The 163,645-nt window shown below is 76.1% G+C and carries 170 protein-coding genes, 4 tRNA genes and 1 pseudogene (1 of these 175 only partly in view); 48 read left to right on the top strand and 127 right to left on the bottom strand.

The window, feature by feature from the left end:
- Positions 1 to 41 precede the first annotated feature (41 nt).
- From glpK to ACUN9U_RS03385, 3 genes are all read right to left on the bottom strand, one after another.
- Positions 42 to 1,559, bottom strand: coding sequence for a glycerol kinase GlpK (gene glpK, locus ACUN9U_RS03395; protein WP_445483484.1), 1,518 nt, complete (start codon positions 1,557 to 1,559; stop codon positions 42 to 44).
- 52 nt (positions 1,560 to 1,611) lie between these two features.
- Positions 1,612 to 2,337 (bottom strand): MIP/aquaporin family protein, encoded by a 726-nt coding sequence (locus ACUN9U_RS03390; protein WP_445483483.1) that lies wholly within the window; start codon positions 2,335 to 2,337, stop codon positions 1,612 to 1,614.
- A 123-nt stretch (positions 2,338 to 2,460) separates the two neighbouring features.
- A complete protein-coding gene (locus tag ACUN9U_RS03385; protein ID WP_445483482.1) occupies positions 2,461 to 4,290 on the bottom strand; it encodes a glycerol-3-phosphate dehydrogenase/oxidase in 1,830 nt (609 codons plus the stop codon).
- Between the two features lie 153 nt (positions 4,291 to 4,443).
- On the opposite strand from ACUN9U_RS03385, the gene ACUN9U_RS03380 reads away from it, so the two are divergent.
- Together ACUN9U_RS03380 and ACUN9U_RS03375 are read left to right on the top strand one after the other, a co-directional pair.
- Positions 4,444 to 5,409: a sugar-binding transcriptional regulator gene (locus tag ACUN9U_RS03380; protein WP_445483481.1), complete on the top strand. Its 966-nt coding sequence runs from the start codon at positions 4,444 to 4,446 to the stop codon at positions 5,407 to 5,409.
- A 98-nt stretch (positions 5,410 to 5,507) separates the two neighbouring features.
- Positions 5,508 to 7,223 (top strand): glycerol-3-phosphate dehydrogenase/oxidase, encoded by a 1,716-nt coding sequence (locus tag ACUN9U_RS03375; RefSeq protein ID WP_445483480.1) that lies wholly within the window; start codon positions 5,508 to 5,510, stop codon positions 7,221 to 7,223.
- Between the two features lie 72 nt (positions 7,224 to 7,295).
- Here the strand turns inward: ACUN9U_RS03375 and ACUN9U_RS03370 are convergent, their stop codons facing one another.
- From ACUN9U_RS03370 to ACUN9U_RS03355, 4 genes are all read right to left on the bottom strand, one after another.
- A complete protein-coding gene (locus ACUN9U_RS03370) occupies positions 7,296 to 8,444 on the bottom strand; it encodes a GuaB3 family IMP dehydrogenase-related protein (RefSeq protein ID WP_445483479.1) in 1,149 nt (382 codons plus the stop codon).
- Positions 8,445 to 8,512: 68 nt separating this feature from the next.
- A complete protein-coding gene (gene guaB / locus ACUN9U_RS03365; protein WP_445483478.1) occupies positions 8,513 to 10,033 on the bottom strand; it encodes an IMP dehydrogenase in 1,521 nt (506 codons plus the stop codon).
- Between the two features lie 95 nt (positions 10,034 to 10,128).
- Complete coding sequence (locus ACUN9U_RS03360) at positions 10,129 to 10,722, bottom strand: response regulator transcription factor (RefSeq protein WP_445483514.1); 594 nt, start codon at positions 10,720 to 10,722, stop codon at positions 10,129 to 10,131.
- A gap of 102 nt (positions 10,723 to 10,824) precedes the next feature.
- Positions 10,825 to 11,868, bottom strand: coding sequence for a MerR family transcriptional regulator (locus tag ACUN9U_RS03355; protein WP_445483477.1), 1,044 nt, complete (start codon positions 11,866 to 11,868; stop codon positions 10,825 to 10,827).
- Positions 11,869 to 12,199: 331 nt separating this feature from the next.
- Between ACUN9U_RS03355 and ACUN9U_RS03350 the strand changes: the two genes are divergently transcribed.
- On the top strand, positions 12,200 to 12,532 hold the full coding sequence (locus tag ACUN9U_RS03350; protein WP_445483476.1) for a WhiB family transcriptional regulator: 333 nt from the start codon (positions 12,200 to 12,202) through the stop codon (positions 12,530 to 12,532).
- A 156-nt stretch (positions 12,533 to 12,688) separates the two neighbouring features.
- Here the strand turns inward: ACUN9U_RS03350 and groL are convergent, their stop codons facing one another.
- Both groL and groES read right to left on the bottom strand, forming a co-directional pair.
- Positions 12,689 to 14,299, bottom strand: coding sequence for a chaperonin GroEL (groL, locus tag ACUN9U_RS03345; RefSeq protein WP_445483475.1), 1,611 nt, complete (start codon positions 14,297 to 14,299; stop codon positions 12,689 to 12,691).
- A gap of 119 nt (positions 14,300 to 14,418) precedes the next feature.
- The gene (groES, locus tag ACUN9U_RS03340; protein ID WP_139709973.1) at positions 14,419 to 14,712 is read right to left on the bottom strand and encodes a co-chaperone GroES; all 294 of its coding nucleotides are present in this window, start codon (positions 14,710 to 14,712) and stop codon (positions 14,419 to 14,421) included.
- 214 nt (positions 14,713 to 14,926) lie between these two features.
- On the opposite strand from groES, the gene ACUN9U_RS03335 reads away from it, so the two are divergent.
- The 5 genes from ACUN9U_RS03335 (at position 14,927) to ACUN9U_RS03315 (ending at position 19,945) form a co-directional block, all read left to right on the top strand.
- Positions 14,927 to 16,216: a THUMP-like domain-containing protein gene (locus ACUN9U_RS03335; RefSeq protein WP_445483474.1), complete on the top strand. Its 1,290-nt coding sequence runs from the start codon at positions 14,927 to 14,929 to the stop codon at positions 16,214 to 16,216.
- 13 nt (positions 16,217 to 16,229) lie between these two features.
- Entirely contained in the window at positions 16,230 to 17,192 is a 963-nt protein-coding gene (locus ACUN9U_RS03330; protein ID WP_445483473.1) for a nucleoside hydrolase, read from the top strand.
- On the top strand, positions 17,189 to 18,175 hold the full coding sequence (gene add, locus ACUN9U_RS03325; protein WP_445483472.1) for an adenosine deaminase: 987 nt from the start codon (positions 17,189 to 17,191) through the stop codon (positions 18,173 to 18,175). The genes ACUN9U_RS03330 and add overlap by 4 nt, the downstream gene beginning before the upstream one ends.
- 135 nt (positions 18,176 to 18,310) lie before the next feature.
- Positions 18,311 to 18,523 (top strand): hypothetical protein, encoded by a 213-nt coding sequence (locus tag ACUN9U_RS03320; protein WP_445483471.1) that lies wholly within the window; start codon positions 18,311 to 18,313, stop codon positions 18,521 to 18,523.
- 276 nt (positions 18,524 to 18,799) lie between these two features.
- Entirely contained in the window at positions 18,800 to 19,945 is a 1,146-nt protein-coding gene (locus tag ACUN9U_RS03315; RefSeq protein WP_445483513.1) for a sodium:calcium antiporter, read from the top strand.
- 72 nt (positions 19,946 to 20,017) lie between these two features.
- Here the strand turns inward: ACUN9U_RS03315 and ACUN9U_RS03310 are convergent, their stop codons facing one another.
- The 4 genes from ACUN9U_RS03310 to tsaB are packed head-to-tail and all read right to left on the bottom strand — an operon-like array spanning position 20,018 to position 23,459.
- Positions 20,018 to 21,085 carry a lipoate--protein ligase family protein gene (locus ACUN9U_RS03310; RefSeq protein ID WP_445483470.1) on the bottom strand — a complete coding sequence of 356 codons (1,068 nt, stop codon included), beginning with the start codon at positions 21,083 to 21,085 and terminating at the stop codon, positions 20,018 to 20,020.
- Between the two features lie 50 nt (positions 21,086 to 21,135).
- Positions 21,136 to 22,221, bottom strand: a complete 1,086-nt coding sequence (gene tsaD, locus ACUN9U_RS03305) for a tRNA (adenosine(37)-N6)-threonylcarbamoyltransferase complex transferase subunit TsaD (RefSeq protein ID WP_445483469.1) — start codon at positions 22,219 to 22,221, stop codon at positions 21,136 to 21,138.
- A gap of 9 nt (positions 22,222 to 22,230) precedes the next feature.
- Positions 22,231 to 22,698, bottom strand: coding sequence for a ribosomal protein S18-alanine N-acetyltransferase (gene rimI, locus ACUN9U_RS03300; RefSeq protein WP_445483468.1), 468 nt, complete (start codon positions 22,696 to 22,698; stop codon positions 22,231 to 22,233).
- Between the two features lie 29 nt (positions 22,699 to 22,727).
- Positions 22,728 to 23,459: a tRNA (adenosine(37)-N6)-threonylcarbamoyltransferase complex dimerization subunit type 1 TsaB gene (tsaB, locus tag ACUN9U_RS03295; protein WP_445483467.1), complete on the bottom strand. Its 732-nt coding sequence runs from the start codon at positions 23,457 to 23,459 to the stop codon at positions 22,728 to 22,730.
- 101 nt (positions 23,460 to 23,560) lie between these two features.
- On the opposite strand from tsaB, the gene ACUN9U_RS03290 reads away from it, so the two are divergent.
- On the top strand, positions 23,561 to 24,043 hold the full coding sequence (locus tag ACUN9U_RS03290; protein WP_445483466.1) for a MarR family winged helix-turn-helix transcriptional regulator: 483 nt from the start codon (positions 23,561 to 23,563) through the stop codon (positions 24,041 to 24,043).
- Complete coding sequence (locus ACUN9U_RS03285) at positions 24,043 to 25,797, top strand: MDR family MFS transporter (protein WP_445483465.1); 1,755 nt, start codon at positions 24,043 to 24,045, stop codon at positions 25,795 to 25,797. The genes ACUN9U_RS03290 and ACUN9U_RS03285 overlap by 1 nt, the downstream gene beginning before the upstream one ends.
- A 93-nt stretch (positions 25,798 to 25,890) precedes the next feature.
- On the opposite strand, the gene tsaE is transcribed toward ACUN9U_RS03285, so the two are convergent.
- From tsaE to glmS, 5 genes are read right to left on the bottom strand one after another with little or no spacing between them, the layout of a single operon-like run.
- Positions 25,891 to 26,328 (bottom strand): tRNA (adenosine(37)-N6)-threonylcarbamoyltransferase complex ATPase subunit type 1 TsaE, encoded by a 438-nt coding sequence (tsaE, locus tag ACUN9U_RS03280; RefSeq protein ID WP_445483512.1) that lies wholly within the window; start codon positions 26,326 to 26,328, stop codon positions 25,891 to 25,893.
- 59 nt (positions 26,329 to 26,387) lie between these two features.
- Positions 26,388 to 27,635 (bottom strand): alanine racemase, encoded by a 1,248-nt coding sequence (gene alr, locus ACUN9U_RS03275; RefSeq protein ID WP_445483464.1) that lies wholly within the window; start codon positions 27,633 to 27,635, stop codon positions 26,388 to 26,390.
- A complete protein-coding gene (locus ACUN9U_RS03270) occupies positions 27,632 to 29,254 on the bottom strand; it encodes a bifunctional ADP-dependent NAD(P)H-hydrate dehydratase/NAD(P)H-hydrate epimerase (protein WP_445483463.1) in 1,623 nt (540 codons plus the stop codon). Before ACUN9U_RS03270 ends, alr begins: the two co-directional genes overlap by 4 nt.
- The gene (locus ACUN9U_RS03265; RefSeq protein ID WP_445483462.1) at positions 29,251 to 29,634 is read right to left on the bottom strand and encodes a holo-ACP synthase; all 384 of its coding nucleotides are present in this window, start codon (positions 29,632 to 29,634) and stop codon (positions 29,251 to 29,253) included. Before ACUN9U_RS03265 ends, ACUN9U_RS03270 begins: the two co-directional genes overlap by 4 nt.
- A 45-nt stretch (positions 29,635 to 29,679) precedes the next feature.
- Positions 29,680 to 31,599 carry a glutamine--fructose-6-phosphate transaminase (isomerizing) gene (gene glmS, locus ACUN9U_RS03260; protein WP_445483461.1) on the bottom strand — a complete coding sequence of 640 codons (1,920 nt, stop codon included), beginning with the start codon at positions 31,597 to 31,599 and terminating at the stop codon, positions 29,680 to 29,682.
- Positions 31,600 to 31,696: 97 nt separating this feature from the next.
- On the opposite strand from glmS, the gene coaA reads away from it, so the two are divergent.
- The 3 genes from coaA to ACUN9U_RS03245 are packed head-to-tail and all read left to right on the top strand — an operon-like array spanning position 31,697 to position 33,533.
- On the top strand, positions 31,697 to 32,674 hold the full coding sequence (coaA, locus tag ACUN9U_RS03255; RefSeq protein WP_445483511.1) for a type I pantothenate kinase: 978 nt from the start codon (positions 31,697 to 31,699) through the stop codon (positions 32,672 to 32,674).
- On the top strand, positions 32,671 to 33,111 hold the full coding sequence (locus tag ACUN9U_RS03250; RefSeq protein WP_445483460.1) for a fluoride efflux transporter FluC: 441 nt from the start codon (positions 32,671 to 32,673) through the stop codon (positions 33,109 to 33,111). Before coaA ends, ACUN9U_RS03250 begins: the two co-directional genes overlap by 4 nt.
- Entirely contained in the window at positions 33,108 to 33,533 is a 426-nt protein-coding gene (locus ACUN9U_RS03245) for a fluoride efflux transporter FluC (RefSeq protein ID WP_445483459.1), read from the top strand. The genes ACUN9U_RS03250 and ACUN9U_RS03245 overlap by 4 nt, the downstream gene beginning before the upstream one ends.
- An 18-nt stretch (positions 33,534 to 33,551) precedes the next feature.
- Here ACUN9U_RS03245 and glmM read toward each other — a convergent pair whose 3' ends face one another.
- The 48 genes from glmM to ACUN9U_RS03005 form a co-directional block, all read right to left on the bottom strand.
- Positions 33,552 to 34,898 carry a phosphoglucosamine mutase gene (gene glmM / locus ACUN9U_RS03240; RefSeq protein ID WP_445483458.1) on the bottom strand — a complete coding sequence of 449 codons (1,347 nt, stop codon included), beginning with the start codon at positions 34,896 to 34,898 and terminating at the stop codon, positions 33,552 to 33,554.
- A 54-nt stretch (positions 34,899 to 34,952) separates the two neighbouring features.
- Positions 34,953 to 35,456: a 30S ribosomal protein S9 gene (rpsI, locus tag ACUN9U_RS03235; RefSeq protein WP_445483457.1), complete on the bottom strand. Its 504-nt coding sequence runs from the start codon at positions 35,454 to 35,456 to the stop codon at positions 34,953 to 34,955.
- Positions 35,457 to 35,475: 19 nt separating this feature from the next.
- Positions 35,476 to 35,919 carry a 50S ribosomal protein L13 gene (gene rplM / locus ACUN9U_RS03230; RefSeq protein WP_445483456.1) on the bottom strand — a complete coding sequence of 148 codons (444 nt, stop codon included), beginning with the start codon at positions 35,917 to 35,919 and terminating at the stop codon, positions 35,476 to 35,478.
- 247 nt (positions 35,920 to 36,166) lie between these two features.
- Positions 36,167 to 36,685, bottom strand: coding sequence for a DUF5709 domain-containing protein (locus ACUN9U_RS03225; RefSeq protein ID WP_445483455.1), 519 nt, complete (start codon positions 36,683 to 36,685; stop codon positions 36,167 to 36,169).
- A gap of 25 nt (positions 36,686 to 36,710) precedes the next feature.
- The gene (truA, locus tag ACUN9U_RS03220; protein ID WP_445483510.1) at positions 36,711 to 37,622 is read right to left on the bottom strand and encodes a tRNA pseudouridine(38-40) synthase TruA; all 912 of its coding nucleotides are present in this window, start codon (positions 37,620 to 37,622) and stop codon (positions 36,711 to 36,713) included.
- A 169-nt stretch (positions 37,623 to 37,791) separates the two neighbouring features.
- Positions 37,792 to 38,436, bottom strand: coding sequence for a 50S ribosomal protein L17 (gene rplQ / locus ACUN9U_RS03215; protein ID WP_445483454.1), 645 nt, complete (start codon positions 38,434 to 38,436; stop codon positions 37,792 to 37,794).
- A 95-nt stretch (positions 38,437 to 38,531) separates the two neighbouring features.
- Positions 38,532 to 39,548, bottom strand: coding sequence for a DNA-directed RNA polymerase subunit alpha (locus ACUN9U_RS03210; RefSeq protein WP_139710023.1), 1,017 nt, complete (start codon positions 39,546 to 39,548; stop codon positions 38,532 to 38,534).
- A 151-nt stretch (positions 39,549 to 39,699) separates the two neighbouring features.
- Positions 39,700 to 40,113, bottom strand: a complete 414-nt coding sequence (rpsK, locus tag ACUN9U_RS03205; protein ID WP_139710024.1) for a 30S ribosomal protein S11 — start codon at positions 40,111 to 40,113, stop codon at positions 39,700 to 39,702.
- A gap of 115 nt (positions 40,114 to 40,228) precedes the next feature.
- Positions 40,229 to 40,609 carry a 30S ribosomal protein S13 gene (gene rpsM, locus ACUN9U_RS03200; RefSeq protein WP_109773066.1) on the bottom strand — a complete coding sequence of 127 codons (381 nt, stop codon included), beginning with the start codon at positions 40,607 to 40,609 and terminating at the stop codon, positions 40,229 to 40,231.
- Positions 40,610 to 40,773: 164 nt separating this feature from the next.
- Entirely contained in the window at positions 40,774 to 40,887 is a 114-nt protein-coding gene (gene rpmJ, locus ACUN9U_RS03195; RefSeq protein WP_109773067.1) for a 50S ribosomal protein L36, read from the bottom strand.
- 62 nt (positions 40,888 to 40,949) lie between these two features.
- Entirely contained in the window at positions 40,950 to 41,171 is a 222-nt protein-coding gene (infA, locus tag ACUN9U_RS03190; RefSeq protein WP_109773068.1) for a translation initiation factor IF-1, read from the bottom strand.
- A 194-nt stretch (positions 41,172 to 41,365) separates the two neighbouring features.
- Positions 41,366 to 42,220: a type I methionyl aminopeptidase gene (gene map, locus ACUN9U_RS03185; protein WP_445483453.1), complete on the bottom strand. Its 855-nt coding sequence runs from the start codon at positions 42,218 to 42,220 to the stop codon at positions 41,366 to 41,368.
- A 13-nt stretch (positions 42,221 to 42,233) separates the two neighbouring features.
- Positions 42,234 to 42,830 (bottom strand): adenylate kinase, encoded by a 597-nt coding sequence (locus ACUN9U_RS03180; protein ID WP_445483509.1) that lies wholly within the window; start codon positions 42,828 to 42,830, stop codon positions 42,234 to 42,236.
- Positions 42,831 to 42,895: 65 nt separating this feature from the next.
- Positions 42,896 to 44,200 (bottom strand): preprotein translocase subunit SecY, encoded by a 1,305-nt coding sequence (gene secY, locus ACUN9U_RS03175; protein ID WP_445483452.1) that lies wholly within the window; start codon positions 44,198 to 44,200, stop codon positions 42,896 to 42,898.
- A gap of 381 nt (positions 44,201 to 44,581) precedes the next feature.
- Entirely contained in the window at positions 44,582 to 45,034 is a 453-nt protein-coding gene (gene rplO, locus ACUN9U_RS03170; protein ID WP_445483451.1) for a 50S ribosomal protein L15, read from the bottom strand.
- A complete protein-coding gene (rpmD, locus tag ACUN9U_RS03165) occupies positions 45,031 to 45,219 on the bottom strand; it encodes a 50S ribosomal protein L30 (RefSeq protein WP_445483450.1) in 189 nt (62 codons plus the stop codon). Before rpmD ends, rplO begins: the two co-directional genes overlap by 4 nt.
- Positions 45,219 to 45,872, bottom strand: coding sequence for a 30S ribosomal protein S5 (gene rpsE, locus ACUN9U_RS03160; protein WP_139710035.1), 654 nt, complete (start codon positions 45,870 to 45,872; stop codon positions 45,219 to 45,221). The genes rpmD and rpsE overlap by 1 nt, the downstream gene beginning before the upstream one ends.
- A 37-nt stretch (positions 45,873 to 45,909) precedes the next feature.
- On the bottom strand, positions 45,910 to 46,305 hold the full coding sequence (gene rplR / locus ACUN9U_RS03155; RefSeq protein WP_445483449.1) for a 50S ribosomal protein L18: 396 nt from the start codon (positions 46,303 to 46,305) through the stop codon (positions 45,910 to 45,912).
- A 2-nt stretch (positions 46,306 to 46,307) separates the two neighbouring features.
- Positions 46,308 to 46,856, bottom strand: coding sequence for a 50S ribosomal protein L6 (gene rplF / locus ACUN9U_RS03150; protein ID WP_445483448.1), 549 nt, complete (start codon positions 46,854 to 46,856; stop codon positions 46,308 to 46,310).
- A gap of 11 nt (positions 46,857 to 46,867) precedes the next feature.
- Positions 46,868 to 47,266, bottom strand: a complete 399-nt coding sequence (gene rpsH, locus ACUN9U_RS03145) for a 30S ribosomal protein S8 (protein ID WP_147924417.1) — start codon at positions 47,264 to 47,266, stop codon at positions 46,868 to 46,870.
- A 97-nt stretch (positions 47,267 to 47,363) separates the two neighbouring features.
- Entirely contained in the window at positions 47,364 to 47,549 is a 186-nt protein-coding gene (locus tag ACUN9U_RS03140) for a type Z 30S ribosomal protein S14 (RefSeq protein WP_445483447.1), read from the bottom strand.
- Between the two features lie 22 nt (positions 47,550 to 47,571).
- A complete protein-coding gene (rplE, locus tag ACUN9U_RS03135; RefSeq protein ID WP_445483446.1) occupies positions 47,572 to 48,144 on the bottom strand; it encodes a 50S ribosomal protein L5 in 573 nt (190 codons plus the stop codon).
- Positions 48,141 to 48,518, bottom strand: coding sequence for a 50S ribosomal protein L24 (gene rplX, locus ACUN9U_RS03130; RefSeq protein ID WP_445483445.1), 378 nt, complete (start codon positions 48,516 to 48,518; stop codon positions 48,141 to 48,143). The genes rplE and rplX overlap by 4 nt, the downstream gene beginning before the upstream one ends.
- Positions 48,519 to 48,521: 3 nt before the next feature.
- A complete protein-coding gene (gene rplN, locus ACUN9U_RS03125; protein ID WP_139710047.1) occupies positions 48,522 to 48,890 on the bottom strand; it encodes a 50S ribosomal protein L14 in 369 nt (122 codons plus the stop codon).
- Positions 48,891 to 48,984: 94 nt separating this feature from the next.
- On the bottom strand, positions 48,985 to 49,272 hold the full coding sequence (rpsQ, locus tag ACUN9U_RS03120; protein ID WP_445483444.1) for a 30S ribosomal protein S17: 288 nt from the start codon (positions 49,270 to 49,272) through the stop codon (positions 48,985 to 48,987).
- Positions 49,269 to 49,502 (bottom strand): 50S ribosomal protein L29, encoded by a 234-nt coding sequence (gene rpmC, locus ACUN9U_RS03115; protein ID WP_445483443.1) that lies wholly within the window; start codon positions 49,500 to 49,502, stop codon positions 49,269 to 49,271. The genes rpsQ and rpmC overlap by 4 nt, the downstream gene beginning before the upstream one ends.
- A complete protein-coding gene (rplP, locus tag ACUN9U_RS03110; protein WP_445483442.1) occupies positions 49,502 to 49,921 on the bottom strand; it encodes a 50S ribosomal protein L16 in 420 nt (139 codons plus the stop codon). The genes rpmC and rplP overlap by 1 nt, the downstream gene beginning before the upstream one ends.
- A gap of 3 nt (positions 49,922 to 49,924) precedes the next feature.
- Entirely contained in the window at positions 49,925 to 50,749 is an 825-nt protein-coding gene (gene rpsC, locus ACUN9U_RS03105) for a 30S ribosomal protein S3 (protein WP_445483441.1), read from the bottom strand.
- Positions 50,749 to 51,159 carry a 50S ribosomal protein L22 gene (rplV, locus tag ACUN9U_RS03100; protein ID WP_445483440.1) on the bottom strand — a complete coding sequence of 137 codons (411 nt, stop codon included), beginning with the start codon at positions 51,157 to 51,159 and terminating at the stop codon, positions 50,749 to 50,751. Before rplV ends, rpsC begins: the two co-directional genes overlap by 1 nt.
- A 58-nt stretch (positions 51,160 to 51,217) precedes the next feature.
- Positions 51,218 to 51,499, bottom strand: a complete 282-nt coding sequence (rpsS, locus tag ACUN9U_RS03095) for a 30S ribosomal protein S19 (protein ID WP_445483439.1) — start codon at positions 51,497 to 51,499, stop codon at positions 51,218 to 51,220.
- Between the two features lie 15 nt (positions 51,500 to 51,514).
- Complete coding sequence (gene rplB / locus ACUN9U_RS03090; RefSeq protein ID WP_139710060.1) at positions 51,515 to 52,351, bottom strand: 50S ribosomal protein L2; 837 nt, start codon at positions 52,349 to 52,351, stop codon at positions 51,515 to 51,517.
- 1 nt (position 52,352) lies between these two features.
- A complete protein-coding gene (rplW, locus tag ACUN9U_RS03085; RefSeq protein ID WP_445483438.1) occupies positions 52,353 to 52,694 on the bottom strand; it encodes a 50S ribosomal protein L23 in 342 nt (113 codons plus the stop codon).
- Positions 52,691 to 53,380: a 50S ribosomal protein L4 gene (gene rplD / locus ACUN9U_RS03080; protein ID WP_445483437.1), complete on the bottom strand. Its 690-nt coding sequence runs from the start codon at positions 53,378 to 53,380 to the stop codon at positions 52,691 to 52,693. The genes rplW and rplD overlap by 4 nt, the downstream gene beginning before the upstream one ends.
- 5 nt (positions 53,381 to 53,385) lie before the next feature.
- The gene (rplC, locus tag ACUN9U_RS03075; protein ID WP_445483436.1) at positions 53,386 to 54,057 is read right to left on the bottom strand and encodes a 50S ribosomal protein L3; all 672 of its coding nucleotides are present in this window, start codon (positions 54,055 to 54,057) and stop codon (positions 53,386 to 53,388) included.
- 40 nt (positions 54,058 to 54,097) lie between these two features.
- A complete protein-coding gene (gene rpsJ, locus ACUN9U_RS03070; protein WP_109773091.1) occupies positions 54,098 to 54,406 on the bottom strand; it encodes a 30S ribosomal protein S10 in 309 nt (102 codons plus the stop codon).
- 412 nt (positions 54,407 to 54,818) lie between these two features.
- Positions 54,819 to 56,012 (bottom strand): elongation factor Tu, encoded by a 1,194-nt coding sequence (gene tuf / locus ACUN9U_RS03065; RefSeq protein WP_445483435.1) that lies wholly within the window; start codon positions 56,010 to 56,012, stop codon positions 54,819 to 54,821.
- A 65-nt stretch (positions 56,013 to 56,077) separates the two neighbouring features.
- Positions 56,078 to 58,180: an elongation factor G gene (gene fusA, locus ACUN9U_RS03060; RefSeq protein ID WP_445483434.1), complete on the bottom strand. Its 2,103-nt coding sequence runs from the start codon at positions 58,178 to 58,180 to the stop codon at positions 56,078 to 56,080.
- 88 nt (positions 58,181 to 58,268) lie between these two features.
- Positions 58,269 to 58,739: a 30S ribosomal protein S7 gene (gene rpsG, locus ACUN9U_RS03055; RefSeq protein WP_109773094.1), complete on the bottom strand. Its 471-nt coding sequence runs from the start codon at positions 58,737 to 58,739 to the stop codon at positions 58,269 to 58,271.
- A complete protein-coding gene (gene rpsL / locus ACUN9U_RS03050) occupies positions 58,739 to 59,110 on the bottom strand; it encodes a 30S ribosomal protein S12 (RefSeq protein WP_109773095.1) in 372 nt (123 codons plus the stop codon). The genes rpsG and rpsL overlap by 1 nt, the downstream gene beginning before the upstream one ends.
- Before the next feature lie 345 nt (positions 59,111 to 59,455).
- Positions 59,456 to 63,337 carry a DNA-directed RNA polymerase subunit beta' gene (locus ACUN9U_RS03045; RefSeq protein ID WP_445483433.1) on the bottom strand — a complete coding sequence of 1,294 codons (3,882 nt, stop codon included), beginning with the start codon at positions 63,335 to 63,337 and terminating at the stop codon, positions 59,456 to 59,458.
- 111 nt (positions 63,338 to 63,448) lie between these two features.
- Positions 63,449 to 66,931 carry a DNA-directed RNA polymerase subunit beta gene (rpoB, locus tag ACUN9U_RS03040; protein ID WP_445483508.1) on the bottom strand — a complete coding sequence of 1,161 codons (3,483 nt, stop codon included), beginning with the start codon at positions 66,929 to 66,931 and terminating at the stop codon, positions 63,449 to 63,451.
- Between the two features lie 409 nt (positions 66,932 to 67,340).
- A complete protein-coding gene (gene rplL / locus ACUN9U_RS03035) occupies positions 67,341 to 67,730 on the bottom strand; it encodes a 50S ribosomal protein L7/L12 (RefSeq protein WP_445483432.1) in 390 nt (129 codons plus the stop codon).
- 65 nt (positions 67,731 to 67,795) lie between these two features.
- Positions 67,796 to 68,374, bottom strand: a complete 579-nt coding sequence (gene rplJ / locus ACUN9U_RS03030; RefSeq protein WP_445483431.1) for a 50S ribosomal protein L10 — start codon at positions 68,372 to 68,374, stop codon at positions 67,796 to 67,798.
- Positions 68,375 to 68,736: 362 nt separating this feature from the next.
- Positions 68,737 to 69,459 carry a 50S ribosomal protein L1 gene (gene rplA / locus ACUN9U_RS03025; protein ID WP_445483430.1) on the bottom strand — a complete coding sequence of 241 codons (723 nt, stop codon included), beginning with the start codon at positions 69,457 to 69,459 and terminating at the stop codon, positions 68,737 to 68,739.
- A 109-nt stretch (positions 69,460 to 69,568) separates the two neighbouring features.
- A complete protein-coding gene (gene rplK / locus ACUN9U_RS03020) occupies positions 69,569 to 70,000 on the bottom strand; it encodes a 50S ribosomal protein L11 (protein WP_445483429.1) in 432 nt (143 codons plus the stop codon).
- Positions 70,001 to 70,076: 76 nt separating this feature from the next.
- Positions 70,077 to 70,895, bottom strand: a complete 819-nt coding sequence (nusG, locus tag ACUN9U_RS03015) for a transcription termination/antitermination protein NusG (protein ID WP_445483428.1) — start codon at positions 70,893 to 70,895, stop codon at positions 70,077 to 70,079.
- 62 nt (positions 70,896 to 70,957) lie between these two features.
- On the bottom strand, positions 70,958 to 71,212 hold the full coding sequence (secE, locus tag ACUN9U_RS03010; RefSeq protein WP_445483427.1) for a preprotein translocase subunit SecE: 255 nt from the start codon (positions 71,210 to 71,212) through the stop codon (positions 70,958 to 70,960).
- Between the two features lie 90 nt (positions 71,213 to 71,302).
- Positions 71,303 to 71,375 (bottom strand) — tRNA-Trp (locus ACUN9U_RS03005).
- Positions 71,376 to 71,515: 140 nt separating this feature from the next.
- On the opposite strand from ACUN9U_RS03005, the gene ACUN9U_RS03000 reads away from it, so the two are divergent.
- On the top strand, positions 71,516 to 72,772 hold the full coding sequence (locus ACUN9U_RS03000) for a pyridoxal phosphate-dependent aminotransferase (RefSeq protein WP_445483426.1): 1,257 nt from the start codon (positions 71,516 to 71,518) through the stop codon (positions 72,770 to 72,772).
- Positions 72,773 to 72,796: 24 nt separating this feature from the next.
- Here ACUN9U_RS03000 and ACUN9U_RS02995 read toward each other — a convergent pair whose 3' ends face one another.
- From ACUN9U_RS02995 to ACUN9U_RS02985, 3 genes are read right to left on the bottom strand one after another with little or no spacing between them, the layout of a single operon-like run.
- Positions 72,797 to 74,032 carry an MFS transporter gene (locus ACUN9U_RS02995; RefSeq protein WP_445483425.1) on the bottom strand — a complete coding sequence of 412 codons (1,236 nt, stop codon included), beginning with the start codon at positions 74,030 to 74,032 and terminating at the stop codon, positions 72,797 to 72,799.
- A 14-nt stretch (positions 74,033 to 74,046) separates the two neighbouring features.
- Positions 74,047 to 75,132 carry a UDP-N-acetylmuramate dehydrogenase gene (locus tag ACUN9U_RS02990; RefSeq protein ID WP_445483424.1) on the bottom strand — a complete coding sequence of 362 codons (1,086 nt, stop codon included), beginning with the start codon at positions 75,130 to 75,132 and terminating at the stop codon, positions 74,047 to 74,049.
- A 9-nt stretch (positions 75,133 to 75,141) separates the two neighbouring features.
- Positions 75,142 to 76,482 (bottom strand): MFS transporter, encoded by a 1,341-nt coding sequence (locus ACUN9U_RS02985; RefSeq protein ID WP_445483423.1) that lies wholly within the window; start codon positions 76,480 to 76,482, stop codon positions 75,142 to 75,144.
- Between the two features lie 78 nt (positions 76,483 to 76,560).
- Here ACUN9U_RS02985 and ACUN9U_RS02980 point away from each other — a divergent pair, with 78 nt between their 5' ends.
- On the top strand, positions 76,561 to 77,709 hold the full coding sequence (locus tag ACUN9U_RS02980; protein ID WP_445483422.1) for a substrate-binding domain-containing protein: 1,149 nt from the start codon (positions 76,561 to 76,563) through the stop codon (positions 77,707 to 77,709).
- Positions 77,710 to 77,742: 33 nt separating this feature from the next.
- Here ACUN9U_RS02980 and ACUN9U_RS02975 read toward each other — a convergent pair whose 3' ends face one another.
- The 6 genes from ACUN9U_RS02975 to ACUN9U_RS02950 all read right to left on the bottom strand — a co-directional run bounded on the left by ACUN9U_RS02975 (position 77,743) and on the right by ACUN9U_RS02950 (position 79,298).
- Complete coding sequence (locus ACUN9U_RS02975; protein ID WP_445483421.1) at positions 77,743 to 78,192, bottom strand: MaoC/PaaZ C-terminal domain-containing protein; 450 nt, start codon at positions 78,190 to 78,192, stop codon at positions 77,743 to 77,745.
- A 7-nt stretch (positions 78,193 to 78,199) separates the two neighbouring features.
- The gene (locus ACUN9U_RS02970; protein WP_445483420.1) at positions 78,200 to 78,643 is read right to left on the bottom strand and encodes an FAS1-like dehydratase domain-containing protein; all 444 of its coding nucleotides are present in this window, start codon (positions 78,641 to 78,643) and stop codon (positions 78,200 to 78,202) included.
- Between the two features lie 26 nt (positions 78,644 to 78,669).
- Positions 78,670 to 78,840, bottom strand: a complete 171-nt coding sequence (rpmG, locus tag ACUN9U_RS02965) for a 50S ribosomal protein L33 (protein WP_109773109.1) — start codon at positions 78,838 to 78,840, stop codon at positions 78,670 to 78,672.
- A gap of 129 nt (positions 78,841 to 78,969) precedes the next feature.
- Positions 78,970 to 79,043, bottom strand: a tRNA-Met gene (locus ACUN9U_RS02960).
- A 37-nt stretch (positions 79,044 to 79,080) separates the two neighbouring features.
- A tRNA-Thr gene (locus ACUN9U_RS02955) sits at positions 79,081 to 79,156 on the bottom strand.
- A 60-nt stretch (positions 79,157 to 79,216) separates the two neighbouring features.
- Positions 79,217 to 79,298, bottom strand: a tRNA-Tyr gene (locus ACUN9U_RS02950).
- Positions 79,299 to 79,404: 106 nt separating this feature from the next.
- On the opposite strand from ACUN9U_RS02950, the gene ACUN9U_RS02945 reads away from it, so the two are divergent.
- On the top strand, positions 79,405 to 79,899 hold the full coding sequence (locus tag ACUN9U_RS02945) for a YajQ family cyclic di-GMP-binding protein (RefSeq protein ID WP_445483419.1): 495 nt from the start codon (positions 79,405 to 79,407) through the stop codon (positions 79,897 to 79,899).
- Between the two features lie 44 nt (positions 79,900 to 79,943).
- On the opposite strand, the gene ACUN9U_RS02940 is transcribed toward ACUN9U_RS02945, so the two are convergent.
- A complete protein-coding gene (locus tag ACUN9U_RS02940; RefSeq protein ID WP_445483418.1) occupies positions 79,944 to 80,738 on the bottom strand; it encodes a hypothetical protein in 795 nt (264 codons plus the stop codon).
- Positions 80,735 to 81,664, bottom strand: coding sequence for an ATP-binding cassette domain-containing protein (locus ACUN9U_RS02935; RefSeq protein WP_445483417.1), 930 nt, complete (start codon positions 81,662 to 81,664; stop codon positions 80,735 to 80,737). Before ACUN9U_RS02935 ends, ACUN9U_RS02940 begins: the two co-directional genes overlap by 4 nt.
- A 31-nt stretch (positions 81,665 to 81,695) precedes the next feature.
- On the opposite strand from ACUN9U_RS02935, the gene ACUN9U_RS02930 reads away from it, so the two are divergent.
- Positions 81,696 to 82,562: an alpha/beta hydrolase family protein gene (locus ACUN9U_RS02930; protein WP_445483416.1), complete on the top strand. Its 867-nt coding sequence runs from the start codon at positions 81,696 to 81,698 to the stop codon at positions 82,560 to 82,562.
- Here the strand turns inward: ACUN9U_RS02930 and htpX are convergent.
- Positions 82,547 to 83,416 carry a zinc metalloprotease HtpX gene (gene htpX, locus ACUN9U_RS02925; protein ID WP_445483415.1) on the bottom strand — a complete coding sequence of 290 codons (870 nt, stop codon included), beginning with the start codon at positions 83,414 to 83,416 and terminating at the stop codon, positions 82,547 to 82,549. The genes ACUN9U_RS02930 and htpX overlap by 16 nt on opposite strands.
- 146 nt (positions 83,417 to 83,562) lie before the next feature.
- Between htpX and ACUN9U_RS02920 the strand changes: the two genes are divergently transcribed.
- From ACUN9U_RS02920 to ACUN9U_RS02900, 5 genes are all read left to right on the top strand, one after another.
- The gene (locus ACUN9U_RS02920; protein WP_445483414.1) at positions 83,563 to 85,515 is read left to right on the top strand and encodes a 2-oxoacid:acceptor oxidoreductase subunit alpha; all 1,953 of its coding nucleotides are present in this window, start codon (positions 83,563 to 83,565) and stop codon (positions 85,513 to 85,515) included.
- Entirely contained in the window at positions 85,512 to 86,636 is a 1,125-nt protein-coding gene (locus ACUN9U_RS02915) for a 2-oxoacid:ferredoxin oxidoreductase subunit beta (RefSeq protein ID WP_445483413.1), read from the top strand. The genes ACUN9U_RS02920 and ACUN9U_RS02915 overlap by 4 nt, the downstream gene beginning before the upstream one ends.
- A complete protein-coding gene (gene rarD, locus ACUN9U_RS02910) occupies positions 86,633 to 87,595 on the top strand; it encodes an EamA family transporter RarD (RefSeq protein ID WP_445483412.1) in 963 nt (320 codons plus the stop codon). Before ACUN9U_RS02915 ends, rarD begins: the two co-directional genes overlap by 4 nt.
- Before the next feature lie 130 nt (positions 87,596 to 87,725).
- Entirely contained in the window at positions 87,726 to 89,756 is a 2,031-nt protein-coding gene (locus tag ACUN9U_RS02905; RefSeq protein WP_445483411.1) for a PhoX family protein, read from the top strand.
- A 139-nt stretch (positions 89,757 to 89,895) separates the two neighbouring features.
- Entirely contained in the window at positions 89,896 to 90,516 is a 621-nt protein-coding gene (locus ACUN9U_RS02900) for a copper resistance CopC family protein (protein WP_445483410.1), read from the top strand.
- Positions 90,517 to 90,520: 4 nt separating this feature from the next.
- On the opposite strand, the gene ACUN9U_RS02895 is transcribed toward ACUN9U_RS02900, so the two are convergent.
- The 7 genes from ACUN9U_RS02895 to ACUN9U_RS02865 all read right to left on the bottom strand — a co-directional run bounded on the left by ACUN9U_RS02895 (position 90,521) and on the right by ACUN9U_RS02865 (position 97,440).
- Positions 90,521 to 92,305 carry an alpha-glucosidase gene (locus tag ACUN9U_RS02895; protein ID WP_445483409.1) on the bottom strand — a complete coding sequence of 595 codons (1,785 nt, stop codon included), beginning with the start codon at positions 92,303 to 92,305 and terminating at the stop codon, positions 90,521 to 90,523.
- 238 nt (positions 92,306 to 92,543) lie between these two features.
- Positions 92,544 to 92,939, bottom strand: a complete 396-nt coding sequence (locus tag ACUN9U_RS02890) for a DUF4267 domain-containing protein (protein WP_445483408.1) — start codon at positions 92,937 to 92,939, stop codon at positions 92,544 to 92,546.
- Complete coding sequence (locus ACUN9U_RS02885; RefSeq protein WP_445483407.1) at positions 92,936 to 93,535, bottom strand: hypothetical protein; 600 nt, start codon at positions 93,533 to 93,535, stop codon at positions 92,936 to 92,938. Before ACUN9U_RS02885 ends, ACUN9U_RS02890 begins: the two co-directional genes overlap by 4 nt.
- Positions 93,536 to 93,540: 5 nt before the next feature.
- A complete protein-coding gene (locus ACUN9U_RS02880; RefSeq protein ID WP_445483406.1) occupies positions 93,541 to 94,212 on the bottom strand; it encodes a class I SAM-dependent methyltransferase in 672 nt (223 codons plus the stop codon).
- Positions 94,213 to 94,325: 113 nt separating this feature from the next.
- Positions 94,326 to 95,390: a polyprenyl synthetase family protein gene (locus ACUN9U_RS02875; RefSeq protein ID WP_445483405.1), complete on the bottom strand. Its 1,065-nt coding sequence runs from the start codon at positions 95,388 to 95,390 to the stop codon at positions 94,326 to 94,328.
- A gap of 14 nt (positions 95,391 to 95,404) precedes the next feature.
- Positions 95,405 to 96,751: a geranylgeranyl reductase family protein gene (locus ACUN9U_RS02870; RefSeq protein WP_445483404.1), complete on the bottom strand. Its 1,347-nt coding sequence runs from the start codon at positions 96,749 to 96,751 to the stop codon at positions 95,405 to 95,407.
- Positions 96,748 to 97,440, bottom strand: a complete 693-nt coding sequence (locus ACUN9U_RS02865; protein ID WP_445483403.1) for a demethylmenaquinone methyltransferase — start codon at positions 97,438 to 97,440, stop codon at positions 96,748 to 96,750. The genes ACUN9U_RS02870 and ACUN9U_RS02865 overlap by 4 nt, the downstream gene beginning before the upstream one ends.
- Positions 97,441 to 97,561: 121 nt before the next feature.
- Here ACUN9U_RS02865 and ACUN9U_RS02860 point away from each other — a divergent pair, with 121 nt between their 5' ends.
- Both ACUN9U_RS02860 and ACUN9U_RS02855 read left to right on the top strand, forming a co-directional pair.
- Entirely contained in the window at positions 97,562 to 98,869 is a 1,308-nt protein-coding gene (locus ACUN9U_RS02860; RefSeq protein WP_445483402.1) for an aldehyde dehydrogenase family protein, read from the top strand.
- 108 nt (positions 98,870 to 98,977) lie between these two features.
- On the top strand, positions 98,978 to 100,351 hold the full coding sequence (locus tag ACUN9U_RS02855; RefSeq protein WP_445483401.1) for an isochorismate synthase: 1,374 nt from the start codon (positions 98,978 to 98,980) through the stop codon (positions 100,349 to 100,351).
- Positions 100,352 to 100,354: 3 nt separating this feature from the next.
- Here the strand turns inward: ACUN9U_RS02855 and menD are convergent, their stop codons facing one another.
- Together menD and ACUN9U_RS02845 are read right to left on the bottom strand one after the other, a co-directional pair.
- The gene (menD, locus tag ACUN9U_RS02850; protein WP_445483400.1) at positions 100,355 to 102,169 is read right to left on the bottom strand and encodes a 2-succinyl-5-enolpyruvyl-6-hydroxy-3-cyclohexene-1-carboxylic-acid synthase; all 1,815 of its coding nucleotides are present in this window, start codon (positions 102,167 to 102,169) and stop codon (positions 100,355 to 100,357) included.
- Positions 102,170 to 102,195: 26 nt separating this feature from the next.
- Entirely contained in the window at positions 102,196 to 103,287 is a 1,092-nt protein-coding gene (locus ACUN9U_RS02845; RefSeq protein ID WP_445483399.1) for an o-succinylbenzoate synthase, read from the bottom strand.
- 80 nt (positions 103,288 to 103,367) lie between these two features.
- Here ACUN9U_RS02845 and ACUN9U_RS02840 point away from each other — a divergent pair, with 80 nt between their 5' ends.
- On the top strand, positions 103,368 to 104,087 hold the full coding sequence (locus tag ACUN9U_RS02840; RefSeq protein ID WP_445483398.1) for a DUF6518 family protein: 720 nt from the start codon (positions 103,368 to 103,370) through the stop codon (positions 104,085 to 104,087).
- A gap of 21 nt (positions 104,088 to 104,108) precedes the next feature.
- Here the strand turns inward: ACUN9U_RS02840 and ACUN9U_RS02835 are convergent, their stop codons facing one another.
- Positions 104,109 to 104,975: an SDR family NAD(P)-dependent oxidoreductase gene (locus tag ACUN9U_RS02835; protein ID WP_445483397.1), complete on the bottom strand. Its 867-nt coding sequence runs from the start codon at positions 104,973 to 104,975 to the stop codon at positions 104,109 to 104,111.
- A 60-nt stretch (positions 104,976 to 105,035) separates the two neighbouring features.
- Here ACUN9U_RS02835 and ACUN9U_RS02830 point away from each other — a divergent pair, with 60 nt between their 5' ends.
- Both ACUN9U_RS02830 and ACUN9U_RS02825 read left to right on the top strand, forming a co-directional pair.
- Positions 105,036 to 106,118, top strand: coding sequence for an AbrB family transcriptional regulator (locus ACUN9U_RS02830; RefSeq protein ID WP_445483396.1), 1,083 nt, complete (start codon positions 105,036 to 105,038; stop codon positions 106,116 to 106,118).
- 28 nt (positions 106,119 to 106,146) lie between these two features.
- Positions 106,147 to 109,902, top strand: coding sequence for a SpoIIE family protein phosphatase (locus ACUN9U_RS02825; RefSeq protein WP_445483395.1), 3,756 nt, complete (start codon positions 106,147 to 106,149; stop codon positions 109,900 to 109,902).
- 11 nt (positions 109,903 to 109,913) lie between these two features.
- Here the strand turns inward: ACUN9U_RS02825 and ACUN9U_RS02820 are convergent, their stop codons facing one another.
- Entirely contained in the window at positions 109,914 to 110,300 is a 387-nt protein-coding gene (locus ACUN9U_RS02820; RefSeq protein WP_445483394.1) for a tautomerase family protein, read from the bottom strand.
- On the opposite strand from ACUN9U_RS02820, the gene ACUN9U_RS02815 reads away from it, so the two are divergent.
- From ACUN9U_RS02815 to ACUN9U_RS02785, 7 genes are all read left to right on the top strand, one after another.
- Entirely contained in the window at positions 110,287 to 110,769 is a 483-nt protein-coding gene (locus ACUN9U_RS02815; RefSeq protein ID WP_445483393.1) for a DUF6264 family protein, read from the top strand. The two genes, ACUN9U_RS02820 and ACUN9U_RS02815, sit on opposite strands and share 14 nt — an antisense overlap.
- A 28-nt stretch (positions 110,770 to 110,797) precedes the next feature.
- Entirely contained in the window at positions 110,798 to 111,760 is a 963-nt protein-coding gene (locus ACUN9U_RS02810) for a 1,4-dihydroxy-2-naphthoyl-CoA synthase (protein ID WP_445483392.1), read from the top strand.
- A gap of 42 nt (positions 111,761 to 111,802) precedes the next feature.
- Positions 111,803 to 112,882 (top strand): acyl-CoA dehydrogenase family protein, encoded by a 1,080-nt coding sequence (locus ACUN9U_RS02805; protein ID WP_445483391.1) that lies wholly within the window; start codon positions 111,803 to 111,805, stop codon positions 112,880 to 112,882.
- 260 nt (positions 112,883 to 113,142) lie between these two features.
- Positions 113,143 to 113,877, top strand: coding sequence for a hemolysin III family protein (locus ACUN9U_RS02800; protein WP_445483390.1), 735 nt, complete (start codon positions 113,143 to 113,145; stop codon positions 113,875 to 113,877).
- A 94-nt stretch (positions 113,878 to 113,971) separates the two neighbouring features.
- Positions 113,972 to 114,664, top strand: a complete 693-nt coding sequence (gene trhA, locus ACUN9U_RS02795; protein ID WP_445483389.1) for a PAQR family membrane homeostasis protein TrhA — start codon at positions 113,972 to 113,974, stop codon at positions 114,662 to 114,664.
- A 77-nt stretch (positions 114,665 to 114,741) separates the two neighbouring features.
- The gene (locus tag ACUN9U_RS02790; RefSeq protein WP_445483388.1) at positions 114,742 to 117,003 is read left to right on the top strand and encodes a carbon starvation CstA family protein; all 2,262 of its coding nucleotides are present in this window, start codon (positions 114,742 to 114,744) and stop codon (positions 117,001 to 117,003) included.
- The gene (locus ACUN9U_RS02785) at positions 117,000 to 117,200 is read left to right on the top strand and encodes a YbdD/YjiX family protein (RefSeq protein ID WP_445483387.1); all 201 of its coding nucleotides are present in this window, start codon (positions 117,000 to 117,002) and stop codon (positions 117,198 to 117,200) included. The genes ACUN9U_RS02790 and ACUN9U_RS02785 overlap by 4 nt, the downstream gene beginning before the upstream one ends.
- An 89-nt stretch (positions 117,201 to 117,289) precedes the next feature.
- Here ACUN9U_RS02785 and ACUN9U_RS02780 read toward each other — a convergent pair whose 3' ends face one another.
- Entirely contained in the window at positions 117,290 to 118,675 is a 1,386-nt protein-coding gene (locus ACUN9U_RS02780; RefSeq protein WP_445483386.1) for an MFS transporter, read from the bottom strand.
- Positions 118,676 to 118,710: 35 nt separating this feature from the next.
- On the opposite strand from ACUN9U_RS02780, the gene ACUN9U_RS02775 reads away from it, so the two are divergent.
- The gene (locus tag ACUN9U_RS02775; RefSeq protein ID WP_445483385.1) at positions 118,711 to 119,487 is read left to right on the top strand and encodes an NAD-dependent epimerase/dehydratase family protein; all 777 of its coding nucleotides are present in this window, start codon (positions 118,711 to 118,713) and stop codon (positions 119,485 to 119,487) included.
- 24 nt (positions 119,488 to 119,511) lie between these two features.
- Here the strand turns inward: ACUN9U_RS02775 and ACUN9U_RS02770 are convergent, their stop codons facing one another.
- Genes ACUN9U_RS02770 through ACUN9U_RS02755 form a run of 4 tightly spaced genes read right to left on the bottom strand, consistent with a single transcriptional unit; the run spans position 119,512 to position 122,715 of the window.
- Complete coding sequence (locus ACUN9U_RS02770; RefSeq protein WP_445483384.1) at positions 119,512 to 120,705, bottom strand: sulfate/molybdate ABC transporter ATP-binding protein; 1,194 nt, start codon at positions 120,703 to 120,705, stop codon at positions 119,512 to 119,514.
- Entirely contained in the window at positions 120,702 to 121,502 is an 801-nt protein-coding gene (locus ACUN9U_RS02765) for an ABC transporter permease (RefSeq protein ID WP_445483507.1), read from the bottom strand. The genes ACUN9U_RS02770 and ACUN9U_RS02765 overlap by 4 nt, the downstream gene beginning before the upstream one ends.
- Positions 121,499 to 122,305 (bottom strand): molybdate ABC transporter substrate-binding protein, encoded by an 807-nt coding sequence (gene modA, locus ACUN9U_RS02760; RefSeq protein WP_445483383.1) that lies wholly within the window; start codon positions 122,303 to 122,305, stop codon positions 121,499 to 121,501. Before modA ends, ACUN9U_RS02765 begins: the two co-directional genes overlap by 4 nt.
- Positions 122,302 to 122,715 carry a TOBE domain-containing protein gene (locus ACUN9U_RS02755; protein WP_445483382.1) on the bottom strand — a complete coding sequence of 138 codons (414 nt, stop codon included), beginning with the start codon at positions 122,713 to 122,715 and terminating at the stop codon, positions 122,302 to 122,304. The genes modA and ACUN9U_RS02755 overlap by 4 nt, the downstream gene beginning before the upstream one ends.
- 171 nt (positions 122,716 to 122,886) lie before the next feature.
- Between ACUN9U_RS02755 and ACUN9U_RS02750 the strand changes: the two genes are divergently transcribed.
- The gene (locus tag ACUN9U_RS02750; RefSeq protein ID WP_445483381.1) at positions 122,887 to 123,342 is read left to right on the top strand and encodes a MarR family winged helix-turn-helix transcriptional regulator; all 456 of its coding nucleotides are present in this window, start codon (positions 122,887 to 122,889) and stop codon (positions 123,340 to 123,342) included.
- On the top strand, positions 123,339 to 125,138 hold the full coding sequence (locus ACUN9U_RS02745; RefSeq protein ID WP_445483380.1) for an MFS transporter: 1,800 nt from the start codon (positions 123,339 to 123,341) through the stop codon (positions 125,136 to 125,138). The genes ACUN9U_RS02750 and ACUN9U_RS02745 overlap by 4 nt, the downstream gene beginning before the upstream one ends.
- Before the next feature lie 92 nt (positions 125,139 to 125,230).
- On the opposite strand, the gene ACUN9U_RS02740 is transcribed toward ACUN9U_RS02745, so the two are convergent.
- The 3 genes from ACUN9U_RS02740 to ACUN9U_RS02730 are packed head-to-tail and all read right to left on the bottom strand — an operon-like array spanning position 125,231 to position 126,660.
- Positions 125,231 to 125,413, bottom strand: a complete 183-nt coding sequence (locus tag ACUN9U_RS02740) for a hypothetical protein (protein ID WP_445483379.1) — start codon at positions 125,411 to 125,413, stop codon at positions 125,231 to 125,233.
- Entirely contained in the window at positions 125,410 to 125,721 is a 312-nt protein-coding gene (locus ACUN9U_RS02735; RefSeq protein WP_445483378.1) for a hypothetical protein, read from the bottom strand. Before ACUN9U_RS02735 ends, ACUN9U_RS02740 begins: the two co-directional genes overlap by 4 nt.
- 3 nt (positions 125,722 to 125,724) lie before the next feature.
- The gene (locus ACUN9U_RS02730; protein WP_445483377.1) at positions 125,725 to 126,660 is read right to left on the bottom strand and encodes a class II glutamine amidotransferase; all 936 of its coding nucleotides are present in this window, start codon (positions 126,658 to 126,660) and stop codon (positions 125,725 to 125,727) included.
- A 168-nt stretch (positions 126,661 to 126,828) separates the two neighbouring features.
- Between ACUN9U_RS02730 and ACUN9U_RS02725 the strand changes: the two genes are divergently transcribed.
- Positions 126,829 to 127,245, top strand: a complete 417-nt coding sequence (locus tag ACUN9U_RS02725; protein WP_445483376.1) for a VOC family protein — start codon at positions 126,829 to 126,831, stop codon at positions 127,243 to 127,245.
- A gap of 101 nt (positions 127,246 to 127,346) precedes the next feature.
- Here ACUN9U_RS02725 and ACUN9U_RS02720 read toward each other — a convergent pair whose 3' ends face one another.
- The 5 genes from ACUN9U_RS02720 to ACUN9U_RS02700 form a co-directional block, all read right to left on the bottom strand.
- Positions 127,347 to 129,116, bottom strand: a complete 1,770-nt coding sequence (locus ACUN9U_RS02720) for a glycoside hydrolase family 13 protein (protein WP_445483375.1) — start codon at positions 129,114 to 129,116, stop codon at positions 127,347 to 127,349.
- 91 nt (positions 129,117 to 129,207) lie between these two features.
- On the bottom strand, positions 129,208 to 130,239 hold the full coding sequence (locus ACUN9U_RS02715) for a LacI family DNA-binding transcriptional regulator (protein ID WP_445483374.1): 1,032 nt from the start codon (positions 130,237 to 130,239) through the stop codon (positions 129,208 to 129,210).
- Between the two features lie 48 nt (positions 130,240 to 130,287).
- Complete coding sequence (locus tag ACUN9U_RS02710; protein ID WP_445483373.1) at positions 130,288 to 130,800, bottom strand: DnaJ family domain-containing protein; 513 nt, start codon at positions 130,798 to 130,800, stop codon at positions 130,288 to 130,290.
- Between the two features lie 23 nt (positions 130,801 to 130,823).
- Entirely contained in the window at positions 130,824 to 131,105 is a 282-nt protein-coding gene (locus ACUN9U_RS02705; protein WP_445483372.1) for a DUF6343 family protein, read from the bottom strand.
- 79 nt (positions 131,106 to 131,184) lie between these two features.
- The gene (locus tag ACUN9U_RS02700) at positions 131,185 to 131,670 is read right to left on the bottom strand and encodes a hypothetical protein (protein WP_445483371.1); all 486 of its coding nucleotides are present in this window, start codon (positions 131,668 to 131,670) and stop codon (positions 131,185 to 131,187) included.
- Between the two features lie 100 nt (positions 131,671 to 131,770).
- On the opposite strand from ACUN9U_RS02700, the gene ACUN9U_RS02695 reads away from it, so the two are divergent.
- The gene (locus ACUN9U_RS02695; protein ID WP_445483370.1) at positions 131,771 to 132,733 is read left to right on the top strand and encodes an exopolyphosphatase; all 963 of its coding nucleotides are present in this window, start codon (positions 131,771 to 131,773) and stop codon (positions 132,731 to 132,733) included.
- Here the strand turns inward: ACUN9U_RS02695 and ACUN9U_RS02690 are convergent.
- A complete protein-coding gene (locus ACUN9U_RS02690) occupies positions 132,710 to 133,678 on the bottom strand; it encodes an EamA family transporter (protein WP_445483369.1) in 969 nt (322 codons plus the stop codon). The genes ACUN9U_RS02695 and ACUN9U_RS02690 overlap by 24 nt on opposite strands.
- A 50-nt stretch (positions 133,679 to 133,728) precedes the next feature.
- On the opposite strand from ACUN9U_RS02690, the gene menE reads away from it, so the two are divergent.
- The 3 genes from menE (at position 133,729) to ACUN9U_RS02675 (ending at position 136,768) form a co-directional block, all read left to right on the top strand.
- Positions 133,729 to 134,958: an o-succinylbenzoate--CoA ligase gene (gene menE / locus ACUN9U_RS02685; RefSeq protein ID WP_445483368.1), complete on the top strand. Its 1,230-nt coding sequence runs from the start codon at positions 133,729 to 133,731 to the stop codon at positions 134,956 to 134,958.
- Between the two features lie 96 nt (positions 134,959 to 135,054).
- Positions 135,055 to 135,816, top strand: coding sequence for a class I SAM-dependent methyltransferase (locus ACUN9U_RS02680; RefSeq protein WP_445483367.1), 762 nt, complete (start codon positions 135,055 to 135,057; stop codon positions 135,814 to 135,816).
- Positions 135,817 to 135,877: 61 nt separating this feature from the next.
- On the top strand, positions 135,878 to 136,768 hold the full coding sequence (locus tag ACUN9U_RS02675) for a 1,4-dihydroxy-2-naphthoate polyprenyltransferase (RefSeq protein WP_445483366.1): 891 nt from the start codon (positions 135,878 to 135,880) through the stop codon (positions 136,766 to 136,768).
- A gap of 59 nt (positions 136,769 to 136,827) precedes the next feature.
- On the opposite strand, the gene ACUN9U_RS02670 is transcribed toward ACUN9U_RS02675, so the two are convergent.
- Positions 136,828 to 137,142 (bottom strand): DUF4229 domain-containing protein, encoded by a 315-nt coding sequence (locus tag ACUN9U_RS02670; protein WP_445483365.1) that lies wholly within the window; start codon positions 137,140 to 137,142, stop codon positions 136,828 to 136,830.
- Between the two features lie 45 nt (positions 137,143 to 137,187).
- Here ACUN9U_RS02670 and ACUN9U_RS02665 point away from each other — a divergent pair, with 45 nt between their 5' ends.
- Positions 137,188 to 137,469 (top strand): PLD nuclease N-terminal domain-containing protein, encoded by a 282-nt coding sequence (locus tag ACUN9U_RS02665; RefSeq protein WP_445483506.1) that lies wholly within the window; start codon positions 137,188 to 137,190, stop codon positions 137,467 to 137,469.
- Between the two features lie 89 nt (positions 137,470 to 137,558).
- Here ACUN9U_RS02665 and ccsB read toward each other — a convergent pair whose 3' ends face one another.
- The 7 genes from ccsB to hemL all read right to left on the bottom strand — a co-directional run bounded on the left by ccsB (position 137,559) and on the right by hemL (position 144,886).
- Positions 137,559 to 138,536: a c-type cytochrome biogenesis protein CcsB gene (gene ccsB / locus ACUN9U_RS02660; RefSeq protein WP_445483505.1), complete on the bottom strand. Its 978-nt coding sequence runs from the start codon at positions 138,534 to 138,536 to the stop codon at positions 137,559 to 137,561.
- 50 nt (positions 138,537 to 138,586) lie between these two features.
- A complete protein-coding gene (gene resB, locus ACUN9U_RS02655; protein ID WP_445483364.1) occupies positions 138,587 to 140,275 on the bottom strand; it encodes a cytochrome c biogenesis protein ResB in 1,689 nt (562 codons plus the stop codon).
- Positions 140,276 to 140,306: 31 nt separating this feature from the next.
- On the bottom strand, positions 140,307 to 141,059 hold the full coding sequence (locus tag ACUN9U_RS02650; protein WP_445483363.1) for a cytochrome c biogenesis CcdA family protein: 753 nt from the start codon (positions 141,057 to 141,059) through the stop codon (positions 140,307 to 140,309).
- Complete coding sequence (locus ACUN9U_RS02645; RefSeq protein ID WP_445483362.1) at positions 141,056 to 141,685, bottom strand: TlpA family protein disulfide reductase; 630 nt, start codon at positions 141,683 to 141,685, stop codon at positions 141,056 to 141,058. The genes ACUN9U_RS02650 and ACUN9U_RS02645 overlap by 4 nt, the downstream gene beginning before the upstream one ends.
- Positions 141,682 to 142,329 (bottom strand): histidine phosphatase family protein, encoded by a 648-nt coding sequence (locus ACUN9U_RS02640; protein WP_445483361.1) that lies wholly within the window; start codon positions 142,327 to 142,329, stop codon positions 141,682 to 141,684. The genes ACUN9U_RS02645 and ACUN9U_RS02640 overlap by 4 nt, the downstream gene beginning before the upstream one ends.
- Positions 142,330 to 142,415: 86 nt before the next feature.
- Positions 142,416 to 143,330 (bottom strand): transglutaminase family protein, encoded by a 915-nt coding sequence (locus tag ACUN9U_RS02635; RefSeq protein ID WP_445483504.1) that lies wholly within the window; start codon positions 143,328 to 143,330, stop codon positions 142,416 to 142,418.
- A 176-nt stretch (positions 143,331 to 143,506) separates the two neighbouring features.
- Positions 143,507 to 144,886 carry a glutamate-1-semialdehyde 2,1-aminomutase gene (gene hemL / locus ACUN9U_RS02630; RefSeq protein WP_445483360.1) on the bottom strand — a complete coding sequence of 460 codons (1,380 nt, stop codon included), beginning with the start codon at positions 144,884 to 144,886 and terminating at the stop codon, positions 143,507 to 143,509.
- 53 nt (positions 144,887 to 144,939) lie between these two features.
- Between hemL and ACUN9U_RS02625 the strand changes: the two genes are divergently transcribed.
- Together ACUN9U_RS02625 and ACUN9U_RS02620 are read left to right on the top strand one after the other, a co-directional pair.
- On the top strand, positions 144,940 to 145,683 hold the full coding sequence (locus ACUN9U_RS02625; protein WP_445483359.1) for a hypothetical protein: 744 nt from the start codon (positions 144,940 to 144,942) through the stop codon (positions 145,681 to 145,683).
- Positions 145,684 to 145,906: 223 nt separating this feature from the next.
- Complete coding sequence (locus tag ACUN9U_RS02620) at positions 145,907 to 147,034, top strand: VIT1/CCC1 transporter family protein (RefSeq protein WP_445483358.1); 1,128 nt, start codon at positions 145,907 to 145,909, stop codon at positions 147,032 to 147,034.
- Positions 147,035 to 147,047: 13 nt separating this feature from the next.
- Here the strand turns inward: ACUN9U_RS02620 and ACUN9U_RS02615 are convergent, their stop codons facing one another.
- Entirely contained in the window at positions 147,048 to 147,668 is a 621-nt protein-coding gene (locus tag ACUN9U_RS02615; protein WP_445483357.1) for a MarR family winged helix-turn-helix transcriptional regulator, read from the bottom strand.
- Positions 147,669 to 147,688: 20 nt separating this feature from the next.
- Between ACUN9U_RS02615 and ACUN9U_RS02610 the strand changes: the two genes are divergently transcribed.
- Entirely contained in the window at positions 147,689 to 148,240 is a 552-nt protein-coding gene (locus tag ACUN9U_RS02610) for a YceI family protein (protein ID WP_445483356.1), read from the top strand.
- Positions 148,241 to 148,408: 168 nt separating this feature from the next.
- Here ACUN9U_RS02610 and ACUN9U_RS02605 read toward each other — a convergent pair whose 3' ends face one another.
- On the bottom strand, positions 148,409 to 148,864 hold the full coding sequence (locus tag ACUN9U_RS02605; protein ID WP_445483503.1) for a nitroreductase family deazaflavin-dependent oxidoreductase: 456 nt from the start codon (positions 148,862 to 148,864) through the stop codon (positions 148,409 to 148,411).
- A gap of 130 nt (positions 148,865 to 148,994) precedes the next feature.
- Here ACUN9U_RS02605 and ACUN9U_RS02600 point away from each other — a divergent pair, with 130 nt between their 5' ends.
- Complete coding sequence (locus ACUN9U_RS02600; RefSeq protein ID WP_445483355.1) at positions 148,995 to 149,693, top strand: TetR/AcrR family transcriptional regulator; 699 nt, start codon at positions 148,995 to 148,997, stop codon at positions 149,691 to 149,693.
- Positions 149,694 to 149,806: 113 nt separating this feature from the next.
- Positions 149,807 to 150,619, top strand: coding sequence for a M15 family metallopeptidase (locus ACUN9U_RS02595; protein WP_445483354.1), 813 nt, complete (start codon positions 149,807 to 149,809; stop codon positions 150,617 to 150,619).
- A gap of 50 nt (positions 150,620 to 150,669) precedes the next feature.
- On the opposite strand, the gene ACUN9U_RS02590 is transcribed toward ACUN9U_RS02595, so the two are convergent.
- The 14 genes and pseudogenes from ACUN9U_RS02590 to ACUN9U_RS02525 all read right to left on the bottom strand — a co-directional run.
- Positions 150,670 to 151,137 (bottom strand): Hsp20/alpha crystallin family protein, encoded by a 468-nt coding sequence (locus tag ACUN9U_RS02590; RefSeq protein ID WP_445483502.1) that lies wholly within the window; start codon positions 151,135 to 151,137, stop codon positions 150,670 to 150,672.
- Positions 151,138 to 151,276: 139 nt separating this feature from the next.
- Entirely contained in the window at positions 151,277 to 152,257 is a 981-nt protein-coding gene (gene hemB / locus ACUN9U_RS02585) for a porphobilinogen synthase (protein ID WP_445483353.1), read from the bottom strand.
- A 10-nt stretch (positions 152,258 to 152,267) separates the two neighbouring features.
- The gene (locus tag ACUN9U_RS02580; protein ID WP_445483352.1) at positions 152,268 to 154,046 is read right to left on the bottom strand and encodes a bifunctional uroporphyrinogen-III C-methyltransferase/uroporphyrinogen-III synthase; all 1,779 of its coding nucleotides are present in this window, start codon (positions 154,044 to 154,046) and stop codon (positions 152,268 to 152,270) included.
- 197 nt (positions 154,047 to 154,243) lie between these two features.
- A pseudogene (gene hemC, locus ACUN9U_RS02575) lies at positions 154,244 to 155,152 on the bottom strand (hydroxymethylbilane synthase); the annotation flags it as partial.
- Positions 155,149 to 156,606: a glutamyl-tRNA reductase gene (locus tag ACUN9U_RS02570; protein WP_445483351.1), complete on the bottom strand. Its 1,458-nt coding sequence runs from the start codon at positions 156,604 to 156,606 to the stop codon at positions 155,149 to 155,151. The gene ACUN9U_RS02570 and the pseudogene hemC, both read right to left, overlap by 4 nt.
- Positions 156,603 to 157,364, bottom strand: coding sequence for a redox-sensing transcriptional repressor Rex (locus ACUN9U_RS02565; RefSeq protein WP_445483350.1), 762 nt, complete (start codon positions 157,362 to 157,364; stop codon positions 156,603 to 156,605). Before ACUN9U_RS02565 ends, ACUN9U_RS02570 begins: the two co-directional genes overlap by 4 nt.
- Positions 157,365 to 157,553: 189 nt before the next feature.
- Complete coding sequence (locus ACUN9U_RS02560; RefSeq protein ID WP_445483349.1) at positions 157,554 to 157,805, bottom strand: glutaredoxin family protein; 252 nt, start codon at positions 157,803 to 157,805, stop codon at positions 157,554 to 157,556.
- A 110-nt stretch (positions 157,806 to 157,915) separates the two neighbouring features.
- On the bottom strand, positions 157,916 to 158,014 hold the full coding sequence (locus ACUN9U_RS02555) for a 30S ribosomal protein bS22 (RefSeq protein ID WP_003792170.1): 99 nt from the start codon (positions 158,012 to 158,014) through the stop codon (positions 157,916 to 157,918).
- A gap of 104 nt (positions 158,015 to 158,118) precedes the next feature.
- The gene (locus ACUN9U_RS02550) at positions 158,119 to 158,325 is read right to left on the bottom strand and encodes a helix-turn-helix domain-containing protein (protein WP_109774631.1); all 207 of its coding nucleotides are present in this window, start codon (positions 158,323 to 158,325) and stop codon (positions 158,119 to 158,121) included.
- A gap of 151 nt (positions 158,326 to 158,476) precedes the next feature.
- The gene (locus ACUN9U_RS02545) at positions 158,477 to 159,658 is read right to left on the bottom strand and encodes an acetoin utilization protein AcuC (RefSeq protein ID WP_445483348.1); all 1,182 of its coding nucleotides are present in this window, start codon (positions 159,656 to 159,658) and stop codon (positions 158,477 to 158,479) included.
- 31 nt (positions 159,659 to 159,689) lie between these two features.
- Positions 159,690 to 160,481 (bottom strand): sugar phosphate isomerase/epimerase family protein, encoded by a 792-nt coding sequence (locus ACUN9U_RS02540; RefSeq protein WP_445483347.1) that lies wholly within the window; start codon positions 160,479 to 160,481, stop codon positions 159,690 to 159,692.
- 62 nt (positions 160,482 to 160,543) lie between these two features.
- On the bottom strand, positions 160,544 to 162,073 hold the full coding sequence (gene araA / locus ACUN9U_RS02535; RefSeq protein WP_445483346.1) for an L-arabinose isomerase: 1,530 nt from the start codon (positions 162,071 to 162,073) through the stop codon (positions 160,544 to 160,546).
- Positions 162,074 to 162,124: 51 nt separating this feature from the next.
- Complete coding sequence (locus tag ACUN9U_RS02530) at positions 162,125 to 162,832, bottom strand: L-ribulose-5-phosphate 4-epimerase (protein WP_445483345.1); 708 nt, start codon at positions 162,830 to 162,832, stop codon at positions 162,125 to 162,127.
- 87 nt (positions 162,833 to 162,919) lie between these two features.
- A protein-coding gene (locus tag ACUN9U_RS02525) for a LacI family DNA-binding transcriptional regulator (protein WP_445483344.1) crosses the window boundary here: on the bottom strand, positions 162,920 to 163,645 show its 3' portion. It continues 339 nt past the right edge of the window; only the last 726 of its 1,065 coding nucleotides appear in the window; its start codon lies beyond the right edge, outside the window; its stop codon occupies positions 162,920 to 162,922.

The following is a 163,645-nucleotide window of genomic DNA, read 5'->3' as shown; positions in this document are numbered from 1 at the left end:
AGAGGGTGGCGGACGCCCATGATCACGAGGGGTGGGGCGGATCAGTCGTCGTCGTCGTCCACCCAGTCCAGGGTGCGCTGCACGGCCTTGCCCCACTTGCGGTAGTACCTGTCGGCCTGGGCGCGGTCCATGGCCGGCTCCCAGCGCTTGTCCTCGGCCCACTGGGAGGTCAGCTCGTCCTCGTCGGCCCAGAAGCCGACAGCGAGGCCCGCGGCGTAGGCGGCGCCCAGCGCCGTGGTCTCGGCGATCTGCGGGCGGACCACCGGGACGCCGAGCACGTCGGCCTGGAACTGCATGAGCAGCTCGTTGGCGATCATGCCGCCGTCCACGCGCAGCTCGGTCAGGTCGACCCCGGAGTCGGCGTTCATCGCCTCCAGCACCTCGCGGGTCTGGTAGGCCGTCGCCTCCAGCACCGCGCGGGCCAGGTGGCCGCGGTTGACGTACCGGGTGAGCCCGACGATGGCGCCGCGCGCGTCGGAGCGCCAGTGCGGCGCGAACAGCCCCGAGAACGCGGGCACGAAGTAGGCCCCGCCGTTGTCGTCCACCGACCGCGCGACGGCCTCGATCTCCGGCGCACCGCCGATCATGCGCAGGTTGTCGCGCACCCACTGCACCAGCGAGCCGGTGACCGCGATCGAGCCCTCCAGGGCGTAGACGGGCTTGCGGTCGCCGATCTGGTAGCACAGCGTCGTCAGCAGGCCGTTCTTGCTGGGCACGGCCTCCTCGCCGGTGTTGAGCAGCATGAAGTTGCCCGTGCCGTAGGTGTTCTTGGCCATGCCCTTGGTGAAGCAGACCTGCCCGAAGGTGGCGGCCTGCTGGTCACCCAGGGACCCCGCGATCGGCACGCCCGCCAGCAGCCCCTGGGCCCGGGCCTTGCCGTAGACCTCGGAGTTGGACACGATCCGGGGCAGCATCGAGGTCGGGATGGTCATCTCGGCGGCGATGTCCTCGTCCCAGCTCAGCGACCGGTAGTCCATGATCATGGTGCGCGAGGCGTTGGAGACGTCGGTGATGTGCAGGCCGCCGTCGGTCCCGCCGGTCATGTTCCAGATCAGCCAGGTCTCGATGGTGCCCATGAGCAGGTCGCCGGCCTCGGCCCGCTGCCGGGCGCCGTCGACGTTGTCCAGGATCCACTTGACCTTCGGCCCGGCGAAGTAGGTGGCCAGGGGCAGGCCGACCCTGTCCTTGTAGCGCTCCGCACCACCACCGAGGTCGCCGAGCTCGCGCACGATCCTGTCGGTGCGGGTGTCCTGCCAGACGATGGCGTTGTAGACCGGCTTGCCGGTGGTGCGGTCCCAGACCACCGCGGTCTCGCGCTGGTTGGTGATGCCGACGGCCTCGATGTCGCCGGAGCTGACGTTGCCCTTGCCCAGGGCCTGGCCGACGACTTCGCGGGTGTTGCTCCAGATCTCCTCGGCGTCGTGCTCCACCCAGCCGGCCCGGGGGAAGATCTGCTCGTGCTCCTTCTGGCCGACGGCCACGACCTTCCCGTCGTGGTCGAAGAGCATGCAGCGGGTGCTCGTGGTGCCCTGGTCGATGGCGGCGATGACTCGTGCCACGTCGTTACCTCCTGGTGCGTCGTTGCAGGGTGGGTGTCAGCAGGGGTGGGGGTCAGAAGACCTGGGCGACCAGGCCCGCCAGGACGCCGCCGATGACCGGCCCGACGACCGGGACCCACGAGTAGCCCCAGTCGTTGGAGCCCTTGTGCCGGATCGGCAGGACGGCGTGGGCCAGGCGCGGGCCGAGGTCGCGGGCCGGGTTGATCGCGTAGCCGGTCGGGCCGCCGAGGGAGGCGCCGATGGCCACCACGAGGATCGCGACGTTGAGCGGGCCGACCTGCGATGGCGTGTTGCCGAACTGCAGGATGACGTAGACGAGGGTGAAGGTGGCGATCACCTCGGTGACCACGTTCCAGCCGTACGAGCGGATCTCCGGGCCGGTGGAGAACGTGCCCAGCACCAGGCCGGGGTCCTCCTCGGCGTCGTAGTGCTTGCGGTAGACCAGCCACGCCAGCACGGCGCCGATGAAGGCGCCCAGGAACTCGGCCACCAGGTAGACCACCGTGCTGAGGAAGGTCACCGGCACGTCGGGGGCGTACTCCTCGGCCCCCGAGGAGAGCAGGCCGAGCGTGACGGCCGGGTTGAGGTGGGCCCCGGAGCGCCAGGCGACCCAGACGCCGACGAAGACCGCGAAGCCCCAGCCGAAGCTGATGAGCAGCCAGTCCGCTCCTCTGCCCTTGGTGCGGGCGAGCAGCACGTTGGCCACCACGCCCACGCCGAAGAGGATGAGCATGGCGGTGCCGAAGACCTCGGAGAAGAACACGTTGGTGAGTGACACAGTCGGACCTCTCTGTCCCGGTCGGCCCCGCGCCGCACGCGCGGCGCGGGGGTCTCCCTGCTGTTCTGATCAGGCCTCCCCGTCCGGGGAGGACGGCGGGTGCTCGCAGGAACCTTCCTGCGATCAGGCGCTCGCGTCCACTCCGAGCGGGCGGATCTCGGGGGCGCGCAGGCGCGCGCGCTCCGCTGAGGCGTCGTCGGGCTCGACCTCGGCGGCCCGCTCGGCGGCGACGCGCGCGAGGTAGGTGGCCACCTCGCGCTCGACCTGCTCCCCGCTCCAGCCCAGCGGCCCGGCCATGAGCTCGGCCGCGGCCCGGGCAGCGGTGGTGCCGCGGTCGGCCCGCTCGTAGGACAGGCGGGTGCGGCGGGTGAGCACGTCCTCCAGGTGCAGGGCGCCCTCGTGGGTGGCGGCGTAGACCACCTCGGCGCGCAGGTGGTCCTCCGCGCCCTCGAGCGGCTCCCCCAGGGCGGGGTCGGCGTCCACGAGGGCGAGCACCTCGTCGACCAGGGTCCCGTAGCGGTGCAGCAGGTGCTCCACGCGCTCCTCGCCCCACCCCCGCGCCGCGGCCAGGCGGTGGCGCTGGTTCCAGCGCACGGCGTACCCGTCCGCGCCGGCCAGCGGCAGGTGCTCGGTGGCGGAGGCGGGCGCGGCGCCGGCGGGGTCGCCCGGGGCGCGGTCGGCGAGCGCCACGTCGACGACGTCGCGGGCCATCACGCGGTAGGTCGTGTACTTGCCGCCGGCGATGACGGTCAGCCCGGGGCGCACCGTGGCCGTGGTGTGCTCGCGGGAGACCTTCGTGGTGGCCGACCCGTCGGAGGAGACCGGCTGGATGAGCGGGCGCAGGCCGGTGTAGACGCCGAGGACGTCGTCGCGGGTCAGCGGGCGGCGCAGCACGGCGTTGGCGTGCTCGAGCAGGTAGTCGACGTCGGCAGCGCTGGCCACCGGGTGGTCCTTGGCCAGGTCCCACGGGGTGTCGGTGGTGCCGATCACCCAGTGGGTGCGCCACGGGATGATGAACAGCACGCTCTTCTCGGTCTTGAGGATGAAGCCGTCCTCACCGGCCACGGCGTCGCGGGGGACGACGACGTGCACGCCCTTGGAGGCCCGCACCTGCAGGCCCCGCGCGCGGAACAGCCCCTGGGTCTCCTCGGTCCACACCCCGGTGGCGCCGATGACGTGGCGGGCGCGCACCCGCAGCTCGCGGCCGGTCTCCAGGTCGACGGCGGTGACGCCCGCCACGCGGCCGGCCTCCTCGAGGTAGCCGGTCACCCGGACCCGGCTGGCCGCGGCCGCGCCGTGCCCGACGGCGGTGCGCACGACCACCTCCACGAAGCGGGCGTCGTCGACCTTGGCGTCCCAGTAGCGGATCGCGCCGACGGCGACGTCGGGGCGCAGCGAGGGGGCCACCCGGGACAGGGCGCGGTGGGACAGGTGCCGGTGCAGCGGCACCCCGCGCCCGCCGACCCGGCCCAGGACGCCCGCCAGCGCGTCGTACAGCGCGATGCCGGCGCCGACGTAGGCGCGCTCCCAGGCCCGGTGCTGCAGCGGGTACAGGAACGGCACGGGCTGGACCAGGTGCGGCGCGAGGCGCCCGACCAGCAGGCCGCGCTCGTGCAGCGCCTCGCGCACCAGGGCGAAGTCGAGCATCTCCAGGTAGCGCAGGCCCCCGTGGACCAGCTTGCTGGCGCGGCTGGAGGTGCCCGAGGCCCAGTCGCGCTGCTCGAGCAGCCCCACGGACAGGCCGCGGCTGGCGGCGTCCAGCGCCGCCCCGGCGCCGGTCACGCCGCCGCCGATGACGAGGACGTCGAGGGTCTCGGCGGCGAGGCGCTCCAGGGCGCGCTCGCGGGCGGCCGGCGAGAGCGCGGTGCTGCCGGTGGTGCTCGTCGTGCTGCCCGTCGTGCTGCTCGTCGTGCTGCCCGGCGCGCTCGTGGGCCGCGTCGTGGTGGACGTCATGGGTCCCTCCCGTCAGGCGCCGCCCGCGTCGCGCGGCCCGGTCTGCTCCCCCCCGACCCTGGCGCGGCAGGCCCCGGGCGGGCAATGTGGTGCACGGACGTGCACGCGCGACCGCTCCGCGGCGGGGACGCCGAGCCGGGACGGAGGACGCCGGTGAGCGACGACGAGCGCCTGGAGCGGGTGGCGCGGAAGTATTACCTGGGCAGGCAGACCATGGAGGCCGTCGCCGCCGAGGAGGGGGTGTCGCGCTCCACGGTCTCGCGCCTGCTCGAGGCCGCCCGCGCCGCCGGCATCGTCTCCATCCAGGTGGTCCCCGTGCACGGACGTGCAGCGGCGATGGAGAAGGAGCTCGCCCAGCGCCACGGCGTCGCGGCGCGGGTGGTACCCCTGCCCGAGGGCGTCGGACCCGTCGAGAGGCTGCACCACGTGGCGCGGATGACCGGGCGCGTGCTCGACCAGGCGGTCAGCGCCGGGATGGTCGTCGGGGTCGCGTGGGGCACCACCACCGGCGCGGTCAGCGAGCACCTGCTCGCCCGCCCGGTGCGCGACGTCCAGGTGGTGCAGCTCAACGGCGCCATGAACACCCACAGCAGCGGCGTCGGCTACGGCAGCGACGTGCTGGGCAGGTTCGCCGACGCCTGGGACGCGCAGGTGCACCTGTTCCCCGTGCCCGCCTTCTTCGACCACGTCGAGACGCGGCGGGCGATGTGGCGCGAGCGCAGCGTGCAGCGCGTGCTGCGCCTGCAGCACGCCGCCGACGTGGCGCTCTTCGGCGTCGGGGCGTTCGGCGGCGCCGTGCCCAGCCGGGTGTGGGCAGAGGGGTACCTCACCGGTCCGGACCGCGCGGCGCTGGCGGCCACCGCCGTCGGGGACGTGTGCACGGTCTTCCTGCGCGCCGACGGCTCGTGGGAGGGGCTGCCGCTCAACGCGCGCTCCTCGGGGCCGGTCCCGCCGGTGCTGCGCCGCGTCCCGCGGCGCATCTGCGCCGTCGCGGACGAGGCCAAGGTGCCGGGGCTGCTCGCGGCGCTGGCCGCGGGCCTGGTCACCGACCTCGTGCTGGACGAGCGCTCCGCCCGGGAGCTGCTGGCCTCGCGGGCCCCGGGCCGCAGGGCCGGCTGACGGGCAGGCCGCCGCGAGCCGATCTACCCTGGCGCGCAGCGGGACGGTGCCCGGCGGACGCCGTCCCCGTGGACCGAGGGCGCGAAGGAGCGATCGTCATGGCGGCACCGACGCAGGACAGCACGCTGGGACCGGACTACCGCGAGCGCGCGTGGAGGGCCTTCGGGGAGGCGCCCTTCGACGTCCTCGTCATCGGCGGCGGCGTCACCGGCGCCGGGGTCGCGCTCGACGCCGCCACCCGCGGCCTGCGCACCGCGGTGGTCGAGCAGCGGGACTGGGCCTCCGGCACGTCCTCGCGCTCCTCCAAGCTCTTCCACGGCGGGCTGCGCTACCTGGAGCAGCTGAACTTCTCCCTGGTGCGCGAGGCGCTCAAGGAGCGCGAGCTCATGCTCACGCGCATCTGCCCGCACCTGGTCAAGCCGGTCTCCTTCCTCTACCCGCTCAACCACCGGATCTGGGAGCGGCCGTACATGGCGGCCGGCCTGACCATGTACGACACCATGGGCGGGGCCCGCTCGGTGCCGGGGTTCAAGAGCCTGACGCGCCGCGGCGCGCTGCGGCTGGCGCCGGGGCTGAAGCCGGACGCCTTCGTCGGGGCGATGCGCTACTACGACGCCCAGGCCGACGACGCGCGCCACACCCTCGCCGTGGTGCGCACCGCTGCCCACTACGGCGCGGTGGTGCGCAACAGCACCGAGGTGGTCTCCCTGCTGCACGAGGGGGACAGGATCGTCGGGGCCACGGTGCGCGACGTGGAGACCGGGGACACCACCGACGTGCACGCCACCGTGGTCATCAACTGCACCGGCGTGTGGACCGACGACATGCAGCACCTCGCCGGCGGGCGCGGGCGCTTCCGGGTGCGCGCCTCCAAGGGCGTGCACATCGTCGTCCCGCGCGACAGGTTCGCCTCCGAGACCGGGCTCATCCTGCGCACCGAGAAGTCGGTCCTCTTCTTCATCCCCTGGGGCACCCGGTGGATCATCGGGACGACCGACACCGACTGGTCGCTGGACAGGGCGCACCCCGCCGCCACCCGCGCCGACATCGACTACATCCTGGAGCACGCCAACACCGTGCTGCGCACCCCGCTGACGCACGACGACGTCCGGGGCGTCTACGCGGGGCTGCGACCGCTGCTGGCCGGGGAGTCCGAGGGCACCAGCTCGCTGTCGCGCGAGCACGCCGTCGCCCGCCCCCAGCCGGGCCTGGTCTCCATCGCGGGCGGGAAGTACACGACGTACCGCGTCATGGCCGCCGACGCCGTCGACGCCGCCAAGGCCGACCTCGGCTCGCACGTGCCCGACTCGGTCACCGAGCACGTGCCGCTGGTCGGCGCCGACGGCTACCGCGCGCTGGTCAACCAGGTCCCCGCATTGGCGCACCGCTACGGGGTGCCCGAGCACCGGGTGCTGCACCTGCTGAACCGCTACGGCTCCGAGGCCCTGGAGCTGCTCGACCTGGGGCGCGAGCGGCCCGACCTGCTCGAGCCCCTGGAGGGCGCTGAGGACTACCTGCGCGTGGAGGTCGTGCACGGCGCCACCCACGAGGGGGCGCTGCACCTGGACGACCTGCTGGCGCGCCGCACCCGGATGTCCATCGAGTACGGGCACCGCGGCGTGGGCTCCGCGCAGGCCGTGGCCGAGCTGGTGGCACCGGTGCTGGGGTGGGACGCCGACCGCATCGCCGAGGAGGTGCGCAGCTACAGCGAGCGCGTGGCGGCCGAGCGCGCCAGCCAGGAGCTGCCCGACGACGAGGCCGCCGACGCCGCCCGCCGCGAGGCGCCCGACTCCCGGCCCCTCCTCAACGCCTAGCCCCCTCGGTGGTCATGGGCGATCGGCCACTCCCGGTGGCCGGTCGCCCACGACCGCGGTGGCGGTGGAGGGTCAGGTCGGCTGGTAGGGGCTGACGACGACCTCCACGCGCTGGAACTCCTTGAGGTCGGAGTAGCCGGTCGTCGCCATCGCCCGGCGCAGCGCCCCGAGCAGGTTGGTGGTGCCGTCGGGGGTGGTGCCCGGGCCGAGGAGGATCTCCTCGAGCGAGCCGACGGTGCCCACGCGCACCCGGCGCCCGCGGGGCAGGTCGCCGTGGTGGGCCTCGGGACCCCAGTGCCAGCCCCCTCCGGGCGCCTCGGCCGCGCGGGCCAGCGCCGCGCCGAGCATGACGGCGTCGGCGCCGCAGGCCACGGCCTTGACGACGTCGCCGGAGCGGCCCATGCCGCCGTCGGCGATGACGTGCACGTAGCGGCCGCCGGACTCGTCGAGGTAGTCGCGGCGCGCTGCCGCGACGTCGGCGATGGCGGTGGCCATCGGGGCGTGGATGCCGAGCGCCCCGCGGGTGGTGTGCGCCGCTCCCCCGCCGAAGCCGACCAGCACGCCCGCCGCGCCGGTGCGCATGAGGTGCAGCGCAGCGGTGTAGGTCGAGGCGCCGCCGACCACCACGGGCACCTCGAGCTCGTAGATGAACTGCTTGAGGTTCAGCGGGGCGCCGCCGTCGTCGCCGGCGACGTGCTCGGCGGAGACGGTGGTGCCGCGGATGACGAAGAGGTCCACGCCGGCGTCCACCACGGTCTTCCACAGCTGCGCGGTGCGCTGGGGGGAGAGCGCCCCGGCCACCACGACGCCGGCGTCGCGGACCTGCTTGAGGCGCAGCGCCACGAGGTCGGGGTCGATGGGGGCGCTGTAGATCTGCTGCATGCGGCGGGTCACTGCCTGCGCACTGCCGGCGCCCTCGCCCTCCAGCCCGGCGATCTCGGTGAGCAGCGGGCGCGGGTCCTCGTAGCGGGTCCACAGGCCCTCGAGGTCGAGCACGCCCAGGCCGCCGAGGCGGCCGATGGCGATGGCGGTCTCGGGGCTGACCACCGAGTCCATCGGAGCCGACAGCACCGGCAGGGCGAAGTGGTAGGCGTCGATCTGCCAGGAGACGCTGACCAGCTCCGGGTCGCGGGTGCGGCGGCTGGGGACGACGGCGACGTCGTCCAGGGAGAAGGCGCGGCGGCCGCGCTTGCCGCGCCCGATCTCGATCTCGTAGGCCATGGGGGCTCCTGGTCGGCGGGTGCTGGTCGGCGGGTGCTGGTCGGCGGGTGCTGGCGGTGCGGCGCCGCTCAGCGGCCGCTGTAGTTGGGCGCCTCGAGCACCATCTGGACGTCGTGCGGGTGGCTCTCCTTGAGCCCCGCGGAGGTGATCTGCACGAAGCGGCCGCGCTCCTTGAGCTCGGGCACCGTGGCCGCCCCGGTGTAGAACATCGACTGCCGCAGGCCCCCCACCAGCTGGTGGGCCACCGCGGCGAGGGGGCCGCGGTAGGGCACCTGCCCCTCGATGCCCTCGGGCACGAACTGGTCGGCGGCGGCGACGTCGTTCTGGAAGTAGCGGTCCTTGGAGAAGCCCCGGCCGCCCGCGCGGGTCTGCTGGGCCCCCAGGGAGCCCATGCCGCGGTAGGACTTGTACTGCTTGCCGTTGATGAAGACGAGCTCGCCCGGGCTCTCGTCGCAGCCTGCCAGCAGCGAGCCGAGCATCACGGTGTCCGCGCCGGCCACGAGGGCCTTGGCGATGTCACCGGAGTACTGCAGGCCGCCGTCGCCGATGACCGGCACCCCCGCGGGGCGGCACGCGGCCGCGGCCTCGGCGATGGCGGTCACCTGCGGGACCCCGACGCCGGCGACGACGCGGGTGGTGCAGATCGAGCCCGGCCCGACGCCCACCTTGACGCCGTCGACGCCCGCCTCCACCAGCGCCGCGGCAGCGGCGCGGGTGGCGACGTTGCCGCCGACGACGTCGACGTGCGCGGCGGCCGGCTCGGCCTTGAGCGCGGCGACCATCTCGAGCACGGCGCGCGAGTGGCCGTGGGCCATGTCGACGACGAGCACGTCGACGCCCGCCTCGACCAGCAGCATGGCGCGCTTCCAGGCGCCCTCGAAGACGCCCATGGCGGCGGCCACGCGCAGGCGGCCGGCCTCGTCCTTGGTGGCCAGCGGGTACTGCTCGCGCTTGGTGAAGTCCTTGACGGTGATCAGCCCGCGCAGCCGGCCGCCGCCGTCGACCAGCGGCAGCTTCTCGACCTTGTGCTTGGCCAGCAGCGCCATCGCGTCCTCGGGCGAGGTCCCCACCGGCGCGGTGACCAGCGGCATCCGCGTCATGACCTCGCCGGCGGTGCGCGAGCGGTCGGTCTCGAAGCGCAGGTCGCGGTTGGTGACGATGCCGACGAGGTGGCCGCCCTCGTCGACCACGGGCACCCCGGAGATGCGGTAGCGGGCGCACAGCGCGTCGACCTCGTCGAGGGTGGCCTCGGGGGGGCAGACCACAGGGTCGGTGACCATGCCCGACTCCGAGCGCTTGACCAGGTCGACCTGGTTGGCCTGCTCCTCGGGGGACAGGTTGCGGTGCAGCACGCCCAGGCCGCCCTGGCGCGCCATGGCGATGGCCATGCGCGACTCGGTGACGGTGTCCATGGCCGAGCTCAGCAGGGGGACGGCCACCTCCACGCGCTTGGACACCCGCGAGGCCGTGTCCGCGGCGCTGGGGACGACGTCGCTCTGCCCGGGCAGCAGCAGCACGTCGTCGAAGGTGAGGCCGAGGCCGTCGAGGGGGAGGGCGGAGGCACCGAGGAGGCTGTCGTCGGACGGCACCCCTCGATCGTAGGGGCCGCCGCGCGGGCCGCAGGACGCGAGCGGGCCCCGCACCCCGGGGGTGCGGGGCCCGCGGCGCGGGGCTCAGCGGGGCGTCAGTGGACCATGCCCAGCCGGAAGCCCTTGGCGACCGCCTGGGCGCGGTCCGCGGCGTCCAGCTTGCGGAACAGGCGGCGCGCGTGGGTCTTCACCGTGTCCTCGGACAGGAACAGCTGCTTGCCGATCTCGGCGTTGCTGCGGCCCTCGCCCATGCCGGTGAGCACCTGCAGCTCGCGCTCGGTCAGGGCCGGCGCGGCGCCGGCCTCGGTGCGGCGGGCGCCGCGGCCGCGCGCACCGGCCTCCCCCATGGCGCCGATGACGGCGGCGACCAGCTCCGAGCGGGTCGCGTCCTTGACGACGTAGCCGCGGGCGCCGGCGGAGACGGCGCGGGCCACGCCCTCGACGTCCTCGGCGACGGTGAGCATGAGCACCCCGGCGCCGGGGTGGCGGGCCAGGAGGCGGCGGGCGGCCTCGACGCCGCCGATGCCGGGCATGCGGACGTCCATGAGCACCAGCGCCGGGCGCTCGACGGGCCAGCGGGCGAGGACCTCCTCACCGGAGCTGGCGCCGATGACGCGCCCCACGCCGGCCACCCCCGCGACGGCGCGTCGCAGGTTCTCCCGCACCAGCGGGGAGTCGTCGCAGACCATGACCGTCGCCGTCGCAGACACTCTCGCCACCTCCGTGTGCGCCGACCCGTGCGGTCGGCTGTCCTGGAGGTGTCATCGGCACGGGAGGCGCCGACCTGAGCGCTAGGCCTCGGTCGCCTCCAGCAGCACCTCGAGGGCCCCGGCCAGCGCGGGCGCCCGCAGGGCCGCGCGGCCCTCCGGCAGGTCGGTCCCGTCCCAGCCGGGCCCGGAGAGCACCAGCCGGGCGGGGTGGCGCAGGCGCGGCAGCGGCGCCAGCTGGGCTCCCGCGTCGGCCACGGGGCGCTGGGCGTGCACGAGCACCGCGGCAGGGCCGGTGCGGCGGACCGCGGCGGCCACCGCCTCGCGCGGCAGGCCGGGGGCCAGCACCCACGGGCGCACCCCGCGGGCGGCGACGGCGGCCGCGAGGACGTGCAGGGGCAGCGCGTCGGCCTCCCCCTCCGCCGGTGCGAGCAGGACGACGGCGGTGGTGCGCTCCGGGGGGCGGCGCAGGGCGCGCAGCGCCTCCAGCGTGGCGGCGGTGAGCAGGACCTCGGAGTCGACGCCGGGGCCGGTGGCCTCCCAGCGGCGGCCGAGCGCCTGGCGGGCGGGCTCGACCACCTCCTCCCAGGCCCGCAGCGGTCCCTTGGAGGAGCAGGCGGCCAGGACGGCCGCCGCGGCGCCGGGGGCGTCCCCGGCGAGCACGGCGCGCTGCAGCGCCCCCTGGCCGGCGGGAGAGGGGCGGCGGGTGAGCGGGGTGCGGTCGGCGGGCAGCACGGCGCTCCACACGCCCAGGTCACCGGCCAGGGCGACCACGGCCGGCACGTCCCCGGTGGTGACCCGCTCGTCGGGCTCGTCCGGGTCGGGGCCGCCGGCGCCGTCGGCCCCGCCCGCGGCCAGCGCCAGCGCGGCGTCGCTGGGGTCCGTGGCCAGCGCGGAGGCGGCGGCGGTGACCGGGGGCACCCCCTCCAGCGTCAGCCGGCGCATGACCACCAGGCGGGCGAGGTCCTCGGGGGTGTAGCGGCGGTGGGAGCCCGACTCGTGCTCGCTCGGGCCCAGCCCGTAGCGGCGGGCCCACGTCCTCAGGGTGGCGGGGGCGACCCCCAGGCGCCGCGCCGCGGCCGCGACGCCGAGCGACACGCCCGAGGGGGCGGCGTCGGGGGTGGGCACCCCGCCAGTGTGGTCGGGCGGCCCTGGCGTCGCCACCGCGCCGGCGCCCCTCCAGGGCACCCTCCGGTCCTCTGCGCGCTGGCCCGCGGGGCCGGCCGGCCGCCGTTCACACGAACGGCCCAGCCCCAGGTCCTTGAACAACCCCTGAAGCGGTTGTAGTGTCGTCCCCGTTGAGCCCGGAGCGGCCGCGAGGACGCTCTGAGCAGGGGGTACCCCGCGGGGAGCCGTTCCACACCCGCTGCGCGCGGCCACCACCCGCGCGCTGCACCCGACGTCTGCGAACCACCCGCACCACCCCGACCACGCACCACCGAGCCTCCCGGAGGACCCCATGGCTGAGATCTCCCGCCTCCCCGGCCCCGTCGCCGACATCTGGGAGTGGCAGCTGCAGGGCTCGTGCCGCGAGCACGACACCAACCTGTTCTTCCACCCCGAGGGCGAGCGCGGCCCAGCGCGCCGCAACCGCGACGCCGCCGCCGTGGCCATCTGCTCCGCGTGCCCCGTGGTGGAGGACTGCCGCCAGCACGCCCTGACCGTGCGCGAGCCCTACGGCGTGTGGGGCGGCCTCACCGAGGACGACCGCGAGCGCATCTACGCCGCCCAGCGCTCCCGCCGCACCCCCAACCCGGTGGTCGCCGAGACCCGGATCGCCCAGGTCGGCTGACGCCACCGGCGGCGGACGCCGACGGACGAGGGCCCCGGACCAGCAGGTCCGGGGCCCTCGTCGTCCCCGGCGGACCCGCTGGACGCCGCAGCGCCCCGACGTGACGCAGCCCCCCGGACCGCGAGGTCCGGGGGGCTGCGCCGTGGGGCGGGTCGCTCAGTGGCTGTGCCCGTGGCCGGCGGCCGCGGGGGCCTCCTCCTCGGGCTTGTCCACCACGAGGGTGTCGGTGGTGAGGACCATCGACGCGATCGAGGCGGCGTTGCGCAGCGCGGAGCGCGTGACCTTGACCGGGTCGATGACGCCCGCGGCCACGAGGTCGACGTACTCGCCGGTGGCGGCGTTGAGGCCGTGCCCGGCGTCGAGGCCGCGCACCTTCTCCACGGCCACGTAGCCCTCCAGGCCCGCGTTCTCGGCGATCCAGCGCAGCGGCTCGGCGGCCGAGCGGCGCACGATCTGCGCGCCGGTGGCCTCGTCGCCGGTGAGCTCCAGGGCGTCGATCGCGGAGACGGCCTGGATGAGGGCGGAGCCGCCGCCGGCGACGATGCCCTCCTCGATGGCCGCGCGGGTCGCCGAGACGGCGTCCTCGATGCGGTGCTTCTTCTCCTTGAGCTCCACCTCGGTGGCAGCGCCGACCTTGATGACGCAGACGCCGCCGGCCAGCTTGGCCAGGCGCTCCTGCAGCTTCTCGCGGTCCCAGTCGGAGTCGGTGTTCTCGATCTCCGCCTTGACCTGGCGCACGCGGTCGGCCACGGCGTCGGCGTCGCCGCCGCCGTCGATGATCGTCGTGTCGTCCTTGGTGATGACGACGCGGCGGGCCGAGCCGAGGACCTCCAGGCCGACCTGGTCGAGCTTGAGGCCGACCTCGGGGCTGACGACCTGGGCGCCGGTGAGGATGGCGATGTCCTGCAGGATCGCCTTGCGGCGGTCGCCGAAGGCCGGGGCCTTGACGGCGGCGGCGGTGAAGGTGCCGCGGATCTTGTTCACGACGAGCGTGGACAGGGCCTCGCCGTCGACGTCCTCGGCGATGATGAACAGCGGCTTGGAGGTCTGCAGGACCTTCTCCAGCAGCGGCAGGAGCTCCTGGACGGAGCTGATCTTGCCCTGCGAGAGCAGCACGTGCGCGTCCTCGAGGACGGCCTCCATGCGCTCGGAGTCGGTGACGAAGTAGGGCGAGATGTAGCCCTTGTCGAACTGCATGCCCTCGGTGAAGTCGAGCTCGAGGGTCATCGAGCTGGACTCCTCGACGGTGATGACGCCGTCCTTGCCGACCTTGTCGAAGGCCTCGGCGAGCAGGTCGCCGACGCCCGAATCCTGCGCGGAGATGGTGGCGACCTGGGCGATCTCGCCCTTGTCGTCGATCTCGCGGGCGGTGGCGAGCAGCTGCTCGGAGACCGCGTCGACGGCCTTGTCGATGCCGCGCTTGAGCCCGGCGGGGCTGGCGCCGGCGGCCACGTTGCGCAGGCCCTCCTTGACCATGGCCTGCGCCAGGACGGTCGCGGTGGTGGTGCCGTCGCCCGCGACGTCGTTGGTCTTGGTGGCGACCTCCTTGGCGAGCTGGGCGCCGAGGTTCTCGTAGGGGTCGTCCAGCTCCACCTCGCGGGCGATGGTCACGCCGTCGTTGGTGATGGTGGGGGCGCCCCACTTCTTGTCGATGACCACGTTGCGGCCCTTGGGGCCGAGGGTCACCTTCACGGCGTTCGCGAGGGCGTCGACCCCGCGCTCGAGCGCGCGGCGGGCGTTCTCGTCGAACTGCAGCTGCTTGGCCATGTCCTTCTTCCTGGTGGCTGGTTCAGGGACGGCGAACGCCCCGGGGCCCCCGCCCGACGGCGGTGGGGCCGCCGGGGCGAGCCGTGATCAGAGGTCGATCAGAGGTTGCGGTGCCGCGCTCAGGCGACGACGGCGAGCACGTCGCGCGCGGAGAGCACGAGCAGCTCCTGGCCGCCGTACTTCACCTCGGTGCCCCCGTACTTGGAGTAGATGACCTTGTCGCCGACCTTGACGTCGAGCGGCACGCGGTTGCCGTTGTCGTCGATGCGGCCCGGGCCCACGCTGAGGACCTCGCCCTCCTGGGGCTTCTCCTTCGCGGTGTCCGGGATGACGAGGCCGGATGCGGTGGTCTGCTCGGCGTCGAGGGGCTTGACGACGATGCGGTCCTCGAGCGGCTTGATGGAGACCGACACGGGCGGACCTCCCCTTCGCTGGTGGTGCGGAACGGACGGGTGCGCGCGCCGGTGGGCCGGGGCGTCGTCGCGGGTGCCGCTCCAGCCTCGGGCGCTGGCACTCTCACGGGGAGAGTGCCAAGAAGGACACTAGTGAGGGCGTCAGCACTCGGTCAACCCGAGTGCCAGCCGCCTCCCCCGCCCGGCGCTGCCCGGGTGCTGGGAGGATCCTCGCGTGCACGAGGGACCCGCCGGCGAGCCCGCCCCCTCGCCCTCGGCCGCGAGCGTCGCGCCCCTGCTGCGCCCCGAGGGGTGGGCGCTGCTGGAGGCCCTGCCGCCCTACGGCGGCCCCGACGCCGCGATGGCGCTCGGGGAGCGCCTGCGCGCCGAGGGCGCTGACCCCGCCGTCGTCGCCGCCGCCCTGACGCAGTCGCGCCTGCGCGCCCGCGCCGAGGCGAAGTTCGGCCCCTTCGCCGCCGGCATGCTCCTCACCGCCGAGGGCCTCGAGCAGGCCACCCGCCTGCAGGTCGCCGCCCACCACGCGCAGCGGTTCCGCGACGCCGGGTGCACCCGCGTGGCCGACCTCGGCTGCGGGATCGGCGGGGACGCCATGGCCCTGGCCTCCCTGGGGCTGGGCGTGCTCGCCGTCGAGCGGGACGAGGCCACCGCTGCCGTCGCCACCGTCAACCTGCGCCACTGGCCGGAGGCGCAGGTGCACCGCGCCGACGTGCTCGACGTCGTCGCCGAGCTGGGCCGCGACGCCGGCGTGGACGGCGCGTGGCTCGACCCCGCCCGCCGCACCGCGGCCGGGCGCCGGGTGCTCGACCCCCACCGCGCCTCGCCCCCGTGGAGCACCGTGCTCGACGTCGCCCGGCGCGTGCCGGCCACGGGCGCCAAGCTGGCGCCGGGCGTGCCGCGCGACCTCGCCGCGGGCTCCGGCCTGCCCGCCGAGGTGCAGTGGGTCTCCGTCGACGGCGACGTCGTCGAGGCCGTCTGCTGGTTCGGGCCGCTGGCCCGCCCGGGCCGCGCCGCCAGCGCCCTGGTGCTCCGCTCCCCCGGGCGCGGCGGCGCCGCGACGCTCCTGGACGACGCCGACCTGCCCGTGCCCCCGGCCCTCGCCTCCCCCGACGGCGTCGGTGCCTACCTCTACGACCCCGACGGCGCGGTCGTGCGCTCCGGGCTGGTGGGGCAGGTCGCCGCGCTCGTCGGCGGGTCGCTGCTGGACCCGACCATCGCCTACGTCACCTCCGACCGGCTGGTGAGCACGCCGCTGGCGCGCGCCCTGGCGGTGGAGGAGGTGTGGCCCTTCGGGCTGAAGGCGCTGCGCACCCGGCTGCGCGACCGCGGCGTGGGCGCCGTGGAGGTGCTCAAGCGCGGCAGCGCCGTCGACGTGGAGCAGCTGCGCCGCTCCCTGCGCCTGGCGGGTCCGCACCGGGCCACCCTCGTGCTCACCCGCGTGGCGGGCCGCCAGCACGTCCTGCTGTGCCGCCCGGCCGCGCCCGCCCCGGCCCTCACCGCGGGCTGACAGGCTGGGGCGCGTGAGCACGGAACACACCACCGGGCGGCGGCGCGTGGCCCTGGACACCGACCTCGGCAGCGACGTCGACGACGCCCTGGCCCTGGCCCTGCTGCTCGGCTCCCCGGAGGTGGAGCTGCTGGGCGTCACCACCGTCTACGGGGACACCGGCCTGCGCGCCCGCGCCACCTCCCGCCTGCTCGAGCTGGCCGGGGCGCCCGGGCCGGGCGCGCCGGGGGGCCTGCCCGTGCGCGCCGGCGCCGGCGCACCGCTGTCCGGCGCCGAGGTCTGGTGGGCCGGGCACGAGGGGACGCTGCTGGGCGACCTGGCGACGGCGCCCACGACGCCCCCCGCGCCCGGGGCGGGCGCCGCCGAGGACGCCGCCGACTGGCTGGCGGCCACCGCGGCCGCGGACCGCGGCGGCGTGGACCTGCTGGCCATCGGCCCGCTCACCCAGGTGGCCACCGCGCTGCGGCGCCACCCGGGGCTGGCCGCCGACCTGCGCTCGCTGGTGGTCATGGGCGGCCGCTGGGACGGCGCCCGCGAGCAGGACGGGCGGCTCGAGGCCGAGCACAACCTGCGCAGCGACGCCGTCGCCGCCGCCGAGGTGCTCGCGTGCGGCGCCCCGACCCTCGTCGTCGGCCTGGAGGTCACCCAGCAGGTGCGCCTGGAGACCGGCGACGTGGAGCGGATCGCCGCCGCCGGCCCCCTGGGCGCCGCCCTGGCGGCCCAGGTGCGGCAGTGGTGGGAGCTGTGGGACGAGCCGTGGGGCGTCCCCCACGACCCGGTGACCGCGCTGCTGCTCGTCGAGCCCGGTGTGCTGGAGCTCGGTCCGCCCGGGCGGGTGGAGGTCGACGCCCGCGGCGCGGCGGTGCACGTCCCGGACCCGGCGGGCACCGTGCGGGTGGCCGTCGGGGTCGACGCCGCCGCGGCGGCGCAGGCCGTGGTCCGCCGCGTCCTCGCGGCCTGCCGGCGCGCGGCGTGAGCACCCGCGACCTGCGCCTGCTGCCCAAGGCCTCCCTGCACGTGCACCTGGAGGGCTGCATGCGCCCCTCCACGCTGGCGGAGCTGGCGGCCGGCTACGGGGTCCCGGTGCCGGCGACGCGCGGCTACGGCTCCTTCGCCGCCTTCGCCGGCCTCTACGACGCCGCGGCGCGCTGCGTGAGGTCCGAGGCCGACCTGCGCCGCGTGGTGCGCGAGGTGGTCGAGGACGCCGCCGCCGACGGCGCGGTGTGGGTGGAGCCGCAGCTGTGGCCGCACTACGACAGCCCGCTGCTGGGTGACTCGGGGCTCGTCCTGGACGTCGCGCTGGACGAGGGGCGCGCGACCGCGGCGCGCCTGGGCGTGGGCTTCGGGCTCATGGTGACGGCGATCCGCGTGCTGCCCCCCGAGCACGCCGAGGCGCTCGCGGAGCTGGCCGTCACCCGCGCCGAGGGCGGCGTGGTGTCCTTCGGGCTGGCCCACGACGAGGTGCTCGGCCCGCCGGCGCCCTTCGCCCGCGCCTTCGCGGTGGCGCGGGCCGGCGGCCTGGTCGCCGCGCCGCACGCCGGGGAGCTGCTGGGGCCCGACAGCGTGCGCTCGGCCCTGGACGACCTCGGCGCCCGTCGCGTCGCCCACGGCGTGCGGGCGCTGGAGGACCCCGCGCTGGTGGAGCGCCTCGCGGCCGAGCGGGTCTGCCTGGACGTGTGCCCCACCTCCAACGCGCTGCTCGGCGTGGTCCCCTCGCTGCCCGAGCACCCGCTGGCCCGGCTGCTGGAGGCCGGGGTGGCCTGCTCGGTCGGCCCCGACGACTCCCTGCTCTTCGGACCCGGGCTGCTGGAGGAGTACCAGACCTGCCGCACCGCGCTGGGGCTCGACGACGCGCAGCTGGCGGCGGTGGCGCGCAGCGGGATCGAGGCGGCGGCGCACGCGCCCTCGGCACTGGTGAGCGGTGCGCTGGAGCGCGTGGAGGCGTGGCTGACGAGCTGAGGCCCCACCCCCGGCGGCTCCAGGGGACGCCGAGGCGACCCCTCTGCGACCGCGCGCGGCCGGTGGTAGTTTCGGACCACCGAAACCCCGGGCGGCGCTGGTGCCGCCCGCGCTGCCGAGGAAGGGGGCCCGCCGGTGCCCACCGCCGTCGCCGCGCTCCTGCTCGCGCTCGCCGCCCCGGTGCTGCTGCTCGCCCTGGCCGTCGCGGTGTCCGCGGCGCTGCCCGGGCTGCGCCCCCGGCTGCGGGTGCGCCCGCCGCGGGTCCTGCGCGAGCCCGCCGACCTGTCCGGCGCCCGCGCCGAGGTCGAGCGCGCAGCGCCGGAGTGGGCTGCGGCGCTGCGCTCCTGACCCCGCCCCGGCGCGGCCCCGCAGAGCCGCGGGTTTCGGGCGACCGAAGCCCCCGGGCGCGTTCGCCCAGGTCAGTGACCTGTTTTTCGGGTGGCCGAAGTGCTTGGCGCCCCCGCCGGCGGCCGGTAGCGTCGTGTCGGGCCCGCCGCGCGGGCCACCACGACTCGACCTGACCGACGGCGGTGAGCTGGTCGCGGGCCCTGCGGGGTCCCCGGCTCGCCGCCCGCCCGCTGCGCCCGAGAGGGCGCGGCGCGCCTGCTGCGGAGGCACCGCGTGCTGCTCACCCTCGTCCTGCTGCTCGGCTGCGCCGTGCTGATCTACCTGGCGTGCGAGTGGTTCGTCAACGCCGTGGAGTGGCTGGGCGTGCGGATGGCCGTCGGCTCGGCCGCCGTGGGCACCGTGCTGGCCGCCGCGGGCACCGCGCTGCCCGAGAGCGTCGTCACGCTCGTCGCCGTGCTCTTCGGCTCCGAGGAGTCCGGTGCCGAGGTGGGGGTCGGCGCAGCGCTGGGCGGCCCGCTGGTGGTCGGCAGCCTGGCGTACGCCGTGGTCGGCGTCGTGCTGCTGGTGGACCGGCGGGCGGCGCGCCGGGCCGACGCCCCCGCGCTGGCCGCCCAGCCGGTCGCGGCGGGAGCGCCCGCGCGCGCCGCCACGGCACGGGCGGGGCGGGCGGCACGGGCGGGGCGGGCGGCACGCGCTGTGCGGGCGGCGCAGGCGGGCGGCGGTCCGACCGGCGCCGAGAGCGCCCAGCTCGCCGGCCTGGACGCGCGCGCTCTGGCCCGCGACCAGGCCTGGTTCCTCGTCGCCTTCGCGCTGGCCGCGGGACTCGGACTGGTCGCCTTCGCCGTCAAGCCGTGGCTCGGGTGGCTCTTCTTCGGCGCCTACGCCGTCTACTGCTGGCGCCAGGTGCGCGCCGGCGGCGACGCCCACAGCGCCGAGGACCTCGAGCCGCTCCGGGCGCAGCCGCGCCGCGAGCGCCCGACCACCACCGCCGTCGTCGCGCAGGTCCTCGTGTCGCTGGCCGTGGTCTTCACCGCCTCGCAGGTCTTCGTCGGCCAGCTGGAGTCGCTGGCACCGCAGGTCGGCCTGCCGGCCTCGCTCGTGGCGCTGCTGCTGGCGCCCGTCGCCACCGAGCTCCCCGAGGTGCTGAACGCGCTGATCTGGGTGCGCAAGGGCAAGGTCTCCCTCGCGCTGGGCAACCTCGCGGGCTCGATGGTCATCCAGGCGACGGTCCCCACGGGCCTGGGCCTGGTCTTCACCAGCTGGCACGTGCAGGGGCCGCTGCTGCTGGCGGCGCTCGCGACGCTCGGCTGCGTCGGCTACCTGCTGGTGCTCTTCGCCACCCGGCGGGTCACCGCGGTGCGCCTGGCCGCGGCGGCCGCGGCCTACGCCGCCTTCGCCGTCGCCCTGGCCGTCACCGCCTGAGCCGAGCCCGCGGGCGCTGCGCCCGCCGGCGGTCCGCCCACCGAGCGCCCGCCGGGGACCGCAGCGGGCGCGTCAGGGCACGCGGGCGGTCCAGGCCGGGTCGCGGTACTTGCGCTGGGCCAGCTCGCGCGCCGCGGCCAGCTCGGCGTCGGTGACGTCGCCGTCGGCCAGCCCGTAGCGGGCGCGGAAGGAGGCGGCCATCGCGGCGATGACGTCCTCGCGGGCCATGCCCGTCTGGGAGCGCAGCGGGTCGACGCGCTTGGCGGCGCTGGTGGTGCCCTTGTCGGAGAGCTTCTCGCGCCCGATGCGCAGCACCTGCAGCATCTTGGCCGCGTCGATGTCGTACGACATGGTCACGTGGTGCAGCACGGCCCCCGGCCGCCGCTTCTGCGCCGCTCCGGCGATCTTGCCTGCCGCCGAGACGATGTCGTTGATCGGCCGGTACTCGGCGCGCACGCCGAGGTCGGCGAGCGCCTCGAGCACCCACGCGTCCAGGAAGGCGTAGGACTCCACGAAGCCGAGGCCCGCCACCAGCGAGGACGGCACCGTGAGCGACCACGTGATGGTGTTGCCGGGCTCGGCGAACATCGCCCCGCCGCCGGAGATCCGGCGGACGACGTCCACGCCGAGCGCCTCCGCGGCGGCAGCGTCGACCTCGTTGCGCAGCGACTGGAAGCTCCCGATGATCACCGTCGGGCGGTCCCACTCCCACACCCGCAGCGTCGGGCCCCGCCGCCCGCGGGCGACCTCGTCCAGCAGGACCTCGTCGAGGGCCATGAGCAGCTCGGGGCTCTCCGGGCCGCGGTGCACGAGCGACCAGGAGTGGTCGCCGAAGCCCGTCGCCCGGGCCAGGGCGCGCCGGACGACGACGGCGACGGCCTCGGGGGTGATCCCCACGAGGGCGGCGCCGGGCGGGAGCGCCGCCCGCACGCGCGCGGCCAGGTCCGCGGCCTCGGTGTCCGCGGGCAGGCCCTCCAGCGCGGCGTCGATCGCCTCCAGGGCGTCGTCCGGCTCGAGGAAGAAGTCGCCCGAGACGCGCACGTCGCGCAGCACCCCGCCGGCGCCCGCCTCATCGGGACCGGTCACCTCCAGGTCGACCACGACGAGCTTGCCGCCGGGGACCTTGTACTCGCCGTGCACAGCGCGCTCCTGCTCCGGGGTGGGGCGACGGGGTCGGACGACGACGCCGGTCAGACGACGACGGTGGAGACCGGCAGGCCGGGGTCGGTCGCCAGGTCGAGCGGGGAGGGACCCAGCCCGTCGGCCAGCGCGAGGGCGCCCAGCGCCGCGACCATCGCGCCGTTGTCGGTGCACAGGCGCAGCGGCGGCACGCGCAGCTCGAGACCGGCGGCCTCGCAGCGCTCTGCGAGCAGGCCGCGCACCCGCGCGTTGGCCGCGACGCCGCCTCCGAGCAGCACCGTCCCCACGCCGCGGTCGAGGGCCGCGGTGACCGTCTTGCGGGCCAGGACGTCGGCCACGGCCTCGGAGAAGGAGGCGGCGACGTCGGCGACGAAGGCGCCGTCGACCTCCCCGCCGGCGCGCCGGTGCGCCTCGACCTGCCGCGCCACCGCCGTCTTCAGGCCCGAGAAGGAGAAGTCGTACGGGTGGCGGCGCAGGTCGTGCGCGGCGGTCAGCCCCCGGGGGAAGGCGTAGGCGGCCGGGTCGCCGCCCTCGGCGGCCCGCTGCACGTGCGGGCCGCCGGGGTAGGGCAGGCCGAGCAGGCGGGCGACCTTGTCGAAGGCCTCACCGGCGGCGTCGTCGAGGGTCTGGCCGAGCAGCTCCACGCGCAGGGCGCCCACCCCCTGGCCGGCGGGGCTGCTGACGTCGAGGAGCTCGGTGTGCCCACCGGAGACGAGCAGCGCCACGCTGCGCTCGGGCAGCGCGCCGGAGACGAGGACGTCGACGGCCACGTGGGCGACCAGGTGGTTGACGCCCAGCAGCGGCACGTCGAGCCCCAGGGCGAGGGCCTTGGCCGCCGCGACCCCCACCAGCAGCGCACCGGCCAGCCCGGGCCCGGCGGTGACGGCCACCGCGTCGACGTCCGCGAGGGTGGCGCCGGCCTCCTCGCACGCGCGGCGCAGCGTGGGCAGCAGCGCCTCCAGGTGCGCGCGGCTGGCGATCTCGGGGACCACGCCGCCGAACCTCACGTGCTCCTCGACGCTGCTGGCCACCGCGTGGCCGAGCAGCGCCGACCCGCGCACGAGGGCCACGCCCGTCTCGTCGCACGAGCTCTCGATGCCGAGCACCAGGGGCGCGGGGGCGGGGGCCGAGGTCACCCGGCCACCCTACGAGCGGCCCGGGGAGCCCGACAGGCGCAGGCGCAGCACGAGGGCGTCGACGTCCTCGGGCTGGTAGTACCGGCGGCGCACGCCGATGCGCTCGAAGCCGCGGGCGGCGTAGAGGGCCCTGGCCGGCTCGTTGTCGGCGCGGACCTCCAGCAGCACGGCGCTGGCGCCGCCGGCGCGGGCCGCGGTGACGAGCGCGTCCAGCAGCAGCCCGCCGACGCCTCGCCGCTGCGCGGCCGGGGCCACGGCCAGGGTCTGGACGTCGGCGTCGGGGCCGGCCAGGGCGAGCCCGGCGTACCCCAGCAGGGTCCCTCGGTCGTCCTCGGCCAGCAGGTAGGTGCGCCCGGGGGCCGCCAGCTCCGACCAGAACAGCTCACCGCTCCAGGCGCTCGCGCCGAAGAGCTCGGCCTCCACGGGCAGCAGCGCCTCGACGTCCCACCAGCGCAGCGGGCGCAGGACGGCGCTCACCGGGCGCTCACCGGGCGCTCACCGGACGCTCACCGGCCGGCGAGGGCCGCGGGCACCTGGGCGTCGGGGCGGCGCAGGTACAGCGGCCGGGGGGGCAGCAGCTCCCCGCCGCCCGCCAGGCGGCGGGCGGCGAGCGCGCCGAGGACGCCGGGGTCGACGTCCAGCGGCACCGCGACGGCGTCCTGGCCCTCCCCCGAGGCGCCGGCCAGCACGTCGGGCCCGGGCAGGGCCTCGCGGTACTGCGCCGCGCCGCGCCCCACCGCGGGCAGGCCCTGCGTCGGGACCTCGCCGGGGGCGCTGACGGCGGGCCCCGCCGTGCGGTGCCACCCCGACAGGGCGTCGGAGGCGTCCTCGACGGCCACCCGGGCCCAGTGCACCTCGCGGCGGCGGGCGTCGGCGGCGACGACGAAGCCGCCGGCGAGCGGGCCGCGGGCGCTGGCCGGTGCGGCGGCGAGCGCGGTGGCGGCCAGGGCGTCCAGGCTGCTGACGCCGTGCACCGGGACGCCGAGCGCCTCCCCCAGGGCCAGGGCCGTCACCACGCCCACGCGCAGGCCGGTGAAGGGCGCGGGGCCGACGCCCACGGCGAGGGCGCCGAGGTCGCGGCGGTCGGCGCCGGCGGCGGCCAGCACGGCGCGGACCGCGGGGGCCAGCAGCTCGCCGTGGCGGCGGGCGTCGAGGTGCTGCTCGTGGGCCAGCAGGCGCTCCCCGTCGAGGAGGGCGACGCCGACGGCGGAGGAGGTGTCGAGGGCGAGCAGCAGCACGGCCAGCAGCGTAGGCCGCCCGGGTGGGCCCGCGACCCGCCCGCCGACACACCCCGGAAGTTGCTTGCACGCTGCACACAACAGTCCTACAGTCCTTGCTTGTGACACCCATCGACCCGTCGAGCGCGCCGGCCCGCACGCCGCCCGCCGAGCTCCTCGTCGAGGAGTTCGCGGCGCTCATGAGGGTGGTCCACCTCCACAAGGCGCAGTCGGCCACGCGCTCGGCGCACTCCCTGCTCTTCCCGGTGGCCCACCACGGGCCGCTGCGCACCACCGCCCTGGCCGAGCTCGTCCACACCGACCCCTCCACCACCAGCCGGCAGGTGGCCGAGCTGGTCTCGGAGGGCCTGGTGGAGCGCCAGGACGACCCCGCCGACCGGCGCGCCTGCCTCATCGCCACCACCGCCGCCGGCCGCGCCGCGGTCTCGGCCATGCGCGCCCAGCGCGCCCGGCTCTTCGCCGAGGCCCTCTCGGACTGGACGCCCGAGCAGATCGGCACCTTCACGACGGACCTCCGCCGCTTCCGCGAGGCGCTCGCCGCCGCCGCGCTGCCCACCCCCGCCCCGACCCCGCAGGAGCAGTGATGTCCTCCACCGCAGCGGCACCCCCCGCCACCGGCGCCCCCGGCGCCCCCGGCGCCTTCACCCACCGGCAGATCGTCACGATCCTCTCCGGCCTCATGCTCGGCCTCTTCCTGGCCGCCCTCGACCAGACCGTCGTGTCCACCGCCATCCGCACCATCGCCGACGACCTGCAGGGCTACTCCCTGCAGGCGTGGGCCACCACGGCGTTCCTCATCACCTCGACGATCGCGACGCCGCTGTACGGCAAGCTCTCCGACATCTACGGGCGCAAGCCCTTCTACCTCTTCGCGATCGGCATCTTCGTCGTGGGCTCGGCCCTGTGCGCCTTCGCCTGGTCGATGTACTCCCTGGCCGCCTTCCGCGCCGTGCAGGGCATCGGCGCCGGCGGCCTCATGAGCCTGGCCTTCGCCATCCTCGGCGACATCGTCCCGCCGCGGGAGCGCTCGCGGTACCAGGGCTTCTTCATGGCCGTCTTCGGCTCCTCCAGCGTGCTCGGCCCCGTCGTCGGCGGCCTGCTCGCCGGCCAGGACCAGCTGCTGGGCATGAGCGGGTGGCGCTGGATCTTCCTGGTCAACGCCCCCCTCGGCGTTGCCGCCTTCCTCGTCGTCGCCCGCGTCCTGCAGATCCCGCACACCCGGCGCGAGCACCGCATCGACTGGTGGGGCGCGGCCACCCTCGTCGTCGCCCTCGTGCCGCTGCTCATCGTCGCCGAGCAGGGCCGCGAGTGGGGCTGGACCTCCACCGACGCCGTCACCTGCTACGTCATCGCCGCCATCGGCATCGCCGGCTTCGTCCTGGCCGAGCGGGCGATGCGCGACGAGGCGCTGCTGCCGCCGCGGATGTTCGGGGAGCGGACCTTCTCGGTCGGCATCGTCTCCAGCTTCATCGTCGGCATGGGGATGTTCGGCGGGATGCTCCTGCTGCCCCAGTACCTGCAGGTGGTCAAGGGCTCCTCGCCCACCGTCGCCGGCCTGCAGACCCTCCCCCTGGTGCTCGGGATCATGACGGCCGCGGGCGTCTCCGGCCGCATCACCAGCCGCACGGGCCGCTACAAGGTCTTCCCCGTGGTCGGCACCGCCCTGCTCGCCGTCGCCCTGGGCCTGTTCTCCCTCATCGGCGCCGACACCCCGCTGCTGGCCACCATGGCGATCATGCTGCTGTTCGGCATGGGCCTGGGCCTGAACATGCAGTCGGTGATCCTGGCCGTGCAGAACGCCGTCAGCCCGCGCGACATGGGCGTGGCCACCTCCTCGGTGACCTTCTTCCGGCAGATGGGCGGCACCCTGGGCGCCGCGGTCTTCCTGTCGGTGCTCTTCAGCATCGTCGTGGGCCGCATCGCCACCGCCTTCACCGAGGCGCAGGGCACCGCGGAGTTCCAGCGCGCGCTGGCCGCGAACCCCGACCAGGCCCAGGTGCTGCAGCAGGTCAGCTCCGGGGGCGGGTCGCTCGACGACACCTCCTTCCTCAACGGCCTCGACGACGCGCTGGCGCACCCCTTCCGGGTCGGCTTCTCCTCCGCGATGGACTCGATCTTCCTCATCGCGGCCGGCGTCATGGTGGTCGGCTTCCTGGTCACCTGCTTCCTGCCGGAGAAGCCCCTGCGCACCACCGCCGGGGTGCAGGCGCGCAGCGAGGAGCCCGGTGAGCTGCCGGCCGAGGGACCGGCCGCCGCGGTGGCCGCCGCCGCACCGACCTCCACCGCCCCGGTGGTGGAGGAGGACGACGACGACCGGCGGGTCCGCGCCGGCCGCTGAGGCCCACCGCACCGCCCGTCGGCGGTGACCACGCAGGAGACCCGCCCCCCGGCCCCCGGGGTGCGGGTCTCCTGCTGCCACGACGGGTGCCGCTCAGGCGCCGGGCAGCGCCACGCCCTCCCAGCGGCCGCCGACCGCGCGCAGCACCGCGCGGCGCAGCTCCCCCTCGGCCTCGGTGGCGGGCCGCTCCAGGTGCACCTCGAGGCGGTCGGCGGCCAGCTGCTCGACCAGGCCCGCACCCCACTCCACCACCGTGACCGCCTCCTCGAGCGAGGCGTCCAGGTCCAGGTCGTCCACCTCCGCGGCCGAGCCGAGCCGGTAGGCGTCCACGTGCACCAGGGCCGGCCCGCCGACCAGGGAGGGGTGGACCCGGGAGATGACGAAGGTGGGGGACGTCACCGGGCCCCGCACGCCGAGCCCGTCGCCCAGGCCCTGCGCGAGCGTCGTCTTGCCGGCGCCGAGGTCGCCGGTGAGGACGACGAGGTCGCCGGGGCGCAGCACCGCGGCGAGCTCGCGCCCCAGCGCGTGCATGTCCTGCGCGGTCGGCACCCGCAGCACCCGGTCGCCGTCCGTGGTCGTGCTCACAGCCCCTACCCCTCCTGCCCGGTGGCCGGGTGCCCGCCCACCGGCGCACCCGCGGTGCCGGTGTACCGGCGCGGCAGCCGCGCGGAGACCCTCGCCACCACCTCGTAGCCGATGGTCCCGCACGCGGCGGCCCAGTCCTCGGCGGTGGGGCCGCCCCCGGCGCCGTCGCCGAAGAGCTCCACGACGTCGCCCGCGGCGGCGCGCCCGGCGCCCGGCAGGCCGCCGAGGTCCACGACGAACTGGTCCATGCAGACGCGACCGGCGACGGTGGTCCTCCCGCCCGCCACCGCGACCGGGCCGACGCCGCTGGCGGCGCGCGGCACGCCGTCGGCGTAGCCCAGCGGCACCAGGCCCAGCCGGGTCGGCCGGTCGGTGGTGTGGGTGTGCCCGTAGGAGACGCCCTGGCCGGCCGGCACGTCCTTGACCAGCGCCAGCCGCGTGCGCACCGCCATCGCCGGGCGCAGGCCCAGCTGGGCGGGGGTGCCGACGCCGCCGCCCGGGGACAGCCCGTACAGGGCGATCCCCGGGCGCACGAGGTCGTAGCGGGCCCGCGGGTCGGTCAGCAGCGCCGCGGAGTTGGCCAGGTGGCGCACCGGGAAGGTCGCGCCCAGCTCGCGCGCGGCGGCCAGGGCGGCCTCGAAGGCCTCCCGCTGCTGGCCCGCGCTGGGGTGGTCCGGCTCGTCGGCGCGCGCGAGGTGCGACCAGGCGCCCACGAGCTCGGCGAGCCCCTGCTCGTGGGCGGCGAGGGCGGCGCGGACGGCGTCCGGCCAGTCCGCCGGCGTCGCACCGCCGCGGCCCATCCCGGTCTCGGCCTCCAGGTGCAGCCGCACGGGCCTGCCCGCTGCGCGGGCCGCCTCCGCGAGGATCCCCACGGCCTGCGCCGAGGACGCCGACAGGTCCACCCCGGCCGCCACCGCCGCCCGCACGTCCTGCCCGGGCGCCCACAGCCAGCACAGCACCGGGGCGGTGACGCCGGCCGCGCGCAGCGCCAGCGCCTCCGCCAGCTGCGCCACCCCCAGCCAGGTGGCCCCGCCCGCGAGCGCGGCGCGCGCGGCGGGCACCAGGCCGTGGCCGTAGGCGTCCGCCTTGACGACGGCCATCACGGCGGCGGGGGCGGCGCGCTGGACGAGGAGCGCGGCGTTCGCGGCGATGGCGTCCAGGTCGACCACCGCCTCGCCGGTCCAGCGCCCGTGCCCCGGGCCCGCGGCCCCGCCGGCACCTGCGGGGTCGGCGGGGGTGGGGGCCGCGCTCACGCGGGCCACTCCCGCCGCACCAGCAGGTGGGTGACCACCGCGGGCACCGCCCGCGCCACCGCCTCGGCGTGCAGGGGGCCGCCGCCGCTGGCCAGGGCCGCGGCGCGTCCGTGGACGGCGGTGGCCAGGGCCCCGGCGTCCAGGGGCGCCAGGCCCGAGGCCAGCAGCGTCCCGGCGACACCGGCGAGGACGTCCCCGGCGCCGGCGGTGCCCAGCCAGCCGGGCCCGTCGGTCTGCGAGCGCACCCTGCCGTCCGGGGCCACCAGCACGGTGGTGGAGCCCTTGAGCAGCACGACGGCGCCGGTGGCGCGCGCGGCCCGCCGGGCGTGCTCGAGCGGTCCCTCCTCGACGTCGGCCCGCTCCACCGGCGCGCCGCCCCGGTCGCCCAGGTCGCCCAGGTCGGTCAGCAGGCGGGCGAGCTCCCCGGCGTGGGGGGTCAGCAGCACCGCGGTGCGCCGGGCGTCGAGGGGGCCGTGGGCGCGCACGTGCGCCGCCAGGGCCGGCAGCGCGCCCGCGTCGAGCAGGCACGGCAGGCCCCGCCCCTGCTCGGGGGCCGCGGCCGCGAGGGCGCCGGCCACCGCGGGCGCCTGCGCGTCGTCGTCGGGGTCGACCCCGGAGCCGACGGCCCACGCCTGCACGCGGCCGGCCCCGGGCACGACCTCGGGCAGCCGCTGGCGCACGAGCTCGGTGGGGCGCGGTGGGCCGACGTAGCGGACCATCCCGGCCCCGGCCAGCACCGCCGCCGTCGTGCACAGCAGGGCGGCGCCGGTGTAGGTGTCACCGCCGGCGACGACGCCGAGCACGCCGCGGGAGTACTTGTCGTCGTCGGGACCGGGCACGGGCCACAGCAGGGCGGCCTGCTCGGGGCCGAGCTCCTCCACCGCCGCCGGTCCCAGCACGGCCGGGTCCAGGCCGAGGTCGACGACGACGACGCGCCCGGCGGCCCGCGCCACCGGGGGCAGGAGCAGCGCGGGCTTGGCGGTGCCGAAGGTGACCGTCACGTCGGCGTGCACGCAGGAGGGGCGTCCCTGCGCGTCGCGGGGCAGCGCGCCGCCGTCGGCGTCCACCCCGCTGGGCACGTCGACCGCCACGACGAGGGCGCCGGCGGGCACGGCGGCGACCAGCGCGGCGGCAGCGCCGTGCAGGCCGGGGCGCCCGCCGGTGCCCAGGAGCCCGTCGAGCACGACGTCGGCCCCGGACAGCGCCGAGCGGGCGGCCTCGCCGAGCGGCCCGCCGGCGCCGCCAGCGCCGTCCGCGCCGTCCGCGTCCTCGGGGGCGGCGGGCAGCACCCGGCCTCCCGCCGAGCGCAGCGCCGCCAGCCCTCCCGCGTGCGCGCGGGGGCCCGCGAGCAGGGCCACCACCTGCGCTCCGGCGCCGGCCAGGCGCGCCCCCGCGTGCAGCGCGTCACCGCCGTTGCTGCCGGGGCCCACCAGCAGCACCACCCGCGCGCCGTACGCGCGGCCGCGGCGGTGGCGGACCTCCCCCGCCACGACGGCGGCCAGACCCGCCGCGGCGCGCAGCATGAGCGGGCCGTCCTGCCCCGCGGGGCGGTCGGCCAGCCCGGGGTCGGCGGCGGCCTCGGCGCGCCGGACGGCCTCGACGGGGTGCGCAGCGGTCACGGGGCCCCACCCTCCCCCACGGCGTCCTCGCGCGCCTCGGCGAGGACCACCGCGGAGGCGACCCCGGCGTCGTGGGTGAGGGAGACGTGCCAGGAGGTGACCCCGAGGGCCGCGGCCGCGGCCGCCACCGAGCCCCGCACCCGCAGCACCGGCCGCCCGGAGGGCGAGCGCTCCACCTCGGCGTCCTGCCAGGCGAGCCCGCCGGGGGCGCCCAGGGCCTTGGCCACCGCCTCCTTGGCGGCGAAGCGCGCGGCCAGGGACTCCAGGGGCAGCTCCCGCTCGGCTGGGGTGAAGAGCCGCTCGCGCAGCGCCGGGGTGCGGGCCAGGGTGCGCCCGAACCTCTCCACGCCCACGACGTCGACCCCCACGCCGACGATCACCGCCCGCCCGCCCGCCGCCGGCCCGGGGCGCTCACGCGAGCCCCCTCACTCGACGGTGACGGACTTGGCCAGGTTGCGCGGCTGGTCGACGTCCAGGCCCTTGGCGCTGGCCACCTCCATCGCGAACACCTGCAGCGGCACCACGGTCACCAGCGGCGCCATGAGCGTGGGCACGCGCGGGACGCGCACCACGAGGTCGGCCGAGCCGAGCACCGCGTCGTCGCCGTCCTCGGCGATGACGATGGTGCGCGCCCCGCGGGCCCGCACCTCCTGGGCGTTGGAGACGACCTTGGCGTGCAGGGAGTCGCGGCTGTCCGGCGAGGGGACGATGACGAACACCGGCTGCCCCTCCTCCACCAGCGCGATCGGACCGTGCTTGAGCTCGCCGGCGGCGAAGCCCTCCGCGTGCAGGTAGGCCAGCTCCTTGAGCTTCAGCGCGCCCTCCAGGGCCACCGGGAACCCGACGTGGCGGCCCAGGAAGAGGACCGACTTGGAGCCGGCGAGCTCGTGGGCGAGCTTCCGGACCTCGTCGGCGCGGTCGAGCACCGTCTGCACCGCGTCCGGCATCCCGTGCAGCTGGCCCAGGACGGTGCGCACCTCGTCGGCGAACATGTTGCCGCGCAGCTGCGCCAGGTACAGGCCCAGCAGGTAGCAGGCGGTGATCTGCGCGAGGAAGGCCTTGGTCGAGGCGACCGCCACCTCCGGGCCGGCGTGGGTGTACAGCGCCGCGTCGGACTCGCGGGGGATGGTGGCCCCCTGGGTGTTGCAGATGGCGAGCACCTTGGCGCCCTGCTCGCGCGCGTGACGGACGGCCATGACGACGTCCATGGTCTCCCCGGACTGCGAGATGGCGACGACGAGCGTCCGCTCGGTGAGCACCGGGTCCCGGTAGCGGAACTCGTGGGCCAGCTCGACCTCCACCGGGATGCGGCACCAGTGCTCGACCGCGTACTTGGCGACGTGGCCGGCGTAGGCGGCGGTGCCGCACGCGATGACGACGATCTTGTCGGTGCGGCGCAGGACGGCGGTGTCCATGCGCAGCTCGTCGAGCACGAGGGCGCCGCTGGCGTCGGTGCGGCCGAGGAGGGTGTCGGCCACGGCCTTGGGCTGCTCGTGGATCTCCTTGTCCATGTACCACCGGTAGCCGCCCTTCTCGGCGGCGGCGGCGTCCCAGTCGACCGTGAAGGCGCGCGGGGTGACCGGTGCGCCGTCGAAGCCGGTGACCTCCACCGACGTCGCGGTGATCGTCACCACCTGGTCCTGGCCGAGCTCGAGCGCCGAGCGGGTGCGGCCGATGAAGGCCGCGACGTCGGAGCCGAGGTAGTTGGCCCCCTCGCCCAGGCCGACCACCAGGGGGGAGTTGCGGCGCGCGCCCACCACCGCGCCGGGCGCGTCGGCGTGCACGGCGAGCAGCGTGAAGGCGCCCTCGAGGTCGCGGCACACCTCCCGCATCGCCGTGGTGAGGTCCGCTCCGGCTGCCACGGCCCGGCCCAGGAGGTGGGCGACCACCTCGGTGTCGGTCTGGGAGGTGAACGGCACGCCCTGCTCGACCAGCTCGGCCTTGAGCGCGGCGTAGTTCTCGATGATGCCGTTGTGGATCACCGCGAGGCGGCCGTCGGCGCTGGTGTGCGGGTGCGCGTTGGCGTCGGTGGGACCGCCGTGGGTGGCCCAGCGGGTGTGGCCGATGGCGGCCGACGCGTCGGGCACCGGCTCGGCCTCGAGCGCCTCCACGAGGCGGGCGAGGCGGCCGGCGCGCTTGGTCACCCGCAGCTCGTGGGTGGCCGGCGAGCCGCCGCCGGCGTCCGCGCCGCCGGTCTCGGCGACGACGGCGACGCCCGCGCTGTCGTAGCCGCGGTACTCCAGCCGCCGCAGGCCCTCCAGCACCACCGCGAGCGCCTCACCACCGGAGGGGTCGCTGGGCCTGGGGGTGGGACGGGGACCTGCGTAGCCCACGATGCCGCACATGCCGGGAAGGCTACGGGGCCCGCGGGCGGCATGATGGCGGCCCGTGGAACCCGTCCCGCGCCGCGCCGGCCCGACGCCCGGCCCGACGACCGGTCCCCTGCCGGCGCAGGCGGGCGCAGGGCGCCCGGGCGCCTCGCCCTTCGTGGACCTCGACAGGGCCGCCTGGAGCCGCCTGCGCGCCTCCACCCCGATGAGGCTCACCGCCGCCGACCTCGAGCGGGTGCGGGGCCTGGGCGAGCGGATCGACCTGCGCGAGGTCGAGGAGGTCTACCTCCCGCTGTCCCGGCTGCTCAACCTCTACGCGGCCGGCACCGCGCGCATGCACCAGGTCACCTCCACCTTCCTCGGGGAGGGCTCGGGGGTGGCGGCCGGGCCGCGCACGCCCTTCGTCATCGGGGTGGCCGGGTCGGTGGCGGTGGGCAAGTCCACGGCGTCCCGGCTGCTGCGCGAGCTGCTCTCCCACTGGCCCGACACCCCCCGGGTCGAGCTGGTCACCACCGACGGCTTCCTGCTGCCCAACGCCGAGCTGGAGCGGCGGGGGCTGCTGGGCCGCAAGGGCTTCCCGGAGTCCTACGACCGGCGCGCCCTGCTGCGCTTCGTCACGGCGGTGAAGTCCGGGGCGCCGGAGGTGCGGGCACCGCTGTACTCCCACCTGGTCTACGACATCGTCCCGGGCGCGGAGGTGGTGGTCCGCTCCCCCGACGTGCTCATCGTGGAGGGCCTGAACGTGCTGCAGCCGGCCCGCCCGCGCAGCGACGGGCGCACGGGCCTGGCGGTGAGCGACTTCTTCGACGTGTCCCTCTACGTCGACGCGCGCACCGAGGACGTCGCCACCTGGTACGAGGAGCGCTTCCTGCGGCTGCGGCAGACGGCCTTCTCCCGGCCGGAGTCCTACTTCCGCCGCTACGCGGACCTGTCCGACGAGCAGGCCCGCGCCCGGGCGCGGGAGATCTGGGCGAGCACCAACGAGCCCAACCTCGTCCAGAACGTGCTGCCCACCCGCGGACGGGCCACGCTGGTGCTGCGCAAGGCCGCCGACCACTCGGTGAGCCGGGTGCGGCTGCGCAAGCTGTGAGGCGCCTCCCGGGCGCGCCGCCCTGGCGGCTGCTGGCGCTCGTGGCGCTCGGCGGCGCCGTGGGCGCCCCCGCGCGCTGGGCGCTGGCGCTGTGGCTGCCGGGCGCGGCGTCGGGGTGGCCGACGGCGACCTTCGTCACCAACCTGCTCGGGGCCCTCGTGCTGGGTGCGCTGCTCGAGGCGCTGGCCCGCCGCGGACCCGACGCGGGCCGCCGGCGGGCCGTGCGGCTGGCCGTCGGCACGGGAGTGCTGGGGTCCTTCACCACCTACTCCACCTTCGCCCTGGAGGTGGACTCCTACCTGCGCTCCGGGCAGGTGGCCCTGGGCGCCGCCTACGCGCTGGCGACCGTCACCGGTGGGCTGGCCTGCGCGGCGCTGGGCGTGCTGGCCGGCGCTGCCGGGGGCGCCCGGCGCCGGTGGGGCGGTGGGGGCCGGTGAGCGGCGCGGTCCTGGCGCTCGTGGTGCTCGGCGGCGCGGTGGGCGCGCCGTGCAGGTCCTGGCTCGACGGTGTCGTGGCGGCCGGTGCGGCCCGCCGCCGGAGCAGGACGCGCGGCCCGGCCGCCCAGCCCGCGCTGCCGCCGGGCACGCTCGTGGTGAACCTGCTCGGCGCGCTGGTGCTGGGCGTGCTGGTCGGGCTCGCGCCCGACCACAGCTCGACGTCGCGCGGGGCGCTGTGGCTGGTGGCGGGGGCGACGGGGTTCTGCGGCTCCTTCACCACCTTCAGCAGCGCGGTGGTGGAGGCCGTCCGCCTGGCGCAGGTCCGCCGGTGGGGCGCGGCGGCGGCCACCGCCGCCGTCCACCTCGCGGGAAGCCTCGCGGCGCTCGCCGCCGGGCTGGCGGTCGGCCTGGCGCTGCGCTGAGGCGGCCCGGCCGGCGGCTCACAGGGCCAGGCGGTCCCCCACCACGGCGGCGAGCCGGTCGGCGACGGCCCGGGCGTGGGCCTGCTCGCCGGCCTCGACCATGACCCGCACCAGCGGCTCGGTGCCGGAGGGGCGCAGCAGCACCCGGCCCGTCCCGCCGAGCTCGGCCGTCGCCTCGGCGACGGCCGCGGCGACGTGCTCGTCGGTGCTGGCGCGCGACTTGTCCACGCCCGGCACGTTGACGAGCACCTGCGGCAGGCGCCGCACCACGGAGGCGACCTCGGCCAGGGGCCGGCCGACCTCGGCCACGCGCGCCAGCAGGTGCAGGGCGGTGAGCACCCCGTCACCGGTGGTCTGGTGCTCGAGCATCACCACGTGCCCGGACTGCTCGCCGCCCAGGGCGTACCCGCCCTCGCGCATGGCCTCCAGCACGTAGCGGTCCCCCACGGCCGTCTGCACGACCTCGACCCCCGCGGCGCGCATGGCCAGCAGCAGCCCGAGGTTGCTCATCACGGTGGCGACGAGCACCGACCCGGGCAGCTGGCCGCGCTCGGCGAGGGCCAGCGCCAGGACGCCCATGATCTGGTCGCCGTCGACGGTGGCGCCCGAGGCGTCCACGGCCAGGCAGCGGTCGGCGTCGCCGTCGAAGGCGATGCCGGCGTCGGCGCCGTGCTCGACCACCGCGCGCTGCAGCGGGCCGAGGTGGGTGGAGCCGACACCGTCGTTGGTGTTGAGCCCGTCGGGCTCGGCCCCGATGACGACGACATCGGCGCCGGCGCGCCGCAGGGCCTGCGGACCGACGCTCCAGGCCGCGCCGTGGGCGCAGTCCACGACCACGCGCAGGCCGTCCAGGCGGTGGGGCAGCGTGGCCAGCAGGTGGTCCACGTAGCGCCCGCCGGCACCGGCGTCGGCGGTGACCCGCCCGACGCCGGCGCCCGTGGGGCGCGCCCACGGCTCGCGCAGGCGCCCCTCGATGGCGTCCTCCACCTCGTCGGGCAGCTTGTGGCCGCCCCGGGCGAAGAACTTGATGCCGTTGTCCGGCACCGGGTTGTGCGACGCGGACAGCACCACGCCGAGGTCCGCACCGGTGGCGGCCACGACGTGGGCGATGCCCGGCGTGGGCAGGACGCCGACGTCGGAGACGTCGACGCCCGCGCTGGCGAGCCCCGCCACCACCGCGGCGGACAGGAACTCCCCCGACGCGCGGGGGTCGCGCCCGACCACGGCGCGCGGCCGGTGCCCGGAGAACGCTCCTGCGTCGGCGAGCACGTGCGCCGCCGCGACCGAGAGGTCGAGCGCGAGCTCCGCGGTGACGTCGACGTTCGCGAGACCGCGCACGCCGTCCGTGCCGAAGTAACGACCCATGTCAGCTCCTGACCGTGCGCTGGCTGCGGGGAAGGGGCAGCCCGGCGGGCCGGGTCAGCGCTTGCTGTACTGGGGCGCCTTGCGGGCCTTCTTCAGACCCGCCTTCTTGCGCTCCTTGATCCGCGCGTCGCGGCTCAGGAAGCCGGCCTTCTTCAGCGCGGGGCGGTTCGCCTCGACGTCGATGCCGTTGAGGGAGCGCGCGATGCCCAGGCGCAGCGCGCCGGCCTGGCCGGAGACGCCGCCGCCGTCGATGCGGGCGATGACGTCGAAGCGGCCCTCGACCTCGGTGACGCGGAAGGGCTCGTTCACCATCTGCTGGTGGACCTTGTTCGGGAAGTACGACTCCAGGTCGCGCCCGTTGATGGACCACTGGCCGGAGCCGGGGACGATGCGCACCCGCGCCACGGCCTCCTTGCGGCGGCCGGTCGCCGCGCCCGGCGCGGTGATGCTCGAGCCGCCGCCGGCGACGCCGGGGCTGGTGGTCGAGTAGCTGCTCAGCTCGTCCTCGTCGTAGCCGTCCTCGAGGGGGGCGTCGACGGGCGCGGTGTCGGTGCTCAACGGAGGTCCTCCTGCGCGCTCACTGCGCGACCTGGGTCAGGGTGTACGGCGTGGGCTTCTGGGCGGTGTGCGGGTGCTCGGGGCCCGCGTAGACCTTGAGCTTGCCGAGCACCTCGCGGCCCAGGGAGTTCTTGGGGATCATGCCGCGCACGGCGCGCTCGATGGCGCGCTCGGGGTCGCGGGCGAGCAGGTCGGTGTAGCGCTCGGACTTCAGGCCGCCCGGGTAGCCGGAGTGGCGGTAGACGCGCTTCTGCTCCGACTTGCTGCCGGTGAGCACGACCTTGTCGGCGTTGATGATGATGACGTAGTCACCGGTGTCGACGTGGGGGGCGAACACGGGCTTGTGCTTGCCGCGCAGCAGGCGCGCGGTCTGGCTCGCCAGACGGCCGAGGACGACGTCCGAGGCGTCGATGACGTGCCAGGCGCGGTCGACCTCGCCGGGCTTGGGGGTGTACGTGCGCACGCTCGGACCTTCGCTCTGCTGGACAGTGGTTCGTGGGGGTGTGGCCGGTACTGCTCAGGGTGCTGCTCGACGCGGGACGCCGGAGGTGTGTCCACCGTTCACGGCGACGTCGAACGCACGACGGCCAGCAGACTACTCGGCCCCCCTGGGCCGGGTCAAAACGCGGGTGGGGCCCCGGACGCGTCGCGCCCGGGGCCGTCGGGGACCGCCGCCGCCGGCCCGCGCCGGCCGGTGCTCGTGACCCGGGTCAGCCGTCCTCGGGGTCGGGGACGACGTGCACGGCGGCCTCCTCCGCGGAGGCCGCGCCGCCGTCGATGCCGGCGTCGGAGGCCACGGCGCTCTTCTCGCGGTCCTCGCCAGTGCCCTGGTCGGGCTCGACGAGCCTGCCGGCGCGGGCGTCTCCCACCTCGTCGTCCAGCAGCTCGCCCTCGACATCGCCCGCGGCGGGCTGGTCGGCCGGCAGGTCGCCGTCGTCGGCGAGGCCGCCAGAGGCGTCGCGGTCACCGCGGCCGCGCGGCTGGCCCTCCTCGTCGGAGCCGTCCAGCACCAGCGACGCCGACGGGTCGGGCTCCTCCTCGGCGAGGCGCTCGTCGAGGGTCTCCCCGGCCAGCTCCTCGTCGGCGGTCATCCCGAAGCGGCCCACGCGCACCTCGCGCTCGCGCGGGGAGTGCCCCTCGTCCAGCAGCTCGCTCTGGTAGGCGTCGTCCTCGGTGTCGGCCATCGAGGTGATCGGGTCCTGGTCGGGCTGGGCCCCGGGAGTGCTCATGGCCCCGAGGCTGCCACGGGCGGCCTCAGCCGTCCTGCCGAGGGCCCCCGGCCGCAGGCCGCTCCCCGCAGCCGTCGCGGCGCGCCCGCGCCTGGACCACCCGGGCGGCCAGCCCGTCGGGGTCGGGGTAGTCGACCCGTTCGAGCACCAGGCCCGAGGCCGGGGCCACGCCGACCGCCGGGTCGCGCACGGCCGCGGCCAGCACCTGCGCCGGCCAGCCCACCGGCCGGCGCCCGCTGCCCACCGCCAGGGCAGCGCCGACGAGCGCGCGCACCATCGAGTGGCAGAAGGCGTCGGCCACGACGTCGGCCACCACCAGGCCCGCCTCCCCCGCGGGAGCGCCCTCCTCCACGCGCCGCCACCGGTAGCGCAGCAGGGTGCGCACGGTGGTGGCGCCCTCCCGGGGGCGGCAGAAGGCCGCGAAGTCGTGCAGGCCCTCCAGCGCGGCCGCGGCGGCGTCCATGGCCCCGACGTCCAGCCGGTGGCGAGCACCCCCGGCGCGGCGCGCGTCGACGACGTCGCGCCGGCGCAGCGGGGGCACGCCGCCCGCCGCGTCGGACAGGCGGTAGGCGTAGTGGCGCCGCAAGGCGGCGAAGCGGGCGTCGAACCCGTCAGGAGCCGGCGAGGCGGCCCGGACCACGACGTCGGCGGGCAGCACGCCCGCCAGGCGCACCACGAGCGCCTCGCCCGGGGCGCGAGCGGAGCGGCCCGGAAGCTGCTCCCACGCGGTGCGCGGCACGTCCAGGTGCACCACCTGGCCGCGCGCGTGGACCCCGGCGTCGGTGCGCCCGGCCACCACCACCACCGGCGGCGCGGACAGGCGCAGCACCCGGCCCAGGGCCTCCTCCAGCGCCCCCTGCACGGTGCGCAGACCCGGCTGGCGGGCCCAGCCGGCGAAGTCCGTCCCGTCGTAGGCCAGGTCCAGGCGCACCCGCACCTGCGGCGCCCCGGCCTGCTCCGCCGCCCCGGCCGTCCCAGCCGCCTCCGCCTCGCCCCGCCCGCCGGACGGCCCCTGCACCACGCCGCGACCCTGCCACGCCGCCGCGCGGGGGACGACGAAGGCCCCCGCACCTCGCGGTGCGGGGGCCCTCGTCGGACGCGGGACGTCAGGCCTTCGGCGCCTCGGCGGAGCCGGCGGCGTCGTCGACCTGCGACTCGGCGGGGGTGACCGCCGTGGTCTCGCCGGCCTCGGCGGAGGGAGCCGCCTCGGTGGTCGGCTCGGTGGTCGGCTCGGTGGTCGCGTCGGTGGTCGGCTCGGCCTGCTCCTGGGGAGCCTGCTCGGCGGGCGCCTCGGTGGCCGCCGGGGCCGCGGAGGCGCCGGCGGGCCGGTCGCCGCGGGCGGAGCGGGCGGTGGCCGCCTCGGCCTCGCGCACGGTGGCGGCGCGGGCGGTCAGCGGCTCCATCACCAGCTCGATGACGGCCATGGGGGCCTTGTCGCCCTTGCGCAGGCCGATCTTGGTGATGCGCGTGTACCCGCCCGGGCGCTCGGCCATGGCGGGGCCGATCTCGGTGAAGAGGGCGTGCACGACGCCCTTGTCCTTCACGGTCGACAGGACCCGGCGGCGGGCCGCGAGGTCACCGCGCTTGGCGAACGTCACGAGGCGCTCGGCCAGGGGGCGCAGGCGCTTGGCCTTGGCCTCCGTGGTCGTGATGCTGCGGTGCTCGAACAGCTGCGTGGCCAGGCCGGCGAGCAGCAGGCGCTCGTGCGCCGGGCCGCTGCCGAGCCGCGGACCCTTGGTGGGGGTGGGCATCTCGTCTCCAGTGATCGTCAGTCGTGCGTCGGTGCTGCTGCGCGCCTCCGGGCGCCGGCCGGTCCGACCGGCGCCCGGGGGCGCTCAGGGCTGGGTCAGTACTGCTCGGTCTCGGCGAACGCGGAGTCGTCGTCCGCGCCGTAGCTGTCGACCGCGAGCCCGGGGTCGAACCCGGGCGGGCTGTCCTTGAGCTGCAGGCCCATGCCCTGCAGCTTCACCTTGACCTCGTCGATGGACTTCGCGCCGAAGTTGCGGATGTCCATGAGGTCGGCCTCGCTGCGCGCGGTGAGCTCACCCACGGTGTGGATGCCCTCGCGCTTGAGGCAGTTGTAGGAGCGGACCGTGAGCTCGAGCTCCTCGATCGGCAGGGCCAGGTCGGCGGCCAGCGCGGCGTCGGACGGCGAGGGGCCGATGTCGATGCCCTCGGCCTCGACGTTGAGCTCGCGCGCCAGGCCGAACAACTCCATGAGGGTCTTGCCGGCGCTGGCCATGGCGTCGCGGGGCCGCGTGGAGGGCTTGGTCTCGACGTCGACGACCAGGCGGTCGAAGTCGGTGCGCTGCTCCACGCGGGTCGCCTCGACCTTGTAGGTCACCTTGAGGACCGGGGAGTAGATCGAGTCGACCGGGATGCGGCCGATCTCGGCGTCGGCGTCCTTGTTCTGGGCCGCCGAGACGTAGCCGCGGCCGCGCTCGACGGTCAGCTCGACCTCGAGGCGGGCCGTCTCGTCCAGGGTGGCGAGCTCCAGCTCGGGGTTGTGCACCTCGACGCCGGCCGGCGGGGCGATGTCGGCAGCGGTCACGACGCCGGGGCCCTGCTTGCGCAGGTACATCACCACGGGCTCGTCGTGCTCGCTGGAGACGACCAGGCCCTTGATGCCCAGGATCAGCTCGGTGACGTCCTCCTTGACACCGGGCACGGTGCTGAACTCGTGGAGCACGCCGTCGATGCGGATGCTCGTCACGGCCGCGCCCGGGATGGACGAGAGCAGCGTGCGGCGCAGGGAGTTGCCCAGGGTGTAGCCGAAGCCGGGCTCGAGCGGCTCGATGACGAACCGGGAGCGGTGGTCGGCGATCGGCTCCTCGAGGAGCGTGGGGCGCTGTGCGATGAGCACGGGTGGTGCCTTCCTGCCGCGGGTCCGCCATATGACCCGAGCGGCGCGTGTGCGCCCCGGGCGGCGTCGGTCTGCCGCCCGGGGGTGGGGCTGGTGGTGCGGGTGGAGCTGCCTGCGCGGCGCGGGCCGTGGCCCGCGCCGCGCGAGGGGGTCAGACGCGGCGGCGCTTGGGGGGGCGCGTGCCGTTGTGCGGGACCGGCGTCACGTCGGAGATCTGCCCGACCTCCAGGCCGGTGGCCTGCAGCGAGCGGATCGCGGTCTCGCGGCCGGAGCCGGGGCCCTTGACGAAGACGTCGACCTTGCGCATGCCGTGCTCCTGGGCGCGGCGGGCGGCGGCCTCGGCGGCCATCTGCGCGGCGAACGGGGTCGACTTGCGCGAGCCCTTGAAGCCGACCTGGCCGGCGGAGGCCCACGAGATCACGGCGCCCGAGGGGTCCGTGATCGAGACGATGGTGTTGTTGAAGGTGCTCTTGATGTGCGCCTGGCCGACGGCGACGTTCTTCCGCTCCTTGCGGCGCGGGCGGCGGGCGGCGCCGGCGGCGGCGCGGCGGGTGGTGGGGGGCATGGCTGTTCTCCTGGGTCCGAGGTCTCGTGTGCGGCTGGCCCGGTCGGGCCGGAGGGCGGCTGGGCGCGCGCCGGGCGGTCCCGGGGGTCCGGGGCGGGCGCGGCTCAGCCGCGCGTCACTTGCGCCCGGCCTTCTTCTTGCCGGCGACCGTGCGCTTGGGGCCCTTGCGGGTGCGCGCGTTGGTCTTGGTGCGCTGGCCGCGCACGGGCAGGCCGCGGCGGTGCCGCAGGCCCTCGTAGGTGCCGATCTCCACCTTGCGGCGGATGTCGGCGGCGACCTCGCGCCGCAGGTCGCCCTCGACCCGGAAGTTCGCCTCGATGTACTCGCGCAGCGCGACCTGCTCGGGCTCCCCGAGGTCGCGCACGCGGACGTCGCCGCTGATGCCGGTGGCTGCGAGCACCTCGTGCGCGCGGGTCCGGCCGATGCCGAAGATGTAGGTGAGCGCCACCTCGAGCCGCTTCTCGCGGGGGAGGTCGACGCCGACGATGCGTGCCACTGCTGTCCTGTCCGTCGTCCGGAGGTCTGGGGCGGCCCGTCCCCGCCGGGCGGCGGGTCCCCGGCCTCCGGGCCGGGGGTGTCGGCCTCGCGGGCCGTGGGCTGCTCTTCGTGCTGCGGGTCGTGCTGGTGGAGCTGGTGCTGCGTCGTGCGGTGGTGCTCTGCTCAGCCCTGGCGCTGCTTGTGGCGCAGGTTCTCGCAGATGACCATGACGCGACCGTGCCGGCGGATCACCTTGCACTTGTCGCAGATCTGCTTGACGCTCGGCTTGACCTTCATGATCGTCCTGTCGTGCGGTGGCGGCTGCGGGGGTGGGGCTGCGAACCGGTGGTGTCAGCGGCTCACTTGTAGCGGTAGACGATGCGACCGCGGGAGAGGTCGTAGGGGCTGAGCTCCACGACCACCCGGTCCTCGGGGAGGATGCGGATGTAGTGCTGCCTCATCTTCCCGGAGATGTGCGCGAGCACCTTGTGGCCGTTCGAGAGCTCCACGCGGAACATGGCGTTCGGCAGCGCCTCCACCACCGCGCCCTCGATCTCGATGACGCCGTCCTTCTTGGGCATGTCCTCCGCTCACCGGCCGGTGGCGCGCGGCGCCCCCGGCCCTTGCAACTGGTCGTCGGCCGGCCGTTGGGGGCCGGACGGGCTCCTGGAGCGCACGCGACGAGGGCGGGCGCACGGGAGCGACCCTCCATGCTAAGCCACGCCGGTGCGCTCGGTGAAATCGCTCCCCGCCCGCTCGTGGGACCCCGAGGGCCTCAGCCCAGCGGAGCCACCTGCACGCCGCGCTCGGCCAGCTCGGCGGCACCGCCGTCGGCGGCGGTGAGCACCCAGACCCCCCGCTCCCCGAGGGCCACCGTGTGCTCCCAGTGCGCGGCGCGGCTGCCGTCGGCGGTCACCACCGTCCAGCCGTCCTCCAGGACGTCGGTCTCGGCGCTGCCGCGCGAGAGCATCGGCTCCACCGCCACGCACAGGCCGGGGCGCAGCTTCGGGCCGCGCGAGCGGCTGCGGTGGTTGAGCACCTCCGGGGCCTGGTGCATGGCGGTGCCGATGCCGTGGCCCACGTAGCCCTCCACGACGGCCAGCGGGGGCGCACCCGCGGCGGCAGCCCTCTGCGCGCAGCCCTCCACGGCGTCGCCGACCACGCCGAGCCGGTCCCCGGCGGCCAGGCCCCGGCCCAGCGCCGCGATCCCCTCCCACATGGCGCGGCGGGTGGTCTCGACCAGCGCCGCGTCAGCGGCGTCGTGGGCGCCGGCGTCGCCGACCAGCACCGAGAACGCCGCGTCCCCGTGCCAGCCCTCGACCACGGCGCCGCAGTCCACGCTGAGGACGTCACCGGGCTCCAGGACGCGCTCCCCCGGGATGCCGTGCACCACCTCGGCCCCCACCGAGGTGCACAGCGTGCGGGGGTAGCCGTGGTAGCCCAGGAAGGAGGGCACCGCGCCGGCGGCGCGGATGACCTCGGCGGCCACCTCGTCCAGCTCGGCGGTCCTCACCCCGGGGCGCACCGCGGCGCGCACCGCGGCGAGCGCGTCGGCCACGACCAGGCCCGCGCGCCGCATGAGCAGGACCTGCTCGGGGCGCTTGTACTCGATCCGCTCGCGCCCCAGCACGGCAGCGCCCGCCTCAGGCGCCGGCGGCCGCGGCGGCGGCCGCGTCGCCGCCCGCGGCGCGCAGCGCGGCGGCCACCCGCTGGGCGACGGCCTCCACGGGGCCGACGCCGTCCACGGTGACGAGCAGGCCCCGCGCCGCGTAGGCGGCGGCGAGCGGGGCGGTCTGCTCGGCGTAGACCTCCAGGCGCCGGCGCACGACCTCCTCGGTGTCGTCGCTGCGCCCCTGCTCGCTGGCGCGCCGCAGGAGCCGCCCGACGACGACGTCGACGTCAGCGGTGATCTCGAGCACCGCGTCCAGGCTCGTCCCCTGGGCCCCCAGCACCTCGTCCAGCGTGCGCACCTGCGCGGTGGTGCGGGGGTAGCCGTCCAGGAGGAAGCCCGCCGCCGCGTCGGGCTGGGCGAGCCGGTCGGCCACCATGCGGTTGGTGACGTCGTCGGGCACGTACTCCCCGGCGTCCATGTACCGCTGCGCCTCGCGGCCCAGCTCGGTGCCCTCGGCCCGGTTGGCGCGGAAGATGTCGCCGGTGGAGATGGCCGGCACGCCGAGGCGCTCGGCGAGCAGGGCCGCCTGCGTGCCCTTGCCGGCCCCCGGCGGTCCCAGGAGGACCACGCGGGAGGGGGTCGAGGCGGGCACGCCCTCGACGGCGGTGGGGGTGCTGGCGGCAGGGCTGTCGGTCATCGGAGGAACCCCTCGTAGTGGCGCTGCTGGAGCTGGGACTCGATCTGCTTCACCGTCTCCAGCCCGACGCCGACGACGATGAGGATGGACGTACCACCGAAGGGGAAGTTCTGGTTGGCCCCGACCGCCACCAGGGCGACGAGGGGCACCAGCGCCACGAGCCCCAGGTACAGGGCCCCCGGCAGGGTGATGCGCGTCAGGACGTGGTCGAGGTACTCGGCCGTGGGCCGGCCCGCGCGGACGCCGGGGATGAAGCCGCCGACCCGCTTGATGTTGTCGGCCACCTCGTCCGGGTTGAACGTGATCGCGACGTAGAAGTACGTGAAGAACACGATGAGCAGGAAGTACGCGACGATGTACGCCGGGTGGTCGCCCCGCGTGAAGGTGTTGCGGATGAACGTCACCCACGCGGACGTGGGGTCGCCGAACTGGGCCGCCAGGCCCGGCAGGTACAGCAGCGACGAGGCGAAGATGACCGGGATGACGCCGGCCATGTTGACCTTCATGGGGATGTAGGTGCTCGTGCCGCCGTACATGCGCCGCCCCACCATGCGCTTGGCGTACTGGACGGGGATGCGGCGCTGGGACTGCTCCACGAAGACGACCGCGGCCACGATGAGCAGGCCGACGACGATGACCAGCGCCGTGGTGCCCCAGCCGCGCTCGCGGCCGATGGCGGCGATGGAGGTGGGGAACTGCGCGGAGACGGAGGTGAAGATGAGCAGCGACATGCCGTTGCCCACGCCCCGCTCGGTGACCATCTCGCCCATCCACATGACCAGGCCGGTGCCGGCGGTCATGGTGAGCACCATCAGCAGCAGCACCGGCACGGAGTCGTCCGGGATGACCTGGGCGCAGGCGCCGGAGCTGGAGCCGAAGAGGTTGCCCGAGCGGGCGACCGCCACGTAGGTGGTCGACTGCAGCACCGCCAGCGCGATGGTGAGGTAGCGCGTGTACTGCGTCAGCTTGGCGGTGCCGGACTGGCCCTCCTTGTGCAGCTCCTCGAAGCGGGGGATCACGACGCGCAGCAGCTGGACGATGATGCTGGCGGTGATGTACGGCATGATCCCGAGCGCGAAGACGCTCAGCTGCAGCAGCGCGCCGCCGCTGAAGAGGTTGACCAGTCCCAGCAGGTCGCTCTGGGTGTCGATGCCCGCCAGGCACTGCTGGACGTTGCGGTAGCTGACGCCGGGCGCCGGCACGAAGGACCCGAGGCGGAACACCGCCATGATCGCCAACGTGAAGACGATCTTGCGTCGCAGGTCGGGCGTCCTGAACGCCCGCACGAACGCACCTAGCACGTGGTCCTCCTGGTCAGTCTCCGCCGCCACCTCGTCCGAGGTCCGGCTGCGAGCGCGGCGCCGCTCCCCGGCCTGCGCCCCGGGCGGGCTCTGCGGGTCTGCGGCGCGCGCTCCGCGGTGGCGGCTCCGGCTCGGGGTCTCCCCCGCCGCCCGGCGCCGACCCGGCGAGGTTACCCGCCGCGCTGGGGGCCCGTGGCCCGTCGGCGGGTCTGGGGCGCGCCGCGGCCGGGGCGTCCGCGGGGTGCGGGGGCGGGCGCGTGCGGCCGGGCCGGCCGTGCGCACCCGGCCCCGGGTGCGCCGAGGGCCCGGAGCGCGCTGCTGCGCGGTCCGGGCCCTCGGCGGGTGCCGGCGCCCCGTGCCGGGGCCCCGGGCTGCCGCTCGTCAGAGGCGGGTGGTGGTCCCGCCGGCGGCCGCGATCTTGGCCTCCGCCGACGCCGAGAAGGCGTGGGCGGTCACCTGGACCGGGACGCTGATGTCGCCGGTGCCGAGCACCTTGACGCGCTGGCCGGCGCGCACCGCGCCGACGGCCACGAGCTCGTCCACACCGACCTCGCCGCCCTGCGGGAACAGCTCGGAGATGCGGTCGAGGTTGACGACCTGCGAGACGACCTTCGCGGGGTTGGTGAACCCGCGCAGCTTCGGCAGGCGCATGTGCAGCGGCATCTGGCCGCCCTCGAAGCGCGCGGACACCTGGTAGCGGGCCTTGGTGCCCTTGGTGCCGCGGCCAGCGGTCTTGCCCTTGCTGGCCTCACCACGACCCACGCGGGTCTTCGCGGTCTTCGCCCCGGGGGCGGGCCGCAGGTGGTGGACCTTCAGCGCGGACTCCTCGCTCATCGAGCGTCGACCTCCTCCACGGTCACGAGGTGGCGCACCGCGCGCAGCATGCCCAGCACCTCGGGACGGTCCTCGCGCACGACCGACTGGCCGATGCGCTTGAGCCCGAGGGTGCGCAGCGTGTCGCGGTGGTTCTGCTTGCCACCGATCTCCGACTTGACCTGGGTCACCTTGAGCTGGGCCATCAGACGGCCGCCGCCCTGGCCCGCAGGAGGGCCGCCGGGGCGACCTCCTCGACCGACAGGCCGCGGCGCGCCGCGACCGACTCGGGCTGCTCGAGGCCCTTCAGCGCGGTCACCGTGGCGTGCACGATGTTGATCGCGTTGGAGGAGCCCAGGGACTTGCTCAGCACGTCGTGGATGCCGGCGCACTCGAGCACGGCGCGCACCGGGCCGCCGGCGATGACGCCGGTTCCGGGGCTCGCCGGGCGCAGGAGGACGACGCCCGCGGCGTCCTCGCCCTGCACCGGGTGGGGGATGGTGCCCTGGATGCGGGGGACGCGGAAGAAGTTCTTCTTCGCCTCCTCCACGCCCTTGGCGATGGCCGCGGGCACCTCCTTGGCCTTGCCGTAGCCGACGCCGAGGGTGCCGTCGCCGTCGCCCACCACGACCAGCGCGGTGAAGCTGAAGCGGCGGCCGCCCTTGACGACCTTGGCGACGCGGTTGATGGTCACGACGCGCTCCAGGAACTGGCTGCGCTCGGCGTCACCGCCGCGGCCGCCGCGGTCGTTGCCGCCGCGCCCGCCCCGGTCGTTGCCGCCGCGCTGGCCGCGGTCGTTCCCCGGGCCGCCGGTCCCGCTGGGGGGGCCGCCGGCGCCCCTGCGCTGTGGTCCGGGCATCAGGCGTTCCTTCCGTTGTCCAGGTTCGTACGGGTGCTCACAGGGCCAGACCGCCCTCGCGCGCACCCTCGGCCACCGCGGCCACGCGGCCGTGGTAGCGGTTGCCGCCGCGGTCGAAGACCACGGCCTCCACGCCGGCGGCCTTGGCGCGCTCGGCGACGAGCTCGCCGACGCGACGGGCCTTGGCGGTCTTGTCGCCGTCGTGCCCGCGCAGGTCGGCCTCCATGGTGGAGGCCGAGGCGAGGGTGCGGCCGACGGTGTCGTCGACCACCTGCACGGCGACGTGGCGCGCCGAGCGGGTGACCACCAGGCGCGGGCGGACCGCGGTGCCGGTGACCTTCTTGCGCACGCGCAGGTGGCGGCGGGAGCGGGCGGCGGCGCCGGTCTTGGCAGCGCCCTTGCGGAGGAGCTTGGTCCTGCTGGCGAGAGCCATGACTACTTACCTGCCTTCCCGACCTTGCGCCGGACGACCTCGCCGGCGTAGCGCACGCCCTTGCCCTTGTACGGGTCGGGCTTGCGCAGCTTGCGGATGTTCGCAGCGACCTCGCCCACGCGCTGCTTGTCGATGCCCGAGACCGCGAAGCGGTTGGGGGCGGACACCGTGAGGGTGATGCCCTCGGGCGCCTTGACGAGCACGGGGTGGCTGAAGCCGAGGGCGAACTCGAGGTCGGACCCGCGCGCCTGGACGCGGTAGCCGGTGCCCACGATCTCCATCTGCCTCTCGAAGCCCTGGGTCACGCCGTGGACCATGTTGGCCAGCAGCGTGCGGGTCAGGCCGTGCAGCGACTTGGACAGCCGCTCGTCGTCGGGGCGGGTGACGGCCAGGGTGCCGTCCTCACCGCGGTCGACGGACAGCGGCGCGGGCACGGTGTGCGTGAGGGTCCCCTTGGGGCCCTTGACGGTGACGGTGCGGCCCTCGGCGCCGTCGATGCTGACGTCCACCCCGGCCGGGACGGCCACGGGGAGCCTTCCGATGCGCGACATGCTCTACCCCCTCACCAGACGTAGGCGAGGACTTCCCCGCCCACGCCCTGCTTGCTCGCCTGGCGGTCCGTCAGGAGGCCGGAGGAGGTCGACAGGATCGCCACCCCCAGGCCACCGAGCACGCGCGGCAGGTTGGTCGACTTGGCGTACACGCGCAGACCGGGCTTGCTCACGCGGCGCAGGCCGGCGATGGAGCGCTCCCGGTTGGGGCCGTACTTGAGGTCCAGCACGAGGCGCTTGCCCACCTCGGCGTCCTCGACGCGCCAGGAGGAGATGTAGCCCTCGGACTTGAGGATCTCCGCCACGCGGGACTTCAGCTTGCTGTACGGCATGGCGACGTCGTCGTGGTACGCCGAGTTGGCGTTCCGCAGGCGCGTCAGCATGTCCGCGATCGGGTCGGTCATGGTCATCGGGCTCGTCCGCCCTTCCTCGCCGTGGTCCCCCGGACGGACGTCCGTGCGGGGCCTGCGGCGCAGTGGTTCAACGGGTGTGTGGGGAGCGTGGTGCTTACCAGGAGCTCTTGGTGATGCCCGGCAGCTCGCCGCGGTGGGCCATGTCGCGCAGGCACACGCGGCACAGGCCGAACTTGCGGTACACCGAGTGCGGGCGCCCGCACCTCTGGCAGCGGGTGTAGGCGCGCACCGCGAACTTCGGCTTGCGCGACGCCTTGACGATCAGAGCGGTCTTGGCCATGGGTGTCTGCCTCAGTCCTCGGTCAGTTCTCGCGGAACGGGAAGCCGAGCAGGCGCAGCAGCGCCCGGCCCTCGTCGTCGCTCGTCGCGGTGGTGACGACCGTGATGTCCATGCCGCGGACGCGGTCGATCTTGTCCTGGTCGATCTCGTGGAACATCGACTGCTCGTCCAGGCCGAAGGTGTAGTTGCCCCGGCCGTCGAACTGCTTGGGCGACAGGCCGCGGAAGTCCCTGATCCGGGGCAGCGCGAGGCTGACCAGGCGGTCGAGGAACTCCCACATGCGGTCGCCGCGCAGCGTGGCGTGGGCGCCGATGGGCATGCCCTCGCGCAGCTTGAACTGCGCGATGGACTTGCGCGCCTTGGTCACCGCCGGGCGCTGGCCCGTGATGAGCATGAGGTCGCGCACGGCGCCGTCGATGAGCTTGGAGTCGCGAGCGGCCTCGCCGACGCCCATGTTCACGACGACCTTGACCAGGCGCGGGACCTGCATCACGTTGTCGTGCTGGAACTGCTCGCGCAGCGCCGGGGCGATCTCCTCGGCGTAGCGGGTCTTCAGGCGCGGCGGCGCCTTCGTCGTGGCGGTCTCGGTGCTCATGCGATGTCCTCGCCCGAGCGGCGGGCGACGCGCACGCGCACGGTGCGCTGCACGCCGTCGCGCTCGACGGTCTCGGTGCGGATGCCCACGCGGGTGGGCTTCTTGGTCTTGGGGTCCACGAGGGCGACGTTGCTGATGTGCAGCGGCGCCTCGTGCGTCTCGATGCCACCGGTGCGCGAGCCGCGGGCGGTCTGGCCGGCCTTGACGTGCTTGGTCACCCGGTTGATGCCCTCGACCAGGACGCGTCCGCGCTCGGGGTAGACCTCGAGCACGCGCCCGGTCTTGCCGCGGTCGCCGCCGCGGGCCTGCTTCTTGCCGGTGATGACCTGGACCAGGTCACCCTTCTTGATGCGGGTCTTGTTGCGGTCGGCCATGGCTCAGAGCACCTCCGGGGCGAGCGAGATGATCCGCATGAACTTCTTGTCGCGCAGCTCGCGGCCCACCGGGCCGAAGATGCGGGTGCCGCGCGGGTCGCCGTCGTTGCGCAGGATGACCGCGGCGTTCTCGTCGAAGCGGATGTAGGAGCCGTCCGGACGGCGGTTCTCCTTGGTGGTGCGGACGACGACCGCCTTGACGACGTCGCCCTTCTTGACGGCACCCCCGGGGATGGCGTCCTTGACGGTGGCGACGATGACGTCGCCGATGCCGGCGTAGCGGCGTCCGCTGCCGCCGAGCACGCGGATGCAGAGGATCTCCTTGGCACCCGTGTTGTCGGCGACGCGCAGCCGCGACTCCTGCTGGATCACTGCTTCTCTCCTGTCGTCACGCCGGTCCTCGCCCGCCGCCGGCCAGCCGGCGGGGGTCGAGCCTCGCGGAACTAGATGGGACCGTGGGGTGGGCTTACTTGGCCCGCTCGAGGACCTCGACCACGCGCCACCGCTTGGTGGCCGACAGCGGACGGGTCTCGGCGATGCTGACGAGGTCGCCGATGCCGGCGGTCTCGTTCTCGTCGTGCGCCTTCACCTTCACGGTGCGGCGGATGACCTTGGCGTAGAGGGGGTGCTTGACGCGGTCCTCGACGGCGACGACCACGGTCTTGGTCATCTTGTCGCTGACCACGTAGCCGCGGCGGGTCTTGCGGTACCCGCGCGCCTGCGCCTCGGTGTTCTCGTTCACTGCCTCGCTCACTGGGCGTCGACCTCCCCGATGCCGAGCTCGCGCTCGCGCATCGTCGTGTAGATCCGGGCGATGTCCCGGCGGACGGCGCGCAGCCGCCCGTGGTTCTCGAGCTGCCCGGTGGCCGACTGGAAGCGGAGGTTGAAGAGCTCCTCCTTGGCCTTGCGCAGCTCCTCGACGAGGCGCTCGTCCTCGAAGCCGCGCAGCGCGGCGGGCTCCAGGCCCTTGGACCCGACGGCCATCAGGACAGCCCTCCCTCGCGGGTGACGAAGCGGCACTTCATCGGCAGCTTGTGGATCGCGCGCCGCATCGCCTCGCGGGCGATGTCCTCCGGCACGCCGGACAGCTCGAACATCACGCGTCCGGGCTTGACGTTGCTGATCCACCACTCCGGCGAGCCCTTGCCCGAGCCCATGCGGGTCTCGGCGGGCTTCTTGGTCAGCGGGCGGTCCGGGTAGATGTTGATCCAGACCTTCCCGCCGCGCTTGATGTGGCGGGTCATGGCGATGCGGGCGGACTCGATCTGGCGGTTGGTCACGTAGCCGTGCTCGAGCGCCTGGATGCCGAAGTCACCGAAGGTGACCGCGGTGCCGCCGGTGGCCTGGCCACGGCGGGTGGGGTGGTGCTGCTTGCGGTGCGCGAGGCGCCGGGGGATCAGCACGGGTCAGCCCTCCGATCCGGGTGCGGACGCCCCGGCCTCGGCCGGAGCGGTGGTGGCGGCGGCGGGGCCCTGGCCCTCGCCGCGCTGGGGACGGTCGCCGCGCTGGGGGCGGTCACCGCGCTGGGGGCGGTCACCGCGCGGCGGGCGCGCCCCGCGCGGGGCGGCGGCGGCCTGGGCAGCGAGCTCGCGCTGGGTGTGGTCGCCCTTGTAGACCCAGACCTTCACGCCGATGCGGCCGAAGGTGGTCTTGGCCTCGTAGAAGCCGTAGTCGATGTAAGCGCGCAGGGTGTGCAGCGGCACGCGCCCCTCGCGGTAGAACTCCGAGCGGCTCATCTCCGCGCCGCCGAGGCGGCCGGAGCACTGCACCCGGATGCCCTTGGCGCCGGCGCGCTGCGCGGACTGCATGCCCTTGCGCATCGCGCGGCGGAACGACACGCGGCTGGCGAGCTGCTCGGCGATGCCCTGGGCGACCAGCTGCGCCTCGGCCTCGGGGTTCTTCACCTCGAGGATGTTCAGCTGGACCTGCTTGCCGGTGAGCTTCTCGAGCTCCCCGCGCAGGCGGTCGGCCTCGGCGCCGCGGCGGCCGATGACGATGCCCGGGCGGGCGGTGTGGATGTCGACGCGCACGCGGTCGCGGGTGCGCTCGATCTCGACGCGGGCGATGCCGGCCCGGTCCATGCCCTTCGACATGAGCCGGCGGACCTCCACGTCCTCCTTCACGTAGTCGCGGTAGCGCTGCCCGGGACGGGTGCTGTCGGCGAACCAGCGCGACCGGTGGTCGGTGGTGATGCCGAGGCGGAACCCGTTCGGGTTGACCTTCTGCCCCATCAGCGGGCCCTCCTCGTCTGCGTCTGCTGGTCACCGCGGGACGCCCCGGCGCCGGCCTTCTCGGCCTCGGGGGCGACCACCACGGTGATGTGGCTGGTGCGCTTGGTGATCCGGCCCGCGCGGCCCTGGGCCCGCGGCCGGAAGCGCTTCAGCGTGACGCCCTCGTCCACGTACGCGGCGCTGATGACCAGGCTGCGCTCGTCGAAGGCCTCGCTGGCGCGGTCGGCCTTGACGCGGGCGTTCGCGATCGCGCTCTGCACGACCTTGAGCACCGGCTCGCTCGCCGACTGCGGGGCGAAGCTGAGCACCGCCAGCGCCTCGCTCGCACGGCGTCCGCGGATCAGGTCCACGACGCGCCGCGCCTTCTGCGGCGTCACGCGGACGTACCGCGCCTGCGCCTTGGCTTCCATGTCTCGTCCTGCCTCGTGTCTCGGCTGGGTCGGGGAGTTCGTCACCTGCTGACGGGCGTCAGCGGCGACGGCCCCGGCGGTCGTCCTTCTCGTGCCCGCGGAAGGTGCGGGTGGGGGCGAACTCGCCGAGCTTGTGCCCGACCATCGCCTCGGTGACGAACACCGGCACGTGCTTGCGGCCGTCGTGCACGGCGATCGTGTGCCCCAGCATGTCCGGGATGATCATCGAACGGCGCGACCACGTGCGGATGACGTTCTTCGTGCCCTTCTCGTTCTGCACGTCCACCTTCTTGGCGAGGTGGTCGTCGACGAAGGGACCCTTCTTCAGGCTGCGCGGCATGGCTCAGCTACTCCCTCAGCGCTTCTTGCCGGCGGTGCGCCGACGGACGATCTGGCGGTCGCTGGCCTTGCCGGGACGGCGGGTGCGGCCCTCGGCCTGGCCCCACGGGCTCACCGGGTGGCGTCCACCGGAGGTCTTGCCCTCTCCACCACCGTGCGGGTGGTCGATCGGGTTCATGGCGACACCGCGGACGGTCGGGCGCTTGCCCTTCCACCGCATGCGGCCGGCCTTGCCCCAGTTGATGTTGGACTGCTCGGCGTTGCCGACCTCGCCCACCGTCGCGCGGCACTCGACCGAGACGGTGCGGACCTCGCCGGAGGGCATGCGCAGCTGCGCGGTGCCGCCCTCGCGGGCCACCAGGCGGATCGAGGCGCCGGCGGAGCGGGCCATCTTGGCGCCGCCGCCGGGGCGCAGCTCCACGGCGTGCACCACGGTGCCGACGGGGATGTTGCGCAGCGGCAGGTTGTTGCCCGGCTTGATGTCGGCCTCGGGGCCGTTCTCGATCCGGTCGCCCTGCTTCAGGCGGGTCGGCGCCAGGATGTAGCGCTTGGTGCCGTCCACGTAGTGCAGCAGCGCCAGGCGCGCGGTGCGGTTGGGGTCGTACTCGATGTGCGCGACCGTGGCCGGCACGCCGTCCTTGTCGTGGCGGCGGAAGTCGATGACGCGGTAGGCGCGCTTGTGGCCGCCGCCCTGGTGGCGCGTCGTGATGCGACCGCTGGAGTTGCGGCCGCCCTTCTTCGGCAGCGGGCGGACGAGCGACTTCTCGGGCTCGCTGCGCGTGACCTCGACGAAGTCGGCGACCGACGAGCCGCGGCGGCCGGGCGTGGTGGGCTTGTACTGGCGGATGCCCATGTCAGGCCCCTCCCCCGAAGATGTCGATGGTGCCCTCGCGCAGGGTGACGACGGCGCGCTTGGTGTCCTTGCGCTTGCCGACCCCGGTGCGCGTGCGGCGCTTCTTGCCCTCGCGGTTGAGGGTGTTGACCGACTCGACCTTGACGCCGAAGACCTTCTCGACGGCGACCTTGATCTCGGTCTTGTTGGCGCGCGGGTCGACCAGGAACGTGTACTTGCCCTGGTCGAGCAGCGCGTAGCTCTTCTCGGACACGACCGGGGCGACGATGACGTCGCGCGGGTCCTTGCCGACGCCGGCGAACACGCTGGTCGTGCTCGTGGCGGGGGTGGGCGTCTCGCTCATCGAGCGGCCTCCTCGCTGCGGGTGGCGCCGGCCAGGAAGGCCTCCAGCGCGCCGGAGGTGAACACGACGTCGTCGGAGCACAGGACGTCGTAGGTGTTGAGCTGGTCGGCGAACAGCAGGTGCACGCCGGCGGCGTTCTGCAGGCTCTTCCAGCTGAGCTCGTCACCGCGCTGCAGCACCACGAGGCGCTGCGGGCGCTGGGACAGGCCAGCGAGCAGCCCGACCGCGCTGCGGGTGCTGGGCGCCTCGCCCGCCACGACGGCGGACAGGACGTGCACGCGCTCGTGGCGGGCCCGGTCGGACAGGGCGCCGCGCAGGGCGGCGGCCTTCATCTTCTTGGGGGTGCGCTGGCTGTAGTCGCGCGGCTGCGGGCCGTGGACGGTGCCACCGCCGGCGAACTGGGGGGCGCGGGTCGAGCCCTGGCGGGCGCGGCCGGTGCCCTTCTGCTTGTAGGGCTTCTTGCCACCGCCGCGGACCTCGCCGCGGGTCTTGGTGGCGTGGGTGCCCTGGCGGGCGGCCGCGAGCTGGGCCACCACGACCTGGTGGATCAGCGGCACGTTGGTCTGGACGTCGAAGACGTCGCCGGGCAGCGTCGCCGAGCCCGCGGCGGAGCCGTCGGGGCCGATGACGTCGACCGTGCGGTCCACGGGGGTGGCGTCCAGGATCTGGTCGGTGCTGGTGGACATCGGGATCAGCCCTCCTGAGCGGCCTTGGCCGCGGTCTTGAGGACGACGACGGCCCCGCGCGGGCCCGGGACGGCGCCCTTGACGAGCACGTAGCCGCGCTCGGCGTCGACGGCGTGGACGAGCAGGTTCTGCGTGGTCTGGCGCTCGCCGCCCATGCGGCCGGCCATGCGCAGGCCCTTGAAGACGCGGCCGGGGGTGGCGCAGCCGCCGATGGAGCCCGGCTTGCGGTGGTTGCGGTGCGCGCCGTGGCTGGCCGAGACGCCGGCGAAGCCGTGGCGCTTCATGACGCCCGCGAAGCCCTTGCCGCGGGTGGTCCCGCCGACGTCGATCTTCTGGCCGGCGCTGAACAGCTCGACCGTCAGCTCCTGGCCGGCGGAGTACTGCCCGGCGTCGGGCGTGCGCAGCTCGGCCACGTGGCGCCGGGGCGTGGTGCCGGCCTTCTCGAAGTGGCCGGCCAGCGGCTTGTTGACCTTGCGCGGGTCGATCGCGCCGAAGGCGATCTGGACCGCGTCGTAGCCGTCGGTCTCGGGGGTGCGCACCTGCGTCACCACGCACGGGCCCGCCTGGATGACGGTCACCGGCACGAGGCGCCCGGCCTCGTCCCAGACCTGGGTCATCCCGAGCTTGGTGCCCAGCAGGCCCGCGACGCGGCGGCGCGCGTCGGTGGTCGTGCTCATCGTCGTTCTCCTCGCAGCTCTGCCTGTGCCGTGACCAGGCTCAGAGCTTGATCTCGATGTTGACGTCGGCGGGCAGGTCGAGGCGCATCAGCGAGTCGACCGCCTTGGGCGTCGGGTCGATGATGTCGATCAGCCGCTTGTGCGTGCGCATCTCGAACTGCTCGCGGCTGTCCTTGTACTTGTGCGGCGAGCGGATGACGACGTACACGTTCTTCTCGGTCGGCAGCGGCACCGGGCCGACCACCGTCGCGCCGGCGTTGCTGACCGTGTCGACGATCTTGCGCGCGGAGCTGTCGATGACCTCGTGGTCGTACGACTTCAGCCGGATGCGGATCTTCTGTCCCGCCATGGCCCGTCCCTCTCTCGTCCCGCTGTGCCACGGGGCGGGCACCGGCCCCCGAGGTCGGGCGTGTCGCCCTTCCCCGAGCGCGCTGGCGCGCTGCCACCTGTGGAGGTCTGCTGTCGAGCCCGGTCCCCCGGGCGCCGGCGATCCGTGACGCGGACCCGTGGGGGCCCGCAGCGGGGCGCCCCCCGCCACGAGCGAGGGGCGCGCACGCCGAACGACCCGCCCATCTTGCCAGACGTCCCCCTCACCGGTCCAATCCGGTCACCGGGGGCCGGCGGGGCGCCTGCACGGCCGGTCGCCGCCGCGGGCCGCCGTCTGGGCACCGTCCCCCGCCGCGCAGCCCAGCGGGCAGCACGAAGGGCCCGGGAGCAGCGCTCCCGGGCCCTTCGCGGCGTCGCCCCCTAGGGGGCTGCGATCACTTGATGATCTTGACGACCTGGCCGGCGCCCACGGTGCGGCCGCCCTCGCGGATGGCGAAGCGCAGGCCCTCCTCCATGGCGATCGGCTGGATCAGGGCGACGGTCATCTCGGTGTTGTCACCCGGCATGACCATCTCGGTGCCCTCGGGCAGCGTGATGACGCCGGTGACGTCGGTCGTCCGGAAGTAGAACTGCGGACGGTAGTTCGAGTAGAACGGGTTGTGACGGCCGCCCTCGTCCTTGGACAGGATGTAGACGCGCGCCTCGAAGTCGGTGTGGGGCGTGATCGACTTCGGCTTGCAGACGACCTGGCCGCGCTCGACGTCCTCGCGCTTGAGGCCGCGGAGCAGCAGGCCGACGTTCTCGCCGGCCTGGCCCTCGTCGAGCAGCTTGCGGAACATCTCGATGCCGGTCACGGTCGTGGACTGCGACGCGGTCTTGATGCCGACGATCTCGACGGTCTCGTTGACCTTGAGGACGCCGCGCTCGATGCGGCCGGTCACGACGGTGCCGCGGCCGGTGATGGTGAAGACGTCCTCGATCGGCATGAGGAACGGCTTGTCGACCTCGCGCTCGGGCTGCGGGATGGAGGAGTCCACCGCGTCCATGAGCTCCATGAGCTTCTCGCCCCACTCGGCGTCGCCCTCCAGCGCCTTCAGCGCGGAGACGCGGACGACGGGCAGGTCGTCACCCGGGAACTCGTAGGAGGACAGCAGCTCACGGACCTCCATCTCGACGAGCTCGAGGATCTCCTCGTCGTCGACCATGTCGGCCTTGTTCAGCGCCACCACGATGTAGGGGACGCCGACCTGGCGGGCCAGGAGCACGTGCTCCTTGGTCTGCGGCATCGGGCCGTCGGTGGCGGCGACCACGAGGATCGCGCCGTCCATCTGGGCCGCACCGGTGATCATGTTCTTGATGTAGTCGGCGTGCCCGGGGCAGTCGACGTGCGCGTAGTGGCGCGACTCGGTCTGGTACTCGACGTGCGCGATCGAGATCGTGATGCCGCGCTGCTTCTCCTCCGGCGCCTTGTCGATCTGGTCGAACGGCGTGAAGGGGTTCAGGTCCGGGTACTTGTCGTGCAGGACCTTGGAGATCGCCGCGGTGAGCGTCGTCTTGCCGTGGTCGATGTGCCCGATCGTCCCGATGTTGACGTGGGGCTTGGTCCGCTCGAACTTGGCCTTGGCCACTGGGTGTTCCTCCTCGAGATCTGTCTGTCGATGATGCTAACGAACGACCTGCCGCGGGCGGCAGGTCACTCGCCGCGGGCCTTCTTGATGATCTCCTCGGCCACGTTGCGCGGGACCTCGGCGTAGCTGTCGAACGTCATGGTGTAGACGGCGCGGCCCTGCGTCTTGGACCGCAGGTCGCCGACGTAGCCGAACATCTCCGACAGCGGGACCTGCGCGCGCACGATCTTGGCGCCGCTGATGTCCTCCATGGCCTGGATCTGGCCACGGCGCGAGTTCAGGTCGCCGATGACGTCGCCCATGTAGTCCTCGGGCGTGCGCACCTCGACGGCCATGACCGGCTCCAGCAGGACCGGGTCGGCCTTCCTGACGCCCTCCTTGAGGACCATCGAGCCGGCCACCTTGAACGCCATCTCCGAGGAGTCGACCTCGTGGTAGGCGCCGTCGAGCAGCGTGGCCTTGATGCCGACCAGCGGGTAGCCGGCCACCACGCCGAGCTGCATCGCGTCCTGGATGCCGGCGTCGACGCTGGGGATGTACTCGCGCGGCACGCGACCACCGGTCACGGCGTTGGCGAACTCGTACATCTGGCCCTCGGAGGTGTCCAGGGGCTCGAACTTGACCTGGACCTTCGCGTACTGGCCCGAGCCGCCGGTCTGCTTCTTGTGGACGTAGTCGATCTTCTCGACCGTCCGGCGGATGGTCTCGCGGTACGCCACCTGCGGCTTGCCGACGCTCGCCTCGACCTTGAACTCGCGGCGCATGCGGTCGACCAGGATGTCGAGGTGGAGCTCGCCCATCCCCTTGATGATGGTCTGGCCGGTCTCCTCGTCGAGCTGGACCTGGAAGGTCGGGTCCTCCTCGGCGAGCTTCTGGATCGCGGTGCCCAGCTTCTCCTGGTCGGCCTTCGTCTTGGGCTCGATGGCCACGGAGATGACCGGCTCCGGGAAGGTCATCGACTCCAGGACGATCGGCGCCGACGGGTCGCACAGCGTCTCGCCGGTCGTCGTGTCCTTGAGGCCGATGACGGCGTAGATGTGGCCGGCCGCCGCCTCGTCGACGGGGTTCTCCTTGTTGGAGTGCATCTGGAAGATCTTCCCGATGCGCTCCTTGCGGCCCTTGGTCGAGTTCACGACCTGGGCGCCCGAGGAGATCCGGCCCGAGTAGACGCGGATGTACGTGAGCTTCCCGAAGAACGGGTGAGCCGCGATCTTGAAGGCGAGGGCCGAGAACGGCTCCTCGTACTTCGCGGCGCGGGTGAGCACCTTCTCCTCGTCGTTGGGCGCGTGGCCCTCGACGCTGGGGACGTCCAGCGGGGTCGGCAGGTAGTCGACCACGGCGTCGAGCATGGGCTGCACGCCCTTGTTCTTGAACGCCGAGCCGCACAGCACCGGGTAGACCTGCGAGGAGATCGTCATCTTGCGGATGGCGCCCTTGATCTCCTCGGGCGTCAGCTCCTCGCCGCCGAGGTACTTCTCGAGCAGCTCCTCGTCGGACTCCGCGACGGTCTCGATGAGCTGGTGGCGGTACTCCGCCGCCTTCTCGGCCAGGTCGGCCGGGATCTCCTCGATCTCGTACGCCTCGCCCTTGCCGGTCTCGCCGCGCCACACCAGCGCGCGGTTGTACACCAGGTCGACGCAGCCGACGAAGGTGCTCTCCGAGCCGATGGGGAGCTGGATCACCAGCGGCGTGGCGCCGAGGCGGTCCTTGATGGTCTGGACGGTGAAGTAGAAGTCAGCACCCAGCTTGTCCATCTTGTTGACGAAGCAGATGCGGGGGACGTCGTACTTGTCCGCCTGCCGCCACACCGTCTCGGACTGCGGCTCGACGCCCTCCTTGCCGTCGAAGACGGCGACGGCGCCGTCCAGGACGCGCAGGTTGCGCTCCACCTCGACCGTGAAGTCGACGTGGCCGGGGGTGTCGATGATGTTGAGCTGGGTGCCCTCCCAGAAGCAGGTGGTGGCGGCGGAGGTGATGGTGATCCCCCGCTCCTGCTCCTGCTCCATCCAGTCCATCGTGGCGGCGCCGTCGTGGACCTCGCCGATCTTGTAGTTGATCCCCGTGTAGAAGAGGATCCGCTCGGTCGTCGTGGTCTTGCCGGCGTCGATGTGCGCCATGATGCCGAAGTTGCGGACCTTGTTGAGGTCCATCAGCACGTCGAGTGCCACGCTGTGGTCCTGCCTGTCCGGCCCGCCAGGGGCCCTAGGGAGTGGTGGGGTGCGTCCGCGCCGCCCGGTGGGCGGCGCGGACGGAAGATCACCAGCGGTAGTGCGCGAACGCCTTGTTCGACTCGGCCATCTTGTGGGTGTCCTCGCGGCGCTTGACCGCGGCCCCCAGGCCGTTGCTGGCGTCGATGATCTCGTTCATGAGGCGCTCGGTCATGGTCTTCTCGCGGCGCGAGCGCGCGTAGCTGGTCAGCCAGCGCAGCGCGAGCGTGGTCGAGCGACCGGCGCGGACCTCGATCGGCACCTGGTAGGTGGCGCCGCCGACGCGGCGGGACTTGACCTCCAGGGCCGGGCGGACGTTGTCCATGGCCTTCTTGAGCGCGACGACCGGGTCCTGCCCGGTCTTCTCGCGGGTGCCCTCGAGGGCGCCGTAGACGATCCGCTCGGCGACGGACTTCTTGCCGTCGACGAGGATCTTGTTGACCAGCTGGGTGACCAGCGGGGACCCGTAGACCGGGTCGACGACGAGCGGCCGCTTCGGGGCCGGTCCCTTGCGAGGCATCAGTTCCCCTTCTTGGCGCCGTAGCGGCTGCGGGCCTGCTTGCGGTTCTTGACGGCCTGGGTGTCCAGGGCGCCGCGCACGATCTTGTAGCGCACGCCCGGGAGGTCCTTCACGCGGCCGCCGCGGACCAGGACGATGGAGTGCTCCTGGAGGTTGTGGCCCTCGCCCGGGATGTAGGCGGTGACCTCGACCTGGCTGGACAGGCGCACGCGGGCGACCTTGCGCAGCGCGGAGTTCGGCTTCTTCGGGGTGGTGGTGTACACGCGGGTGCACACGCCGCGGCGCTGCGGGCTCCCCTTGAGCGCAGGCGTCTTGGTCTTCGTCGCCTTGTCCTGGCGGCCCTTGCGGACCAACTGCTGGATGGTGGGCACTGGGTCTCCGTGGGTCGTGACGTGCGTCTGTCGGTGTCGGGCTGCCGGCGGCCGGTCTGACCGGTCCGCCTCTCGTACTGCCTGGCCCCCGTGGTCGGGCACGTCCGACTGCCTGGCGGGCTTCCCCGCCGGACCCTGCCTGGACGACGAGCCCCTCGCGAGAGCGGGACGGTCCTGGCGCACGGAGGCCCGGGCGCACCCGGGCTTGCGTCGAGGGTACGCGGTGTGCGTTACACCAGTCAAAACGCCCCCGGCGGCAGGGGTGTTCCCCCGCCGCCGGGGGCGTCCGGCGACCAGCGGGCGGCCGGGGCTCCTGCCTGGGGCCCCGGCCGCCCGCGCGGTGCGTCAGCGGCCGTAGCCGCCGATGTCGTACTCCTCCAGGGGCACGGCCTGGCCGGAGCCGGCGCCGAAGTAGCCCTCGTAGTCGGAGTCGTCGTAGCTCGGGATCGCGTACATCGCGGCCTTCGCCTCCTCCGTGGGCTCGACCTTGACGTCGCGGTAGCGCGCCAGGCCGGTGCCCGCCGGGATCAGCTTGCCCAGGATGACGTTCTCCTTCAGGCCCAGCAGCGGGTCGCTGCGCCCGTTGAGGGCCGCCTCGGTGAGCACCCGCGTCGTCTCCTGGAACGAGGCCGCGGACAGCCACGACTCCGTCGCCAGGGACGCCTTGGTGATGCCCATGAGCTCCGGGCGGCCGGCCGCCGGCGTGCCGCCCTCGGCGACCACGCGGCGGTTCTCGGACTCGAAGCGCGAGCGCTCCGCCAGCTCACCGGGCAGCAGCTCGGCGTCGCCGGAGTCGATGATCGTCACGCGGCGCAGCATCTGCCGCACGATGACCTCGATGTGCTTGTCGTGGATGCCCACGCCCTGGCTGCGGTACACGGCCTGCACCTCGTCGACCAGGTGCTTCTGCACCGCGCGGGGACCGAGGATGCGCAGCACCTGCTTGGGGTCGACCGACCCCTGCACGAGCTGCTGGCCCACCTCGACGCGCTGGCCGTCGGCCACGAGCAGGCGCGCGCGCTTGCTCACCAGGTGCGAGACCTCCTCCGAGCCGTCGTCCGGGGTGACGGTGAGGCGCCGGGTGCGGTCGGCGTCCTCGATGCTCACCCGGCCGGCGGCCTCGACGATCGGCGCCTGGCCCTTGGGCGTGCGGGCCTCGAAGAGCTCCTGCACGCGCGGCAGGCCGTGCGTGATGTCACCGCCCTCAGAGGCCACACCACCCACGTGGAAGGTGCGCATCGTCAGCTGCGTGCCGGGCTCGCCGATGGACTGCGCGGCGATGATCCCGACGGCCTCGCCGATGTCCACGAGCTTGCCGGTGGCCAGCGAGCGGCCGTAGCACAGCGCGCAGGTGCCCACCTTGGACTCGCAGGTGAGGACCGAGCGGATCTTCACCTCCTCGACACCGCGGGCGACCAGGGCGTCGATGAGCACGTCGCCGACGTCGGCGCCGGCCTCGGCCAGCACCTCGCCGTCGACGGTGACCGCAGCGGCCAGGGTGCGGGCGTAGACGCTGGTCTCCACCGTGTCGAGCAGGCGCAGCACGCCGTCCTGCCCGCGGGTGCCGATGGGCAGCGTCAGGCCGCGGGAGGTGCCGCAGTCGTCCTCGCGGACGATGACGTCCTGGGAGACGTCCACCAGGCGACGGGTGAGGTAGCCCGAGTCGGCGGTGCGCAGCGCGGTGTCGGCCAGGCCCTTGCGGGCGCCGTGCGTGGAGATGAAGAACTCCAGCACCGACAGGCCCTCGCGGAAGGAGGACTTCACCGGCCGCGGGATGATCTCGCCCCGCGGGTTCGCCACGAGGCCCTTCATCCCGCCGATCTGGCGCATCTGCATCCAGTTGCCTCGCGCGCCCGAGGTGACCATCCGGAAGATGGTGTTCTTCGGGTCGATCGAGGACTCCAGGTCCTCCGCGACGCGGTTGGTGCCGACGGTCCAGATCTCGATGAGCTCCTGGCGGCGCTCGTCGTTGGTGATGAGGCCGGCCTCGTACTGCTGCTGGACCTTCTCGGCCCGCGCCTCGTGCTCCTCGAGGATCGCCTGCTTGTTGTCGGGCGAGACGAGGTCGGAGATGGCGATGGTCGTCCCCGAGCGCGTGGCCCAGTGGAAGCCGGCCGCCTTGAGGGCGTCCAGCGTCGCGGCGACCTGCACCTTGGGGTAGCGCTCGGCGAGGTCGTTGACGATCGCCGAGAGCTGCTTCTTGTCCACGACCGCGTCCACGAAGCGGTAGTCGACGGGCAGCGCCTCGTTGAACAGCGTGCGGCCCAGGGTGGTCTCCAGCACGAGCGGGTCGCCCTGGGTCCAGCCCTCCGGCACCGCGGCGCCGGCCGGCGGGACCACGCCCTGCAGCCGGATCCGCACTCGCGCGCCCAGGTCGAGCGCCCCGGCGTCGAAGGCCATGATCGCCTCGGCGACCGAGCCGAAGGTGCGGCCCTCGCCGGCCCCGCCCTCGACCACCGAGGTGAGGTGGAACAGGCCGATGACCATGTCCTGGGTGGGCATCGTCACCGGGCGGCCGTCCGCCGGCTTGAGGATGTTGTTGCTGGAGAGCATCAGCACGCGGGCCTCGGCCTGCGCCTCGGCGCTCAGCGGCAGGTGCACCGCCATCTGGTCGCCGTCGAAGTCGGCGTTGAAGGCGCCGCACACCAGCGGGTGCAGGTGGATCGCCTTGCCCTCGACCAGCTGGGGCTCGAAGGCCTGGATGCCCAGGCGGTGCAGCGTGGGCGCGCGGTTGAGCAGCACCGGGTGCTCGGTGATGACCTCCTCGAGCACGTCCCACACCACCGGGCGGGCGCGCTCGACCATGCGCTTGGCCGACTTGATGTTCTGCGCGTGGTTGAGGTCGACCAGCCGCTTCATGACGAAGGGCTTGAAGAGCTCCAGCGCCATCGGCTTCGGCAGGCCGCACTGGTGCAGCTTGAGCTGCGGGCCGACGACGATGACCGAGCGGCCCGAGTAGTCCACGCGCTTGCCGAGCAGGTTCTGGCGGAACCGGCCCTGCTTGCCCTTGAGCATGTCGGACAGCGACTTCAGCGGGCGGTTGCCCGGCCCGGTGACCGGGCGGCCGCGGCGGCCGTTGTCGAACAGCGCGTCGACGGCCTCCTGCAGCATCCGCTTCTCGTTGTTGACGATGATCTCGGGCGCGCCGAGGTCGAGCAGCCGCTTGAGGCGGTTGTTGCGGTTGATGACGCGGCGGTACAGGTCGTTGAGGTCGGAGGTCGCGAAGCGGCCGCCGTCCAGCTGGACCATCGGGCGCAGGTCCGGCGGGATCACCGGGACCGCGTCGAGCACCATGCCGAGCGGGGAGTTGGTCGTGGTCAGGAAGGCGGAGACCACCTTGAGGCGCTTGAGCGCGCGGGTCTTGCGCTGGCCCTTGCCGGTGGCGATGGTCTCGCGCAGCGACTCGGCCTCCGCCTCGAGGTCGAAGGAGGCCAGGCGCTTCTGGATCGCCGCGGCGCCCATCCCGCCCTCGAAGTACAGCCCGTACCGGTCGCGCAGCTCGCGGTAGAGCACCTCGTCGCCCTCGAGGTCGGCGACCTTGAGCTTCGAGAAGCGGTCCCACACCTGGGTGAGGCGGTCGACCTCGGCGTCCGCGCGGCGGCGGATGGCGTTCATCTCGCGCTCGGCGGACTCGCGCAGGCGGCGGCGCACGTCGCCCTTGGCGCCCTCGGCCTCGAGCTCGGCCAGGTCGGCCTCGAGCTTCTGGGCGCGGGCCTCGACGTCGCTGTCACGACGGTCGGCGACCTGCTTCTTCTCCACGTCCATCTGGGCCTGCAGCGAGGGCAGGTCGCGCGAGCGCGACTCCTCGTCGACCCAGGTGATCATGTAGGCGGCGAAGTAGATGACCTTCTCGAGGTCCTTCGGGGCCAGGTCGAGCAGGTAGCCCAGACGGCTCGGGACGCCCTTGAAGTACCAGATGTGCGTGACGGGCGCGGCGAGCTCGATGTGGCCCATCCGCTCGCGGCGCACCTTGGCGCGGGTGACCTCGACGCCGCAGCGCTCGCAGATGATGCCCTTGAAGCGGACGCGCTTGTACTTGCCGCAGTAGCACTCCCAGTCCCGGGTGGGACCGAAGATCTTCTCGCAGAAGAGCCCGTCCTTCTCAGGCTTGAGGGTGCGGTAGTTGATGGTCTCCGGCTTCTTGACCTCGCCGTGGCTCCAGGTGCGGATCGAGTCGGCGGTGGCCAGGCCGATGCGGATCTCGTCGAAGAAGTTGACGTCGAGCACGGATGTCCTCTCGGTGGTGCTCAGGGGCGCTCCCCGCGGGGAGCAGAGCTGGGGTGCTGGGAGAGGGGGGCGCCGGCGCGGCCCCCCAGCGGGGGCCGCGCCGGCGGGAGGTCAGACCTCCTCGACGCTGGACGGCTCGCGGCGGCTCAGGTCGATCCCGAGCTCCTCCGCGGCGCGGAAGACGTCGTCGTCGGTCTCCCGCATCTCGATGCTCGTGCCGTCGCTGGAGAGGATCTCCACGTTCAGGCAGAGCGACTGCATCTCCTTGATGAGCACCTTGAAGGACTCGGGGATGCCCGGCTCGGGGATGTTCTCGCCCTTGACGACGGCCTCGTAGACCTTCACGCGGCCCAGGACGTCGTCGGACTTGATGGTGAGCAGCTCCTGCAGGGCGTAGGCGGCGCCGTACGCCTCCAGCGCCCACACCTCCATCTCGCCGAACCGCTGGCCGCCGAACTGGGCCTTACCACCCAGGGGCTGCTGCGTGATCATGGAGTAGGGGCCGGTCGAGCGGGCGTGGATCTTGTCGTCGACCAGGTGGTGGAGCTTGAGGATGTACATGTAGCCGACCGAGACCGGGTACGGGAACGGCTCGCCGGAGCGGCCGTCGAAGAGCCGGGCCTTGCCGGAGGAGTCGACCATGCGGTCGCCGTCGCGGTTGGGCAGCGTCGACCCGAGCAGGCCGGTGATCTCCGCCTCGGAGACGCCGTCGAAGACGGGCGACGCCACGGGGGTGTTCGCGGCCACCTCGCGGGCGATCTCGGGGATGCGCGAGGCCCACTCGGGCTCGCCCTCCACCTTCCAGCCCTGCTTGGCGATCCAGCCCAGGTGGAGCTCGAGCACCTGGCCGACGTTCATGCGGCCGGGCACGCCCAGCGGGTTGAGCACGATGTCGACCGGGGTGCCGTCCTCGAGGAACGGCATGTCCTCGACGGGCAGGATCTTGGAGATGACGCCCTTGTTGCCGTGGCGGCCGGCGAGCTTGTCACCGTCGGTGATCTTGCGCTTCTGCGCCACGTAGACGCGGACCAGCTGGTTCACGCCCGGGGGCAGCTCGTCGCCGTCCTCGCGGTCGAAGACCTTGACGCCGATGACGGTGCCGGACTCGCCGTGGGGCACCTTCAGGGAGGTGTCGCGGACCTCGCGAGCCTTCTCCCCGAAGATCGCGCGCAGCAGGCGCTCCTCCGGGGTCAGCTCGGTCTCGCCCTTGGGCGTGACCTTGCCGACGAGGATGTCGCCGGGGACGACCTCGGCGCCGATGCGGATGATGCCGCGCTCGTCGAGGTCGGCGAGGACGTCCTCCGCGACGTTGGGGATGTCGCGGGTGATCTCCTCCGGACCCAGCTTGGTGTCGCGGGCGTCGACCTCGTGCTCCTCGATGTGGATCGAGCTCAGGACGTCGTCCTGGACGATCCGCTGGGACAGGATGATCGCGTCCTCGTAGTTGTGGCCCTCCCACGGCATGAAGGCCACCAGGAGGTTGCGCCCGAGCGCCAGCTCGCCCTGGTCGGTGGAGGGGCCGTCGGCCAGGACGGTGCCCGCCTCGACGTGGGTGCCCTCGACCGCCAGCACGCGCTGGTTGTAGGACGTGCCCTGGTTGGAGCGGCGGAACTTGGCCAGGCGGTAGGTCGAGGAGGTCCCGTCGTCGTTGGCGACGGTCACCATGTCGGCGCTGACCGAGGTCACGGCACCGGGCTTCTCGGCCACGATGACGTCGCCGGCGTCGACCGCCGCGTGCAGCTCCATCCCGGTGCCCACCAGCGGCGCCTCGGCGCGCACCAGCGGCACGGCCTGGCGCTGCATGTTCGAGCCCATGAGCGCGCGGTTGGCGTCGTCGTGCTCCAGGAAGGGGATCATCGCGGTCGCGACGGACACCATCTGGCGCGGGGAGACGTCCATGTAGTCGACCTCGGCGGCCGGCACGAACTCCGCCTCGCCGCCCTTGGCGCGCACCAGCACGCGGGCCTCGGTGAACTCGCCGCGCTCGCCCAGCGGCGCGTTGGCCTGGGCGATGACGTGCTCGTCCTCCTCGTCGGCGGTCAGGTAGTGCACCTCGTCGGTGACGACGCCCTCGACGACGCGGCGGTAGGGGGTCTCCACGAAGCCGAACGGGTTGATGCGCCCGTAGCTCGACAGGGAGCCGATGAGGCCGATGTTCGGGCCCTCGGGGGTCTCGATCGGGCACATGCGGCCGTAGTGCGAGGGGTGCACGTCGCGCACGTCCATGCCGGCGCGGTCGCGGCTCAGACCGCCCGGGCCCAGGGCGCTCAGGCGGCGCTTGTGGGTCAGGCCCGCCAGCGGGTTGGTCTGGTCCATGAACTGGCTCAGCTGGCTGGTCCCGAAGAACTCCTTGATGGAGGCCACGACGGGACGGATGTTGATGAGCGTCTGCGGCGTGATCGCCTCGACGTCCTGCGTCGTCATGCGCTCGCGCACCACGCGCTCCATCCGGCTCAGGCCCGTGCGGACCTGGTTCTGGATGAGCTCGCCGACGGCGCGCAGGCGGCGGTTGCCGAAGTGGTCGATGTCGTCGACCTCGACACGCACGTCCGCGTCGACGCCGTTGCGCCGGCCCTTCATCGTGCTCTGGCCGGCGTGCAGCGTGACCAGGAAGCGGATGGTCGCGACGACGTCCTCGACGCGCAGCGTGCCCGCGCTGAGCGGCTTCTCCAGCCCCAGCTTCCGGTTGAGCTTGTACCGGCCGACCTTGGCGAGGTCGTAGCGCTTGGGGTTGAAGTACAGGTTGTCGAGGAGGGTCTGGGCGGCCTCCTTCGTCGGCGGCTCGCCCGGGCGCAGCTTGCGGTAGATGTCGAGCAGCGCGTCGTCCTGGCCGGTGGTGTTGTCCTTCTCCAGCGTCGCGCGCATCGACTCGAACTGGCCGAACTCCTCGAGGATCTGCGCGTCGGTCCAGCCGAGCGCCTTGAGGAGGACGGTGACGGACTGCTTGCGCTTGCGGTCGACGCGGACGCCGACCATGTCGCGCTTGTCGACCTCGAACTCCAGCCACGCGCCGCGGCTGGGGATGACCTTGGCGGAGAAGACGTCCTTGTCGGAGGTCTTGTCGATGGTGCGCTCGAAGTAGACGCCCGGGGAGCGGACGAGCTGGGAGACGACGACGCGCTCGGTGCCGTTGATGACGAAGGTGCCGCGCGGGGTCATGAGCGGGAAGTCGCCCATGAACACCGTCTGGCTCTTGATCTCACCGGTGGTGGCGTTCATGAACTCGGCGGTCACGAACAGCGGCGCGGCGTAGGTCATGTCCCGCTCCTTGCACTCCTCCAGGGAGTACTTGGGCGGCTCGAAGCGGTGGTCGCGGAAGCTCAGCGACATGGACCCCGAGAAGTCCTCGATCGGGGAGATCTCCTCGAAGATGTCCTCGAGGCCGGAGGTGTCGGGGACCTCGCCCTCCTGGGAGGCGGCGGCGACGCGGTCGCGCCAGCGCTCGTTGCCGAGGAGCCAGTCGAAGCTCTCGGTCTGCAGGGCGAGGAGGTCGGGGACGTCGAGGGGCTCGCGGATCTTCGCGAACGACACACGGCGGGCTGTCGAGGTGGAACCGTTGGAGCTGGGGCGGAGCGAGGTGCGCGAGGCGACCAAGAGGAGTCCTTCCACGGGCCTGCGGACGGTGCGGGCGCATGCCAGCAAGCCCCTAACCGGCCTCCACCGGCGTCAGGGCATGCAGGAGTGTGCGCAAGGGGCTAGCGTACGCCGCCGCACCGCACAAGTCCAGCCGCCGTCCCCGGCGGGCGCAGAGCTGCCCCGCCCCGGCCCCGACCTCGTCGTCGGGCTGCTCGGTGCCTGCTGCACCGGTCCGGCGACGACGAGGATGCCCCCGCGGCCCCCGCGCGTCAAGCAGGCTCGCCCGGGCCGGGTGCGGCGGGCCCTCGGCCCGGCCCCGGACGCGGCAGCGGCGCCGGCCCCCGGGGGGCCGGCGCCGCTGCGCAGGTGGTGCTGGTGGAGCGGGTGCTCCGCGGTCCGGGCCGCCCGCTGGCGGCCCGGACCCGTCTCACTTGACGGAGACGGTGGCGCCGGCGCCCTCGAGCTGCGCCTTGGCCTTCTCGGCGGCGTCCTTGGCGACCTTCTCCAGGACGGGCTTGGGGGCGCCGTCCACGAGGTCCTTGGCCTCCTTCAGGCCGAGGGAGGTCAGGGCGCGCACCTCCTTGATGACCTGGATCTTCTTGTCGCCGGCGGCCTCGAGGACGACGTCGAACTCGGACTGCTCCTCGACCTCCTCGGCGGCGGCGCCGCCAGCGGCACCACCGGCGGCGGCGACCGCGACGGGGGCGGCGGCGGTGACCTCGAAGACCTCCTCGAACTTCTTCACGAAGTCCGAGAGCTCGATGAGAGTCATCTCCTTGAAGGCGTCCAGCAGCTCGTCAGCGGACAGCTTGGCCATGGTGGCTCTCCTCTATCTCAGGTGTGGCGTGTCTGGGGGTGGTGCAGGGCGGAGGGCGGGAGCCCTCAGGCCTCGTCGGCCGCGGGAGCGGCCTCGTCGGCGGCCGGCGCGGCGGCCTCGGCCGGGGAGCCGGCCTCGACCTTGGCGCGCAGGGCGTCGACGGTGCGGGCGGCCTTCGACAGCGGCGCGGCGAAGGTGTACGCGGCGCGGTTGAGGGAGCCCTTGAGCGCGCCGGCCATCTTGGCCAGCAGGACCTCGCGGGGCTCGAGGTCGGCCAGGGCCGCCACGTCCGCCGCGGTGAGCGGCTTGCCCTCGAGGAACCCGGACTTGATGACCAGCTGCGGGTTGGTCCTGGCGAACGCGCGCAGGCCCTTGGCGGCCTCCACGGGGTCACCCGTGATGAACGCGATGGCCGTCGGTCCGGCCAGCTGGCCCTCGAACGCGTCGACGCCGGCGTTCTTGGCGGCGATGGCCGTCAGGGTGTTCTTGACGACGTTGTAGCTGCCGTTGTCGCCGATCGCGCGGCGCAGCTCCTTGAGCTGCGCGACGGTCAGGCCGCGGTACTCGGTGAGCACGCCGGCGTTCGCCTCGCGGAAGAGCTCGGTGAGCTCTGCGACGGCTGCTTCCTTCTCAGCGGTGGGCACGATCCTCCTTCCGGGGGTGCGTGTCAGTCGTGCGGGCCGCTCCCCCGGTCACCCGGTGGTGCTGCCCGGCCGCCGGACGGTCCTGCCCCGCAGACGACTCGAGCCCCGGCGCCAGGCGCACGGGGCTCGCAGGAGGCCTGTCGCGCTGGGCGCTCTCGCGCCGGCGGACTGCCGCTGGGTCTCGCTCACCTGCGCTGGACGCCCGCTCGTGCGGACCTTCGGCTGCTCCCTGGCGGGCAGGGCGCAGCGACCGGCGGTCTTCGGTGCGTCCAGCCTACACCGGCCGCGAGGCGCCCCCGACCACGCGGACGGCCCCCGCCCCGGCGGGTGCCGGGGCGGGGGCCGTCGTGGTGCGCGGCGCGTCAGGCCGGGGTGGCGGCGCCGTCCTCGAGGAGGTTGCGGGTGCGCGCCGGGTCGACCGGGATGCCGGGGCCCATCGTCGTGGCGATGGTCGCCTTGCTGATGTACCGGCCCTTGGAGGCGGCCGGCTTCAGGCGCAGCACCTCGTCGAGGGCGGCGGCGTAGTTCTCCACCAGGGCGGCCTCGGAGAAGGAGGTCTTGCCGATGATGAAGTGCAGGTTGGAGTGCTTGTCGACGCGGAACTCGATCTTCCCGCCCTTGATGTCGGTGACGGCCTTGGCCACGTCCATCGTCACGGTGCCCGTCTTGGGGTTGGGCATGAGGCCGCGCGGGCCGAGCACGCGGCCCAGGCGGCCGACCTTGCCCATGAGGTCCGGAGTGGCCACGGCGGCGTCGAAGTCGAGGAAGCCCCCGGCCACGCGCTCGATGAGCTCGTCCCCGCCCACGACGTCGGCGCCGGCGGCCTCGGCCGCGGCGGCGCGCGGGCCGACGGCGAAGACCAGCACGCGGGCGGTCTTGCCGGTGCCGTGGGGCAGGTTGACGGTGCCGCGCACCATCTGGTCGGCCTTGCGGGGGTCGACGCCCAGGCGGAAGGCGACCTCGACGGTCGCGTCGTACTTGGTGACCGAGGTGTCCTTGGCCAGCCTCACCGCGTCCAGCGGGGAGTGCAGGACGTCGCGGTCGACCTTCTCGGCAGCGGCGCGGTAGGCCTTGCTGTGCTTCACGGTGCTCTCTTCCTGTGTGGTCAGGCGGACCGGGTCGCTCCCGGTCCTCCCACGACTGCTGGGGGGTGCTGCCGCGGCCGGGCCGGCCGGGTGCAGCGGTGGTGCGGGCTCAGCCCTGGACGGTGATGCCCATGGAGCGCGCGGTGCCGGCGATGATCTTGATCGCGGCGTCCACGTCGTTGGCGTTGAGGTCCTGCATCTTCTGCTCGGCGATCGCGCGCACCTGGTCGGTCGTCAGGGACGCGACCTTGGTGGTGTGCGGCGTCGAGGAGCCCTTGGCCACGCCGGCGGCCTTCTTGATGAGCTCGGCGGCCGGCGGGGTCTTCAGGACGAAGGTGAACGAGCGGTCCTCGTACACCGTGATCTCGACGGGCACGACGTTGCCGCGCTGGGACTCCGTCGCGGCGTTGTAGGCCTTGCAGAACTCCATGATGTTGACGCCGTGCTGGCCCAGCGCGGGGCCGATCGGCGGGGCCGGGGTGGCGGCGCCGGCGTTGATCTGGAGCTTGATGAGTCCGGAGACCCGCTTCTTGGGGGGCATGGCTCTTCTCTACCTCGTGTCGTGGGACGTCGTGGTGCCTGGGGACCCCGGGGCGCGGCGACCCGGCGGCGACCGGTCAGATCTTGGCGACCTGGCCGAAGGACAGCTCGACCGGCGTCTCCCGGCCGAAGATCGAGACCAGCACCTGCAGCGTGCGCCGGTCGGTGTTGATCTCGGAGATGGTGGCGGGCATCGTCTCGAAGGGGCCCTCCATGACGGTGACCGACTCGCCCACCTCGAAGTCGACCTCGGTGACCGGGGCCGCCTTCGCCGCCGCCTTGGCGCCCTCCTTGGGCTGCAGCGCCGGCGCCAGCATCGAGAACACCTCCTCGGTGCTCAGCGGCACCGGCTGGTGGGTGTTGCCCACGAAGCCCGTGACGCCCGGGGTGTGGCGGACGGCGCCCCAGGACTCGTTGGTGAGGTCCATGCGCACCAGCACGTAGCCCGGGATGCGCACGCGGCGCACGAGCTTGGGCTGGCCGTTCTTGATCTCGCGGACCTCCTCCATCGGGACCTCGACCTGGAAGATGTAGTCCTCCATGTTGAGGCTGCCGATGCGGTTCTCGAGGTTGCTCTTCACGCGGTTCTCGTAGCCGGCGTAGGAGTGGATGACGAACCAGTCGCCGGGGGCGCGGCGCAGCTGCGCCTTGAACTCCTCGACCGGGTCGGCCTCGTCCTCGTCCGCCTCGGGGGCCACGGAGGCGTCGCCCCCGGCGGGGGCCGCGGGCTCCTCGGCGGCGTCCTGCTCGTGCGCCGGGGCCTGCGCCGCGCCGTCGACCTCGGGGGTCCCGGCCTCGGCGGTCTCGCCCTGCTGGCCCGGGGCCGCGAGGGCCGCGAGGTCCTCGTCGGCGTCGGGGGCGGAGGTCTCGGGGGCGTCGTAGGACTGCTGGGACACGGTGGGGGGGCCTGCTTCCTGTCTGCGGGTGCTGCCGGTGCCGGGCGCGGTGGTCGAGCGGCTCAGCTGCCGCCGAGCACCCAGAGCACGAGGCGCCCGAAGCCCAGGTCCAGCAGCGACACGTACGTCATGACGACCACGACGAACACCAGCACCACGGAGGTGTAGGTCACGAGCTCGTCGCGGGTGGGGTACACCACCTTCTTGAGCTCACCGACCACCTCGCGCAGGAACACGAGCAGGCGGGCGAGGGGCCCGCCGCGGCGGCTGGCCGCCGCGGACGCCCCGGGGGTGCCGCTCGGCTGGGTCTCCGTCACGTCGGTCGCACCTCCTCGGCCGGCGTGCGCCGGCGCTCCGCTGTGGTCGTGCTGCTGCCCGGGCTGGTGCCCGTCAGGTCGTCCTCGTCGCAGGGCAGGCGGGACTCGAACCCGCAACCGCCGGTTTTGGAGACCGGTGCGCTGCCAGTTGCGCCACTGCCCTTCGGTGGCCGGCCCCGCCGCGCTGGACCCGGGCCTGTCGGAGCGCCCGGACGCAGGCAGCACACGACCACCGACCCGCAAGCATACCTTTCGCCGAGGGTGGGCGTGACCGCCCGGCCCGGCTGCGAGAGGATCGGCCCCGTGAGCGCCGCCCCCGCCGCCCAGCCCGCACCGCCGACCGGCGGGTCCACCGGCCAGCAGCGCCGGGTCTCCGCCCGGCTCGCCGCCATCGCCGAGTCGGCCACCCTCGCCGTCGACGCGAAGGCCAAGGCGCTCAAGGCCCAGGGCAGGCCCGTCATCGGCTTCGGCGCCGGCGAGCCCGACTTCCCCACCCCGGCCGACGTCGTCGAGGTGGCCGCCGCCGCCTGCCGCGACCCGCGGAACCACCGCTACACCCCGGCCGGCGGCCTGCCGGAGATGAAGGCGGCCGTGGTGGCCAAGACCGCGCGCGACTCCGGCTACGAGGTCGCCCCCGAGCAGGTGCTGGTCACCAACGGCGGCAAGCAGGCCGTGTACACGGCCTTCGCCGCCCTGTGCGACCCCGGCGACGAGGTCCTCCTCCCGGCCCCCTACTGGACCACCTACCCCGAGGCCGTGCGCCTGGCGGGCGGCGTGCCGGTGGAGGTCTTCGCCGGCGAGGAGCAGGACTACCTCGTCACCGTCGAGCAGCTCGAGGCGGCGCGCACGCCGCGCACGAAGGTGCTGCTCTTCTGCTCGCCCTCCAACCCGACGGGCTCGGTCTACGACGAGGCGCAGGTGCGGGCGATCGGCGAGTGGGCGCTCGAGCACGGCCTCTGGGTGGTCACCGACGAGATCTACGAGCACCTCCTCTACGACGGCGCCGCGGCCCCGTCGATGCCCGTGGTGGTGCCGGACCTCGCTGACCGCACCCTCGTCCTCAACGGGGTCGCCAAGACCTACGCGATGACCGGCTGGCGGGTGGGGTGGCTCATCGGCCCGCGCGACGTCGTCAAGGCCGGCACCAACCTCCAGAGCCACCTGACGAGCAACGTCGCCGACGTCTCCCAGCGGGCCGCGGTCGCGGCGCTGACGGGGTCGCTGGACGCCGTGGCGCACATGCGCGAGGCCTTCGACAGGCGCCGGCGCACCATGGTCGAGATGCTCTCGGCGATCGACGGCGTCGACTGCCCGACCCCCCGGGGCGCCTTCTACGCCTACCCCTCGGTGAAGGCCCTGCTGGGCCGCAGCATCCGGGGCCGGGTGCCCACGACGAGCGCCGAGCTGGCGACGCTGCTGCTGGAGGAGGCCGAGGTGGCCGTCGTGCCCGGCGAGGCGTTCGGCCCGAGCGGCTACCTGCGCCTGTCCTACGCCCTCGGCGACGAGGACCTCGTGGAGGGCGTCAGCCGCATCCAGCGGGTGCTCGGCGAGGCCCGCTGACCCCGGCGCTCCGGCGGGGGCCCCTCAGGGGGCCCGCGCCGGCCGGCGCAGGCCCACGGCCACCGCGGCTGCGCTGAGGGCGACCAGCCCGGCGACGACGAGCAGGAGCACGGCCGCCGGCGCCAGCCCGGCGGCCAGCGAGAGCGCCTCCGGCAGCAGGAAGCCCAGGTAGGTCGCGCTGCAGTACCAGGCGGTCATCGCCCCCAGGTCGCGCTCCGTGGCGACCGCCTGCACCTCGACCAGCCCCGCCACGAGGACGACGCCGTAGGCGACGCCCAGCACCGCGGAGGCCACCAGCGCCAGCGGCACCGACGGGGACACGGCCACGAGCGCGCACAGCAGGGTCCCGACCAGCGCTGCGGCGAGCCCGACGAGCAGCTGGCGCCCGCCCGTGAGGGCGTCCAGGCGGGGCACCCAGGGCTGCACGAGCGCCCCGGCGCCGAGCCCCACGACGCACAGCAGGGCCGCGCTGGCGACCGCCAGCTCTCCCACCACCGGGGCGAGGAGCGCCGGGGTGACGGCGTAGGCCAGGGCAGCGGCCCCGAACACCCACGGCGCGGCCGGCAGCACCACTCCCCGGAAGCGCCGCCGCGCGGGCGGCGGCACGCGCAGGTCGGCCAGCAGATCCGCGGCCGACGGCCAGCGCCGCCCCCCGGGCGCCGGCGCGGGTCGCGTCTCCGGCGCCGTCAGGAGCGGGACCAGGGACACCAGCGCCAACAGCGACTGCACCGCGTACGGGAGCACCGTCGGCGCCGGCCCCCACTGCGCCAGCGCGCCGGAGACCCCGGCGCCCAGCCCGAAGCCCGCGGTGAGCACGAGCGCGGCGCGCCGGGCGCGCCGCGCCGGGTCCGCCCCGCGCTCGAAGGGCGGCGCCGAGAGCTCCTTGATCCAGGAGGTGCCCACCACCACCGCGGCGGCCACGCCCAGGCCCGCCAGGAAGCGCCCCGCGCACATGAGCACCACGCCGCCGGAGCCGGCGGCCAGCACCGCGCTGGCCGCCATCCCCAGGACGACGGCGACCACGGTCGGCCGCCGGCGCCCCACCAGGTCGGACAGGGGCCCGGCGAGCAGGAAGCCGGGCACCAGGCCCACCACGTAGAAGGCGAAGAAGAGGTCGACGACGACGGCCGAGTAGCCCTCCACCTGGCGGTAGAGCAGCAGGAGCGGGGTGAAGTGGTTGCCGCCCCAGGCGCAGGCCAGCAGCGCCGGCGCGACGCGACGCCACGGGCGCCCGGCCGGCGCCGCGGGGTCTGCGCCCACCGCCGCGGGGCGCCTCAGAGGGCGCAGCCGACGAGCTCGGGCTCGGGCGCCAGCTCCACGCCGAACCTCTCCCGGACCCCGTCGCGGACGGTACGGGCCAGGGCGAGCACGTCGGCGGCGGTGGCGCCGCCGCGGTTGGTGACGGCGAGGGTGTGCTTGGTCGACAGCGTCGCGCGCGACCGCGACGGCACGGCGCCGTCCAGCCCGTACCCGCGCCCGAAGCCGGCGCGCTCGACCAGCCAGGCGGCGGAGGTCTTCACCAGGCCGGAGGCGTCGGGGTGGCGCGGGGCGTCCTCGGGCAGCGCCGCCGCCTGCTCGGGGGTCAGCAGGGGGTTGGTGAAGAAGGACCCGGTGGACCACGTGTCGTGGTCGGCCTCGTCGAGCACCATCCCCTTGCGCCGGCGCAGCGCCAGCACCGCCTCGCGCACCTGGGCCAGCGGGCGCCGCTCCCCCGGCGCCGCGCCCATCTGCTCGGCCAGCTCGGTGTAGCGCACCGGCGCCGCGAGGTCGTTGACGGGCAGCTGCAGGACGACGTCGAGGATGACGTAGCGGCCCGGCTCGTCCTTGAACAGCGAGTCGCGGTAGCGCAGGCGCAGGTTCGAGGCGGGGATGGTGCGCAGCCGCCCGTCCCGGCGGTCCCACGTCTGCACGCTGGCCAGGACGTCGGAGAGCTGCTGGCCGTAGGCGCCGACGTTCTGCACCGGGGTCGCACCGACCGTGCCGGGGATGCCCGACAGGCACTCCACCCCCGACCACCCGTTCGCCACGGCCCGGGCGACCAGGGCGTCCCAGTCCTCCCCGGCGTCGACGTGGAGGAAGGCCCCGCCGCACCAGTCACCCGACTCGAGCTCGACGCCCTTCGTGCGGACGACGACGACGGTCCCGTCGAAGCCGTCGTCGCCGACCACGAGGTTCGAGCCGCCGCCGACCACGAGCACGGGCTCCCCCGCGGCGTCCGCGGCGCTGACGGCCTCGACGACCTGCTGGCGGGTGGTGGCCACCACGGTGCGCGCGGCGCGGCCGCCGACGCGCAGGGTGGTCAGGTCGGCGAGGCGGTCCAGCCCCCGCGGGGAGCCCTGCACGTCAGCGGCGGTCGTCACCGCTGCAGGCTAGGCGGTGCGCGCCGCGGCGTCGCGGCGCTCGCCGGGCGACCCGGCCGCGGGCTGCGCCACCCGGCTGACCAGCAGCGAGGGCACGGCGACCAGCGCCACCACGAGCAGCGCGTCGAGGACCCCGACGTGCTCGCCCAGGAAGCCCAGCAGCGGTGGGCCCGCCAGGAAGGCGGTGTAGCCGATGGTGGTGACCACGCTCACGCGGACGGCGGCCCGCTGCGGGTCGTCGGCGGCGGCGCTGATGCCCACCGGGAAGCCCAGCGCGGCGCCCGCCCCCCACAGCACGGCGCCCACGAGCGCGAGCGGCAGCCACTCGCCGAAGACCACCAGCAGGGCGCCGAGCGCGCCCAGCCCGGTGGTGGCGCGCAGCACGGGCACCCTGCCCCAGCGGTCCAGGGCCCGCTGGCCGCCCAGGCGGGCGGCGGTCATCGCCGAGAGGAACACCGCGAAGCCGAGCGCCCCCACGGCCGCGGAGGCGCCGTAGCCGTCGACCAGGGCGATGGCCATCCAGTCGTTGGCCGTGCCCTCGGTGAAGGCCGCCGAGAGCACGAGGACGCCGATGAGCAGCGTGCGCGGCTCGCGCCAGGCGCCCAGGGCGCTGAGGCGGACCGGGGTCGCGGAGTCCGCCGGGCCGGTGGTGGTCCCGGCCGCCGCCGCAGCCTCCTCGGGGGCCTGGACGGGCGCGGGCGCCGCCACCTCCCGCTGCCCGGCGGGCGCCGGGCCGTGCTCGGGCAGGAACCTGGCGCTGGCCCACCACAGGAGCACCAGGGAGACGGCGGCGACGGCGGCGGCGTGCACCCACACCGGCACCCCGCCCCAGGCCATCGCGGCACCGATGCCGGCCGAGACCACGGTGCCGCCGCTGAAGCCGGCGTGGAAGGCCGGCATGATCGCCCGGCCGAGGTGCTGCTCGACCAGCGCGCCCTCGAGGTTCATGCCCACGTCCCAGGCGCCGATGCCGACGCCCATGAGCACCATGCCGACCACCGTGAGCGGCACCGAGTGCAGCGCGGAGGCCGAGAAGGACGCCCAGGCCAGGCCGCCCAGCCCGACGACCGTGGCCAGCCGCACCAGCAGCGTGGTGCCGATCCGGGCCGCCAGGGGGCCGGCGGTGGGCAGCGCGGCGACCGAGCCGACGGCGATGCACAGCAGGAGCAGGCCGAGCTGGGCCTGGGAGAGCCCGAGGTCGTCCCGGGTGGTGGGCAGCCGGGAGGCCCAGGTCGCGAAGGCGGTGCCGTTGAGGGCGAAGACGACGAAGACCGCGGTGCGCGCCGCGCGCACCTGCGGGGAGGGGGCGGGCCGCACGCCGGTGGCGTCGGGGGTGGGGGAGGTGGGCACTCGAGCTCCAGCGCTGCGGGCGGCGGCGCGCGGCGCCAACCCCCGGATCGAATCGATTCGATGGCTAGACTGGCACCCGTGCAGCGGACGGGTCAAGACGCCGCGGGCGAGCCGCGACGGGCCCCGGAGGCCCGGCAGGCCCGGCCCACCCTCAAGGCGGTCGCGGCGCGCGCCGGCGTGTCCACCTCGACCGCCTCGCTGGCCTTCGCCGGTGACCCGCGCGTCGTCGCGGCCACCCGCGAGAGGGTGCTGGCCGCCGCCGCCGAGCTCGGCTACGCCGGCCCCGACCCGCTGGCCCGCTCGCTGCGCCGCGGGCGCTCGCGGGTGGTCGGGGTGGTCGTCGGGGACCGGCTCGGGTACGCCTTCGCCGACCCCCTCGCCGTCGTGCAGCTCGACGCCCTCGCCGACGAGGTCGGTGCGCTCGGCGCCGGCCTGCTCCTCATCGGCGGCGTCGAGGACGACCCCGCCCGCCTGGCGGTGGTCGAGCAGACCCCGATGGACGCCGTCGTCTTCGCCACCTGCGGCGGTGACGACGACCCGGCCCTGGACCTCCTGCTGCGCCGGCGCGTGCCCGTGGTGGGCGTCGAGGGCCCCTACCGCGAGGGCGTGCACCTGGTGGACCTGGACAACCGCGGGGCGGCCCGCCGGGTGGGCCACCACCTGGCGGGGCTGGGCCACACCGACGTCGCCGTGGTCGCGCTGCCGTGGGGCCCGCACCGCCGGCGCGGCCCGCTGGAGGGGCGCCGCCGGGCGGTCCGCGGCTACAACGACGCCTGGGAGCGGCTCGCGGGCACCGAGGACGTGCTCGCCCCGCCCGGCGGTGCGCCGCTGCCGGCGTGGGAGGCCCCGACCAACTCCCGCGAGGAGGGCGCCGCCGCCGCCCGGGGGCTGCTGTGCGGCGCCGACGGGGACCTGCTGCCTCCTGGCCGGCGCCCGACCGCGGTGGTGGCCCAGTCCGACCTGCTGGCCGTCGGCGTGGTCACCGCCGCGCGCGGGCTCGGCCTGGCGGTGCCCGGTGACCTGTCCGTGACCGGCTACGACGGGGTGGAGACGCCGTGGCTGGGGACCGACCGGCTGACCACCGTCCGCCAGCCCGCCGCGGCGCGGGGCCGCGAGGCCGGCCGGATGGTGGCCGAGCTGCTGGCCGGCGGGTCGCCGGAGCGCGTGGAGCTGCCCGTGGAGCTGGTGGTGGGCACCACCACCGGCCCGCCGCGCGCGGCGGGCTGAGCCGCCCCGGGCCGGCGGTCGGGCGCGGGCGGCTCAGGCGGGCAGGCGCACGAGGGCGCGGGCCCGGCCGAGCACCCGGGTGCCGCCGCAGGTGGCGGTGAGGTCGACCCGGGCGGTGCCGGCCTGCTCGTCGACGGCGCCGACGACGGCGCTCACCTCGAGGTCCGCACCGGTCTCGGCGTCGACGGGGACCTGCCCGGTGAAGCGGGTGCCGTAGTCGACGACGGCGCCGGGGTCGCCGCACCAGTCCACGACCACGCGGACGGCGGCGCCCATGGTGAGCATCCCGTGGGCGATGACGCCGGGCAGCCCGACCGAGCGGGCCACCTCGTCGGAGGCGTGGATCGGGTTGTGGTCTCCGCTGGCGGCGGCGTAGCGCTCGAGGTCGGCGCGGGTCAGGTGCACCGTCGTGGACCCGACGGGGTCGCCGACGGAGAGCTGCGAGAGCCGGGGACGGGCCCCGGCCGGGCCGGACGCGCTCACCGCCGCCTCACTCCCCGCGGACCACGAGCATCGACGTGGACGTGCACACCGGCTCTCCGTCGACCGTGGTGATGTCGTTGCGGGTGGTCACGAGGTCGTTGCCGGCCATGCGCCGCACCGACTCCACGGTGAGCGCGGCCACGAGGAGGTCGCCGGCGACCGCGGGCCGGTGGTGGGTGAAGCGCTGCTCGCCGTGGACCACGCGGGAGAAGTCGACGCCCGAGGCCGGGTCGTCGACGAAGCGCGCGTCGCTGGACTGGGCGAGCGCCACGAGGAAGGTCGGCGGGGCGACGACGTCGGCGTGCCCCAGGGCCCGGGCCGCGTCGACGTCGACGTGGGCGGGGTGGGTGGCCCCCGTGGCCTCCGCGAACGCAGCGATGGCCGCCCGGGTCACCTCGTAGGTGTCACCGGGCGGCCACGTGCGGCCGACCTGGTCGGCGGGCGTCGGCACTGCGGGCGCGGCGCTGCTGCGCAGCGTCAGCGGGTCTCGCGGTGGGTGGTGTGGCGGCCGTCGCGCGGGCAGAACTTCTTCATCTCCAGGCGGTCCGGGTCGTTGCGCCGGTTCTTCTTGGTGATGTAGTTCCGCTCCTTGCACTCGGTGCACGCGAGCGTGATCTTCGGCCGGACGTCGGTCGACTTGCTGGCCACGGCAGGCCGTCCTCTCACATCTGCGTCAGCCGTCCGCATCGGGTGCGGCGGCACGGGTTCGGCGCAGCAGTCTACGCGGCGCCAGGACCGGTCACGACCGGCCGGCGCCCGGGGACGACGTGCAGCGCGTAGCGGGAGAGGGACTCGAACCCTCGACCTCACGATTATGAGTCGTGCGCTCTCGCCGACTGAGCTACCCCGCCAGGTGGCCGGTCCGCCGCTGTCGCTGCTGACCGGCCGTGGAGCCCCGATAGGGAATCGAACCCTAGACCTTCTCCTTACCATGGAGACGCTCTGCCGACTGAGCTATCGGGGCCGGCGACCGCGAGCCTACACGGCCCCCGGCGGGGGACCGTGCAGACCCGCGGGTCTCGCGTGGCAGGTGCAGGATTCGAACCTGCGAAGGCATTGCCGGCTGATTTACAGTCAGCTCCCATTGGCCGCTCGGGCAACCTGCCGCGGCTGCCTACGATAGCAAGCCCTCCGCCGGGCGCGGCGCAGTCCCTCCGCGGGGCGCGCCCCCGCGCGCGAGGACGCCCGTCCACCAGCACGCAGGAGGCACCCGTGGCCAGCGAGTCGTCGTTCGACGTCGTCAGCAAGCTCGACCGCCAGGAGGTCGACAACGCCCTCAACCAGGCCTCCAAGGAGCTCGCGCAGCGGTACGACTTCAAGGGCACCGGCGCCAGCGTCGCCTGGAGCGGCACCGAGGCCATCACCATGAGCGCCGACAGCGAGGAGCGCGTCAGGGCGGTGCTCGACGTGCTGCAGACCAAGCTGGTCAAGCGCGGCGTGTCGCTGAAGGCCCTCGACGCCGGCGAGCCCCGCCTGTCCGGCAAGGAGTACCGCCTGGACGCCTCCCTCAAGGAGGGGCTGAGCCAGGAGGACGCCAAGAAGATCGGCAAGATCGTCCGGGACCAGGGCCCCAAGGGCGTCAAGACGCAGGTGACCGGCGACGAGCTGCGCGTCTCCGCCAAGAGCCGCGACGACCTGCAGGAGGTCATCGCGCTGCTCAAGGCCGCCGACCTGGACGTCGCGCTCCAGTTCGTCAACTACCGCTGAGGCGGGCGCCGCCGCGCCGGGGGGGGCTCGCGCCCTCAACGCTCTCAGGCGTCGCTGCGGGCCGACCGCAGGGCGACCAGGAGCACCAGCGCGCCCACGACCGCGGCCAGCGCCGCGCCGGCCGCCGCCGTGCCCACCGCCCACGCCGGTCCTGCGGCGACGGGCGGCAGCGCCACCAGGCGCGAGGCGGCCGCTGCGGGCAGGAGCCGCTCGACCCCACCGCCCCAGCCCGAGCGCGGCAGGACCAGCCCCAGCAGGGGCTCCAGCAGCAGCGGCCAGGCCACCACGCCGGCGACGGCCGCCGCGGCGCTGCGGGTGAGCGACGCCAGGGCGAGGCCCGCCAGGCCCTGGAGCACCACGAGCGCCGCGTGCCCGAGCAGCGGCACGGCGAGCACCACCGGCCGCGGCGCCGCGGCGAGCAGCTGCTGGTCGGGCCAGCCGAGCACCAGCGCCGCGGCGGCCAGCAGCGAGGTCGCGGCCAGCAGGCCCGACCACGCGGCCACCACCACCACGCGGGCGGCGAGCAGGGCGCCGCGCCGCGGGACCAGCACGAGCGCAGCCCGGTGCTCGCCGTGCCGGGCGTCACCGGCGCTCACCAGCGCCCCCGCCAGCGCGGCGACCGCCCCCGCCACCGACAGGCCCGCTGTGCTGCCGCCCGTGAGGGCCTCGAGCAGCCCGTCGCGCCCGAGGTCGGTCCTGGCCCCCAGCACGCACACGGCGGCGGCACCCGTGGCGCCGGCCACCGCGGCCAGGACGAGCAGCACCGCGCTGGAGCGCACCGAGAGCAGGCGGGCGACCTCCAGGCGCACCGCAGCCGCCAGGGCCCGCTGCGGGCTCACGCGGGCACCCCCGGGGCCCCGGCCGGGCGCGGCTGCGGCAGCAGCGCCGTCTCGGGCAGCTCCACGCGCGCCAGCGCGGCGTCGAGGTCGACCTCCCGGCGCGAGAGCTCGTGCACGGCCACGCCCTCGGCGCGCGCCACCTCGCCCACGGCCGCCGCGTCCAGGCCGCCGACCAGGAGGGCGCCGTCGGGCAGCGGGTCCACCGAGCCGCCCCAGCGCAGCACGGCGCCGGCGAGCGCGCCGGGGTCGGAGGCGCGCACCAGCACCGGGGCGCCCGCGCCGGCGAGGAGGTCCGCGACGGCACCGCTGGCGCACGCCCGGCCGCGGCGGAGCACCACGAGCGCGTCCGCGGCCGGCACGGCGTCAGCGGCGCGGCGGGCGGCCAGGAGGGCGCTGCCCCCCGCGGCGGCGTGCTCGCGCAGCAGGTGCTGCAGCCAGTCGCGGCCCGGCTCGTCCAGGTCGGCGAAGGGGTCGTCCAGGAGCAGGGCGCGCGGGCGCCCCAGCAGCGCGCCCGCGACCGCCAGGCGCTGCGCCGCCCCCCGGGGGAACCTGCCCGGGCGCAGGCGCTCGGCGCCGACCAGGCCCACGGCCTCCAGCACCTCCGCGATCCGCCGGCGCGGCACGCCGGCCCCGGCGGCCAGCACCCGCAGGTGCGCCAGCGCCGTGCGACCGGGGTGCAGCGCGCGCGGGTCCAGCACCACGCCCACCGACTGCGGCGGGCGGGCCAGCGCTGCGAAGGGGACGCCGTCGAAGAGCACCAGCCCGCTGCCGCGGTCCAGGCCCGCGGCGAGCCTGAGCACCGTCGACTTGCCGCTGCCGGAGGGTCCCAGGAGGCCGGTGACCGCGCCGTCGGGCACCGTGAAGGAGAGGTCGTCGACGGCGAGGCGGCTGCCGTGGCGCTTGCTCAGCGCGAGGGCCTCGATCACCGCTCGAGGGTGGCACAGGAGGGGGTCCCGCGTGGCCGGTTCACCAGCACAGGAGCACCTCGGCGCGTCGCCGCGCCGGCGGCCCGGACGCGCGTCCGCGGCGGCGCCGGGGGCGGGCCTGCCGGAGCCCGCAGAGGTGGTCCGCCTCGGGGAGCACCCCTCGCAGGTGTGCGACCTGCACCTGCCGGCCGGCGGCGCGGCCACCCGGGTCGCCGCCCTGGTGCACGGCGGCTTCTGGAGGGCGGGGTACGACAGGTCGCTGGAGGACGCCGTCGCCGCGGACCTCCTGGCGCGCGGGTGGGCGGTGTGGAACGTCGACTACCGCGCGGTCGGGGACGGGGGCGGCTGGCCGGGCACCCTGGACGACGTCGCGGCCGGGCTGGACGCCCTGCCGGGGGTGCTCGCCCGGCACGGGCTCGGTGGAGCGCCCGTCGCGCTGGTGGGCCACTCCGCCGGCGGGCACCTCGTGGCGTGGGCGGGCACCCGGCGCGGCCCCGGGGACGCCGGGGCCCTGCGCCCCGCCGCGGTGGTGGCGCAGGCGGGCGTGGTGGACCTGCTGCTCTCCGAGCGGCTGCGGCTCGGCGACGGCGCCGCCACGGCGCTGCTGGGCGGCCCGTCCGCGGCCCTGCCCGAGCGGTGGGCCGCGGCCGACCCCGCGCGGCGCGTGCCCCTGGGCCGCCCGCTGCTGGCGGTCGTCGGGGACGCCGACGACGTGGTGCCCCCCGCGCTGTCGGCGTCCCTGGTCGAGGCCGCGCGCGCCGCCGGGGACGACGCCCAGCTGGTCGTCGTCCCCGGGGAGGGCCACATGGAGCACCTCGACCCCGCGAGCGCGGTCTGGCGCGAGGCGCTCAGCTGGCTGGAGCGGGTCCTGCCCGCCGCGGCTCAGCGGGCGCGGTAGCCGTAGGCCATCTCCTCGAGGCGGGCGATGCGCTCGGCCATCGGGGGGTGGGTGCTGAACAGCCGGGAGACGTCCTGCGCGCGGAACGGGTTGGCGATGAAGAGGTGGGCGCTGTTCTGCACCTGGCGCTCGGGCGCCAGGGGCCGGGCCTGCGTGCCCCTCTCGAGCTTGCGCAGCGCCGAGGCCAGCGCCAGCGGGTCGCCGGTGAGCTGGGCGCCGTCGGAGTCGGCGTCGTACTCACGGGTGCGGCTGATGGCCATCTGCACCACGCCGGCCGCCAGCGGGCCGAGGAAGAGGATGAGCATCGCGGCGAGCGGGTTGGAGCGCTCGTCGCGCGAGCCGCCGAAGAACATCGCCATGTACGCCAGGTAGGTGATGACCGAGGCCATGGCCGCGGCGATGGAGCTGGTGAGGATGTCGCGGTTGTAGACGTGCATGAGCTCGTGGCCCAGCACGCCGCGCAGCTCGCGCTCGTCGAGGATGTCGAGGATGCCCTGGGTGGCGCAGACCTTGGCGTTCTTGGGGTTGCGGCCGGTGGCGAAGGCGTTGGGGGCCGAGGTCGGGGAGACGTAGAGCTGCGGCATCGGCTGGCCGGCGCGCTCGGAGAGCTCGCGCACGATGCGGTGCATCGCGGGCTGCTCCGCCTCGGTGACCGGGCGGGCGCGCATGGCGCGCACGGCGACCGAGCCGGACGTCCAGTAGGCGATGCCGTTGACGACGAGCGCGATGACGAGCCCGGTGGTCAGGGCCTGGGCGTCCCCGCCGAACAGCAGGAAGCTGGCCAGCAGGACGACGCCGCCGAGCAGGCCGAACAGCACCGCCGTCTTGAGCCCGTTGAAGTGCCCGTGGGCCATGGGGTCCTCTCCCGAACCTCGTTCTTGACTCTTCCTTGACCTGCAACGCGCCGGACGCCCGGCGCGTTCCCCCGCGGGCGCTCCCGTGGGACGCCTCACAGGAGGTTCCCAGCACCGGTCGCACCGGCCGCGCGGACGTAGCATCGATGCACGTGAGCACCGGTACCGACGCGCAGCGCGCAGCGACCCCGTCGACCCCGTCGGCCAAGCCGGTGGAGGTGCTCGACCGCGTCGTCATCCGCTTCGCCGGGGACTCCGGCGACGGCATGCAGCTCACCGGCGACAGGTTCACGGCGGAGACGGCCTCCCTCGGCAACGACCTGGCCACGCTGCCCAACTTCCCCGCCGAGATCCGGGCCCCCGCCGGGACGCTGCCGGGCGTGTCCAGCTTCCAGCTGCACTTCGCCGACCACGACGTCACCACCCCCGGGGACGCGCCCGACGTGCTCGTGGCGATGAACCCGGCGGCGCTGCGCGCCAACGTCCACGACGTCAAGCCCGGCGGCACGCTCATCATCGACACCGACGACTTCACCGCCCGCAACCTCGCCAAGGTCGGCTACGCCACCTCGCCGCTGGACGACGGCAGCCTGGAGGGCTACCGCGTGCACGCGCTGCCGATGCAGTCGATGACGGTGGAGGCCCTCAAGGACCTGGGCCTGAGCCGCAAGGACGCCGAGCGCAGCAAGAACATGTTCGCCCTCGGGCTGCTGAGCTGGCTCTACGAGCGGCCCACGGAGCAGACCGAGCGCTTCCTGACCAGCAAGTTCGCCAAGCGCGCCGCCGTGCTCGAGGCCAACCTGCGCGCCTTCCGCGCCGGGTGGGCCTTCGGGGAGACCACCGAGGCGTTCCCGGTGCGGTTCACGGTGCCGCCGGCGCCGGCCGAGAAGGGCCTGTACCGCAACATCACCGGCAACACCGCGCTGGCGTACGGCCTGGTGGCCGCGGCGCACCGCGCGGGCCTGCCGCTGGCGCTCGGCTCCTACCCGATCACCCCGGCCTCCGACATCCTCCACGTGCTGTCCGGCCTCAAGCGGCTCGGCGTGACCACGCTGCAGGCCGAGGACGAGATCGCCGCCGTCGGCATGGCCCTCGGCGCCTCCTTCGGCGGGTCCCTCGGCGTCACCACGACGAGCGGCCCGGGCCTGGCGCTCAAGAGCGAGACGATCGGCCTGGCGGTGGCCCTGGAGCTGCCCCTCGTCATCGTCGACGTCCAGCGCGGCGGGCCCTCCACGGGGCTGCCCACGAAGACCGAGCAGTCCGACCTCCTGCAGGCCATGTACGGGCGCAACGGCGAGTCGCCCGTGCCCGTGGTGGCCCCCTCGACCCCGGCGGACTGCTTCGACGCCGCGGTCGACGCCGTGCGGATCGCGGTGCGCTACCGCACGCCGGTGCTGCTGCTCTCCGACGGCTACCTGGCCAACGGCTCCGAGCCGTGGAGGGTGCCCGCGGCGCACGACGTGCACGCGGTGGACCCCGACTTCGCCACCGACCCCAACTCCACGGCCGCCGACGGCGTGACCCCGCAGTTCAGGCCGTTCCTGCGCGACCCCGACACCCTCGCCCGCCCGTGGGCCGTGCCCGGGACCGCTGGGCTCGAGCACCGCGTCGGGGGCCTGGAGAAGGCCGACGTCACCGGGGAGATCTCCTACGACCCCGCCAACCACGACCGGATGGTCCGGCTGCGCCGGGCGAAGGTGAAGGGCATCGAGGTGCCCGACGTCGTCGTCGACCACGGGGGCCAGGAGCACCGCGACTCCGACCTGCTCGTGCTCGGGTGGGGCTCCACCCGCGGGCCCATCACCGCCGCCGTCCGCGAGGCCCGCCGCCGCGGCGTGCGCGTCGCCCAGGCGCACCTGCGCCACCTCAACCCCCTGCCCGCCAACCTCGGCGAGGTGCTGCTGGCCCACGAGCACGTGCTGGTGCCCGAGATGAACCTCGGGCAGCTGGCGCTGCTGCTGCGCGGCCGCTACCTCGTCGACGTGATCAGCTGCAACCAGGTGCGTGGGCTGCCGTTCCAGTCCACCGAGATCGTGGAGGCCATCGAGGACGTCGTGGCCGGCCGCGTGCGCGAGACCCCCCGGAGGGACGCTCGATGACCACCCCCCTGTCCATCCCCCTCGGCCTGCCGACCCTGCGCTCGGGCACCGACGGCGTCCCTTCGCTCCCGGAGGGCGTGCGCCTGGGCAAGAAGGACTTCACCTCCAGCTCCGAGGTCCGCTGGTGCCCGGGCTGCGGCGACTACGCCGTGCTCGCCGCGGTGCAGGGCTTCCTGCCCGAGCTCGGGCTGCGCAAGGAGAACGTCGTCTTCGTCTCGGGCATCGGGTGCTCCTCCCGGTTCCCGTACTACCTCGACACCTACGGGATGCACTCCATCCACGGGCGCGCCCCCGCCATCGCCACCGGCCTGGTGGCCACGCGCCCGGACCTGTCGGTGTTCGTGGTCACCGGCGACGGCGACGCGCTGAGCATCGGCGGCAACCACCTCATCCACGCGATGCGCCGCAACGTCAACATGACGATCCTGCTGTTCAACAACCGGATCTACGGCCTGACCAAGGGGCAGTACTCCCCCACCTCCGAGGTCGGCAAGGTCACCAAGTCGACCCCGTCGGGGTCGCTGGACGCGCCGTTCAACCCGGTGTCGCTGGCCCTGGGCGCCGAGGCGAGCTTCGTGGCGCGCACCCTCGACTCCGACCGCAAGCACCTCACCGCGGTGCTGCGCGCCGCCGCCGAGCACCGCGGCACGTCGCTGGTGGAGATCTACCAGAACTGCCCCATCTTCAACGACGGCGCCTTCGACGTCCTCAAGGGCTCGAACGCCGAGACCGCTTCACGGCTCGTCCACTTGGAGCACGGCCAGGAGGTCGTCTTCGGCGCCGAGGGCGCCCAGAAGGCCGTCGTGCGCTCGGCGTCGGGCTTCGGCGTGGAGGTGGTCGGCCTGGACGAGGCCCGCGCGAGCGGGCGCGAGGTGGTCGTCCACGACACCGAGACCGCCGACCCGTCCCTGGCGTTCGCGCTGTCCCGCCTGGACGAGCCCACCATGGCGCACGTGCCGGTCGGCGTGTTCAGGGCCCACCACCGGCCCACCTACGACGACGAGGTGCGCGCCCAGCTCGACGCCGCCCGCGAGGCCAGCGGCGGCTCGGCGGGCTGGCGCGCCTCCGACGCCGACCTGGAGGCGCTGCTGCGCGGCAGCGACACCTGGTCGGTGGAGTGAGCCAGCAGCAGGCCCCCGCAGTCCCGCAGCAGCTGCCGCAGGCCCCCTCCCAGGGGCGCGGCACGCTGCTGGGCCTGTCCGCCTACCTGCTGTGGGGCCTGTTCCCGCTGTACTTCCCGCTGCTGGCCCCGGCCGGCTCGGTGGAGGTGCTCGTCCACAGGGTCCTGTGGACGGCCGTGCTGTGCGCGCTGCTGCTGTCGGTGCTGCGGCGCTGGCGCCCGCTGCTGGCGCTGGCGCGCTCGGGCCGGACGGTGGCGCTGCTGGCGCTCGCCGCGGTGGTCATCGCGGTCAACTGGGGCGTCTACATCTACGCCACGCAGACCGCCCACGTGGTCGAGGCGTCGCTGGGCTACTTCATCAACCCCATCGTCACCGTGGCGCTCGCGGTGCTGCTGCTGCGCGAGCGGCTGCGGCCGCTGCAGTGGGCGGCCGTCGCCGTCGGCGTGCTCGCCGTCGTCGTCATCACCGTCGACTACGGGCGCCCGCCCTGGATCTCCCTGGTGCTGGCGCTCAGCTTCGGCACCTACTCGCTGGTGAAGAAGCGGGTCGGGTCGGCGGGCGCCGACGGCGCGCGGGGGCTGTCGGCACTGACCAGCCTCTCGGCCGAGACGCTGCTGCTGGCCCCGGTGGCGCTGGTGGCGCTCGCCGTCCTGGAGGCCCGAGGCAGCGGCACCTTCACGGTGGACGCGCCCTGGCACGCCCTGCTGCTCGCCTCCACCGGCCTGGTGACGGCGGTGCCGCTGCTGCTGTTCGCGGCGGGAGCGGCGCGCGTGCCGCTCACCACCACGGGGCTGCTGCAGTACGTCACGCCCGTGATGCAGCTGGTGCTGGGCGTCGCGGTGTTCCACGAGGCGATGCCCGCCTCGCGGTGGGCGGGCTTCGCCCTGGTGTGGGTGGCCCTGGTGCTGCTCACGGCCGACCTGCTCGGTGCCGGCCGACGGAGGACGCGCACGGGTTAGGCAACGTCACTGTGAGTAAATGCGGAGGAACGGGACAGTTCACCCGCAGGCCACGTCAGGGCCACCGGCGGTCCGTGCCCGGAGGACAGCGTCTCCGGCGCCAGCACCCCTGGACGAGGAGACACCTGTCATGACCCTGACCCCTTCCCGCCGGCAGCTGCTGCCGATGGCCGGTCACACCCGCGGCACCCGGTCCGCGGCCACCTGCCACTTCAAGTGCGGCGACGCCTGCCTCAAGGACGAGGGCAGCACCTCGACGTCGCCGGCCTTCGCGGCCGTCGTCGAGGCCTCCCTGTCGCGCAGGAACCTCCTGCTCGGCCTCGGCGCGGTGGTCGCCGCCGCCGGCAGCGGCGCCGTGACCGCCCGCCCCGCGGCCGCCGCCGGCGCCCCCGGCGCCCCGGCCGCCGCTGCGGCCGGTGCCGGCACCGTCGGCCCGAAGGGCCTGGCGTTCACCCCCATCGCCTCGGTGGCCAGCACCGTCGACGAGCTGACCGTGCCCGCCGGCTACACCTGGAAGCCGATCATCAGCTGGGGCGACCCGGTGGTGCAGGGCGCCCCCGCCTTCGACCTCGACCGCCAGAGCGCCGCGGCGCAGGAGCAGCAGTTCGGCTACAACTGCGACTACCTCGCGGTCCTGCCGCAGGGGAAGAACAAGGCCCTGCTGGTGGCCAACCACGAGTACACCAACGAGAACCTCATGGTCCCCGGCTTCACCAGCGAGGACGCGCTCACCGACGAGCAGCTGCGGACCTCGATCGCCGCCCACGGCCTGTCGGTGGTGGCCCTGCGCCAGGGGAAGGACGGCTTCTGGGAGGTCGAGCCCTCCAAGCACGGCCGCCGCTTCACCGCGCTGTCCACCGAGTTCGAGCTGCGCGGCCCGGTCGCCGGCAGTGACCTGCTGAAGACCGCGAAGGACCCCTCGGGCCGCCGGGTCGTCGGCACCCTCAACAACTGCGCCGGCGGCACCACCCCGTGGGGCACCGTGCTGTCGGGCGAGGAGAACTTCGACCAGTACTTCCGCGGCGACGCGAACGGCGACCCCCGCAACCGCGACACCTACGGCCTGGTCGACAAGACGGGCAAGGTCGGCACCGGCCGCTACTGGTACAGGGTCGACGACCGCTTCGACGTCGTGAAGACCCCCAACGAGATCAACAGGTTCGGCTGGATCGTCGAGGTCGACCCGCGCGACCCGCGCTCCACCCCGGTCAAGCACACCGCGATGGGCCGTTTCAAGCACGAGGGCGCCACGACCATCGTCGCGAAGAAGGGCAACGTCGTCGCGTACATGGGCGACGACACCGCCGACCAGCACCTGTACAAGTTCGTCAGCCGCGACCGCGTCCCGGGCAGGAGCGGCGGGCGCAGCGAGCTCCTCGACGCCGGCGACCTCTACGTGGCGAAGTTCTCGGCCGACGGTCCCGTCACCACCGACCGCGACGGCACCGGCGAGTGGATCCCGCTCACCAAGGACGGGGAGTCCGCTGTGCCCGGCATGAGCCTGGAGGAGGTGCTCGTCTTCACGCGCGCCGCCGCGGCCGCGGTCGGCGCGACGCCGATGGACCGCCCCGAGGACGTCGAGCCCGACCCGCGCACCGGCTACGTCTACGTCGCCTGCACCAACAACTCCAACCGCGCGGCCGCCGGGCCCGCCAACCCCCGCCCGAAGAACAAGTACGGCCACGTCATCGAGCTGCGCGAGGCCGGCGACGACGCGACCGGCACCCGCTTCGAGTGGTCGCTGCTGCTCGTCTGCGGCGACCCGGCCGACCCGACCACGTACTTCTCCGGCTTCCCGGCGGACAGGGTCTCGCCGATCTCCTGCCCCGACAACGTCGCGTTCGACGCCCGGGAGCCGGGCCTGTGGGTCTCGACCGACGGCGCGCCGAGCTCGATCACGCGCAACGACGCCCTGCACTTCGTGCCGCTGACCGGCCCGGAGCGCGGCCGCGTCTCGCAGTTCCTCGCGGTGCCCACCGGCGCGGAGACCTGCGGCCCGTGGATCGACGCCGCGGACGGCTCGGTGTTCGTCAACGTGCAGCACCCCGGGGAGGTCGACGGCGCCGTCGTGGACAGGCCGGCGTCGAAGTTCCCGTACAGCGCCAGCTCGCAGCGCACCCCGCGTCCGAGCACCGTCCAGGTGCGCCGCACCGGGAAGTAGCCCCCCCTCCTGCCGTGATCATGGGCGATCGGCCACCCCGGGTGGTCGATCTGGGGGCACCTCCCGCTTGCGGGGGACCATGATCACGGCAGGAGGCACCTAGCCTGGGGAGGACACCCGCCGCACCGTCTGGAGCACCGTGCCCCTCCCCTTCCCCGCCCGGGGCCTCGCCGCGCTCGGCGCGGCGGCAGCCCTCGCGGCCGTCGCCCTGGCCGCCGCCCCCGCGGCGCTCGCTCACGACGCGCTGGTCTCCAGCGTGCCCGGTGACGGGACCACCGTGACGAACGCGCCGGAGGCCGTCTCGCTCGGCTTCAGCTCCGCGCCGCTGGAGCTCGGCGCGCAGGTGGTGGTCACGGGTCCCGACGGCGCCGTGCTGACCCAGGGGCCGCCGGAGGTCGTCGGGACCGACGTCGTGCAGGGGCTCGCGCCCGACCGGCCCGCCGGCACCTACACCGTCGACTGGCGCGTCACCTCCAGCGACGGCCACCCCATCGAGGGCACGGTCGCCTTCACCGCCGAGGGCGCGGTGGGCGCGAGCCCGGCCGCCAGCACCGCCAGCGCGTCGCCGCCGTCGTCGTCGGCCCCCGCACCCGGTGCGAGCGAGGCGACCACCAGCCCGAGCACCGCACCGGCCTCCGCGCAGGGCGACGACGGGTCCGGCGTCTCCGGGTCGACGTGGGCGTGGACGGTCGCCGCCGGCGCGGCGGGTGCTGCGATGGGCGTGCTGCTGGTGCGCGCCCGGCGCCGCTCCGGCTCCTGACCGCTCAGGCGGTGGCGGGGCGGCGCAGGACGCGGGCCTCCCACGGGCGCAGCGGTGCCAGGCCGGAGCGCACCTCGTCGTGCCAGTTGCCGAGCACCAGCTCCGCGCCGTCCCACGCGGCGGCGTCGTCGCCCAGGTCGGCGGCCACGGCGGCGGCCACGGCGGCGAGCGGCTGCTCCTCGCCGCTGACCGCGACCAGCACGAGCAGCTCGGTGGCGGCCGTGGCGCGCCGGTAGGCGTACACGTGCGGGTGGGTGGCCGCGAGCATGGTGAAGTCACCGGCGGCCACGCACGGTTCGTCCCTGCGCAGGGCGATGAGGGCCTTGTGGTGCGAGAGCACCGACGCCGGGTCGTCGCGCTGCGCCTCCACGTTGAGCCACGAGGCGTTGGGGTTGACCCGGTACCAGGGCTCCCCCGTGGTGAAGCCGCCGTTCGGTCCGCCGTCCCACTGCATGCCCGAGCGGGCGTTGTCGCGGGTGAGCCGGGCCATCGAGGCCACCAGCGCCTGCGGGTCGGCGCCGGCGGCCACCGCCTGGCGGTAGTGGTTGACGGCCTCGATGTCGGAGTAGTCCTCCGGGGCGGCGAACGGCAGGTTGGTCATGCCGATCTCCTCGCCCTGGTAGACGTACGGCGTCCCCCGGTGCAGGTGCAGCAGGGTGGCCAGCGCCGTGGCGCTCTCGCGCCACCACCGCCCGTCGTCGCCCCAGCGCGAGACGATGCGCGGCTGGTCGTGGTTGTCCCAGTACAGGCTGTTCCAGCCGCGCTCGGCCATGCCCGCCTGCCACCGGCCGAAGCTGGCCTTGAGGTCGAGCAGGGAGAACGGCTGCGGGTCCCACTTGCCGCCGGGGCCGTGGTCGAGGTTCACGTGCTCGAACTGGAAGACCATGTCGAGGACGCCGGTGCCGGCGTCGGTGAGCTCCACGGCCGCCTCGACGGTGATGCCGGGCATCTCCCCCACGGTGAGGAACTGCCCCTCGCGGCCCGCGAAGACCTCGCGGCGCAGCTCGGCGAGGTACTCGTGCAGGCGGGGGCCGGTCATGAAGAACGGGCCGCCGTCGCCCCACAGGCCGCCGTCGGGCCACGGCGCTCCGTCGGGCAGGGAGCCGTCGGCGTCGTAGCGCTTGGAGATGAAGTTGATGACGTCCATGCGGAAGCCGTCGACCCCGCGGTCGAGCCACCACCGCATCATGTCGGCCACCGCGGCCCTGACCTCCGGGTTCTCCCAGTTGAGGTCGGGCTGCTTGCGGCTGAACAGGTGCAGGTAGTACTCACCGGTGCGCTCGTCGAGCTGCCACGTGGAGCCGGAGAACGCCGAGCGCCAGTTGGTCGGCTCCGCTCCGGGGTCGCCGGCGGAGAAGCCCTCGCGCGGGGGGCGCCAGACGTACCAGTCGCGCTTCGGGGAGTCCTTCGACGCGGTGGACTCCACGAACCACGGGTGCTCGTCGCTGGTGTGGTTGACCACGAGGTCCATGACCACCTTGATGCCGCGCTCGTGCGCGGCGGCGATGAGCGCGTCCATGTCGGCGAGGGTCCCGAAGGAGGGGTCGACCGCCCGGTAGTCGCTGATGTCGTAGCCGTTGTCGTCCTGCGGGGAGGCGTACACCGGGCTCAGCCACACCACGCCGACGCCGAGGTCGGCGAGGTGGTCGAGCCTGGAGGTGATCCCCGGCAGGTCACCGACGCCGTCGCCGTCGGAGTCGGCGAAGCTGCGCGGGTAGACCTGGTAGACGACGGTCGAGGCGAACCACGGGGTCTGCGGCTCGGACGACGGCGACGGCGGCGTGCTCACGCGACCAGCCTGGCAGGCGGCCCACGGGGGCGGCCAGCGGGCGGCCGGGAGCTGCTCGCGCGGTGGGGCAGCGCGGTGAGGAGCGCGGTCAGGCAGCGCTGCCCGGGTGCTTCCCGAGATGGCCCTCATCCGCTGCCGTCAGCACCGGTGCGATGAGGGCCATCTCGGGAAGCACCGGGCGGCAACCGGCCGTCGAGCCGCGCGTGCGCGACGGGAGCGAGGGGCGCGACGAGTGCGGTCAGGGCCTGCGGTGCCACTGGGCGACACCGACGCCCGTCAGCGCGAGCACCAGCAGCGACAGCGCAGCGCTGCGCCCCGCCACGTCTCCCGTGCGCCGTGCGGTCAGCACGGCCGCGGCGTCGAGCCCGGTCAGCAGCAGGGTGACCTCGCTGGTGCGCCGCGCCTGGGGCGGCGGGCTGACCAGCAGCGCGGCCCCCATGGCGATGTTGCGGGCGGCCACCAGGCGCACCAGCAGGGGCAGCGCGGCGTCCGAGCGGGTCGCGTCGGGGCGCACCCCGAGCAGCCGGGTGACCGCGCGCGGTGCGAAGAGCGCCACGGTGCCCAGCCACACCGACAGCGCCCCGATGGTGCGGCGCTGGCGCCACCAGACCCGCGCGTCGTGCTGCTCGCTCATGGCGCCATCCTCTCCCGTGCGGCGCGCGCCGTCCCCCCGCCGGCCGCGACGACGACGACGAGGGCGAGGTAGGGCAGGGTGAGCGCGCTGGCCACGACGTCGCTGAGGGCCGCGACGGTGAAGGCGCCCACCGGGGGGTCGCCCAGGGGCCCCACCACCGAGCGCCAGCCGAGGGCCGCCACGGACGCCGGCAGCGTCACCAGCGCCGAGACCGCTCCCCCGGTGACCACGCCCGCCACCACCGCACGCGGAGCACGCCGCACGGCGGTGACCGACAGGCGCACCCCCCGGCGCAGCGCACCCGCCGCGCGCCACGGGCTCCCGGCGGGCAGCGCGGCCAGCGCTCCCACCACCCACACCTGCGCGACCAGGCCGGTGAGGAACCCGACGACGTCGACGGCGAGGGCCGCGGCCGTGCTCGGGCTGTCCCAGACGGCCACCTGCCGCAGCACGTCGGGCACGGTGTTCACGGCGGTGGCGAGCAGCGCCGCGGCGTACGCCGGCCCCGCGCGCCGCCCCAGCACCGCCAGGGCGGTGCGCAGCACGGACGCGGCGCGCGTCGTCGTCCCGGGGTGGTCCCCGGGCGCCTCGGGCACGGGCCTCAGCCGGCGGAGCGGACCGCGACGGCCTGCAGCACCCGCTCACCGGCCCACGTGCGCGTGCGCTCCGGCGCGGTCTGGAAGCCGGCGGCCCGGACGCCCTCGAGCAGCTCGCCGGCGCTGAAGCGGCCCTCGGGGTGGCGCGAGACCGCCCGCAGCCAGGGGGCGTCGACGATGCGCGAGGTCATCTCGCTCAGCGCCAGCTGGCCCCCGGGGCGCACGACCCGCGCGGCCTCGGCGAGCAGGGCGCGCCAGTCCGCGGCGTGGTGCAGGGCGTGGAAGGAGACCAGGAGGTCGGCGCTGGCGTCCGGGAGGGGCAGCGCGGCGGCGTCGGCCACGAGCACCATGAGGTGGACGCCGGGGCGCGCCGCGAGGTCCCGGGTGCGCCGGCGGGCGGTGTCGGCGGAGGCGGCGTGCAGGTCGACGGCGGTGACGCGGCGCGCCCCGAACCGCTCCACGGCGACGCGGGTGCCCAGGCCGCGCCGGCCCGTGCCCACCTCCACGCACACCTCGCCGTGGGCGCCCAGCCGCGCCAGCGCCGGGCCCTCCAGGTGGAGCCCGACGCGGTGCCGCAGCCGGGAGTCGACCCACAGGCGGTTGGCGTCGACGTACGTCGGTGGAGCGGGGCTGGCGGCGAGGTCGGGGCGGCCGGTGCGGTGGGGAGGTGCTGCCACGGACCGCTCCTACCCGGTGGCGCGCGGGTCAGACGCCCGTCGGCCGGTCAGCGCCGGGTCAGCGCCGGGTCAGCGCCGGGTCAGCGCCGGGTCAGCGCCGGGTCAGTGGTCGGTCAGCGGTCGCGCTCGGTGGTGCTGCGCGCGAAGGAGGCCAGCGCGTCGCGCACGGGCCCCTCGGGCAGCGCCTCGAGGGCCTCGACGGCCGAGGCCGACCAGTCGCGGGCGGTCTCCTGGGCGGCGGCCGCGTAGGGGGAGGCTGCCAGCGCGTCGACGGCGCGCGCCAGCGCCTGGTCGGTGGACAGGTCGGCGTCGAGCAGCTCCACCAGGGCGGCGGCCTCGGCGCTGCCCGCGGCGGAGGCGCGCCGGGCGAGCAGCACCGGCAGCGTGGGCACGCCCTCGCGCAGGTCGGTGCCGGCGGCCTTGCCGGTGGCCGCCACCGCGTCCTGCGGGGAGCGGGACAGGTCGAGCACGTCGTCGGCCAGCTGGAAGGCCACCCCGACCCGCTCGCCGTACAGGCGCATCACCTCGACCACCTCGGGGGCGGCGCCGGACAGCCGGGCCCCGAAGCGGCCCGCGAGGGCGATCAGGGAGCCCGTCTTGTCCGAGAGCACCTGCAGGTGGTGCGCCACCGGGTCCTCGTCGGGGCGCGGGCCGACCGTCTCGTGCATCTGGCCCAGGCAGAGCCGCTCGAAGGTCTCGGCCTGCTGGCGCACCGCGTCGGGGCCGAGGTCGGCGACCAGCCGCGACGCGCGGGCGAAGAGCAGGTCACCGGTGAGGATGGCGACGTCGTTGCCCCACTTGGCCTGCGCGGCAGGTGCACCGCGGCGCAGCGGGGCGTCGTCCATGACGTCGTCGTGGTAGAGGCTCGCCAGGTGCACCAGCTCGACCACCACGGCGGCGGAGAGCACCTCGGGGGCGTCGGGGTCCCCGAGGTGCGCGGCGAGCAGCGTGAGCATCGGGCGCACGCGCTTGCCGCCGGCCTCGACCAGGTGGCGGGAGGTGGCGTCCGCGAGCCGGTCGGTGTGGCGCACGGCCTCGCGCAGGCGGCCCTCGACGACGTCCAGGCCGGCGAGGACGTGCGCGGTGAGCGCGTCGTCGACGTCGGGGACGGCGGCAGCGCCGCGCGCCCGGGCGAGCACTGGCACCGGGGGCGCAGGAAAGACCGCTCCCCTGACCACGGTCACAGCCTAGGTCACCTCCCCGCCGGGGCCAGGCGCGAGAGCGCGGTCACCACGCGGTCGGCGGCATCGCCGCCGGTCGGCTCGGCCAGGTTGGCGAGCAGCTTGACCACCAGGTGCATCACCGAGCGGCGAGGCAGGCCCAGGCGCACCGCGGCCGCGAGCACCGGCGGGTGGGCGATGAGGCGGGCGAAGGCGCGCCCGAGGGTGAAGTAGCCGCCCAGCTCGGTGCGCAGCGCGGCCGGGTAGGCCTGCAGCGCGCGCTCGCGCCCGCGCGCCCCGAGCACCCGGTCGGCGTCCAGGGCGTCGGCGACCACCTCGGCGGCGAGGCGGCCCGAGTGCAGCGCGTACTCGATGCCCTCCCCGTTGAAGGGGTTGACCATGCCGCCGGCGTCACCCAGCAGCAGCACCCCGTCCTTGGCGTGGGGGGTGCGGTTGAAGCCCATCGGCAGCGCGGCGCTGCGCACGGGCCCCTCGCGGTGGTCCTCGTCGAGGGTCCAGTCCGCCGGCGTGGTGGCGAGCCACTGCTTCAGCACGGCCTTGAGGTCCACCGGCTGGGAGGCGTCGATGACGCCGAGGCCCACGTTGGCGCGCCCGTCACCGAGCCCGAAGATCCAGCCGTAGCCGGGCAGCAGCGGGGAGCGGCGCGGCTCCCCGGACCACAGCTCCAGCCAGCTCTCCATCCACGGCTCGTGGCTGCGGGGGGTGCGGAAGTACGCGCGCGCCGCGACGCCCAGGGGCCTGTCGGGGCGTCGCTCCAGGCCCAGGGCCACCGCGGTCCGGCTGGAGACGCCGTCCGCGGCGAGCACCACGCGGGCGCGGTGCAGCACCTCCGGGCCGGCGGCGCGGCCGCGCTCGTCGACGGGCCTCGCGCGGACCCCGGTGACCAGGCCGGTGCGCTCGTCGAGCACGGGGGCGGTGGCGGCGGTGCGCTCCAGCAGGCGGGCGCCGCGGCGCTGGGCGTGGCGGGCGAGCACCTCGTCGAAGTCGCCGCGGGTGCGCACCAGGCCGTGGTCGGGGAAGGAGGCCAGCTGCGGCCACGGGATGTCGTAGCTGCGCCCGCCGCCGACCAGCCGCAGGCCCCGGGTGCGCGCCCACCCCTCCTGCTCGGCCTCGGTGATGCCGAGGTGGGCCAGCTCGCGCACCGCGCGGGGAGTCAGCCCGTCGCCGCAGACCTTGTCGCGCGGGAAGGCGGCCTTCTCCAGGACGACGACGTCGAGGCCGGCCGCGGCGAGGTGCGCCGCCGCGGACGCCCCGGCCGGGCCGGCACCGACCACGACGACGTCGGCGCTGGTGCCTGCGCCGGCGTCCTCCGCCGTCGTGCCGGCGGCACCCGCCGCCGTCGTGCCGGCGGCGGTCACGGACGGGTGGCGCGGTGCAGCGCGACGATGCCGCCGGTGAGGTCCTTCCAGGCCACGCCCGCCCACCCGGCCTCCTGCACCCATCCGGCCAGGCCCGCCTGGTCGGGCCAGGCGCGGATCGACTCGGCGAGGTAGACGTAGGCCTCGGGGTTGCTCGCGGTGCGCCGGGCCAGCGGCGGCAGCGCCCGCATGAGGTACTCGGTGTAGACGGTGCGGAAGGGTGCCCACGTCGGGTGGGAGAACTCGCAGACGACCAGCCGGCCGCCGGGGCGCGTCACCCGCAGCATCTCCGCGAGCGCCGCCCGGGGCTCCACGACGTTGCGCAGCCCGAAGCTGATCGTCACCGCGTCGAAGGCGCCGTCGGCGAACGGCAGGCGGGTGGCGTCGCCGGCCACGAAGGGCAGGTCGGGACGGCGGCTCGCCCCCACGGCGAGCATGCCGCGGGAGAAGTCGCAGGCGACCGGGCGCGCGCCGAGCGCGGCGAAGGGCTCGGTGGAGGTGCCCGTGCCGGCGGCCAGGTCCAGCACCTTCTCCCCCGGGCGCAGGTCGAGCGCTCGCACCACGGCCCGGCGCCAGGACCTGTCCTGGCGCAGGCTCAGCACGGAGTTGGTCAGGTCGTAGCGGCTGGCCACGCCGTCGAACATGGCGGCCACCTCGTGCGGGGCCTTGGCGAGGTCGGCGCGGGTCACGCGCCCATCGTCCCGCACCCCCGCCGACCCCTCTCGCCGTGATCGGCCGCCCGAGCGGTGACCTCCGCCACCTCGCCCGCGATCATGGGCGGTCCTCCCGTGGGCCGTAGGCTCTGCCGCCGTGAGCAGCAGCACCGCCAGCACCAGCGACACCGGCAGCGCCGTCCAGGCGGTGCGGGAGGCGGCAGCGCGCGCCGCCGCCGCGGCGGCCTCCCTGCGCACCGCGCCGGACGACCAGGTCAGCCGGGCCCTGTCCGCCGCCGCCGACCGGGTCGCGCGCGCGGCGGGCGCGGTGCTGGAGGCCAACGCCGCCGACGTCGCCGCCGCGGAGGCCGGCGGGACGAGCCCCGGCCTGCTCGACAGGCTCCGCCTGGACCCCGCGCGCCTGGAGTCCGCCGCGCAGCAGCTGCGCGAGATCGCCTCGCTGCCCGCCCAGCCGCGCACGTCCTTCGTGCGCGACCTGCCCGGCGGCGAGGGCGCGGTGTGGGAGCGGCGCGTGCCCGTCGGCGTCATCGGCGCCACCTACGAGGCCCGCCCGGCGGTCACGCTCGACGTGGCCGGCCAGGTGCTGCGGGCCCGCAGCGCCGCGGTGCTGCGCACCGGCTCCGCGGCGCTGCGCACCTCCGCCGTCCTCGTCGACGAGGTCCTGGCACCGGCCCTGGCCGAGGCCGGCCTGCCCGGGGGCGCGGTGGAGCTGGTCCGCCTGCCGGGCCACGACGCCGCCGAGGCCCTCGTGGCCCAGCCCGACCTGGTGCCGCTGGTCATCGTGCGCGGCTCCGGGGAGACCACCCGCCACCTGTCGCGCCTCGGCGCGGCGGCCGGGACCCGCGTGCTCGCCCACGCCGACGGCGGCGGCGTCATGTACGCCGACGCGGCCGCCGACCTCGACGTCTTCCGCGCGCTCCTGCGCGCGGGCGTGGACCGGCTCGGGGTGTGCAACCGCCTCAACCTGCTGCTCGTGCACGCCGCCCGGTGGGAGGAGCTGAGCCAGGTGGCCGTCGAGGTGCTCGGCGAGGCGGGAGTGGAGGCGCTGCTGCCCCCGCACGAGCACGCGCTGGGCCACGAGTGGGCGCTGGACAGCGGGCGCGAGGCGCACGTCACGGTGGCGCCCGTGGCGGGGCCCCTGGAGGCGGTGGCGCTGGCCGCGCAGGAGACCAGCGGGATCGCCGCCACCGTGGTCACCGAGGACGCCGCGACCGCCGCTGGGTTCCTCGGCGCCTGGGGCGGCACGGGCGGCTTCTGGAACACCACCACCCGGCTGCTGGACGGCTACAAGCTGCTGGGCGTGCCGGAGACCGGCATCAGCGTCGACGCGGTGCCCGGCCCGCGCGGGCCGGTGACCGGGGCGGACCTGGTGCTGCGGCAGTTCGTCGTGCTGCCCGCGGGAGCGGCCGGCGCCGACGCGGTCCAGGCGGCCCTGCGCGGCTGACCGGCCCCGCGCGCCGCCCACCGCCGGCTGCTCCGGTGTGGTGGACGTCATCGCCCGCGCGGGCGGCTGCGGGCTGCGGGGCCGCGGCGGACGCCTAGCCTGGATCTGATGACCACCACCGTCGGCCGCCCCGGCCGCCCGCCCCAGCCCCGCTCGCTCGAGCCGGGGGTCCCGGGCGCCGGGCTGTCCTCCGGCGGCCGGCTGCGCTGGCGCACCACCAGGGTCGCCGACCCGGGGCCGCTGCTGGAGGTCCTGGCCCGCCGCTCGCCGTCCACCAGCCCCCTGGCGTGGGTGCGCCGCGGGGAGGGCCTGGTGGGGTGGGGCCAGGCCGCCCGGGTCGCCGCCGGCGGCGAGCACCGCTTCGCGACCGCGGCGCACGCCTGGCGCGACCTGGTGCTGGGTGCGCCCGTGGTCGACGACGTCCGGCTGCCGGGCACCGGCCCGGTCGCGTTCACGTCGCTGTCCTTCGACGCCGCCTCCGCCGGCGGCGGCGTGCTGGTGGTGCCCGAGGTGGTCGTGGGCCGCCGCGGCGACGTCGTGTGGGTGACCACGGCGGAGCCGGTGGACGCCCCCGTCACGGGCCCGGGCGCCGACGTCGGCGGGGGCTCCGCGGCAGCGGTCGAGCCCGTCCGCGGACCGGGCGCCGTGCGCTACGCCGACGGCGCGCTGTGCGGGCCGCGCTGGGCCACCGCCGTGGCCCGCGCCGTCGCGCGCATCCAGGCCGGGGAGCTGGAGAAGGTCGTGCTGGCGCGCGACCTGCTGGCCGAGGCCGAGCGCGAGGTGGACGCCCGCTGGCTGCTGGCCCGCCTGGCGCAGGCCTACCCCTCGTGCTGGTCCTTCTCCGTCGACGGCCTGGTCGGCGCCACGCCGGAGCTGCTGGTGCGCCGCGAGCGCGGCCTGGTGCACTCCCGGGTCCTGGCCGGCACGATCCGGCGCACCGGCGACGAGCAGCGCGACGCGGCGCTGGCGGGTTCGCTGAGCCGGTCCGGCAAGGACCTGGAGGAGCACGAGTACGCGGTGCGCTCGGTGGTCTCGGCGCTGGCCCCGCACTGCCGCACGACCACGGCGCCCGACGCGCCGTTCGTGCTGCACCTGCCCAACGTCATGCACCTGGCCTCCGACGTCACCGGGGTGCTCGACGACGCCCGCGACGGCGGTGCGCCCGGCGTGCTGGAGCTGGCCGCCGCCCTGCACCCCACGGCCGCGGTGTGCGGGACCCCGACGCCCGAGGCGGCAGCGGTGATCGCCGAGCTGGAGGGCATGGACCGCGACAGGTACGCCGGCCCCGTCGGCTGGGTCGACGCCGACGGCGACGGCGAGGTCGGGCTGGCGCTGCGCTGCGCGCGCATCGACCCCGACGACGCCCGCCGGGTGCGGCTGTTCGCCGGCTGCGGGGTGGTGGCGGGCTCGGACCCGATGGCCGAGCTGGCCGAGTCCGACGCCAAGCTGGTGCCCGTGCGCGACGCGCTCGGCGGCGCCTGACCCTCAGCCGCCGGCGGCGAGCCCGCTGACGGCGCTGCGGACCCGCCCGCGCACCCGCGCGTGCAGCGCCCGCAGGCCCGCGCGGTCGGCGGGCACCACGAGCACCTCCCGCCCGCTCACGGGGGCGGCCAAGGCGCGGCGCAGGTCCGCGAGGTCGGCCACCCGGCGCGCCGGGACGCCGAGGGCGGCGGCCAGCGCCACGAGGTCGCGCCCGTGCGGGGTGCCGAAGAGCCGCTCGAAGACGCGGGCGCGGTCGGGGTGGGTCGGGTCGCCCTGCTCCAGCCCGGAGAAGATGCCCCCGCCGTCGTCGTCGAGGACGACGACGCGCAGGTCGGGCTGGGGCTCGCCGGGCGGGACCAGCAGCCCGTTCGCGTCGTGGAGGGCGGCGAGGTCTCCGACCAGCGCGGTGGTGGGCGCCCCCGCGGCCAGCGCGGCGCCGGCGGCGGTGGACAGCGTGCCGTCGATGCCGGAGAGGCCCCGACCGGCCAGCACGAGGGGCGCGGCCGCCGGGTCGGCCCAGGGGGCGGCGGCGAGGTCGAGGTCGCGGACGGCGTTGGAGGCCGCGGCGACCAGGACGTGGCCGGCGCCGGTGGCCGCGGCGACCTCCCGGGCCAGCAGCGGGCCGGTGAGGCGACCCGCGCGGGCCTCGTCGTCCAGGACGGCGTCGGTCGCCGCCTGCGCGGCGGCGCCGGCGCGCTGCCAGCGGCGCAGCCAGGCGCCGTCGGTGGCCGGGCCGCCGGCGGGGCCGCCCGCGGCGTCGTGCCCGCCAGGGCCGACCAGCACGCGGCGGTGCTGGCGGGCGGGCCCGGGGCCGGGGTCGTCGGGGTGGGTGACCAGCTGGACGAGCTCGAGGTCGGCGCGGGCGAGCAGCGCGCTGACCGGCCGGCTGAGGGTGGGCCGCCCGACGGCGACGACGCGCTCGACGGCACCGCCGAGGCCCGGGTCGTCCAGCAGCAGCCGGTAGGCGGCCACGGCGGTGGGCCCGCTGCGCGCCCCGGAGCTCGGCTCGGCGAGCAGCGGCCAGCCGCAGCGCCCGGCCAGCTCGCGCGCGAGCGACCCCAGCGCCGCGGGCCCGTCACCGGCCACGACCACCGTGCGCGCGGGTCCCCCGGCCAGCTCCTCGACCGCGTCCTGGGCGGCGGTACCCGGCGGGCGCGGACCTGCTGCACCGCTCCCGCCTCGCCCGCCGTCCCCGGCGGGCGCGGACGGGGAGGGCGCTGCCCAGGGGACGTCGGGGACCAGCGGGTCGGCGAGGGCGAGGTCGCCGTGGACAGGCCCGGGCCGCCCACCGCGCCACCCGCGCGCCGCGGCCACCAGGTCGGCCGCGGCGGCCGCCCAGGTCGCCCGGGCCCGCGCCAGCGGCTCGTGGGCCACCGGCACCGGGAGGTCGAGCGCCAGGCGCGCGGCGGCGCCGAACAGCCCGGCCTGCAGGGCCGTGGTCTGGTTGGCCCAGGTGCCGCGCAGCGCGTGCGGGCGGTCGGCGGACAGGACCACCAGCGGCACGCCCGACTCCGCCGCCTCCAGGACGGCGGGGTGCAGGTTGGCCACCGCCGTCCCCGAGGTCGTCACCACCACCGCCGGCACGCCGGTGGCGCGGCCCATCCCCAGCGCGGTGAAGGCCGCGGCCCGCTCGTCGTGGCGGACGTGGAGGCGAAGCAGGCCGGCGGCGTCCGCGTCGTGCAGCGCGTAGGCCAGCGGCGCCGAGCGCGAGCCGGGGCAGAGCACCACCTCGCGCACCCCCGCCTGCGCCAGGGCGACGACGACGACGCGCGCCAGCTGCGTCGACGGCTGGGTCGACGGGGGTGTCGCGGGCGTCACCGGCACATCATCACCAGCGGCGGTGCTCACAGCAGCGCGTGGCAGCGCCTCAGGCGCTGCAGCCACCACGCGCGGCGCTCGGGCGGCGCCGCGTGGCGCTCCAGCAGCGCGGGGTCGGGCTCCACGGCGCCCACCGGCAGGCTCCCGCCCGCCGGCTCGCGGCCGGCGGCCACGTCGGCGGCGAACAGCGAGGCGGTGCCCAGCCCGCTGGCCAGCTGCTCCTCCCCCGGTGCCAGCGGCAGGGCCGCGGCCGCCGCCAGCCCGGCGGACAGGCCGACCGCGGTGTCCAGGGCGCTGGAGAGCACCACCGGCACCGCCCGGCCGTGCCGCGCCAGGCCCTCGGCGCGCAGCTGGTCGGCCAGGGCCAGCACGGACCGCACCCCGCCCAGGGGCGCCACCTTGAGGACGGCGACGTCGGCAGCCCCCGCCCGCACCACCGCCAGCGGGTCGCTGGCGCGCCGGATGCTCTCGTCGGCGGCGACCCTGACGCCCACGCCGTCGTGCGCGAGCCGCTGGCGCAGCGCGACGAGGTCGTCGACGCCCGCGCAGGGCTGCTCGGCGTACTCCAGCGGGCCCTGCCCGGGTCCGTCGACGAGCGCGGCGAGCGCGGTGGCGGCCTCCTGCACGCCCCAGCCGCCGTTGGCGTCGACGCGGACGCGCCCGCCGCCCGGGTCGCGCTCGGCCAGCACCCGCCGGACCGCGGCGACCCGGGCGAGGTCGTCGGCGAGGGACTGCCCGCGCTCGGCCACCTTGACCTTGGCGGTGGTGCAGCCGGGGAAGCGGGCCAGCACCTCCGGCACCCTCGCGGCGGGCACGGCGGGCACGGTGGCGTTGACCGTGACGCGCTCGCGCAGCGGCGCCGGCCACCCCTGCCACGCCGCCTCGAGCCCGGCGGCGAGCCACGCGGCGGCGGTGGCGTCGTCGTACTCGGTGAACGGGGCGAACTCCCCCCAGCCCGCGGGTCCCCTCACCAGCAGCGCCTCGCGCACGTCGATGCCGCGGAAGCGCACCCGCAGCGGCAGCGCCACGACCACCGCTGCCGCCAGCAGGTCCTCCAGCGGTGGCACGCCGCCAGCACGGCCGGTCCCCGGAACCACCGGGCCACGCTCCCAGATCATCCCGCCGGCGGACACCGCGGCCCCGCCCGGGACCCCCGGGGCTGACGACGGCGTCCGCGGCGGGCGGGCAGCCTCGCCGCATGAGCGCCGCAGCCCCCGCCGCCCCCGTCCGGCGCCCCGCCCCGGCGGGCCGGCCGCCGCGCCGGGGCGGCCCCGCGGACGCCGCACCGGCCGTGGCGGCCGTCACCGCCGCGACGGCCGCGGCCGTGCTGCTGGGCGCGGCCACCGAGGCGGCGCAGGGCGCGCTGCCGGCGGCGTGGGGGCCGCTGGCGCACTCGGTGACCGCGTGGGTGCTGCTGCCGGCGGCCCTGACCACGGCGGTGCTGGCGGCGCTGCCCCGGCGCGGGACGCAGGGCGGCCCCTCTCCGCGGGCGTCCCTGGTGGCGGCGGTGGCCACCACGCAGGGCCTGGTGGCCGGCTACCACGGGTGGGCGGCTCTGGCGGGCGGCTCGCCGCACGCGTGGTCGACCGTGGTCCTGCACGTCGCGGCGGGCCTGGTCAGCGCGGTGGTCGTCGCCGCGCTCGTGCACGTGCGGGCCGCCGAACGGGGCCCCCTGCGCGGGGCCGCCACCGGCCTGCTGGCCGCGGTGCCCCTGGCGGACGGCGCTCGGGCGGAGCTGCTCTTCCCCTGGCAGCCGGCGGCCGGCTGGGCGTGCGCCGCGCTCGCCGTCGTCCTGCTCGTGGTGCTGCCGCGCCGCGGGGAGCGGGTCGCGAGCTGGACGACGGCGGCGGCGGTGGTGGCCGCCGGGGCGCTGGCCGTGGCCGCGCTGGGCGCCGCGTGGGGCCTGGCGAGCGCCTGACCGCGCTCGCAGCGGTGGGTCTCAGGCGGGGACGCCGACCATCGCCGCCGACCTCTCCCACAGCCCCCGGGCCAGGGCGACGTCGTCGGCCTGCCGGTTCGGGCGCCCGGGTGCGAACCTGTCCAGGTAGGCGCCGTCCACGGTCTCGGGGTCGGGGCGCGTCGCGAGCGCCAGCAGCGGCGCGGCGCCCTCCTCGGCGGTGATGGTGAGGACCCGGCTCAGGGGCGGGCGGTACAGCGCCCTGATGACGGGCGTGTCCGCGCCGAAGGCGGTGCCGACCACGCCGGGGTGGAAGCACGTCGCGGTGGCGGTGCCGCCCAGGCGCCGGGACAGCTCGCGGGTGAACAGGACGTTCTCGAGCTTCGTGGTCCCGTAGACCTTGAAGCTGCGGTAGCGGCCGGCGGTGCTGTCCAGGTCCTCCAGGTCCACCCGGCCGAAGCTGTTGGCGCGGCTGGAGGTGGTGATGACGCGCGCACCCGGCGTCGCCTCGACGCGCTCGCGCAGCAGCGCCGTGAGCAGGAACGTGGCGAGGTGGTTGACCTGGAAGGTCTTCTCGTGGCCGTCCTCCGTGGTCACCCGCCGGGGGAACGTCCCGCCGGCGTTGTTGGCCAGGACGTCGATGCGCTCGCAGCGCTCGAGGACCTCCGCGGCGGCGCGGCGCACGTCGTCGAGGCGGGCGAAGTCGGCCAGGACCGGCTCCACGCCCAGCTCGGCGGCCAGCGCCCCGGTGCGCTGCGGGTCGCGCCCCAGGGGCACGACGGTGGCGCCGGCGGCGGCGAAGCGGCGGGCCGCGGCGGCTCCGATGCCGGAGCTGGCACCGGAGACGACGACGGTGCGGCCCTCGAGGCGGGGCAGCGCGGTGGGGGCCGTGCGGGGCGCGGGAGTCACCCCGCCAGGATCACGGCTGGCAGCCGGCCGGGCCATCCGGCGCCCGCCTAGCCTGGCCGGGTGGCGTGGCTCGTGGTCGCTGCGGCGACCGCCGCGCTGGCGGCGGGCGGCGCGCTCCTGGGCGTGCCCTCGGCGACGCTCTTCGCGGGGCTGCTGGTCGGCCTGGTGGTCGCCCTCGGCGGCTGGCCGCGCGCCCGCTGGCGGCGCGGGGCGCGTCTGGAGGTGGCCGCGCCCGCCTCCCGGGGCGCGCAGGCGGTGCTGGGGGTGCTGTCCGGGGCGCTGCTGCAGCCCGCGGCGCTGGCCGAGCTGGGGGCCTCGTGGGCCCCGGTGCTGGCCGCCGTCCTGGCGACGCTGCTCATCAGCGTGCTCGCCGGCCTGCTGCTGGCGCTGCACCGCGACGTCGACGCCGCCACCGGCTCCTTCGCCATGGTGGCCGGCGGCGCGTCGGGCCTGACCGCGATCGCCGGGGAGCTGGGCGCCGACCAGCGGGTCGTCGCGGTGGTGCAGTACCTGCGCGTGCTCGCGGTCCTGCTCGTGATGCCGGTGGTGGCGCTGCTGCTCGGAGGCGGTCCGGGTGCCGGCGGCGGCTCGGGCGGGGGCCTCACCGCGAGCGCGGCGCCGCTGTGGGCGGACGCGCTGTTCACCGTCGTCGTCGCCGTGGCGGGGACCTGGCTGGCGCGCCGGGCGCGGGTGCCGGCCGGTGCGCTGCTGGGGCCGGTGGTGCTCGCCGCGGCGGCCTCGGCGACGGGGCTGGCGCAGGGCGCCGGCGTGCCCGGGCCGGTGCTGCAGGTGGCGTTCGCGCTGATCGGCCTGCAGGTGGGGCTGTCGTTCACGCCGGCAGCCCTGCGGGCGGTGGCGCGGGTGCTGCCGGCGGCGCTGGCGCTCACCGCGGGCGTCATCGGCGCGACGGCGGCGGTCGGGGTGCCGCTGCTGCGCCGGGCCGGCGCGTCCGCGCTGGACGCCTACCTGGCCACCACCCCGGGCGGGCTGTACGCGGTGGTGGCCACCTCGGCGGACAGCGGCGGCGACACGACGCTGGTGCTGGCCGTGCAGGTGCTGCGGCTGCTCGTGATGCTCCTGCTCGCGCCCCTCGTCGGCGCGGCGCTGGGCCGGTCGGGACGGCGGCGCGCGGATGGCGGGTGACGCCGGCGCGCGAGTGGGAGGCTGCAGCGTGCCCGAGCACCACGACCTCTTCACGGGCGCGTCGCAGACCGCGCGGCTCATGGCCGCCACCGACTGGGCCGCCACCCCCGTGGGGCCCGTCGCCGGCTGGCCGCAGTCGCTGCGCGCGGCCGTCAGGACGGTCCTGTCCTCGCGCTACCCGATGCTGCTGCTGTGGGGCGAGCAGTACACCCAGCTGTACAACGACGCCTACTCCGAGCTCATCGGGGACGGCCACCCGGCGGCCATGGGCGGCGACGTGCGCGTGACGCTGGCCGACGGCTGGCCGGTGCTCGCCCCGATCGTCGACGGCGCCATGGAGACGGGAGTGGCCAGCTGGGTGCCGGCGCTGCAGCTGCTGCTGACCCGGTCCGGCTACCGCGAGGAGGCCTACTTCAGCGTCTCCCACGCCCCGGCGCGCGACGACGACGGCGTGGTCCGCGGCGTGCTCACCGTCTGCAGCGAGGTCACCGAGCAGGTGGTCGGAGAGCGCCGGCTGCGCCTGCTGCGCGAGCTGGCGGTCCCGGCCGACCCCACCGCCACGCCGGAGCGGACCGCCGAGGCCGTCGCCGAGGTGCTCGCCCGCTACCCGCTCGACGTGCCCCTCGCGGCGCTGTACCTGGCCGACCGCGCCGGTGGGCTCACGCGCCTGGCCGGCGCCGACCCGCTGCCCGAGCGGGTGGACGAGGCGGGGGCCGACCCCTGGCAGATGGGGCGCGCGGCTGCCGGCGTCCCCGGCCACCTGCACGACCCGGCGGGGCTGGCCGGCCTGGGAGGCGTCCGCGGCGGTCCCTTCTCCGACCCGGTCACCGACGTGCTGGCCCTGCCGCTCGCCCCCGACGAGGCGGGGCGCCCGCTGGGGGTGGCCCTGGTGGCCGCCAGCCCCGCGCGCGCCCTCGACGAGGGCCACCGCTCCTTCTTCGAGCTGCTCGCGCAGCAGGTCGGCGGCGCCCTGCGCACGGCGCTGGCCTACCAGCGGGAGCGGGCCCGGGCGGAGGCCCTCGCCGAGCTCGACAGGGTCAAGACGCACTTCTTCACCGGCGTCAGCCACGAGTTCCGCACCCCCCTGACGCTGCTGCTCGGGCCGCTCGGCGACGCGCTGGAGGACACCCGCGCCCCGCTGCCGGCCGCCCAGCGCGAGCGCGTGGAGGTGGCGCGCCGCGGGGCGACCCGGCTGCTGAAGCTGGTCGACTCCCTGCTCGCGTTCACCGCGCTGGAGGCCGGGGCCCCGCGGGGCCCGGCCGCGGCCGTCGACCTGGCCGGGCTGACGGCGGACCTGGCCAGCGGCTTCCGCTCGGCCGTGGAGCGCGCCGGGCTGGCCTTCACGGTCAGGTGCGACCCGCTGCCGCGCCCGGTGGCCGTGGACCCCGAGGACTGGGAGAAGGTGGTCACCAACCTCGTCTCCAACGCGCTGAAGTTCACCTTCGTCGGGGGCATCACCGTCACCCTGCGCGCCGCACCGGAGGGGGCCCAGCTCGTCGTCGCCGACACCGGCATCGGGATCGCCGCCAGCGACCTGCCGCGGCTGTTCGAGCGCTTCCACCGCGTCCACGGAGCGCGCTCGCGCAGCCACGAGGGCTCCGGCATCGGGCTCGCCCTGGTGCGGGAGCTGGTGCGGCTGCACGGCGGCGAGGTGCAGGTCACCAGCACCCCGGGCACCGGCACCACCTTCACCGCCGCCCTGCCCTGGGCGAGCGCGGCGGCGGGCGCGCCCGCCGCGCCCACCGGCGCGGCGGGCCCCGCCCAGCACCGCGCGCTGGCCGCCGCCGTCGAGGAGGCCGTCGGCTGGCTGCCCGCCGAGCACGACGCCGAGGACGACGACGACGACGGCGGCGCCGACGGCGGGGCTGCGGGCGAGGCAGGAGCCGGCGAGGACGCCGACCGGGTCCGCGTGCTCGTGGTCGACGACAACGCCGACATGCGGGGCTACCTCGTGCGCCTGCTCAGCGCGCAGGGGTGGCGCGTGCACGCGAAGGCCGACGGGGCCGCCGGTCTGGACGCCGCGCTGGCGGGCCGGCACGACGTGGTGCTGACCGACGTGATGATGCCCGGCCTGGACGGCTTCGACCTGGTGCGGACGCTGCGGCACGACCCGAGGACCGCCGCGCTGCCCGTCGTCGTCCTGTCCGCCAGGGCCGGCCAGGACGCCGCTGTCGAGGGCCTGGAGCTGGGCGCGGACGACTACCTCACCAAGCCCTTCGCCGCGGCCGACCTGGTCGCCCGGCTGCGCACCACCGTGCAGCTGGCCCGCCTGCGCAGCCGGCACACCGCCGACCTGGCGGCCCTGGCCGAGGCGACGGGCGAGCTCAGCTCGGACCGGGCCCTGGAGGACAGCCTGCGCGCCACCACCGCCCAGGCCCGGGCGCTGCTGGGCGGGCGGGCGGCGGTCCTGGCCGTCGACGCCGTGGACGGGCGCCCCCCGGTGCACGTCGTGGACCCGCCGGTGCCCGCGGAGGGGGCGGGGGGCGACGCCGTCACCGTCCCGGTCCGCGGGCGCGGCGGCAGGGCCCTGGGGGTGCTGACCGTCCACCCCGCCCCCGGCCGCCGCGGCACCCCGCAGCAGCAGGCGCTGCTGGCTCCCCTCGCGCAGGTCGTGGCGGCCCTGGTCGAGGGGTCGCTGCGCCTGGGGAGGGCCCACGAGGTGGCGCTCACCCTCCAGCGCAGCATGCTGCCCGACCACCTGCCCCCCGTCCCCGGCCTCGACCTCGCCGTCCGCTACCTGCCCGCCAGCAGCGAGGTGCGGGTGGGAGGGGACTGGTACGACGTCGTGGAGCTGCCCGGCGGCGGTGTCCTGCTCAGCGCGGGGGACGTGGCGGGCCACGGCCTGCAGGCGGCGGCCGTCATGGGCCAGCTGCGCGTGGCGGCGCGGTCCCACGCCCTGGCCGGCGCGGGGCCGGCGCAGGTGGTGGGGCACCTGGACGCCCTGGTCAGCGCCCTGCCGGACGACGTCATCGCGACGGTGCTGCTCGTGCGCCTCGACCCCGCCGGCGGGCAGCTGCGGTGGTGCTCCGCGGGCCACCCGCCCGCCGTGCTCACCGACGGGTCGCGGGCGGACTGGCTGGAGGGTCCCGTGCAGCCGCCGCTCGGGACGGGCTGGCCGCGCCCCCTGCAGGAGGCGACCGCGCACCTGCCCGAGGGCGGCCACCTGCTGCTGTACACCGACGGGCTGGTGGAGGACCGCCGGGACCAGCTCGACGCCGGTCCGCAGGAGCTGCTGGAGCGGGTGCGCGCTGCGCTGCGCGGGGACGGGGAGGCCGCGGGCGCCGAGGGCCTCGTGCGGGCGGCCCTGGGCGGGGGCGGCGCCGGCGAGCGCCTCGACGACGTCGCCGTGCTCGCCGCACGGCGCCGGACGCGCCCCCTGGCCGCAGCGGCCCGGGTGGACGTCGACACCCGGCTGGTGCACCCGGCCGACTTCGCCGAGGCGAGCCGGGTGCGCAGCGAGCTGCGCCGGCTGCTGCGGGGCGCCCGGGTGCCGGAGGCCGTCGAGGCCGACCTGCTGCTGGCGGCCTCGGAGGCCTTCAACAACGCCGTGGAGCACGCCGTGGACCCCAGCCGCCCGGAGGTGGAGGTGTCCCTGCGCACCAGCGCCAGCGAGGTGGTGCTGCAGGTGCGCGACCACGGCCGGTGGCGCCCGCGGCGCTCGAGCATGGACCGCGGGCACGGCTCGGCCCTCATGAGCGCCGCCGGGGAGGTCCACATCGACCCCGGTCCCGACGGCACGACCGTGACCGTCCGGCGGGCCCTGCCAGGCTCCGACGGGAGCTGACGGCGGACCGCTCAGACCTCGACGCGGTAGGGCAGGTCCAGCTCGTCACCCGGCAGGCCGCGGACCGCCCAGTCGTGCCTCGGCGTCTCGAGGAGCACGACCTCCAGGTCGGCGGGCCCGACGCCGAGGGCGGCGACGTCGCGGTACAGGCGCGCGTAGAAGGCCTTCTTCGCCGCCACCGAGCGCCCCTCGAACAGGAGCACCTCCACGACGAGGTAGCGCTCGGTGCGGCCCTCGGGGGTGGGGAAGTCCTCGGCGGCCATGGGGAAGAAGCGGTGGAACCGCTTGGCGGGCGGCAGCTGCAGGACGTCGACGGCGGCGGCGTGCAGGAGGTCGGAGAGCTCCTGGCGCACCTGCCGCAGGAAGGTGTCGCGACCGTAGACCTTGAGCTGCGCCACGCCCCCGAGACTGCCACGGCCCGCGGGGCACCGGCGTGGGACCGTGCCCGCCGACCGCCGCCGGACCTACCCTCCGGCCATGACCAGCAGCGCGCCTCCGGTGGACGGGGACCTCGGCCAGGCTCGCCGCCCCCGCTCCACCGCCGACCTCGTGGTCACCGTGGTGCTCCTGCTCGCCGGTGCGGTGCTGGCGGTGCTGGCGAGCAGCGCCGGCCTGCTGCTGGTCATGGCCGCCGACGGCTGCGGCATCCAGGGCGAGTGCTCAGAGCTCGGCCTGACGGCGGGCGTCGGCGCGGCCGCCCTCGGCCCGTGGGCGGGGCTGCTGGCCCTGGGCGCGTGGGCCGTGGTGCGGCTGGTGCGCCGGCGCCGCGCCTGGTGGACGGCGCTCGCGGCGGTGCTCGCCGTGCCCGTGCTGTGGGCCGCCGGGGCGGGGCTGGTCTGGCTGTCCGTGGGCGGGGCCAGCGCCTGAGCGCCGACGGCCTGCCTAGGGTGACCGGGTGAGCGCGCTGCCCGGGGTCTCGGACACCTTCGACGCCGCGGCGTGGGAGGTCGTGCCCGGCTTCGAGGGGCTCACGGACACGACGTACCACCGGTGCGTGCTCCCCGGGCCGGCCGGCGGCACCGTGAGGGTCGCCTTCGACAGGCCGCACGTGCGCAACGCCTTCCGCCCGCACACCGTCGACGAGCTGTTCCGCGCCCTCGACCACGCCCGCCGCTCCCCCGACGTCGGCTGCGTGCTGCTCACCGGCAACGGCCCGAGCCCCAAGGACGGCGGCCACGCGTTCTGCTCGGGGGGCGACCAGCGCATCCGCGGCCGCTCGGGCTACCAGTACGCGTCGGACCAGGAGGGCGGCGCCCCCGACGAGACGGCGGCCGGCGTCGACGCCCGGCGGGCGGCGGCCGAGGGCGGGCGGCTGCACGTGCTGGAGGTGCAGCGCCTCATCCGGACGATGCCGAAGGTCGTCGTCGCCGTGGTGCCCGGGTGGGCCGCCGGCGGGGGGCACAGCCTGCACGTGGTCTGCGACCTCACCGTGGCCAGCCGCGAGCACGCCCGGTTCAAGCAGACCGACGCCGACGTCGGCAGCTTCGACGCCGGCTACGGCTCGGCCTACCTGGCCCGGATGATCGGCCAGAAGCGCGCCCGGGAGGTCTTCTTCCTCGGGCGGACCTACTCGGCGCAGGAGATGGCCGACATGGGCGCCGTCAACGTCGTGGCCGACCACGCCCACCTCGAGCGCGAGGCGCTGCGCGTCGCAGCCGAGGTCTGCGGCAAGAGCCCCACGGCGCAGCGGATGCTGAAGTTCGCCTTCAACCTCGTGGACGACGGGTTGATGGGCCAGCAGGTCTTCGCCGGGGAGGCGACGCGGCTCGCGTACATGACCGACGAGGCCGTCGAGGGCCGTGACGCCTTCCTGGAGCGCCGCGAGCCGGACTGGTCGCCGTTCCCCTACTACTTCTGACCCTCACCACCACTGACCCCCCGGACCCCCGAGGAGCCCTGAGTGGCAGCCCAGACCGGCACCGCCCCCCTGGCCGCGACGGCGCGCGCCCTCGCCGAGGAGCTGCTGGCACCGCAGGCGGACGCCGTGGAGTCCGCCGGCGCGGTGCCGCGCTCGCACCTCGACGCGCTGGCCGCGGCGGGCCTGCGCGCCGCGGAGGGCGACGACGTGCTCGCCGTCGTGGAGGAGCTGGCCGCGGGAGACCTGGCCACCGCCTTCGTGTGGATCCAGCAGGTGGGCGTGGCGCGCTGGCTGGGCGCCGGGGCCGCGGCGGGCGACGAGCGGTGGGCCGCGCAGCTGGACGACCTGCGCGCCGGTCGCGCCCACGCCGGCATCGCCCTGCAGGCGGCCCTGCGGCCGGGCCCGGCGGCCGTGGTCGCGCGCCCGGTGGCGCCGGCAGACGGCGGGGGCTGGGTGCTCGACGGCACCGTGCCGTGGGTGACGGGCTGGGGCCTGCTCGACGCGCTGCTGCTCACCGCGCGGGACGGCGAGGAGGTGCTCTTCCTGCTGCTCGACCTGGCCGCGGTCCGCGACGGCGGGCAGGTGCCCGGGCTGCGCGGGCAGGAGCTGCCGCTGGCCGCGGTGCGCGCCAGCCGGACCGTCGAGCTGCACCTGGAGGGCTTCCGGGTGGGGGCCGACAGGCTCGTGGCCCGGGCGGACCACGGCGCGCTGCTCGCGGGCGACGCGGCCGGCCTGCGCCCCAACGGCTCGCTGGCGCTCGGCCTGGTGCAGCGCTGCGCGCGCGCCCTGGACGCCGACGAGCGGCACGCCGGGCGCGGCGCCGCGCTGGCGCAGGAGCTGGCGGGCGTGCGGGCGCGCCTGGACGCGGCCGGCCCCGAGGAGCTGCCGGGGGCCCGCGCCGCCGCCGTCGACCTCGCCTGGCGCGCCGCGGCCGCGCTCGCCCTGGCCACGGGCAGCAGCGCCGTCGTCGCGGGGTCGCTGGCCGAGCGGACCGTGCGCGAGGCGCTGTTCCTGCTGGTGTTCGGCTCGCGCCCCGCCATCCGCGGGGCCCTCCTGGACGGCCTGCTGCCCCCGGGGGCAGGGGCGCTCGACCACGGCCACGGCGCGGGCGCCCAGGGCTGAGGGTGCGGGCGCCCAGGGCTGAGGGCGCCGGGGGTGCGGATGTCGGAAGGATGCGCCCCTTCGCGGTGACCGGGCGACCACGCGCACGGGGCCGATCCGCCGAGGCTCCACACCGGCGCACGACCTGAGCCGACGTCCGCCGCCGCTGCTGGGGTGCGCGGCACGTCGCCGGCCAGGGCGCCGACCTCTCGCGCACCCGTCACCGACCGTCCACCCGGGCGTCGCCGCGGAGCACTCCGAGACCGCTACACAGGCGGTCTGTGAGCGCGAGCACCCCCGCCCTCCCGGCCGACACCCTCGCGGCGCTGCCCCGCCAGCGCCTGCGGCGGGGCGGTGCGCCGGCGGACGGCGGGGCCGTCGGCACCGGCACGGAGAAGCCGGTGCTGCGCGGGTGGCTCCACGCCGCGTTCGTGCCGGTGGTGCTGCTCAGCGCGCTCCTGCTGCTCCCGCGCGCCGGCACCTCTGCGCAGTTGGCGGCCGTGGCGGCCCACCTGGCCGTCAGCGCGGCGCTGTTCAGCACCAGCGCGCTCTACCACCGGCTGCGGTGGTCGGCGCGGGCGCTGCCGCGCGTGCAGCGCCTCGACCACGGCAACATCCCGCTGGCGGTGGCCGCCGGCGCCACGCCCCTGCTCGTCCTCGGCGTCCCCGGGCCCGGCGGGGAGCGGCTGCTGGTGGGGCTGTGGGTGGCGGCGGGGCTGCTGGCCGCAGCGCGCTGGCTGTGGCCCGGCTGCCCGCGCGCCCTGCACACGGCGGGGACGGTGGCGCTGGGGTGGTCGGTGCTGCCGGCGCTGCCGGCGGTCGCGGCCGCCGGCCGGCCGGGCGCGGTCGTCCTCGTCGTCGTCGTCGGCCTGCTGCTCACCGCGGGCGGCGCGGTGTACGCGACCCGGTGGCCGGAGCCCTCTGCGCGCTGGTTCGGCCACCACGAGGTCTTCCACGCGCTGACGGTGCTCGCCTGGCCCGTCCACGCGGCGGCGGTGTGGCTGCTGTGCGGGTGAGCCCCGCCGGGTGCGCGCGCTGTCGGCTGCCAGGGAGCCGTGGTAGACCGGCGGTGCGCGACGTCGTCCCCGGAGCGCGGAAGGTGGTGGGACCGTGAGCGCGTCCCAGCCGGTCCCGGCGCGGGTCGTGGTGCCGTCCCCCGCGGCCCTCGCCCCGGTGCTCAAGCCCCTCATGCGCGGCTGGCTGCACGCCGGCGCCGTCCCCCTGGTGCTCGCCGCGGGCATCGTGCTGGTCTGCCTGGCCAACGGCGCGGCGGCCACCACGGCCGTGGCCGTCTACGCCGGTGCCAGCACGCTGCTGTTCGCCACCAGCGCGGTCTACCACCGCTTCCGCTGGTCCGACCGCGCGCGGCTGTGGCTCATGCGGGCCGACCACGGCAACATCCCGCTGGTCATCGCGGGCTCCATGACGCCCGTGGCCCTGCTCGGGCTCACCGGCGGGTGGCGCGTCGGGGTGCTGGCCACGGTGTGGACGGCGGCGCTGGCGGCCGTGGCGTTCCGCTGGCTGTGGCCGCGCTGCCCGCGCGCCCTGCACACGAGCATCTCCCTGGTGCTCGGGTGGGCGCTGCTGCCCGCCCTGCCGGTGCTGCTCGAGCACGGAGGGGTGGCGGTGTTCGTGCTCGTGCTCGCCGGCGGGGCGCTGTACACGGTCGGCGGGGTGGTCTACGGGCTCAAGCGGCCCGACCCGTGGCCGCGCACCTTCGGCTTCCACGAGGTCTTCCACGCCCTGACGCTGCTGGCGTGGCCGGCGCACTACGTGGCGATCAGCCTGCTCGCCTACCGCTGACGCTCCCCGCCGGGCGGCCCCCGCCGCAGCGACGTAGCCTCCTCAGCGCTCTCACAGGCGAGACCGAGGAGGCGGCCATGGCCACCACGACGACGACGTCCGGACCCGGCGACGTCGAGCTGCCGCAGACGGCACCACCGCGCTCGAGGGCGGGGCAGGTGGCGCTCTGGACGGGCGTGTCCCTGGTCGGCGCGGCCTGCTGGACGGTGCTGGCGGTCTCGCGCGGGGAGTCCGTCAGCGCCCTGTGGGTGCTGTTCGCGGCGCTGTGCTCCTACGCCATCGCCTACCGCTTCTACGCCCGCTTCATCACCTACCGCGTGCTGCGCGCCGACGACCGGCGGGCCACGCCCGCCGAGCGGCTGGAGAACGGCACCGACTACGAGGTCACCGACCGCCGGGTGCTGTTCGGGCACCACTTCGCCGCCATCGCCGGGGCCGGCCCGCTGGTGGGTCCGGTGCTCGCGGCGCAGATGGGCTACCTGCCGGGCACCATCTGGATCGTCGTCGGCGTGATCTTCGCGGGGGCGGTGCAGGACCTCGTCGTCCTGTTCTTCTCCATGCGCCGCAACGGCAGGAGCCTGGGCCAGATGGTGCGCGAGGAGATCGGCGTGGTCGGCGGGGTCGCGGCGCTCGTCGCGGTGTTCGCCATCATGATCATCATCCTGGCGGTGCTGGCGCTCATCGTCGTGAACGCCCTGGCCGAGTCCCCCTGGGGGGTCTTCTCCATCGCGCTGACCATCCCCATCGCCCTGTTCATGGGCGTCTACCTGCGCTACCTGCGGCCCGGGCGCGTGCTGGAGACCACGGCGATCGGCGTGGTGCTGCTCCTGGCGGCGATCATCGGCGGCGGCTACGTGGAGCAGCTCGGCCTGGCGGAGTCGCTGACGCTGAGCAAGGAGACCCTGGTCATCGCCCTGGTGGTCTACGGCTTCGTCGCCTCGGTGCTGCCGGTGTGGCTGCTGCTGACCCCGCGCGACTACCTGTCGACGTTCATGAAGGTCGGCGTCATCGTCCTGCTGGCCGCCGCGCTGCTGCTGGCGCGCCCGGTGCTGGCCAACGACGCGGTCACCAGCTTCGCCCGGGAGGGGAACGGGCCGGTCTTCGCGGGGTCGCTGTTCCCCTTCGTCTTCATCACCATCGCGTGCGGGGCGCTGTCGGGGTTCCACGCCCTCATCTCCTCGGGCACGACGCCCAAGATGGTCGCCAAGGAGCGCCAGGTCCGCTTCATCGGCTACGGCGGCATGCTCATGGAGAGCTTCGTGGCCATCAGCGCGCTCATCGCCGCCTCGGTGATCGACCAGGGCCTGTACTACGCGATGAACGCCCCCGCCGGGGCGACCGGCGGGGAGCCCGGCGCCGCGGCGCAGTACGTGACGGGCCTGGGCTTCCCCACCGCCCCGGACGCGCTGGCGGCGGCCGCCGCCGCCATCCAGGAGCCGAGCATCATCTCGCGCACCGGCGGCGCCCCGACGCTGGCGATGGGCATCTCCCAGATCTTCCACGAGGCCTTCGGCGGGAACCTGCAGGCCTTCTGGTACCACTTCGCGATCATGTTCGAGGCGCTGTTCATCCTCACCGCCGTCGACGCCGGCACCCGCGTGGGCCGCTTCATGCTGCAGGACACCGTCGGCAACGTCTGGCCCCGGTTCGGCGACCTGACCTGGCGCACGGGCACCTACCTGGCCAGCGCTGTCGTGGTGGGCGCCTGGGGCTACTTCCTCTACACCGGCGTCACCGACCCGCTGGGCGGCATCAACCAGCTCTTCCCGCTCTTCGGCATCGCCAACCAGCTGCTCGCGGCGATCGCCCTGACCCTGTGCACCACGCTGCTCATCAAGCACGGCAGGGCCAGGTACGCCTGGGTCACCGGGGTGCCGCTGGCGTGGGACCTGGTGGTCACGATGACGGCCAGCTGGCAGAAGGTCTTCTCCTCCAACCCCGCCATCGGCTACTTCGCGCAGGCCTCGCGCTACCGCGACGCCCAGCAGGCCGGGGAGGTGCTCGCCCCGGCGCAGGACGCCGCGCAGATGCAGCAGGTGGTCACCAACTCCACCACCAACGGCGTGCTGCAGGCGCTGTTCGCCCTGCTGGTGGTGGTGGTCGCCGCGAACGCCGCCGTCGTGGTCGTCCGGGCGCTGCGTGCGGGCTCGCTGCCCACCACCGAGGCGCCCTTCGAGCCCTCCCGGCTCGTGGAGCCGGCCGGCCTGGTCGCGACGCCGGCGGAGAGGGAGGCGGCGCGCCGGCACGCCGCGGCGGGTGCCCCGGCCGCGGCCGCCGCCGGGGGCACCTGGCACCCCGGCCGCGACGACGACGGGCACCGCGGCGGGGGCCACCGGTGAGGTCGCGGGTCGCCGGCGCGGCCGCGCGGGCGGTGGGCGGGGTGCGCTGGTACCTGCGGGAGATCGGCGGCACCGCGCGCTGGGAGGCCTACCTGGAGCGCTGCCGCGAGCACGGGCACGAGCCCGTGAGCCGGCGCGCCTTCGAGCGGGCGCGCACGGACGCCAAGGCCGCCTCCCCCGGCGCGCGCTGCTGCTGACCCGTCCCCCTGGCACCGCAACGGGGCGCCCGGCTGCGCTTCCCAGCCCGCCCGGACCGCAACCAGGCGCCCGGCTGCGCTCGGCAGGGTCAGGCCGGCGAGGACGACGACGGCGCGGCGGCCGGCGTCCGCGGGGCGCGGCGCAGCGAGACCGACAGCACCGCCGCGACACCGCACAGCGCCGCCCCGCCCACCCACGCGGCGGTGTACGTGCCGGTCTGCTCGCGCAGCACCCCGGCCGCGCCCGCGGCCACCGCGGCGCCCAGCTGGTGGGAGGCGAACACCCACCCGAACACGACGGTGCCCGCAGGCCCGAAGACCTCCCGGCACAGCACCGCGGTCGGAGGGACCGTGGCCACCCAGTCCAGTCCGTACACGACGACGAAGAGCAGCATGCTCGGGTGCACCGCGGGCCCGAGCAGCCACGGCAGCACCAGCAGGCCGACCCCGCGGAAGGCGTAGTAGGCCAGCAGCAGCAGCCGCGGGTCGAACCTGTCGGTGAGGTACCCCGAGGCGATGGTGCCGGCGATGTCGAAGACCCCGACGACGGCGAGCAGCCCCGCCGCCGTCGTCGTCGCCATGCCGTGGTCGTGCGCGGACGGCACGAAGTGCACCCCCACCAGGCCGTTGGTGGTGGCGCCGCAGATGGCGAACGCACCGGCGAGGGCCCAGAACGCCGGGCGCCGGCTCGCCGTCCGCAGCGCCTCGACGGCGCGCCCGGCGGCACCGCCCCGGGCGGCCGCGGCCTGCGGGGGCGCGACCCGCGGCGCGGCCAGCTCCAGCGGCGCCGCCGCAGCGCCGTCGGCGGCGGGCCCGGGCGCAGGCCCAGGGGCCGGCTCGGCGCCGTAGGGCAGCACACCGAGGTCGAGCGGCCTGTCGCGCAGGAGCAGCAGGACCAGGGGGACGACGGCGAGGGCCGCGGCGGCCACCACGAGCACGGCGGTGCGCCAGCCGAGGGAGTCCGAGGCCCAGGCGACCACCGGCAGCAGCGAGAGCTGGCCGGTGGCGCTCCCGGCGGTCAGCACGCCGATCACCAGGCCCCGGCGCCGCACGAACCAGCGGTCGGCGACGGTGGCCGCGAACACCAGGGCCATCGAGCCGGTGCCCAGGCCGATGAGCAGGCCCCAGGTGGGCAGCAGCTGCCACGCCGCCTGCGCCCGCGACGACAGCGCCGCGCCGGCGGCGATGAGCAGCAGCGCGCACGCGACCACGCGGCGCATGCCGAAGCGCTCCATGAGCGCCGCGGCGAAGGGGGCGGTGAGCCCGAAGAGCACGAGGTTGAGGCTGACCGCCAGCGACATGAGGGACGTCGACCAGCCCAGCTCCTCGTGCAGCGGGACCATGAGCACCCCGGGCGCGGCGCGGAAGCCCGCCGCACCGACCAGCGCCACGAAGGCGACCGCGGCCACGCCCCACGCCGGGTGGACGCGCCGGACGCGGGCGGGCGCCGAGGGCTGGGCAGAGGTGCTCACCACGGGCCCAGTGTGCGACCCGTCGGTAGCGTCGGGAGGTGCCTTCCGCCAGCGGTGCCCCCCTCGTCGTCGTCACCGGTGCCGCCGGCCGCATCGGGCGGGCCACCGCCCCCCTGCTGCCCCCGGCGTGGCGGCTGCGGCTGACGGACCTGCGCGCCGGCGCGCTGCCCGGCAGCGAGCTGGGCGTGGACGCGCTCGACGTCACCGACGAGGCGGCGTGCACCGCCGCCTTCGAGGGCGCCGACGCCGTCGTCCACCTCGCGGGGGTCCCGGACCCCGCGGCGACCTGGGAGCAGCTGCTGCCCGCCAACGTGGTGGGCACGCACGCCGTGGCCGCCGCCGCGGTGACCGCCGGGGTCCGGCGGCTGGTGGTGTGCAGCAGCCTGCAGGCGGTCTCCGCGCCACCGTCCGAGCACCAGGTCCGCAGCGAGGACCCGCCGCGGCCGGCCAACCTCTACGGGGCCACCAAGGGCTGGGCCGAGCTGGTGGGCTCCTGGGTCGCGGCCACGAGCACCACGTCGGTCGTGGCGCTCCGCATCGGGTACTTCAACGAGCAGGCGCCGCCGTGGCCCGGCACCACGCCCCGCGAGCTGGCGGCGTGGCTGTCGGTGCGGGACGCCGCTGAGCTGCTGCGCGCCTCCGTGGAGGCCGACCTGCGCGAGGCGGACGGCACGCCCGTCGGCCACGGCGCCGGCTTCGTGGTGGTCGGCGGGACCTCCGCCGGGCGCTACCGCAAGGCCGACCTGGCGACCACCCGCCGGGTGCTGGGCTACCGGCCCCTCGACGACGCGTGGGCCGGCGAGCCGCTCCCCTGAGCCGCCCCCGACCGGACGGCGCCCTCAGCGCCGGGCCGGGTGCACCGCCACCTCGGCGGCCTTGACGGCCAGCCACACGCGGGCGCCGGGGAGCAGGTCGAGGTCGGCGGCGGAGGCGGGGGTGATGTCGGCGGCCAGCGCGGGCCCCTCCGCACCGCCACCGCCCGGGCCCAGCAGCCGGGCGCGCACGCGCACGAGCGACCCGTGCGGCTCCAGCGCCTCCACCTGCACGAGCAGGGCGTTGCGCGGGCTCGAGCGCCCCGTGGCCGGGTGCTCGCGGTGCACCGCCACGGCGGCCGGGGAGAACACCGCCACCGCGGCCCCGCCGGGGGCGCACCCCGCCTGCAGGACGCCGGCGACCTCCAGGCCGCCCGCCGTGCGCAGCCCGCCGGGCGCCGCCGTCCCGGACAGCAGGTCCAGCCCGGCCAGCCGCGCCGCGAACGCGCTGCGCGGCGCGGACAGCACCTCGCGCACCGGGCCCTGCTCCACCACGCGGCCCGCATCGAGCACCACCGCGCGGTCGGCGAGCGCGAGGGCGTCGAGCGGGTCGTGGGTGACCAGCAGCACCGGCGGCGCGGGCGCCGACGACGAGGGCGACGACGACGGCGACGACGAGGCGGGGTCGGACAGCACGCGGCGCAGCAACTGGCGCACCTCGGGCGCGGCGGTCACGTCGAGCGCGGCCAGGGGCTCGTCGAGCAGCAGCGCCCTGGGGCGGGTCGCCAGGGCCCGGGCGACGGCCACGCGCTGGGCCTGCCCGCCGCTGAGCTGCGCCGGGCGCCGAGCGGCGAGCGCGGTGAGGTCGACGCGCTCGAGCCAGAGCGCGGCAGCAGCCCGGGCCTCGCGGCGGCCCAGGCCGGCGGCGCGCGGGCCGAAGGCGACGTTGTCCAGCACGCTGAGGTGGGGGAAGAGCAGCGCCTCCTGCGCGAGCAGGGCCACACCGCGCCGGTGGGGCGGCACGTCCACGTCGCCCGCCGTGCCGGCGGGCCCGCGGCCACCGGCGGACAGCAGCACCTCGCCGCCCAGCTCCACGCGACCGCGGTCCGGGCGCAGCAGGCCCGCGGCCACCGCCAGGAGCGTGGACTTGCCGGCGCCGTTGGCGCCCAGCAGGGCCACCACCTCGCCGGGGTCCGCGCCCACCCGGGCGCGCAGGCCGCGTGCCGCGACGTCGGCGGCGACCAGCAGCCCCTGGCCCTCGCCCGGTCCGCTGGCCCTCACAGCCCCTCCGTGCGGCGGCCGCGCGCGACCACGACGACCACCACGGCGACCACCACCAGCACCAGGGAGAGGGCCACGGCGGCGCGGGCGTCGCCCTCGCGCTGCAGGTAGACCTCCAGGGGCAGGGTGCGCGTGACGCCCTGCAGGCTGCCGGCGAAGGTGAGGGTGGCGCCGAACTCCCCCAGGGAGCGGGCGAAGGACAGCACCGTCCCCGAGGTCAGCCCGGGCAGCACCAGCGGCAGCGTCACGCGGCCCAGCACGGCGGACGGCGAGGCGCCGAGGGTGGCGGCCACCTGCTCGTAGCGGGTGCCCCGCCCGCGCAGCGCGCCCTCCAGGGACAGCACGAGGAAGGGCATCGCCACGAAGGCCTGGGCGAGGACCACGGCGGCGGTGGAGAAGGCGATGCGCAGCCCGAGCACCTCCAGCGCCCCGCCCAGCAGGCCCTGCCGCCCGAAGGTGTAGAGCAGCGCGATGCCGCCGACCACCGGCGGCAGCACCAGCGGGACCAGCACGAGCGAGCGCAGCAGGCGCAGCCCCGGGAAGGAGCACCGGGCCAGCACCAGCGCCACCGGCACCCCCAGCAGCAGGCACACCGCGGTGCTGCACGCCGCGGTCACCAGCGACAGGCGCAGCGCCGCCAGCGACGCCTCGGAGGTCACCAGGGCCGGGAAGGCCGCCCAGTCGACCCGAGCGACCACGGCGACCAGCGGCAGCACCACGAAGGCGGCGCCCAGCGCCGCCGGCGCGAAGGCCCACGCCGGCAGCCCCGACCGGCCCGAGGGGCCCGGCGCGCTCAGGGCGCCCCGAAGCCGGCGGCCTGCAGGACGGCGCGGCCCGGCTCGCCGGCGACGAAGGCGGTGAACTCGCGTGCCAGCTCGGGCTGGGCGGCTCCGGCCAGCGGGGCGACCGGGTAGGTGTTCACCGCGCCGCTGCTCTCCGGGAAGGCCACCTCGGTCACGCGGTCCGCCGCCGCGCGGGCGTCGGTGACGTAGACCAGGCCGGCGTCGGCCTCCCCGGACTCGACCTTGGTGAGCACGTCGGTGACCGAGCCCTCCTCGCTGACCGGCGCGAGGGCCACCCCCGCGGCCTCCTCGACCCGCTGGGTGGCGGCCCCGCACGGCACCTGCGGCGCGCACACGACGACGGCGAGCCCGGGCCGGGCGAGGTCGGCGAGGGTGGCCACGCCGCCGGGGTTCCCGGCCGGGGTGACGATGGTGAGGACGTTGGTGGCGACGTCGACCGGTGCGGCGGCGGTCAGCCCGGCGTCGACGACCTGCGCCATGGTCGCCTGGTCCGCGGAGGCGAGGACGTCGGCCGGGGCGCCGCCGACCACCTGGGTGACCAGGTCGGAGGAGCCGGCGAAGCTGAACGCGACGTCCACGCCCGGGTGCTCGGCCTCGAACTGCTGCCCGAGCTCGGTGAAGACCCCCTTGAGGGACGCGGCGGCGAAGACGGTGAGCGTGCCCGTCGGCGCCGCGGAGGACGGCACCGCAGCGCCGGTGGCACCCGTCGCCCCGGCGGAGCCTGTCGAGCCGCACCCTGCGAGCAGCAGGGCGACCAGGCCCGCGGCGGCGCCGAGGAGCGGTCCCGGCCGCCTCACGAGGCGCCGCCCGGGGTCTCCACGACGACGGTGGTGGCCTTGACCACCGCGACGGCCGTCCGGCCGGGCTCCAGCTGCAGCTCGCGGGCGGCCTCGGCGCTCATGAGGGAGACCACGCGGTGCGGGCCGCACTGCAGCTCCACCTGGGCCATGACGCCGTCGGCGACGACCGAGGTGACCAGCCCGACGAAGCGGTTGCGCGCGGAGCGCGCGACGCCGGAGGGGTCGGCCGGCACGGGGCCGGCGTGCTCGCGGGCGAAGGCGGCCAGCTCGGCGCCGTCGACGACGGCGCGCCCCGACGGCCCGCGCCGGGCGGTCAGGGCGCCGGAGTCGGTCCAGCGCCGGACGGTGTCGTCGCTGACGCCGAGCAGCTCGGCGGCCTCCCGGACGGAGTAGGACGCCGCGGACACGCCGTCACCCTAGCCGCACCTGCGGCTCTGGGCGGCGCCACGGACCGCAGGTGCGGTTGCTGACACGCGACGCCCCTCGCGGGGCGCATGGATCCACGGCGAGCGGGAATGAAGTTGCCTGCTGCAAGCACTACACATACAGTTGCTTCAGCAAACTTGTTAGGAGGCCCCGTGGCCAGTCCCCACGCCTGCTCGGCGCTGGTCGACACCTTCCCCCGGCTCTCCCGCTCCAAGCGGGCGGTGCTCGGCCACACCCGGATCGCTCCCGTGGCCGCCCTCGGCACCGTCGCGGCACTGGGACCGGTGCGGGTGTCCGAGGTGGCCGAGGCCATGGGCCTGGACCTGTCCACGGTCAGCCGCCAGGTCGGCCAGCTGCGCCGCGACGGGCTCGTCGAGGCCACCCCCGACGCCGCCGACGGGCGCTCCCAGCGCCTCAGCGCCACCCCGGCCGGGATCGCCCTGCTGCGCGCCGAGCGCCACCGCATGGTCGACCGGCTCGGAGAGCGCCTGGCGACGTGGGACGACGCCGAGCTCGCCGAGCTCATCGCCCTCCTGGACCGCCTCACCGACGACCTCACCACCGACGCCGGGACCACCCAGCACCCCACACCCACGAGGACCGCATGACCGCCACCGCAGCACGCCCGACCACGGCCGCAGCCGACCCGCCGACGGCTCCCGCGGGAGCTGACGGCCAGTTCCACATGACCCACCGGCAGATCCTCGAGGCGCTCTCGGGACTGCTGCTGGGCATGTTCGTCGCCATCCTCAGCTCGACGGTCGTCTCCAACGCCCTGCCGGTGATCCTGCCCGCCCTGGGCGGCGGGGAGTCCGGCTACACCTGGGTGGTGGTCGCCGCGCTGCTGGCCACGACCGTCTCCACCCCGATCTGGGGCAAGCTGGCCGACATCTTCTCCAAGAAGGTGCTGGTCCAGACCTCGCTGGTCATCTTCGTCATCGCCTCGGTCGTCGCCGGGCTGTCGGTCAACGTGCCGATGCTCATCGCCGCCCGCGTGGGCCAGGGCCTGGGCGCCGGTGGCCTCACCGCGCTGGCGCAGATCGTGCTGGCCACGATGATCGCCCCCCGCGAGCGCGGCCGGTACTCCGGCTACCTCGGCGCCACGTTCGCGCTGGCCACGGTCGGCGGACCGCTCATCGGCGGCGTCATCACCGAGCACCTGTCGTGGCACTACACGTTCTTCGTGGGCGTCCCCTTCGCGGTGGCCGCGTTCGTCGTCATCCAGAAGACCCTCGACCTGCCGGTCGTGAAGCGCCAGGTGCACATCGACTACTGGGGCGCCACGCTCCTGGCGGCCGGGGTCTCCGCCCTGCTCATCTGGGTCTCCCTGGCGGGCAAGGACTTCGACTGGGTGTCCTGGCAGACCTTCGCCCTGGTGGGCGGCGGGATCGCGCTGCTGGTGGCCCTGGTGCTCGTGGAGCGCCGCGCCAAGGACGCGATCATCCCGCTGCACCTGTTCCGCTCCTCCACCACGGTGCTGGCCTCGGTCGCCAGCCTCTTCGTCGGCATCGCGATGTTCGGCGCGACGATCTTCCTGGCCCAGTACTTCCAGCTGGCCCGCGGTGACTCTCCCACGGTCGCCGGCCTGCGGACGCTGCCGATGATCGCCGGGCTGTTCCTCTCCTCCACCGTCATCGGCCAGCTGGTCAGCCGCACCGGCCGCTGGAAGCGCTGGATCACCACCGGCGGCGTGCTGCTCACCGCGGGCCTGGGGCTCATGGGCACCGTGGCGTGGGACACCGACTACTGGGTGGTCGCGGTCTACATGGCCCTGGTCGGCCTCGGCGTCGGCATGATGATGCAGAACCTCGTGCTCGCCGTGCAGAACGTCACCGCCCCGCGCGACATGGGCACCGCCAGCTCCTTCGTGGCCTTCACCCGCTCCCTGGGCGGCTCCATCGGCGTCTCGGTGCTGGGCGCGGTGCTCGGGCACCGCGTGACGGCGTACCTGACCTCCAGCCTCACCGACGCCGGCGTCGACCCCTCCCAGCTGGGGTCGGCGGGCGGCGGCGGGGTGCCGGTGCTCGCCGACATCCCGCAGCCGGTGCGCACCCTGGTGCAGGCCGCCTACGGCGACGGCATCGCCGACATCTTCCTCGTGGCGGCGCCGTTCGCCCTGCTGTCGCTCCTCTTCGTGCTCTTCTTCAAGGAGACGGCGCTGCGCACCTCCAACGCCGCCCCGCAGGCCGGCACCACCGCTGCCGGCGACGAGGAGCTGCCGCAGGGCCGGGTGGGCACGGCCCCCCTGGGCAGCACCACCGCCGGGCACGACGAGGACGACGACGAGCGCACCGACGCGGTGCACCACGGCAGGCACGCCGCGCCCGTCGAGCCGGCCACCGGCGACGCCGACCACCTGGGACGGCACGCCGACCGGCGGGTGCCCCTCGACGCGCACCGCTGACCCGCACGCGCTGGCGCAGGAGGCCCGCACCCCACCGGGTGCGGGCCTCCTGCGTGCCCGGGCGCGGGCGGGTCAGGGCGGGTCAGGGCGGGTCAGCGCGGGTCGGTCGGGTCGGAGGGCTCGGCCCGCAGCGCGTCGGCCACGTCCTCCTCCGGGCGGGGCGGCACCGTCTCGTCCTCCTCGAGCACCTGCAGCTCGGGGTCGGGCGCGCCGGGCAGGTCGTCGTGGGACCTGTCCACCCCCTCGCGCACCGGCTCGCCGGACGCCTCGCTCACCGCCCACCGCCCGGGGTGTCGTAGGAGGAGTGGGGCCGCGCGCCAGGGTTCTCCGGGCCGGTGTCACCCGGGACCGCCTGCTCGGAGTCCTGCGCGCTGGCGGTCACCCCGGCCAGGGGGTCGCCGGCGGCAGTGCCGTCGGCGCTGCCCTCACCGCGCTGGTCCATCACCGGGGGCGGCACCGAGGCACCCGTCGCGCGGGCCGTGCCGTTGCTGCGGTCGGCGATCGCCGACAGCGTCTCGGGGTTGCCGGCGGGCTGCACCTGGCCGGTGCCCTCGCCGTCGTCGTCAGGGGTGTGCGTGCTCACCCCTCAGACCCTGGCGCGAGCGGACTCCACCGGCGACTCGTGGCGGGCGGGGGCCGGGATGCGCGGCATCGCGGGCTCACCGGCCCGGGCGGGACCAGCGGGCCCGACACGCACCGGCAGCACCTGCTCCTCCAGGGTGCGCAGGTCGACCCGCAGGACGACGTCGGGCGGCAGGGGCTCCCAGCCGTCCACGCGCAGCCCCGAGGAGGAGACCACCACCGCGCCGTCCTCGCCGCGCCGCCGCCACAGCTGGTAGTAGCCGCTGCGGTGGCCCACCGGCAGCTCCTCCTCGGCGATGCCGCTGGCGTCGAAGTCCTCGTGCGGGATGCGGGCCCCGGCGCTGACGTGCACCACCACCAGCTCGGACGGGGAGAGCAGGACGGCGTTGAGGCTGGAGGCGGGGAACAGGGGCGCCAGGAGCGCCGCGGCGTCGGCGGCGCCCCGCGCGAGGTCGCCGGCGGCCGCGGCGCGCTCGCGCACCAGCGCGGCGTACCGCTCGCTGTCGGTGGAGCCGGTCAGCGCCGCCCGGGAGGCGTCGCCGAGCAGCTCCTCCAGGCGCGCGGCGGGCTTCACCGCGCCGTTGTGCGCCAGGGCCACGTCGCCCAGGCCGGCCACGGGGGCGAGGAAGGGATGGGTGTTCTCCGGCCGCACGGGCATCCCCGAGCTCGCCAGGCGCAGGTGCAGCAGCCCCGCGCGGGTGCTCAGGCCGTCGGTCAGCTCCTCCAGCGCCGGGTCGCCGTAGCCGCTGCGCGGGCTGCGCCGGGAGCGCACGGCGCTGGGGGCGCTGGCGCGCTCGGGCTCGGAGCCGTCCAGCCAGGCGGCTCCCCAGCCGTCGTCGTGCAGGCGGGCCATGGCGCGGAAGGCGGCCACCTGCACACCGCCGAGGGCCTGCGCCAGCGAGCGGGGCGAGGGGGCGGCGAACCCGAGCAGCCTGCACACGCCCACCACGGTAGGCACCGGCCGTGACGGGCGGGTGGCAACGACACGGCTCGGGCACCCGCTCACCACCTGCGCGCCCGGGGTCCTTGCGATGAGTCGCCGCCGGGTCCACGGTCTGGGGTGCATCCGGCGGCCGCGGGGCCGCCAGCAGCGCTGATGGAGGCAGACGTGGCCCACACGCTCAACCCGTACCTCAACTTCCGCGGCACGGCGCGGGAGGCGATGGAGTTCTACGCCTCGGTGTTCGGGGGCGACCTGGTGCTGACCACCTTCGCCGAGGGCGGCATGCCGGTGGGCGGGGAGGAGGACGGGTGGATCATGCACGGCCAGCTGACGCTGCCGAACGGCATGGTGCTCATGGGCTCCGACACCCCGACCTCGATGCCGTTCGAGGAGGTGAAGGGCTTCGCCGTCGCGCTGACGGGCGACGACGTCGACACCCTCAAGGGCTGGTACGAGCGGCTGGCGGCCACCGGCCACGAGGACGTGCCGCTGGCGCTGGCGCCGTGGGGGGACTGGTTCGGCCAGTGCAAGGACCGCTGGGGCACCCCGTGGATGGTCGACGCGGGACCCGTCAGCTCCTGACCGCCCCCCTCGCCGTCCTGACCCCCCTCCCTGCGTGATCATGGGCGTCCGCCGCCTCCCACGGGTGGCGGACACCCATGATCACGGTCGGGCGGGTGGGGTCAGCGGCGCAGCCAGACGGCGGTGTCGACGGGCAGCAGCACGCCGCCGCCGGCGGCGTCCTCCAGGTCGGCGCTGGCCAGCAGCACCTCGGCGCCGGCGGGCAGCGCCACGGGCCGCTCGGAGAGGTTGACCCAGCACGCGAAGCCGGGCTCGCGGGTGAAGGCCAGCACGCCGTCCAGCGACCCGTCGGCGTCCTCCACCCAGGCCAGGGTCCCGTCGCCGAGGGCCTCCAGGGAGCGGCGCAGCGCCAGCGCCGAGCGGTAGAGCTCCAGCGTCGAGGTGGGGTCGCCGTCCTGGTCGGCCACGGTCAGGCCGGCGAAGGAGGCCGGCTGGGGCAGCCACGGCCGCCCGGTCGGCGCGGCGCCGTCCGGGCGGTCGCTGAAGCCGAACGGCGGCTGCGAGCCCGACCAGGGCAGCGGCACGCGGCAGCCGTCGCGGCCGCGGCGCTGCCCGCCGCTCTGGAACCACACCGGGTCCTGCAGGGACTCCTCGGGCAGGTCCTCCACCTCGTGCAGGCCCAGCTCGGAGCCCTGGTAGACGTACGCCCCGCCCGGCAGGGCCAGCATGAGCAGCGCCGCGGCGCGGGCGCGGCGCCGGCCCACCTCGAGGTCCGCCGGCCGGCCGGCGACGTCCTCCTCGCCGCCCAGCTGGGGCCGGTCCTGCTCGCGGGCGTAGCGCGAGACCTCGCGGTAGACGTCGTGGTTGCTCAGCACCCAGGTGGCGGGGGCGCCGACCGCGTCGTGCGCCGCCAGGGTCCTGTCGACGACGTCGCGCAGCGCCGGCTCCTGCCAGGCCGAGACGAGGAAGTCGAAGTTGAAGGCGGTGTGCAGCTCGTCGGGGCGCAGGTACAGGCCCAGGCGCACGGGGTCACCGGTCCACGCCTCGGCCACGAAGACCCGCGGGGGGTCGTAGGAGTCGGCCACGGCGCGCCAGCGGCGGTAGACGTCGTGGACGTCGTCGCGGTCCAGGAAGGGGTGGTCCCCCGCGCCGAAGGGGCGGTGCGGGTGGTCGAGCACCCCGGTGTCGGGCAGGTCGGCGTGCTTGGCCAGGCCGTGGGCCACGTCGATGCGGAAGCCGTCGACGCCGCGGTCGAACCAGAAGCGCAGGACGTCGTCGTACTCCGCGCGGACCTCCTCGCTGGTCCAGTCCACGTCGGGCTGCTTGGCGTTGAACAGGTGCAGGTACCACTGGCCCGGCTGGCCGGCGGGGTGCGCCTCGTCGCCCACGGCCTCGACCACGCGGGTCCACGCGGGGCCGCCGAAGTGGCTGGTCCAGTCGTTGGGCGGCAGCTCGCCGGCCTCGCCGCGGCCGTCGCGGAAGACGAACCGCGCGCGCTCGGGGGAGCCGGGGGCGCTGGCCAGCGCCGCGGCGAACCAGGCGTGCTCGTCGGAGAGGTGGTTGGGGACGACGTCGAGGATCACGCGCAGGCCCAGCGCGTGCGCCTCGGCGATCATCGCCGACGCCTGCTCGAGGTCGCCGAAGAGCGGCTCGACGGCGCGGTAGTCGGCCACGTCGTAGCCGGAGTCCGCCATCGGCGAGGGGTACCAGGGGTTGATCCACACCGCGTCGACGCCCAGGGCCGCCAGGTGCGGCAGGCGGGCGCGCAGGCCGGCGACGTCACCGGTGCCGTCGCCGTCGCCGTCGGCGAAGGAGCGGATGTAGACCTGGTAGACCACCGCCTCGCGCCACCAGGGGGTGGCCGCGCGGGAGGCGGCGCGCTCGGCGCCGGGGGCGGGGACGGGGGCGGGGACGGGGGCCGTGAGGGTCACGGGAGGCTCCGGGGGGGGACGGCGGGGGTGCGGGTCGGGGGCTGCGACCTCGCGGTGCGCCGTCGATGCTAGATCGATCCAGCACCGCGTGTCACGCGCACCCGCAGGACTGGCGCACCACCAGCTGCGGGGGCACCGCCAGCTCCTGCGGCGCAGCGGCCGCCGCCCCCCGGCGCAGCCTGCCCACGAGGCCCTCCGCGGCGGTGCGCCCCAGCTGCTCGCCGTGGGTGGAGACCGTGGTGAGCGGCGGCTCGTACAGGGCCGCGGCCGCGATGTCGTCGTACCCGGTCACGGGCAGCGCACCGGCTGCCCCCGCCTCCCGCAGCGCCCGCAGCAGCCCCGTCGCCACGACGTCGCTGAAGCACACCGCGCCGTCAGGTCCGCCGGCGTCCGGCGGGAGGGCGAGCGGGCCGGCCACCGCTGAGCGGCCCAGCGCCAGGCCCGTCGGGTCCTGCGGCAGCCAGCCCAGGGCCGCGACCACCGAGGCGCCCGCCACCGCGGCGACGGCGTCGCGCACACCGGCCTCGCGCAGGCGGGCGCTGGCGACGTCGCCGGAGGCTCCGACCAGCACCAGCCGCCGGCACCCGTGGACCTGGAGCAGGTGCTCGGCGGCCAGGCGGCCGCCGAGCCGGTCGTCCGGGGCGACCGTCCACGTGCTGGCGCCGTCGACGGGCTGGGTGAGCAGCACGTGCTCCAGGCCCCACGCCCGCAGCCGCTCCACCAGGGAGGCCGGGGTGCCGGCCACCGGGGAGAGCACCAGGCCCGCCACCCGGTGCTCGCGCAGCAGCCCCAGCAGCCGGTCCTGCTGGTCCAGGTCGTGCGCGGCGCTGCCCAGCAGCGGCAGGTAGCCCTCCTCGCGCAGCGCCGCCTGGACCCCGACGAGCGCCTGGGCGAAGAACGGGTTGGTGATGTCGCTGACCACGACCCCCACCACGGGGGCGTGCTCGGCGCGCATCGCTGCGGCGACCCGGTCGTAGACGTAGCCGAGCTCGGCCATCGCCGCGTGCACGCGCTCGCGGGTGGCGCCCGCGACGCGGCCCTCGCCGCGCAGCACCAGCGAGGCCGTCGCCCGCGAGACCCCGGCGCGCGCCGCGACGTCGCTGAGGGTGACCCGGGCGCTCACGCGCCTGATGATGCCGTGCGCGGCACCGGGCAGCTGGTCGGCGCCGGCTCAGCGCCGCGGCCGGCGGCGCGGCCGCACCCGCGACCACCACGGCCGCCCCGGCCCGCCACGCCCCGGCCCTGCGGCGGCCGGCGCCTCGGGCTCCTCGGGTCCCAGCGGGTGGGCCTCGCGCCAGCGCGCCAGCTGGCGGTCGACGTCGACGAAGGCCAGGGCCACCGGCGGCACCTCCTGCGGGCGCCGGTAGGCGGCGTCGAGCCGGGTGTTGAACAGCTCCACCGCGGCGCGCACGGCGGCCTCGGTGGGCTGCCCGGGCACCGCCGCCACCAGCTCCTCGCGCTCGCGGCGCAGCGCCAGCGCCGGCGGCAGCGCGGCGGTCATGTCGGCCCCCTCGCGGCGGGCCCACTCCACCGCCCACTCCCCCGCGCTCTGCCCGAGCACGGCGTCGTCGAGGGGCTTGCCGGCCCCGGACAGCCCCTCGAAGGCGCCGCGCTCGGCCGCCTCGCGGACCTGCCGGTCCACCCAGGTCTCCCGGCTCACGCCGGGCGGCTTGCGCTGGCTCACCGCTCCATGGTCACCCGGCGGGCTCAGCCCGGCTCGCCGCGGCGCTTGCGGCGGGCGACCACCACCAGGTCGACGACGAAGCCGACGGCCGCGAAGGCCGTGAGCAGCAGCAGCCAGACCGGGCCACCGGCAGCGGCCACCCAGAGGGAGACCCCGCCCCACAGCAGCACCCCGAAGGCCGCCAGCACCAGGCGCAGGGTCAGGGCGCTGCGCACGGGCGGGCCGCCGTGCCGCTCGCTCCACGAGGGACCCCCGCGGCCCCACCACCCCGGGCCCTGCCCGCCGCTGCCCCGTCCGTCCGCCACGACGGCCCCCTACCCCCACCGGCGCGCCGCCACGCCCCGGCGAGGGCGCCCGAGCCGGACGCCGGGCGGGCCGGACGGCTCAGGCGGCGGTGCGGGTGCCCGACGGCTCGCCGGGGCGCCGGTGCTCGGCCACCCCGGCCAGGCGCACGGCGGCGCGCGCGGCGCCCTGGGCCGCGCGGGCGCGCGCCGCCGCGAGGAGCCCCTGGCGGTGCTCGCGCAGCCCGCTCCCGACGGCGCGGCGGTGGGCGGCAGCCTCCGCGTGGCGGCCGAGGGCGTCGAGCAGGTCCGCGGCCCCCGGCTCGGCGCCGGTGCGGGCGGCGTGGCCGGCGGCCAGCGCCCGCAGGTCGGCCAGCAGGTCGTCCGCGGCGCAGGCGCCCAGCGCCCACACGGCGACGACGGCGGCGCGCGCCGCCGCGGGGTCGGCGGCGGCCTCCACCAGCCGGTCGCACGCGGCCCGCAGGTCCTGCGCGTCGCGCGCGCCGGGCAGGTCCTGCCGGTCCTGCCGGTCGAGCCGGTCCCGGGGCTGCTGGTGGTCCTGCTGCGGGGCCGGGCCGGTGCTGCTCACACCAGTGCATCGGCAGCGGCTGTAGCGCCGTGGAGCCGGTGCGGGGGCGTCCCCCGTCCGCGGGGTCCAGGTGGGGCGCGCTCGTGCCGACACCAGGGACATGCCGACCGCCGCTCGCCACCGCCTCGTCACCCGCTCCGACTTCGACGGGCTGGTGTGCGCCGTCCTGCTCAAGCACCTCGACCTCGTCGACGAGATCACCTTCGTGCACCCCAAGGACGTGCAGGACGGCGTCGTGGAGATCACCGACCGCGACCTGCTGACCAACCTGCCCTACGACCCGCGGGCGCACACGGTCTTCGACCACCACCACAGCGAGGCGCTGCGCAACGGCGCCCCGGCGCCCGGCGCCGCCGCCCACGTCATCGTCGAGCACGCGCCGTCCGCGGCCCGCGTGGTCTACGACCACTTCGGCGGCGCGGCCGCCTTCCCGCAGGTGCCGGAGTCCCTCATGGCGGCGGTCGACCAGGCCGACTCCGCGCAGTACTCCCTGGAGGAGGTGCTGCGCCCCACCGGCTGGGCGCTGCTGAACTTCCTCATGGACTCCCGCACGGGCCTGGGGCGCTTCCGGGAGTTCCGGATCTCCAACTACGACCTCATGATGCAGATGATCGACCACTGCGCCCACCACGCGGACGCCGAGGAGATCCTCGCGCTGCCGGACGTCGCGGAGCGGGTGGCGCTGTACGAGGCGCAGGCCGAGCAGTTCGCGGCCCAGCTGCTGCGGGTGAGCATCCTGCACGACGACGTCGTGGTGGTCGACCTGCGCGAGGAGGAGGTCGTCCACGCGGGCAACCGCTTCCTGGTCTACGCCCTCTTCCCGCAGGCCCGGGTCTCGGTGCACGTCATCTGGGGCCGCGGGAAGCAGAACACCGTGCTGGCGATGGGCCGCTCGATCCTGGACCGCAGCTCCACGGCCGACATCGGCGCCGTCGCCCTGCGCCACGGCGGCGGCGGCCACGAGGCCGCCGGCACCTGCCAGGTGCCCCACGAGGACTCCGAGCGGGTGCTCGCCGAGGTGGTCGCCGCGCTGTCCGGCTCACGCCGCGCCGTCCCGGCCTGACACCTCCGCGGGCGCGTCCGCGGGCACCTCAGCCGGCAGCGCGGGGTGCCCGCCGGCGGGGAGCCCGGCGGGCACCGTCCCCGCCGGGCGCCGGCCGCGGCGGGGCACCGCCGTGGCCACGAGGTTGGCGACGACGACGAGCGCGGCGCCGACCAGCTCGTGCGCTGCGACGCCCTCCCCCAGCACCAGGGCGCCCGCCAGGAAGGCCCACACGGGGTTCGCGCTGGCCAGCGTGGAGAACACCGACGCGGGCAGGCGGCGCAGCGCGGCCAGGTCGACGGCGTAGGGCAGCGCGGAGGAGAGCACGCCGCAGGCGGCCGCCAGGCCCAGCGCCGCCACCGGGGGCCGGGCCAGCAGCGTGACCACGAGCACCGGCAGCGCCCACGCCGCGGCCAGCACGGTCGCGGCGGCCGCGGCGCCCTGCACGCCGGGCACCCGCTCGGCCACGGCCCGGCTCAGCAGGATGTACGCGGCCCAGGCGCCCGCGGCGGTCAGGGCCAGCGCGATGCCCAGCAGGTCGCTGGAGGGCCCCGGAGCGACCAGCACCAGCACGCCGACGGCCGCCGCGGCGGCGGCGAGCACGTCCAGCAGGCGGCGCGAGGTGGCGACCGCCACCCCCAGCGGCCCCAGGAACTCGATGGTGACGGCGAGCCCCAGCCCGATCCTGTCGACGGCGCCGTAGATGGTGAGGTTCATCAGTCCCATCACGGCGGCGAGCACCGCCACCAGCACCCAGGTGCGGCGGCCCAGCGACCTCGGCGACCAGCGGACCACCGCGTTGAGGGCGACCGCCGCCACCACCTGGCGGACCGCGACGACGCCGGGGACGCCGACGGCCGCGAAGGCCAGGGCGCCCACGGCGGCGCCCGTCTGGCTGGAGGCGCTGGAGGCCAGGGCCAGCGCCGCACCCGCCGCGCGGCGGTCGTCAGCTCGCGCGGCAGCCACGCACCCATCCTGGTCCCCCGCCCCGGCGGGCACGCACCTACCGTGGCCCGGTGACCGCACCACGGCCCCGGGCGCTGCAGGAGGTGGTGGTCCGCGGCGGCGACCGGGCAGCGCGGATCCCCGAAGTGCTGGGCGCCCTGCGGGCGGCGCTGGACGGCTCCGGCCCGGCGCTGCTGCCGCTGCCGGAGGACGCGGCGGCCGCGCAGCGCCTGCGCTCGGCGGCCCGCACCGACCTGCCGCTCGACGCGGGGACGGCGCTGGTGCTGGCCACCTCCGGCTCCACCGGGGAGGCGAAGGCCGTGGAGCTGGGCGCGCAGGCCCTGACGAGCTCCGCGCGCGCCACCGCGGCCAGGCTCGGCGGGCACGGGCGGTGGCTGCTGGCGCTGCCGCTGGAGCACGTGGCCGCCTGGCAGGTGCTCGTGCGCAGCGCCGTGGCGGGAACCGAGCCCGTCGTGGCACCCGCGGGCGACCCGGCGGCCCTGCCCGAGGCCGTGGCAGCGCTGGGGGACGCCGGCGGCGCAGCGCGGTACGCCTCCCTGGTGCCCACCCAGCTGGCGCGCGCCCTGGAGCACCCCGGCGCGGCGCGGGCGCTGGCCCGGCTCGACGCCGTGCTCCTCGGCGGCGCGGCAGCACCCGCACCGCTGCTCGAGCGGGCGGCGGGCGCCGGCGTGCGCGTGGTGCGCACCTACGGCTCCACGGAGACCTCCGGCGGCTGCGTCTACGACGGGTGGGCGCTGGACGGCGTGCGGGTGGCCGTGGAGGACGCCCCGGAGGCGGCGCACGACGACGGGGGCCGGGTCCTGCTCAGCGGCCCCGTGCTGGCCACCGGCTACCGCGGACGGCCGGACCTCACCTCCCGGTCCTTCGTGGAGCGGGACGGGCGCCGCTGGTACGCGACCAGCGACCTGGGCCGCCTGGACGCCTCCGGGCGGCTGTCGGTGCTGGGCCGCCTCGACGACGTGCTGGTCACCGGCGGGCGCAAGGTGGCGCCGCTGGCCGTGGAGCGCGTCCTCGCCGAGCTGGCTGGCGTCGCCGAGGCGCTCGTGGTGGGCGTGCCGGACCCCGAGTGGGGCGAGCGGGTGGTCGCGCTCGTGGTGCCCTCCCCCGGCGCCCGGCCCCCCGTCCTCGACGCGGTGCGCGCCGCGGTCCGCGAGCGCCTCGGGGCGGCGTCGGCTCCGCGCGCCGTGCTGGTCGTCGACGCGGTCCCCCTGCGGGGGATCGGCAAGCCCGACCGCCGCGCCGCCGCTGCGCTGGCAGAGCGCCTGCTCGCCGGCGGCTGACAGCACCGACCGCGCGAACGGCCCCGCACCGGCCAGCGCACCGGTCAGCTCCCCGGGGCCCTCGCGGACACCGGGCGCGCGCGGCAGGCTGAGCCCGTGGCCCCCTCCGACCCGCCGCCGGCGCTGTCCTTCGGCGCGGCGGCCGCCGGCTACGCCGCGGTGCGCCCCACCTACCCGGCGCAGGCCCTCGACTTCCTCCTCGACGGCCTGCCCGGCGCCTTCGGCGAGCGCCGGCTGCGCGCAGCCGACGTCGGCGCGGGCGCCGGGGCGCTCACCGCGCGGCTGGTGGAGCGCGGGCTGGAGGTGGTCGCCGTCGACCCCGACCCGCAGATGCTCGCGCAGCTGCACACCGACGTCCCCGGCGTGCCGACCTTCGCGGGCACCGCCGAGCACCTGCCGCTGCCCGACGCCTCCGTCGACCTGGTGGTGCTGGCGCAGGCGTGGCACTGGGCCGACCCCGCGGCCGGCAGCGCGGAGGCCGGGCGGGTGCTGGCCCCCGGCGGGCGGCTGGGGCTGCTGTGGAACCGCCGCGACGCCACCGAGCCGTGGGTGGCCGCCCTCGGCGACCTGCTGGCGCCGGCACCGCACATGGCGGCGCGCGCGGAGGACCCGCGGGTCGGCGCGCCGCTGGTGGACGCCGAGCGGCACACCACCGGGCGGTGGACGCACGAGCTGACCCCCGAGGAGGTGGTCGGGCTGGCCGCCAGCCGCAGCGGCGTGCTCACCGCGCCGCCCGCGGAGCGGCGGCGGGTGCTGGAGGCGGTGCGCGAGCTGCTGGCCGCCCACCCCGACACCGCGGGGCTGGAGCGCATCCCGGTCCCGTACACGACCACCTGCTGGCGGGCCCGCCGCCCCTGAGGCGCGCCGGGGCACCGGCCCCCACCGCGGCGGCGGCCGCGCGCCCTCCTACAGTCCTCGGGTGGCGAGCGCGGGTCAGTGGGTGGCCGGCGCGCGTCCCAGGACCCTGCCGGCCGCTCTCGCGCCGGTGCTCGTCGGCACCGGAGCGGCCGCGCTGGTCCAGTCGGCCCACCCCGGCCGGGCGCTGCTGGCGGCGGTGGTGGCCCTGGCGCTGCAGGTGGGCGTCAACTACTCCAACGACTACTCCGACGGGGTGCGCGGCACCGACGCCGACCGGGTCGGGCCGCTGCGCCTGACCGCCTCCGGCGTCGCACCGCCCCGGCAGGTGCTGCGCGCGGCGCTGCTGTCCTTCGCGGTGGCGGCGGTCGCGGGCGTGGCGCTGGTCGCGCTGTCGGGGGCGTGGTGGCTGCTGGTGGTCGGCGCCCTCGCCGTCGTCGCCGCCTGGACCTACACCGGCGGGCCCCGTCCCTACGGCTACGCCGGGCTCGGGGAGGTCTTCGTCTTCCTCTTCTTCGGGCTCGTCGCCACGCTGGGCACGACCTACACGCAGACGGGCGCCACCGGCGCCGCCAGCTGGGCCGGCGCGGTGGCCGTGGGCTCGCTGGCCTGCGCCATCCTCGTGGCCAACAACCTGCGCGACGTGCCCACCGACGCGGTGGCCGGCAAGCGGACCCTGGCCGTGCGCCTCGGGGCGGCGCGCACCCGGGTGCTGTACGCCGCGCTGCTCGTGGTGCCCTACCTGCTCCTGGCCGTCCCGGCGCTCGCCCGGCCCCGCGCCCCGCTGGTGCTGGTGACGCTCCTCACAGCCCCGCTCGCGGTGGCGGCCGCGCGCACGGTGCTGCGCGGCGCCGCGGGGCGCGAGCTGGTGGGGGTGCTGGGCGCCACGGGCCGCCTGGAGCTGCTCTACGCGCTGCTGCTGGGCCTGGCCCTGGCGCTCACCCCGCTGCTCTGAGGCCCCCGCCGGGTGCCCGCGCGACCCGGCCCGGTGCGCCCGGGGGGGGCGCCGGGTGCTCAGGGCGCGCTGCGCTGAGCGTCGTCGTCGGCGTCCTCGGCGGCGGCGTCGCGCTCGGCCGCCGAGACCCGCCCGGAGCGGCGTCGCTCCTGGTCACGGGCCACGGCGCGCTCTCGGCGGCGCGCGGTGTGCTCCTCCAGGCGCGCCACCAGCGCCTGGCGGGGACCACCCAGCACGAGGTAGGACAGCAGCGCGGAGACGACCAGCGCGAACACCACGAGGAGCAGCTCGCGCATCCCCACCGCGTAGCCGAGCAGGGCCACGAGGAAGAACAGCAGGATCCGCATCAGGGCGTAGCGGACGAAGGCAGACACAGCACGAGGGTAGGTGGACGGCGCGCTTACCATCGTCTCGTGCCGATGCTGGTAGCCCTCGTCGCCCTGGTGCTGGGGATCTACGCGCTGGTCGACTGCCTGCGCACCACCGGGACGCAGGTCCGCGGCCTGCCGGTGCCCGTGTGGGTCGCGGTCATCGTCCTGCTGCCGGTGGTGGGCCCCCTGGCCTGGCTGCTGGCCGGCCGCGCCCACGGGCCGCGCCCCGCGCCGCCGGCGGGCGGCGCACGGCCGAGCGCCCCGAAGGGCCCCGACGACGACGAGGACTTCCTGCGCTCCCTGGACCGCAAGCACCGCGGCGACGTCTGAGGCGCCGCCCTCCCTCGACGCGAGGGCCCCGGGACCCTGCGGGTCCCGGGGCCCTCGTGCGTCCGCGCCGCCCGGCCGGTCCGGCGCCGTCAGCCGATGCCGGCGTAGGAGTGGTTGCCGGGGAAGAAGACGTTGACCACGCCGTAGTTGATCATGAGGCACGCGAAGCCGGCGATGGACAGGTACGCGGCCCGGCGGCCGTTCCAGCCGCCGGTGGCCCGGGCGTGCAGGTAGGCGGCGTAGACCACCCAGATGATGAAGGTCCACACCTCCTTGGGGTCCCAGTTCCAGTACCGGCCCCACGCGACCTCGGCCCAGATGGCGCCGGCGACCAGGGTGAAGGCCCACAGCGGGAACGAGACGGCGATGAGGCGGTAGGAGAGCCGCTCCAGGTCGGCCGCGCTGGGCAGCGCCTCCATGAAGCGGCCCGCGCCCAGGGTGGCGCCCGCGGCGCGCTGCGCCTCGCGCCGCTCCTGCACCAGCTGCAGCACGGTGGTGGAGAAGGCGAGCACGAACAGCGCGGAGCTGACGAAGGCCACCGACACGTGGATGACCAGCCAGTAGCTCTGCAGCGCCGGCACGAGCGGCGCGGAGTCGGTGTAGAGGACGGCGACCGCCAGGCCCAGGCTCAGCAGCACCGGGGCCAGCACGAAGGTCGACAGCCAGCGCACGTCGCGCCGGGTGAGCACCAGCAGGTAGACCAGGACGACGACGGAGGTGCCCGTCACCGAGAACTCGTACATGTTGCCCCACGGCGCCCGGTGCGCCGAGAGCCCGCGGGTGACCACACCTCCGACGTGCAGCAGCAGCGCCAGCACCGTGAGGGAGGTCGCGATGCCCGCGGCCCGGCGCGGCGCGCCGTCCTCGGCGAGCGGGACCGGCTGCTCGGAGGCGGAGCTGCGCGCCACGGGCCCGGCGGCGCCGGCGCCCACCGGCACCACCTGGCGCGGTGCGGCCTGCGCGGAGGCCCTGGCCCGCTGGCGGCGGCGCGAGCGCGCCGTGGCGCGGTCGCCCAGGGCGGCCAGGTCCATGGCACTGGCGCCGAGGGCCAGGGTGTACACGGCCATGGCCGAGTAGACGAGGGCGTTGCTGGCCGAGGCCAGCGACTCGTCGACGCTCACGGCTCCTCCTGTCGAGGGGGCTGGTGGGACGGTGTGCTGCCGGTCTGGTGGGCGTCCCCCGCGGGGGTGGCGGCCGGGGGCGGGGCGGGCAGGCGCGCGAGCACGGCGGACAGGACGGCGTCGGCCTCGGCGGCCAGGCCGTGGTCCTCGCTGCGGGCGAGCGCACCCACCTCGAGCAGCGTGCGGCCCCCCGCGCCGTCCCCGGCGGCGGCTGCGCGCACCCACAGCCGGCGGCGCGGCACGAACAGCGAGGCCGTGAGCCCGACGATCGCGAGCACGGAGGCGACGAGCGCGGCGCCGCGGGCGGGGTCGTGCCGGACGGTGAGGCCGGCGTACCTGTCGATGCGGTCGAGCGTCACCGAGCCGAGCCCGTCCGGCAGCTCGTAGGTCTCCCCCGGCCGCATGGCGAACCGCAGGGGCTCCCCGTCGGTGCCGGTCACGCGCTCCATGCGCGAGGTGTCGAGCTCGTAGACGTTCTGCGGCACGCCGTCGTCGAGGCCCAGGTCGCCGGTGTAGGCGAAGAAGAGCACCTCGGGGTCGCGCAGGTCCGGGAAGCTCGAGAACGGGACGCCCGCCGCGTCCTCGGAGACCGTGGGCAGCAGCAGGCCCTGCAGGCCGAGGTCGCCGTCGAGCCCGGGCACCTTCACCACGCCGGTGGAGGTGTAGTTGGCGTCCTGCACGAGGAAGGGCGTGCCCTGGGAGAACAGGACGTCGCCGGCGGCGTCGCGCACGGTGATGACCGGTGCGTAGCCGTTGCCGGCCAGGTACACCGACGCGCCACCCGCGCGCAGCGGCTCGTTGACCCGGATCTCCTCGCGCCGCGGGGCCTCGCCCGGGGCGTCGGTGACGGTCACGTCCGCGGAGAAGCTGCGGGGAGCGCCGAACTGGTTGCCGGTGGAGTCCTCGTCGAAGGCCACCCGCAGGTCGTCGAGCGTGAAGGAGAAGGGCGGCAGGGACGCACCGTCGACCAGGGCGCCCGGGTCCCAGCTGTCGTAGGCGGTGACCTGGTTGGCGTACGCCTGGCCCTGCTGGACGATGACCTGGGCGCGGTAGCCGTACAGGCCGCCGGTGCCGATGGCGATGAGGACGCCCACCAGCGCCAGGTGGAACAGGAGGTTGCCGGTCTCCCGCAGCTCCCCGCGCTGGGCCGCCAGGGAGGCACCGCGCCGGTCGTCGGCGAAGTCCGCGGTGCGGTACCGGCGGCCGCGCAGCACCTCCTGCGCGGCGCGCAGCACCTCCGCCGGAGCGGCGTCGACGGCGACGGCCCGGTGCTCGGGCAGCCGCGACAGCCGGGCGGGCGTGCGCGGCGGCGGCTGGCGCAGGTTGGCCAGGTGCACCTTCGTGCGCGGCAGCACGCAGCCGACCAGGCTGATGAACAGCAGCAGGTAGACCGCCGAGAACCAGGGCGAGGAGTAGACGTCGAAGAGGCCCAGGCGGTCCAGCCACGGCGCGGTCGCGGGGTTGTCCTCGGCGTACTGCGCCACGGCGACCTGGTCGATGTTCCGCTGCGGGAACAGCGACCCGGGCACCGCCAGGACGGCGAGCAGCATGAGCAGCAGCAGCGCCGTGCGCATGCTGGTGAGCTGCCGCCAGGTCCACCGCAGCCAGCCGACCGCCCCGAGCCCGACCGGCCGCGGGTCCGACGGCGGCTCGGCGGAGGTCCGCCGCTCCTCGACGGTGGTCACGAGCCCTGCGCCTCCCTCTCGCGCTCGCGCATCAGACCGGGGTCTCCCAGGCGCCGATGCTGCCCTGCAGCGCGCCGAGCCACTGGCTCCACAACCCGCTGACCAGGAGCACCCCCACCACGACCAGGGCGACCCCACCGGCGCGCGCGATGACCAGACGGCGGCGGCGCAGCTGGTCGAGCGCCCGGGCGGAACGCCCCAGGCCGAGCGCGACGAGCACGAACGGCAGCCCGAGCCCCAGGCAGTAGGCGACGGTCAGCAGCACACCGCGACCAGCGGTGCCGGAGTCCGTGGCCAGCGCGAGCACCACCGCCAGGGTGGGGCCGATGCAGGGCGTCCAGCCCAGCCCGAAGGTCGCCCCGAGCAGCGGCGCCCCCACCAGGCCCGCGGCGGGGCGCCAGCGCACCCTGGCCTCTCCGCGCAGGCCCGGCACGGCCCCCAGGAACGCCAGGCCCATGAGGACCACGACGACGCCCATCCACCGCGTCAGCTCCAGCTGGTGCCCCACGAGGAAGGCTCCCAGCGCGCCGAAGGCCGCACCGGCCGCGACGAAGACCGCGGAGAACCCGAGCACGAACAGCACCGAGCCCAGCAGCAGCCGTCCGCGGCGCTGGCGCTCCAGGTCCACACCGGTCAGCCCGGTGACGTACCCCAGGTAGCCCGGCACCAGCGGCAGGACGCAGGGCGAGGCGAAGCTCACCACGCCCGCGACGGCCGCGACGAGCACCGCGACGAGCACCGGGCCGCCGCCGGCGAGGCCTTGGAAGGCCTCGGCGGCGCTCATGCGCCGCTCCCGCTGCCCCGGCCGTCGCCGTCGTCGGCCCGGCCGCTGCGCACGTCGTCGATGATGCCGCGCAGCACGTCCTCCTCGACCTTGCCGACCACCCGGGCGGCCGGCCGGCCCTGCGCGTCGAGCACCAGCGTGGAGGGCACGGCCTGCGGGGGGATCCGGCCCCGCAGCGCCAGCAGCCCCTGGCCGGAACCCGCGTCCAGGACGCTCGGGTAGGGGATGCCGAACGACTTCTCGAAGGTCAGCGCCACGGCCGCGTCGTCACGGGTGTTGAGGCCCAGGAAGCGCACGTCCGGGGTGTCGCCGGCCACGGCCGCCAGCTCGGGCGCCTCCGCGCGGCAGGGCGCGCAGGCGGCGTACCAGACGTTGATGACCACCACCTGGCCGCGCCAGTCGGCGACGTCGACGGTCTCCCCCTCGGCCGTCCGGCCCGTCAGGGCGACCGGCTCCCCGCGGTCGGCCACGGGCAGGATCTGCCGGGTGCCGTCACCGGAGACGTAGCCCTGCTGGTTGCCGGTGTCCGCGCCCGGCTGGCCCAGGCCGGAGCAGCCCGCGAGCGCGGCGGCGGTCGGCAGGGCCAGGGCGCCGGCCAGCAGCGCGCGCCGGGACAGGCCGCTCACGCCGCCCCCGCCGTGTCGACGGCGCCGGGCAGCAGCGAGGCGGCGGGCTCGCGGTAGTCCACCCCCACCAGCGCCGTGCCGTCGAAGCGCAGGGTGGTCAGGCTCGCCAGGGTGCACTCGCGCCTGCGGGGGTCGTGCCACAGGCGGCGGCCCTCGGCGCGGCGGCGGGCGCAGTAGATGGGCAGCTGGTGGGCGACCAGCACCGTCTCGTGGCCGGCGTTGCGCTGCGCGGCCTCGCGGGCCACGGCGAGCACGCGCTCGGCCTGCTCGGCGTACGGCTCGCCCCAGGAGGGCCGCAGCGGGTTGCGCAGCACCCACCAGTGGCGCGGGCGGGTCAGGGCGCCGTCGCCGACGCCGAAGGTGAGGCCCTCGAAGTGGTTGGCGGCCTCGACGAGGCGCTCGTCGGTGCCCACGGGCAGCCCGAAGGCCTCCCCGACGGGCGCGGCGGTCTCCTGGGCGCGCTGCAGCGGGGAGGCGACCACCTCCACGACGTCGGCCCCCTCCTCGGCGAGGGTCTGCGCGACGAGGGCGGCCATGGCCTGGCCGCGCTCGGAGAGGCGGTAGCCCGGCAGCCGGCCGTAGAGCACGCGCCGGGGGTTGTGGACCTCCCCGTGGCGCAGCAGGTGGACGGCGGTCAGGGCCATGCGGACAGCATCCCACCCGCGCCCGGGTGCCGGGCGACGCGCGCCGCCGGCGTGCGCCCGACGTCACACCGGCCCGGGCGGCCCCGTCAGGGCTGGAGGCTGACGACGCCGAGGTCGCGCGCGGAGGTGAGGGTGCCGCGCACGCCCTCGCCGCGGTAGCTGCCCGAGGTCGGCGCCACGTCGGCGTAGTCGCGGCCCACGGCGACGGTCAGGTGGCCGGCGCCGGCGCGCTTGTCGTTGCAGGGGTCGAAGGCCACGGCCACGGCCCCGGGGCGCCCCTCGACGAGGCCGGGGACGACGACGTCGACCCAGGCGTGGGTGCCGCCCTGGCCGATGAGGTGCCCCGAGACGTAGCGGGTGGGGACACCCAGGTGGCGCATCACGGCGATCATCACGTGGGCGTAGTCCTGGCAGACGCCGACGCCCCCGGCGAGCGCCTGCGCGGCGGTGGTGCGGAAGGTGGTGGTCCCGGGCGCGTAGCGGAAGCGCGCGTGCACGGCGGAGCACACGCGCTCGGCGGTCTCCAGGGGGTTCTCCGGGCGGCGCAGGGACTCGGCCAGCTCGACGACGGCCTCGTCCGGGGCGGTCAGGGCGGTGGGGGTGAGCAGGCGCGGGTCGCGCAGGGCGGTGCGCGGCACCGCGGCGTGCGCCTCGTGGGCGCAGGCGGGCACCACGCGCTCCAGCACGGCGGCCAGCCGGAACTCCACGTGCTCGGCCACCCGGTCGGCGCTCACGCGGGTGACCGTGTTGCCGAAGGCGTCGCGGCGGTCGGTGCGCCGCCAAGCGCCGTCGGCCGGCCCGGTCACCGACAGGGTGGCCAGGCGGCGGTGGACGTCGCCGTGGACGGCGGGCGGCAGCACCACCAGGCGCTGGCGCAGGTCGGCGACCGGCGCGTCGTAGGAGTACCTGAAGGTCTGCTCGAGGCGGTAGACCACGCGCGAGGCGGCCTCCAGGTCCGCCGCCTGCGCGGTGAGCAGCGGGGCGGACATCGCGTCGAGCATCACAGGAGGACCCCCTCAGCAGGGCCGTGCACCACGGCGCTCGCCGTCATGCACGGATCCTGCACGTCTCGCGTTACCACGGTGTTGCGCCGCACCGGCGCACCGCAGTGATCGGTCGCGAGGGCCCTCTCCTTGAGCCGTCCGGGTGAACGGCACCGCCCGCCCGGGGGTCCTGCCTACCCCCGCTGGGCCGCCGCCGCAGCCCGGGCGGCGCCCGGCAGCGCGTCCAGGACGACGCCGACCGCGTCGTCGTCGTGGGAGGCCGAGCAGAACCAGGACTCGTAGCAGGACGGCGGCAGGTGCACCCCGGCGTCGAGCATCGCGTGGAAGAAGGCGGCGAACGCGCCGGTGTCCTGGGTGCGGGCGGTGTCGTAGTCCACGACGCGGACGTCGGTGAAGAAGACGCTGAACATGCTGCCCGCCACGCCCAGGGTGTGGGGCACGCCCTCGGCGGCCAGCGCGGCGGAGGCGGCCTCGCGGATGGTGGCGGCCACGGCGTCGACGCGGGCGTAGACCTCGGGCGTGCAGTGCTGCAGGGTGGCCAGCCCGGCGGCGGAGGCGACGGGGTTCCCCGACAGCGTGCCGGCCTGGTAGACGGGGCCGGCGGGGGCCAGGTGGGCCATGACGTCGGCGCGGCCGCCGAAGGCCGCCACGGGGAAGCCGCCGCCCATGACCTTGCCGAAGGTGAACAGGTCCGGTGCCAGGGCCTGCTCCCCCGCGCCGTCACCGAGGTCGACGCCCTGCCGCCCCTCCAGGCCGAACCAGCCGGCGCGCGAGAGCCGGAAGCCGCTCATCACCTCGTCGCTGATGAGCAGGGCGCCCGCGCGGCGGGTCTCGCGCAGCAGCGCGGCCGTCCAGCCCGGGGCGGGCGGCACGACGCCCATGTTGCCGGCGGCGGCCTCGGTGATGACGCAGGCGATCCGGTCGCCGTGGGCGGCGAAGGCGCGCTCCAGGGCGGGGACGTCGTTGAAGGGCAGCACGAGGGTCTCCGCGGCGCTCTCGGGGGTGACGCCGGGGGTGTCGGGCAGCGCGAAGGTGGCCAGCCCGGACCCCGCGGAGGCCAGCAGCGCGTCCACGTGGCCGTGGTAGCAGCCGGCGAACTTCACCACCACGGGCCGCCCGGTGAAGCCGCGGGCCAGGCGGATGGCGCTCATCGTCGCCTCGGTGCCGGAGCTGACCAGGCGCACCTGCTCCAGGGGCTCGACGCGGGAGACCAGCTCCTCGGCCAGCAGCACCTCGCCCTCGCTGGGGGTGCCGTAGCTGAAGCCCTTCTCCGCGGCGGCCACGACGGCCTCGCGGACGGCGGGGTGCCCGTGCCCGAGGATCATCGGGCCCCACGAGCCGATGAGGTCCACCCGGCGCACCCCGTCGGCGTCGGTGAGCCACGGGCCCGAGGCCGAGGCGGTGAAGCGGGGCGTGCCGCCGACGGCGCGGAAGGCGCGCACCGGGGAGTTGACCCCGCCGGGCAGCACGGCGCTGGCGCGCTCGAACAGGGCCTGGGAGGCAGGGGCGGGCGTGGTGCCGGTCTGGCTGTCGGTCGGGCGCGCTGCGGTCACCCGTCCATCCTCCCCGCGCCCGGTGACGACGCGAGCGGGCCTAGCGTGCGGGTGTGACCGACGGCGCGCTCGACGGGCTGGGCGGCCTGCTGCTGGCGTCGCTCGGCCTCGGCGTCGCGGGCCTCGACCCGACCGGCGCGCTGCTCGCCGCGGCCGCGCTCGCCGCGGGGGCCCGTCCCCGCGCCGTGGTGCTCTTCGGCGCCTCCGTGCTGGTGCTGACGGCAGCGCTCGGCACGGTGCTCTCGCTGACCGCCGGCGCCTCGCTGGCCGGGGTCGACTGGACCGGCTCGCTGCCGGGGGGCCCGGTCACCGCGGCGCTGGAGGCGCTGGCGGGTCTGCTGGCCCTGGGGTGGGCGGTGGCGCGGCTGCGCCGCCGGGCGGACCCGGCGCGCGAGGAGGCCGCCGCGGAGGCGAGCCGGCGCGGGGGCGCGCGGCTGGCCAGCGGCGCCGGGATGGTCGGCGCCGCGGTCGTCTTCACCGCGGGGGCCGTGCTGGACCCCTCCTTCGTCGCCCTGGTGGTGCTGGCCGGGCGCGGTGAGCCGCTGGCCGGCGTGCTGGCGGCGCACGGCGCCTGGTCGGTGGTCAGCCAGGCGCCGCTGGCGCTCCTCCTGGTGGCCGTGGCCCGCGGTGGGCACGAGCGGGCGGCGGCGCTGTTCGCGCGCTTGTGGTCGCGGGCGCGCACGCTCGTGCGCCACCTCGTGACCGCGGCGCTGGCGCTGGTCGGGGCCGGCCTGCTGCTCGACGCCGCCTGGTACGCCGCCACCGGCGCCTTCCTGGTGCTCGACCCCGGCCAGTGATCGGCGGGCTCGGCCGGCCAGGCGGTGCCCACCCGCGCCACACCGGCAGCCGGTGCGCCCGGACCCCGTCGGGGACCTTCCGGAGGTGGCCCTCACCGTCGGACCCCCTCGGCAGCCGAGGGCCAGGGCCGTCTCGGGAAGCACGCCGACGGCGGCCAGCCGGGCCCCGCGCGGGCCGCGGGTCAGCCGCGCACGGGCGAGGTGGCGCGGCCATCATGAGCGCGTGCCGGCCCCCTCCGCCCCGACCCCCTCGCGCGACGTGCGGCGGTGGCGCCGCCTGCTGGCCGACGAGCAGTACGAGGCCACGGTCTACCGGCGCCTGGCGCAGCGCCGCGCCGGCGAGGAGCGCGAGGTCCTGCTCGCGCTGGCCGAGGCGGAGGGCCGGCACGCGGCGCACTGGGCGGCGCTGATCGAGGCGGCCACGGGCGCCCCGCCGCGCCCGGGGCGCCCGAGCACCGGGCTGCGCCTGCTGGCGCTGCTCGCCCAGCGCTTCGGGTCGGTCTTCGTGCTGGCCCTGGCGCAGCAGGCGGAGGGGCGCTCCAGCTACGACCGCGAGCCGCACGCCACCGCGGCGATGGCCGCCGACGAGCAGGTGCACGGCGAGGTGGTGCGGGGGCTGGCCGCGCGCGGGCGCGCGCGGGTCTCGGGCACCTTCCGCGCGGCGGTGTTCGGCGCCAACGACGGCCTGGTCTCCAACCTCGCCCTCGTCCTGGGCGTGGCGGGCGCCGGCACGAGCACCCGGGCGATCCTGCTGACGGGCGTGTCGGGGCTGCTGGCGGGGGCGCTGTCGATGGCGGCCGGGGAGTACGTCTCGGTGCGCTCCCAGCGCGAGCTGATCGCCGCCTCCGCGCCCGCGCCGCACGCCGCCTCGGTGGTGCGGGCCCTCGACGTCGACGCCAACGAGCTGGCGCTGGTCTACCGGGCCCGGGGCATGGGCGAGGCCGAGGCCGAGGTCCACGCGGCCGCGCAGCTCGCGGCGCTGCAGGGCGGGCCGGGCCGGGGCGCCCACGCCCGGCCGCTGTCGCCCTCGCCCGGCCTGGGGGTGCCCGCGCCGGAGGACGGCGACGACGTCGTCGGCAGCGCCTGGGCCGCCGCAGGCTCCTCGTTCGCCTTCTTCGCCAGCGGGGCGCTGGTGCCGGTGCTGCCCTTCCTGCTGGGGCTGGAGGGCTGGGCGGCCCTGCTCACCGCGCTGGTGCTGGTGTCGCTGGCGCTGCTGTCCACCGGGGCCGTGGTTGGCGTGCTCAGCGGCGGACCGCTGCTGCCGCGGGGGCTGCGCCAGCTGGCGATCGGCCTGGGCGCGGCGGCGGTGACCTACGCGCTGGGCCTGGCGTTCGGCACCACCCTCGGCTGAGCGCCCCGCCCGCTCAGCGCAGGTGCTCGGCGACCTTCCCGCAGATGCGGCCCAGCGCGGCGACGTCCTCGGGGGTCAGCAGGTCGAAGAGGTGCTGCCGCACGCCGGTGACGTGCAGGGGGGCGGCGGCCTCCAGGGCGCGGAAGCCGGCCGGGGTCATGGCGGCGAGCACCCCGCGCCGGTCCTCCGGGCACGCGCGGCGCTCGACCAGGCCGCGCTGCTCCAGGCGGGTGATGGCGTGGGTGAGCCGGCTGCGCGAGTGCACCAGGTCGTCGGCCAGGTCGGACATGCGCAGCGAGCGCTCGGGGGACTCCGAGAGCCTCACGAGCAGCTCGTACTCGGGCATGGACAGGTCGTGCTCGGAGTCGTCGATCTCCTGGCCCAGCCTCCGGGCGAGCAGCTGGGTGGCCTCGAGGTAGAGGCGCCAGGTGCGCTGCTCCTCGGCGTCGAGCCACCGCGTGCGGCCGGCCCCCGACGACGGCCCGCCAGCGGCGCCTCCGTCAGGGCGCGCGTCGGTCGGTGCAGCGGTGTCGTCCACGTGGGCCACCTCCGTGGCGGGAATGAAGTTGAACGTTGAACCATTATGGGGCACAGTGGAGGTGCAGCGCACCCCCGCGCCACCGGCACCGCACACCGCCCCTCCAGGAGGACCCCATGACCGCCACCCTGCCCGCTGGACTCGTCGCCGGCACCTACACCGTCGACCCCTCGCACACCGAGGTGGGCTTCACCGCCCGCCACGCGATGGTCACCAAGGTGCGGGGCCGCTTCTCCGACGTCGCCGGCACCGTGGTGCTGGCCGAGGACGCCTCCCTGATCGCCGTCGAGGCCACCGTGCAGGTCGCCAGCGTCGACACCCGCTCCGCGGACCGCGACGGCCACCTCAAGAGCGCCGACTTCTTCGACGTCGAGCAGTTCCCCACCATGACCTACCGCTCCACCGGCGTGCAGGTCACCGACGAGGGCTTCCTCGTCGACGGCGACCTGACCCTGCACGGCGTCACCAAGCCGGTGCAGCTCGAGGTCACCGCCGAGGGCGTGGCCACCGACCCCTTCGGCAACTCCCGCGCCGGCTTCTCCGCCGAGACCGAGATCAACCGCAAGGACTTCGGCCTGACGTGGAACGCGGCCCTGGAGACCGGCGGCGTGCTCGTCAGCGAGAAGATCAAGATCACGCTGGACGTCTCGGCCATCAAGCAGGCCTGAGCCCCACCCGGCCGGCAGGCCGGTGACCACGCAGAAGACCCGCACCGGGACGCTCCGGGTGCGGGTCTTCTGCGTGGTCGCCCCCGCCAGCACCGCAGCCGAGCGCCTGCACGCGGTTCCGAGGGGCCCGGGAACCGCAGCCGAGCGCTCGGCTGCGGGGAGGGGCGGTCAGCGGAGGGGGGTGATGACGAAGACGGGGTGCCCCGGGGCGGCGGCGAGCAGCTCGGCGTCGGAGGCGTCGGCGCCGACGCCGTCGAAGAAGGCGCCCACCTCCCAGGCCCACCGGCGCAGGTACTCGCGCAGGACGGGCAGCTTCTCGGCGTCCCTGAGCTCGACGGCGGCGAACACCTCCGTGCGGCGCCCGGCCCTCAACTCGCCCCCGCCGGCAGCCCGAAGGTTGCGCACCCACTGGGTGTGCCCGCGCGGCGCCACGAGGTAGCGCTCCCCGGCGACGACGAGGGGGTTGACGGGCGTCGTGCGCCACTCACCGCTGGTGCGGCCGCGCACCGCAAGCACCCGCGACCCCGCCAGCGGCAGGCCCCAGCGCGTGGAGAGCGCGACCAGCGGGTTGAACAGGTGCTGCGTGGCCCAGCCGGGCGCGAGGTAGCGCACCGCACCCGTCATCGCGAGAGCACCGGACTTCTTCGAGAGCACTGATCGCGTCATGGCACGAGGCTCCCACGGGCGCCCCCGCGGCGCAAGAGCGGTGCTCTCGATAGGGAGCAGCGATCTGGGGCGTGCCAGGATCAGCCGCGTGACCGCCGCACTGACCGCCCGCGAACGCGCCCGCCGCGAGCTGACCACGGAGATCCTCGCGGCCGCGCGCCGGCAGCTGGCTGACGTGGGGGCCGCGGCGCTGTCGGTGCGCGCGGTCGCGCGCGAGCTGGGCATGGCCTCCTCGGCGGTCTACCGCTACTTCGCCACGCGGGACGAGCTGCTCACGGCGCTCATCGTCGAGGCCTACGACAGCTGCGGGGCCGCGGTGGAGTCCGCGACCGCCCCCGGGCGGGGGCGCACGCCCCGCCAGCGCTTCACGGCCGGCTGCGCGGCCCTGCGCGCCTGGGCGGTGGAGCACCCGCACGAGTACGCGCTGGTGCACGGCTCCCCCGTCCCCGGGTACAGCGGGGACGACCGGACGACCGCCGCGGGCTCGCGCGCCCCCCTGGCCCTGCTGGCCGTCCTCGCCGACGCCGGCGCGGCCCCGGAGGCCCCCGCTGCCCCCGCCCTGCCCGCGGTCCTGGCCGAGCAGGCCGCCCGCGTGCTGGCGGCCGCGGCGGACGGGCCCGCCGCCGGTGCGACCCCCCGGGCGGTGGTGGCGGGCACCCGCGCGTGGACGGCGCTGCTGGGCCTGGTGAGCAGCGAGCTGTTCGGCCAGCTCGCGAACACCTTCGACCCGGCTGACGCCCTCGCCGAGGCCGTGATCGAGGCCCTCGCCGACGACGTCGGCCTGTGACCGGCGCCCGCGACCTCGACGGAGGAGGACGACGGGCGTCGTCCTCCTCCCCTACCCTCGAGCGGGCAGCCCGACCACCGGGCCCCGTCGCACGCCCTGGAGGGGGTCCGCCCGTGAGCCGGCACCGCTCGCCCTCCTCGGTCACCCGTCGCGGCGCCCTGGTGGCCGGGGCCGCCTGGGTCGTCGGGGCCTTCGCCGCGTCCTCGGGCACCTCGGGCCGCGCGCCGCGGGCCGCGGCCCCGCAGGGCGCCACCGAGGCGCTGGCGGCCGCCGAGGTGCCCGCACCGGCCACCTCGGCGCCCGCCGCGCCGGCGCCCTCGCCGACCACCCCGGTCTTCGACCGCGGCACCCACTCCACCACCGACGCGGCGAGCCCGTGGGTGGTGGTGAACAAGCAGCACCCGCTGGTGCCCCCCGACTACGCCCCGGCGCAGCTGGTCACGGTGGCCGGCGAGGAGGTCAGCGCCGCCGCGGCGCCCGACCTGGAGGCTCTGCTGGCCCACAGCCGGGCCGACGGCCTCGCCCTGACGCTCGTGAGCGGCTTCCGCAGCCGCGACTACCAGGACCAGGTGCACCGCCGGTCCGTGGCCCGCAACGGGCAGGAGGGCGCGGACCGCTACAGCGCGCGCGCCGGGCACAGCGAGCACCAGACGGGCCTCGCCGTGGACTTCTCCTCCGCTGACGGGCGGGCCACGCTCAGCCCGCGCTTCGCCGAGACGGCCGAGGGGGCGTGGCTGGCCCAGCACGCCGGGGAGCACGGGTGGCTGCTGCGCTACACCGAGGCCGACCAGGCCGTCACCGGCTACAACCCCGAGCCGTGGCACTTCCGCTGGGTGGGGGTGGAGCTGGTGGCGGCCATGGCCGCAGCCGGGGTGGCCACCCTGGAGGAGTTCTTCGGCGTCAGCGGGGGCCCCGACTACGCCTGAGCCTCACGGGCCGGCGCAGCGGGGCCCCGGGCCGGTCGAGCCGGCCTGCGTCAGGACCCGACGGCCTCGCGCTGCTCGGCGCCGTGCCCGACCACCTCGTGGTGGTCGGAGCGGGAGCTGCGGGTGACCTCGATGCGGCGCGGCTGCGCCGAGGGGGCCACCGGCACGAGCAGGTGCAGCACGCCGTCGCGGTAGTCGGCGCTGACGCCGCCCGCGTCCAGGCCGTCGCCGATCTGCAGCTGGCGCACGAACGAGCCGTGCGGGCGCTCGGCGATCAGCACCTCGCGCGAGCCGGCGGCGCGGGTGGAGCGCTCGGCGCGCACGGTGATGACGCCGCGCTCGGTGGTGACGTCGACGCTGCTGGGGTCGACCCCCGGCAGGTCGAGCTCGACGTGGTAGCCGGCCTCGTCCTTCCAGACGTCCATCGGCATGCGCATCGGCGTGCGGGCGCCGCTGACCAGCTGCTGGGCCATGCGGTCGAGCTGGCGGAAGGGGTCGCCGAAGGGGTCGAACTGCATGACGGTCACGGGATCCTCCTCACCGGATCGTGGCGCGGTCCGCCGCTGCGGACCGCGGGCACCTGTGCGGTGCCACCCGTGGAGTACCCCTCGGCGCGCCGGCCGAAACCCGGGTTGAGCCGACCAGGCTCACCTCGGGTCAGCCCCGGCGGAGCAGGTCTGCGACCTCGGTCGCCCAGTACGTGAGCGTGGCCGTGGCGCCGGCGCGCTGGACCGCCGTGAGCGACTCCAGGACGGCGCGCTGCCTGTCGATCATGCCGGCGGCAGCAGCGGCCTCGACCATCGCGTACTCCCCCGAGACCTGGTAGGCCCACACCGGCACGTCCACCGCCGCCGCCACGTCGCTGAGCACGTCGAGGTAGGGCAGCGCCGGCTTGACCATGACGACGTCGGCGCCCTCGGCCACGTCGAGGCGGACCTCGCGCAGCGCCTCCCGGCGGTTGCCGGGGTCCATCTGGTAGGCGCGCCGGTCCCCCTGGAGGGTGGACTCGACGGCCTCCCGGAAGGGGCCGTAGAACGCCGAGGCGTACTTCGCCGCGTAGGCCAGCAGGACGACGTCGGAGCGCCCGACGGCGTCCAGCGCGGCGCGCACGACGCCGGTCTGGCCGTCCATCATCCCGCTGAGCCCCAGCAGCGAGGCCCCGGCCTCGGCCTGCGCGAGCGCCATCGCGGCGTAGCGCTCCAGCGTGGCGTCGTTGTCGACCCGGCCGGCGTCGTCCAGGACGCCGCAGTGGCCGTGGTCGGTGAACTCGTCCAGGCACAGGTCGGCCATGACCACGCAGTCGGACCCGACCGCCTCGTCCAGGGCGCGCAGGGCGGTGTTGAGGATCCCCTCGGGGTCGTCGGCGCCCGAGCCGCGCGCGTCGCGCACGGCCGGGACGCCGAAGACCATGACCCCGCCGACGCCGGCGGCCACGGCCTCCTGCGCGGCGTCCACGACGGAGGCCAGCGTGTGCTGCACCACGCCCGGCATCGACTGCATGGGCGAGGGCTCGCGCAGCCCCTCCTTGACGAAGACGGGCAGCACCAGGCGCTGCGGCGCCAGGCGCTCCTGGGCGCTGAGCGACCGCAGCGCCGGCGTGGCGCGCAGGCGCCGCGGCCGCTCGGCGGGGAACGGCATCAGCGGCCGATCACCGGCGCCGGCGGGCGCCGGCGCGGCGCTCGCTCGGGCGCAGCACGGGCTCGCCGGCCTCCTCCGCCTGGGCGCGCAGCTGCGCGCCGTAGGCGGCCAGGGCGTCGACCAGGGACGCGGTGCTGGCGTGCTCGGCCTGCACGTCCACCCGCAGGCCCAGCTCGGTGGCCGTCGCGCAGGTCGCCGGGCCGATGCAGGCCACCACGGTGCTCGGGTGCGGCTTGCCGGCGATGCCGACGAGGTTGCGCACCGTGGAGGAGGAGGTGAAGACCACCGCGTCGAAGGCGCCCGTCTTGATGGCGTCGCGCACCGGCGCCGGCGGCGGAGCGGCCCGCACGGTGCGGTAGGCGGTGACGTCGTCGACCTGCCAGCCGATCTGCTGCAGCCCCTCGACCAGGGTGTCGGTGGCGATGTCGGCCCGGGGCAGGAAGACCCTGTCGATCGGGTCGAGCACCTCGTCGTAGGGCGGCCACTCGGCCAGCAGGCCCGCGGCGGACTGCTCGCCCTCGGGCACCAGGTCGGGCTCGATGCCCCAGGCTCGCAGCTCGGCGGCGGTGACCCCGCCGACGGCCGCGACCTTCAGGCCGGAGAACGCGCGGGCGTCCAGGCCGTACTCGGCGAACTTGTCCTTCACCGCGCGCACCGCGTTGACGGAGGTGAAGCCCACCCACTCGTAGCGGCCGGTGACCAGGCCGCGGACGGCCTTCTCCATCTGGTGCGGGCTGCGCGGCGGCTCCACGGCGATGGTCGGGACGACCTCGCTGACGGCGCCGACGGCCGCCAGGCGCTCGACGGTGGCCGACGACTGCGCCTGCGTGCGCGGGACCAGCACGCGCCACCCGAACAGCGGCCGGGACTCGAACCACGCGAGCTTGTCGCGCTTGGCGACGCCCGGGCCCAGGACGGCCACGAGCGGCTCCGGGAGGTGGTCGCCCTCGGCGGCCAGGACGTCGGGCAGCGTCGAGAGCGTCGCGGAGACCGAGCGCTGCGCCGTGGTGGTGCCGCCCGAGGTCACGACGATCTCCGCGGACCCGCTGCGCCCCGAGGCCAGCAGCGCCTTGGCGGCACCCACGACGTCGTCGGCGGACCCGGTGACGACCACGGTGCCGGGCACCCCGCTCACCGCGTCCACCGCGGCCTCGCCCAGGGCGGCGTCCAGGACGTGCACGTCGCTGGAGCGCGCCGTGCTGGTCGCGATCCCCGCGTACAGCGGCACGGCGGTGGCCACGGACACGCCCGGGACCACCTCCACGGCCACCCCGGCGCGGCGCACGGCGGCCAGCTCGTCGGCCAGCTGGGGGGAGCTGGCCGCGTCACCGCTGAACAGGCGGACCACGGCGCGCCCGGAGCGGGCGGCCGCCAGGGAGAGCTTGGCGCGCGCAGCGCCGGTGAGCGGGGCGGCGCCCTCGGGGGCGGCGGTCTCCAGCACCTCGACGCCGTCGCCGCAGTGCCGCTGCACCGCGGCGAGGGCAGCGCTCTCGGGGGCGCCGGTCGACTGCGCGTCGGCCCCGCGGTCGACGACGACCACGTCGGCGGCGGCGAGCAGCTCGGCAGCGCGCAGCGTGAGCAGACCGGGGTCGCCGGGGCCCGCCCCGACGAAGGCGACGGCCGGCACGGGCGCCGGGGGGGCCGAGCTCGCCGTGCCGCCGCTGGCGGCGGGTGCGCTCTGGGTGGGGGTCGCACCGGCAGCACCGGGGGTGCTGGGGGCGGCGGTGGCGCCGGCGTCGGCCGCTGCGGGTGCGGCGGGGAGCGTCGGGGCGGAGGTGGGCGGGGTCACGGGTGCACCCTCTCCGGCGGCTCGGCCGCCGTGTCGTGAGCGTTCGAGGCTGGCTGCGGGGCTGCGCCGCTGGGGCGCGGGGTCTCGGGGCGGGCGGGGGCGGAGGGGTCGGGCGGGGCGTCCTGGCCGGTGGCCAGAGCGGTCTGCGGGGTCGGCGGGCCCTGGGGGCCCTGCGCGGTGCGCGCGGGCAGCGGCGCCAGCGCCGGCGAGCCCGAGGCCAGCAGGTCGGCGGCCACGCGGCGGCCGACCTCCTCGGCGCCCTCCAGGGGGCCGCTGCCGGTGCGCACGGCGGTGGCCGAGCCGTCCAGCGCCGTCACCAGGCCCGTCAGCCGCAGCCCGCCGCCGGCGTCGTCGAGCACGGCGAGGGCCCCGACGGGTGCGGCGCAGCCCGCCTCCAGGGCGGCCAGCAGCGCGCGCTCGGCCGTGGTCGCGGCGCGGCTGGCGGGGTCGTCGAGCAGGGCGCACGCAGCGGCCACCGCGGCGTCGTCGGCGCGGCACTCCACCGCCAGCGCGCCCTGGCCGGGAGCCGGCAGCAGGGCGGCGGCGGGGAGCACCTCGGTGGCCTCGTCGGCCCGGCCCAGGCGCAGCAGGCCGGCGCGGGCCAGCACCACGGCGTCGAGCCGGCCCTCGGACACCAGGCGCAGCCGGGTGTCGACGTTGCCCCGCACGTCCACGACCTCCAGGTCCGGGCGGTGCGCGCGCAGCTGGGCGGCGCGGCGCGGCGAGCCCGTGCCCACCCGCGCCCCCGCGGGCAGGTCGGCCAGGCGGCGGCCGCCGGAGGCGACCAGCACGTCGCGGGGGTCCTCGCGGGGCGGCACCGCCGCCACCACCAGCCCGGCGGCGGGCGCCGTCGGCAGGTCCTTGAGGGAGTGCACGGCCAGGTCCACCCGGCCGGCCAGCAGCGCCTCGCGCAGCGCGGTGGCGAAGACGCCGGTGCCGCCCAGGCTCGACAGCGGGGCGCGCGAGACGTCTCCCTCGGTGGTGACCTCCACCAGCTCCACCGCGCGGCCCGTGCGCTCGCGCAGCGCGGCCGCGACGTGCTCGGACTGGGTGCGCGCCAGCGCGCTGCGGCGGGTGCCCAGCCGCAGGGCGGCACCGGCGCTCACGCGGCGCCCTCCCCGGTGGGCGCCGCGACGGCGCGCAGCACCTCCGCCACGCTGCCCCCGCCGGTCGCGGCGGTGCCGGAGACGGTGGGCGCCACCGGCCCGGCGCCCAGGCCGCCCAGGCCGGCGGCGGGGCCGTCGAGGTCGAACAGCTCGCGCAGGGCCGCGGCGTACCCGGCGCCGTCGGCGCCGTCGGCGGCCAGGGCCTTGACGCGCACGGTGGGCGTGTGGAGCAGCTTCTCGGTGACCCGGTGCACGGCGAGCTCGGCCTCGGCGACGACCCGGGGGTCGGCGTCGGCGCCCAGGCGACCGCGGAGCCGGACCACCTCCCCCTCGACCACGTCGCGGGCCAGGGAGCGCAGGGCGGCCACGGTGGGCGCCACGGCGGCCGCGCGCTGCTCGGAGAGGTAGCCGGCGACCTCGTCGGCGACCACGGCGCGCGCCGACCTGACGCTGCCGGCGACCTCGGAGAGGGCCTCCTCGCCGCCCTCCCCCGGCGCGGGGGCCGCGGCGAGGCGGCGGCGCAGCGCGTCGAGCCCCACCAGCTCCACGCCGGGCAGCTCCCCGGCGGCCGGGTCGACGTCGTGCGGGAGGGCCAGGTCGACCAGCAGCTGCGGGGCGGGGCCACCGCCGCTGGCGCGCCGGCGCCCGGCGCGGGCCGCGGCGAGCTCGTCGGCCTCCAGCACCGTGCCGACGGCGCCGGTGCAGGAGACGACGACGTCGGCCCGGGCCAGCTCGGCGCGCAGCGCCGCGGCGTCCTCCAGCCCCAGCCAGGTGCCGCCGACCGAGGCGGCGAGCCGCTCGGCGCGCTCCGCCGTGCGGTTGGCCACGGCGATCGAGCCGACGCCGAGGCGCGCCAGGGTGGTGGCGGCCAGGGCGCTCATGGAGCCGGCACCCACCACCAGCGCGTGCACGCCCGCCAGGGGGCCGACCACCGCGTCGGCGCCCTCCAGCGCCGCCTCCACCAGGGAGCGGCCGGCCCTGTCGAGCCCGGTCTCGCTGTGGACGCGCTTGCCCACCCGCAGCGCGCGCTGGACCAAGGGGTCCAGCACGCGGCCGACGGTGGCGTCCTCCTGGCCGCGGCGCAGCGAGGCGCGCACCTGGCCCAGCACCTGGGACTCCCCCAGGGCCATCGAGTCCAGCCCGGCGGCCACGGAGAACAGGTGCTCCACGGCCCTCTCCCCGTAGGCGAAGACCAGCGACTCGGCCAGCTCGGCCAGCGGCACGCCGGCGCGCTGGGCCAGCGCGGCGGACAGGTCCTGCACGCCGAGGTGGAAGGAGGGGACCGCCGCGTACACCTCCACGCGGTTGCAGGTGGCCAGCACCGCGGCCTCCTGCACCGCGCCGCCGCACAGCTCGCGCGCCAGCTCGCGGGCGCCGTCGGCGTCCAGCGCGGCGCGCTCGAGCAGGGAGATCGGGGCGGTGCGGTGCGACATCCCCACGAACAGCAGGCTCACCGGGTGGCCCCCGCCCTGCTGGAGCCGGCGGGAGCCGGGTCGGTCAGCGCCGCGGGCCGCGCCCCGGGCAGCGGGGTCCCGCCGGCGGCGGCGCGGCGGCGCTCGCGGAAGGCGAGGATGCCCAGCTCGGTGGACAGGTCCACGCTGCGCAGCTCCACGCCCGCGGGCACGTGGAGCTCCACCGGGGCGAACGACAGGACGCTGGTGATGCCGGCGGAGACCACGGCGTCGCAGGCGGCCTGCGCCGCGCTCGCGGGCACCGCCAGGACGGCGATCCGCACGCCGAGCTCGCCCACGACCTGCGCGGCGCGCGCCGACGGCAGGACCTCGAGCCCGGCGACGCGCTCACCGACCACCGCGGGGTCGCTGTCGAGCAGCGCGACGACCCGCGTGCCCAGCGGCGCGAAGCCGCCGTAGTTGGCCAGCGCCCGGCCCAGGCTGCCGATGCCGACGATGACGACCCGCCACTCCTCGGCGAGCCCCAGGCAGCGGCCCACGTGCTGGACGAGGTGGGCCACGTCGTAGCCGACGCCGCGCACGCCGTAGCTGCCCAGGTGGGACAGGTCCTTGCGCAGCGTGGCCGAGCCCACGCCGGCGGCCAGCGCCAGCTCCTCGCTGGAGACGGTGGTCACGCCGCGCTCGCCCAGGCCGGTGAGGACGCGCAGGTACACCGGGAGCCTCGCGACGGTGGCGTCGGGGACGCCCCGCGCGCCGTCGCGCTGGGCGCGCAGCGGCGGGGTGGCGTGCGGGTCTGTCACGGCGGGGCAGTGCTCCTGCTGGCGGTCTGGGCGGCACCGGGGGCCTGCGGTCACGAGCTCCCGGTGCGCCCGGCGCGAGTGCGCGGGCGTCCCAGACTAGGCACTTGTGAAGGGCAGAACAAAGTCCGCGCACGGCGGCCCCGGCGCGCGGGCGCGGGAGGGGTCCGCCCCGGGCGCCCGCGGCAGCGCTCAGGCGCCCAGGGCGGCCACCAGGTCGGTCTCGCTGACGCGCCAGTGGGCGTGGTGGCGGCCGTCCACGGTCACCACGGGGACCAGGTCGGTGTAGCGCGCGCGCAGCTCGGCGTCACCGTCGACGTCGACCTCGCGCCAGGAGGCGCCGGCCGCCGCGCACGCCCGCGAGACCTGCTCGCGCGCCACGTCGCACAGGTGGCACCCGCGCCTGCCGTAGAGCACCACGCGCTCGGTGCCGCCGCCGTCCACGCGCCCGAGGCTACCGGGGGCGGGCGCAACCCGGCCCGGCCCGGCCCGGCCCGGCCCGGACGCACGAGACCCGCACCGCGCGGGGCGGTGCGGGTCTGCAGCAGGTGCGCCTACTTCTTGTTGCGGCGCTGGTGGCGCGTCTTGCGCAGCAGCTTGCGGTGCTTCTTCTTCGCCATGCGCTTGCGGCGCTTCTTGATGACCGAGCCCATCGTGCCTCAGATCGTTCGGGGCAGCGGCGAGCGCTGCCTGCGGATGCTCCTGCGCCCCAGCGTACCGACTGCGCGCAGCGCGCCCGGAACGCTCGGGGCGCCGGTCACATCGCCTCGGTCTCCACGAAGGAGTGCGACAGGTACTGGTCGACGGCCGTCTCCGGCACCCGGAAGGAGCGACCCACGCGCACGGCGGGCATCTCACCGGAGTGCACCAGGCGGTACACCGTCATCTTCGACACGCGCATCATCGTGGCGACCTCGGCCACGGTGAGGAAGCGCACACCGCTGAAGTCGCGGTCCATCGCCATGGTTCCTCCCGGTCGTCCCTGGACCCTGAGCTCCAGGGGCCTGTGACGACTCACAGTAGTGGCACGTGTGACTTCTGGGGAAGCCGTTGCGAGAGTTACACCGGTGTGAGACGTCCTGGCGGCGGAACCGGGCTGCTCGGCGCGACCGCGCTCAGTCGAACCAGGGGTCCAGCCCGTGCTCGGGGAAGACCGCGCGGCGCGTGGCCAGGACGGCCCGGTCCAGCGGGTCGGCCGGGTCGGCGCCGGCCTCCCACGGGGAGAACCAGGCCCGGCTGCCGTCGGTCATCGCCTCCGGGGCCTCCCAGCCCTGGGCGGTGACGAAGTCGCGCCACTCGGCGGGCACCGGCGTCGAGGGGGGCACGGGGGCGTGCGCCGCGACGCCCAGCAGGTGCGCCCACACCCGGGGGACGACGTCGACCAGGTCGTACCCCCCGCCCCCGGTGGCCACCCACCGCCCCCCGCAGACCTCGTGCGCCAGGTCGTGCAGGGACCGGGTGGCGGCGCGCTGCGCGTCGACGCTGACCGCCAGGTTGGCCAGCGGGTCCTGCGGGTGGGCGTCGGCGCCGTGCTGGGTCACCAGGACGTCGGGGCGGAACGCGCGCACGAGCGGGTGCACCACGGCGTGCAGGGCGCGCAGCCACCCGGCGTCCGCGGTCCCGGCCGGCAGCGCGACGTTCACGGCGCTGCCCTCCGCGCCCGGTCCGCCGGTCTCCTCGGGCCACCCGGTGCCCGGGAACAGGGTGCGCCCCGACTCGTGCAGCGAGACGGTCATCACCCGGGGGTCGTCCCAGAAGGCGGCCTCGACGCCGTCGCCGTGGTGCACGTCGAGGTCGACGTAGGCCACCCGGCGCGCACCGCGGCCCAGCAGGTGGGTGATGCCGACGGCCACGTCGTTGTAGATGCAGAAGCCGCTGGCCCGGTCGGGCATGGCGTGGTGCATGCCGCCGCTGACGTTGACGGCGTGCTCGACCTCCCCGGCCCAGACGGCCTCGGCGCAGTCGACGGTCGCGGCGACCACCCGCGCTGACGACTCGTGCATGCCCGCGAACACGGGGTCGTCCTCGGTGCCGAGCCCGTGCGCCACGTCGACGAGGCGGGGGTCGGCGGAGACCCTGCGGACGGCGGCGACGTAGCGGGGGTCGTGCACCGTGGTGATCAGCTCGTCGGGGGGCACCCGTGCGCCGACCACGCGCACCCCGGGCGCCGACAGCAGGCCCAGCCCCCGCGCCAGGCGCGCGGTGAGCTCGAGCCTCAGGGGCGCCATCGGGTGGCCGGGCCCGAAGTCGTGCGCCGCGAGGGCGTCGTCCCAGACCACCAGCGTGCGATCCGCCACCCGGTTCACGCTAGCGGCTGCCCGGCCCCGCTCAGGTCGGGGACGGCACCTGCAGGTGCTGGCGGGCGAAGGCGAGGGCGCCCGCCAGGGCGGCGCGGCGCTCGTCCGGCCCGCGGCTGCGCCGGGTGGTGACCTCCACGCAGGCGTCGCCCTGCCAGTCGCTGGCGGCCAGGTGCGCCAGCAGCTCGGCCACCGGCTGGGAGCCCTGGCCCGGCAGCAGGTGCTCGTCCTTGGGCGAGCCGTTGCCGTCGGTGAGGTGCAGGTGCACCAGCCGCTCCCCCATGCGGCGGGCGAGCTCCAGGCAGCTGAGCCCGGAGGTCGCGGCGTGGGAGACGTCGAGCAGCAGCGCGTCGTAGTCGAGCTCGCAGGGGTCCCAGCCGGGCAGGTAGGCGGCGAACTCCCGCCCGCCGGCGCGCCAGGGGTACATGTTCTCCACCGCGAGCGTGACGCCCTCGGCCTGCGCGACGCGCCGGACCCCGGCCTCGAAGCCCGTGGCGTAGTCCTTCTGCCAGCGGAACGGCGGGTGCACCACCACGGTGCGCGCGCCCAGCCGCTTGGCCATGCGCGCCGCGCGCTCGACCTTGGGCCACGGCTCCCGCCCCCACACGCGCTGGGTCAGCAGCAGCGTCGGCGCGTGCACCGAGGTCACCGGCACGCCGAAGTGGTCGGACAGCTCCGCGACGGCGTCCTCGTCCTGGCTGACCGGGTCGGTCCACACCATGACCTCGACGCCGTCGTAGCCCAGCCGGGCCGCCATCTCGAACGCGTCGGCCACCCCCTGGGGGTAGACGGACGCCGTCGAGAGGGTCACGGCCACGGGCACCGGATCACCCTACGGTCGCCGCTGCGGCCGCACCCGTGGAGGTGGCCGCAGCGGCGGGCCGCTCAGACGCCGCGGGCCAGGGCCCGGTAGGCGCCCTCCCAGCGCAGCTCGCGGCGGAAGGCGCGCGTCGTCGTCCCGGCCCCGATGACCGCCAGCTCGGTGCCGACGACGTCGGCCAGGTCCTCGAGGACCTCCAGGCCGAACTGGGTGCTCATCACCGTGTGGTGGGGGCCGCCGGCCTCCAGCCAGCACTCGGTGGAGGTGCGCCAGTCCGGCAGGGGCTCCCAGACGGCGCGGGCCACGGGCAGGTTCGGCAGGTCCTGCGGCGGGGTCACCACGCGCACCTCGTTGGCCACGAGGCGGAACCGCTCGCCCAGGTCGCACCAGCCGACGATGACGGCGTCCCCGGGGTCTGCGGTGTGGACCATGCGGACCGGGTCCTCGCGGTCTCCGATGCCGAGCGGGTGCACCTCGATGCGCGGCGTGGCGGTGGTGATGGTGGGGCAGACCTCGAGCATGTGGGCGCCGAGGATGCGCTGCGGCTGGCCCGGTGCGAGGTCGTAGGTGTAGTCCTCCATGAACGCCGTGCCACCGGGCAGGCCGGCGCCGGCCGCCTTGAGCACGCGGGTGAGGGCCGCGGTCTTCCAGTCGCCCTCACCGGCGAAGCCGTAGCCGTCTCCCAGGAGCCGCTGGACGGCCAGGCCGGGCAGCTGGCGCAGGGTGCCGAGGTCCTCGAAGTTGGTGGTGAACGCCTCGGCGCCGTTGGCCTCGAGCACGCGGCGCAGGGCCACCTCGATCTTGGCGCCGTAGTGCAGGGAGTCGGCGCGCTCGGCGCCGGGCAGCAGCTCGGGGGCCACCTCGTAGCGGTCGGCGTACTCGGCCACCAGCGCGTCGGCCTCGGCGTCGGAGACCTGCAGGACGACGTCGGCCAGGGCGTTGACGCCCAGCGCCTCGACGTCGACGCCCCAGCGGATCTGCGCCTCGACCTTGTCGCCCTCGGTGACGGCGACGTTGCGCATGGTGTCGCCGAAGCGCACCAGCTTCAGCGAGCGCGCCACGGAGGCCGCCACGGCGGCGCGGGCCCACTCCCCCACCCGCTGCTGCACGCCGGCGTCACCGGCGTGGCCGGCCACCGTGGTGCGCGAGGAGCGCAGCCGCGACAGGACGTACCCGAACTCCCGGTCGCCGTGGGCGGCCTGGTTGAGGTTCATGAAGTCCATGTCGATGGTCGCCCACGGCAGCGCCGGGTCGGCCTGGGTGTGCAGGTGCAGCAGCGGCTTGGACAGCACCGACAGGCCCGCGATCCACATCCGCGCGGGGCTGAAGGTGTGCATCCAGGTGATGACGCCGGCCACGGCGTCGTCGGCGCTGGCCTCGAGCATGACGCGGCGGATGGCGTCGGAGCTCTTCACCACGGGCTTCCACACCACGCGCACGGGCACCGCGCCAGCGCCGTCGAGCAGAGCGGCGACGCGCTGGCTCTGCTCGGCCACCTGGGCGAGGGTCTCCTCGCCGTAGAGGTCCTGGCTGCCGGTGAGGAACCAGACCTCGCGGGCGGAGAACGGGTCGAGCAGGGGTGACGTGCTGGTCATGGGGGTGTTCAGCCTCTCGTGGGTGTCGCGGTCAGCGTCTCGGCGGCAGCGTCAGCGCTGGCCGTAGACGTTCTGGTAGCGGTTGAAGAGCCGGTCGACCGCCTCGGTCGGGATCGGCAGCGGCTCGCCGTGCTGGCGCGACAGGTGGACGGTGCGGGCGACGTCCTCGGTCATGACGGCGGCCTTGACCGCCGAGCGCGCGTCCACCCCGATGGTGAAGACGCCGTGGTTCTGCATGAGGACGGCGGGGCTGCGCGACCCCGCCAGGGTGGCCACCACGCCGCGGCCGATGGAGTCGTCACCGATGATCGCGAACGGGCCGACCGGGATCGGGCCGCCGAACTCGTCGGCCATGGCCGTCAGCACGCAGGGGATCTCCTCGCCCCGGGCCGCCCACGCCGTGGCGTAGGGGCTGTGGGTGTGCACCTGGCCCCCGACGTCGGGGCGGGACCGGTAGACGAAGGCGTGGGCCGCCGTGTCGGAGCTGGGGGCGTGCTCGCCGTCGACGAGGTTCCCCTCCAGGTCGCACACGACCACGCCGCGCCAGTCGAGGGTCTCGTAGTCGACCCCGGAGGCCTTGATGACGAAGAGGTCCTCCCCGGGCACCCGCGCGGAGACGTTGCCGGCGGTCCAGGTGACCAGCTGGTAGCGGACCAGGTGGCCGTGCAGGGCGGCCACCTCCTCGCGCAGGCGGCGGTGGGTGCCGCGGTCCGAGCGGCGGGTCTCGCCGGGCGTGGTGCTGCTGGCGGGGGTGCTCATGGGTGCGGGGTGCTCCTCGTCGCACGCTGTCGGTCCAGCGCGGGCGCCGGCGGCCGCGTCGATTGTGAGCGCTCACACGGCGGCGGGTCAACCTCCGGCGCGGCGCGCGGGCGGCGGCCCGGTGCTCGCGCGCACCACGAGCTCGGGCTGCACCCGCCGCACCTGCGCCGGCTCGCCGCGCAGCCGGGCCAGCAGGACCTCCAGGCAGCGACGGCCCAGCGCGTCGAAGTCCTGCCGGACGGTGGTCAGCGGCGGGACGAGGTAGGCCGCCTCGGGGACGTCGTCGAAGCCGACCACGCTGACGTCCTGCGGGACGCGCAGGCCGCGCTGCCACAGCGCGCCCAGCAGGCCGATGGCCACCTGGTCGTTGCCGGTCAGGACGGCGGTGGCGCCGCGCTCGACCAGGGCCGCCGCGGCCCGGTGGCCCGAGGCGGCGGCCCAGTCCCCGCGCACCACCTCCGGCACCGGCGCCCCGGCCGCCAGCAGCTCGGCGCGCCACCCCGCCTCGCGCGCCCGGGCCTCCAGCCAGCTGGGCGGCCCGCTGACGTGGTGGACGGTGGCGTGCCCCAGGTCCAGCAGGTGGCGCACCGCGCACCGGGCCCCCTCCTCCTGGTCCACGCTGGCCGAGGGCTGCCCGGGGCCGGCCCCGCCCTCCCCGCGGGCCGCCAGCGGGGCCTCCAGGGCCACCACGGGCACCGAGGGGTCCAGCGCCTCCACCGCGGCGACCGCGGCGTCGTCGGGGGCGATGACCACCAGCCCGTCCACGCCGAGGTCGCGCAGGTGGTCCACCGCCCGGCGCACCTCCTCGCGGCC

The organism is Quadrisphaera sp. KR29 (assembly GCF_052644995.1).
Note: the sequence above shows the minus strand (reverse complement) of the source record. Positions and strands in the feature narration are given on the sequence as shown.

What these genes read in the sequence shown, in the direction of transcription:
- rplB (WP_139710060.1), bottom strand. Translation starts at nt 52,351, where the DNA reads ATGGGCATCCGCCAGTACAAGCCCACCACGCCCGGCCGCCGCGGCTCG.
- rpsS (WP_445483439.1), bottom strand. Translation starts at nt 51,499, where the DNA reads ATGCCGCGCAGCCTGAAGAAGGGTCCCTTCGTCGACGACCACCTCGCC.
- rpsC (WP_445483441.1), bottom strand. Translation starts at nt 50,749, where the DNA reads ATGGGGCAGAAGGTCAACCCGAACGGGTTCCGCCTCGGCATCACCACC.
- rplQ (WP_445483454.1), bottom strand. Translation starts at nt 38,436, where the DNA reads ATGCCCACCCCCACCAAGGGTCCGCGGCTCGGCAGCGGCCCGGCGCAC.
- tsaE (WP_445483512.1), bottom strand. Translation starts at nt 26,328, where the DNA reads ATGCACGCGCTGGGGCGCGAGCTCGCCGCGGTGCTGCGCCCCGGCGAC.
- groL (WP_445483475.1), bottom strand. Translation starts at nt 14,299, where the DNA reads ATGGCCAAGCAGCTGCAGTTCGACGAGAACGCCCGCCGCGCGCTCGAG.
- ACUN9U_RS02650 (WP_445483363.1), bottom strand. Translation starts at nt 141,059, where the DNA reads ATGAGCGCCGCCGAGGCCTTCCAAGGCCTCGCCGGCGGCGGCCCGGTG.
- rpmJ (WP_109773067.1), bottom strand. Translation starts at nt 40,887, where the DNA reads ATGAAGGTCAAGCCGAGCGTCAAGCAGATCTGCGACAAGTGCAAGGTG.
- ACUN9U_RS02610 (WP_445483356.1), top strand. Translation starts at nt 147,689, where the DNA reads ATGACCGCCACCCTGCCCGCTGGACTCGTCGCCGGCACCTACACCGTC.
- ACUN9U_RS02665 (WP_445483506.1), top strand. Translation starts at nt 137,188, where the DNA reads ATGCTGGTAGCCCTCGTCGCCCTGGTGCTGGGGATCTACGCGCTGGTC.
- ccsB (WP_445483505.1), bottom strand. Translation starts at nt 138,536, where the DNA reads ATGGCCGTGTACACCCTGGCCCTCGGCGCCAGTGCCATGGACCTGGCC.
- rplE (WP_445483446.1), bottom strand. Translation starts at nt 48,144, where the DNA reads ATGAGCACCGAGACCGCCACGACGAAGGCGCCGCCGCGCCTGAAGACC.
- ACUN9U_RS02590 (WP_445483502.1), bottom strand. Translation starts at nt 151,137, where the DNA reads ATGCAGTTCGACCCCTTCGGCGACCCCTTCCGCCAGCTCGACCGCATG.
- rplC (WP_445483436.1), bottom strand. Translation starts at nt 54,057, where the DNA reads ATGAGCACGACCACCGACGCGCGCCGCCGCGTCGCGGGCCTGCTGGGC.
- ACUN9U_RS02745 (WP_445483380.1), top strand. Translation starts at nt 123,339, where the DNA reads ATGACCGCCACCGCAGCACGCCCGACCACGGCCGCAGCCGACCCGCCG.
- rplO (WP_445483451.1), bottom strand. Translation starts at nt 45,034, where the DNA reads ATGAGCGAGGAGTCCGCGCTGAAGGTCCACCACCTGCGGCCCGCCCCC.
- rplW (WP_445483438.1), bottom strand. Translation starts at nt 52,694, where the DNA reads ATGAGCGAGACGCCCACCCCCGCCACGAGCACGACCAGCGTGTTCGCC.
- ACUN9U_RS03360 (WP_445483514.1), bottom strand. Translation starts at nt 10,722, where the DNA reads ATGGTCTGCGACGACTCCCCGCTGGTGCGGGAGAACCTGCGACGCGCC.
- ACUN9U_RS02790 (WP_445483388.1), top strand. Translation starts at nt 114,742, where the DNA reads ATGGCCACCACGACGACGACGTCCGGACCCGGCGACGTCGAGCTGCCG.
- ACUN9U_RS02915 (WP_445483413.1), top strand. Translation starts at nt 85,512, where the DNA reads ATGACCACCCCCCTGTCCATCCCCCTCGGCCTGCCGACCCTGCGCTCG.
- ACUN9U_RS03285 (WP_445483465.1), top strand. Translation starts at nt 24,043, where the DNA reads ATGTCCTCCACCGCAGCGGCACCCCCCGCCACCGGCGCCCCCGGCGCC.
- htpX (WP_445483415.1), bottom strand. Translation starts at nt 83,416, where the DNA reads ATGGCCCACGGGCACTTCAACGGGCTCAAGACGGCGGTGCTGTTCGGC.
- ACUN9U_RS02530 (WP_445483345.1), bottom strand. Translation starts at nt 162,832, where the DNA reads ATGAGCACCCCCGCCAGCAGCACCACGCCCGGCGAGACCCGCCGCTCG.
- glmM (WP_445483458.1), bottom strand. Translation starts at nt 34,898, where the DNA reads ATGGGTCGTTACTTCGGCACGGACGGCGTGCGCGGTCTCGCGAACGTC.
- rplF (WP_445483448.1), bottom strand. Translation starts at nt 46,856, where the DNA reads ATGTCGCGCATCGGAAGGCTCCCCGTGGCCGTCCCGGCCGGGGTGGAC.
- ACUN9U_RS02840 (WP_445483398.1), top strand. Translation starts at nt 103,368, where the DNA reads ATGAGCGCCGCAGCCCCCGCCGCCCCCGTCCGGCGCCCCGCCCCGGCG.
- ACUN9U_RS02855 (WP_445483401.1), top strand. Translation starts at nt 98,978, where the DNA reads ATGACCACCACCGTCGGCCGCCCCGGCCGCCCGCCCCAGCCCCGCTCG.
- ACUN9U_RS03140 (WP_445483447.1), bottom strand. Translation starts at nt 47,549, where the DNA reads ATGGCCAAGACCGCTCTGATCGTCAAGGCGTCGCGCAAGCCGAAGTTC.
- ACUN9U_RS02640 (WP_445483361.1), bottom strand. Translation starts at nt 142,329, where the DNA reads ATGGCCCTGACCGCCGTCCACCTGCTGCGCCACGGGGAGGTCCACAAC.
- rpsJ (WP_109773091.1), bottom strand. Translation starts at nt 54,406, where the DNA reads ATGGCGGGACAGAAGATCCGCATCCGGCTGAAGTCGTACGACCACGAG.
- rpmC (WP_445483443.1), bottom strand. Translation starts at nt 49,502, where the DNA reads ATGGCCGTCGGGTCCAAGGGCCTGGAGCCCGCCGCGCTGCGCGGCTTC.
- ACUN9U_RS02695 (WP_445483370.1), top strand. Translation starts at nt 131,771, where the DNA reads ATGCCGACCGCCGCTCGCCACCGCCTCGTCACCCGCTCCGACTTCGAC.
- rpmD (WP_445483450.1), bottom strand. Translation starts at nt 45,219, where the DNA reads ATGGCCCAGCTCAAGGTGACCCAGGTCAAGTCGGAGATCGGTGGCAAG.
- ACUN9U_RS03375 (WP_445483480.1), top strand. Translation starts at nt 5,508, where the DNA reads ATGGCGGCACCGACGCAGGACAGCACGCTGGGACCGGACTACCGCGAG.
- ACUN9U_RS02555 (WP_003792170.1), bottom strand. Translation starts at nt 158,014, where the DNA reads ATGGGCTCGGTCATCAAGAAGCGCCGCAAGCGCATGGCGAAGAAGAAG.
- ACUN9U_RS02635 (WP_445483504.1), bottom strand. Translation starts at nt 143,330, where the DNA reads ATGCTCGACGCGATGTCCGCCCCGCTGCTCACCGCGCAGGCGGCGGAC.
- ACUN9U_RS03385 (WP_445483482.1), bottom strand. Translation starts at nt 4,290, where the DNA reads ATGACGTCCACCACGACGCGGCCCACGAGCGCGCCGGGCAGCACGACG.
- ACUN9U_RS02890 (WP_445483408.1), bottom strand. Translation starts at nt 92,939, where the DNA reads ATGAGCGAGCAGCACGACGCGCGGGTCTGGTGGCGCCAGCGCCGCACC.
- ACUN9U_RS03370 (WP_445483479.1), bottom strand. Translation starts at nt 8,444, where the DNA reads ATGGCCTACGAGATCGAGATCGGGCGCGGCAAGCGCGGCCGCCGCGCC.
- rpsG (WP_109773094.1), bottom strand. Translation starts at nt 58,739, where the DNA reads ATGCCTCGCAAGGGACCGGCCCCGAAGCGGCCGCTCGTCGTCGACCCG.
- rplK (WP_445483429.1), bottom strand. Translation starts at nt 70,000, where the DNA reads ATGCCCCCCAAGAAGCGGGTCTCCGGACTCATCAAGCTCCAGATCAAC.
- infA (WP_109773068.1), bottom strand. Translation starts at nt 41,171, where the DNA reads ATGCCCAAGAAGGACGGCGTCATCGAGATCGAGGGCGCGGTGGTGGAG.
- rplR (WP_445483449.1), bottom strand. Translation starts at nt 46,305, where the DNA reads ATGGCTCTCGCCAGCAGGACCAAGCTCCTCCGCAAGGGCGCTGCCAAG.
- rpsK (WP_139710024.1), bottom strand. Translation starts at nt 40,113, where the DNA reads ATGCCCCCCACCACCCGCCGCGCCGCCGCCGGCGCCGCCCGCCGCCCG.
- glmS (WP_445483461.1), bottom strand. Translation starts at nt 31,599, where the DNA reads ATGTGCGGCATCGTGGGCTACGCAGGTCCCCGTCCCACCCCCAGGCCC.
- rpsH (WP_147924417.1), bottom strand. Translation starts at nt 47,266, where the DNA reads ATGACCATGACCGACCCGATCGCGGACATGCTGACGCGCCTGCGGAAC.
- rplD (WP_445483437.1), bottom strand. Translation starts at nt 53,380, where the DNA reads ATGTCCACCAGCACCGACCAGATCCTGGACGCCACCCCCGTGGACCGC.
- ACUN9U_RS02550 (WP_109774631.1), bottom strand. Translation starts at nt 158,325, where the DNA reads ATGGCGATGGACCGCGACTTCAGCGGTGTGCGCTTCCTCACCGTGGCC.
- ACUN9U_RS02845 (WP_445483399.1), bottom strand. Translation starts at nt 103,287, where the DNA reads ATGATCTGGGAGCGTGGCCCGGTGGTTCCGGGGACCGGCCGTGCTGGC.
- rpsE (WP_139710035.1), bottom strand. Translation starts at nt 45,872, where the DNA reads ATGCCCGGACCACAGCGCAGGGGCGCCGGCGGCCCCCCCAGCGGGACC.
- rplX (WP_445483445.1), bottom strand. Translation starts at nt 48,518, where the DNA reads ATGGCCGACCGCAACAAGACCCGCATCAAGAAGGGTGACCTGGTCCAG.
- rplL (WP_445483432.1), bottom strand. Translation starts at nt 67,730, where the DNA reads ATGGCCAAGCTGTCCGCTGACGAGCTGCTGGACGCCTTCAAGGAGATG.
- ACUN9U_RS02605 (WP_445483503.1), bottom strand. Translation starts at nt 148,864, where the DNA reads ATGACGGGTGCGGTGCGCTACCTCGCGCCCGGCTGGGCCACGCAGCAC.
- ACUN9U_RS03350 (WP_445483476.1), top strand. Translation starts at nt 12,200, where the DNA reads ATGGCTGAGATCTCCCGCCTCCCCGGCCCCGTCGCCGACATCTGGGAG.
- hemB (WP_445483353.1), bottom strand. Translation starts at nt 152,257, where the DNA reads ATGCCGTTCCCCGCCGAGCGGCCGCGGCGCCTGCGCGCCACGCCGGCG.
- ACUN9U_RS02905 (WP_445483411.1), top strand. Translation starts at nt 87,726, where the DNA reads ATGACCCTGACCCCTTCCCGCCGGCAGCTGCTGCCGATGGCCGGTCAC.
- ACUN9U_RS02920 (WP_445483414.1), top strand. Translation starts at nt 83,563, where the DNA reads ATGCACGTGAGCACCGGTACCGACGCGCAGCGCGCAGCGACCCCGTCG.
- ACUN9U_RS03225 (WP_445483455.1), bottom strand. Translation starts at nt 36,685, where the DNA reads ATGAGCACTCCCGGGGCCCAGCCCGACCAGGACCCGATCACCTCGATG.
- araA (WP_445483346.1), bottom strand. Translation starts at nt 162,073, where the DNA reads ATGACCAGCACGTCACCCCTGCTCGACCCGTTCTCCGCCCGCGAGGTC.
- rplV (WP_445483440.1), bottom strand. Translation starts at nt 51,159, where the DNA reads ATGGAAGCCAAGGCGCAGGCGCGGTACGTCCGCGTGACGCCGCAGAAG.